This is a genomic window from Erwinia sp. BNK-24-b, from assembly GCF_047456155.1.
Lineage (GTDB): Bacteria > Pseudomonadota > Gammaproteobacteria > Enterobacterales > Enterobacteriaceae > Erwinia > Erwinia phyllosphaerae.
The window spans coordinates 2,582,378-2,813,063 of record NZ_CP179901.1; the positions used below are offsets into that span (position 1 = coordinate 2,582,378).

At 52.3% G+C, this 230,686-nt stretch carries 209 protein-coding genes, 1 tRNA gene and 5 pseudogenes (2 of these 215 cut by a window edge); 112 read left to right on the forward strand and 103 right to left on the reverse strand.

What is annotated here, in order from left to right; all coding sequences use genetic code 11:
* The 6 genes from astE to ACMGGR_RS11655 form a co-directional block, all read right to left on the reverse strand.
* On the reverse strand, window positions 1-453 hold the beginning of the coding sequence (gene astE, locus ACMGGR_RS11630; RefSeq protein ID WP_414146933.1) for a succinylglutamate desuccinylase. 546 nt of this gene lie to the left of the window's left edge; the window shows 453 of its 999 coding nt (coding positions 1-453); the start codon lies at window positions 451-453; its stop codon lies beyond the left edge, outside the window.
* Between the two features lie 82 nt (window positions 454-535).
* Window positions 536-1,861: an N-succinylarginine dihydrolase gene (gene astB, locus ACMGGR_RS11635; RefSeq protein WP_414146934.1), complete on the reverse strand. Its 1,326-nt coding sequence runs from the start codon at window positions 1,859-1,861 to the stop codon at window positions 536-538.
* A complete protein-coding gene (gene astD, locus ACMGGR_RS11640; protein ID WP_414146935.1) occupies window positions 1,858-3,324 on the reverse strand; it encodes a succinylglutamate-semialdehyde dehydrogenase in 1,467 nt (488 codons plus the stop codon). The genes astB and astD overlap by 4 nt, the downstream gene beginning before the upstream one ends.
* Window positions 3,321-4,355 (reverse strand): arginine N-succinyltransferase, encoded by a 1,035-nt coding sequence (astA, locus tag ACMGGR_RS11645; protein WP_414146936.1) that lies wholly within the window; start codon window positions 4,353-4,355, stop codon window positions 3,321-3,323. Before astA ends, astD begins: the two co-directional genes overlap by 4 nt.
* A 622-nt stretch (window positions 4,356-4,977) precedes the next feature.
* Window positions 4,978-5,883, reverse strand: a complete 906-nt coding sequence (locus ACMGGR_RS11650; protein WP_246759086.1) for a bestrophin family protein — start codon at window positions 5,881-5,883, stop codon at window positions 4,978-4,980.
* Window positions 5,884-6,187: 304 nt separating this feature from the next.
* Window positions 6,188-7,624 carry a YchO/YchP family invasin gene (locus ACMGGR_RS11655; RefSeq protein ID WP_414146937.1) on the reverse strand — a complete coding sequence of 479 codons (1,437 nt, stop codon included), beginning with the start codon at window positions 7,622-7,624 and terminating at the stop codon, window positions 6,188-6,190.
* 190 nt (window positions 7,625-7,814) lie between these two features.
* Here ACMGGR_RS11655 and ACMGGR_RS11660 point away from each other — a divergent pair, with 190 nt between their 5' ends.
* Window positions 7,815-8,363, forward strand: a complete 549-nt coding sequence (locus ACMGGR_RS11660) for a YbhB/YbcL family Raf kinase inhibitor-like protein (RefSeq protein WP_414146938.1) — start codon at window positions 7,815-7,817, stop codon at window positions 8,361-8,363.
* Window positions 8,364-8,366: 3 nt separating this feature from the next.
* Here ACMGGR_RS11660 and ACMGGR_RS11665 read toward each other — a convergent pair whose 3' ends face one another.
* The 9 genes from ACMGGR_RS11665 to ACMGGR_RS11705 are packed head-to-tail and all read right to left on the reverse strand — an operon-like array spanning window position 8,367 to window position 17,482.
* Entirely contained in the window at window positions 8,367-9,158 is a 792-nt protein-coding gene (locus ACMGGR_RS11665; protein ID WP_246759082.1) for a glucose 1-dehydrogenase, read from the reverse strand.
* Entirely contained in the window at window positions 9,136-10,680 is a 1,545-nt protein-coding gene (locus ACMGGR_RS11670; RefSeq protein ID WP_414146939.1) for an FGGY family carbohydrate kinase, read from the reverse strand. The genes ACMGGR_RS11665 and ACMGGR_RS11670 overlap by 23 nt, the downstream gene beginning before the upstream one ends.
* Window positions 10,673-11,737 (reverse strand): ABC transporter permease, encoded by a 1,065-nt coding sequence (locus ACMGGR_RS11675; protein ID WP_414146940.1) that lies wholly within the window; start codon window positions 11,735-11,737, stop codon window positions 10,673-10,675. Before ACMGGR_RS11675 ends, ACMGGR_RS11670 begins: the two co-directional genes overlap by 8 nt.
* A 42-nt stretch (window positions 11,738-11,779) precedes the next feature.
* The gene (locus tag ACMGGR_RS11680; protein WP_414146941.1) at window positions 11,780-13,318 is read right to left on the reverse strand and encodes a sugar ABC transporter ATP-binding protein; all 1,539 of its coding nucleotides are present in this window, start codon (window positions 13,316-13,318) and stop codon (window positions 11,780-11,782) included.
* Window positions 13,319-13,328: 10 nt separating this feature from the next.
* The gene (locus tag ACMGGR_RS11685) at window positions 13,329-13,940 is read right to left on the reverse strand and encodes a DUF2291 family protein (protein ID WP_246759077.1); all 612 of its coding nucleotides are present in this window, start codon (window positions 13,938-13,940) and stop codon (window positions 13,329-13,331) included.
* Between the two features lie 29 nt (window positions 13,941-13,969).
* Window positions 13,970-14,902, reverse strand: a complete 933-nt coding sequence (locus ACMGGR_RS11690; protein ID WP_414146942.1) for a D-ribose ABC transporter substrate-binding protein — start codon at window positions 14,900-14,902, stop codon at window positions 13,970-13,972.
* A gap of 51 nt (window positions 14,903-14,953) precedes the next feature.
* Complete coding sequence (locus ACMGGR_RS11695) at window positions 14,954-15,751, reverse strand: GolD/DthD family dehydrogenase (RefSeq protein ID WP_414146943.1); 798 nt, start codon at window positions 15,749-15,751, stop codon at window positions 14,954-14,956.
* A 10-nt stretch (window positions 15,752-15,761) separates the two neighbouring features.
* Window positions 15,762-16,676, reverse strand: a complete 915-nt coding sequence (locus ACMGGR_RS11700) for a transketolase family protein (protein ID WP_414146944.1) — start codon at window positions 16,674-16,676, stop codon at window positions 15,762-15,764.
* Complete coding sequence (locus ACMGGR_RS11705; protein WP_246759300.1) at window positions 16,676-17,482, reverse strand: transketolase; 807 nt, start codon at window positions 17,480-17,482, stop codon at window positions 16,676-16,678. The genes ACMGGR_RS11700 and ACMGGR_RS11705 overlap by 1 nt, the downstream gene beginning before the upstream one ends.
* Before the next feature lie 377 nt (window positions 17,483-17,859).
* On the opposite strand from ACMGGR_RS11705, the gene ACMGGR_RS11710 reads away from it, so the two are divergent.
* On the forward strand, window positions 17,860-18,651 hold the full coding sequence (locus ACMGGR_RS11710) for a DeoR/GlpR family DNA-binding transcription regulator (RefSeq protein WP_246759073.1): 792 nt from the start codon (window positions 17,860-17,862) through the stop codon (window positions 18,649-18,651).
* On the opposite strand, the gene cobA is transcribed toward ACMGGR_RS11710, so the two are convergent.
* The 7 genes from cobA to ACMGGR_RS11745 all read right to left on the reverse strand — a co-directional run bounded on the left by cobA (window position 18,567) and on the right by ACMGGR_RS11745 (window position 30,627).
* The gene (cobA, locus tag ACMGGR_RS11715; protein ID WP_414146945.1) at window positions 18,567-19,415 is read right to left on the reverse strand and encodes a uroporphyrinogen-III C-methyltransferase; all 849 of its coding nucleotides are present in this window, start codon (window positions 19,413-19,415) and stop codon (window positions 18,567-18,569) included. The two genes, ACMGGR_RS11710 and cobA, sit on opposite strands and share 85 nt — an antisense overlap.
* 2 nt (window positions 19,416-19,417) lie before the next feature.
* Complete coding sequence (locus ACMGGR_RS11720) at window positions 19,418-22,033, reverse strand: molybdopterin-dependent oxidoreductase (RefSeq protein ID WP_414146946.1); 2,616 nt, start codon at window positions 22,031-22,033, stop codon at window positions 19,418-19,420.
* Window positions 22,030-26,097, reverse strand: coding sequence for a nitrite reductase large subunit NirB (gene nirB, locus ACMGGR_RS11725; protein WP_414146947.1), 4,068 nt, complete (start codon window positions 26,095-26,097; stop codon window positions 22,030-22,032). The genes ACMGGR_RS11720 and nirB overlap by 4 nt, the downstream gene beginning before the upstream one ends.
* Before the next feature lie 10 nt (window positions 26,098-26,107).
* Entirely contained in the window at window positions 26,108-26,887 is a 780-nt protein-coding gene (locus ACMGGR_RS11730; RefSeq protein ID WP_414146948.1) for an ABC transporter ATP-binding protein, read from the reverse strand.
* Window positions 26,887-27,774 carry a nitrate ABC transporter permease gene (ntrB, locus tag ACMGGR_RS11735; protein ID WP_414146949.1) on the reverse strand — a complete coding sequence of 296 codons (888 nt, stop codon included), beginning with the start codon at window positions 27,772-27,774 and terminating at the stop codon, window positions 26,887-26,889. Before ntrB ends, ACMGGR_RS11730 begins: the two co-directional genes overlap by 1 nt.
* Entirely contained in the window at window positions 27,771-29,018 is a 1,248-nt protein-coding gene (locus ACMGGR_RS11740; protein WP_414146950.1) for a CmpA/NrtA family ABC transporter substrate-binding protein, read from the reverse strand. Before ACMGGR_RS11740 ends, ntrB begins: the two co-directional genes overlap by 4 nt.
* 325 nt (window positions 29,019-29,343) lie before the next feature.
* Window positions 29,344-30,627 carry a nitrate- and nitrite sensing domain-containing protein gene (locus tag ACMGGR_RS11745; RefSeq protein WP_414146951.1) on the reverse strand — a complete coding sequence of 428 codons (1,284 nt, stop codon included), beginning with the start codon at window positions 30,625-30,627 and terminating at the stop codon, window positions 29,344-29,346.
* 284 nt (window positions 30,628-30,911) lie between these two features.
* Here ACMGGR_RS11745 and ACMGGR_RS11750 point away from each other — a divergent pair, with 284 nt between their 5' ends.
* The 8 genes from ACMGGR_RS11750 to ACMGGR_RS11785 all read left to right on the forward strand — a co-directional run bounded on the left by ACMGGR_RS11750 (window position 30,912) and on the right by ACMGGR_RS11785 (window position 39,987).
* Window positions 30,912-31,439, forward strand: coding sequence for an SH3 domain-containing protein (locus tag ACMGGR_RS11750; protein ID WP_246759071.1), 528 nt, complete (start codon window positions 30,912-30,914; stop codon window positions 31,437-31,439).
* Between the two features lie 79 nt (window positions 31,440-31,518).
* The gene (gene icmH, locus ACMGGR_RS11755; protein WP_414146952.1) at window positions 31,519-32,733 is read left to right on the forward strand and encodes a type IVB secretion system protein IcmH/DotU; all 1,215 of its coding nucleotides are present in this window, start codon (window positions 31,519-31,521) and stop codon (window positions 32,731-32,733) included.
* The gene (gene tssM / locus ACMGGR_RS11760; protein WP_246759069.1) at window positions 32,733-34,841 is read left to right on the forward strand and encodes a type VI secretion system membrane subunit TssM; all 2,109 of its coding nucleotides are present in this window, start codon (window positions 32,733-32,735) and stop codon (window positions 34,839-34,841) included. The genes icmH and tssM overlap by 1 nt, the downstream gene beginning before the upstream one ends.
* A 17-nt stretch (window positions 34,842-34,858) precedes the next feature.
* Window positions 34,859-35,557 carry a type VI secretion system-associated protein TagF gene (gene tagF / locus ACMGGR_RS11765; protein WP_246759068.1) on the forward strand — a complete coding sequence of 233 codons (699 nt, stop codon included), beginning with the start codon at window positions 34,859-34,861 and terminating at the stop codon, window positions 35,555-35,557.
* A 35-nt stretch (window positions 35,558-35,592) separates the two neighbouring features.
* Window positions 35,593-36,756 carry a type VI secretion system-associated FHA domain protein TagH gene (gene tagH, locus ACMGGR_RS11770; RefSeq protein WP_414146953.1) on the forward strand — a complete coding sequence of 388 codons (1,164 nt, stop codon included), beginning with the start codon at window positions 35,593-35,595 and terminating at the stop codon, window positions 36,754-36,756.
* The gene (locus ACMGGR_RS11775) at window positions 36,753-37,526 is read left to right on the forward strand and encodes a PP2C family protein-serine/threonine phosphatase (protein WP_246759065.1); all 774 of its coding nucleotides are present in this window, start codon (window positions 36,753-36,755) and stop codon (window positions 37,524-37,526) included. Before tagH ends, ACMGGR_RS11775 begins: the two co-directional genes overlap by 4 nt.
* Before the next feature lie 12 nt (window positions 37,527-37,538).
* Window positions 37,539-38,486 carry a hypothetical protein gene (locus ACMGGR_RS11780; protein WP_246759063.1) on the forward strand — a complete coding sequence of 316 codons (948 nt, stop codon included), beginning with the start codon at window positions 37,539-37,541 and terminating at the stop codon, window positions 38,484-38,486.
* Window positions 38,487-38,535: 49 nt separating this feature from the next.
* On the forward strand, window positions 38,536-39,987 hold the full coding sequence (locus ACMGGR_RS11785) for a serine/threonine protein kinase (RefSeq protein ID WP_414146954.1): 1,452 nt from the start codon (window positions 38,536-38,538) through the stop codon (window positions 39,985-39,987).
* 7 nt (window positions 39,988-39,994) lie between these two features.
* Here ACMGGR_RS11785 and ACMGGR_RS11790 read toward each other — a convergent pair whose 3' ends face one another.
* Complete coding sequence (locus ACMGGR_RS11790) at window positions 39,995-40,672, reverse strand: gamma-glutamylcyclotransferase (protein ID WP_414146955.1); 678 nt, start codon at window positions 40,670-40,672, stop codon at window positions 39,995-39,997.
* Window positions 40,673-40,969: 297 nt separating this feature from the next.
* The gene (gene chaB / locus ACMGGR_RS11795) at window positions 40,970-41,200 is read right to left on the reverse strand and encodes a putative cation transport regulator ChaB (RefSeq protein WP_246759059.1); all 231 of its coding nucleotides are present in this window, start codon (window positions 41,198-41,200) and stop codon (window positions 40,970-40,972) included.
* A gap of 375 nt (window positions 41,201-41,575) precedes the next feature.
* Here chaB and chaA point away from each other — a divergent pair, with 375 nt between their 5' ends.
* Window positions 41,576-42,667, forward strand: a complete 1,092-nt coding sequence (chaA, locus tag ACMGGR_RS11800; protein WP_246759058.1) for a sodium-potassium/proton antiporter ChaA — start codon at window positions 41,576-41,578, stop codon at window positions 42,665-42,667.
* 246 nt (window positions 42,668-42,913) lie between these two features.
* Here the strand turns inward: chaA and kdsA are convergent, their stop codons facing one another.
* From kdsA to hemA, 6 genes are read right to left on the reverse strand one after another with little or no spacing between them, the layout of a single operon-like run.
* Window positions 42,914-43,768, reverse strand: a complete 855-nt coding sequence (gene kdsA / locus ACMGGR_RS11805) for a 3-deoxy-8-phosphooctulonate synthase (protein ID WP_246759057.1) — start codon at window positions 43,766-43,768, stop codon at window positions 42,914-42,916.
* A gap of 31 nt (window positions 43,769-43,799) precedes the next feature.
* Window positions 43,800-44,609 carry an invasion regulator SirB1 gene (sirB1, locus tag ACMGGR_RS11810; protein ID WP_246759056.1) on the reverse strand — a complete coding sequence of 270 codons (810 nt, stop codon included), beginning with the start codon at window positions 44,607-44,609 and terminating at the stop codon, window positions 43,800-43,802.
* The gene (locus ACMGGR_RS11815) at window positions 44,606-45,004 is read right to left on the reverse strand and encodes a SirB2 family protein (RefSeq protein WP_246759055.1); all 399 of its coding nucleotides are present in this window, start codon (window positions 45,002-45,004) and stop codon (window positions 44,606-44,608) included. Before ACMGGR_RS11815 ends, sirB1 begins: the two co-directional genes overlap by 4 nt.
* 14 nt (window positions 45,005-45,018) lie before the next feature.
* Window positions 45,019-45,846 carry a peptide chain release factor N(5)-glutamine methyltransferase gene (gene prmC, locus ACMGGR_RS11820; protein WP_414146956.1) on the reverse strand — a complete coding sequence of 276 codons (828 nt, stop codon included), beginning with the start codon at window positions 45,844-45,846 and terminating at the stop codon, window positions 45,019-45,021.
* Window positions 45,846-46,928, reverse strand: coding sequence for a peptide chain release factor 1 (gene prfA, locus ACMGGR_RS11825; RefSeq protein WP_246759052.1), 1,083 nt, complete (start codon window positions 46,926-46,928; stop codon window positions 45,846-45,848). The genes prmC and prfA overlap by 1 nt, the downstream gene beginning before the upstream one ends.
* A gap of 33 nt (window positions 46,929-46,961) precedes the next feature.
* Window positions 46,962-48,215, reverse strand: a complete 1,254-nt coding sequence (gene hemA / locus ACMGGR_RS11830) for a glutamyl-tRNA reductase (protein WP_246759051.1) — start codon at window positions 48,213-48,215, stop codon at window positions 46,962-46,964.
* A gap of 224 nt (window positions 48,216-48,439) precedes the next feature.
* On the opposite strand from hemA, the gene lolB reads away from it, so the two are divergent.
* The 3 genes from lolB to prs all read left to right on the forward strand — a co-directional run bounded on the left by lolB (window position 48,440) and on the right by prs (window position 51,019).
* Window positions 48,440-49,057 (forward strand): lipoprotein insertase outer membrane protein LolB, encoded by a 618-nt coding sequence (gene lolB / locus ACMGGR_RS11835; protein ID WP_246759050.1) that lies wholly within the window; start codon window positions 48,440-48,442, stop codon window positions 49,055-49,057.
* Window positions 49,054-49,932, forward strand: a complete 879-nt coding sequence (gene ispE / locus ACMGGR_RS11840) for a 4-(cytidine 5'-diphospho)-2-C-methyl-D-erythritol kinase (RefSeq protein ID WP_246759049.1) — start codon at window positions 49,054-49,056, stop codon at window positions 49,930-49,932. The genes lolB and ispE overlap by 4 nt, the downstream gene beginning before the upstream one ends.
* 139 nt (window positions 49,933-50,071) lie before the next feature.
* Window positions 50,072-51,019: a ribose-phosphate diphosphokinase gene (prs, locus tag ACMGGR_RS11845; RefSeq protein ID WP_124232585.1), complete on the forward strand. Its 948-nt coding sequence runs from the start codon at window positions 50,072-50,074 to the stop codon at window positions 51,017-51,019.
* A 122-nt stretch (window positions 51,020-51,141) separates the two neighbouring features.
* On the opposite strand, the gene ychH is transcribed toward prs, so the two are convergent.
* Entirely contained in the window at window positions 51,142-51,426 is a 285-nt protein-coding gene (ychH, locus tag ACMGGR_RS11850) for a stress-induced protein YchH (RefSeq protein WP_414146957.1), read from the reverse strand.
* A 258-nt stretch (window positions 51,427-51,684) separates the two neighbouring features.
* On the opposite strand from ychH, the gene pth reads away from it, so the two are divergent.
* Together pth and ACMGGR_RS11860 are read left to right on the forward strand one after the other, a co-directional pair.
* On the forward strand, window positions 51,685-52,269 hold the full coding sequence (gene pth, locus ACMGGR_RS11855) for an aminoacyl-tRNA hydrolase (RefSeq protein ID WP_246759047.1): 585 nt from the start codon (window positions 51,685-51,687) through the stop codon (window positions 52,267-52,269).
* Window positions 52,270-52,806: 537 nt separating this feature from the next.
* Entirely contained in the window at window positions 52,807-52,971 is a 165-nt protein-coding gene (locus ACMGGR_RS11860; RefSeq protein ID WP_414148955.1) for a colicin-like pore-forming protein, read from the forward strand.
* Window positions 52,972-52,975: 4 nt separating this feature from the next.
* On the opposite strand, the gene ACMGGR_RS11865 is transcribed toward ACMGGR_RS11860, so the two are convergent.
* Window positions 52,976-53,320, reverse strand: coding sequence for a colicin E1 family microcin immunity protein (locus ACMGGR_RS11865; protein WP_414146958.1), 345 nt, complete (start codon window positions 53,318-53,320; stop codon window positions 52,976-52,978).
* Window positions 53,321-53,500: 180 nt separating this feature from the next.
* On the opposite strand from ACMGGR_RS11865, the pseudogene ACMGGR_RS11870 reads away from it, so the two are divergent.
* A pseudogene (locus tag ACMGGR_RS11870) lies at window positions 53,501-53,878 on the forward strand (hypothetical protein); the annotation flags it as partial.
* A gap of 383 nt (window positions 53,879-54,261) precedes the next feature.
* Here the strand turns inward: ACMGGR_RS11870 and ACMGGR_RS11875 are convergent.
* Window positions 54,262-54,903: an EAL domain-containing protein gene (locus ACMGGR_RS11875; protein WP_246759044.1), complete on the reverse strand. Its 642-nt coding sequence runs from the start codon at window positions 54,901-54,903 to the stop codon at window positions 54,262-54,264.
* Window positions 54,904-55,037: 134 nt separating this feature from the next.
* Entirely contained in the window at window positions 55,038-56,519 is a 1,482-nt protein-coding gene (locus tag ACMGGR_RS11880) for a SulP family inorganic anion transporter (protein ID WP_414146959.1), read from the reverse strand.
* Window positions 56,520-56,853: 334 nt separating this feature from the next.
* On the opposite strand from ACMGGR_RS11880, the gene ychF reads away from it, so the two are divergent.
* Both ychF and ACMGGR_RS11890 read left to right on the forward strand, forming a co-directional pair.
* The gene (gene ychF, locus ACMGGR_RS11885; RefSeq protein ID WP_414146960.1) at window positions 56,854-57,945 is read left to right on the forward strand and encodes a redox-regulated ATPase YchF; all 1,092 of its coding nucleotides are present in this window, start codon (window positions 56,854-56,856) and stop codon (window positions 57,943-57,945) included.
* Window positions 57,946-58,165: 220 nt separating this feature from the next.
* Window positions 58,166-58,415 (forward strand): annotated as a pseudogene (locus tag ACMGGR_RS11890) (Arm DNA-binding domain-containing protein); the annotation flags it as partial.
* Window positions 58,416-58,617: 202 nt separating this feature from the next.
* On the opposite strand, the gene ACMGGR_RS11895 reads toward ACMGGR_RS11890, so the two are convergent.
* From ACMGGR_RS11895 to ACMGGR_RS11915, 5 genes are all read right to left on the reverse strand, one after another.
* Complete coding sequence (locus tag ACMGGR_RS11895; RefSeq protein WP_414146961.1) at window positions 58,618-59,244, reverse strand: hypothetical protein; 627 nt, start codon at window positions 59,242-59,244, stop codon at window positions 58,618-58,620.
* A 486-nt stretch (window positions 59,245-59,730) separates the two neighbouring features.
* On the reverse strand, window positions 59,731-60,288 hold the full coding sequence (locus ACMGGR_RS11900; RefSeq protein WP_246759038.1) for a DUF4142 domain-containing protein: 558 nt from the start codon (window positions 60,286-60,288) through the stop codon (window positions 59,731-59,733).
* 233 nt (window positions 60,289-60,521) lie between these two features.
* Window positions 60,522-60,710, reverse strand: coding sequence for a YjfB family protein (locus tag ACMGGR_RS11905; protein WP_246759037.1), 189 nt, complete (start codon window positions 60,708-60,710; stop codon window positions 60,522-60,524).
* A gap of 176 nt (window positions 60,711-60,886) precedes the next feature.
* The gene (locus tag ACMGGR_RS11910; RefSeq protein ID WP_414146962.1) at window positions 60,887-61,873 is read right to left on the reverse strand and encodes an SDR family oxidoreductase; all 987 of its coding nucleotides are present in this window, start codon (window positions 61,871-61,873) and stop codon (window positions 60,887-60,889) included.
* A 272-nt stretch (window positions 61,874-62,145) separates the two neighbouring features.
* Window positions 62,146-62,997, reverse strand: a complete 852-nt coding sequence (locus tag ACMGGR_RS11915; RefSeq protein ID WP_414146963.1) for an MBL fold metallo-hydrolase — start codon at window positions 62,995-62,997, stop codon at window positions 62,146-62,148.
* A 421-nt stretch (window positions 62,998-63,418) separates the two neighbouring features.
* On the opposite strand from ACMGGR_RS11915, the gene ACMGGR_RS11920 reads away from it, so the two are divergent.
* The 3 genes from ACMGGR_RS11920 to dcuR all read left to right on the forward strand — a co-directional run bounded on the left by ACMGGR_RS11920 (window position 63,419) and on the right by dcuR (window position 67,228).
* A complete protein-coding gene (locus tag ACMGGR_RS11920; RefSeq protein ID WP_246759034.1) occupies window positions 63,419-64,528 on the forward strand; it encodes a mechanosensitive ion channel family protein in 1,110 nt (369 codons plus the stop codon).
* 382 nt (window positions 64,529-64,910) lie between these two features.
* Window positions 64,911-66,521, forward strand: a complete 1,611-nt coding sequence (locus ACMGGR_RS11925; protein ID WP_414146964.1) for a sensor histidine kinase — start codon at window positions 64,911-64,913, stop codon at window positions 66,519-66,521.
* Complete coding sequence (gene dcuR / locus ACMGGR_RS11930; RefSeq protein WP_414146965.1) at window positions 66,518-67,228, forward strand: two-component system response regulator DcuR; 711 nt, start codon at window positions 66,518-66,520, stop codon at window positions 67,226-67,228. The genes ACMGGR_RS11925 and dcuR overlap by 4 nt, the downstream gene beginning before the upstream one ends.
* Here dcuR and ACMGGR_RS11935 read toward each other — a convergent pair.
* Window positions 67,209-68,165 (reverse strand): FAD:protein FMN transferase, encoded by a 957-nt coding sequence (locus tag ACMGGR_RS11935; RefSeq protein WP_246759030.1) that lies wholly within the window; start codon window positions 68,163-68,165, stop codon window positions 67,209-67,211. The genes dcuR and ACMGGR_RS11935 overlap by 20 nt on opposite strands.
* 111 nt (window positions 68,166-68,276) lie before the next feature.
* Window positions 68,277-71,057, reverse strand: coding sequence for a flavocytochrome c (locus ACMGGR_RS11940; protein ID WP_414146966.1), 2,781 nt, complete (start codon window positions 71,055-71,057; stop codon window positions 68,277-68,279).
* 584 nt (window positions 71,058-71,641) lie between these two features.
* Here ACMGGR_RS11940 and ACMGGR_RS11945 point away from each other — a divergent pair.
* Window positions 71,642-73,153 (forward strand): anion permease, encoded by a 1,512-nt coding sequence (locus ACMGGR_RS11945; protein WP_246759028.1) that lies wholly within the window; start codon window positions 71,642-71,644, stop codon window positions 73,151-73,153.
* A gap of 100 nt (window positions 73,154-73,253) precedes the next feature.
* Window positions 73,254-74,897 (forward strand): class I fumarate hydratase FumA, encoded by a 1,644-nt coding sequence (gene fumA / locus ACMGGR_RS11950; RefSeq protein WP_414146967.1) that lies wholly within the window; start codon window positions 73,254-73,256, stop codon window positions 74,895-74,897.
* A 437-nt stretch (window positions 74,898-75,334) separates the two neighbouring features.
* On the opposite strand, the gene ACMGGR_RS11955 is transcribed toward fumA, so the two are convergent.
* From ACMGGR_RS11955 to ACMGGR_RS11970, 4 genes are all read right to left on the reverse strand, one after another.
* Window positions 75,335-77,035 (reverse strand): OmpA family protein, encoded by a 1,701-nt coding sequence (locus ACMGGR_RS11955; RefSeq protein ID WP_414146968.1) that lies wholly within the window; start codon window positions 77,033-77,035, stop codon window positions 75,335-75,337.
* 3 nt (window positions 77,036-77,038) lie between these two features.
* Window positions 77,039-77,686, reverse strand: a complete 648-nt coding sequence (gene tssL, locus ACMGGR_RS11960; protein WP_414146969.1) for a type VI secretion system protein TssL, short form — start codon at window positions 77,684-77,686, stop codon at window positions 77,039-77,041.
* A gap of 91 nt (window positions 77,687-77,777) precedes the next feature.
* Complete coding sequence (locus tag ACMGGR_RS11965; protein ID WP_414146970.1) at window positions 77,778-77,945, reverse strand: hypothetical protein; 168 nt, start codon at window positions 77,943-77,945, stop codon at window positions 77,778-77,780.
* Window positions 77,946-78,266: 321 nt separating this feature from the next.
* On the reverse strand, window positions 78,267-79,436 hold the full coding sequence (locus tag ACMGGR_RS11970) for a type VI secretion system ImpA family N-terminal domain-containing protein (RefSeq protein ID WP_414146971.1): 1,170 nt from the start codon (window positions 79,434-79,436) through the stop codon (window positions 78,267-78,269).
* Between the two features lie 572 nt (window positions 79,437-80,008).
* Here ACMGGR_RS11970 and treA point away from each other — a divergent pair.
* Window positions 80,009-81,661, forward strand: coding sequence for an alpha,alpha-trehalase TreA (gene treA, locus ACMGGR_RS11975; protein ID WP_414146972.1), 1,653 nt, complete (start codon window positions 80,009-80,011; stop codon window positions 81,659-81,661).
* 138 nt (window positions 81,662-81,799) lie between these two features.
* Here the strand turns inward: treA and ACMGGR_RS11980 are convergent, their stop codons facing one another.
* Complete coding sequence (locus ACMGGR_RS11980) at window positions 81,800-82,048, reverse strand: GlsB/YeaQ/YmgE family stress response membrane protein (RefSeq protein WP_246759018.1); 249 nt, start codon at window positions 82,046-82,048, stop codon at window positions 81,800-81,802.
* A gap of 181 nt (window positions 82,049-82,229) precedes the next feature.
* Here ACMGGR_RS11980 and ACMGGR_RS11985 point away from each other — a divergent pair, with 181 nt between their 5' ends.
* Entirely contained in the window at window positions 82,230-82,964 is a 735-nt protein-coding gene (locus ACMGGR_RS11985; protein ID WP_246759016.1) for a flagellar brake protein, read from the forward strand.
* Between the two features lie 62 nt (window positions 82,965-83,026).
* Here the strand turns inward: ACMGGR_RS11985 and emtA are convergent, their stop codons facing one another.
* A complete protein-coding gene (gene emtA / locus ACMGGR_RS11990) occupies window positions 83,027-83,659 on the reverse strand; it encodes a membrane-bound lytic murein transglycosylase EmtA (protein WP_414146973.1) in 633 nt (210 codons plus the stop codon).
* Between the two features lie 279 nt (window positions 83,660-83,938).
* Here emtA and ldcA point away from each other — a divergent pair, with 279 nt between their 5' ends.
* On the forward strand, window positions 83,939-84,850 hold the full coding sequence (gene ldcA / locus ACMGGR_RS11995; protein WP_246759299.1) for a muramoyltetrapeptide carboxypeptidase: 912 nt from the start codon (window positions 83,939-83,941) through the stop codon (window positions 84,848-84,850).
* A gap of 16 nt (window positions 84,851-84,866) precedes the next feature.
* Window positions 84,867-85,529 carry an MBL fold metallo-hydrolase gene (locus ACMGGR_RS12000; RefSeq protein ID WP_414146974.1) on the forward strand — a complete coding sequence of 221 codons (663 nt, stop codon included), beginning with the start codon at window positions 84,867-84,869 and terminating at the stop codon, window positions 85,527-85,529.
* A gap of 7 nt (window positions 85,530-85,536) precedes the next feature.
* On the opposite strand, the gene ACMGGR_RS12005 is transcribed toward ACMGGR_RS12000, so the two are convergent.
* The 4 genes from ACMGGR_RS12005 to ACMGGR_RS12020 form a co-directional block, all read right to left on the reverse strand.
* Complete coding sequence (locus ACMGGR_RS12005; protein WP_414146975.1) at window positions 85,537-85,944, reverse strand: GNAT family N-acetyltransferase; 408 nt, start codon at window positions 85,942-85,944, stop codon at window positions 85,537-85,539.
* 19 nt (window positions 85,945-85,963) lie between these two features.
* On the reverse strand, window positions 85,964-87,124 hold the full coding sequence (locus ACMGGR_RS12010) for an L-dopachrome tautomerase-related protein (RefSeq protein ID WP_414146976.1): 1,161 nt from the start codon (window positions 87,122-87,124) through the stop codon (window positions 85,964-85,966).
* Between the two features lie 76 nt (window positions 87,125-87,200).
* Window positions 87,201-87,605: a hypothetical protein gene (locus tag ACMGGR_RS12015; RefSeq protein WP_414146977.1), complete on the reverse strand. Its 405-nt coding sequence runs from the start codon at window positions 87,603-87,605 to the stop codon at window positions 87,201-87,203.
* A gap of 95 nt (window positions 87,606-87,700) precedes the next feature.
* Window positions 87,701-87,916 (reverse strand): YgdI/YgdR family lipoprotein, encoded by a 216-nt coding sequence (locus tag ACMGGR_RS12020; protein WP_246759009.1) that lies wholly within the window; start codon window positions 87,914-87,916, stop codon window positions 87,701-87,703.
* Between the two features lie 191 nt (window positions 87,917-88,107).
* Between ACMGGR_RS12020 and ACMGGR_RS12025 the strand changes: the two genes are divergently transcribed.
* Both ACMGGR_RS12025 and ACMGGR_RS12030 read left to right on the forward strand, forming a co-directional pair.
* Window positions 88,108-88,353 (forward strand): DinI-like family protein, encoded by a 246-nt coding sequence (locus ACMGGR_RS12025; RefSeq protein WP_246759007.1) that lies wholly within the window; start codon window positions 88,108-88,110, stop codon window positions 88,351-88,353.
* A 301-nt stretch (window positions 88,354-88,654) separates the two neighbouring features.
* Window positions 88,655-88,894, forward strand: coding sequence for a hypothetical protein (locus tag ACMGGR_RS12030; RefSeq protein WP_246759006.1), 240 nt, complete (start codon window positions 88,655-88,657; stop codon window positions 88,892-88,894).
* Window positions 88,895-88,897: 3 nt separating this feature from the next.
* Here ACMGGR_RS12030 and ACMGGR_RS12035 read toward each other — a convergent pair whose 3' ends face one another.
* The 3 genes from ACMGGR_RS12035 to ACMGGR_RS12045 all read right to left on the reverse strand — a co-directional run bounded on the left by ACMGGR_RS12035 (window position 88,898) and on the right by ACMGGR_RS12045 (window position 90,311).
* Window positions 88,898-89,098 carry a hypothetical protein gene (locus tag ACMGGR_RS12035; RefSeq protein ID WP_246759005.1) on the reverse strand — a complete coding sequence of 67 codons (201 nt, stop codon included), beginning with the start codon at window positions 89,096-89,098 and terminating at the stop codon, window positions 88,898-88,900.
* A gap of 552 nt (window positions 89,099-89,650) precedes the next feature.
* The gene (locus tag ACMGGR_RS12040; protein WP_246759003.1) at window positions 89,651-89,944 is read right to left on the reverse strand and encodes a phage holin family protein; all 294 of its coding nucleotides are present in this window, start codon (window positions 89,942-89,944) and stop codon (window positions 89,651-89,653) included.
* Window positions 89,931-90,311, reverse strand: coding sequence for a putative holin (locus ACMGGR_RS12045; protein WP_246759002.1), 381 nt, complete (start codon window positions 90,309-90,311; stop codon window positions 89,931-89,933). The genes ACMGGR_RS12040 and ACMGGR_RS12045 overlap by 14 nt, the downstream gene beginning before the upstream one ends.
* A 737-nt stretch (window positions 90,312-91,048) precedes the next feature.
* Here ACMGGR_RS12045 and ACMGGR_RS12050 point away from each other — a divergent pair.
* From ACMGGR_RS12050 to ACMGGR_RS12060, 3 genes are all read left to right on the forward strand, one after another.
* Window positions 91,049-91,192 carry a hypothetical protein gene (locus ACMGGR_RS12050; protein ID WP_246759001.1) on the forward strand — a complete coding sequence of 48 codons (144 nt, stop codon included), beginning with the start codon at window positions 91,049-91,051 and terminating at the stop codon, window positions 91,190-91,192.
* Window positions 91,193-91,202: 10 nt separating this feature from the next.
* Complete coding sequence (locus ACMGGR_RS12055; RefSeq protein ID WP_414146978.1) at window positions 91,203-91,694, forward strand: GNAT family N-acetyltransferase; 492 nt, start codon at window positions 91,203-91,205, stop codon at window positions 91,692-91,694.
* A 112-nt stretch (window positions 91,695-91,806) separates the two neighbouring features.
* On the forward strand, window positions 91,807-92,571 hold the full coding sequence (locus ACMGGR_RS12060; protein WP_246758998.1) for an SDR family NAD(P)-dependent oxidoreductase: 765 nt from the start codon (window positions 91,807-91,809) through the stop codon (window positions 92,569-92,571).
* Between the two features lie 119 nt (window positions 92,572-92,690).
* Here the strand turns inward: ACMGGR_RS12060 and ACMGGR_RS12065 are convergent, their stop codons facing one another.
* Window positions 92,691-93,773 carry an acyltransferase family protein gene (locus tag ACMGGR_RS12065; RefSeq protein ID WP_414146979.1) on the reverse strand — a complete coding sequence of 361 codons (1,083 nt, stop codon included), beginning with the start codon at window positions 93,771-93,773 and terminating at the stop codon, window positions 92,691-92,693.
* Between the two features lie 762 nt (window positions 93,774-94,535).
* Here ACMGGR_RS12065 and ACMGGR_RS12070 point away from each other — a divergent pair.
* The 3 genes from ACMGGR_RS12070 (at window position 94,536) to ACMGGR_RS12080 (ending at window position 99,512) form a co-directional block, all read left to right on the forward strand.
* Window positions 94,536-96,371, forward strand: a complete 1,836-nt coding sequence (locus tag ACMGGR_RS12070) for a polyurethanase (protein WP_414146980.1) — start codon at window positions 94,536-94,538, stop codon at window positions 96,369-96,371.
* A gap of 91 nt (window positions 96,372-96,462) precedes the next feature.
* Window positions 96,463-98,151 (forward strand): type I secretion system permease/ATPase, encoded by a 1,689-nt coding sequence (locus ACMGGR_RS12075; protein WP_414146981.1) that lies wholly within the window; start codon window positions 96,463-96,465, stop codon window positions 98,149-98,151.
* A 35-nt stretch (window positions 98,152-98,186) separates the two neighbouring features.
* Window positions 98,187-99,512 (forward strand): HlyD family type I secretion periplasmic adaptor subunit, encoded by a 1,326-nt coding sequence (locus ACMGGR_RS12080; protein WP_414146982.1) that lies wholly within the window; start codon window positions 98,187-98,189, stop codon window positions 99,510-99,512.
* A 38-nt stretch (window positions 99,513-99,550) separates the two neighbouring features.
* Here the strand turns inward: ACMGGR_RS12080 and tcyN are convergent, their stop codons facing one another.
* From tcyN to ACMGGR_RS12130, 10 genes are all read right to left on the reverse strand, one after another.
* Window positions 99,551-100,303 carry an L-cystine ABC transporter ATP-binding protein TcyN gene (gene tcyN / locus ACMGGR_RS12085; RefSeq protein ID WP_246758989.1) on the reverse strand — a complete coding sequence of 251 codons (753 nt, stop codon included), beginning with the start codon at window positions 100,301-100,303 and terminating at the stop codon, window positions 99,551-99,553.
* Window positions 100,300-100,968 carry a cystine ABC transporter permease gene (gene tcyL, locus ACMGGR_RS12090; RefSeq protein WP_246758988.1) on the reverse strand — a complete coding sequence of 223 codons (669 nt, stop codon included), beginning with the start codon at window positions 100,966-100,968 and terminating at the stop codon, window positions 100,300-100,302. The genes tcyN and tcyL overlap by 4 nt, the downstream gene beginning before the upstream one ends.
* Complete coding sequence (tcyJ, locus tag ACMGGR_RS12095; protein WP_414146983.1) at window positions 100,968-101,768, reverse strand: cystine ABC transporter substrate-binding protein; 801 nt, start codon at window positions 101,766-101,768, stop codon at window positions 100,968-100,970. Before tcyJ ends, tcyL begins: the two co-directional genes overlap by 1 nt.
* Window positions 101,769-101,828: 60 nt before the next feature.
* Window positions 101,829-102,815: a D-cysteine desulfhydrase gene (locus ACMGGR_RS12100; protein WP_246758986.1), complete on the reverse strand. Its 987-nt coding sequence runs from the start codon at window positions 102,813-102,815 to the stop codon at window positions 101,829-101,831.
* Window positions 102,816-102,902: 87 nt separating this feature from the next.
* Window positions 102,903-103,406 carry a flagella biosynthesis regulatory protein FliZ gene (fliZ, locus tag ACMGGR_RS12105; RefSeq protein ID WP_246758985.1) on the reverse strand — a complete coding sequence of 168 codons (504 nt, stop codon included), beginning with the start codon at window positions 103,404-103,406 and terminating at the stop codon, window positions 102,903-102,905.
* Between the two features lie 42 nt (window positions 103,407-103,448).
* A complete protein-coding gene (locus tag ACMGGR_RS12110) occupies window positions 103,449-104,171 on the reverse strand; it encodes an RNA polymerase sigma factor FliA (protein ID WP_246758984.1) in 723 nt (240 codons plus the stop codon).
* Window positions 104,172-104,314: 143 nt separating this feature from the next.
* A complete protein-coding gene (locus ACMGGR_RS12115; RefSeq protein WP_414146984.1) occupies window positions 104,315-105,283 on the reverse strand; it encodes an HNH endonuclease signature motif containing protein in 969 nt (322 codons plus the stop codon).
* Window positions 105,284-105,604: 321 nt separating this feature from the next.
* Window positions 105,605-106,417 (reverse strand): glycosyltransferase family 2 protein, encoded by an 813-nt coding sequence (locus tag ACMGGR_RS12120; RefSeq protein WP_414146985.1) that lies wholly within the window; start codon window positions 106,415-106,417, stop codon window positions 105,605-105,607.
* 75 nt (window positions 106,418-106,492) lie between these two features.
* Window positions 106,493-110,131 (reverse strand): glycosyltransferase, encoded by a 3,639-nt coding sequence (locus ACMGGR_RS12125; RefSeq protein ID WP_414146986.1) that lies wholly within the window; start codon window positions 110,129-110,131, stop codon window positions 106,493-106,495.
* An 81-nt stretch (window positions 110,132-110,212) separates the two neighbouring features.
* Window positions 110,213-111,022, reverse strand: coding sequence for a flagellin (locus tag ACMGGR_RS12130; protein WP_414146987.1), 810 nt, complete (start codon window positions 111,020-111,022; stop codon window positions 110,213-110,215).
* 371 nt (window positions 111,023-111,393) lie between these two features.
* Between ACMGGR_RS12130 and fliD the strand changes: the two genes are divergently transcribed.
* From fliD to amyA, 4 genes are all read left to right on the forward strand, one after another.
* Window positions 111,394-112,836, forward strand: a complete 1,443-nt coding sequence (gene fliD, locus ACMGGR_RS12135) for a flagellar filament capping protein FliD (RefSeq protein WP_246758980.1) — start codon at window positions 111,394-111,396, stop codon at window positions 112,834-112,836.
* Window positions 112,837-112,848: 12 nt separating this feature from the next.
* Window positions 112,849-113,256, forward strand: a complete 408-nt coding sequence (gene fliS, locus ACMGGR_RS12140) for a flagellar export chaperone FliS (RefSeq protein WP_246758979.1) — start codon at window positions 112,849-112,851, stop codon at window positions 113,254-113,256.
* Entirely contained in the window at window positions 113,256-113,615 is a 360-nt protein-coding gene (gene fliT, locus ACMGGR_RS12145) for a flagella biosynthesis regulatory protein FliT (protein WP_246758978.1), read from the forward strand. Before fliS ends, fliT begins: the two co-directional genes overlap by 1 nt.
* A gap of 131 nt (window positions 113,616-113,746) precedes the next feature.
* On the forward strand, window positions 113,747-115,228 hold the full coding sequence (amyA, locus tag ACMGGR_RS12150) for an alpha-amylase (protein ID WP_246758977.1): 1,482 nt from the start codon (window positions 113,747-113,749) through the stop codon (window positions 115,226-115,228).
* A 34-nt stretch (window positions 115,229-115,262) separates the two neighbouring features.
* Here the strand turns inward: amyA and yedD are convergent, their stop codons facing one another.
* Window positions 115,263-115,742: a lipoprotein YedD gene (yedD, locus tag ACMGGR_RS12155; protein WP_246758975.1), complete on the reverse strand. Its 480-nt coding sequence runs from the start codon at window positions 115,740-115,742 to the stop codon at window positions 115,263-115,265.
* A 157-nt stretch (window positions 115,743-115,899) separates the two neighbouring features.
* On the opposite strand from yedD, the gene ACMGGR_RS12160 reads away from it, so the two are divergent.
* Together ACMGGR_RS12160 and ACMGGR_RS12165 are read left to right on the forward strand one after the other, a co-directional pair.
* Complete coding sequence (locus tag ACMGGR_RS12160; RefSeq protein ID WP_246758974.1) at window positions 115,900-116,223, forward strand: DUF6388 family protein; 324 nt, start codon at window positions 115,900-115,902, stop codon at window positions 116,221-116,223.
* Between the two features lie 413 nt (window positions 116,224-116,636).
* Entirely contained in the window at window positions 116,637-118,037 is a 1,401-nt protein-coding gene (locus ACMGGR_RS12165) for a diguanylate cyclase (RefSeq protein WP_414146988.1), read from the forward strand.
* Between the two features lie 73 nt (window positions 118,038-118,110).
* Here the strand turns inward: ACMGGR_RS12165 and ACMGGR_RS12170 are convergent, their stop codons facing one another.
* Entirely contained in the window at window positions 118,111-119,859 is a 1,749-nt protein-coding gene (locus tag ACMGGR_RS12170) for an amylovoran biosynthesis protein AmsF (RefSeq protein WP_414146989.1), read from the reverse strand.
* 221 nt (window positions 119,860-120,080) lie between these two features.
* Window positions 120,081-120,380, reverse strand: a complete 300-nt coding sequence (locus ACMGGR_RS12175) for a hypothetical protein (protein ID WP_246758969.1) — start codon at window positions 120,378-120,380, stop codon at window positions 120,081-120,083.
* A 54-nt stretch (window positions 120,381-120,434) separates the two neighbouring features.
* Between ACMGGR_RS12175 and ACMGGR_RS12180 the strand changes: the two genes are divergently transcribed.
* On the forward strand, window positions 120,435-120,956 hold the full coding sequence (locus ACMGGR_RS12180; protein WP_414146990.1) for a hypothetical protein: 522 nt from the start codon (window positions 120,435-120,437) through the stop codon (window positions 120,954-120,956).
* Window positions 120,957-121,248: 292 nt separating this feature from the next.
* On the opposite strand, the gene ACMGGR_RS12185 is transcribed toward ACMGGR_RS12180, so the two are convergent.
* Window positions 121,249-121,716, reverse strand: coding sequence for a glycoside hydrolase family protein (locus ACMGGR_RS12185; RefSeq protein ID WP_246758968.1), 468 nt, complete (start codon window positions 121,714-121,716; stop codon window positions 121,249-121,251).
* Window positions 121,717-121,885: 169 nt separating this feature from the next.
* The gene (locus ACMGGR_RS12190) at window positions 121,886-122,272 is read right to left on the reverse strand and encodes an antiterminator Q family protein (RefSeq protein ID WP_246758967.1); all 387 of its coding nucleotides are present in this window, start codon (window positions 122,270-122,272) and stop codon (window positions 121,886-121,888) included.
* A gap of 321 nt (window positions 122,273-122,593) precedes the next feature.
* Here ACMGGR_RS12190 and ACMGGR_RS12195 point away from each other — a divergent pair, with 321 nt between their 5' ends.
* A complete protein-coding gene (locus tag ACMGGR_RS12195) occupies window positions 122,594-123,193 on the forward strand; it encodes a helix-turn-helix domain-containing protein (protein WP_414146991.1) in 600 nt (199 codons plus the stop codon).
* Between the two features lie 241 nt (window positions 123,194-123,434).
* Here the strand turns inward: ACMGGR_RS12195 and ACMGGR_RS12200 are convergent, their stop codons facing one another.
* The 4 genes from ACMGGR_RS12200 to fliE all read right to left on the reverse strand — a co-directional run bounded on the left by ACMGGR_RS12200 (window position 123,435) and on the right by fliE (window position 125,928).
* Complete coding sequence (locus ACMGGR_RS12200) at window positions 123,435-123,584, reverse strand: hypothetical protein (protein ID WP_246759296.1); 150 nt, start codon at window positions 123,582-123,584, stop codon at window positions 123,435-123,437.
* Between the two features lie 143 nt (window positions 123,585-123,727).
* The gene (locus tag ACMGGR_RS12205) at window positions 123,728-124,021 is read right to left on the reverse strand and encodes a hypothetical protein (RefSeq protein ID WP_414146992.1); all 294 of its coding nucleotides are present in this window, start codon (window positions 124,019-124,021) and stop codon (window positions 123,728-123,730) included.
* Window positions 124,022-124,572: 551 nt separating this feature from the next.
* Window positions 124,573-125,256: an SOS response-associated peptidase family protein gene (locus ACMGGR_RS12210; protein ID WP_246758961.1), complete on the reverse strand. Its 684-nt coding sequence runs from the start codon at window positions 125,254-125,256 to the stop codon at window positions 124,573-124,575.
* A gap of 360 nt (window positions 125,257-125,616) precedes the next feature.
* The gene (gene fliE, locus ACMGGR_RS12215) at window positions 125,617-125,928 is read right to left on the reverse strand and encodes a flagellar hook-basal body complex protein FliE (RefSeq protein WP_246758955.1); all 312 of its coding nucleotides are present in this window, start codon (window positions 125,926-125,928) and stop codon (window positions 125,617-125,619) included.
* A gap of 244 nt (window positions 125,929-126,172) precedes the next feature.
* Here fliE and fliF point away from each other — a divergent pair, with 244 nt between their 5' ends.
* From fliF to ACMGGR_RS12290, 15 genes are all read left to right on the forward strand, one after another.
* On the forward strand, window positions 126,173-127,891 hold the full coding sequence (gene fliF / locus ACMGGR_RS12220; RefSeq protein WP_246758953.1) for a flagellar basal-body MS-ring/collar protein FliF: 1,719 nt from the start codon (window positions 126,173-126,175) through the stop codon (window positions 127,889-127,891).
* Entirely contained in the window at window positions 127,888-128,880 is a 993-nt protein-coding gene (fliG, locus tag ACMGGR_RS12225) for a flagellar motor switch protein FliG (RefSeq protein WP_246758951.1), read from the forward strand. The genes fliF and fliG overlap by 4 nt, the downstream gene beginning before the upstream one ends.
* Window positions 128,873-129,577 carry a flagellar assembly protein FliH gene (gene fliH, locus ACMGGR_RS12230; protein WP_246758949.1) on the forward strand — a complete coding sequence of 235 codons (705 nt, stop codon included), beginning with the start codon at window positions 128,873-128,875 and terminating at the stop codon, window positions 129,575-129,577. Before fliG ends, fliH begins: the two co-directional genes overlap by 8 nt.
* The gene (gene fliI / locus ACMGGR_RS12235; RefSeq protein WP_281434521.1) at window positions 129,577-130,935 is read left to right on the forward strand and encodes a flagellar protein export ATPase FliI; all 1,359 of its coding nucleotides are present in this window, start codon (window positions 129,577-129,579) and stop codon (window positions 130,933-130,935) included. Before fliH ends, fliI begins: the two co-directional genes overlap by 1 nt.
* Window positions 130,936-130,944: 9 nt before the next feature.
* The gene (gene fliJ, locus ACMGGR_RS12240; RefSeq protein ID WP_246758947.1) at window positions 130,945-131,391 is read left to right on the forward strand and encodes a flagellar export protein FliJ; all 447 of its coding nucleotides are present in this window, start codon (window positions 130,945-130,947) and stop codon (window positions 131,389-131,391) included.
* On the forward strand, window positions 131,388-132,737 hold the full coding sequence (locus tag ACMGGR_RS12245; protein WP_414146993.1) for a flagellar hook-length control protein FliK: 1,350 nt from the start codon (window positions 131,388-131,390) through the stop codon (window positions 132,735-132,737). Before fliJ ends, ACMGGR_RS12245 begins: the two co-directional genes overlap by 4 nt.
* 143 nt (window positions 132,738-132,880) lie before the next feature.
* Complete coding sequence (gene fliL, locus ACMGGR_RS12250; RefSeq protein WP_246758945.1) at window positions 132,881-133,360, forward strand: flagellar basal body-associated protein FliL; 480 nt, start codon at window positions 132,881-132,883, stop codon at window positions 133,358-133,360.
* 6 nt (window positions 133,361-133,366) lie between these two features.
* Window positions 133,367-134,374, forward strand: a complete 1,008-nt coding sequence (fliM, locus tag ACMGGR_RS12255; RefSeq protein ID WP_246758944.1) for a flagellar motor switch protein FliM — start codon at window positions 133,367-133,369, stop codon at window positions 134,372-134,374.
* Window positions 134,367-134,774 carry a flagellar motor switch protein FliN gene (fliN, locus tag ACMGGR_RS12260; RefSeq protein ID WP_246758943.1) on the forward strand — a complete coding sequence of 136 codons (408 nt, stop codon included), beginning with the start codon at window positions 134,367-134,369 and terminating at the stop codon, window positions 134,772-134,774. Before fliM ends, fliN begins: the two co-directional genes overlap by 8 nt.
* A 233-nt stretch (window positions 134,775-135,007) precedes the next feature.
* Window positions 135,008-135,388, forward strand: coding sequence for a flagellar biosynthetic protein FliO (fliO, locus tag ACMGGR_RS12265; RefSeq protein WP_246759292.1), 381 nt, complete (start codon window positions 135,008-135,010; stop codon window positions 135,386-135,388).
* Window positions 135,385-136,119: a flagellar type III secretion system pore protein FliP gene (gene fliP, locus ACMGGR_RS12270; protein ID WP_246758942.1), complete on the forward strand. Its 735-nt coding sequence runs from the start codon at window positions 135,385-135,387 to the stop codon at window positions 136,117-136,119. The genes fliO and fliP overlap by 4 nt, the downstream gene beginning before the upstream one ends.
* 81 nt (window positions 136,120-136,200) lie before the next feature.
* On the forward strand, window positions 136,201-136,470 hold the full coding sequence (gene fliQ, locus ACMGGR_RS12275) for a flagellar biosynthesis protein FliQ (RefSeq protein ID WP_246758941.1): 270 nt from the start codon (window positions 136,201-136,203) through the stop codon (window positions 136,468-136,470).
* A complete protein-coding gene (fliR, locus tag ACMGGR_RS12280; protein ID WP_246758939.1) occupies window positions 136,471-137,256 on the forward strand; it encodes a flagellar biosynthetic protein FliR in 786 nt (261 codons plus the stop codon). It begins immediately after the preceding gene.
* 642 nt (window positions 137,257-137,898) lie between these two features.
* Complete coding sequence (gene rcsA, locus ACMGGR_RS12285) at window positions 137,899-138,534, forward strand: transcriptional regulator RcsA (RefSeq protein WP_246758937.1); 636 nt, start codon at window positions 137,899-137,901, stop codon at window positions 138,532-138,534.
* Between the two features lie 152 nt (window positions 138,535-138,686).
* Entirely contained in the window at window positions 138,687-140,378 is a 1,692-nt protein-coding gene (locus ACMGGR_RS12290; RefSeq protein ID WP_414146994.1) for a methyl-accepting chemotaxis protein, read from the forward strand.
* 91 nt (window positions 140,379-140,469) lie between these two features.
* Here the strand turns inward: ACMGGR_RS12290 and dsrB are convergent, their stop codons facing one another.
* Together dsrB and ACMGGR_RS12300 are read right to left on the reverse strand one after the other, a co-directional pair.
* A complete protein-coding gene (dsrB, locus tag ACMGGR_RS12295) occupies window positions 140,470-140,658 on the reverse strand; it encodes a protein DsrB (protein ID WP_246758934.1) in 189 nt (62 codons plus the stop codon).
* A gap of 46 nt (window positions 140,659-140,704) precedes the next feature.
* Window positions 140,705-140,863, reverse strand: coding sequence for a YqaE/Pmp3 family membrane protein (locus tag ACMGGR_RS12300; RefSeq protein ID WP_414146995.1), 159 nt, complete (start codon window positions 140,861-140,863; stop codon window positions 140,705-140,707).
* Window positions 140,864-141,488: 625 nt separating this feature from the next.
* On the opposite strand from ACMGGR_RS12300, the gene ACMGGR_RS12305 reads away from it, so the two are divergent.
* Entirely contained in the window at window positions 141,489-142,292 is an 804-nt protein-coding gene (locus ACMGGR_RS12305; RefSeq protein WP_414146996.1) for a mannosyl-3-phosphoglycerate phosphatase-related protein, read from the forward strand.
* A gap of 38 nt (window positions 142,293-142,330) precedes the next feature.
* Window positions 142,331-143,551: a glycosyl transferase gene (locus ACMGGR_RS12310; protein ID WP_246758931.1), complete on the forward strand. Its 1,221-nt coding sequence runs from the start codon at window positions 142,331-142,333 to the stop codon at window positions 143,549-143,551.
* Here ACMGGR_RS12310 and dgcQ read toward each other — a convergent pair.
* From dgcQ to ACMGGR_RS12335, 5 genes are all read right to left on the reverse strand, one after another.
* Window positions 143,548-145,194: a cellulose biosynthesis regulator diguanylate cyclase DgcQ gene (gene dgcQ, locus ACMGGR_RS12315; RefSeq protein WP_414146997.1), complete on the reverse strand. Its 1,647-nt coding sequence runs from the start codon at window positions 145,192-145,194 to the stop codon at window positions 143,548-143,550. The genes ACMGGR_RS12310 and dgcQ overlap by 4 nt on opposite strands.
* A 108-nt stretch (window positions 145,195-145,302) precedes the next feature.
* The gene (locus ACMGGR_RS12320) at window positions 145,303-145,482 is read right to left on the reverse strand and encodes a YodC family protein (protein WP_246758928.1); all 180 of its coding nucleotides are present in this window, start codon (window positions 145,480-145,482) and stop codon (window positions 145,303-145,305) included.
* Window positions 145,483-145,796: 314 nt separating this feature from the next.
* Window positions 145,797-146,576, reverse strand: a complete 780-nt coding sequence (locus ACMGGR_RS12325) for a TIM barrel protein (RefSeq protein WP_246758927.1) — start codon at window positions 146,574-146,576, stop codon at window positions 145,797-145,799.
* Complete coding sequence (locus ACMGGR_RS12330; protein ID WP_414146998.1) at window positions 146,576-147,595, reverse strand: Gfo/Idh/MocA family oxidoreductase; 1,020 nt, start codon at window positions 147,593-147,595, stop codon at window positions 146,576-146,578. The genes ACMGGR_RS12325 and ACMGGR_RS12330 overlap by 1 nt, the downstream gene beginning before the upstream one ends.
* 10 nt (window positions 147,596-147,605) lie before the next feature.
* Entirely contained in the window at window positions 147,606-149,054 is a 1,449-nt protein-coding gene (locus tag ACMGGR_RS12335) for a sugar porter family MFS transporter (protein ID WP_414146999.1), read from the reverse strand.
* 186 nt (window positions 149,055-149,240) lie between these two features.
* On the opposite strand from ACMGGR_RS12335, the gene ACMGGR_RS12340 reads away from it, so the two are divergent.
* Window positions 149,241-151,202 carry a sigma-54-dependent Fis family transcriptional regulator gene (locus ACMGGR_RS12340; RefSeq protein ID WP_414147000.1) on the forward strand — a complete coding sequence of 654 codons (1,962 nt, stop codon included), beginning with the start codon at window positions 149,241-149,243 and terminating at the stop codon, window positions 151,200-151,202.
* Window positions 151,203-151,507: 305 nt separating this feature from the next.
* Window positions 151,508-153,358, forward strand: a complete 1,851-nt coding sequence (locus ACMGGR_RS12345; protein WP_246758923.1) for an acyltransferase family protein — start codon at window positions 151,508-151,510, stop codon at window positions 153,356-153,358.
* A gap of 58 nt (window positions 153,359-153,416) precedes the next feature.
* On the opposite strand, the gene ACMGGR_RS12350 is transcribed toward ACMGGR_RS12345, so the two are convergent.
* Genes ACMGGR_RS12350 through ACMGGR_RS12360 form a run of 3 tightly spaced genes read right to left on the reverse strand, consistent with a single transcriptional unit; the run spans window position 153,417 to window position 154,775 of the window.
* A complete protein-coding gene (locus ACMGGR_RS12350) occupies window positions 153,417-153,548 on the reverse strand; it encodes a hypothetical protein (protein ID WP_281434520.1) in 132 nt (43 codons plus the stop codon).
* Between the two features lie 39 nt (window positions 153,549-153,587).
* Window positions 153,588-154,487, reverse strand: a complete 900-nt coding sequence (locus tag ACMGGR_RS12355) for a DUF808 family protein (RefSeq protein ID WP_246758921.1) — start codon at window positions 154,485-154,487, stop codon at window positions 153,588-153,590.
* A gap of 15 nt (window positions 154,488-154,502) precedes the next feature.
* The gene (locus tag ACMGGR_RS12360) at window positions 154,503-154,775 is read right to left on the reverse strand and encodes a hypothetical protein (RefSeq protein ID WP_246758920.1); all 273 of its coding nucleotides are present in this window, start codon (window positions 154,773-154,775) and stop codon (window positions 154,503-154,505) included.
* Window positions 154,776-154,945: 170 nt separating this feature from the next.
* Between ACMGGR_RS12360 and yedA the strand changes: the two genes are divergently transcribed.
* Complete coding sequence (yedA, locus tag ACMGGR_RS12365) at window positions 154,946-155,860, forward strand: drug/metabolite exporter YedA (protein ID WP_414147001.1); 915 nt, start codon at window positions 154,946-154,948, stop codon at window positions 155,858-155,860.
* On the opposite strand, the gene ACMGGR_RS12370 is transcribed toward yedA, so the two are convergent.
* The gene (locus ACMGGR_RS12370) at window positions 155,847-156,338 is read right to left on the reverse strand and encodes a very short patch repair endonuclease (RefSeq protein WP_414147002.1); all 492 of its coding nucleotides are present in this window, start codon (window positions 156,336-156,338) and stop codon (window positions 155,847-155,849) included. The genes yedA and ACMGGR_RS12370 overlap by 14 nt on opposite strands.
* A 113-nt stretch (window positions 156,339-156,451) precedes the next feature.
* The gene (locus tag ACMGGR_RS12375) at window positions 156,452-157,837 is read right to left on the reverse strand and encodes a DNA cytosine methyltransferase (protein ID WP_414148956.1); all 1,386 of its coding nucleotides are present in this window, start codon (window positions 157,835-157,837) and stop codon (window positions 156,452-156,454) included.
* 155 nt (window positions 157,838-157,992) lie between these two features.
* Here ACMGGR_RS12375 and ACMGGR_RS12380 point away from each other — a divergent pair, with 155 nt between their 5' ends.
* Complete coding sequence (locus ACMGGR_RS12380) at window positions 157,993-158,655, forward strand: epoxyqueuosine reductase QueH (protein WP_414147003.1); 663 nt, start codon at window positions 157,993-157,995, stop codon at window positions 158,653-158,655.
* Window positions 158,656-158,740: 85 nt separating this feature from the next.
* Here the strand turns inward: ACMGGR_RS12380 and ACMGGR_RS12385 are convergent, their stop codons facing one another.
* Both ACMGGR_RS12385 and ACMGGR_RS12390 read right to left on the reverse strand, forming a co-directional pair.
* Window positions 158,741-158,992: a DUF6364 family protein gene (locus ACMGGR_RS12385; RefSeq protein WP_246758916.1), complete on the reverse strand. Its 252-nt coding sequence runs from the start codon at window positions 158,990-158,992 to the stop codon at window positions 158,741-158,743.
* 72 nt (window positions 158,993-159,064) lie between these two features.
* Window positions 159,065-159,769, reverse strand: a complete 705-nt coding sequence (locus tag ACMGGR_RS12390) for a phosphohydrolase (protein WP_414147004.1) — start codon at window positions 159,767-159,769, stop codon at window positions 159,065-159,067.
* A 560-nt stretch (window positions 159,770-160,329) separates the two neighbouring features.
* On the opposite strand from ACMGGR_RS12390, the gene ACMGGR_RS12395 reads away from it, so the two are divergent.
* The 4 genes from ACMGGR_RS12395 to ACMGGR_RS12410 all read left to right on the forward strand — a co-directional run bounded on the left by ACMGGR_RS12395 (window position 160,330) and on the right by ACMGGR_RS12410 (window position 163,372).
* Window positions 160,330-160,989, forward strand: a complete 660-nt coding sequence (locus tag ACMGGR_RS12395; RefSeq protein WP_246758914.1) for a hypothetical protein — start codon at window positions 160,330-160,332, stop codon at window positions 160,987-160,989.
* 22 nt (window positions 160,990-161,011) lie between these two features.
* On the forward strand, window positions 161,012-161,779 hold the full coding sequence (gene mtfA / locus ACMGGR_RS12400; protein WP_414147005.1) for a DgsA anti-repressor MtfA: 768 nt from the start codon (window positions 161,012-161,014) through the stop codon (window positions 161,777-161,779).
* Between the two features lie 99 nt (window positions 161,780-161,878).
* Window positions 161,879-161,954, forward strand: a tRNA-Asn gene (locus tag ACMGGR_RS12405).
* A 161-nt stretch (window positions 161,955-162,115) separates the two neighbouring features.
* Complete coding sequence (locus tag ACMGGR_RS12410) at window positions 162,116-163,372, forward strand: tyrosine-type recombinase/integrase (RefSeq protein ID WP_414147006.1); 1,257 nt, start codon at window positions 162,116-162,118, stop codon at window positions 163,370-163,372.
* Window positions 163,373-163,570: 198 nt separating this feature from the next.
* Here the strand turns inward: ACMGGR_RS12410 and ACMGGR_RS12415 are convergent, their stop codons facing one another.
* Both ACMGGR_RS12415 and ACMGGR_RS12420 read right to left on the reverse strand, forming a co-directional pair.
* Window positions 163,571-164,824 carry an enolase C-terminal domain-like protein gene (locus ACMGGR_RS12415; RefSeq protein WP_147200625.1) on the reverse strand — a complete coding sequence of 418 codons (1,254 nt, stop codon included), beginning with the start codon at window positions 164,822-164,824 and terminating at the stop codon, window positions 163,571-163,573.
* An 88-nt stretch (window positions 164,825-164,912) separates the two neighbouring features.
* Complete coding sequence (locus ACMGGR_RS12420; RefSeq protein ID WP_414148957.1) at window positions 164,913-165,614, reverse strand: FadR/GntR family transcriptional regulator; 702 nt, start codon at window positions 165,612-165,614, stop codon at window positions 164,913-164,915.
* A gap of 285 nt (window positions 165,615-165,899) precedes the next feature.
* On the opposite strand from ACMGGR_RS12420, the gene ACMGGR_RS12425 reads away from it, so the two are divergent.
* The 4 genes from ACMGGR_RS12425 (at window position 165,900) to idnD (ending at window position 170,462) form a co-directional block, all read left to right on the forward strand.
* Window positions 165,900-166,667, forward strand: a complete 768-nt coding sequence (locus ACMGGR_RS12425; protein ID WP_147198605.1) for an SDR family oxidoreductase — start codon at window positions 165,900-165,902, stop codon at window positions 166,665-166,667.
* Window positions 166,668-166,741: 74 nt separating this feature from the next.
* Window positions 166,742-168,031 (forward strand): MFS transporter, encoded by a 1,290-nt coding sequence (locus ACMGGR_RS12430; RefSeq protein WP_147198606.1) that lies wholly within the window; start codon window positions 166,742-166,744, stop codon window positions 168,029-168,031.
* Window positions 168,032-168,051: 20 nt separating this feature from the next.
* Window positions 168,052-169,407, forward strand: a complete 1,356-nt coding sequence (locus ACMGGR_RS12435) for an MFS transporter (protein WP_147200627.1) — start codon at window positions 168,052-168,054, stop codon at window positions 169,405-169,407.
* A gap of 11 nt (window positions 169,408-169,418) precedes the next feature.
* Complete coding sequence (gene idnD, locus ACMGGR_RS12440; protein ID WP_147198607.1) at window positions 169,419-170,462, forward strand: L-idonate 5-dehydrogenase; 1,044 nt, start codon at window positions 169,419-169,421, stop codon at window positions 170,460-170,462.
* A 146-nt stretch (window positions 170,463-170,608) separates the two neighbouring features.
* Here idnD and ACMGGR_RS12445 read toward each other — a convergent pair whose 3' ends face one another.
* From ACMGGR_RS12445 to ACMGGR_RS12460, 4 genes are read right to left on the reverse strand one after another with little or no spacing between them, the layout of a single operon-like run.
* Complete coding sequence (locus ACMGGR_RS12445) at window positions 170,609-171,550, reverse strand: sugar phosphate isomerase/epimerase family protein (RefSeq protein WP_147198608.1); 942 nt, start codon at window positions 171,548-171,550, stop codon at window positions 170,609-170,611.
* Between the two features lie 27 nt (window positions 171,551-171,577).
* A complete protein-coding gene (locus ACMGGR_RS12450; protein WP_254446245.1) occupies window positions 171,578-172,069 on the reverse strand; it encodes a PTS sugar transporter subunit IIA in 492 nt (163 codons plus the stop codon).
* Window positions 172,029-173,039, reverse strand: a complete 1,011-nt coding sequence (locus ACMGGR_RS12455) for a Gfo/Idh/MocA family protein (protein ID WP_147198609.1) — start codon at window positions 173,037-173,039, stop codon at window positions 172,029-172,031. The genes ACMGGR_RS12450 and ACMGGR_RS12455 overlap by 41 nt, the downstream gene beginning before the upstream one ends.
* Window positions 173,040-173,064: 25 nt before the next feature.
* Entirely contained in the window at window positions 173,065-174,474 is a 1,410-nt protein-coding gene (locus ACMGGR_RS12460; RefSeq protein ID WP_147198610.1) for a sugar porter family MFS transporter, read from the reverse strand.
* Window positions 174,475-175,243: 769 nt separating this feature from the next.
* On the opposite strand from ACMGGR_RS12460, the gene ACMGGR_RS12465 reads away from it, so the two are divergent.
* From ACMGGR_RS12465 to ACMGGR_RS12475, 3 genes are all read left to right on the forward strand, one after another.
* Window positions 175,244-176,113 (forward strand): AraC family transcriptional regulator, encoded by an 870-nt coding sequence (locus ACMGGR_RS12465; protein ID WP_147198611.1) that lies wholly within the window; start codon window positions 175,244-175,246, stop codon window positions 176,111-176,113.
* Between the two features lie 116 nt (window positions 176,114-176,229).
* Entirely contained in the window at window positions 176,230-177,699 is a 1,470-nt protein-coding gene (locus tag ACMGGR_RS12470) for a sugar porter family MFS transporter (protein ID WP_147198612.1), read from the forward strand.
* Complete coding sequence (locus ACMGGR_RS12475) at window positions 177,692-178,516, forward strand: sugar phosphate isomerase/epimerase family protein (protein ID WP_147198613.1); 825 nt, start codon at window positions 177,692-177,694, stop codon at window positions 178,514-178,516. The genes ACMGGR_RS12470 and ACMGGR_RS12475 overlap by 8 nt, the downstream gene beginning before the upstream one ends.
* 54 nt (window positions 178,517-178,570) lie before the next feature.
* Here ACMGGR_RS12475 and ACMGGR_RS12480 read toward each other — a convergent pair whose 3' ends face one another.
* Window positions 178,571-179,680, reverse strand: a complete 1,110-nt coding sequence (locus ACMGGR_RS12480; protein ID WP_414147007.1) for an L-dopachrome tautomerase-related protein — start codon at window positions 179,678-179,680, stop codon at window positions 178,571-178,573.
* Window positions 179,681-179,696: 16 nt separating this feature from the next.
* Window positions 179,697-180,221 carry a VOC family protein gene (locus ACMGGR_RS12485; RefSeq protein ID WP_147198615.1) on the reverse strand — a complete coding sequence of 175 codons (525 nt, stop codon included), beginning with the start codon at window positions 180,219-180,221 and terminating at the stop codon, window positions 179,697-179,699.
* 346 nt (window positions 180,222-180,567) lie between these two features.
* Between ACMGGR_RS12485 and ACMGGR_RS12490 the strand changes: the two are divergent.
* Window positions 180,568-180,908: pseudogene (locus ACMGGR_RS12490) on the forward strand (tyrosine-type recombinase/integrase); the annotation flags it as partial.
* 364 nt (window positions 180,909-181,272) lie between these two features.
* On the opposite strand, the gene fhuA reads toward ACMGGR_RS12490, so the two are convergent.
* Window positions 181,273-183,447, reverse strand: a complete 2,175-nt coding sequence (gene fhuA, locus ACMGGR_RS12495; protein WP_414147008.1) for a ferrichrome porin FhuA — start codon at window positions 183,445-183,447, stop codon at window positions 181,273-181,275.
* A 570-nt stretch (window positions 183,448-184,017) separates the two neighbouring features.
* Here fhuA and ACMGGR_RS12500 point away from each other — a divergent pair.
* The 4 genes from ACMGGR_RS12500 to ACMGGR_RS12515 all read left to right on the forward strand — a co-directional run bounded on the left by ACMGGR_RS12500 (window position 184,018) and on the right by ACMGGR_RS12515 (window position 190,389).
* A complete protein-coding gene (locus ACMGGR_RS12500) occupies window positions 184,018-185,142 on the forward strand; it encodes an efflux RND transporter periplasmic adaptor subunit (RefSeq protein ID WP_147198617.1) in 1,125 nt (374 codons plus the stop codon).
* A 12-nt stretch (window positions 185,143-185,154) separates the two neighbouring features.
* Complete coding sequence (locus tag ACMGGR_RS12505) at window positions 185,155-188,247, forward strand: efflux RND transporter permease subunit (protein ID WP_414147009.1); 3,093 nt, start codon at window positions 185,155-185,157, stop codon at window positions 188,245-188,247.
* Entirely contained in the window at window positions 188,234-189,715 is a 1,482-nt protein-coding gene (locus tag ACMGGR_RS12510; protein ID WP_217363408.1) for an efflux transporter outer membrane subunit, read from the forward strand. Before ACMGGR_RS12505 ends, ACMGGR_RS12510 begins: the two co-directional genes overlap by 14 nt.
* 119 nt (window positions 189,716-189,834) lie before the next feature.
* Entirely contained in the window at window positions 189,835-190,389 is a 555-nt protein-coding gene (locus tag ACMGGR_RS12515; RefSeq protein ID WP_147198619.1) for a Fur family transcriptional regulator, read from the forward strand.
* 55 nt (window positions 190,390-190,444) lie between these two features.
* On the opposite strand, the gene ACMGGR_RS12520 is transcribed toward ACMGGR_RS12515, so the two are convergent.
* Both ACMGGR_RS12520 and ACMGGR_RS12525 read right to left on the reverse strand, forming a co-directional pair.
* A complete protein-coding gene (locus tag ACMGGR_RS12520) occupies window positions 190,445-191,239 on the reverse strand; it encodes an SDR family NAD(P)-dependent oxidoreductase (protein WP_064360511.1) in 795 nt (264 codons plus the stop codon).
* Window positions 191,240-191,395: 156 nt separating this feature from the next.
* Window positions 191,396-192,238, reverse strand: a complete 843-nt coding sequence (locus ACMGGR_RS12525; protein ID WP_371419692.1) for an AraC family transcriptional regulator — start codon at window positions 192,236-192,238, stop codon at window positions 191,396-191,398.
* A gap of 247 nt (window positions 192,239-192,485) precedes the next feature.
* Between ACMGGR_RS12525 and ACMGGR_RS12530 the strand changes: the two are divergent.
* The 23 genes and pseudogenes from ACMGGR_RS12530 (at window position 192,486) to ACMGGR_RS12640 (ending at window position 211,448) form a co-directional block, all read left to right on the forward strand.
* A pseudogene (locus ACMGGR_RS12530) lies at window positions 192,486-193,342 on the forward strand (helix-turn-helix domain-containing protein).
* 244 nt (window positions 193,343-193,586) lie between these two features.
* Window positions 193,587-193,976, forward strand: coding sequence for a hypothetical protein (locus ACMGGR_RS12535; RefSeq protein ID WP_147198621.1), 390 nt, complete (start codon window positions 193,587-193,589; stop codon window positions 193,974-193,976).
* Between the two features lie 378 nt (window positions 193,977-194,354).
* A complete protein-coding gene (locus ACMGGR_RS12540; RefSeq protein ID WP_147200630.1) occupies window positions 194,355-195,221 on the forward strand; it encodes a hypothetical protein in 867 nt (288 codons plus the stop codon).
* Window positions 195,222-195,380: 159 nt separating this feature from the next.
* Window positions 195,381-195,575: an AlpA family transcriptional regulator gene (locus ACMGGR_RS12545; protein WP_147198622.1), complete on the forward strand. Its 195-nt coding sequence runs from the start codon at window positions 195,381-195,383 to the stop codon at window positions 195,573-195,575.
* A 14-nt stretch (window positions 195,576-195,589) separates the two neighbouring features.
* Complete coding sequence (locus ACMGGR_RS12550) at window positions 195,590-196,177, forward strand: DUF2857 domain-containing protein (protein WP_147198623.1); 588 nt, start codon at window positions 195,590-195,592, stop codon at window positions 196,175-196,177.
* Window positions 196,167-196,376 carry a TraR/DksA family transcriptional regulator gene (locus ACMGGR_RS12555; RefSeq protein WP_076945521.1) on the forward strand — a complete coding sequence of 70 codons (210 nt, stop codon included), beginning with the start codon at window positions 196,167-196,169 and terminating at the stop codon, window positions 196,374-196,376. The genes ACMGGR_RS12550 and ACMGGR_RS12555 overlap by 11 nt, the downstream gene beginning before the upstream one ends.
* Before the next feature lie 395 nt (window positions 196,377-196,771).
* The gene (locus ACMGGR_RS12560; RefSeq protein ID WP_103826093.1) at window positions 196,772-196,993 is read left to right on the forward strand and encodes a hypothetical protein; all 222 of its coding nucleotides are present in this window, start codon (window positions 196,772-196,774) and stop codon (window positions 196,991-196,993) included.
* Between the two features lie 77 nt (window positions 196,994-197,070).
* The gene (locus tag ACMGGR_RS12565; protein ID WP_147198624.1) at window positions 197,071-197,718 is read left to right on the forward strand and encodes a lytic transglycosylase domain-containing protein; all 648 of its coding nucleotides are present in this window, start codon (window positions 197,071-197,073) and stop codon (window positions 197,716-197,718) included.
* Entirely contained in the window at window positions 197,718-197,996 is a 279-nt protein-coding gene (locus ACMGGR_RS12570) for a TrbC/VirB2 family protein (protein WP_037038866.1), read from the forward strand. The genes ACMGGR_RS12565 and ACMGGR_RS12570 overlap by 1 nt, the downstream gene beginning before the upstream one ends.
* An 11-nt stretch (window positions 197,997-198,007) precedes the next feature.
* Window positions 198,008-200,755 (forward strand): VirB3 family type IV secretion system protein, encoded by a 2,748-nt coding sequence (locus ACMGGR_RS12575; RefSeq protein WP_147200631.1) that lies wholly within the window; start codon window positions 198,008-198,010, stop codon window positions 200,753-200,755.
* A gap of 23 nt (window positions 200,756-200,778) precedes the next feature.
* Window positions 200,779-201,498 (forward strand): type IV secretion system protein, encoded by a 720-nt coding sequence (locus ACMGGR_RS12580; protein WP_147198625.1) that lies wholly within the window; start codon window positions 200,779-200,781, stop codon window positions 201,496-201,498.
* A gap of 10 nt (window positions 201,499-201,508) precedes the next feature.
* On the forward strand, window positions 201,509-201,784 hold the full coding sequence (locus ACMGGR_RS12585) for an EexN family lipoprotein (protein ID WP_049089932.1): 276 nt from the start codon (window positions 201,509-201,511) through the stop codon (window positions 201,782-201,784).
* A 72-nt stretch (window positions 201,785-201,856) separates the two neighbouring features.
* Window positions 201,857-202,888 carry a type IV secretion system protein gene (locus ACMGGR_RS12590; RefSeq protein ID WP_414147010.1) on the forward strand — a complete coding sequence of 344 codons (1,032 nt, stop codon included), beginning with the start codon at window positions 201,857-201,859 and terminating at the stop codon, window positions 202,886-202,888.
* A gap of 89 nt (window positions 202,889-202,977) precedes the next feature.
* A complete protein-coding gene (locus tag ACMGGR_RS12595) occupies window positions 202,978-203,118 on the forward strand; it encodes a hypothetical protein (RefSeq protein ID WP_168199631.1) in 141 nt (46 codons plus the stop codon).
* Window positions 203,111-203,794: a virB8 family protein gene (locus ACMGGR_RS12600; protein ID WP_147198627.1), complete on the forward strand. Its 684-nt coding sequence runs from the start codon at window positions 203,111-203,113 to the stop codon at window positions 203,792-203,794. The genes ACMGGR_RS12595 and ACMGGR_RS12600 overlap by 8 nt, the downstream gene beginning before the upstream one ends.
* The gene (virB9, locus tag ACMGGR_RS12605) at window positions 203,794-204,681 is read left to right on the forward strand and encodes a P-type conjugative transfer protein VirB9 (protein ID WP_147200632.1); all 888 of its coding nucleotides are present in this window, start codon (window positions 203,794-203,796) and stop codon (window positions 204,679-204,681) included. The genes ACMGGR_RS12600 and virB9 overlap by 1 nt, the downstream gene beginning before the upstream one ends.
* Window positions 204,678-205,982 carry a VirB10/TraB/TrbI family type IV secretion system protein gene (gene virB10, locus ACMGGR_RS12610; RefSeq protein WP_414147011.1) on the forward strand — a complete coding sequence of 435 codons (1,305 nt, stop codon included), beginning with the start codon at window positions 204,678-204,680 and terminating at the stop codon, window positions 205,980-205,982. Before virB9 ends, virB10 begins: the two co-directional genes overlap by 4 nt.
* Window positions 205,972-207,000 carry a P-type DNA transfer ATPase VirB11 gene (gene virB11, locus ACMGGR_RS12615; protein ID WP_147198629.1) on the forward strand — a complete coding sequence of 343 codons (1,029 nt, stop codon included), beginning with the start codon at window positions 205,972-205,974 and terminating at the stop codon, window positions 206,998-207,000. Before virB10 ends, virB11 begins: the two co-directional genes overlap by 11 nt.
* A 49-nt stretch (window positions 207,001-207,049) precedes the next feature.
* Window positions 207,050-207,349: a TrbM/KikA/MpfK family conjugal transfer protein gene (locus tag ACMGGR_RS12620; protein ID WP_147198630.1), complete on the forward strand. Its 300-nt coding sequence runs from the start codon at window positions 207,050-207,052 to the stop codon at window positions 207,347-207,349.
* 18 nt (window positions 207,350-207,367) lie between these two features.
* On the forward strand, window positions 207,368-207,673 hold the full coding sequence (locus tag ACMGGR_RS12625) for a hypothetical protein (RefSeq protein WP_147198631.1): 306 nt from the start codon (window positions 207,368-207,370) through the stop codon (window positions 207,671-207,673).
* A 747-nt stretch (window positions 207,674-208,420) separates the two neighbouring features.
* Entirely contained in the window at window positions 208,421-210,295 is a 1,875-nt protein-coding gene (locus tag ACMGGR_RS12630; protein WP_414147012.1) for a type IV secretory system conjugative DNA transfer family protein, read from the forward strand.
* 11 nt (window positions 210,296-210,306) lie between these two features.
* A complete protein-coding gene (gene mobC, locus ACMGGR_RS12635; RefSeq protein WP_414148958.1) occupies window positions 210,307-211,053 on the forward strand; it encodes a MobC family replication-relaxation protein in 747 nt (248 codons plus the stop codon).
* A 107-nt stretch (window positions 211,054-211,160) separates the two neighbouring features.
* Window positions 211,161-211,448 carry a hypothetical protein gene (locus tag ACMGGR_RS12640; RefSeq protein WP_414147013.1) on the forward strand — a complete coding sequence of 96 codons (288 nt, stop codon included), beginning with the start codon at window positions 211,161-211,163 and terminating at the stop codon, window positions 211,446-211,448.
* A 151-nt stretch (window positions 211,449-211,599) separates the two neighbouring features.
* On the opposite strand, the gene ACMGGR_RS12645 is transcribed toward ACMGGR_RS12640, so the two are convergent.
* Complete coding sequence (locus ACMGGR_RS12645; RefSeq protein ID WP_414147014.1) at window positions 211,600-212,544, reverse strand: ArdC family protein; 945 nt, start codon at window positions 212,542-212,544, stop codon at window positions 211,600-211,602.
* A gap of 792 nt (window positions 212,545-213,336) precedes the next feature.
* Here ACMGGR_RS12645 and ACMGGR_RS12650 point away from each other — a divergent pair.
* The 6 genes from ACMGGR_RS12650 (at window position 213,337) to ACMGGR_RS12675 (ending at window position 225,696) form a co-directional block, all read left to right on the forward strand.
* Entirely contained in the window at window positions 213,337-214,410 is a 1,074-nt protein-coding gene (locus tag ACMGGR_RS12650) for a type II toxin-antitoxin system RnlA family toxin (protein WP_414147015.1), read from the forward strand.
* Between the two features lie 5 nt (window positions 214,411-214,415).
* A complete protein-coding gene (locus ACMGGR_RS12655) occupies window positions 214,416-214,754 on the forward strand; it encodes a type II toxin-antitoxin system RnlB family antitoxin (RefSeq protein WP_217331636.1) in 339 nt (112 codons plus the stop codon).
* A 258-nt stretch (window positions 214,755-215,012) separates the two neighbouring features.
* Window positions 215,013-216,233: a Druantia anti-phage system protein DruA gene (locus tag ACMGGR_RS12660; protein ID WP_217331637.1), complete on the forward strand. Its 1,221-nt coding sequence runs from the start codon at window positions 215,013-215,015 to the stop codon at window positions 216,231-216,233.
* Window positions 216,234-216,253: 20 nt separating this feature from the next.
* Entirely contained in the window at window positions 216,254-219,079 is a 2,826-nt protein-coding gene (locus ACMGGR_RS12665) for a hypothetical protein (RefSeq protein WP_414147016.1), read from the forward strand.
* Window positions 219,076-220,140, forward strand: a complete 1,065-nt coding sequence (locus ACMGGR_RS12670) for a hypothetical protein (RefSeq protein WP_217331639.1) — start codon at window positions 219,076-219,078, stop codon at window positions 220,138-220,140. The genes ACMGGR_RS12665 and ACMGGR_RS12670 overlap by 4 nt, the downstream gene beginning before the upstream one ends.
* A 15-nt stretch (window positions 220,141-220,155) precedes the next feature.
* Window positions 220,156-225,696, forward strand: a complete 5,541-nt coding sequence (locus tag ACMGGR_RS12675) for a DEAD/DEAH box helicase (RefSeq protein WP_217331640.1) — start codon at window positions 220,156-220,158, stop codon at window positions 225,694-225,696.
* Window positions 225,697-225,847: 151 nt separating this feature from the next.
* Here ACMGGR_RS12675 and ACMGGR_RS12680 read toward each other — a convergent pair whose 3' ends face one another.
* The 3 genes from ACMGGR_RS12680 to ACMGGR_RS12690 are packed head-to-tail and all read right to left on the reverse strand — an operon-like array spanning window position 225,848 to window position 228,444.
* Window positions 225,848-227,467: a DUF2326 domain-containing protein gene (locus ACMGGR_RS12680; protein ID WP_414147017.1), complete on the reverse strand. Its 1,620-nt coding sequence runs from the start codon at window positions 227,465-227,467 to the stop codon at window positions 225,848-225,850.
* Window positions 227,457-227,681 carry an ABC-three component system middle component 7 gene (locus ACMGGR_RS12685; protein WP_342366741.1) on the reverse strand — a complete coding sequence of 75 codons (225 nt, stop codon included), beginning with the start codon at window positions 227,679-227,681 and terminating at the stop codon, window positions 227,457-227,459. Before ACMGGR_RS12685 ends, ACMGGR_RS12680 begins: the two co-directional genes overlap by 11 nt.
* On the reverse strand, window positions 227,665-228,444 hold the full coding sequence (locus ACMGGR_RS12690) for an ABC-three component system protein (protein ID WP_414147018.1): 780 nt from the start codon (window positions 228,442-228,444) through the stop codon (window positions 227,665-227,667). Before ACMGGR_RS12690 ends, ACMGGR_RS12685 begins: the two co-directional genes overlap by 17 nt.
* A gap of 265 nt (window positions 228,445-228,709) precedes the next feature.
* Here ACMGGR_RS12690 and ACMGGR_RS12695 point away from each other — a divergent pair.
* Together ACMGGR_RS12695 and ACMGGR_RS12700 are read left to right on the forward strand one after the other, a co-directional pair.
* Window positions 228,710-229,831, forward strand: a pseudogene (locus ACMGGR_RS12695) (DDE-type integrase/transposase/recombinase).
* 112 nt (window positions 229,832-229,943) lie between these two features.
* Window positions 229,944-230,686 carry the 5' portion of a hypothetical protein gene (locus ACMGGR_RS12700; protein ID WP_414147019.1) on the forward strand. It continues 520 nt past the right edge of the window, so the window shows 743 of its 1,263 coding nt (coding positions 1-743); it begins with the start codon at window positions 229,944-229,946; its stop codon lies off the right edge, out of view.

The window sequence follows — 230,686 nt, forward strand, 5'->3', positions numbered from 1 at the left end:
AATAGCGGTATGTAAATCCAGATGCCAACGGATCTCCTCGCAGTTGCCCGCCTGCCAGAAGGTCTCCAGTACCTGCTCCAGACGCCATGCGCGTCGTGCTTCCATATTGTCTTCGTACTGCTGCCAGCGGCCGCCAAACAAGCGATTCAAATCGCAGCGCTGATAGCGTTTTCCGCTGCGCATCGCTTCCGGGCTGCCAAAAATAACCAGCAAACGGAGCTGTAGCGTCCGCTTTCCAGCCAGCAACTCGTTAACCAGCTCGTTAACGATCTCAATGGGCGCGGTTTCGTTGCCGTGAATACCAGCAGAGACCACCAGCGCCCGGGCTGTCGGGCGATGAGGGGTAAATTCAAGGATGCCTTCATCCAGCCACTGCCAGCTAAGCTGTTCATTGCGGCCGGAAGTTTGTGCAGGCGGCTCTGCGCTTAACGTTTGCTTTAAAAAATCCTGCATAGGTTCTCCTTATTATATAGGCTCCTTATGCGACTGCCGGGACACGCAAAGGTTCAGCTCTGCGCGCCCTGCTCCTCCCTGATTACTGTTGAAAAGAGTAGATACTCCCTAAGTCTAGCAGCTTCGTGAGTTCGTCCAGCGCTTCGCGGTTTTCTCTTAGCAACTGCGGGTCGGCCAGATCCTGCATAGAGAGCCGATCGCGGTAGTGGCGATCGATCCAGTCGTTAAGTAAAGCAAACAGGCTGTCGTTCATGATGGTGGCCGGATTAACCGCCGCCAGCTCCGCCTCGTTCATCACCACCCGCAGGCGCAGACAGGCTGGCCCGCCGCCGTTGCCCATGCTTTCACGCAGGTCAAAAACCTTCAGCTCATCAATAACGCTGTCGGCGATCAGCTCGTTGAGATAGCGCCAGACGCCCTCGTGCTGACGCGCTTCTTCCGGCAGGATCAGCAGCATTTTACCGGAAGCTTTGCTCAGCAGCTGGCTGTTAAACAGGTAGGTGGCTACCGCATCGCCCACGCTCACGCGATTATCCGGCACCACTACTGGCGTAAAGTCTGGCAGCCTTTCGCTGATGCGGTCGAACAGTGCCTGCTGATGAAGAAACGCCAGCTGATGGCAAAACAGCACCTGCTGGTTACTGACGGCAATCACATCGTTATGAAATACGCCCTGGTCGATCACCGCCGGATTTTGCTGGGCGAACAGCGTGCGTTCGGGATCGAGCTGATGCAGCCGCGCCACCGCCTGGCTGGCTTCCAGCGTCTGGCGTGCCGGATAGCGTGCCGGGACCAGTCCGCCGTTGCCCTCTTCGCGGCCATAGACAAACAGCTGCACGCCCGGCTCGCCATAGCCCTGGCTGAAGCGGTTATGGTTGGCCGCGCCTTCATCGCCAAACATCGCCACCTGCGGCAAAGCGTCGTGCACGCAAAAATGGCGCACGTCGCGAAAGATGGCCCGTAAAATTGCGCCGGTAGTCGGCGCTTCCAGCGAGCGATGGAATTTATTATTCAGGTTAGCCACGGTCAGATGGATGCGGCCGTCGGCGCTGTCGGCCGAAGGTGACACGGTCGCCGCATTCGCTACCCACATGGCGGAAGCCGAGCTGGCCGCCGAGAGCAGCGTTGGTGAACAGCTGGCGGCGCTGCTCAGCACCTGCTCTTCCGTTCCGCTGAAGCCAATCTGGCGTAAGGCGGCGATCGATGGCCGTTCGTGCGGCGGCAGTACCCCCTGCACAAACCCCATATCGGCCAGCGCTTTCATCTTCAGCAGCCCCTGTTTTGCCGCCAGCTTTGGACTGGAGACCTGATGCTGATGACGAACCGAAGCTTCATTACCAAATGAAAGACCGGCGTAGTGATGGGTCAGGCCGGGTAAACCATCGAAGTTAACTTCGCGCGCGCTCATCGCTGCTCTCCTTCTGTGCTAAAGTCCAGACCGGGCAGCGTGGCGGCGGGCAAGGACAGCGTTGCTGAGGCCAGCGAGGCCAAAGGCCAGGCGCAGTAGTCCGCCGCGTAAAAAGCGCCGGGACGGTGATTGCCGGAAGCGCCAACGCCGCCAAACGGCGCGCTGCTGGCCGCGCCGGTCAGCGGTTTGTTCCAGTTAACAATGCCTGCTCGCGCCTCAATAAGAAGCTGGTCGAACTGTTCCTGACGGGGGGAAATCAGGCCACAGGAAAGGCCGTAGCGCGTCGCATTAGCAATGCGTATTGCCTGATTAAAGTCGTCATAGCGGATCACCAGCAGCAGCGGGCCAAAAACTTCTTCATCCGCCAGAGTCAGGGAGGTGACGTCAATAATTCCTGGCGTCAGCAGAGCGCTCGCCCGGTCTGGCCAGCGCATAGGCAGCAGCACTTTGCCTCCCGCCTCAACCCGTGCCTGCCACTCACTGTAGATGTGTTCAGCGGCCCGTGGCGAAATCACGCTGCCCATAAACGGCTGCGGCTCAGCATCCCAGCGGCCTGGCTGAATCTTTGCCGCCACCTCAACCAGACGAGCCAGAAAGGCATCACCCTGCGGGCCGCGCTTAACCAGCAGCCTGCGAGCACAGGTACAGCGCTGGCCTGCGGTAATAAAAGCGGACTGAATAGCAATGTTAACCGCGGCATCTTCAGGCTGCGGCTCTTCGACAATCAGCGCATTGTTCCCGCCCATCTCCAGCGCCAGCATCTTGTCTGGCCGTCCGGCAAACTGCTTATGCAGCGCAAAGCCCGTGGCGGCGCTGCCGGTAAACAATACTCCGTCAATCTGCGGATCCTGAATCAATGCCTGGCCGCATGCTGCGCCGCCCTGAACCAGATTCAGCACGCCATCCGGCAAGCCTGCCTGCTGCCACAGCCGCACCGTCTGCTCCGCGGTGGCGGGCGTTAATTCACTGGGCTTAAACACTACCGTATTGCCCGCCAGCAGCGCGGGAACGATATGCCCGTTGGGCAGGTGGCCGGGGAAATTATAGGGGCCTAATACCGCCATAACCCCGTGAGGCCGATGGCGCAGCAGGTTTTCGCCCTGCGCACTCTCGCCGGTTCTCGCATGGTAAGCGGTGACGGAAATAGCGATTTTATTGATCATCGCCTGCACTTCCGTTGCCGCTTCCCAGCGTGGCTTACCGGTTTCCTGGGCAATAATGGTGGTCAGCGCCTGCTGATTTTTTTGCAGCAGCAAAGCAAACTTTTCGGCCACTGCCTGACGCTCGGCAAACGTGCGGCGCGCCCAGGCGGGAAACACCGCGCGTGCTGCTTCAACGGCTGCCGCCACCTGTGACGGGCTGGCCGCTTTCCCTTGCCAGAGCGACTCGCCGTTGACCGGATCCTGCTTGCCAAAAGTTTCGCCGCCGCCGGTTAGCCATTGTCCGTTAATGTAGTGCGTCATGCCTTTTTCTCCTCACATCCTAAAGTCACCACGCGCAGAGAATCGCCCTGTTCGCAATGTAAAGTAGCCGCCTGCTCTGCCGTGATCCTCAGCGCTTCGCCATGCGGATCGACGTTCAGTAGCACTACCCGAAAATCGTCATAATGTTCATTACCTACCAGACACAGCGGCAGGTTCTCATCCACCCGCTCGACGACAGCGACGGGGCGGAGGCGGCTTTTGCGGATCGCCCGCACGCGATCGATATCGCATTCCAGCGTGGGGCCGCCGTCAAAAATGTCGATATAGTTCTGATAACGGAAGCCTTCCGCCTCAAGTACCGCACGCGCGGGCGAGGTTTGCGGATGCGTTTTGCCGATAACCGCCTGCGCTTCGGCAGAGAGATAATCGGTATACAGCGGATGCTTGGGCATCAGCTCGGCGATAAAGGTTTTTTTGCCGGTGCCGCTGAGGTAGTCGGCGGTACTGAAGGACATGGAGAAGAAGCGGCTGCCGACGCTTTCCCAGAAAGGCGAATGGCCGTTCTCGTCGCTAACGCCGCGCATTTCGGCAACGATTTTTTGCATAAAGCGTTCACGAAAAGCCGCGATAAACAGAAAGCGCGATTTGGAAAGCAGATAGCCGTTTTTGCCGTTGCGATAGTCAGGATCGAGAAACAGCGTGCACAGCTCGCTGCTGCCCGTATGGTCGTTACTTAACGAAAGCGTCGGTAAGACTTTATAAACGTTGAGTTCACGTGAGGCATGAACCTGCGTCCCAACGCGGAAATTGTACCAGGGATCCTGTAGTCCAACGGCAACTTCGATGGCGCAGATGCCGACGACCTGTTCAGTCTCGCTGTCTGCCATCACAAAGACATAGCCCTGTTCGGCCTGCGGCAGTTTACCCTGCCAGGTCAGGACCGAACGCTCAATGCGGTCGCTTAGCGTGTCGCTGTCGGCAGGCAAAGACGTCAGGCCGCCGCCTGTTTTCCCTGCCAGCCTCATCAGCTGTGCAAGGTCGTCGCGCTCTACGGGACGGATGACCATCATTATGCTGCTCCTTTTGCTGCCCGTGGCCGCATAAGTAAAATAAAAGTTTAAATAATGTTAACTATTATGGCGTGAAGCACCTCACTGTAAATTGCACGCTCTGTGCCAACCAGCAAAAAACTGCATAAAATTTTCATGGTTAAATTAAATCAACAGGTTACACCTAGTGGATATGCATAAAAAATGCATAAAAAGTGAATATCACTATAAGAAAGCGAGATGGCGAGACAGAATTAAGAAAACTTATGCAGGCGGGAAAATAAATCACGGTTTTGTGATCGGAGAGGTGCAATAACAGAGAGAAAAATCCGGCAGCGCCCTGTTATCGTGCAGATCGCACCAAAAAAAGGCACAAGGCGGCTTTGCTGATGAAAAACTACTGCAGGCTGAAAGAGTAACTATTGCCAGAGAAAGGAACTACCCGGGAAAGTAGCTAATGCCACAGAGCAGAAGTGGCCGGGAAAGTAGTTAGTGCCAGAGAAAGGAAGGTGCCGGGAAAGTAGTTAGTGCCAGAGAGCAAAAGTAGCCGTGAAAGTAACGATTGCCAGAGAACAGAGGCGGCGAGCGATAATTCTTGTGTTGCCGATAGCCCTGAAGTTAAGCGCTATCGGCAACGCTAACGCTAGGTCAGACGGTAATGCTTATCTGGCTGCGGCGTAGCGGGCAGTTCGCGCTGGTTGTTCATTTCCAGCAGGTTAATCTCGATATTGCTGCACATGGCGTCCATCGGCAGATGGTTGTTGGCGTAGCCAAAAGGCATCTCCAGCTCTTCGGCCAGCGTGTCCAGCGAAAGGAAACTGTAGGCAATAAACACGGAAACCAGCGGCGTCATATAGTGCAGGTCGGGCACCAGCGCGAAAGGCAGCAGCGTACAAAACAGATAAACCGTGCGGTGCAGCAGCAGGCCATAGGCAAAAGGGACCGGCACGCTGGCGAGCCTTTCGCATCCGCCCAACACCAGCGACAGCTGATGAATGCTGTTATCCAGCTGGGCATAAACAATATCGGAAATAACCCCGCCGCGACGCTGCTCCGCCAGCCACTGGGAAATTCTTAGTTCGATCATATTGGTGCGTGCGCGCCGTTTAAGAAGGTCTTCCGCCTCGTCACCCAAAAAGCGGACAAGATCCTCCCGCGCATCGGTTTTGCGCAGCTGATGCTTCAGGCTGTAGCAAAACGCCAGCAGCAGCGAGGCAATCCTGGGCGCGTCGGCTGGCGAAATAGCCAGCACCTGACGCTGAATATCACGACAGGAAATCAGCAGGCTGCCCCACATTTGCCGCGCCTCGGAAAAGCGCGCATAGCAGACGCTGTTGCGAAAGCCCAGGAAGATAGCGATGGAAACACCCAGCAGGCTGAACGGTGCCAGGGTCAGCTTAATGCCCAGCGTTTCATACCAGTTGAGACAGATAATCGCGATAATCGACATCAGCAGATTAAGGCCCAGCCGAAATAAAATGCCGGGCAACACGGAGCCGTGCCAGGAGAAGAGACGAACAAACCAGTGACGATGTGGACGAACGATCATAATAAGCCCGTAATTTTTTTGTGAAAATAGTGGCAAATTTCTGCGCCGTTGCCCAGCTATTTCTGTGATATGAATCACCTTTTTTGCCCACGCCCGCCTGCTTACCTGTGAACCATCCCGGCTTACACATGCACCTTTCCGGCTTACACGTGAACCTTCCCGGTTACACATGCACCTTTCCGGCTTACGCGTGAACCTTCCCGGTTACATATGCACCTTCCCGGCTTACACATGCACTTTTCCGGCTTACGCGTGAACCTTCCCGGCTTACATGTGCAAATTAATTTTCGGGCCAGCCACGTTGTCACGGCGCTATCAGGTTGAACTGGTTGGCGTCAGGATTTTGCAGCGTGACCGGCGGCGTCAGCTTAAGCGTAATCCAGTTGGAGGTAACGCGCTGCTGGCGACTGTCTTCAACAGTGACGGACAGGTGATATTCATTGCTGGCATCCGGCGAACTGTCCCAGGCAGGAATAATAATGCTCCAGCCGTTGGGGTTGACGTTGTCCGCAGGCGGCGTCAGGCTCAGCGCCTGGGTATCGCCCTGCCAGCTTATTCCCTTCAGCGGATTGGCCTGACGGATTTGCAGCTTCAGCGGCAGCGTTTCGCCCGGCTGCACCTGCCACGGCGGCGTCGCCAGGAACACCGACAGCGTTTTGCGCTGGCGGAACTCCATTACCGGCAGATTACTGCGCGTGACCGCATCATAACGGCTACCGCTGAGCGAGCGGGCCGCGGCGACGTTATCGGCCGACAGCTGCTTGCTCAACGCGACGCCAATCTGATAGTTCATTTTTAACGCCAGCTGATCCTGCGTGTCGCCGCTGTCGGCGGTTTTATGCGAGGCGGTCAGGGTAAAAAGCGGCACCGGCGTGTAGCTGACGCCAAGCTCAATGGCGGATGGGTTACTGCTGAGCGTGCCGTTGTTAAACAGATCGACATTATTTCCCAGATAGCGCTCGTAGCTTACGGAAACGCCCAGCTGCTGATAAAAGGGTAAGTAGCCCTGGGTAGTAATGTCGTAGCCGCGCGCCATCCGCGTCTCCTGCGTAGCCGAATTTTGCCGCCAGCCGGACAAAGGCTGATAGTAGTTAGCCGAAAGGCGCAAAAAGTGGCTCCACGCCTCCGCGCCAAGCGAGCCGCGCTGCTGATTTTCGGCAAACAGATCGTCAACAAAGGCGTTATAGCCCAGCCGCCAGCTGCCGGTCAGCCAGCGCTGGCCAAGACCGGCACTGCCAACGATACCGTCGTCGCTTTGCTGTACGCCCAGCTGGCTAAAGGTCAGGTACTGGTATTTATCCTGCCACGGCGTAATCAGCTGTGCGGAAGACCCCGTGAAGTTGCCGTTGCTGTCCACCGCCAGCGCAATGTTAGCCTTGCCGTAAGGCGACAGCAGCGACTGGCCTTCATCCTCGACCCGCTTTGCCGCTTCATCGCGAAAATGATTAAACGCCCAGGAACCCGCCTCGCTGCCTAACGAACGGTCGTCGCTGCTGTTCATACTGGCTTCGCCGATGCTTTTCATCGCGTTGGCGATGCGTTTTTCCAGCGCCGTATCGGAACCGGTGCTGCTGCTGCCAAGGTCGGGGAGCCGATCGCTAAAGCGAGCGGGATCGGCAAAAGGCGCGTCGGCGACGCGCGTTTCGGTAGTTAATGCCAGCACGGTAAAAGAAACGGTCAGCAGCGTTACCGGCAATAAAATGTTTCTGGCAGAAAAAGAGCAAGCGGTCATTTTTTTCATAACGTTATAAGCGGTCTGGCAGGCCTGTTCTGAGCATTAAACTGCGATGAAGATCACAAAATCAACCCAAGGCTAGCTTAACATTTTTGTTTTGCCAGTGGCACCCGCCTGCGCCATAACGATAAGTCACTGGCAGAGCGTACATTTATCGACCAGACTTGGCGCAACCCGTTAAAACAGGAATCCGCTAATGAAAAAAACGCTATTGTGTGCCGCGCTGTTATGCAGCGCTACGGCAGCGTGTGCCGCGCCGGTTTTTACGCTGACCTCTCCCGACTTTAACGACAACGATGTGATGGCGACAAAATTTGCCGGCTCGGACAAAGGCAACGCCAGCTGTACCGGCGAAAACGTCTCGCCCGCGCTGAGCTGGAGCAATCCACCGCAGGGCACCAAAAGTTTTACGCTGGTGATAGTCGATCCGGTTGGCGCGAAAGGCCTGGGTGTCGATCATCTGGTGGCGTACAACATTCCTTTTCAGCGCACCACATTTGCCCAAGGCGAGCTGACCCGCGGCAAAGGCTATACGGGCGGCAAAAATTCGCCGGGAACGCTACGCTATCACGGCCCTTGCCCGCCGGTTGGCAGCGGCCAGCATCACTATAACTTTACGCTGATCGCCACCGATTTACCGGCCAACGGGCTGGAACAAGGCTTAACGCGCGAGGCGTTATTTACCCGCCTGAAAGGCCATACGCTGGGTGCCGCAGGTTTGATTGGCCGCTTCGGCAACGAGTAAGGCTCAGGACATAATCAGGCCACCGTCAACGTTAATGGTTTGTCCGGTGATGTAATGCGCATCATCGGACGCCAGAAAAGCCACCAGCCCGGCCACGTCCTGCGGCTTTCCGGCGCGCTTTAGCGGAATGCCCTGTACCCACTCGGCCATCAGTTCACCTTTGCCATATTGCTTTTCGCCGCTGAGGATTTCACCCCAGACGCGATCGTTATAGTCCCACATTTCGCTTTCGATAATGCCGGGACAAAAGGCGTTAACGGTAATGTTCCACGGGGCCAGCTCGTGCGCCAGGCTTTGCGTAATACCAATCACGCCCATTTTGCTGGCCGCGTAGTGCGGCGTATAGATAAAGCCCTGCCGTCCCTGGCCGGACGAGGTATTGATCAGGCTGCCGGAGCGCTGCTTAACCATATATTTTGCCGCCTCACGGCAGCAGAGCCAGACGCCTGTGGTATTGACCGCCAGCACCTTTTCAAAATCCGCTTTTGGCATCTTGTCGAAGTGTTCGATGGTGATAATCCCCGCGTTCTGCACCGATACGTCAATGGTGCCAAAACGTTCGGCGGCCTGCTGGTAGAGGTCGATAACCTGCTGTTCATCGGTAACGTCTGCCTGTAGCGCCAGGATCTCAGAACCTGAGCTTTTCAGGCGTTCTGCCGTGGCAAACACCCTTTCTGAGTTTGATACCATCACCAGCCGCGCGCCTTCTTGTGCAAAACGTTCTGCTATCCCCGCCCCGATCCCACGGCAGGCTCCGGTGATCACCACGGTTTTATCCTGAAAATTGTGCTTCATAGTGTGCTCCCTGAACTGAGGTTGTTTGCGGCCAGAGCGTGCGCTGTACCGCGCCGCGCCAGCCTTGCCAGCTTTGTTGCAGAACGGCATGACGGGCTTCGTCGGGCAGCCAGCGGTCGTGTGTCGGCAGTAACGGCAGCAACTGGTCGTCACTCAGCTGCGCCAGCGCTTTGCGCGCCAGCAGTCCGGCACCCAGCGCGGAAAGTTCCGCCGTGCTGCTGCGGGCCACCGGGCAACCCAGCAGATCGGCCTGGAACTGCATCAGCCAGCCATTTTGCGTTGGGCCGCCATCCACCATTAGCGTATTAAGATGAAAATCCTGATGCTGGCGCATCGCGGCTATCACGTCGGCAATCTGATAGGCGATGGCCTCCAGCGCGGCGCGGATCAGATGAGCAGGCGTCACGCCACGGCTTAAGCCGCAAATCAGGCCCCTCGCCTGTTCGTCCCACCAGGGCGCGCCGGTTCCCGTCAGCGCCGGAACAAAATAGACGCCGAGCGTGGAGTCAATGCTCGCAGGCAGGTCGTTCAGCGCGCGGCTTAACACTTCGCCCTTGCCGTCAACCAGACCGGTAGCCTGCGCCATCCAGGCGACGCCGTCGCCGGTATGCGGAATGTTGCCTTCAAGTGCGTAAACCCGCCGCTCGCCGTCGTGCCACGCTATGGTGGTTGCCAGCTGCGTGATGCTCGTATCCGGCGTGGGCAGCGGTGCCATCACCGACGAGCCGGTGCCGTAGGTCGCCTTCACGCTGCCCGGCGCGCCCAGACCATGCCCATAAAGCGCAGCGTGCGAATCGCCTATCATTGCCAGCACGGGCAAACCATCGGCAATGCCGCTCAGGCCGTGCGTGATGCCAAACAGGCCGCTGGAGGGATGAATGGTCGGTAACGCCGCCCGCGGAATGCCGAACAGCGTCAGCATCTGCTCGTCCCAGTCGCCGGTTTGCAGGTTAAGTAACTGAGTACGAGCGGCGTTGGAGGTATCGCAGCGAAACTGCATGCCGCCGGTAAAGTGCCACAGCAGCCAGGCGTCGATAGTGCCCAGACAGAGATCGCCACTGGCGGCCCGTCTGTGGCCGTCAGGCAGGCTGTCCAGCAGCCAGCGCATTTTCGACGCTGAAAACAGCGGTGCAACCGGCAAACCGGTAACTTCGCGGATGAGCGCTTCCTGGCGGTCGTGACGCAGCTGCTCGCAAAACGCTGCCGAGCGCGAACATTGCCAGGTCAGCGCGGCGGCAAGCGGTTTACCGGTCTGGCGTTCCCAGCCCATCACCGTTTCCCGCTGGTTACTGATAGCCAGTGCGGCCACGGATTTGTCACCCACCGCCTGGATCGCTTCGCGCACTACCGTCAGCGACGTCTCCAGCAGCAGCATGCCGTCCTGCTCTACCCAGCCCGACTGCGGCGTATTGACCGACAGCGGGCGCGAAGCCTTGTAAACTATCTGTCCGCGCGCGTCGATTGCCACCGCCTTGACGTTGCTGGTGCCTTCGTCGAGCGCAATAATCAGTTCTCTAGCCATGGCTCACCTCAGAAAGCGTCGGCGTCTGCTTTTTTTCGTGACGGCGCATCAGCACCACCTTGCTTTGCAAACGCTGCTGGAACTGATCAATCACTACCGCACTGACAATCACCAGGCCTTTGATCACCATCTGCCAGAAATCGCTGACGCCCATCATCACCATGCCGTCGGCCAGAAAGACAATGACAAACGCGCCGATAATCGAACCGGAAACGTGACCACGGCCGCCGGACAGCGCGGTGCCGCCCAGCACCGTTGCACCAATGGCGTCCATTTCAAACATATTCCCGGTCATCGGATGGGCGGTTTGCAGCTGGGACGCCACCACCAGGCCAACCAGCGCCGCGCACAGTCCGGAAAAGGCGTAAACAAAGATTTTGACCTTGATGATCGGCACACCGGCCAGCCGCGCGGCCGCCTCGTTGCCGCCGCTGGCGTAGATATAACGGCCCAGCGGCGTCTTGCGCGTGATATACAGCCCGGCCAGCAAAAACCCCACCATCAGCCAGATAGGCAGATAGACGCCCAGAAAGGTGCCGGAGCCGAGCAGTGAGAAGCCGGTATTGCCCAGCTGCGGCAGGCCGGTCAGGTTGGCATAGGTGCTGCCGTCGTTGAACAGCAGCGCCGCGCCGCGCGCAACATACATCATGCCCAGCGTGCAGATAAAAGGCGCCACGCCCAGGCGAGTGATTACCGTTCCGTTGATTAACCCAATGACGACGCCCGCCAGCGCTACGACAAGAAGCACTTCCGGCACGTTTAGAAAGAGTCTGGCTCCCTCCCAGAGCGGCAGGCCGTTGGTTAGCAAAGCGCCCGCGATCATGCCGCAGATCCCCGCCACCGCGCCCACGGAAAGATCGATCCCGCCCGTCAGCACCACCAGCGTCATGCCGATGGCGAGAAGCCCGGTGATGGCAACGTGTTGGGTCATGATCAACAGGTTCGACGGCGTGAAAAAGTTAGGCACCATAATGCTAAAAAAGCCCACCACCAGCAGCAGCGCAATAAAAGTGCGCGCCTTTAACAGATACATGTAAAGCAGGTATTTATGGTTCATTTTGTTATCCTCAACGTCCCTTACGGGCTGGCCTGCGTTCAACTAATCCTGGGGAGTGGAGGCGGCGATAAGCTTTTCACGCGTCGCCTCCGCACGCGGTAAGTCAGCGGTGATCTTGCCGTCCGCCATCACCAGAATGCGGTCAGCCAGGGCCATCACCTCGTCCAGCTCGGAAGACGAGAACATCACCGCCAGCCCTTGCTGCGCCAGCGAACCGACCAGATGGTAAACATCGCTTTTCGCCCCCACGTCGATGCCGCGCGTGGGCTCATCCAGCAACACCACGTTTGGCCCGGTCATCAGCGCCTTGCCCAGCACGACTTTCTGCTGATTGCCGCCGCTCAGGGAGATCACGGGCAGTTCCGCATCGCTGACCTTGATGGCCAGCCGTTGGATCATGCCGTCAACGCGCTCCGCTTCTTCAGCCGGTTTAAGCCAGCTCAGCGCCCGGCGAAAGCCACGCAGGCTGAGATCGCTGAGCGTCATATTGGTTTTGATCGACATGGTTTCGACCACCCCTTCGCCTTTGCGATCTTCCGGCACCAGCGCGATGCCTTTTTTCAGCCGCTGCTGAAAGTTGCGCTTGTCCAGGCATTCGCCGTTTAGCGTGACGCTGCCGCTCTGGCAAGGCATCAGCCCGATAAGCCCTTTAAATAACTCGGTGCGTCCGGCGCCCAGCAGGCCGTAAATCCCGATCACCTCACCCTTGCGCAGCGAAAAAGAGACGTTATTCAGCTTGTAACCGCCGTTTTGCGCCAGCGCGGTTAGCCCACTGACTTCCAGTACCGTTTCGCCCGGCTCCGCCGCGCGGTAGTCAAACTGTTTCTTTTTGTCGCCCACCATCTGCGCAATAATCCAGGGCACGCTGGCATCCTGTACGTCGCGCTCGCTGATAAAGCGTCCGTCGCGGAAAATGGTAATGTGGTCTCCAATTTCCATCAGCTCTTCCAGGCGATGCGAAATATAGATCAGGGTAACGCCACGCCGCTTCAGCGCGGCGATAACGTTAAACAGCACTTTGACTTCCGACTGGCTGAGCGCAGAGGTTGGCTCATCCATGATCAGGACGCGCGTATCTTTGGAGAGCGCGCGGGCAATCTCGACCAGCTGCTGGTGGCCAATGCCCAGCTCGCCCAGCGGCGTCCGGGGATCGATATCCAGCCCCAGCCGCTCCAGCAGCGTTTTCGCCAGCTGGTACTGATACTTTTCGTTAATGCGGCCGCGCTGGAAAAACTCGTTGCCGATAAAGATGTTGTCCATCACGTTCATATTGGGAAACAGGTTCAGCTCCTGAAAAATAATGCTGATGCCCTGCTTTTCTGCCTGGCGGGTCGACCCCAGCGTTACCGGCTCGCCGTCCAGCAAAATCTGCCCTGACGACGGCGTCTCTACCCCCGCCAGCATTTTCATCATGGTGGATTTGCCCGCGCCGTTTTCGCCTATCAGCACATTGACCTTGTTGCGCCAGACGCGATAGTTAACCTGATCCAGCGCGGTGACGCCGGGATAGAGGCGAGAAAGATGACGGGTTTCGATAATCACTTCCGGCAGCGGCCCGGCGTGCGCTTCAGGGTATGCCATACTGCGCTCCTTATTGACGGACAACGCGGGCTGGGGTAACAGCCGGGACGTTTTGCGGGATATCCCAGCTGCTGAAAACGCCGACGACATCCACGGCGTCACCGGGTTTGGGCTTGAGTTTTTGTATCTCGTCAGCGGCCAGCTGATTGATAGCGCGGCCGTAGTCGCCAAACAGCACCTGATCGTTGAAGTCCTGATAGCTGGCCCCTTTATAACCGTCGCGCAGCGCCGTACCGCGCAGGATTGGCCCGGTCTGCACCACCACGCTTTGCCCGCTGCGGTCTTTTACGGTCATTTTGCCGCTGCGCGAGGTGGTATCAACCGACTGCACCGTGCCGGTTATCCTGACCGCAAAGACGCAGGGGTTTTCCTGCTGGCTGCGATAGCCATACTGCTGGCAGGCGCTGTCAAAGTCTTTTGCCGCGGCCAGGCTGGCCAGCAGCTCATTTACCGCTCTGGCGTCATGCTGTATCTGCGGCACGATTTTTTGCTGCCAGCTGGCAGCCACGTTCGCCAGCTGAGGGTTGGGCGGATTTTTTAAATCGGCCAGCTCCTGCTGCGATACGATCCGGCAGCCGGCCAGGGCAAGCGCCGCCCCTGCCAGCCAGATTCGCCTGGACATAGGTTCCTCCTTTCGGCCCGCCTTAGCGGTCAGGGTTGATAGCTAAAATCCTGCACTTTTGCCGCGTTGTCCGGGGTTATCAGCATGCCGCGGAACATCACCCGCTGTTTTGCTGGCCTGGTGCCGTGCTGGATAAAGTTATCAAGATCGCTGACGCCCTCGGCCGCGATAGCCTGCGCCTGTAGCATCACGGTCGCTTTCAGCGTGCCGGCTTTCACCGCGTCGCGCTCGTCGTTGCTGCCGTCAATGCCCACCACCACCACGTCGTTACGGTTTGCCGCCTTAAGGGCTGCGATAGCGCCCAGCGCGACCGGGCCGTTGCCGCAGATCACGCCCTTAACGTCCGGATGCGCCTGCAAGATGCTGTCCATAATGCGCTTGCCGTCGATCAGGGTGCCTTTAGCATCCTGCTTCGCCACGCTTTGCATATCGGGGTACTGGTCAATCACCTGATGGAAAGATTTGGAACGGGTAACGCAGTTGTTGTCGGCGAGATTACAGGTCAGCTCCGCGTACTTGCCTTTTTCGCCCATTTTTTCCACAAAGACGTTAGCGACGTCCGATCCCGCCTGAAAGTTATTGTGGGTTATCTGTCGCAGCGCGACGTTATCAACCGGGATTTCCCGGTTGATCAGCACCACCGGGATCCCGGCGTCTTTGGCTTTCTGCACGGCGGCGACGCTGGCGGTTGAGTCGGCGTTGTCCAGGATAATCCCCTGCACTTTTTTACCGATAGCGGCGTCGATCAGCTCGTTCTGCTTTTTCACATCTTCGCCGTGCGACAGCACCGACGTTTTATAGCCCAGCGCCTGCGCCTTGCTGTTGGCCCCTTTCGCCTCAGAGGCGTAATAAGGATTATCCAGTGAGTTGACCAGAATCATAATGGTGCCTTTTTCCGCCGCGTTGACAGCCTGGGTGCTTAAAACGCCAGCGGTAGCTAACAGAAGTAATCGCATGTTCATAGGTGCGTTGCCTTATCATTATTTGTAGGGTACGGGTACGTGCAAAGAGTGTTACCAGATAGTGAAACCGCCATCGATCATCAGATCGGCCCCGGTGATCATGTCGCTGCCGTTACCGGCAAAGAACAGCACCGCCGCCGCGATCTCATCGGTATAGGCAAAGCGCCCGAGCGGGATCAGTTTTTTCATCGCTTCGCCCTTCTCGCCGCGCCAGGCTTTTTCACCCATTGGCGTCAGCACCACGGTCGGCGAGAGCGTATTGACGTTGATTTTGTGCGGTGCAAACTCCTTAGCCATCACTTTGGTCATGCCGAGCAGACCCGCCTTGGCCGAGGTGTAGGCCACGTGGTTGTCGATAGCGACAGAAGCGGCCTGCGAGGCGATGTTGATAATTTTTCCGCCCTTGCCCGCCTCGATCATCAGTTTTGCCGCCGCCTGCGAGCAAAGGAACGGGCCGGTAAGGTTGACCGCCAGCTGTTTCTGCCATTCGTCGAAGTCCGTTTCCAGCACCGGTTGCAGCATCACGTAGCCTGCGCAGTTCACCAGGATATCGATCTGGCCGTAATGGCTAATGACTTCGGCAAAGGCGTTATTTACGGAATGCGGATCGGTTACGTCGCACTCGATAAAATGCACGCTATCAGCAGCAAACTGGCCCGCCACGTCGTTAACCTTGCTCTGTTCAAAGGCGGGATAGAGCAGCGCCAGCCTTGCGCCTTTCTCCAGCAGCATCTGGTTGCTGGCCATCGCAATCCCGCCCAGGCCACCAGTGACCACCGCCACCTTATTACTTAAATCACCTTTGCTATCTACGCCGTAGCGCAGGTTGACATCATATTCACTGCTCATCCTTGCCTCCTCAGGCAGCAACGGTCTGTTGTAATGCGGCAAGCAACCCTTGCGCATCAATATTGAACTGGCGGCGCAGCGCGGCTCTGGAGCTGCTGTGGGTAAAGGCGTAAGCGGGAATGCCCAGCGGAATAAAGCGCTGGTGCAGCGCATGCTTGTGCATCAGCTCGCCGATAATGCTGGCCAGCCCGCCGCTTAGCGTGTGTTCTTCCATGGTGATGACCTGACGGTGGCTGGCGATCAGCTTGACCACCGCCGCCTCGTCCAGCGGCCACAGAGACGGCAGCGACACCACCGTCATCCCTTTTTCTTCGGTTGCCAGCGCCTCGTGGGCCAGCGTGCCCAGGCAGAACACCACCGTCTCTTCGCCCTGCTGTAACACCTCCGGCTTGCCGGGGACAAAGCGCCAGCTTTCATCGTGCAGCAGCGGCAGCTTGTCGCTGTCCATCCGGATATAAACCGGGCCAGGATGATAGATAGCGTGACGGGTCACGGCGCTGGCCTGCACGGCATCGGCCGGGGCAAAAACCTGTAGATTGCCAAAGGTGCGGGCAATGGCGATATCGTTGGTGCAGTGGTGCGTTGCACCAAGCGGACCATAGGCAAACCCGGCGTTCAGACCCAGCATTTTGACGTTGGTGTCGGTGTAGCAGACATCGTTTTTTACCTGCTCGTTGGCGCGGGCAAACAGAAAAGGCGCGGCGTTGGCGGTAAAGACCGTGCTGCCGCTGAGCGACACGCCCGCTGCCATGCCCACCATGTTCTGTTCGGCAATGCCGACGTTGATCACGCGCTGTGGAAACGCTTTTTCAAACGGCGCGATTTTTGATGTAGAGGTGGAGTCAGCCACCATCACGCTAAGATTTGCGCCTTTCTGCTGCTCTGCAAGCAGCGTGGCGATAACGGCGTCGCGTAAGTCTTGCATTACTGTTCCTCCAGTTCCGCCAGCCCCTGAGCCAGCTGTTGATCGTCAGGCACGGCATGGTGCCAGGCCGGGACGTTAGCCATAAAGGAGATGCCGTGGCCTTTTTCGGTATTGGCCAGGATCACCCGAGGCTTGCCGCTGCCGGGCTGGTTGACCGCACCGGCTATTGCCTGCGGATCGTGGCCGTCACACTCCAGCACCTCAAAACCAAAGGCCCGCCACTTATCCGCCAGCGGCTCCAGCGGCATAATGTCTTCCGTTTTGCCCGCCAGCTGCAGGCGGTTACGGTCAACAATGGCAATCAGATTATCGAGTTTGAACTTGCTGGCGGACATGGCCGCCTCCCAGTTGGATCCCTCCGCCAGCTCGCCGTCGCCCAGCAGCACAAAGACGCGCCGATGCGCCAGCCCGGCAAGGCGGTTGCCCAGCGCCAGCCCTACCGCAATCGGCAGGCCGTGTCCCAGACCGCCCGAGTTAATCTCCACCAGCTCCGGTAGCTTCTGCCGGATGGGATGCCCGGCCAGCAGCGTGTCGTCGCCCATAAACTGCGTTAACACCTCCGGCTGGATCATGCCCATTGCCGCCGCGCAGCAGTAAAGTCCGCCCGCGCCGTGCCCCTTGGAGAGAATAAAACGATCCCGATCCGGCCTGGCCGCCCCGCAGTCCATGACGCCCATAAACAGCGTGCAGATGATATCTACCTCGGAAAGATCGGCACCCGTATGGCCCTTGCCAGCCCGATGATTCATTTGCAGAACATAACGCCGGGCCTGGCGCGCTGTCTGTTTGATTGCCTGAAAATCCATCATTACCTCAGCTCCGGGTCGCGTGACAGGTCCGCTTTTGGCTAACGGCCTGCGACATTGGTTTTCGAATAAAAATATATACTATCGATAAGAAGCATAATGTGGCGCAGTTCAAACTTCAAACAAAAGCGATCTTTTAAATGGGAAAGAACGATCTTAATAAAAAGTAAATAAAATCAGCATATTATTAAAAAGCTTCGTCAGGAAGCGGATCGTCGCCTTAAAAAAAGATTGTCATATACGCTCTTTTGACTTTTATTCGAAAATCAGTGCGCCATAGCGAAATTCGCATTCGGCTGCAACCAGGGTTACTATTTGCGGTAAACAGAGCGCTGAAACGGGCTGAAACGCAGAAAAAAGCGAAGGGAGAGTAGCGGTTGAAAAGCAAAAGTGAGCAGCTGGCGGATATGCAACAGCGACGTGAAAAAATTCTGGAAATGATCCGTGAAGATGGCACCGTGACGGTTAAAAAGCTGACCGAAGCCTTTGATTTGACGGAAGCTACCATTCGCACCGATTTACGCGTGCTGCAAAAGGAAGGATTTGTACAGCGTTATCATGGCGGCGCAACGCTGATGACCGGCAAGCAAAATACCGGCGCGCTACAGCTGGAGCGACAAACGCATCTGGAGCAGAAGGCCGCGATTGGCCGGCTGGCGGCTACGCATATCGAAAATGGGGATACCGTAATTTTCGATTCCGGCACCACAACCACCGCTATCGCCGAGTATCTGGGACATATTCGCAGGCTGTCGGTGGTCACCACGGCGGTGAATATCGCGCTAAAGCTGGGTGGCGAGCCGGGTATTAATATCCTGCTGACCGGCGGCACCTTTAAGTTTCCGACGCTCTCCACTTCCGGCGAAAAGGCCGCCAGCTTTTTTGAAAACGTGCTGGCGCAGAAGCTCTTTCTGGCGACGGCCTGTATTTCACCCAGGCTGGGGCTGAGCTTTCCCAGCGAAACCGATATCAAAGTTAAAACGGCGATGATTAAATCGGCCAGCACCGTCTACGTGGTGGCCGACTCCAGCAAAATCGACAAGGTGTCGATGTTCGCTCTGCCCTGTGACTGGAGCAATATCCACTATTTGATTACCGACAGCGGCATCTCTGCGCAGGCCGTCGCCGCGTTCGAAGCGCTGGGCGTCAATGTATTAGTCGCGTCGTAAAGCGCAACGACCTCGCCCACAATTAGCAGGGCGGGTGACTGTGGCCGCTCGCGCTCTACCGTGGCGGCAAGCTGGCCCAGAGAAGTCACCGTTACGCGCTGGCTGGCCCGCGTGCCGCGCTCGATAATGGCCGCTGGCGTATCTGCGCTGCGGCCATGCGCTACCAGCCCCGCGCTTAATGCCGCGCTCCATGTCAGCCCCATATAAAAAACCAGCGTCTGCCGGGCGTCACACAGGCTTTGCCAGTCGAACGCCGGCAAGCCCTCTTTGCCGTGTCCGGTAATAAACCGCACCGACTGCGCCAGCCCGCGGTGCGTCAGCGGAATGCCCGTCGCGGCAGCGCAGCCTGTCGCGGCGGTAATGCCCGGCACGATATGGCAGACAATGCCCGCCTCTTTTAGCGCCAGCATCTCTTCGCCGCCGCGGCCAAAAATAAAGGGATCGCCCCCTTTCAGACGCACAACCTGTTTTCCGGCGTCGGCCAGATCGATCAACAGCTGGTTGATCTGCTCCTGCTCCATCGCCCGGCAGCCCGGACTTTTACCCACGTCAATACAAAGCGCCGTCTCCGGGATCAGCGCCATAATCTCTTCACTGACCAGCCGATCGTAAACCACCACTTCGGCTCCGCTAATCAGGCGCAGCGCTTTTACCGTCAGCAGATCCGCATCGCCCGGGCCGGCACCGGTTAGCCAGACGCAGCCTTTAGCCTGCTGGCTGACCGGCGCCAGGAGTTTGTCGAGAGCAGGAAGAATATTTGTCATAGTTACCTCGCGCTGGCTGACCGCTCACGCGCGATCAGCTGGGTTAATTCAGGAATACAGGAGCCGCAGTTGGTGCCGCACTTAAGCTTTTCACCCAGGGCGGCCGCGCTATGGCAGCCTTCGCCGATAGCGGCCAGGATCTGGTTTTCGCCAACGCCAAAGCAGCTGCAAATCGTTTTGCCCCGGCTGCTGGTGGCCGCACGTCCCGCCAGCAGATTAAATCGCGCGGCTGCCGTGGCGGGTGGCGAGCAAAAGGCGTGCGCCACGGCCTCGGCGTCGCAGATCGCCGCCCTGCCGCCGAAAAAAGCGACCGCCAGTTGGCCATTTTTCCAGCCAAGCAGATGGAAATAATCTTCGGATTCAGCAACCTGAAGCTGTAGCCTCGCTATAAACGCCTGCTGTTCCAGCCAGCGCCGCGCCGCACCCTTTCCGGCCAGCTGATAGCGCGTCGCGCCCGCTTCCGGGATTTTTGTCCACCAGCTCAGGCCGTCGGGACGGCAATGCTCTTTCAGCCACAGCGTTGCCTGCCAGTCATGTTCCCAGCGGCTAATTCTCACCGCCGTTTGCTTGCTCTCCGGCTGACCAGATTCGGGACAAACCTCGGGCGCGACCAGCGCGTCAACGTTCGCCTGGCTGCAAAACTGCCGGTTCCAGTGCATCGGCAAAAACAGCGTGCCCGGCTGCTGTCCCGCATCCAGCTTTGCGCGGCAGGCCAGCCAGCCCTGCGCAGACTGTACCCGCACCAGGTCACCTTCGCTCACGCCATAAAGCACCGCATCCTGCGGGTGAACGGCACAAAAAGGTTCACCTGCATGCTGCATCAGACGCGGAACATGGCCGGTGCGCGTCATGGTGTGCCACTGATCGCGGATGCGGCCGGTATTGGCAATAAGGGGATAACGGGCAGAAGGCTGCGCTATCGGCAGACGTGGCCGGACAGCCAGCATCCGCGCTTTGCCGTCGGCATGGTAAAAGCGGCGGTCGGTAAATAATCTGGCGCAGCCCTCGGGAAAGCGTTGATTAACCGGCCACTGGATCGGCGACAGGGTGTCCCACTGCTGGTTACTTATCGTCGCCAGCCCGCTGATATCAAAAGCGCGGCTGCCGTCATTTTCAAAGCCGGAAAGCGCGGCGTGCTCGCGAAAAATTTCTGCCGGATGCTGCCAGTCAAAGGCGCCGGCGAAGCCCAGCCGCTGCGCCACCTGCGCCAGCATCCACCAGTCTGGCCGCGCTTCTCCGGCTGGCGCAACGAAAGCGCGCTGCCGGGAGATGCGCCGCTCGGAGTTGGTGACGGTGCCGTTCTTTTCGCCCCAGCCCTGCGCAGGTAGCAGAATATCGGCCAGTAGCGTGGTATCAGTCTGCGCGCAGACGTCGGAAACGATCACCAGCGGACAGTGCCGCAGCGCCTGCGCCACCGCCTCGCTGTCCGGCAGAGAAACGGCGGGATTGGTAGCCATAATCCATACGGCCTTGATTTCGCCGCGGCCCATCGCCTGGAAAAGATCGACGGCTTTCAATCCGGCGCTGTCGGCTACCCTTGCGCTGCCCCAGAACCGCCGTAGCCGATCGACCTCCGCTTCGCTGAAGCCCATATGAGCCGCCAGCTGATTGGCCAGCCCGCCCACTTCCCGGCCGCCCATTGCGTTTGGCTGCCCGGTCAGCGAAAAGGGCCCGCTGCCCGGCCTGCCGATTTTGCCGCTGGCAAGATGAACGTTAATAATGGCATTGCATTTATCACTGCCGCTGGTGGACTGGTTGATGCCCATACAGTAGAGCGTCAGCACTTCCTGCGTTGTCGTAAACAGGCGATAGAAGTGGCGTACTTCCGCCACGCTGAGCTGGCAGAACGCCGCCACCGCTTCCGGCGTCCAGTCGGCGGCGCTGCTGAGCGCCTCGTCAAGCCCCACCAGCTGCGGCCGCATAGCAGCGTTTATACCCGCTTGCTGCGCCAGCCAGTTAAGCAGACCGGCGAAAAGGGCGGCATCACTACCGGGTTTTAGCGCCAGATGATAATCGGCCACGTCACAGGTTGCCGTCCGCCGTGGATCGATAACCACCACCTTAAGCGCCGGGTTGGCTTTTTTCGCCTGCACCAGCCGCTGATACGCTACCGGATGCGCCCACGCCATATTGGAGCCGGTCACGATTGCCAGCCCGGTCTGCTGAAGATCGTCATAGCAGCACGGCACCGCATCGGCCCCCAGCGCCCGCTTGTAGCCCACTACTGCCGAAGCCATACACAGGCGCGAATTGGTATCGATATTTGCCACGCCCAAAAAGCCTTTCATCAGCTTATTAGCAACGTAATAATCCTCCGTCAGCAGCTGGCCGGAGGCGTAAAAAGCCACCGCCTGCGGCCCGTATTCGCGGATAGTCTGTTGCAGCCGCGCAGCCACTTCATCCAGCGCCGTTTCCCAGCTGACCTGCTGCCCGTCTACCTGCGGATGCAGTAACCTGCCCTGCGGCGTCAGCGTTTCGCCCAGCGCGGAGCCTTTTACGCACAGCCGTCCGAAATTGGCTGGATGCGCCTTGTCACCGGCTACCTGATAGCCGCCCTGTTCCTGCCGGGTGACTTCCACGCCGCAGCCTACGCCACAGTAAGGACAGGTTGTTTTCATAACGCCACCGGCTCGGCCAGCGCGGGTTGCAGAGTGGCGACCCACACTTTGCCGTTGGCTATTTTTACCGGCCAGCTGCGTACCGCCGGGCCACTGCCGTCCGGCGCTTTGCCGTCACGCAGGCGAAAACGCTGTTTATAGAGCGGCGAGATAACGATGGGGTCTCCGGCGCTGTCGCCCAGGATGCCGCGTGACAGCACGCAGGCCGTGGTTCCCGGCTCGTTGTCATCCAGCGCATAAACCTTATCGTGCAGGCGGAACAGGGCTATACGCTGCTGACCCAGCCGCGCGCCGATCCCTGCCTGCGGTGGGATATCCTCAAGGCGGCAGATTTCCGTCCAGGGCTGCTCTTGCGCACTGGTCGTCGGCAGCGGTACAGAGGCGGGGGCAATCTGGCCCCGCACCTGATGAAAATGCACGCTCTCATCCGGCCGGTCACTGTTTAACGTGGCGCGGAACAGCGCCAGCCGGTCAGGATTGGCCAGCGTGGTCTGCCATTCGCACTGATAGCTTGCCACCACGCGAGCCATTTCCTGCTCCAGTTCAGCCGCAATTCCCAGCGAATCTTCCATCACTACCTGCCGCAGATAGTCCAGCCCACCTTCCAGATTATCCATCCAGACGCTGGTACGCTGCAGACGGTCTGCCGTGCGCACGTAAAACATCAGCAGCCTGTCGACGTAGCGGATTAGCGTGGCGTCATCAAGATCGCTGGCGAAAAGATCGGCATGGCGTGGTTTCATGCCCCCGTTGCCGCAGACATACAGGTTCCAGCCTTTTTCCGTGGCGATGACGCCGATATCTTTGCTCTGCGCCTCGGCGCACTCGCGGGTGCAGCCTGAAACCGCCATTTTAATTTTGTGCGGCGCACGCAGACCCTTATAGCGCTCTTCCAGCTCTATCGCGAAACGGGTTGAATCCTGCACGCCATAGCGGCACCACGTTGAGCCAACGCAGGATTTCACCGTGCGCAGCGACTTGCCGTAGGCGTGACCCGTTTCGAACCCCGCTGCCAGCAGCTCCTGCCAGATGACGGGAAGCTGATCCAGCCGGGCACCAAACAGATCGATACGCTGGCCGCCAGTAATTTTGCAGTAAAGACCGTAACGGTCGGCTACCTGGCCAATAGCGATCAGCCCTGCCGGCGTGATTTCACCCGCCGGCACGCGCGGCACAACCGAATAGGTGCCGTCTTTCTGGATATTGGCAAAATAGCGGTCGTTGGTATCCTGCAAAGGCAGATGCTGCGGCTTCAGCAGATAGTCGTTCCAGCACGAAGCCAGCAGCGATGCCGCCAGCGGCTTGCAGATTTCACAGCCTATCCCTTTACCATGTTTTGCCAGCAGCTGGTCAAAAGTTTTAATTTCCTGGGTGCGGATCAGGTGATACAGCTCCTGGCGAGACCAGGCGAAGTGTTCGCATATATCTTTTTTAACTTCTACACCTTGGCTGGCGAGCTGGAACTCCATCACCTGCTTCACCAGCGCCGCGCAGCCGCCGCAGCCGGTAGCCGCTTTGGTGCAGCTTTTTAGCGCACTCATATCGCCGCAGCCCGCCGTAACCGCCGAGCAGATATCGCCTTTGCTAACGTTATGGCAGGAGCAGACCTGGGCGCTGTTCGGCAAGGCCGCTACGCCGGGCGCTTTGGCTGGCACCGTGCCGGGAAGAATCAAAGATTCGGGCGCGTTCGGCAGCGCCATCGCGTTGAGCATCATCTGTAACAGCGTGCTGTATTCGCTGCTGTCGCCAACCAGCACGCCGCCCAGCAGCCGTTTTTTATCGCCGGAAACCACGATTTTTTTGTAGATCTCCTGAGGCTCATTCATCCAGAAGTAGCTTTGACTGCCCGCTGTACGCCCGTGCGCGTCGCCGAAAGAGGCAACTTCTACGCCCAGCAGTTTGAGTTTGGTACTAATGTCCGCGCCGGTGAATGCGCCTGCTTCCCCTGCCAGCGTCGCCGCCAGTACCCTTGCCATTTGATACCCGGGTGCCACCAGGCCGAAGATTTGCCCGTTCCACAATGCGCATTCCCCGATAGCATAGATATCGGCATCGGACGTGGCACAGCTATCGTCGACGACGATGCCGCCACGCGGCCCCAGCGTCAGGCCAGCTTCGGCGGCAAGCTGGTCGCGCGGGCGGATACCGGCAGAAAACAGCAGCAGATCGGTAGTCAGCGTGCTGCCGTCGGCAAAATCAAGCCGCAGCGCACCGTCCGGCTGCGGCGTGATGCACTCGGTCGCTTTGCTGGTATGCACCGCAACGCCCAGCGCTTCGATTTTATGGCGCAGCATGCTTGCGCCACCGTCGTCCAGCTGTACCGCCATCAGGCGCGGCGCAAACTCGACCACCGCGGTTTCCAGTCCAAGCTGTTTGAGCGCGTTGGCGGCCTCCAGCCCCAGTAAGCCGCCGCCAATCACCACGCCTTTACTGGCCGTCTGCGCTCTGGCGGCAATGGCATCCAGATCGTCCAGCGTGCGATAGACAAAGCAGCCTGCGGCGTCGTTGCCGGGGATCGGCGGGACAAAGGCGTAAGATCCGGTCGCCAGAACCAGCTTGTCCCAGGCCATCTCGTGTCCGTTAGCCTCGCGCACGCAGCGGCGCTGTCGGTCGATAGCCACAATCGGGCAGTGGCTACGCAGCTCAATACCGTGTTCAGCAAAAAAATTGTCCGTCACCAGCGACAGTTCGGCGTGGCCTTTTCCGGCAAAGTATTCGGAGAGATGGACGCGGTCGTAGGCGACATGCCGCTCTTCACCATACACAACGATGTGAAATTTCAGATGCTGACCGCTGGCAACCAGCTGCTCAAGAAAATGGTGGCTGACCATACCGTGGCCCACGACAACTAATGTAGGTTTGCTCATGCTCTGTTTTCCTGCAGCCTCTGGCTGCGTTGCGGTTTCAGGATCCAGCAGCGCGCGCGCGCAAACCTGCTGGCCGTCGCGCATCTTCTGCAATAGGGTTTCGCCGTCGCTGACATCGCCATACAGCAGGATGCCTTTTAATCTGCCGTCAGCGAGGATCAGACGGCGGTAGTCGCCGCTTAGCGGATCGAGGGCGTAAGCGGACTGACAGTCGGGAGCATCACGCAGGTCGCCCGCGCTGAACACGGAGACGCCCGTGACCTTCAGGCGGGTGCCTGTTTCTTCGGTGTAAAAATCGGCGATGGGCTCTCCGGCCAGACGGTGCGCCAGTACCTTCGCCTGCGCCAGGCAGGGAGCCAGCAGCCCCCAGGTTTCGCCGTCGATTTCACCGCATTCCCCAACCGCGCTGATAGTGGGGCTGCGGGTCTGGCACTGACGGTTGATTAGCACACCACGCCCGCACGCCATGCCCGCTTCCTGCGCCAGCGAGATATCTGGCGCGACACCGATAGCCATGATGACGCAGGCCGCTGGCAGACGGCTGCCGTCGTTCAGCTCGACCGTGCTGGCCGTGATGGCCGACAGCTGTGCCTTTAACCGGCAAACCACGCCGCGCTGTTGCAGCTCCGTCAGCAGCAGTTCGCCAGCCTGACTGTCCAGCTGCCTGTCCATCAGCCAGCCGTTACGATGCAGTAACGTGACTTCGCGGCCACGCAGCCGCAGCGCTGCCGCCGCTTCAATACCTAACAGCCCACCGCCGACAACCACTACCGGGCCATCGCTGCCAAGCATCTGTTCCACATCCGCCAGCGTGCGAAAACCGATCACGTGCGGCAGATCGCTGCCCGGCACCCTGGGTATGACGGGGCGCGATCCGGTCGCCAGCAGCAGGTGATCCCACTGCAAATGGCGACGAGCAGTGATGACCGTACGGCTCTGGAGGTGCAGCGACAGCGCCGGTTCGTCACTCAGCAACGTAATATCACGCTGCTGATACCATGCAGGCGGATGCAGCAGCGTTTGCGCAAACGTCTTTTCCCCGCTCAGGACGGGCGAAAGCATAATGCGGTTATAGTTACCCCAGGGTTCGCGGCCGATTACTGTAATGCGATAGCGCGTCGGTGCCAGCTGCCACAGCGTTTCCACCGTGCGCATCGCCGCCATGCCGTTGCCGATCACCACCAGATGCTCTGCCATAGCGCGCTCCTTACGCCGCCTGCTTTTCGTACAGGAAATGCAGGATTTGCTGGCGTAACTGGTGGTAATGGGCATCGTTCGCCAGCGCGACGCGCGATCGCTGGCGCGGCAGATCGACCGACAAAATTTCACCAATCCTCGCGGCAGGCCCGTTGGTCATCATCACCACGCGGTCCGAAAGCAGCACCGCCTCATCCACGTCATGGGTGATCATCACAATGGTGGTATTCAGCTTGTGCTGGATGGCCATCACCGCATCCTGCAAATGCGCCCGCGTCAGCGCATCCAGCGCACCAAAAGGCTCGTCCATCAATAACACCCGCGGCTTCATCGCCAGCGCGCGCGCAATCCCCACCCGCTGCTTCATACCGCCTGACAGCTCGTCGGGGCGCTTGTCCGCCGCGTGGCTCATCTGCACCAGCGCCAGGTTGTGATCGACCCAGTCACGCCGCTCTGCCCGGCTCTGCTGTTTAAAGACCTGATCGACAGCCAGCGCCACGTTGTCACGCGCCGTCAGCCAGGGCAGCAGCGAATGGTTCTGAAACACAACGGCCCTTTCCGGCCCTGGCCCGGCGATTTCGCGGTTGTCGCACAGCAGCACGCCCTGGGTCGGCAGCGTCAGTCCGGCAATCAGGTTTAACAGCGTGGATTTACCGCAGCCGGAATGGCCGATCAGGCTGATGGTTTCGCCCGGGGCGATAGCCAGGCTGACGTTGTCGAGCGCCAGGAACTCACCCTGCGCCGTACGAAAACGCTGGCTGACCTGTTGGATAGCGATAACGGGCGTCATTATTTTTCCTCCTTGCGGCCGCTCTGCCAGCTAAACTGGCGCGCCAGCAGCAGCAGCGCCTGTTCCAGCAGCAGGCCGACGATGCCAATCACGCCGATGGCGATCAGGATGTGTTCTACGTTGAGGTTGTTCCATTCGTTCCAGATCCAGTAACCGATGCCCATGCCGCCGGTCAGCATTTCTGCCGCCACGATCACCAGCCACGCCGTACTGATCGACAGCCTGACGCCGGTCATGATTGCCGGCAGCACGGCAGGAAACAGAATTTTGCGCATGATGGTGATTTCCGGGAGCTTCAGGACGCGCGCCACGTTGAGATAGTCCTGCGGCACGCCCCTGACGCCCTCGGCGGTATTGATGAGCATCGGCCAGATTGAGCAGATAAAAATCGTCCAGCAGGAAGCCGGCTCTGCACGCTGGAACAGGAGCAGACCGACAGGCAGCCAGGCCAGCGGACTGACCGGGCGCAGCAGTGCGATAATCGGATTAAACATGCGGCTCAGAAACAGTGAACGCCCCAGCAGAAAACCGCCGGGAATGCCTACCAGCGCGGCCAACAGAAACCCGGTGCCGACCCGCTGTAGCGAGGCAAGAATGTTCCAGCCGATCCCCTGGTCGTTCGGCCCGTTGTAGTAAAAGGGATGGGCAAAAATGTCCAGCGCCGCCTGGCCTGTCGCGAACGGTCCGGGAAAATCCGCGCGGTTTAGCGAGGCGATTTGCCAGATCAGCAGCAGCAGCGCGATACCGCAGGCCGCCGGAAACAGCTGCTGCACCACGGGACGCAATCTGCCCGGCGACCGTTTTTTTGGCGTTTTCAGCGTGATAACTTCCGCCTCGGTCGGCACGGTTTGCGCCGTCAGCGGGACAATGTGAGCCTGATTTTTCATTTTTTACCTCCGGAGTGAATGGCAAAACTGTCGGCATAGCGCGCGGGATCCGTGCCGTCCCAGACCTTGCCATCCAGCAGCGTGCTGCTGCGCATTTCGCTGGTGGGCAAGGCAACGCCCGCCGCTAAAGCGGCGTCGCGGTAGATATCGATACGGTTGATCTGACGGGCGACGGCCAGGTAATCCGGTGCTTCTTTCAGCAGTCCCCAGCGCTTTTGCTGCGTCAAAAACCACATACCGTCGGAAAGCCAGGGAAAATTCACGGCCCCATCGCCGAAAAAACGCATGGCGTGCGCGTCCTGCCAGCGTTTTCCCAGGCCGTTCTCATAGTGGCCCAGCATGCGGCCTTCGATAATGTCGGGCGCGGTATTGAGATAAGCGCGTCCGGCAATAATCTGCGCCGTCTCTTGACGGTTTTTTTCGGCGGCGTCGATCCAGCGGCAGGCTTCCAGCACCGCAGCGATCAGCGCACGCGCGCTGTCAGGGTTTTCTGTCACCCACTGTGCGCGGGTAGCGAGGATTTTTTCCGGATGATCCGGCCAGATTTGCTGTGAGGTTGCGGCAGTAAAACCCACGCCGGTAGCAATAGCGCGCTGGTTCCAGGGTTCGCCCACGCAGTAACCGCTCAGGCTGCCGATTTTCATATTCATCACCATCTGCGGTGGCGGCACCACCAGCGTACGGATATCCCGGATGGGATCGATGCCAACGCTGGCCAGCCAGTAATAAAGCCACATGGCGTGCGTGCTGGTGGGAAAAGTGTGGGCAAAGGTATAAGTTCCGGCTGGTGAAGCGGAAACGCTGCGCCGCAAACTCTCGCCGTCGGTGACGCCCGCCAGCTGACGGGAGAGCGTAATGGCCTGGCCGTTCTGGTTCAGCGTCATTAAGTTCGCCATTTCGTGCCGGCGTCCGGCCACGCCAAGCTGCAGACCATAGATCATGCCGTAAAGGGCATGCGCCGCATCCAGCTCGCCCGAAGTTAACTTATCGCGTACCGCTGCCCAGCTGGCTTCCTTGCTTAATTCCAGCTTAATGCCGTGCTTTATATCAAAACCTTTTACCGCGGCAATCACCAGTGGCGCGCAGTCCGTTAAGGGGATAAATCCCACGCGCAGGCTTTTCTTCTGCGGGCTATCCGTGCCGCCCGCCCAGGCGCTCATCCCCGGCAGCAAAAGACTGCCGCCCAGCAGCGCGCTACCGGCCAGGAATCGACGTCGGGTCAGCGGAAAAGCAGGTTTGCTCATCTGGCCTCCAGAAAACAAAAAAGGCGTCCGGCCGACATGCACGAAGCATGCGGCTGGACGCCTTTATCCGAAGCGCTTATCTGCCGCCGTTGGCCGATAAGCGCGCTATGTCTGGAAACTAGTGCAATGAGCGTGCCAGAAAAGAGTCATCACGCCAGCAGTACGGTAGCAAAACCGGCGCGTGCGGCTTAAGACGCGACGTGACGGAAAAAATTTAACGTTTAGGATGCAGCCCGGGTCATGTTGTTAACGGCATCTCAGTCTGCCTGAAGAGGCTTTCATGCCCTATAGTGAGGCAGAGTACGCACAACCTTTGTGCAGCTACTTATCCGGGACCAGGCGAAAAAACAGCCGCTACGGAGAGCAGCGCGCTGGCGATATCCGCCATGCGGCGGTTCTGATCCATCGCCATTTTACGCAGGCTTTGCCAGGCCTGCTCTTCACTCAGGCCGTGATGCTGCATCAGCAGGGCTTTCGCACGATCGATCTGTTTGCGGTCCTGTAGCGTGGCGCGCATGGCGGCCAGCTCGCTGTCCTGAGTTTGCAGCCGCTGGGCCTGCTCCTGCACCAGCCCCAGCACAAAACGGCCCAGCTGCGGCGTCAGCCCTTCCGTATCCAGCGCCTGCATCTCCTGCTGTAGCGCATCGCGTCCGGCAACATAGACGCTCCAGGCCGGATCGTTATCAAACCGCGCCAGCTGCTGTTCCAGCGTGTCCGGCTGGTCGGCCGGGGATTCCGCCAGCCGGATACTTTCCCGGCAGCGCTGCATAAGCTGCTGCGCCAGCCGGTCTTCCAGCTCTTTTAGCTTATCGATGCGTTGGGTCATCAACTGATACCAGCCGGGCGCCAGTCCGCTGTCTGCCGTCGCGGAGACGCCGCGCGTGCAGGCAATGCGCCGCAGGCGTTCGATGTCGCCGCTTTCTTCTTCAATCTGCCGCCAGCGCTGCACCATCTCTGCTCCGGCAAAGCGGCTGAAGCTGGCAAAGCAGCGCTCCTGGGCCGCGATCAGCGCCACCATCTCTTCGCTTTGCGCGACGGTGAAAGCGCCCGCAGCATAGCCCGCAGACCCTACCGCCCGCTCCTGGCCAGCCAGCTCTTTTCCCTGCATAAAGCTGAACATCGCCACCAGGTTTCTGGCCACGCCGGGATCGCTGGCGCTGTCGATGGTTTCAAACCCCAGATTAAGCAAGTGGCGAATAATCTGGCTAAAGCGCGCCATTGCCTCCGCATGGTTAAGCTGCAGCTGCTGTATCTGTTGTCGTAGCGCGGGTAACGCCTCCAGGCCATGCAGCGCGGCGGCAATACGATTGCATAAGCGGCTTTGCCCGGCGTCAGACGCCTCCTGCTGCGGCAGAGGCGGCAATCTGGCGATAAACTGTGCTATCGCTTTGCCAACCTGACGCTCCCGGTCGGGTAGCTCTTTGCCAAACAGGCTGCCTTGCGAGCAGATCCAGATATTGCTGGCTCCGCGCTCGCGCTGTAGTTCATGGATCAGCTGGCTCAGGGCCGCCGTCATTTCGCCAGTGTGCAGCAGCTTTTTTAATCCGGCTAACTCGCACCGTCGCGAGGCCAGCAGCCAGCTAAAGGCAGAGGGAATAGCGCACGTCATGCTTGCTCCTTGCAGAACAGAAAAAAGAGAACAAGCAAAATTCGTGCAGATTGTTCCGCTAAACTGTTAAGGGAATGTAAGGCCGCCTGCGGGCGCGTCGCGTTAATAACATGTTGCGAGGACTATCGCAATTGTTCCCATTCTCAAAAGCGTCATGTAGACTAAATACAAATTTTATCTTTCTGTAAAACAGAATGATTTTTATGTCATCACCGCCCTGAGGCGCTCAGGACATAAAGAGTGGAATTTCGCTGTCCCCACTGACGATATTCACGAGGATCAATGTGAAAACAAGCATCGCGTTAACCCTGCTGGCAGTCCTCACGCTGTCAGCCTGCAAGGCTCCGGCTCCTCCGGTGACGGATGATACCCTGGTTACGTCCAACGTGGATGGCGTAGCGCTAACGCATCGCCACGCCGTGCATGCGCCGCAATCTTTTACGCCCGTCAATGAAACCTATCGCGCGCTGTACAACGCTTCCGTTATGACCAGCCCGGACTTTGGCGGTAAGGTCGTGCGCTATCTGGAAAACGGCAAGCCGTTTATGGTGCTGGGCGAAGTAGAAAATCACTGGCTGGCTATTGCCGAGGCAGAAGCCGAGCCGTCAGCGGACCAGCAGCCGGACGCGCAAAAATCGCCACAGCTGATTGGCTATGTGCCTTTTAAAGCGGGCGTAAAAAGCGATCTCTACGACGCGACGCTGCGCAGCGATCGCCCTCGTCCGCGCAAGACAAAGAAAGTCTGCGTTGACGTAGGCGGCCAGAGCAAAGCCTGCCGTAATAACGATACGGCCACCTGGATTCTGGAATAGGCCCGTGAAGGCTAAACCTCCGATGAGAACGCCCAGCGCCTGCCTGCCAGACGCCATAAAGCTGAGAAAGTAAAGCCTGATGACCCTGGAACACCATGCTGACACGCCTGTCTTTGTCAGCCAGGAAAACCCGTTGCTTGTTGCGGCTGCGCCTTTGCTGAATGCAATCGTGCAGATCCGCCTGGCGGCAACGCATGACGATCCCGCTGGCCTGCGTCAACAGCTGGTTGACGAGATCCGTCAGTTTGAAGCCCGTTGCAAACAGGCCGGTTTGCCGTTCGATATGATTATCGGCGCGCGCTACTGCCTGTGCAGCGTGCTGGATGAAGCGGCGGCGCAAACGCCGTGGGGTACGCGTGGCGTCTGGTCCGGCAATGGCTTACTGGTTACGTTCCATAACGAAAGCTGGGGTGGCGAAAAGGTTTTCCAGCTGCTGTCACGCATCTCCCAGACGCCGGTTCAGCATTTGTGGCTGCTCGAGCTCATCCATTATTGCCTGCTGTTAGGTTATGAGGGACGCTATCGTGCGGTTGAACAAGGTCGGCTGCAGCGTGACGCCATCAGGACGCGGCTGGCCCAGCTGATTGCGGATACCCGAGGTGAACAGCCGCAGATGCCGCAGCCGCAGCCGCTCTCGCCGGCCAGCCAGCATCTGCTGTGGCGCCCGCCGGTGCCGCTGTGGGCCAGCATTGCGGTTGCCGCCTTTATCGCCTGCCTGATTTACTCCGGCCTTAACTGGCGGCTGGGCAACGCTGCCGAGCCGCTGCTACGCGCCATCTGGCAAACGCCGCTGCCGGGCAATGAAATTTCCCGCAGCAGCTCCGCTCAGGCGCTGCTGGATCTGCGGCAAAGGCTGGACGATCTGATCGCCGCGCGCCAGCTTGACGTGGCGGATGGCGCTAACGGCAGCAAGGTTATTATCGCCGCCGACAAGCTTTTTGGCCCTTCGGGCAGCGATCTGCTGCCCGAAGGCCGGGCGATCGTTACCCGCGTTTCGGCGGCCATGGACAATATCAAAGGCACCGTGCTGGTCAGCGTTTACACCGATAACCGGCCCGTGCGCTTTGCGCATTTTGCTTCTAACTATGAATATTCGCTTGCCCAGGCCCACAGCATCAGCGCACTGATGCGTCAGCAAATGCTGGAGCCGGGCCATTTGATCCGCAGCGAGGGCCGTGGCGATAGCAATCCTCTGTTGCCTAACGACAGCAGCGAAAACCGGGCGCGCAACCGCCGGGTTGAAATTATCCTGTTCCCGGCCCCTGAAGTGCAATCCAGCGCGGGGAAATCCTGATGTCTTCCATATTTACTACCCTGTTTTCCAGCCGCCTGCTGTGGGGCTTTCTTGGCATAACCGCGTTCAGCGCGCTGATCTGGATTGCCGGTCCGCTGCTGTCGATCAACGACATTCACTGGCTGGAAAGCAGCATCAACCGTCAGATAGCTATCGGCCTGTGCTACTTTTTGTGGATCCTGTTCCAGCTGATCCCACAGCTCTATCGCGCCTGGTTTAACAACAAGCTCCTGAATAATCTCCAGCAGTTTAGCGTCGAGCATGCTGAACAGGCGGCGGCGGAAGAGTTGCTCAGCGCGCTGTTCAGCGAAGCGGCCACGCTGCTGAAAAAGACCCATTTTCCCGGCCAGCGCCAGAAACGGCAGCGTGGCTGGCTACAGCGTTTCAGCTCCCAGTATCTTTACCAGCTGCCCTGGTACATCATCGTCGGCGCGCCGGGCGCAGGAAAAACCACGGCCCTGATTAATTCCGGACTGGAGTTTCCGCTTGGCGAAACGCTGGGCAGAAGCGCCCTGCGCGGCGTGGGCGGCACGCGCCACTGCGACTGGTGGTTTACCAACGAGGCCGTGCTGCTGGACACTGCGGGACGCTATACCCTACAGGAAAGCCAGCGGGCCAGAGACGCCAGCGAATGGCAGGCGTTTATCCAGCTGCTGAAGCGCTATCGCGCCCGCCAGCCGATTAACGGCGTCATTATGACTATCAGCGTGGCGGATCTGTTAAGCGACTCCGCCGATGTTCGTATCGCCCAGGCCAAATCCCTGCGCAGCCGCATGGCGGAGCTACATCAGCAAACCGGCATCCATTTTCCGGTCTATGTCATGGTGACCAAAACCGATCTGCTGAAGGGCTTTATGAGTTATAACGGCACGCTGGATAAAAGCCAGCGCGACCGTATCTGGGGATTTACCTTTCCCTGGAGCACGGACAGCGCCAGCGAAGTCTCTACGGCCGCGCTGTTTGACCAGCAGTTCCGCGAACTGTCGCTGCGTCTGCAAAACGACTTATCCGTTAAGATGGCGAAGGAAAACGATTTAACCCAGCGCGCCGACTGCTTTCTTTTTCCGCAGGAGTTCGCCTCCTTGCGTCCGCTGCTGGCTGAATATCTCGATATCGTTTTTAAACCGGAAAAAGGTGAAATGCCCTGGGCGGCGCGCGGGCTGTTTTTCACCAGCGGCACGCAAGAAGGGTTACCTTTTGACCGCATCATGGGCGAGCTGACGCGCAAGCTACAGCTGCCGCTGGCGTCCAGCCACTCGATTGCCAGCTGGGATACCGTGCACCGCAATGCGCCAATCCCGGCCAATAAAGGCCAGAGTTATTTTATCCATTCCCTGCTCAGCGATCTGATTTTTCAGGAAAGCGGCCTGGCGGGCAGCGACAGGCTCTGGGAGCGCCGCAACCGTCTTTTACACTGGACGGGCTACGCGTCTGTGGGACTGGCCTTGCTGCTGGCAACGCTTCTCTGGAGTACCAGCTATTATAAAAATCAGCACTATTTGCAGCAGGTTGCCGATCGTTTGCCGCCGGTAGACCAGCAGGCGCAGAAGCTGTTGCGTAACAACAACGGGAGCATCCTGGATCTGCTACCCTTCTTAAATAGTCTGGTGGCCCTGCCGCAGAGCGACAGCTTTTCGCTGGAAGATCCGCCGTTAAGCATGCGTGCGGGTCTTTACCGCGGCGACCAGATTAACGCGGCCGCGCAGGGCTTTTATCAGAATGCGCTGAAAACTTTGCTGCTGCCGCGCGTCGCGCAAAACATCACGCAGACCTTGCGTAATGATAAAGGCGAAGACAGTGATTTCAGCCGTAATGCTCTGCGCGCCTACCAGATGCTCTATCAGCCGCGCAGCTATGATGGTGAATTTTTACGTGGATGGGTGATGCAGAATTTACAGCGTACGCTGCCCGCCAGCGTAACGACCCGACAGCTTCAGCAGCTTGACTGGCATCTGAGCCAGCTGCTGGACAGGCAGATCCAGACGTCGCCGTTTGCCCGTGATAATACGTTGATCATGAGAAAAATGGCGCTCGATCTGAATAATGCCCACGCCGTCGGCAAAACGGCCGCTGTTTTTGCTCCGTCGTCTCAGGTCACGACTAACTAGCCGGAAGGGTCATTATCATGCCGGAAAAAAATGAGCTGGGTTGGTACGGCAAGCTGCCGGGTACCGGCGATTTTTTGCAGCGCCGCATCCCTGAGCGCGTGGTTGCCAGCTGGTCAAACTGGTTTCAGCTGGGTTTATCGCACTGGTATCAGCATGGCGACGGAGTCAGTGAGCTTTTCAGCCGTGCGCCGGTCTGGAATTTTGCGCTGCCCGCGACGCTTGGCGTGCAGCGCGTGCAGATTGGCTGCCTGCTGCCGTCGCGCGATCGCGTTGGCCGCAGCTGGCCTTTGCTGGCGCTACAGAGCGTGCCGGTCAGCCACTGGCATCCGGCGCAGTTGGCCGTCTCGGGCGACTGGTTTCAGGCGCTGGGCGACACGCTTTACCAGGCCGTGACCAAAACCCTGACGCCCACCCAGCTGGAGCAGGCGCTGCTGAACCTGCCGCCGCTTTCCCAGCCCGACACCGGGCGTTCAGATATCATGGATGTTATCGGCTATCAGGATCTTCCCTGTACGCTGGCCTGGCATGAGGTGGCCAGCCGCTTCGACCCGATGCGCTATACCAGCTACTGGTGGACTAACCAGAGCGACGGCTATCCTTTAGCCAGCCATAAACACAGCGGTAATCTGACCGCGCAGCTATTTTCACAGCTATTCGATCCGGCCGCCGTCGCGCAGCCGGGTCGACATGGACTCTATCCACCCATGTTTGAATAGGGTTATTTTATGGCCCCGGCTTTCAGGAAAAGCGCATGCGATTTACCATAATTGAGAGTAAAACCGACGCGCCCGTGACGACCCGTGACTTTGTGCCGCCCGGCGGCACCATAGGACGTAGCGTTGATAACGATCTGGTTCTGCCGGACAGCGAACGTGCCATTTCCCGCCTGCAGGCCGTGGTTCACGTTGCCGGGAATGGCGAATGCCGCCTGACCAATCACGGCAGCGTGATTGCGGTTTTACATAACCATGCGCCGCTGGCGCGCGGTAAGCAAATTTTGCTGCAGCATGGCGATATGCTGGGTATCGGCGATTATCAAATTGCGGTCAGCGACCCGACTCGCAAGCAGGAAGCCGCGTTTAGCGACGTCGACCCGCTGGCGCTGTTTGGCAAAAATCAGCATTTGCCGGAAGATCCTTTAGGCATCCTTAATGAGCAGATGCCGATTATCACGCCGCCGCCGGAGCGAGAAGCGGCACACGTACGCCAGCCGCAAAACCGGCAGAGCGACGCCCGTTTAGATATCGATCCCGTCGCCCGCGAGCTTCCTCATGCAGAAAAGACCGCCGACGAAGGAAACGAGCAGCGGCTGCTGGCGGCGCTGATGGAAGGCATGGGGCTGGAAAGCGGGCCGGGTAAGCCGCCTTTTACCGAAGAGCAGATGCGCATCACCGGCAGAATGCTGAGCCTTTTTTCTCAGGGAACCGTTGCCCTGCTTTCATCAAGATCGATTCTCAAGCGCGGCGTGAAGGCCGAGATGACTATGATCCTTAACGAGGCCAATAACCCGTTTAAGATCCTGCCTTCCGGCAAAACGGTGCTGATGCAGATTTATCAGAGCCAGATGCCTGGCTTTATGCCGCCGGAGCAGGCGGTACGCGACGCGCTGGTTGACTTGCAGGCGCATCAGCTGGGCATGATTGCCGGTATTCGCGCCATCATCGCGGCCATGCTGCAATCTTTTAATCCGCAGCGGCTGGAAGACCACGCACGCCGCGACGGCAATCTGCCACGGATAGGCCTGAAACCCGTAAAAAAAGCCGCCCTGTGGGACTATTTCTTACGTCATTATCAGAACACGTCAGGCGAAATAGAGGACGATTTTCACACTCTTTTCGGTGATGCTTTTCTCCAGGCCTATGACATGGAAGTGAATCAGTACAAGGATTCACAAATCAGACCGGAACAAGAATGAAGATAAATTATGCCGCCACGTCGCAGACGGGCGCTCGTGAGAGCAATCAGGATGAAACCGGCGCATGGGCTGGCGACCATTGCGCCTGCTTTCTGGTTTGCGATGGGGTGGCCGGCACGGCCGGTGGCGGCGAGGCAGCCCGCATTGCCCGTGACGTGCTGATGGAAAAGATAGACGATCGCCCTTTTACGCCCTGCGACAGCAAAAGCCTGATAGAACAGGCACAAGAAGCGATTCGCCAGGCGCAGAAGAAAAATCTGAATTTTAAGCAGATGAGTACCACGCTGGCGGCCCTGTTTATTGACCGCGATCGCCAGCTGGCCTGGTGGGCGCACGCGGGCGACAGCCGCATTTACCACTTCCGCCGCGGCTTTATTCATGCCGTGACCAGCGATCACAGCCTGGCCCAGCAGTTAAAAGAGGCCGGCGTAGATAATTCCGGCATTAACAGCAACTTACTCTATAATGCACTCGGTACGGAGGTTGTGCAGTCCGCCAGCTACAGTGAAGTGACGCCGCTGGAAGATGGCGACGCTTTTCTGGTCTGTACGGACGGCTTCTGGTGCAGCCTGAAGGCGAGCGAAATGGAACAGGCTTTGCGCATGGTCAGTTCGCCGCAGGAGTGGCTGGCGCTGATGCAGAAAGCGATTTGCCGCAGCGACCCGAACGACAATTTAAGCGCGGTGGCCGTATGGGTTGGCTCACCGCAGGATACTACCCTGTTACAATCGATGGCGGACTCTACTCGCTTTCTCCCATCGCGTGATTAACCAAGGAACGTTATGAAATTCTGGTTGCCGGCTCTCACCCTGTTGTTTGCAACCGCCGCTCAGGCGGAAGATTACCGCGTGGTTTACTCCCCCAGCCTGGCGCTGGAGGTGTTTATCGACAACGTGGAAAGTAACGCGCCAAAAGACTGGTGTCAGGAGAGTATCCATCTGCGTATCGTTTCAGGGAAAAGCAAAGAGTCGAGCGTGCTGAATAATTTTTTACCGCGCGTGGGCAAGCTGCTGAATAACCAGTGCGGTAAGCTGGACGAACTGCCGTGGCGGATGGCTAACGAAGCCGGTTCCGTGCTGGCTTCCGGCACCGCTTCCAGAGAGCAGAACTGGCGCCCTATCGTTATCGCTGACGGCACGGCAACGGCCACCGCCAGCAATGCCGAACCATTGGATCTGTCGCAACCGGCCAACAACGCGCCGCTCCAGCATTTTGACCTGCCCGGCGGTTGTCACTTCCGCACCTGGTGGGACGAAAAAGGCCAGTCGCTGTTTATCCCTGATGCGAAGCACATGAGCTGCTCAACGGAAGGCTGGCTGGAAGGCAAAAGCGAGCTGCTGCTCGCCAGCGGCGGTAAAACCCAATCGATTGCCGTACAGTTTTATCAGGGGCTGCCGTTACGCAATCTGCATCCGGCTGGCGGCCAGCTGACCATCGTGGCAGCCAATAACCAGCGGCTGGTGGTCAGCAAAAAAGATGCCCCGGACAGCTGGCTGCTGCTGACGTTCAACCCTTTGCTGCACGTCTGGTCATTTGAAGGCACGCTGCTGGTAAAAATGAGTAAAAGCCAGGCCGCCGATCCGCTACAGCTTAAAAGCCGCGTGGAAGCGCTGCGTAAAAGCTGGAGCAGCCTGGCGGATCCACAAACTAAAATTAATGTGCTGCTGGTAGATGACCTGCATGCAGACCTGGCCGATCCGGCTATTGGCGCCTGGCGCACTGTTAACTGACCCTTTCTCTTACCAGAGAAAGGCCGTTAGCACTTAGAGAGTGTTTACTATGTCGGCAAACGATAATAAAAGCGTGCCCAACGCCCTCCCGGCCGGGCACCGCTTCAATGAATTTGAGATTAAAGAGGTCATCGGCGGCGGCGGCTTCGGCATTGTCTATCGCGCCTGGGATCACCTGCTTGAGCGCACCATCGCTATTAAAGAATATTTGCCCGTTTCGCTGGTCTCGCGGGATGAGAAACTGACGATTACGCTGCGCGGCGAACGCTATCAGAAACTTTTTGCCGCCGGTTTAAACAGCTTTATTCAGGAAGCCCGCCTGCTGGCGCGGTTCAACCATCCCGGACTGCTGCATGTTCTGCGCTTCTGGGAAGAGAACGGTACCGCCTATATGGGCACGCTCTATTACAGCGGCATGACGCTGAAAGAGTGGCAGCTTGGCAGTCCGGAAACCGTCACCGACGCGTGGATCCGTCAGCTGCTGCCGCCTTTGTTCGGCGCTATCGACACCATTCATCAGGCTGGCTATCTGCATCGCGATATCTCGCTGGATAACATTCAGATTCAGGATAACCAGCTGCCGGTGCTGCTGGACTTCGGTTCCGCCCGTAAAACTATCGGCAACCTTTCTGACCAGACGGAAATCATGCTGAAACCCGGCTATGCGCCGATTGAGCAGTACAGCGAGGAGAGCGACAGCGACCAGGGCCCCTGGACGGATATTTATGCGCTGGGTGCCGTACTGCACACGCTGGTCACGGGAAGCCCGCCGCCGGTGAGCGTGGTGCGCTGCATCGAAGACCGCTACCAGCCGCTGGCCCAGCTTCGCCCGGAAGGATTTTCGTTACCGCTGCTGAACGCGATTGACCGCGCGCTGGCCATGAAGCCGCAGGATCGTCCGCAGTCGGTTGATGAATTTGCAGCGCTGATTGCGCTACCGGTCAGCACGGTAGAAGAACTGGTCAGCAGCGTCACGATAATGCCGGAAGAGCCTCCCGCGCTCCTGCAGGAAGAGCCAGAACGTCCGCCGGAGCAGCCGCCGATTATTATCGCTCCCGCTTCGGCCAGCGCGGAGTATGCTTCCCTGCGTCATCATAAGATGGCAAAGCCTCTGGCTATCGCTGCCGGTATCGCCGTACTGGCGCTGGTGGGATTAGGCATAGCCCTGACCCGTGATAACAGTTCGTCACAGGTCGAACCTTCTGCCGCCGCCGGTAATGAGAGCAATGCTGCGCCTGTGGCCAGCAGCAAGCCGGCAAGCGCAACCGTAGCCGCAAACCAGCCGATGATTGCTACGGTTTATCTGAAGCTGGCCAGTGGAGAAACGGTGGTGCTGAACGGCTCGCCTGTCGAGGTGAAGCCGAACATCAGCGGCTATGCGTCGCTTAACCTGGCGGCCGGACATTATAAGATTGAAGTACATTCCGCCACGGGTACGGTGCGCAATCAGGAGCTTGATATCGATAAGTCGGGAACCTGGCTGATTAATCCGGGTTCCTGAAGCCGGGTTAGCCAACCAGATCGTTGTGGTATTCCTGAAGATCGCGTACACGCTGCACCAGATCGGTAAGGCATTCGTCATACAGACCGCGTCTTTTCAGCTCCTGTTCCAGCGAGAAAAGATATTGCGCATTGGTACCCAGCGGGCCGCTGGCCTGGGCTATCAATGGCGCAATGGTCTGTGGGCAAGAGTCGGTTTCATAAAGTTCATGGCGCGGATCCATGACAAACGCCAGCGCCGTTACGCTACGCCCGTCGTCAAGCGCCAGCTCGCACCACGTTGGCAGATAGCAGCCGGTCACCATTTCTCGCTTCCAGAGCAGCCCCAGCTCTTCGTGCAGCTTCTCTTCCGGCAGACGAAACGCCAGACCGGTGGTGGCACCGCCCTCTTTCAGCGCCAGCATGCGGCCAGGCTGCTGCGCGGTTCCCCGACCAGCGGTTAAACGCAGGCAAAAGGCCCGATGCCAGCCGCTTAGCGTGCCTTGCGCCACCTCGTCCGCTTCAAATACCGGATTCCACATCAGTGAACCGTAGCCGAAAATCCACACCGGCTTGTTATCGGGACGGCAGGTCAGCGTAGCCGCCAGGGAAGCCGCTCGCTGCTCGCTGGTCCATAACAGCGATTCCTCGATGGCTCCAAAAGCTGTTTTGCAATCCGCTTTTAACAGGAAATCTCTTGTTAACATTGAACCTCTCCGCTGCTGCCCATTCCCTGCTGCTGATAAAAAAATAGAAGGATCGCGCCGTTACGCTTTTGTGACAATATGCCATTTAAGGCGTTGCGATCAAGGCTACAGCGCGTTTCAAAAGTAAAATTAAGCGTAAATTTATCATCGGCCTGATAACGAAAAACTTCAGCGCGCGCGTGATTAAACCACGCGCGGCGTCAATAAATGCTCAATAAAAAACCGCTTTGCGGGAGGGGGCTTAAGCCGATGGCTGCTGGTAAGGGAAAAGAAAGCGGAGCAATAGCGGCGCTGGTATCAGCGTTTTTTATGCCACTTGTCATCGTCACCTTTTTCATACTGATGTTTCACCGCAGCCCAGGCGACCTTGTGCGCCACTTCTTCGCGTGACTCATCACCCCGGCGATCTTTCTTCTCTTTGTATTCGTCCCAGGCGCTGTTAAAAGCTTCCTGATAAATATCCTGGGCGTGGGCTGGCAGTACGTTTTTAACGCTGTCTGGCAGCGACGATCTTGAGTCGTATGGCATTGTTTATCTCCTGGTTATCCGATTTTATAAGCCTGGAACAAAATAGCCGACGTTGCCAGCTACAAATTTTCACCTTCTTCAGCGAAGAACCTGATAATAACAATTATTTCCGCTATCTATATCGTCAATAAACCGCATTATACCGCGCATTTCTGGCGCTTTAATTTTTAAATAATGCATTAAATACAATAACTTAAATGTAATAGTCTCTATAATTGCGCACTCGGCCACTTTATCATTGCAACAGGTAAAATCGTGTAAAGTTTACCACCTGTTAACCTTGCTACCGTTACACTGCTATCGCTTGTTATATAATCAACTAATAATGCGATTTCGCCTGTTGTCAGGCCGCTGGCCAGAAAAGGAAATAAGCTTATGAGTGCGCATGAAAGCGTCAGAACACGCCATAAAGAATCCTCTCTTGTTTTACCGATTGCAGCCCTGGTTATCTTATGGTTTTGGGGCGCTTCTGAATCCTTACCGGTGGTTATCGCTATCAACCTTATAGCGCTGGTCGCCATTCTTAGCAGTGCTTTTAGCGTGGTAAGACACGCCGACGTGCTTGCTCACCGCCTGGGTGAGCCTTACGGCTCGCTGATCCTGAGCCTTTCCGTAGTGATTCTGGAAGTCAGCCTGATTTCGGCGCTGATGGCTACCGGCGATGCGGCTCCGGTGCTGATGCGTGACACGCTCTACTCTATCGTGATGATCGTTACCGGCGGCCTGGTGGGCTTTGCGCTGCTGCTCGGCGGACGTAAATTTGCTACGCAATATGTCAATCTGGCTGGCGTAAAGCAGTATCTGATCGCTATCTTCCCGCTGGCCGTGCTGGTGCTGGTGTTTCCCAACGCGCTGCCGGGAGAAAACTTCAGTGCCGGCCAGGCGCTGCTGATCTCTGCGATTTCAGCGGCTATGTACGGCATTTTTTTGCTGATCCAAACCAAAACGCACCAGAGCCTGTTTATTTATGAGCATGAGGATGAAGGCGACGACCCGCAGCACGGCAAACCTTCGGCGCACTCCAGCATCTGGCATACCTGCTGGCTGCTGGTGCATCTGATTGCCGTTATCGCCGTCACCAAGATGGACTCCAGCACGCTCGGCTCGCTGTTGACGACGCTGAATGCGCCAGAGCAGTTTACGGGTTTCCTGGTGGCGTTACTGATCCTGTCGCCGGAAGGTCTGGGAGCCATTAAAGCCGTGCTGGCTAATCAGGTGCAGCGCGCGATGAATCTCTTTTTCGGCTCCGTGCTGGCCACCATTTCGCTGACCGTGCCCGCCGTCACCATTATTGCTACGTTAACGGGCCAGGAGCTGGTATTCGGGCTGGAGCCACCGCATATGGTGATCATGCTGGCTTCGCTGCTGCTGTGTCAGATTTCGTTCTCTACCGGCAGGACTAACGTGCTGAACGGCGCGGCGCATCTGGCGCTGTTTGTAGGTTATCTGATGACGGTGATGCTGTAATGCGCTGATGGCAAGGATGCTGTAATGCTCTGATGGCAAGGATGCTGTGATGCGCTGATGGCAAGGATGCTGTGATGCTCTGATGGCAAGGATGCTGGAGAGAATGCGTCGTGAACACTACGTTCAGGCATGGCGGGAAGGCAAAGGGATGACTGAAAACAGCAGGCCAGCGCCGGAACGGCGGCTGGCCTGCTGTTTATCAGCTGCTGGTATCCAGCGCCGGGAAGGCGGCTGGCCTGTTGTTTATCAGCTGCTGGTATCCAGTGCAGGGAAGTTCTTCACCAGGTCATCAATCGCTTTCATCTGCGCCAGGAACGGCTCCAGCTTGTCCAGCGGCAGCGCGGACGGGCCGTCGCATTTTGCGTTGGCCGGATCCGGATGCGCTTCGATAAACAGACCGGCCAGGCCGACCGCCATACCGGAACGCGCCAGCTCGGTAACCTGACCGCGACGGCCGCTGGAAGCGGAGCCAAACGGGTCGCGGCACTGTAGCGCGTGCGTCACGTCAAAAATCACCGGGCTACCGTTAGAAACCTGCTTCATTACGTTAAAGCCCAGCATATCCACGACCAGGTTATCGTAACCAAAGTTGGCGCCGCGATCGCACAGGATAACCTGCTCGTTGCCGCCTTCCGCGAATTTCTCCACGATGTTGCCCATCTGGCCAGGGCTAACAAACTGCGGCTTCTTCACGTTGATTACCGCGCCGGTTTTCGCCATCGCTTCAACCAGGTCGGTCTGGCGCGCCAGAAACGCAGGCAGCTGGATAACGTCAACCACGTCGGCTACCGGCTGCGCCTGGCTTGCTTCATGAACGTCGGTAATGATTTTCACGCCGAAAGCCTGCTTCAGCTCCTGAAAAATCTTCATGCCCTCTTCCAGACCCGGCCCACGGTAGGAGCGGATAGAAGAGCGGTTCGCCTTGTCAAAAGAGGCTTTAAACACGTAAGGGATGCCCAGCTTCTGGGTCACCGTGACATAGTGTTCACAGATACGCATGGCGAGATCGCGGGATTCCAGCACGTTCATGCCGCCGAACAGCACAAACGGCAGATCGTTTGCGACCTTGATATCGCCAATGCTAACCACTTTTTGTTTCATGTCTTCGCCTTATTCTTCAAAAGGATACAGATTAGTGCAGCGTGATCTGTTTTTGCTCAATCGAGTGAATCTGTAGTTTAATCATTTCGCTGACCGGATCTTCCGGGCATTGCTCAACAAAATAGGTCAGATCGCTTAACGCCACGTGCTCGCAGTCCAGCTGCGCAAAAATCAGCCCGCGATCGCGAATTTCATAAGGATCTTCCGGGTCCATATTGATCAGTACCTGGCTGACCTGCAGCGCCAGCTCCATCTGCTTCTCTTCCATCAGCGCGGCTTTCAGCGTGTCCAGCATCTTGTTCAGCACCAGCTGCGGTTCGGCTTCCTGCAAATCGTCGTCATAAAGCTCTGCAACCGGGCCGATATTGCCCTTCAGCCAGACTTCCAGCGTATGTTCGTCCAGCGTTTCGCCGTTGAATGGATTGATCAGCCACATCTCTTCGTCAATCCAGTCGGCACGCAGGATTAGCTGCGTAGGGAAAATTACCGGCATCAGCGGCAGCGACAGCTGGCCCGCAATATGCAGAAAAATGACTCCCAGCGACACGGCGGTGCCCTGACGCGTTTTCAGCACGTTATCCAGCCACAGCGTATCCGAAAGCCGGTAAACGCCGCTGGCACCGCCAAATCCCCACTGCTGCCAGAACAGTTCAATCAGCTTTTCCAGCTGCAGGTCCTGCTCCAGCTGCGCCGGGATCGTGGCGCGAGCCTCTTCGACCAGCGCCGCCAGCTGCTTTTTTACGCCTTCAGCAGGAAAATCGGGACGGATGGCCAGCGTGGCCGCAATCACCGCCTCGCACAGCGGGGTCGCTGTGTCTTCATCAGTTGCTATCGACGTCATACATTCCCCAACAATGGCATTTTTGTGGTGGCCAGGTGATAAACTACCACCAGCGTCGCGGCCGCCACGATAAAAGCTATCCAGCGCACTTTTTGCGCGCGTGGTTTGCGCCCGAGTGCAATAAAACCGAGCGCGATATAGATAATAACGCCAAACAGCTTTTCAGTCAGCCAGGCACCTTGCGGTGTAAAGGGATAAAAGTGCGTGATTGCCACCAGCAAAAAGCCCGAAAGCAGCAGCAGCGTGTCATTCACATGCGGCACAATGCGCACCCAGCGCTTTTGCAGCATTGCCGAGCCGCTTTGTAACCAGAAAAAACGCAGCAAAAACATCGCGGCGGTAATCGTTACCGTCAGCAGATGCAGTGTCTTAACAGAACCGTACCATTCAGCCATTATTTTTCCCTCATTCAGGGTTTTTGTGCGTAAGTAACGCGATCGTTGCCGCCATAGTCCCGGCAGGTCGCGACGGCGGAAAAGCCCTGGTCGCGCAGGATGGCCTGCACCGCCTGCGCCTGTTGCCAGCCGTGTTCCAGCAGCAGCCAGCCGCCGGGCAGCAGCACTTTTCCCGCTTCAGCCGCGATGATTTTAATATCGGCCAGGCCTGCGTCCGCCGCGACCAGCGCGCTCAGCGGCTCAAAACGCACGTCGCCCTGCGCCAGATGCTCATCGGCTTCATCAATATAGGGTGGATTAGTGACGATGACGGCAAAGCGCTCGTCGGCCAGCGCGCTGAACCAGTTGCTCAGGCGGAAGGTGACGTTAGTGATACCTAGGCGCCGGGCATTGTGCTGCGCCAGCTCTACGGCAGCCGGAATACGATCGACCCCGGTGACCCGGCAGTCGGGGCGCTCACTGGCAATTGCCAGCGCTACCGCGCCGGTGCCGGTGCCCAAATCCAGAATGGCGACGGGCGCGGCAGGCAAACGGGCCAGCGCCTGCTCTACCAGCAGTTCGGTATCCGGCCGGGGGATAAGCGTATCGGGGGAAACGCTGAGCGGCAGCGACCAGAATTCACGCTCGCCGGTCAGGTATGCAATGGGTTCGCCGTTGATCCTGCGCGCCAGCAGCGAGGCCAGGCGCTCCTGCTCCGCCTGCGTCAGCGGCGTCTCATCAAAGGCGATTAGCCAGCTGCGGGACTTGCCGGTCACAAATCCCAACAAAATTTCCGCATCTCTTTTTGGGCTTTCACTGCCCAGCTGCGAAACGGCTTCCTTAAGCCACTGCCTGATTTCCATTACTCCTGCTCGGACAGCGCGGCCAGCTGGTCAGCCTGATATTCCTGTACCACAGGCTCAATCAGCATATCCAGCTTGCCCTGCATCGCCTCATCCAGACGGTAAATAGTCAGGTTGATACGGTGGTCGGTGATACGGCCCTGCGGATAGTTGTAGGTGCGGTTGCGATCGGAACGATCGCCGCTGCCCAACAGGTTACGGCGAGTGGACGCTTCTTCCTGCTGGCGTCTGGCGATTTCCGCCGCACGGATACGTGAGCCCAGCACGGCCAACGCTTTGGCTTTGTTTTTATGCTGTGAACGCTCGTCCTGACATTCAACCACGATGCCGGTTGGCAGGTGAGTAATACGAATAGCTGAATCGGTGGTGTTAACGTGCTGACCGCCCGCGCCCGATGAGCGGAAGGTATCAATTTTCAGGTCGCTCGGGTTGATGTCCGGCAGTTCGGCTTCCGGTACTTCCGGCAGAATAGCGACGGTACAGGCAGAAGTATGGATACGGCCCTGGGACTCGGTTTCCGGCACGCGCTGCACGCGGTGTCCGCCGGATTCAAACTTCAGGCGGCCATAGGCGCCGTCACCGATAATTTTCGCGATCACTTCTTTATAGCCGCCGTGCTCGCCTTCGTTGGCGCTCATCACTTCCACTTTCCAGCGGCGGGATTCGGCATAGCGGCTATACATGCGGAACAGATCGCCCGCAAAAATAGCGGCCTCGTCCCCACCCGTTCCGGCACGAACTTCTACATAGCAGTTGCGTTCGTCGTCAGGATCTTTCGGCAGCAGTAAAACCTGTAGCTCCTGCTCCAGCTGCTCGCTGGCCTCGCGGGCCTCTTTCAGCTCTTCCTGCGCCATATCGCGCATTTCCGGATCGTTGAGCATCTCTTCAGCGGCGGCGATATCGTCCTGGTTCTGCTGCCATCTGCCAAAACACTGGCTGACGTCGGTCAGCTGAGCATATTCACGCGACAGCGCGCGAAAACGCTCCTGATCGGCAATCACGCCAGCATCGCCCAGCATCGCCTCAACTTCTTCATGGCGTTCCTGCAAGGCTTCCAGTTTGGCAACAATAGAAGGCTTCATTGGTGTTCCCTGTAATCAAAGAGGTAAAAAACGTTACAGCCCGAGGCCGTCGCGTAAAATCTGCAGGCGTTCGTCATCGCCGTCGCGGGCGGCCTGCTGAAGGGATTTGGTCGGCGCGTGGATCAGCCGGTTGGTCAGTTTGTGCGCCAGCTCGCGCAGGACGGCCTGGGCATCCGCGCCCTGCTGTAGCGCCGCCAGCGCGCGCTCTTCCAGTTCGGCGCGAACCTGGTCGGCCTGAGAGCGGTATTCACGGATAGTTTCGCTGGCGCTTTGCGCGCGCAGCCAGGACATAAACTCGCCGCTTTCCTGCACGACGATAGTTTCTGCCTGTACCGCAGCCGCTTTACGCTGCGCCATATTGCTTTCGATAATCGCCTGTAGATCGTCCACGCTGTAGAGGTAGGCGTTAGGCAGCTTGCCCACTTCCGGCTCGACGTCGCGCGGCACGGCGATATCCACCAGCAGCATCGGCTGGTTGCGGCGCTGCTTCAGCGCGCGCTCGACCATTCCTTTGCCGATAATCGGCAGCGGGCTGGCGGTAGAGCTGATAATAATGTCGGCTTCTGCCAGACGGGCGTCGATTTCCGCCAGGTTAATGACTTCTGCCCCTACTTCGTCCGCCAGCTTCTGCGCACGTTCGCGGGTACGGTTAGCGATAATCAGCTTTTGCACTTTGTGCTCGCGCAGATGACGCGCCGCCAGCTCGATGGTTTCCCCCGCGCCGACCAGCAGTACGGTGACGGTCGACAGCGATTCAAAAATCTGCCGCGCCAGCGTACAGGCCGCAAAGGCGACGGAAACGGCGCTGGCACCGATTTCGGTTTCCGTGCGTACGCGCTTGGCTACCGAGAACGATTTCTGGAACATTCTCTCCAGCTCACTGGAGATGGTGTGGCCGCGATGCGAGTCCGCGTAAGCTTTTTTCACCTGGCCTAAAATCTGCGGCTCGCCCAGCACCAGCGAATCCAGACCGCTGGCAACGCGCATCAGGTGGCTGACCGCCTCATTATCGTGGTGCCAGTAGAGGCTTTTGCGCACTTCATCGGCGCTGAGCTGATGGTAGTCGCACAGCCATTTCACCAGCTGCTCCTGCAGATTCTCCTGCTGCTCGACGCTAAGATATAACTCGGTCCTGTTACAGGTAGACAGCACCACGCCGCCCTGCACCAGCGGCTGAGCGAGTAAGCTGTCAAGGGCCTGATCGAGCGTATCCGGCGAGAACGTTACGCGTTCACGCAGAGCCACAGGTGCCGTTTTATGATTTATTCCGAGTGCCAGCAAGGTCATGGTGATTAGGTCTGGGAGATCCCACTGTTGATAGGGTTTTGTGAGGCGCATTCTACAAGATGCGCGAGATCAAGAAAAGCCACATTCGCCGTTCACTGCGATTGATATGGCTATTAAGCACGAAACAGGACAAATTGAGCATTGACGCCGTCTTCCCCGGTAGCTAGCTTAAACGGTTAATTTGCGCGAAAGCGCCTGAACGGAGTCTGAGGAGCCTATCCCCTATGTTAATGAAGAGCACGATGCGTCTTCTCCCGCTTGCCAGCATACTGCTGGCAGCCTGTAGCGTTAATAAACCGCAGGGGCCTGGCGCCAGCGTGACCTCTCCACAATGGCAGCAGCATCAAAAAGCCGTGGAAAAAATTACCCAATACCAGACGCGAGGCGCCTTTGCTTACCTTTCTGACAAACAGAAAGTATACGCGCGCTTCAACTGGCAGCAAACCGCGCCGGATCGCTACCGTCTGCTGCTGACCAACCCGCTGGGCAGCACCGAACTGCAGCTGGATGCGCAGGGCAGCGTGGTACAGCTGGTCGATAACAAAGGTAAACGCTACACCAGCAACGATGCCGAAAAGATGATTTCGCAGCTTACCGGCATGGACATCCCACTCGACAACCTGCGTCAGTGGATGATGGGCCTGCCTGGTGACGCCAGCGACTACTCACTGGATGACAAGTACCGCCTGCGCACGGTCAACTACAGCCGCGACGGCCAGCAGTGGGCCGTTACCTGGCAGGGCTACGATGAAAAACAGCAGCCTGCCCTGCCTTCAAATATGGAACTGCGCGAAGGCGAGCAGCGTATCAAGCTAAAAATGGATGGCTGGACAGTTAAATGACGGCCGTTGTTGACCAGCACATCGCTAAGTGGCCCGCGCCCGCTAAGCTTAATCTGTTTCTCTACATTACCGGTCGCCGGCCTGACGGCTATCACGAGCTGCAAACGCTGTTCCAGTTTCTGGATTATGGCGACACGCTTAGCATTCAGCCGGACAGCAGCGGTGTTATTACCCTGCTGACGCCGATTGCAGGCGTGCCGGATGAAGAGAACCTAATCGTTCGTGCTGCAAAAATGTTGCAGGCGCATGCCAGCGAGCATGGCAGGCTGCCGGAAAACGCCGGGGCCGCTATCGCCATTGAAAAACGCCTGCCGATGGGCGGTGGTTTGGGTGGCGGCTCTTCCAATGCGGCCACGGTGCTGGTGGCGTTAAATCACTACTGGCAGACCGGCTTTAGCTTTGCAGAGCTGGCGAAGCTGGGCCTGGCGCTCGGCGCGGACGTGCCGGTGTTTGTGCAGGGCTTTGCCGCCTTTGCCGAAGGCGTTGGTGAAACGCTGACGCCGGTGACGCCCGAGGAGAAGTGGTATCTGGTCATTCATCCCGGCGTGCATATCTCTACGCCGGTGGTCTTTAACGACCCGGAGCTGATTCGCGATACGCCCCAAAGGGAAATCAGTGAGTTATTAGCGGCAAAATACCGCAATGATTGTGAGCCAGTAGTAAGAAAACGTTTTCGCGAGGTTGAACAGCTCGTTTCCTGGCTGCTAGAATACGCGCCGTCGCGCCTGACAGGAACCGGCGCTTGTGTGTTTGCAGAATTTGACACCGAGCACGCTGCCCGTCAGGTGGCTGAGCTTGCTTTGAAAAAGTGGCAGGGCTTTGTTGCGCGAGGCGTTAACGTTTCGCCGCTGCACCGCTACCTTTCAACGCAATAAGAGCTGTGGTGACCGCCTCAACCTGTTCCTGAGGCGGCACCGCACTCGATTACACCCGTATGAACCCGTCAGCGGTATACCGCCCAGTGCCGTTGACGACGATGTTCATTCTCTGGACGCAAAGCCTGAGGTTCTTCTCGTGCCTGATATGAAGCTTTTTGCTGGTAACGCCACCCCGGAACTAGCACAACGTATTGCCAACCGCCTTTACACTAGCCTGGGCGACGCCGCCGTCGGTCGTTTCAGTGATGGTGAAGTGAGCGTACAAATCAATGAAAATGTACGCGGTGGTGATATTTTCATCATCCAGTCCACCTGCGCACCTACCAATGACAACCTGATGGAACTGGTTGTGATGGTGGATGCCCTGCGCCGCGCTTCCGCTGGTCGTATTACCGCTGTTATTCCTTACTTTGGCTATGCCCGCCAGGATCGCCGCGTGCGTTCTGCCCGCGTGCCGATTACCGCCAAAGTTGTTGCAGATTTCCTGTCAAGCGTCGGCGTTGACCGCGTTCTGACTGTCGATCTGCATGCTGAACAGATTCAGGGCTTCTTTGATGTCCCGGTTGATAACGTCTTCGGCAGCCCGATCCTGCTGGAAGATATGCTGCAAATTGGTCTGGAAAACCCTATCGTGGTTTCTCCGGACATCGGCGGCGTGGTGCGTGCTCGCGCTATCGCCAAGCTGCTGAACGATACCGATATGGCTATCATCGACAAGCGTCGTCCGCGCGCCAACGTTTCTCAGGTGATGCACATCATCGGTGACGTGGCGGGTCGTGACTGCGTGCTGGTTGATGACATGATCGATACCGGCGGTACGCTGTGTAAAGCTGCTGAGGCGCTGAAGGAGCGTGGTGCGAAGCGCGTATTTGCTTACGCCACTCACCCGATTTTCTCTGGCAACGCGGTAGAAAACCTGCGTCATTCCGTGATTGATGAAGTGGTGGTTTGCGACACCATTCCTCTGCCGGAAGAGATCAAAGCGCTGCCAAACGTGCGTACCCTGACGCTCTCCGGCATGCTGGCTGAGGCAATCCGCCGCATCAGCAACGAAGAGTCTATCTCGGCAATGTTTGAGCATTAATCGGCGGGCGCTGACTGTTCAGCGCCCTGTCGTCAGCTTCCCGCTAGTGTTGGGGCGCTGAACAGAAAGCGGGACGGCTAACACCGTCCCGCTTTTTTTGGCTTTGCTATTCGTGCAGCTTATTACTGGTGATGACCATGATCTGACGCTCTGCGGCAGCGCTTGTCACCGTAGTGACGTACCCAATAATAGTGATCCGTAATCTTTTCTCGTCCGCTAAGACGCGCGCCTATCAGCCACATCAGCGCGCCGATAAAGATGCCAAAAATTGCGGCATTGGCCAGAACTTGCGGCAGATGAAGCTGCGGCAGCTGGTTAAGTACCGCATAGCCGATCCCTGCTATCACTATTGCCAGACCGAGCACCATCAGTGCGTTACCGGTTAAACTGACATGTTTACGTCTCATTTGTCACCTCCAGAAGTCAATGCCGTCCGTGCGGTTAGTACCATAAGTTTATGCAATGACTTAACGCTTCGTTGCGGAACAGATCACATTTACTGCTAAAAGTCTGACAAATCTTTACGCGCAGCAGATTGATTTTTCTATCGAAAACGTATTATCACGCCGGTGAACTATTGTGACCTCGCGCGCAGTTTTGAGTTCTGCTGCCGCTCTTAGTACACTAGCCGCCTTCCCTGTGGATCCCTTTAGGAAAACAAACAAGTGAGCAGCATTAAACTGATTGTCGGTCTGGCCAATCCCGGCGCGGAATATGCCGCTACGCGCCATAACGCGGGCGCGTGGTACGTCGATTTACTGGCTGAACGTCACAATCAGTCGTTAAAAGAAGAGAGTAAATTTTACGGTTATACCGCTCGTTTAAATATTGGCGGCGAAGACGTCAGGCTGCTGGTGCCCACCACCTTTATGAATCTGAGCGGCAAAGCGGTGGCTGCAATGGCAACCTTCTATCGGATTGCGCCAGAGGAGATTCTGGTGGCGCATGATGAGCTAGACCTGCCGCCGGGCGTGGCAAAATTTAAACAGGGCGGCGGCCACGGAGGCCATAACGGCCTGAAAGATATTATCAGCAAGCTGGGTAACAACCTGAACTTTCACCGTCTGCGTATCGGCATCGGTCATCCCGGCGACCGCAACAAGGTGGTTGGCTTTGTGCTGGGTAAACCTCAGGCAGCAGAGCAGACGCTGATTGATAACGCGGTGGACGAAGCGGCGCGCTGTACCGAAGTCTGGCTGAAAGAAGATCGGTTAAAAGCGATGAATCGGCTGCATAGCTTTAAGGGTTAGGCCTGCTCTGGTGCGAAAATTTTAATACCAGTGTAATAAAACTTTTTCCGGAGCCGCCTGTTGGTTTATCACTGATAAATCAACAGGCTTATTATTAGCAAATTCGAAAATTTTAATACGATGATTGGGCATATTTAGGGGTTGGTTATCATACCTTTCTAAATCAGCAATGCTTTTCAGTTTCTAAGAAAATATAAACACAACATCCTAGTCATTACTCAAAATTACCCTTTTGCCTAAAAAAACCTGCAAGATCACAGAAACTCATTAGTAAATACATTATTTTTAACCCGCATTTATAATGCTTGTTCATTATTATTTTTATTGAAGAAATATTAATAAGCTATACGAAAAGGGATATTAAACGAAAGAGAGGGCGAAATCATGTCGGGTTTTAATTATGGTGGTAGTCCAGGTGATGGCACTTACGGCCAATGTTTCCATATTTACGAAGAAAGATCGCCACTCCCCAGTAACTATTGCGTGTGGTAATCCAACTAAATATAATGAATAAAAATCCATAATTAATTTAGTGACATCAAGGCCGTAGGGTTCGGTGCATCTATGCTTACTGCACATGTATTTAGTATTATGCTTAGCACCTCACCTGGTATTTTTGGTTTTGCACTGATGCTGGCAATAATAAGTGCATTAATCACGGATGAAAAGGTTGAAAAAGTAAACAAATTACTGGGGATATGATTTTTTAAAGGTCATCTTCAGGATGACCTTTTTTTAATAGTAAATGCAATATATAAATCAGGCCAACAGGCACCGCTATAACAAAGCACAAAATATAATAAAAAATGTATAAAGTGCTTTTTTGAGGAATATCAATAAAAACACCTTTATGCCAAAAATCTTCAGGGACCAGGTAAAGCGCAACGTTTTCCATTGCTTTTTTAGCAAAAGGGAAAAGCAAAAAACTTATCACAGATGCAGCTAAAATACCTAAAAAGACAGGACTTCTGTTATCGCGCCATATAATATAGCTTGAAATTAAACATAACAGCCCAAAGAGCAAGTTTTTGAAATAGTACTTTAGCGTCATTATAAACATCCTTTTATCAAGCCATTCCACCATTGCGCTGCAATCATAAGCTTACTACTAAATCTAAAAAATCATTATTCAACATATCAGTTTGAAAGAAAATAGCCATGGCTCACATTATTTAACAACACAGGTAAAAAGTGCTCGCGACTAACACGCAGTTAATGTACCGATGAATATATCGCCACCCAGGGCCTTGACAAGATCAAACTGCATACGGGTAGATTTGGTGACTCAGATGCCAATAAAATTATGGTCGATCGCCTTGAGAAAATTTTAAAAAGCCAACTTGAGGCAACAGATATCGACAAGCGATTTTATACACATGAAATTCGGGAACTGGAGAGATATCGGGCTTTAGGTGTACCTGATGGCGTTAAAGATGAGGATGTCTGGAATAATGCCCATACTGCTACGCTTGAAGATTATAAAGTAGATGAAAAAACGCAACCTTTGTATATGCCAGAAGCAATAGAGGCACAAAACAAGCAGGAAGAGAGGGAATACCAATGGTTGATATTAAAAGTATGGTCGAGAATGAAAGCGTTGAAGATGTAGTCTTGTTCCTGGCCCCTCGGCTTGACTACTCGCGTATCGACAGTTGGTTTGTAAGATATAAATTTGATGTTATTGCGAACGGTTTACTTATCCGAACCTTTAAGAAACTGTTGAATGGAAAAAAATTTTATAAGGATGAGACGGTTAAGATTTTCAAAGGCCGCAACTGGGAAGCCCCACAGTTTGTAGTCGATAAAAAATATGGCATAACACGACGTTAGATAATCCCATAAAGCAAGCGCCCGAATCTTACCGAATTATGGGCGCTACTGGTTTTAGCTACCGGTTTTAGCCAGCAAGCAATCTCACACCGTGCAAAAAGCCTGCTAGTCAGGTCAGTGAATACAGGCGTCTGCCGTTACCAACAACAGACGCCTTCTGCATTAAGGTCCTTCCGTGCCGTCCAGTGCATCCAGCGCCATAGATTCAGCAAAATAGCCCTGCACGCCCCAGACCTTACTGGCCGCCAGCTTTTCCAGCTGGCCTTCGCTTTCGACGCCCGCCACCAATACGCGGTTGGTGTAACGATGAATATGGGCAATCAATACGTTGAAGAAAGGCTTGCTGATGTTATCCAGATAGAACTGGCGATCCAGCTTGACGACTTCGAACATCTTCGACTGAAGCGCATTAAGGTTAGCGTCGCCCGCCCCCAGGTCGTCCAGCCATAAAATGTTCAGCTGATCGATTAGCGCACGCAACAGGGGGTTATTCGGCCCGTCGTGCAGATTAGGGAAATCTTCCGACAGCTTTAGCCGCACAAAAGGCAGCTGCCCCAAAATTCGCTGAATAAATGGCGATTCGGTCACCGCGCGCGCCAGCGGAAAATCAATCGTCAGGCAGCACAGCAGGCCGTGCAGCTGAAAATAGTCTGCATAACGTTCTACCGTCAGTAGCTGATCCAGCAGGCGGTTTTCCGCATTCTGGGCAGTTGGCGCATTCTGGTGTGGTAAAACAGTAAGCTCCAGCGCAATCAGCTCACCGCTAAGGGAATGAATCGGAATGTAACAGTAATTATCAATCATGCTTTATGCCAGCTCAGGACGTCCTGCCAGTGATTATATTCATCATATCGCCAAAAGTTAGAGGTTTACTCTGATACTCAGGGCGTTATAACGATTTTGATATATATCGGCAGGACCGGCCTTAGCTTTACGCTTTAGTCGCTGTCGGCGGCAACTTTATAGTCGGGCGCATCCAGCTCGTGACTACAAAAAGGGCCTGCCTGCTTTAACAGACTGATGCAATCTTCGCTGAGATGCCGCAGTTTGACGCTTTTCCCTTCCGCAATATAGCGCGCGGTCAGTTTATCAATGGCTTCAACGCCGCTGGAATCCATCACCCGCGTGCGGGCAAAATCGATAACCACTTCCTGCGGATCTTTTGCTGGCGTAAACAGCTCCTGAAAGCTGGCTACGGAAGCAAAAAACAGCGGGCCTTCCAGCCGGTAGGTCTTTTGGGTCTCGCTCTCTTCCTGCGACGTAATGGTAATGCGGGCATGCTGCCAGGCGAAAACCAGTGCGGAAATAATCACGCCGAAAATTACCGCCATCGCTAAATCGGTATAAATGGTTACCACGGTTACCGCCACCATAATCACCGCATCCGGTTTGGGCATGCGCTTCAGGCGTTTAAGCGAGCTCCACTCAAACGTGTTGATGCAGACAACAAACATGATGCCAGCCAGCGCCGCCACCGGCAGTAACGCAATATACTTCGACAGGCTAACCACAAACAGAATCAGCAGAATCGCGCCAACCAGGTTGGAAATGCGCCCGCGACCACCGGATGTAAAGTTGATGATCGACTGGCCAATCATGGCGCAACCGGCGAAGCTGCCGAAAAAGCCGCACAGCGTATTGCCGATGCCCTGCGCCACGCACTCCTTATTACCGTTGCCTTTTTTACTGCCCATTTCATCCAGCACCGCCAGCGTTAACAATGATTCTATCAGCCCGACCAGCGCGATAATCACCGAATAAGGCAGCACAATCTTCATCGTGGCCCAGCTTAGGGGCGCTTCTGGCAGATGGAAAAACGGCAGCGTGCCGGAAATATCGGCCAGATCCCCTACCCGTTTGGTATCCAGACCAAAACCGATAGCAATAGCGCTAATGGCAATGAGGGCCGCCAGCGAACCGGGAATGACTTTGGTGAATTTAGGAAACAGCCAGACGATCAGCATCGCCAGCGCCACCAGGCCGTACATCACCGGCCCCTGGTTTTTAATCATCGGGATCTGCGCCAGCGCAATCACGATAGCCAGACCATTCACGAAGCCATAGATAGCCGGTTGCGGCACAAGGCGGATAAATTTCCCCAGGCGGAACAGCCCAATCGCCAGCTGGATAACCCCGGCAAAAATAGTCGCCAACAGCACATATTCATAGCCGTGGGTCTGGATCAGGCTGATTAACACCACGATGATCGATCCCGCCGCGCCGGAGATCATGCCGGGTTTGCCGCCAAACAGCGCGGTAACCAGACCAAGAATAAAGGCGGTATGCAGGCCGATGGTCGGCGACAGGCCGGCCAATAGTGAAAAGGCCGTGGCTTCCGGAATAAGGGCCACAGAGACAACAGCGCCGGCCAGAACGTCATTCTTGACGTCGGCAGCCCTGAGGTTGCTCAAATTGAACATGCTGATTTCCGTTTTTATAGTAATGCAGGATTACCGCACCGCCGCGTTGGGGCACAGTTCTGGCTCGTCAGAAAGACGAGAAGCGCAACAGACGTTGCAGGCAGGAAGGTTTCAGGGTGGCGTAAGCTGGAAGCGATGCATCCGCAGTGTTCTCCGTCTGGCGTAGTAGGTAAACAGTATGTGAAAACGTGAGCGAGATCTCAACCCTATTCTGCCCGTTGCGGGTAGAAAACAGCGCCATCCAGGCGATAATTACGTGTATAATGCGCGGAAACTTAGTGCCAACCAGCTTTTCGGGGAAGAACGCTTCCTCTTATTAATTAAGGTGATTTACATGGGATTCAAATGCGGTATTGTGGGCCTGCCTAACGTCGGGAAATCCACACTGTTCAATGCGTTAACCAAAGCGGGCATCGAAGCGGCAAACTTCCCGTTCTGTACCATTGAGCCGAATACCGGCGTGGTGCCAATGCCTGATTCCCGTCTCGACAAACTGGCGGAAATCGTTAAGCCACAGCGTATTTTACCAACCACCATGGAGTTTGTGGATATCGCGGGCCTGGTAAAAGGCGCGTCGAAAGGCGAAGGTCTGGGCAACCAGTTCCTGACCAACATCCGCGAAACCGAAGCCATCGGCCACGTAGTGCGCTGCTTTGAAAACGATAACATCATTCACGTTAACAACAAGGTTAACCCGGCTGATGATATCGAAGTGATCAACACCGAGCTGGCGCTGTCCGATCTGGACACCTGTGAACGTGCGTTACAGCGCGTGCAGAAAAAAGCAAAAGGCGGCGATAAAGACGCTAAAGCAGAACAGGTCGCGCTGGAAAAATGCCTGCCGCACCTGTCTAACGCTGGCATGCTGCGTTCGCTGGATCTGAGCGAAGAAGATAAAGCGGCTATCCGCTATCTGAGCTTCCTGACCCTGAAGCCAACGATGTATATCGCTAACGTTAACGAAGATGGTTTCGAGAACAACCCTTACCTGGATCAGGTTCGTGAAATCGCTGCGCAAGAAGGTTCCGTCGTTGTGCCGGTGTGCGCTGCTGTGGAATCCGACATCGCCGAGCTGGAAGACGCTGACCGCGACGAGTTTATGGCCGAGCTGGGTATTGAAGAGCCAGGTCTGAACCGCGTCATTCGCGCTGGTTACTCTCTGCTGAACCTGCAAACCTACTTCACCGCTGGCGTGAAGGAAGTGCGCGCCTGGACCATCCCTGTAGGCGCAACCGCTCCGCAGGCCGCCGGTAAAATTCATACCGACTTTGAGAAAGGTTTTATCCGCGCTCAGACCATCGCCTATGAAGACTACATCGCTTATAAAGGCGAACAGGGCGCGAAAGAAGCCGGTAAAATGCGTTCAGAAGGTAAAGATTACATCGTGAAAGATGGCGACGTGATGAACTTCCTGTTTAACGTCTAATTCGTTTCTGTTGTCTCATGAGGTTTCACTGAATCTCAGGACAACGGTAAAAGCCTCTAAAATCCACGCAGTTGCGTGGATTTTTCATTTCACAATGTCTCAACTCATCTCGTAACAACGCTGTTAAAAATGAGCACATGGATGAGTACCACTTTCTTCCATCTTCATTTTAGTGAGTACAATAACGGTATAATAAATAAACAACCCTCAGTTATGCTCATTGAGACAATGCCGTACTGCCAGGCCGAAAGAAAAACTCTGTCGACTTAACGATTTTCAACGGTCTCTACCTCGAAATGAAACCCAATGGTAAAAAGGCCTGGCGTTAACGATTTAAGCTCAACGGCAAATCAAGCATGTTTGCGCTGGGTGAGAATCCAGCGGTAAAGCTTGCCGAAGCTCGCGAGCAAGCGCGTAAGCAAGTTGCTGAGGGCATGAACCCTGCTCAGGCGAGGCAGCCTGATAAAATTTGCAACCTTTGGCTGGAGAGGAATATATAATCCACACAGCCCGAACCACAGGCCGTTCACGTTTAAATGAAATAGGTTACAGGTCCAATGCCGTTAAGGCTCAACTTACACACATATGGGAGGATGACAAATTTTCCCCCCTCCGATTCCCTACTGTATGAACGCCCGCATCTTCAGTGCTCCCCATATAAGTCGCTATCTCCTAAGCCACGTCCCTCACCTTTTTCAAAAAATCCCCAATCGCCGCCTCAATCACAGGCACGGTCAGCGCCGCAGCATCAACAACTATCCGTAGCCCATGCCCATAAGCGAACCCCGGCAGCAACTGATAACCACAACAAACCTCCGGCGCTTCATCTTGCGCTATTTCCCTCTCACGCTTCTCAATAAACTGCCAAAAGGTCAGCCCGCCAAAAATCGCATAGGCCTGTTTTTCTCGGCGCACCAAGGTATGGCTAACAATTTTGCCTTTGCTATTCACATTGGGGGTTGTTTCATATCGCGCCTCTTCTTTTTGTTCCTGCTGGCTGAGCATCGCCCAGGCTTCATTGAATGCGCGATCGTGCACCGCATCCTGAAAAGCCAACTTGGCCGTGATGATTTCAGCATTCCAGAGATCGACAGGATCGCAGCCGACAAAATAGATATCACTCCATGCCCAAATATGGTCGGGGTTATCTTTGTAGTGTTGAATATCGCAATCATCATAGAACATCCCGCCACAGCGATGACGTTGACGATAGATACGGTTTTTTAGCTCGATGACTTTTTTACGGCGCTGACGACGCGAAAGGGAAATAAAGGGGCGATGTTTGTTGAAAGGCGACATGGAAACTCCTTAACCGGCAACGCTAATGCGGCTGGAAGCAGTCCAGCCGCATAGATTAGCAAAAACCGAGGTTGAGGAACAGTCGTGAAGGAAAGAAAGTATTAACTGTGCACCAACACATTACCCCTTCATCCGCGTGAGATTAGACAAAGTAACGGCTGCGCATCGGCCGCTGCGGCCTCGTAAGATCGCCTACAACAATTTAGTGCCAAAAGCGGAAGTTGCTAAATCAGTCTGTGTTAATCAACGGGTAGCAGGTCAGTCCAACCATACCAGGAGATATCTACAGCGACTGAGGAGGGTAAGCGTACAGCTGCAATCGTATTCAGCCTGATAGTGAGATACAAGCCGGGGAAAGTTGATGCCTGAAGTAGCACCAGATACTTAATCGCCATGACTTTCGGTAACACTTCGAACAAAGATAGTCCAGGTCACAGGACAGTATCCCCATCGAATGACCTGTCTACTTACTCGCCGTATGTCCGGTTACATCGCCATTTTTTGGGCAGCTTTCAGATGCTGCTCCACGACCGGCGTATGCGCATCAGCCAGCGCCTTTACATCCGGATCTTTAATTTTTTTGGCGTCACTTTCCAGCTTAGACAGCACCATCTTGTGGTCTTTAGTCCCGGCATTTTCCATATACATCTTGTCAAATGCGGCACCACTCACCTTTTCCAGCTTAGCGGCCATAGCTTTGTGCTTAGCGTCCGGCTCGGTTGGCAGCGTCACGCCCTTTTGCTCGGCGACGGTCTGTACTTTGGTTAAGGCGCCGCCGTGGTCATCGACCATCTGCTGCGCGAAGGCTTTGACTTCGCTGCTTTTGGCTTTGCTCAAGGCGATCTTGCCAGCGGCAACTTCATTGATATCAGCCTGCGCCATATCTTTCACCGCTTTTTCGTCGCCGGAGCTGAGTTTGGTGTTTGCTGCGGTCTGGCTTGCGGCGCCACTGGTCGGCGTCTGGGCCTGTACGGCGGCGGTGCTGAACATAGCCGCTACGACCGATACGGTCAGCAACCCTTTCAAAGTTTTACTTTTTTGCATTTTATTCTCCAGATGGTCATGGATATGGTTAACGTCAGATCGTTAACCGAGCACAGCCTCGGATGTAAATTACAACTGCAAGGGTCAGTATAGTGGATAAATGATTTAAGACAGCGGTTTAAGCCAGGGTCGTGAACGGAGGAGGTCAGGAGTGACGATAAAGCGGGGAGATTCTCGCTCCCCGTAGAAACAGCTGATTATGGCGTCCTGAGTCCTTTCCGCCATACCCTGGCTTATGCCGTGGTATTGATATTCCGTCCGATTGCCGGGTTAGCGGGCATCTGAGGAATAGAGGCGATCAGGCTGGTTGCCGCGGCCTGTTGGTTATCCAGCGTTTTCTTCAGTACGAGATTGCTGACCTGGCTGTTGAGTTCCAGATTATTAAGACCGGAAGCTAGTGACGCAATTTGCGATACATCCATCGTGCTCTCCTGTTTACTGTAACGAAAAAGACACCTGTTACGGCCTGAGATCGGGCCATAGAGGGTTATCGGCTTTTTCACAGAGAACGTTAGGGTTTCGGCACTAATAGCCTCGTTTTCTGCCGTGTGCACAACGGCAGACTCCTTACAGAAAAGCGGCACCCTGCCCTTATAACTTAACGCCGACGCAAAGCGCGCAGTCCCAGCCAGGCGACGGCGGCGACGCCCAGAATGGCCAGGCCAGGGTTGTTAACGTTCAGGTGGACAGCGCGGCCTTCCGCCTTGTCGTCAAAGCGGCCGTGGCTGCGATGCAGCCCGTCTACCGGCTGATGCAGGTTGTCAGGCCGTTCTGCGACCTCTGACTCATCGGTAAGCTGTCCGCTCCAGCCCTGTTTCGCCATCATCCGGTCAAGCAGGCCAGGAAACAGCATGGTGCCCATAATTGACTGTACGGTGGTGCGCCCCAGCCAGACCTCGCGCGGTGCGCGGCTTGATGCTTTAACGATCGCTCTGGCGGCTACTTCGGGCTGAAAAATTGGCGGCATAGGCTGTACCGCATTGCCCATCTTGTTACGTGCCCAGTCAAACTGCGGCGTGTTTACGCCCGGCAGGTGCACCATCGTCAGGCGAATCGAACTTTTGTTGTGCAGCAGTTCACTGCGCAGCGAATCCGTGAAGCCCCGGATGGCCGCTTTAGCTGCACAATAGGCAGACTGCAACGGCACCGACCGATAGGCCAGCGCCGATCCAACCTGTACAATAGTGCCCTTGTCCCGCTCGCCCATTAGCGTCAGCGCGGCGCGCGTGCCGTGTACGCAGCCCAGATAAGTCACATCCGTGACCTGCTGGAACTCTTCATCGGTCACCTCCGTCACTGGCGCAAGCACGGTAAGCATGGCGGCATTTACCCAGACGCTGATGGGACCAAGCTCGGCCTCGATTTTACGGCCTGCGGCTAACAGCGCTGACCCGTCCGCCACATCGGCCGCAACGCCTGTTGCCCGTGCGCCCAGCAGCTTTAACTCTTCGATGGTTTCTTTGACGCTCTGTTCGCTGCGGCTAATCACCGCTACTGCGTAACCCGCCTCGGCAAATGCCTGTGCGCTGGCGCGCCCTACGCCAGCGGTTCCGCCGGTAATTACCACTACTTTTTCGGGAGACATAATCGGTCCTTGTTGACGGCTGCGTCGCAGCTAACTGATAAATAAAAAATCTTTGCCAGCTGAGTATGGCAGGTGACAGAAAAACTGCGGGGCTATAGCGGAAGATAAGCACGTACTGCTGACAAACAGCGCGGTCGGGCCTGCCTACGTGACCGCTGGTAAATACGGCAATTGAATCGGTCCCCATGACCGCGGATAAACACGGCGGCTGAATCTGCCTCCGTGACCGCTGGCACACATAGTGGTTGAGCCAGCCTTCGCCACCAGCACGTTTACAGAGGATAATCAGGCGTTTTTAACGCGCTTTTTGCAATCATCCGCTCCAGCTCACGCGCATCGTGGCTGCAAAACAGGCTGATTTCGTGACCGTGATGACTGGCCAGCCCGCGTAAACGCTGCTGGTTGAGCAGCCTGGCGTCCGTATTCATCGACATCAGCCACTGATAAAAGCGCAGTCCGGGCGTACAGTGTCTTTGCTCTTCTATCTCACGGCGGTAAAACCACGCATCGCCGCCGTGCAGCACCCAGCCCGTATCCGTCTGAATGGCAATTCCGGCGTGACCGGGCGTATGTCCGGCCAGAGGGATCATTAATATTTCAGGCGGCAGACCTTTTAAATCGGTGACCGCATCAAAACCAAACCACTTTTCCCCCGCTGGCTGATAGCCTGTCCAGCCGGAGGTGCCGCCCCACTGTCCGGGTCGATAACGGGAACGGGTAAGCCAGCTGTGCCGCTGCCGCGCAGTATCGATCTCCTGCTGCATCAGGTGAATTTGCGCCTGGGGGAAATCGGTCAGGCCGCCCGCGTGGTCAAAATCAAGATGGGTCAGCACAATGTGCCGCACGTCTGCCGCCTGATAGCCCAGCGCCTGAATTTGCGCCAGCGCCGTCAGTGATTCGCGGCGCTGTATATTGTTCATCACGCGGAAAAAAGTGGCTAACCGACCCGGCTGCCTGACATCTTCCGTGCCAAAACCGGTATCGACCAGCACCAGACCATGATTCTCGGTTTCAATCAGCAGACAGTGGCAAACCAGATGCGCGTGAACGCCTTTACTGAAGCCGTCATAAAATGCGCCGCCCAACGGACACATGCAGCCACAGTTCAGGTGAATGATTTTCACTGGTTTTATCTCCGTTACTCTGCCGTATGGATAAGTGTAGACGGCTTTTAAAATCGTCCGGTAAGAGTAGCGGCGTAGATTTCAGTGACGGCGGGCAGCGGGTGGCGGATGGCGGATGGCGGATGGCGGATGGCGGATGGCGGGTAATTTAGCGGGAAGCTTTCAGGATAGCTTCCCGTCTGAGGCTGATTGCGACAGTCCGTCACCGCGCGGAAAGAAAAGCGGGGCCGGCTCACCAGAGCGCTGTTCCAGAACCGAGGTTATGGTGGACGGTAACGCAAGATGATTTTTGACCATTCTTATGCCAGGCACAGGTTCCCTTCAGTAAATCACCTGCCGATCAAACAGTTGACCGTGCTCATTGCTCGTCAATCCTCGACTACAATTACCCCCTTACCCATTCAGAATAAAAGGAGGCCGTGTGAAAGAAGTTTTTCATACAAATTATTTGCACTTAATTACGTCAGTGACATTCTGGGGTAACATTCTTTTAGTGGTGGTGATTACTGCTGTCACTTTCCTGGTGATCAAAAAAGTCATTTCGCTGCTGCAAAAGCGCATTTCCCGGTGGTCTGCTAACCATGAAAACCGCGTCATGCACAAAGTCTTTCTGGACGTGCTGAAAAGAACCCGCGTCTCGCTGATTTTCTTTGCTTCTTTTTTATTCAGCCTGCAGTTTATCGTGCTGCCCGGTAACGTCAGCGGCACCATTCCGCACGCCTGGTTCCTGGTGCTGGCGCTGCAAATTGCGCTCTGGCTGGATCAGACCGTGCAGTCCTGGCTACGCTACTCGCTGACCAGCTCCGGCCCCGACTCTCACCGTAATCCGGTAACCACTATTATTCTTGGGCTGTTACTGAGGGCGCTGGTCTGGTCGATTATGATCCTGTCGATTCTGGCAAATGCGGGCGTTAATATCACCGCGCTGGTGGCCAGTCTTGGCGTTGGGGGTATTGCTATTGCGCTGGCGGTGCAGACCGTTTTAAGCGACCTGTTTGCCTCGCTTTCCATCGGGATTGATAAACCTTTTGAAATTGGCGACTTTGTGGTCTTTAACGACGTTTCCGGCACTATTGAGCATATTGGTTTAAAAACCACGCGGATCCGCAGCCTGAGCGGTGAGCAGATTGTTTGCGCCAACGCGATTTTGCTACAGCAGACCATCCATAATTACAAAAGAATGCAGACGCGCCGTATCGTGTTTAATTTCGGCGTGCCGCTGGCTACCACGGCAGAGCAACTACGCCAGATTGGGCCGATGATTGAAGGCGTCATCAGCAAGATTGATAAGACAAGGTTCGACCGCGCGCATCTTTCCTCTTTTGAGTCCGACAGAATCATGTTTGAAGTAGTGCATATCCTGAAATTCTCCGATTACAACCAGTATATGGATGTTCAGCAGGAGATTAATTTATGCATTAAGGAGTATCTGGAAGAGACCGGAATTGGGCTGGCTGGCCCGCACCGTTTTGTTACCTTTACCGACAGCGATACGGCTTTCCCGGCCTTAGCTGAGCAAAAGCGCGCATAAAATTAGCGGCCCGGCAGGTTTACCTGTTCGGGCCACTTAGCCTGGCGTGAAAAACAGTAATACAGGCGCAGCCTCATACTGCTGACAAACCTGGACAGTCCATGCGTTCCGGCATTTTTTAAAGCAACACCGTAGCTTTTTGGCAGCGGAGGCCGACCGGATAAGCGGACCGTTTTGGCGCATGGACGCGCCAAACGAGCCATCATGGACGATTTCACGGCGTGTCCGTGTTCCGGTCGGTCTCTGCAGCTATTCACTGGCCTGAACGCGACCTGATGTTTTATAAGTTTGTCAGCAGTCTGAGGCGTAGCCTTCATCATTTCACTGCCTTGCCCGCGCGAACGCGCTATATTATTCGCTCCGAAACAGTCAGGGAACGATCATGGACTCGCAGCACTCTTACCCAACCCGCAAACGCCCGATGAAGCTCAGCACCTCGGTTAGCCTGATGGTTGGCGCGGTCATTGCCGCCGTGCTGCTGATTGTGCATCTGTTCTATTTTTTCCAGATAAGCCATATCACGCGCGCCAGCGTACAGGATAAAGCGCTGGCCGTAGCGCGCACGCTGGCCGATTCTCCCGATGTGCAGCGTGCTTTACTGCTGCCAGCCGACCGCAATATTATCCAGCCCGTGACGCTGGCCGTACAGCAAAGCAATCATCTGCTGTTTGTGGTGGTGACCAACATGGACGGCATTCGCTATTCGCATCCCAATAAAGCGGCAATCAACCGCCATTTTATTGGCGACGATCTGCAACCGGCGCTGGCTGGTCATGAAAACGTGTCGGTCAACCGCGGCCAGCTGGAACCGGCGCTACGGGTTTTTACCCCGGTTTATGACCAACAGCAGCGGCAAATTGGCGTTGTGGCGGTGGGGATTTCGCTCAGTGAAGTTGCGCAGCAGATTGGGCGCAGCCGCTGGTCTATTCTGTGGACGGTGCTGTTTGGCGTGCTGGCTGGCGCAATAGGCACTTACTGCCTGGTCAGAGCATCCCGCCGCGTTCTCTCCGGGCTGGAACCCTATGAGATCTCCATGCTGTTCAGACAGCGCCAGGCAATGCTGCAATCGCTAAAAGAAGGCGTGATTGCCGTGGATGAACAGGCGCAGGTAACGTTGATTAACCGTACCGCACAAGAGCTACTCAGCGACACGGTACAGGCGGTCAACGACGCGCCTGGCCCGTTAATAGATAATTTGCGTCAGGTAGTAAGAAGCGGTACGCCCTTGCGCGATGAAGAGATTCACTTTGCCGGGCGTATCTTAATCAGCAATACCATGCCGCTACGCGGTAAAAGCGGCATTACCGGCGCGGTCTGCACCTTCAGGGACAAAACCGAAGTTAGCCAGCTTATCCAGCGGCTTGACGGTATGGTGAACTATGTCGATGCGCTGCGTGAGCGCTCGCACGAATTTATGAACAAGCTGCATGTCATTCTCGGCCTGCTGCATTTAAAAGACTATCGGCAGCTGGAAAGCTACATTCTGAAAACCGCCAGCAACTACCAGGCAGAAATCGGTTCACTGATGGCAAAAATCAAATCGCCGGTGATCGCCGGTTTTCTGTTAAGCAAGATGAGTCATGCGGCAGACCGGGGCCACCAGCTGACCATCAGTAACGATAGCCTGCTGCCGGACAGCGGAAGCGAGCAGCAAACTGCCACGCTGATTACCGTACTGGGCAACCTGATTGAAAACGCGCTGGATGCCGCGGATGACGAGGCCGAAGGCGAAATCAGCGTGCTGCTGCACTATCAGAACGGCTGGCTGGCCTGCGTGGTCAGCGACGATGGGCCGGGCATTCCGCCCGATCGGCTGGAGGCTATTTTCGCTAAGGGCGTCTCCACTAAGGGTGAAAATCGCGGCGTGGGATTATTTCTGGCAAAACAACAAACCGAAAGCCTTGGCGGGAAAATTATTGTAGAGTCCGAGCCCGGTGTTTATACGCAATTTTTTGTACAACTGCCCTGGGACAGAGGAAGCAAAAGCGCATGATTAACGTATTAGTCGTCGACGATGACGCCATGGTTGCAGAGCTGAACCGCTGTTATATCGGCCAGCTGGAAGGCTTTAGCTGCGGCGGTATCGCTGCAACCCTGCAGCAGGCGAAAGAGATGGCGCTGCAAGGCGAATACGATCTCGTTTTGTTAGATATCTATCTTCAGCAGGATAACGGTCTCGATCTGCTGCCCGTGCTGCGCCAGGCAAAACGCGTGGTGGACGTTATCGTCATCTCTTCCGCTGCCGATGCCGAAACCATCCGGCAGTCGTTGCATTACGGCGTGGTAGATTATCTGATCAAACCTTTCCAGTTTCCGCGCTTTGAAGAGGCGTTGACTGGCTGGCGACGCAGAAAGGCGTTGATGGAGGGACAGCATTACTATCAGCAGGCGGACGTAGACAAGCTGATCCACGGCGACCGGGTTGCGGGCGACGGCAAGAAGCTGCCAAAAGGCTTAACGCCGCAGACGCTGCGCACGCTGTGCCAGTGGATTGACGCGCATCCGGACGACGAATTCTCCACCGACGATCTGGCCGCCGCCGTGAATATTTCGCGCGTCTCCTGCCGTAAATATCTTATCTGGCTGGCGCAGTGCAATATCCTGTTTACCAGCATTCACTATGGGGCGACCGGCCGACCCGTTTATCGCTATCGCCTGCAGGCTGAATATGCCGGTCTGCTCAGGCAGTACTGTCAGTAACGGTATAGCGCTCGTCCAGCTGCTGAAACTGCAGCGGCGCAGAGAGCACAACCTGGCGATCTTTAGTGACGAAAATGGCCTCAATTTGCGGATACGCCGCAAGATAAGCGAGGCCCTTTTCAACGCCCATGCCGTAAAGCAGCGTGGTGAAAATATCGCAGTCCGTCGAGTTATCGGCAATCACGGTGACGCTCAGCAGCTCGTTGTCGAGCGGATAGCCGGTACGCGGGTTGAGAATATGATGGTAAAGACGGCCATGCTGTTCAAAGTAGCGTTCATAAATCCCGGATGTCACCACCGACCTGTTGCTGACGCTTACCGTGCCGATTAGCGCTTCCGGCGAAGAAAACGGCACCTTCAGGCCGATAGCCCACGCCTGCTGGCCTTCCGGCGCGTTAAGCGTCTGCACGTTGCCGCCAAGATTGATTAATCCGCAGTCGCAGCCCTGCTGCAGCAAATAGTCCCTGACGCGATCGGCGATATAGCCTTTGGCAATCGCACCAAGGTCAATCTCCATGCCGGGCCGGGTGAGAAATACCGTTTGCTGCCGTTCATCCAGCACGACGCAGGCGGGATCGGTTAACGCCAGCAGCGCGTTAATCTCTTCTGCTGGCGGCACGCTGTCGCCCTGAAAACCGATCTTCCAGCGCTTCACTAACGGGCCAATCGCAAAATTGAAACAGCTCTCCGGCAGCAGGCTGACTTCTCTGGCGCGTTTAATCAGAGCAAAGACGGGCGCGCTGACCGCAACAGGCTGCTTGCCTGCCGCCTGGTTGACGGCCATCACTTCGGAAGGCGAGCGGTTAACGGTAAACAGGTTTTCCTGCTGCTTAATCAGGCGGAAAACGTTGGCGGCCAGTTTTTCGTCGTGCCCGGCCAGCTTAAGCTGTACGGGCGACCCCATCAGTACCGCATCATAAGCGCAAAGCCTCATCATCTTTCCCTCTGGAGCATGGTGGTCGCCAGTATGCAACGCCGGAACGGCAAACTGCCAGCGTCCGACTGGCATTCATGCAGAACGGCGGAGCTGATGCCCCGCCGTCGCTTATCAGCGCTTCATTGCCCAGGCCGCCGCGTTATGTCCTGCCAGCTTGCCGAAGATGATAATGTCGGCGATAGCGTTGCCGCCGATGCGGTTACCGCCGTGGATACCGCCGACCACTTCTCCCGCCGCCCACGCGCCTGCAATCGGCTGCTGCTGCGTATTGAGCACGGCGGTATCGCTGTTGATGGTCACGCCGCCCATGGTGTGATGAACGCCAGGCGCGATGCGTATCGCATAAAACGGCCCCTGGTTAAGCGGATGACGCAGCGCGGTCTGGCGACCGAAGTCCTCATCGTTTTGCCGTTCGACAAACAGGTTGTAACGTTCCAGCGTGGCCAGCAGCGCATGGAAATCCATATTCAGCTTCACGGCCAGCTCGTGCGGTGACGGCGCGCTAACCACAAAGCCTTTGGCGATATACTCATCTGCCGCTTTGTTATTCAGCCTGACCTGCTCGTCAAAAATCACCCAGGCGCTTTTTTCCGGCAGAGCGATGATATCCGCCGACACTTTGTCGCGCGTGTTCATCTCGTTACAGAAACGGTGTCCGGCCTGGCTCACCAGAATCGCCCCACCGCCGCGAATCGCCTCGGAAATCAGGTATGAGGTAGTTTGTTCAACTGTTGGGTGAATCTGGATTTCGCCCATATCAACCGTGCCCGCGCCCGCTTTTTCCAGCAGCGCAATGCCGCTGCCGGTTGCGCCCTTATGGTTGGTGGTGACAAACCCATCCAGCTCAGGGCGATACTTAACCACCATTTCCCGGTTGGCGCTGAAACCGCCGGTTGCCACAATGACGCTACTGGCGTTAAGAATGCGGCTGTCGTTATATTCATCCACCACTTTGACCCCGGCCACTTTATCGCCGTCCATAATGATTTCCGCTACGGTGGTTTCCAGCAGTACCTCAATGCCGCGCTGGTTAATATTTTTTACCAGTCCGCTGATTAAAAAGCCCCCTACCGCTGAACGGTCAGCCGGACGGTGCGTACGGTCAATGCTCATCCCGCCGGTGATAGTAATATCGTTGAGCTCGATGCCCTTCGCTGCCAGCCATTCAATAGCGTCCGGGGCCAGCTCGACAAACTCTTTCAGCAGCACCGGATTATTTTTAAACTGTCCACCCTTCAGCGTTTCCTGGTAGAACAGCTCTTTACTGTCCTTAATGCCTTTCAGCTTCTGGAAGCGGGTTTCCGCCGCGTTCATGCCCACGGAGGCTTTAATGGTGTTGCCGCCGATGGTCGGCATTTTTTCAATAATTGCCACGCGAGCGCCTTCATCATGCGCCTGGATAGCGGCGGCCAGGCCAGCGCCGCCGCTGCCAATCACCACCACATCGTAACTCTGCGGTGCCTGCGGATTGCCGCCCTCTTCAATCACGTGCTCTTTGCTGCTGGTCGCCAGCGCGCGCGAAACCGCTTTTTTCAGCGCTTCACTCTGCGTGGTAGCGCCAGTGACGGCATCCACGTGCGGGCTGTTGGCAACCAGGATACGGCTACGCAGGTTCTCAAAGGTGGTGGTGAAATCAACGTCCAGGGTTTCGTCCGGCACCAGCGTGATATCGGTAATACGGTCGGTATCCAGCGCGACGTTGATTTTCAGCTTCAGCGCTTCGGCTTCGACTTTTTCCTGATAGATACCCGCCTTATATTTGCGGCCGGTAGTGCTGGTATCGCGGATCATCGCGTCTACCAGCGAGAAACGCCACAGCGGCTCAGGAATGTTCAGCTCTTCGCGACGGTTGCTGTCGATATAAAGCTCAAGGCGATCGTTGTGGATGATGCGATCGGCCCAGTCCGGATAGGCAATGCAGGCTTTGCCAATCGCTACCAAATCAAAACCGTGTTCCAGCGCGCTTTCGGCATCCGACTTGTTAACCACGCCGCCCACGCCAATCACCGGCACCTTCGCCAGCGTGGCTGAACGCTGAGCAATAAATTTGGTAATAAGCGGCGTTGGATCGCGCGTATCGACAATGGAAGGCCGTAACAGCTGGCCTACCGAGAAGTGAACATAGTCCAGTCCGCGCGCCGCCAGTTTCTCCAGCAGATACAGAGTATCGTCAAAGCGAATGCCCGGGACCTCCAGCTCTTCCGGCGAGAAGCGGTAGCCGATAATAAAGTTATCATCAGCAAAGCGCTCGGCCATTTTATGCGTAATTTCAAGCACTTCAAGCGGGAAGCGCGTACGGTTGTCGCGGCTGCCGCCCCATTTATCATCGCGCTGGTTGGAGTTAGGAGAGTAGAACTGCTGGATGAGATAAGTGTTAGCACCGTGAAGCTCGACGCCATCGAAGCCCGCCTTGATAGCCCGGTTTACCGCATCGCCAAATTTGGTGATCATGACCTCAACTTCTTCGCCTGTCAGTGCCGTGGGCGTCGTGGCACCTTCACGCGGCGCGGCAATCGCGCTGGGCGCAACCGGCGTTCTGCCGCCAATCAGTTCCGGCTCTACCATTCTGCCGCCGTGGTAGATTTGCAAAATTGCTTTGGAACCTTTCGATTTTATGGCGTCAGCAATGCGGGACAGGCCAGAGATTTTATTGTCGTTATCAATGCCGATAGCGCCGGGAAAAGCAGGTCCTTTCGGGTCGATAAAGGCGCACTCCACGATCACCGTACCGATGCTGCCTGCGCGATCGCGATAATACTCTACCAGCTCGCTGGTGACGGTACCGTCATAAAAGCCGGTACAGGTGGTCATCGGTGCCATCAGCAAACGGTTTTTCAGCACCGCGCCATTGGGCAGCGTAAGCGGATTCAGGATCGGGGTGAGCGTATTCATTATAATCGACTCCAGGAGGATGGAATTTTAAACCCTGTGACAGAAGAAACGTAATTAATTAACTGACTGTTCCTGTTTCATGCAGTAAATATAGCAATTTTAATTTTTATCTTTGCGGTTAATTTAGTTAATAAAGTTTTGAAAGTAGTGCGGTGAATTATTTATTTTATGCCCTGTCGGCACCCTGCTAATTGTTAACCAATAGTTAACAAAAATCAAGAGCCGGTTGTTACCAAAAATAAAATCAATAAAAACAGATAGATATCTTTACAAAAACTGTCTTCTGGAAATAGAGGCGGCAGAAAATCCGACTGATATGTAAAATAATGGTAATAGAAAAAGAACGGAAACACTGTTTCCAGCAAAAAGATAAAACGCGCGGGAAATATTTATTGATCCAGATCAATATTGTAAATCCGCACGAGTCGCATTATCTTCACAGCCGCTTAATAATGTGTTAAAAGATAGTTAGAAATAAATGAAGATTTATAAACACCACGGCGTGCAAGTCCAAAAACAAATAATTAAAAACGTGCTTAAACCGGGGCGTCAAACCACATTCTCAACAACTTGCAGACGATAAAATGAAACCACTATCAACCAACACCGAACCGCCCAAAGCTGCCGTCGCCGCTCCAGGCGCTAAAAAACATCTGATTATGCTTTTCCTGCCGGTATTGATAACGGTGCTGCTACTGCTCACGCCGGTTCCGGCCGGGCTGGAGCCTTACGCGTGGCACTTTTTTGCTGTCTTTGTCGGCGTCATCGTCGGGCTGATATTTGAGCCTTTGCCCGGCGCGGTTATCGGCCTGACCGGGGTGGTCGTTATCGCCCTGTTCAGCCGCTGGCTGCTGTTCAGCCCGGCAGAACTTAACGATCCCACATTCAAAGTAGCGACCCAGTCTTTTAAATGGGCCGTCAGCGGCTTCGGCAACTCCACGGTCTGGCTGATCTTCGGCGCCTTCATGTTTGCCGCAGGCTACGATAAAACCCAGTTCGGCCGCCGTCTGGCGCTGATCCTGGTGAAGTACCTGGGTCGTCGCAGCCTGACGCTGGGCTATGCCATTACCTTCGCCGATCTGCTGCTGGCCCCCTTTACGCCGTCCAACACCGCGCGCAGCGGCGGAACCATCTATCCTATTATCGCCAACCTGCCGCCGCTGTACGGCTCAAAGCCTAACGATCCCAGCGCGCGCAAAATTGGCTCCTATTTAATGTGGGTAGCGATAACCGCAGCCTGTATCACCAGCTCAATGTTTTTATCGGCGCTGGCCCCCAATCTGCTGGCGCTGGCGCTGGTAAAAAGCATTGTCGGCTTTGAGATTTCCTGGGGAAGCTGGTTCCTGGCATTCCTGCCGCTTGGCGTGCTGCTGATCCTGACCATGCCTTTGCTGGCCTACTGGTTCTATCCGCCAGAAGTCAAAATCAATGATGAAGTGCCGCGCTGGGCGAAAAGCGAGCTGGAGAAGCTCGGCAAACTTTCCCGTAATGAAATCCTGCTGCTGGTCTTTGTCTGCTGCGCGCTGCTGATGTGGATTTTCGCCGCCGCATGGATTGAACCAGCGCTGGCCGCGCTGCTGGTGGTCGTGCTGATGCTGTGGACGGGCGTACTGAACTGGAACGACATTACCAGCAATAAACCGGCATGGAACACCTTCGCCTGGTTCGCCACGCTGGTGGCGCTGGCGGATGGTCTGGCGCGGGTCGGCTTTATTGCCTGGCTGGGTAAAGAAGGCGGCCATTTGCTGACCGGCATCGACCCACAGGTGGCGGCGGTGATGCTGCTGGTGGCTTTCTTTCTGCTGCACTATCTGTTTGCCAGCACCACGGCCCATACTACCGCGCTGCTGCCTGCCATGCTGACCATTGCCGCCGCCATTCCGGGTATAAATATGCCGGTTTACTGCCTGATGATGGTTACGTCGCTGGGCGTTATGGGTATTATCACGCCTTACGGTACTGGCCCCAGCCCGATTTACTACGGCAGCGGCTATCTGCCTACCAAAGATTACTGGCGTCTTGGCACCATCTTTGGCGCTATCTTCCTTGGCGGCATGATGCTGATTGCCTATCCATGGATGGTTATGATGTTCTGAGTAGCCGAAAAATAATTCTGCTGGCCGGGCCGTGCAGGCTCTGGCCAGATAACATTGTTTCCCGTATGCCGCCTGCGGCTACGGGTTGAGCAGGTGAAAAATGTCGAACAAACCTTTCGTTTATCAACCACCCTTTCCTCTCGCCCCTGAAGAAACCGAATATTATTTGCTGAGCCGCGAACACGTTTCCGTCAGCGAGTTTGCCGGCCAGGAAGTCCTGAAAGTCGAGCCAGCTGCTTTAACTCTGCTGGCGCAGCAGGCATTTCACGATGCCGCTTTTATGCTGCGCCCTGCGCATCAGCAGCAGGTAGCGTCCATTCTGGCCGATCCTGAAGCCAGCGAAAACGATAAGTACGTGGCGCTGCAGTTTTTAAGAAACTCAGAAATTGCGGCAAAAGGCGTGCTGCCAACCTGCCAGGACACCGGCACGGCTATCATCATGGGCAAAAAGGGCCAGCGGGTCTGGACCGGCGGCGGAGATGAAGCCGCGCTTTCGCAGGGCGTATATAACACCTACAGCCAGGACAATTTGCGCTACTCGCAAAACGTCGCGCTGGATATGTATCATGAGATCAATACCGGCACCAATCTACCGGCGCAAATCGATCTCTACAGCGTGGACGGCGACGAGTACAAGTTCCTCTGTATGGCGAAAGGCGGCGGCTCGGCCAACAAAACCTATCTCTGGCAAGAGACGCGCGCCCTGCTCAATCCCGGCAAGCTGGAAGCGTACCTGACGGAAAAAATGCGTACGCTGGGCACCGCAGCCTGCCCGCCTTACCATATTGCATTTGTTATTGGCGGCACCTCGGCAGAAAGCACGCTGAAAACGGTCAAGCTGGCGTCAACACACTATTACGACGGCCTGCCGTTTGAAGGCAACGAGCACGGCCAGGCGTTCCGCGACCGCAACCTGGAAGAAGCGCTCCTGAAGGCGGCGCAAAAACTGGGGCTGGGTGCGCAGTTCGGCGGCAAATACTTCGCGCATGATATTCGCGTCATCCGCCTGCCGCGTCACGGCGCGTCCTGTCCGGTAGGCATGGGCGTTTCCTGCTCGGCAGACCGCAACATCAAGGCGAAAATCAACCGGGAAGGTATCTGGATTGAGAAGCTGGAGGATAATCCGGGACGCTATATTCCAGCAGCGCTGCGCCAGCAAGGCGAAGGCGAAGTGCATCAGGTCAACCTGAACAGGCCGATGGAAGAGGTGCTGGCGCAGCTGTCACAGTATCCGGTTTCCACGCGGCTGTCGCTGAGCGGTACCATTATCGTGGCGCGGGATATCGCACATGCGAAATTTGGCGAGCGTCTGGAGAAAGGTGAAGGCCTGCCGCAGTATTTGAAAGATCACCCGGTGTATTACGCCGGCCCGGCCAAAACGCCGGAAGGCTACGCATCGGGATCGCTCGGCCCGACAACTGCCGGTCGTATGGACTCCTACGTTGACAAGCTACAGGCTAACGGCGGTAGCTTGATCATGCTGGCCAAGGGCAATCGCAGCCAGCAGGTGACGGATGCCTGCCGCCAGCACGGCGGTTTTTACCTGGGCAGCATCGGCGGCCCGGCAGCGGTGCTGGCGCAGCAGAGTATCAAAAGCCTGGAGTGCGTAGAGTACCCGGAACTGGGTATGGAGGCGGTGTGGAAGATTGAGGTTGAAAACTTCCCGGCGTTTATTCTGGTCGATGATAAAGGCAACGATTTCTTCGCGCTTATTGCGCAGAACCAGTGTGCAAAATGTAAATAAGCCTGCGGTAAAGGCAACCGACAACGCAACCAAAGCGGCGGCCAGTATGGTCGCCGCTTTTTGCATGCTTGCCCGCTCAATGTGGTCGCCCGCTTTTTGCATGCCTGGCCGCTCAATATGGTCGCCGCTTTTTGCATGGTTGCCCGCTCAATGTGGTCGCCGCTTTTTGCATGCCTGGCCGCTCAATATAATCGCCGCTTTTTGCATGCTTGCCCGCTCAATGTGGTCGCCCGCTTTTTGCATGTTTGCCCACTCTGGCAGTTTCAGCGACACGGGCTCTGCTTCGGGCAGCCTGAAGCTGTGGATGCCGCTTTTGCCATTTTGTTGCGTTCAGGCTGTTTCACAACGCGCATCGTTAGTAACGTAACGCTCACTCCGACGTGACGTTGTCACGTAAATTTACTATCGCACCCGGCTTCATACGAATATATCTGCCCTTATTGCTGTCGCCAGGAAGTTGCCATAGTAGCCATCTGGTTTAAAGCCACATCACCGCCCTGCGGTGGTACGCTGCCAGCCGATAACGGGCAGGCACCAGCCTGCGGGCTCAGGCTGATTTCAACACGGCGGTTAGCCATCCTGCCTGCTTCCGTATCATTACTTTTCAATGGGCGGCTTGCGCCATACCCCTGCACCACAAAACAGCTTTCCGCTATGCCGCCGTTATCACGCAACCAGTCGCGTACCGCTTCTGCCCGTTTCAGGGAAAGATGCTGATTGGTGTTTACGCTGCCAACGTTATCGGTGTGGCCGGCAATCTCGATCAGCCAGCCCGGTTTGGCCTTGATATCGATCAGCGCATTAACCAGTACGCGAGTGGAATCCGCTTTCAGCCGCCACTGGCCGGAAGCAAACAGCGCCAGGCTATCCAGCCGAATCGTCTGCGGTTGCTGTACTGCCACCGCCGGCGGCGGCCAGGCTTCAATCGCGGCACGTACTGGCGCAATCAAGCCCGCGCCTTTATATAGCCCTAGTCCGTAACGCAACGGTTCGCCACCGCGTCGCCAGCTTTCCAGCAGCTGTAAATCGTCTTTGAGTTTTGCCCGAGCCTGGAGCTTAGGTTCAGGTGGCTCTTCGGGGAGTGAAAGATAAAGCGCCAAACTATGGTTGACGTGCTGCAGCAGCTGGCGGTTGTGATGCCAGGAAGCCAACATGGCCAGCAGCAGAAAAACGCCGCACAGCAGGCCTGTGGTACGTAAGATCTGCCTGATGCCAGTCCCCTGACGGCGAGGTAACTGCGCCAGCAGGCAGTCTGGCAAAGGCAACGTTGCCCGGGCAACGCCAGGACAGGATAAAGACGTTTGACTGGCCAGATACTGCTGCCAGAGATTATTTTCAAGCGCCCCGGGCGGCGTAAAATTCCATCCCCGCGCACAAAACTTCAGCGCTGGCACTGCACCGGAGTGTTGCCCGGTAATCGCTGCAACCTGCGCTTTTTCCCACTTCAGCAGGCTGTCGAGCCAGAATAGCCGGTGCAGGCGGCTTTCTCTTTCAACTGCGGGTGCCTCCTGTTGCCAGGCAGATAAAGAAAGCGGACTCTCTGCCAGCGGGTGAAACTGCATTCCCTGCTCCGGCAGCAGGGTAAACCAGCCGTGTAATGCCTCGGACGGGTTATCTCCCGGCGGTGATAACCAGCTGCAGGCCAGCAGCAGTGGCGTAACCGGTAACTTACATGCCGCTATCGCCCGATGCCAGCTGCGCAAGCCGTGCGTGAAGGCTTCTGTTTGCTGCTCCTCCGGGATAATGGCCAGCAACAGCGCCAGCCTGCCGCTCAACGTCGGCCTTTTTTCCACCAGGTACAGCGCCATTTGCGACAGGTTTTCCGGTTCTGCAACGGCGATATACCATCCCTGTTGGGTTTCCCGATAAGGTTCGCCTGCGGCAAAAAGCGAAGCTTCACCACCGCATACCAGCACGACCCATCCGGCAAAACGCTCAGGTGGCAACAGGCTTTCGTTTATTATTGCGCCGGAATCCTGCGGTGCCCGCCGCCAGTAGAATACCGCGCCACCCGCGGCAAGAAAGATAATGCCGCTGGCTGTGACGGCAGCAAGCAGGCCGGGATGCCAGTAAATCTGCACCTGTATCAGCGACAGCCCGGCAGCCAGTAGTAGAGTTAACAACCTGATTTTACGCACCGTCTACCCCAGCCTCCCCGCCAGAAAAATGTGCTCCAGCGAAAACGAGAGCAGTAACCAAAGCCCCATCAGCAAAGCGATACCGCCCCCCCAAAATAACCATCCAGACTGGCGGCCCGCGTACAGGCGTTTTGGCCGTGAAACTAAAGGAATATCCTGGAGAAGATAAGGCGCTACCTGCTGGGCAAGCCGCTGCATAATATCTTCACGGCGCTTATCGCGGCTGGCCCGATAAAGGCCGCTAAACCCCAGCTGAAGCACACGGTAATAGCAGGTCAGCATGTGCGGATCGGGCGCAGGCTCTGCCAGCAGCATCCTAATCCGCTCCCACAGCTTTTCGCCTGCGTGCATAGCATTGAAATATTTAACCTGTAGCGGATTCGTTATCCAGTATTGATAGCCGTTATCCTGTTTCCCCCGGTTCATGACGCTTTCATCCAGCAGCGCGCAGACGGCATACAGCATCTGCTGCGAATGGGCCTTGCTGATACCCGCCTCGCTAAGCTGCTGCTGCCAGTTATCCAGCCAGCCGCAGGCTCGCTGATATAGCGCTTCGCCATCGATGATGTCCTGCCCGTTACGCAGCTGGCACACCAGTAGCCAGCCAGAGGAGAAAACCCGGTCAACAAGAGAGAGAGCATTTTCTTTCATGATCGCAGCACCGCAAAAAGTTCAAGGCTGACTTCTCTCAGAGAGCCAGAAATATAAAAGCGCAGCAGAAAATTGTTGTTCAGATTGTTATCTAACAAGCCAGTATCGCCCTGCGCGGCGGCAGCTGTCTGGTAATCTGTTCCGGCTTAACCCCCTTCATTTCGCGAAAGGTGAGGCTGACGCTATAGCTGCTGGCGTATGGATCGAGATTGATACTGATGCGTGCACGAAAAATTTCACTTTGGTATGAACCATTCATCTATCACTCCTTGTGAATATCGACAGAAAAGTAAAAAAACAGATTCGTTATGCGCCGTAATCAGAGGAATCAGAATATACAGGACATTTTTTAAAAAATTAGCGAATTAAATCAAAGTTACCAAAGCTTTCTTAAGATTACCGTGCAGATAGTTTATAAAACGCCAGATATTTCCTGAAATAACCAGATTAGCTATTAACCTGGCTTTATAACAGAATGGTTAGCACTCCAGGTGCTGAAAATTGTGACAGAGAAAATGATACTCCCTGTTATTTTTTATTTCCCGGGCGGCGTGATTTTATTGTTATGTTAAAAAAGGCATTATTTCTTCCGCTCCGGGACGCTTTGCCGGGCCGCGTGTAAAATAAGCGCGTAACGCGCCAGCTGCTGTTTTATACGGTGTTCAATTTTACCGCGTAATACGGGTGAAGAATTATCGGCTTCAAGTCGACGTAGCAGCTCCTCAACGGGCAACATTGCCTGTAGCGGTTGCTGAATAGTGACCAGCTGCGCCTCCAGCTCGGCTCTGGAAAGACATGCCGTGCGCACTTCGCCACACTCGCCTACCTGTTCAGCCAGCTTTTGCAGCCTGAGCTGCGCCGTATGCCATAATCCCAGCTGTTCTGTCGGCAACGCGGTTGCAGTCATCATTTGCTGCCATTTATCCCGCTGCCAGCTCTGTTCAGGCGTGACCCGCTGCGCCAGCATCGCCACCCGCTGCGCTTTATCCGGTTCCGGTTGAATAAGCTGCCAGGCCCAGACCGTTAGCCCACTCAGCACCAGAGTCGCCGCCACCCCGGCAATAAATCCCCGGCTGCGTTCCCAAAAGCTGAAACGAAGGTTTAGCGCTGAAGACGTCGTTAAATCTCTCGGCACGTAGATAAGCGGCGTAAACTCGCCATAACGGTTCGATGCGGCCTGATTGCCGCGTTTAAGGGCTTCCAGCGCCGTTGCTTTTGTCTCGCTTTGCGGTGCTGCCAGCCGTTCGGTAAGCGTAGCCACCTGGATGACCAGGCGATCCAGCTGGCTTAAATGCTTATGGGCAAGCTCTTCCAGTGTGGCAACGTTTTGCTCCAGCTGTTCGCGCAAATGCAGCAGCAGCTCGAGATCGCTCGCCCCGTAGCTGCTTTCGCTGATAATTTGCTGAACGCCCGTACTTAGCCAGGTGATAATAGCCAGTCTGGCCGGAAGCGGCTGTGGCCAGAGTGTAGGCCACTGATGCCTGATCATCGCAGTGATAATTTCTATCCCTTCACACAGACCGGCCAGGCCGGCATTGTGCGCTCTTGCCCGCGTATACCAGGCAACGCTTTGTAAATCCATGCCGTTAGCCCTGAAAAGCGCGATTGCCTGCCGCTCAACCTGTTGCCAGTCTGTCTCGCTATTACTGACAGTATTTAGCTTTGCTATTTCCTGACGAAGCGCGCTAAATTCCGGTAATGCCCGGGGATCGCCGCCGGTGTGTAAAATATTATTGTCAAACTCTGTCATGCCCTGATTTCCCTTTTTTAACAGCTTTGTTGCTCCCTGAAATCCGTCCTGTGCCCGCACAGGCTTTTCCCTGTTTGGCAGTGGAAGATAAACCTGCACTATCAGGATATTAATAACGCCATGCCTTTTTTCAGGCGCTAAAAGCAATATATTGATCGACCTGAAAATTTGCAAAGATAACTTTGCTTTTGTGCCAAATATTTAGCAATAAGCAGCCCCATATTTTTATTACAACAGCTTATTAACGGTTTAACTAAATGCATTAACTTACGTTATTATCTAAAACCCCGTAAAAAAAATAAAACGCATTCGGAATAAATAAGCGTCGATGCTCGCTTTTACTGGCCGGATTTTTCAGAGATAAAATTTAATAAAAGGCGCACAGCCCCGTAGCGCATTAAAAACCGGCGTTGCTGACGGCCCGCGCCCTGCCAGTGATAACTGGAAATAAAAAAATGCCTGACCACATCACATTTCATCGTGATTTGCCACACGGTATGCAGAATGTCGTCTAAAGTTTGTTTCAGGGTCAATAACTTACAGATCCCCGTTCAGGCTATGGAGAACTAGCAATGCAGAGAGTTGAAAAACGTCAATGGAAAACTGTTCTGGCACTCCCGCTGCTGGCTACGCTGGCAGGCTATGCTAACGCCGCCGAGGTTTCACAGCAGGCCAGCACGGCACCTCAGCCGCCAGACGTGACGCTCGGGCCGCTTTATCAGGCCGTTCAGGCAGCAAAATTATTTCCCGATCAAAAAACGTTTGCGGATGCGCTGCCTAAAACCAGTCCCAGCCAGATTCTGGCAGACTGGCAGATGCAAAGAAAACAGAGCAACTTTGATTTGCGTCGTTTCGTCAAAACCAATTTTACCTTGCCGGTTAGCGGCGCGGCCTATGTGCCGCCAGCGGGCCAAAGCCTGCGAGAGCATATCGATGGGCTATGGCCCGTGTTGACCCGCAATGGTACACCGCTAAACCAGTGGGATTCGCTGCTGGCGCTACCAAAACCTTATGTCGTGCCCGGCGGCCGTTTCCAGGAAATTTATTACTGGGACAGCTATTTTACCATGCTGGGACTGGCCGAAAGCGGCCACTGGGACCGCGTTCAGGATATGGTCGATAACTTTGCCGCGCTGCTGGACAAGTATGGCCACATTCCTAACGGCAGCCGCAGCTACTATCTGAGCCGCTCGCAGCCGCCGTTTTTCAGCCTGATGGTAGATTTACTGGCAACGCATAAAGGTGAAAGCGTCTACAGCCAGTATCTGCCCGAGCTGCAAAAAGAGTACAGCTATTGGATGAGCGATGCCGACAGCCTTAAGGCAGGCGATGCCGCAAAAACCGTGGTGAAACTGAAAGATGGCACCTTGCTAAACCGCTACTGGGATAGCCGCGATACGCCACGTACCGAATCGTGGATGGATGACATCGAAACCGCAGAAAAAGCGAAAGAGCGTAACAAAGGCGAACTCTATCGCGATCTACGCGCCGGTGCAGCATCCGGCTGGGATTTCAGCTCACGTTGGTTTGCCAAACCTGGCGAGATTTCCACTATCGAAACCACCCATATTCTGCCGGTAGACCTCAACTCGCTTATGTTCCATCTGGAACAAACGCTGGCGCGTGCCAATAAAGAAGCCGGTCATCAGGACGCCAGCCAGCGCTTTACGCAGCTAGCCGAGCAGCGTCAGAAAGCGATTAACCACTATCTGTGGGACAGTAAACAGGGCTGGTACGCCGACTATGACTGGCGGAAAGCGAAGGTCAGACCGCAGCTGACGGCTGCCACGCTGTTCCCGCTTTATCTCAAAGTAGCGACGGCAGACCAGGCTAACCGTACGGCCACGGCGGTACAGGCGCAGCTGGTGAAAGAAGGTGGACTGGTCACCACTAACGTGAATAACGGCCAGCAGTGGGATGCGCCAAACGGCTGGGCACCTTTACAGTGGGCGGCGGTAGAAGGCCTTAATAACTACGGTAAGCAAACGCTGGCGAAGGATATTGGTATGCGCTTCTTAAATAATGTGCAAGCCACCTATAACAAGGAGCATAAGCTGGTTGAAAAATATGTTGTGGAAGGAAAAAACCTGGGCGGCGGCGGCGGCGGTGAATATCCGTTGCAGGACGGCTTTGGCTGGACCAACGGCGTCACGCTCAAGCTAATGGATCTCTATTGCCCTAAAGGCATGGTTTGTAACAACGTTAGCGATATCACTAAAAAGTAGGACGACTTCAGGCGACCGCACGTCGCCTGTACCTTTCTTGCCGATCTTTGCATAACCTTCTGCTATCCATAAAAAACCCCACGCCGGAGCGCGGGGTTATTGTTCACGGAACATTTCCTTTTCAGGACAGCCGCGTGACTAGCTTCTGACTTTACGGTAGATCCACAGCACCACAATGGCGCCGATCACCGCCACGACAAAGCTACCGAAGTTAAAGCCGTCTACCTTGCCGAAGCCCACCAGGGTGCTGATCCAGCCGCCAACTACGGCGCCCACAATCCCCAGAATAACGGTGATGATAAAACCGCCGCCATCTTTACCCGGCATAATCCACTTTGCGATGATCCCGGCAATCAGACCAAAAATGATCCATGACAAAATTCCCATTTACTGCTCCTTGGTTTGTACTCATTGGACGGGCTAAGTATAGGCAAAGATTCTAACTCTGTGATTTAAAGCCAAACTTTTTGCACTTTTTTTTCACACCGCCTAAAGCGTCACGCTTTCATGCCGATAATTTGTCGTATCACCGCCAGGCATGTGTTTGCTGACCTAATCGGAGTGGGACGTGAAAGAAGAAGAAAAAGAGCAGTATCTCAAGCGTGGCCCGCTCGCCGTGCTTGCCGTATTAAAAAATTTACATAAAAATCAAACACCAGTATTAGTTTCACACGACCGGGGCCAGTTTATTACTCGTCTGCTTTACGCTGACAAAGAGCGCCTGCTTCTTGACTATGGCAGTAACGATTATGAAAACCAGCTGGCGTTGACGATGAAAAACCTGCATCTGACTGCGGAAACGCAGGGTGCCAAGGTTGAATTTGCGCTAGACGCGCTGGAAGCCGATAACCATGAAGGGCTGCCGGCCTTTGGCGCTGACCTGCCCGACGTACTGTGGATGATCCAGCGCCGCGAGTTTTTCCGCGTGTGCGTACCGCTCGATCCGGTTTATTACTGCCATGTAAAATGGCCGGGCGGCGGCGAAGGCCGTATGCGCTTGCAGGACCTTTCGCTGGGGGGAGTCGGCGTATTAGGCGACGCCACGCTGCCGGAGACCCTGCAAGGTGGCGAAGAATTTAAAAAAATGCGTCTTGAGCTGGGCGAATATGGTCAGCTGGAAGTGGATGCTGCGCTGATTAACGTAGGCCAGCGCAGCATAGTAGGCAATAAAAATGAAACGGTGGTAACGCCGCGCCTGAGCTTTCGCTTTGCCTCGCTGAGCTTTGCCCAGGAACGTTTGCTGCAAAACGTGATCTTTTCGCTGGAGCGCCTGGCCCGCGAAAAAGCGACCCGTTTTCAGTAAAAAAGAAGCCGCCCGCACAGGTGGCTTTACTCATTATTCCTGTTCCGGGCGCACAGCTACCGTTAAATAGTGCGGTAAGCCGTGGTTACCTTCCACAGATAGCGCGGCGCCTGAGCGGCCGGGTGCTTCTCCTGCACGTGCTGATAAAACTCTTCCGGCGTCATAGAGTTAATCATGGCAATCGCCCGATCCCTGTCTCGCGAAAAGGTTCTCAGCAGCGCGCCAGCCCCGTTGGCGTAAGAAACGATAGTGGCGTAACGCAGGGTTTTTGGATTGCGTATACCGGCCAGGGACTGATCCTGCAAGATTTTCAGATAGGCGGTGCCGATATCGATATTTTTCACCGGATCGCGCAGCTCCGAGCTGCTCGGCTGGCCGCGACGCCCCTGTACCCGATACACTTCACGCCCCGCCGTGGAGGCTTTTATCTGCATTAAACCAATGGCGTTTGATTTGCTGACCACCGTTGGATTGCCGCCCGACTCCACTGAAATAATCGCGTCCACCAGCTTCTGGTCAACGCCGTAGTTATGTGCCGCGTTCTCGGTAAATAAAGACCACGCCTGCGCGACTTTTTGCGGCGGCGCTTTGGTCAATGGCGTTTGCTGCAGGTTTTCGCTCTGCCTGTGCGGCTGACCGGCACAGCCTGCCAGCAGGAGCACGCCAAGTAATGCCGCTGTTTTTACGCTTCTCACGCTGTTGTTCCTTTAGGCTTTTGCTTCGCGCTTCATCATAACGGCTGTCTGCAGGGAGAAAATTACCGTAACTCCTAATTTGCCGTTTCGGTTGGTGACTTCAGCGCTGCTTTTCGTCATTATCAGCCGTATTGGACCCGCAATGGCACAAAATAATTCACTAAGCCCGCATAAAATTTGTTCGGGCCGCTTAAGCTTGTGGCCTGCTATCCTTGACGGCAGGCAAAACTCGTTGAAATAAAGTCATTATTTAGCCAGTAAAGGATAAAAGTGAAGATTATGTCCGTTATCCCACGCATTTTTCATCTGATTGCACCTTCTGGCTATTGTCAGAACCAGCAGGCAGCGCTGCTTGGCGTACAGCGCCTGCAGGCGCAGGGCCATCGGGTTAATAACACGCAGGTGATAGAGCGCCGCGACCAGCGCTTTGCCGGTAATGACCAGCAGCGGCTGCAAGATCTAGATCTGCTGACTACCGAGGCGGATATCGTCATGCCGGTACGCGGCGGCTACGGCGCTACCCGGCTGCTGCCCGACTTTGATGCCGCCGCGCTGGCGGCGCGGTTACGCGATCGGCCGATGGCTATTTGCGGGCACAGTGATTTTACGGTGATTCAGATGGCGCTGCTGCAGCAAGGCGCGCAGACCTTTAGCGGCCCGATGTTGGCGAGCAATTTTGGCGCAGAGGTTTTATCTGATTTTACCATCGAGCACTTCTGGCGCGCGCTGACTTCGCCAGAACTGACGTTAGAATGGCAAACGGAGCCGCAGCAGTTAGACGTTGCCGGTACGGTGTGGGGTGGCAATCTGGCGATGCTCACTTCCCTTATCGGTACGCCGTGGCTGCCGACAATTACCGGCGGTATTCTGGTGATCGAGGATATCAATGAGCATCCCTTCCGTACGGAAAGAATGCTGCTACAGCTGGCCCAGCATGGCGTGCTGGCGCGCCAGAAAGCCATTGTCGCCGGCAGCTTTACCGGTGTAAAACTGACTGATTACGACAGCGGTTACGATTTTAACAGCGTATGGACGCTGATTCGGCAGCTTACCGGCCTGCCCGTGGTTAGCGGCCTGGAATTTGGTCATCACTGGAATACCGTTACGCTACCCCTTGGCGCTCAGGGGCATCTACAGGTAGAAGGCTCCACCGCTACGCTGACCCTATCGGGACATCCCGTCCTGCGTTAGGCATTCTGGAGTATACATGAAGCAGCTGTATGAAGATCTGTGGGTTTCCACGCCAGAATTTCCGCTGGGCGAAAAAGATCCGGAACTGATGATGCATGGCTTTTTGCTGCAGCTTAATCGCGGCAACGTGCTGATTTCCCGCGTAGAAAACCCGGAAGATCATCACGTTATTCAGGATCTTGGCGGTATCTTCCGTCACTATCTTACCCACTGGCATGAAGCTGGCCCGGGTACGCAACTGCTCCAGCAGCGCTTTAATTCAGCGCTCTACTGCCATAACCGTGCGCTTGGCGCGGTCAGCTCGTTTGCCGAAGCGGACGACACCTTTAATCAGGCCGAAGTTCACTGCGGCAGTTTTCACGTGGTGCCGACGCCCGGCCATACGCCCGGCAGTACGACCTATCTGTATGCTTCACCTTATGGCAAAACCTATCTGTTTGTGGGTGATACCATCTGCCTTAGCCACGATCGCTGGATAACCGTGCTGGTGCCGGAAAGCAACGAAGCTGACTTAAAGCGCACGCTGGAATTTTATCGTGCCTTACGGCCGGACGTGGTGCTAATGAGTACGACCCGCGGTCATCTTTCATGGCAGGAAGTGACGGTGCGCGACTGGCTGTCGCTGCTGGACGAGGCAGAAAATGCGCCGCTGGATTTGCGCCAGCGGCCGGGAGAATAGCGACGGGCTAAAGCGCTTTCGTTAAGTAAAATCGCTGATGAACGCGCGGATAATTGTCCAGGACAAACCGCACCACGTATCCCTTCTTTTCGTAAAAAGGCCTGGCCTGAAAGCTGGCCGTATCTACCTGAGCATACAGACAGCCGCGCCTGCGGGCTTCCTCTTCCGCAGCCTGTATCAGTGCGCTTCCCGTCCCCTGCCCGCGCAGGGTATCACTGACCCACAGCATATTAATACGCAACCAGTCACCTACGGTTGACCCGGTCAGGCCAGCCAGCTTTTTGCCATCCGGCCCGCATATAAAAACGGCAAGGCTTACCGGCTTATCGATAAATTGTGAATTAAAGGCAAAGAGTTCGGCCTCGATTTCTGCCAAATCATCTGCCCCAGGCTTATCCGTTAAAATCAATTCCATTTTTCCGCTCTCTCATTAACTAACCGTTCCAGACCGGCGGCACTTTTTGCCGCTCACCAAAGCTTTCCGGCAGCGGCACGCGGTAAATTCGCCACGGCTTTTGCACCCGATCTTTGCCGTCGGGTCCGCGTTTAAAGGCCATCCGCCCAAGCTGCGGGCAAGGAATATAAAGCTCGCGCTGCCAGGTAATAAACAGCGCATCCGGCCCCCAGATACGATCGTCTTCAATTACCACGCTGAGCTTGCCATCCGGCGACAGCATAGTGATCCGGGGCCGAAGAAATTCGGCCATATACAGATTCCCTTTGCTGTCCATCGCGGTGCCCACCAGCGTTGGCGTATCGTAGACGTATTGCACCTGCTGGGCCAGCTCGCTATCGCTTAGCGTTTCATCGCGCAGTCCGCGCGTAGGAACACGATAGAGCGGTCCGGTCAGTGCCTGAAAATAGAGCCACTGCCCGTCCGGACTGATCTCCAGCGGATCGGAGTGTACCTTCACTGGCGCGCCGGTTTTGTCCTGCATCATATAGCCGTTATCCCCGATGGGCGGCCTGTCGTTACACATTAACGTCAACGGATGAGCAGAAAGCTTACGCAGCGCCTTGCCGGTTTTAAGGTTGACGACGATCAGACCACCCAGCCCGGAATCGGTGAAATAGGCGTTTCCGGCGTCCAGCCGCAGATCGTTAATGGTGCCGTTTTCCGGCAGCGTTTTTTCATCAAAGGTAATTTTACGCAGCAGCTTGCCGGTCATATCAAACTGCAAAATTTTCTGCGCATCGCGGCCCAGCTTTTTATCGCCCTGATCCACTACCCATAGCGTGTCATCGTCAAAGATATGGATGGTGTTAACCATGACAAAAGCATCGGTGCCGGGATTGCCAGGCTGCCAGCTGTTCCATTCACCGCCGGGAAAAGGTTTTAGCTGGCCGTCAGGCATCACTTCGGCCACCGAAGGGGAGTTTTCGCTGCCGGGCCAGCGCGGCAGGCCGACAAAGATGCGGTTATTACGGGTGACTGCAACTGCATTACACACCCAGGGCAGCGCAGCGACCTGCTGCAGCTCCGGGCCCAGCCCTTTGCTCAGACCATAATTAGTTGCGGCTTGCACCAGCGAACTACTGAAGGCCAGCGCCCCGGTAGTAACCAGCGAAGCGCGGCAAAACTGGCGTCGATTCATCTACTCCTCCTTGCTTATTAACCGCATAGCTGCGGTATTGCAGAAGGTATGAGTATAGGAGCAGACTGGTTTACCGTCAGGATTCGACGTTGCCGGAGGCATCGGTACGCTGTAGCGTCACCGTACTGTTTTCCCGTTCGCTCGTACGGCTACAGGAAACCAGCTTTTTCTGGCCGTTATAGGAAAAGAAGGTTTCGTTGCTGCTTTTGTTTATCACCATCTGGTCGCCGTTGCGGAACAGCACGATCTCAACCTTATCGCCACTATCCGTATGGGACTGCTGACTGCCGGACGCGATTTGAAAGTTATCGCCCGCCCATAGGATGGTAGTCAGCCCATACTGCGCGTTGGTGACGGTCATGGTCGGACGTCCGGCGCAGCTTATTTGATACTCGCTGTTTTGCATGGGCTCGGCGGAATCGGAAGCGTGAGCAAAAAAAGAACAGGCCAACAGGCTTCCGACAGCGAATAAACGAAACATGAGCAGGATTCTCCGGGCAGATATAATTTTTTAGTCTGGCACATTATCCTGCCCATGTAGCGCAATTGTCACAATCAGAACAGACCTGGTCTTCCCTATAACCCGCTCATTTCCTTAATATCATCCTGATTAACCGCCTGCTGCACGCCGTTTTCATCCTTATAGATAACCATACCTGTCGCTTTATCCTTTTCCGGCTTGCCCTCTACTACCCTGGTGCTGCCGTCACGCATGTGCAAAACATGATTGCTGGTACAGCCCGTCAGGAGTACCGCAGCGGCAATCAGTGGAAAAAGTAGCATTTTGTTCATCTTTTCTCTCCGTTAGTAAATACCCGCAAGTGTAGTATTTGTGTCGGGCATCCTTTGACGATTATGGCGATATAATCGCGCTTAAGTTCAGACCAGATAAGGAAAGTTATCGCCGCCATCAACAAATTTCAGTTGAAGCCGCGCCAAAATAACTGTATTTTTATCCAGCATTTATAACCAGGATGATCCCCATGTTTGTTGAACTGATTTACGATAAGCGCAACGTTGCGGGCTTACCCAACGCGCAGCAGCTGATTTTAGATGAACTCACAAAACGTATCGGGCGTGTTTTCCCCGATGCCGAAGTAAAAGTTAAACCGATGCAGGCCAACGGCGTCAAAACCGATGCCAGTAAAAATGACAAATCGGTAATGTTGAGAATTATTGAAGAGATGTTTGACGAGGCCGATCAGTGGTTAATTGCTGAAGAGTTCTGAAAGTCAGCACCTGATTGTTATTTTGCCCTACTCATCCATATGCGGTTGCCATTTGCGACCGGCATGCCCTGCTCTATTGACAAGTTTCCCTGGTGTTGGCCCGCAGTTTCTCTTTGCGGGCATTTTTTTAAATAAAATCCGTCCCCGCGCATAACGCTTCTCCTCTCTTTAAAAAAAATCACACTTAATGTTAAAATTAAGTTAACGAAAACTTTAATATTGTTACAGGGATATTTAATTAAAGTTTCCTGATAGCGTGCCGAAGAGTGAAATAAGACCAGACAGAATGAAGAGAAAGGCTATGGCTGTTATTTGTATACCTCCGCTAACGGGCCTGTTAATGGATGCGGAATGCAGAAAAGGAACCTCACTGACCAGGCAGGAAGTAGAAAAGATTCGGGACAGCACAACAACGGTTTCCGTGCCGGACGGTATCGCGAAAAATATGGATCCTTTTTGCGGATACGGTGATATCGACCCGCAAAAATGTTGGGAGACCTGGCTGCGTTATCGTGCCGCTGTACGAATGCTAACGGTTTGAGTATTAACCGTTTTTCTTGCGCTGAGCGATTTCGGCGTAAAGCAGATCGTAGACCTGAGCGGCATAGGCCGAACTGTCTCGCAACATCTGAATGGCATCCTCCAGCGTTTGCGGTTCCATCTGGCCTATAATTCGCCACCCCAAAGCAATGTTCTTCGCTTCTTCCAGTTGATCCGGATGATAATCATACGCAGCTTCTGACACGAAATTCTCCTGATTTGAGTTTTGGCCCTATTTTACTGAGCAATGGCTGAGCATCTCAACCCTTGATTTTTTATAAATTTAATTAATGAGCCTTTTTTATGCATTTTTTTCTTTAAACGCTCTTTTAGACAGCAATATAAGGTTTTTCAGCGGCAAAAACAGATTTTTCCTGGCTCTAAAAAGAGAACATTTTGTGGATTATCGTCTACCTGCGGGAAATAGTGTAAGGAAATCGTTCACTTTTGCTTAATTAAGAAAAATCACCCATTACAAAACGTTTCTACAGAATTTTCCCTTGGCCCGCCAAAAAGCCTGATTCCGTTTTTTTACTTATAAAACATTCGGGAAGTTAACGATAGTTATCTTAATTCAACAGGTTATATTAGTTGCATTCAATATATTTATGTCGCAATCAATTACCGCCAGGATAATCACAAGCGGAATAATTTCCTTTAAGTCAGAAGATTATTTTGCAGCAGGCACTATACGACCAGCGCCATTCTAAATAAGGGCAAGCATGCCAGCCGCGATACGAGCGCGACTGGCAGAGGGTCAGTGACTTTTTTTGGGGCGCAGCACAGCAAGGATTATCGCCACGTTGCCCTTAGAGCGAAATACTGCGGCGGCAATGACAAGATTTATCGCCAACGATGCCCAGTTAGTATGATCGTAATGATCAAAAAAATAGCGGAATGGGATAGAGCCATAGGCGAGTACGAGCATGTAAGCCAGCCAGGATGCCCAATACTCATGATGTGCGCCGGGTTTGCGGAAAAACATTAGCCGCAACGCTATCGCCGAGCAGGTGACCACGTTAGCAATCACCATGGGGTCATTTGTTACCATGGAAACCTCCTTTTAGCCGGGCCAGCCAGGCAACGGGATCCTGCTGGTTAAAGAACGTTAAGGTTTTAATAGCCAGAGCAGAAAGTAATACGGCCCCCAGTCCATCCAGTGGCCTGTCGCTGTAGCCCAGAACGCTGGCCAGTTTTGCCCCGACGACGCCAGAACCAAAAACGCCAACAATCCAGGAGACAACAAAGTAAGCAGCTCTTACCCGTAAAGCGATATCAACTGCGCCCGCAACGTAAAATACCGATCCTGCGAAAGCGCCAAACAGCACGCTGTAATTCATGCCCCCTAACTGACTCGCCACACTCGCTCCGGCTGAAGTTACCGCACCGATGCTAACCACCATTTCATGAATGAACATAAAGCCCCCTTTCTGCTTCAGCGTCTTCTCAAATGGACGAGAAAAAAACTGGCCCGCGCCAGGAATAAAAATCGATTTATCATCGCTGGAGTAGTCGATGTACATAACTTAGCGCGGGATTTGCGTACGCGTGAGCACTCTGCAAATTTATTTGGTGCTGATTAGCAAAGCGATAATGCTTTAGCATGTGGTCTGATAAACGTCGGCCGAAAGCGCTCTTTTTTTCTTGTTTACTGCCTTGGGTCGCCTGCTGCCGCCTCCATGAATCTTTTTGCAAGCGACCATAAAAGACGGTGGAAATACGCCCGGTTGCTGCCCGCCTCTATGGCCAGTAGTTTATCAAATTACGCGACTCTGTCAGGGTGTGAGCTGTATGATTCCACAGTATTATTTTGCTGGTTTACCTGAAAACGTTACGTAATAACGTCAGGAAATGATGGTCGACAAAGTTTCCAGTTATAAAGGTTGTTACCCTGGCTGCCCTGCCTGGCAACTCTGACAGAGCAGGTCATATCTGCCGCTGGCGCTTTTATGGAAACTGATGCAAATAAATCGTTGAAAGAAAGAGTTTTCCACTCAATACTTTTTAAAGCGATAGCGCGTACGCCGAGACAGGCACTGTCCGGGTCTGTTAAAACACAGCTTTCCTGGCGACGCGTTATGCCGTTATGGCTTTATCTGTGTAACTTATCCTGCTGGCACTGGATGATCCTTTCCAGCGTCACTGAGAGGTGACAATGCTGCGTTTCATTCTGGCGGGCTGTGCGATTTTGCTGATCGTTGCCGTATTTTTTATCGCTTTATCTTTTCCTGTGCGTATCAAGCTTGAAGACATGCTGTATGAATTTGCGCTCTTTATGATGCGTCATCGCCTGTACTGAAGGAGAGAAAATGGTAAGACTGGCACGGCTGGAAGAAGCAGAAGCACTATGGCAAATCCGTAATCAGGCCGTGCGCTACGGCTGTAAAGAAGACTATGGCGAAAAAGCCGTTATTGCCTGGACGCCGGACTGTATGCCTTCTGGCTATCTGCGGGCCATCAGCCAGAATCCCTTTTTCGTAATAGATACGCCCGGCTTTCCTGTCGCCACCGGCTTTCTGGACATAAAGCAGCAAAGCGTCGAGGCCATTTTTACGCTCCCGGCATTTATGGGTAACGGCTATGCCACGCAAATCCTCGAGGCGATCAAAACCGAAGCGCGTTCCAGAGGTATCGCTTCATTAACGCTGGCCGCTACGCCTAACGCCGTCTCCTTTTATCAGCGCCACGGCTTTAAGCTGCTAAGAGAAACCCTCTTTCATTCGGCGCTGGCGGGCGATCTACGCTGCATGGATATGCAGGCTGATTTAACTCAAGAAAACGCTTACCGGCGCCCTGATTAAAAATCGTTTAACGATCAAGCAAATAAACACTCATAACCGCAATGCGGCTTGCGTTTCACCTCAGGCCTGCCAGGTTTAACAGCGTGTTTATTTATTTAACCAGGAGATTGAGATGGCCCGTTTTCAGCAAAAAGTTGTCGTGGTAACCGGAGCAGGCTCCGGAATTGGTCAGGCAGCGGCCGAGCGTTTTGCCCGTGAAGGCGCATCGGTAGTGCTGGTCGGCCGCACCAAAGAGAAGCTGGATAAAACGCTGGCAAAACTGACCCAGGGTGAGCATCTGGTTGCGCCTTGCGATGTCGGTGAGGCGGAACAGGTAGAAAAACTGGCGCAAACCGTGACGGACAAATATGGTCGCGTCGATGTGCTGGTCAACAACGCTGGCCAGATTGTGCAGGGACGCATTCATGAAATTGGCCTGGACGACTGGAAAAAACTGATGAAGGTCGATCTGGATGGCGTTTTTTATTGCGTACATTACTTTATGCCCGCGTTGCTCAAAAGCAAAGGCAACGTGGTGAATATCTCTTCCGTTTCAGGCTTGGGCGGCGACTGGGGCATGAGCGTTTATAACGCGGCCAAAGGGGCAGTCACTAACTTTACCCGCTCGCTGGCGATGGATTATGGCGAAGATGGCGTGCGCGTCAATGCCATCTGTCCCGGCTTTACGTTTACCGATCTGACGGAAGAGATGAAAGACAATCAGCAGCTGCTGAACAAATTTTATGAGCGTATTCCACTGGCCCGTGCGGGTGAGCCGGATGATATTGCCAGCGCCATCGCCTTTCTTGCCAGCGAAGACGCTAAATACATTACCGGCGTCAACCTGCCCGTTGATGGTGGGATTACCGCTTCCAACGGCCAGCCAAAACAGGCGTAAAAAAGAGGCGGCATAATTTGCCGCCTCTTTTTTTCAGACAGGCCACGCATCGACAAACAGAAGCGCTTGTCCGGCCTTATTCCAGCGTTTTAGCATCATGCTAACCCAGGTCGCTTAGTTTATCCCCGCTCGGCCGTTAAGCTTCTGCGCAGCAGGCTCGGGAAGATAAACAGATTCTTACCGATACCTCGATTAAGTAGCGACCAGACCCCTACCGAACAGCCTGCGCACAACGCCATCATTGCTACCGGGTATCCCACCGCCCACAGCATCGAAAATGCTTTGCTGGCAAACAAATGATGATGTTCGGCAAACAGAATCGACGACATCCCAAAAAATTCGATAAAAATGCGGTGCAGCACGTAGATTTGTAGCGTATTTCTGCCCAGCCAGTTTAGCCAGCGTAATGAGAAATAGCGGTTCAGCGTTCGACAGGCCGCGACAGAGAGTAAAATGGCCATAACGCACAGAAACAGGCTATGCGCTATGCCCAGCGTCGCGTGGATCAGCGAAAGTACCGCCAGCGCGGCCCAGGGCACCAAATTGTCACGATGCCATTCGCTCCAGCGCAATACAAGGCTGCTATAGAAGGTGCCCAGCAGAAAGAAAACCAAATACTGGGCGACGCTTTGTGGACCCCAGCCGGGAAAGAGTTTCATTACGGCAGCGTAATTTAACCCTACTGCAATCGTCATCATGGCGAATTTTTGTTCGCGCAACAGTTTGGCAAAAATGAAAAACAGACCAAGCGCATATAAATACCAGCTTGAACTCATCGCCAGCAGCATGAGTTTTACGGACTCCAGCGGCGTATCCGCCCAGGCAGCATTGGTATTCTTAGAAAGCTGTTCTCCCATAATTTCGCTGGAGACACCACGGATCATCAGCCACTGAATAATGCCCCACAGGAAATAGAGATAGAAAAGATTAACTACGCGACTGGTAAAAACCTGCTTCCATGAACGGTTTATAATGCCATTCGTTGCCAGTAAACCTGAGACAAAGAAAAAAGCAGGCATGCGTAGCGGAGAAAGGTACTGATTAAAAGCCAGCCACAATTTGGCGGGTAGCCAGCCGGCGATCAGATGCCCGGTCATCTCAGCATAGCCTGGCAATATAATATGATATAAAACAACAAGTAATATGCAGATGCCTTTCAGACTATTTATCCAGGCGATATCCGGCTTATGCGTACTATTCATCAGGATCACTCCGACGGTAATTTATCTGGACAGCATGAGGTCGCAATGCGTGTGATTTCAGATGCTATTATCTGGCGCAGGGGAATTATTATCAGAAAACGGTAAAACCATCTTCAAACACAGGCACTAAAATCAGCGACTGAGGGCTGTTAACAGTTTGCTTTAGGTTTGCCAGCGCTATTGCTCTTTTTCTACTGTATAACGCTTTGTTGTGATAAAAGAGCGAAATGAATAATATTCATTAACAACGCCACTATTTTAAAGCAGGTAAAGTTTACATTATCATCAAGATCTTATGACAGCCGGCCATTTCGCAACTTAAAGGAACAGTCCGATTATTCCTCTTAAGGCAAATGATTACCATGAGGTTTTTCTTAAATGCCGAAAAGCCTGACTAACCCTCACCGAGAGGATCGACTCAAATCTTTGTTTTTAATTGAAAAAAATCAAAATATTATAAAGATAAAGTTTAGAACGCATAAACAGTATTACATTTAATTACCATAGAATAATAACGGAAAAGCATAATAAAAAGTTATAGATAGTTAATGCCGTGACTTTATTAACTCCCGCCATTAGCTGAGTAATATGCTTTTCATTTGCCGTGGGCATTAGAAATCTTTGTTAGCTATGAACGGCTATTTACCAGAAATTAGTAGCGGCAATTGAGTGGATACCACCAAACAAAGTCAGTTAAAACTATTGACTAACAATAAAGAGATTTTACTATTACGCGGCCCTGATAAAATAAAGGATTATAACATGGCTATATTTAGCCTTACTGGTTATGGTGAGGAAAAATCTACAGCACTAATAGCTGATGCTTATGCTCTTAGTACCTATAGTTATCATAATTTCAGTGATGGTTTTTCCTGCGGATACCAGCAATATGGTTTTGGCGCAGGCCTCCCGCTAACGTTAATCAAAGCGCTTTTTGGTAATACTGCTTCTCAGGGTATTATTTCAGGCATTCCCTGGAATCCAGATTCTGAGGCAGCAGCCCAGGAAAAAACCAGGCAGGCAGGATGGTCTATTCTCAGCGCCGAAGAGCTGGGCTACCAGGGGAAAACCAATGCCCATGGCACCTTTTATGGTGAAAAAGCGGGTTACAGCACCAACCAGGCTGAAATCATGGGGAAATATGACGACAGCGGCAACCTGATACAAATAGGTATCGCTTTCCGCGGTACCGGCGCGCCACGTGGCGAATCCATACTGGATACGGTCGGCGACGTCGTTAACGATATCAAAGCCGCACTCTTCCCCGCCGACTATAGTAACAACTTTACGTATCACGCCTTTGGGAACCTGTTAGAAAAGGTGGCCGACTACGCGCAAAAAAATGGCTTAAGCGGCAATGACGTGGTGGTGACGGGCCACAGTTTGGGCGGCCTGTTGGTTAACAGCGTCTCTGCGCTGAGCGAAAGCTGCTGGAATGGATTTTATGCTGATGCAGCCTGTATTGCCCTTGCCTCTCCGACTCAAACCGAAAATGGGAAGGTCCTGAACATTGGCTTTGAAAACGATCCGGTATTCCGCGTGCTTAACGGCACAGATTTCACATGGGAAACGCTCGGGGTGCATGATACGCCACATGACAGCAGCACCGACAATATCGTCAACTTCAATGATTTCTATGCCTCTACGCTTTGGGGATTAACACCCCTGTCCATTTTAAACCCGGCGAGCTGGCTATCGCATATGCCTTTTTTCTACGAAACAAGCCTGTCCCGTATCATCAATTCAGAATTTTATGCGCTGATGGAGAGAGACTCTACGGTCATTACCGCTAATCTTTCAGATGCCTTCCGAGAAAATACCTGGGTAACCGATCTGAATAAATCCGCCCTGCCGCACAGCGGGCCTACCTTTATATTAGGGAGCGAAGGCAATGATTTACTCGCTGGCGGAGAAGGTAATGACTACCTGGAAGGGGGAGCGGGTAACGATACCTTCCGTGATGCAGGCGGTTATAACATTATTCTTGGCGGCGAAGGCGATAATAAGCTTGATTTACGGCATGCGTTAAGTGACAGCGAGGTAGCATGGGACGGCTCCACGCTTTATCTACGCGAGGCGGATGGCGGATTGACGCTGGCACAGGATATTCACACCCTGCGCTCCAGAGAGTCTTTTATGTGGTTGTGGAGTCAAAATAAAGATCATCAGGTAACGAGTGAAGGATTGCGCTCTGGCAACCTCCTGACCTTATATGCCGATTCAACTACCGGCGATGCCGACGCTAACAGCCTGACCGCGCATAAAGCAGGCAGCTGGCTGTTCGGCCTGCAAGGTGATGATGTTTTGACCGGCGCGGCCACAGGAGGAACAACTTTTGTCGGCGGTGAAGGCGATGATACGCTCTACAGCCACGGCAGCGATAACAGTTTTCTGTTCACCGGCAACTTTGGTAACGACGTGCTGTATGGCTATAACGCCAGCGACAAGCTGATATTTATGGGGGTAGCTGGCGCAACAGAGGAAAATAGCCTGACGTTTGATGAGGGAAACGCCATCTTCAGCTTTGGCGAAAACAGCGTTACCCTGGTTGGGATAAACCAAAATATTTTTGCAGACGGGCATATTATTGTTGCCTGAATAACACCTATTTTCCCGCTTCATTAAGCTTTATTTTCAGGCCCGATTTTTCGGGTCTGATTTTTGACTGTAATAAGGCAGCCTCAGCCCTATGGCAACATTACAAGAAAATGAAATTATGCGGATTATCCGCGAACACGGCAGCATATTCTGGTCGCTGGCTTTTTTTAGCGCCCTGATAAATTTAATGATGCTGGCTCCTTCAATTTATATGTTACAGGTCTACGATCGGGTTTTGCCTTCCGGAAATGAGATGACCCTGCTCATGTTAACGCTAATTATGCCGGGCATTTGCGTGGTAATGGGCCTGTTGGAGTATGCTCGCAACATGACGTTGATTTGTCTTGGTAACCGCTTCGACCTCAGGTTGAACCACCGGGTTTATATGGCTGCGGCTCAGGCGAATCTTCAGTCGGGGACAGCCGATGCGGGCCAGAGGCTGCACGATCTGACCACGCTACGCCAGTTTTTAACCGGCAATGCGCTGTTTGCCTTTTTTGATCTTCCCTGGTTTCCCGTCTATTTGCTGCTGATCTTTCTTTTTAACAGCTGGCTTGGCCTGCTGGCGTTGCTGGGCGCTCTGCTGTTGATTGCGCTGGCGGTCATCCATGAAGCCGTAACCCGTACGCCTCTGGCCAGCGCGGGCAAGCTGGCAGGTTCGGCCAATAGCCAGCTTAACAGAGATCTGTCTCACGCTGAGGTCATCAGGGCGATGGGGATGTTGCCTGCTCTGCATCAGCGCTGGCTCGCTCTTCATCACCGCTTTCTGTATCAGCAGTCCGTGGCCAGCCAGCGCGCGGCAATCCTTTCGACGCTGAGTAAAAATCTGCGTTTGCTGCTCCAGTCGCTGGTATTAGGTTGGGGCGCGTGGCTGGCGCTGGCTGGCCAGATAACGCCAGGCATGATGATAGCGGGGTCGATACTGATGGGCCGTACGCTGGCTCCCGTCGACCAAATTATTAACGCCTGGAAAAGCTGGGGTAACGCCCGTCTTGCCTGGCAACGTTTAAACGCGTTGCTGAAAGCCGTGCCGCCGCCGGCTAAAACTTTTACTTTGCCGGTGCCCAAAGGCTTTATCAGCGCCGACAGGATTGCCTCTGGGGGACTGTTACCCTCCGTCAGCTTCGCTTTAAAACCAGGAGATGTGTTAGGCGTAGTTGGCCCGGGCGCTTCGGGTAAATCCACGCTTGCCCGCATGTTAGTCGGCATCGTGCCGCTTTCCGCAGGCAGGCTGCAATTAGATAATGCAGATATATCGCAGTGGAGCCCTGAAAATCTGGGGCCGCATATCGGTTATCTGCCGCAAAATATTGCGCTTTTTTCCGGCACCGTTGCGGAAAATATTGCCCGCTTTAACCAGCCCGATGCTGCACAGGTTATTGCCGCTGCCCGTCTGGCTGGCGTGCATGAACTGATCCTGTCGCTGCCACAAGGCTATGAAACCCCTGTAGGCCATAGCGGAACAGGTTTATCCGGAGGACAAATGCAGCGTATCGCGCTGGCTCGCGCGCTATATGGTGACCCCACGCTCATTGTCCTGGACGAACCTGACGCCAGCCTTGATAACGCAGGCGAGCAGGAACTCAGTCAAACCCTTCGGCGGCTCAAGGCGCTTAATAAAACGGTGGTGCTGGTTACTCATCGTCCGGCACAGCTTAATCTGACCACTAAACTGCTGCTGCTTTGTCAGGGTACGCCCAGCGTTTTTGGTGCCACCCGCGATATTATGCAGAAATTACGGCAGGCAGAAACCGTGCCAGATGTCAGAAACTCTCGTTAGCAGTTCGGGCTTACGGATTGACCTGAAAGGATTTTATGATGTTTAGCGAGCGGGCTGATGCCAGCCCAACTTTTCTTCCCCATAACGAGCGTGCCTGGCTGCGCACAGGCTGGCTGACGGCAATCGCCGGTTTTTTTAGCTTTATTCTTTGGGCCACGTTTGCGCCGTTGGATAAGGGGGTGGCGACAACGGGCACGGTGGTTGTAGCCGGCAATCGCAAAGCCGTTCAGGCTTTTAGTACCGGGATTGTGGAGAAGCTTGGCGTGAAAGAAGGCGATCGGGTGACAGTCGGACAGACGCTGGTCAGGCTTCGTCAGCAGCAGGTTATTGCCCGGCAGCAGTCGCTATACGGCCGCTATCTTTCCTTACTGATAACGCAAAGCCGTCTGCTGGCTGAAGAAGCCGACGCGGAAGAACCTGTTTTATCTGCCGTACTGGAAAAAGAAAAAGCGCGTCCTGCGGTAAAAGCGCTGCTTGAGCTTCAGCGCCAGCTGCTGCAATCGCGTCGCCGGGCGCTGACAGGTGAAATGGCTATCGCCAGGCAGTCGATAGCCGTACTACTCTCACAAAGAGAGGGATTACAGCAATCGACGGCCAGCAAAAGCCAGCAGCTGGCTACTTTGCGTGAACAGGCCGCTACGCTTAAAAAACTTGCGGCGGCGGGCCATCTGCCTCGCCATGCTTATCTGGACGTTCAGCGCGACTATGCCAGGGTTGAGAGCGAGTTTCTGGAAATGAAAGGCCACGTCGACCAGCTGCGCAAACAGCAGCAGGAGACCGAGCTACGGATGACACAGCTGCTTGCCGACAGGCAGAAAGAGATTTATACGAAGCTGGCGGAAAACCAGCAGGAAATTACCGATTCTCGCCACCAGCTCAGCATTGCTGATATCGATATCGATAACACTCTGATTACCGCGCCGGTCAGCGGCACAGTGCTTGGACTCACTGTTTTTACCGAAGGAGGCGTTGTACAGGCAGGGGAACATCTGATGGCGATAGTGCCCGATAATGAGGCGCTGATTGTCGAAGCCAGACTGCCCGTCAACCTGATTGATAAAGTCCATCCCGGCCTGCCTGTGACCTTGCTGTTCAGCGCCTTTAACCAGAACACTACCCCTAAGATTCCTGGCGAACTCATTATGGTGTCCGCCGACAGCCTGACCGACAGCAGTACAGGCGCAGCTTTTTATCCCATACAGATAGCTATCACCGCGAAAGGAAAAGCGCTGCTGGCCAGACATCACATCAGGCCGGGCATGACGGCGGAAGTCTTTATCAATACGGGGTCGCGTTCATTGATGAACTATTTATTCAGGCCGATTCTGGATCGTGTCGCTACGGCGATGACGGAAGAGTAAATGCCTGCATCATGGGGTGATGCAGGCACCTTACTGCATCAGGCGTTTAAAAACTTTTCCAGAAACTGGCGGGTGCGCGGCTGCTGCGGATTGCTGAATAGCGCTTTCGCTGCGCCCTGCTCAACAATTCTGCCCTGATCCATAAAGATGGCGCGATCGGCCACGTCACGCGCAAAGCTCATTTCATGCGTAACGATGACCATAGTGCGGTTCTCCTGCGCCAGCGCACGGATAGTGTTCAGCACTTCACCTACCAGCTCCGGGTCCAGCGCGGAGGTTGGTTCGTCAAACAGAATGACCTCGGGGCGCATGGCCAGCGCGCGTGCAATGGCCACGCGCTGCTGCTGGCCGCCGGAAAGCCGACGCGGATAGCTCTCTTCCTTGCCCTCTAAGCCCACCTTTTGCAGCAGTTCACGTGCGCGCGCTATCGCCTCTGCTTTCGCCTCGCCCTTGACGATGGTTGGCCCTTCAATAATATTTTCCATCACCGAGCGATGCGGAAACAGATTAAAGTTTTGAAAGACAAAGCCGACCTGCTGACGCAGGCGACGCACCTGCTCTTTCTGCCGGTTGAGGCTTTCTGCGGCATCAATCAGGATATCGCCCACCTTAATGGTGCCGCTATCCGGCGTTTCCAGCAGGTTGATGCTGCGCAATAAGGTGGTTTTGCCTGAGCCGCTTGGCCCGATAATCGCCACAACTTCGCCGGCCGCAACTTCCAGATCGATGCCGTGCAGCACCGTCTGGCCGTTAAACTTCTTTACCAGCCTGTTGACTTCAATGGTACTCATTTTGCCTCCCGATCCTGGCGATTAACGTGGTTTTCCAGCCTGCTTTGCAGTACGGAAAGCAGCGTTGCCATGACCCAGTAAATCAGCGAGGCCGCCAGATACATGGTGAAAACTTCCAGCGTACGCGACGTAATCAGCTGCGCCTGGCGAAACAATTCAGGCACCTGAATCGTGGCGGCCAGCGAGGTGTCTTTAACCAGGCTGATAAAGCTGTTGCCGAGCGGCGGCAGCGCTGTACGAGCGGCCTGCGGCAGGATAACGCGACGCAAAGTCTGCCAGCGAGTCATGCCGATGCTGGCAGCCGCCTCCCACTGACCGCGTTCAATGGCGGCGATAGCGCCACGCAGCGATTCAGAAGCATAAGCGGCAGTATTCAGCGACAGGCCAATCATCGCGGAGGGAACAGGATCCAGCTCAATACCAAACTGCGGCAGGCCGTAGTAGATCATAAACAGCTGGGCAATCAGCGGCGTACCGCGAAAGATCGACACGTAAAAACGTGACAGCCAGGCTATCGGCCAGAAGTGCGACAAACGCATCATCGCCAGAACAAAGCCCAGCAGCAGGCCAAAGAACATGCCGCCAATGCTGAGCTGTAAGGTAAACAGCGCGCCCTTTAATAAAAAAGGTGCTGAATCCAGCACCAGTTGTAAACTTTCCTGCATTATTTAGTTACGTCCACGCCAAACCACTTGTCAGAAATTTTCGCCAGCGAACCGTCCTGCTGCATCTCTGCAATCGCTTTATCGATGGCGGCCAGCATGTCAGGGTTGCCCTTACGTAGCGCTACGCCCGCTTCCTGACGGGAGAAGGCCGGACCGGCTACCGCCAGCGTTTTACCGGTTTTCTTCACCAGGTCCAGCGCGGCCAGGCGATCGACCAGAATCGCGTCAATACGGCCTACGCGCAGATCCTGATATTTAGTTGGGTCGTCATCATAGGTACGGATATCCACACCCTTCACGTTTTCACGCAGCCACTGTTCGTAGTTGGTGCCCAGACCCAGGCCCACTTTCTTGCCGCTGAGATCGGCAGGCTTAGTGATGCTGTCGGCCTTGTCGGCTTTGGTCAGCGCCTGAATACCAGAGATGGTGTACGGCGTGGAGAAATCATATTTCTTTTTGCGTTCGTCAGAGATAGTGACCTGATTGATCACCACATCAATACGCTTTGAATCTAATGAAGCCAGCATGCCATCCCATTTGGTCGGCTTAAGGCTGGCCTTTACGCCCAGATGCTGTGCCAGCGCGTTGGCGAAGTCGACTTCAAAACCGGCCAGCTTGCCGTTTTCATCCTGAAAGCTGAACGGCGGATAGGTGCCTTCCAGCCCGACCAGCAGCGTGCCGCGCTCTTTTACTTTGTTCAGCAGATTTTCTGCAGCAAAGGTTTTAGTGGTGACACCAGCAACCAGGGCCAGCGACATCACACCTAGCACCAGTTGACGACGAACCAGAGAAAAATTCATAAGCACTCCATGTTGAGAGACCATAGTCATTTGTTATTTGAGCCGCAGTCCACGGCGGTTTCAACCTACAGGATGATAAGCAAACAGCGCAGGCGAGCCGCCCGTATGTATAAACAGAATCGGGCCTTCGCGGCGAAAACGTTTCTGCGTGATGCCGTCGAGCAGCCCAGCCATCGCTTTGCCAGTATAGACCGGGTCAAGGAAGATTCCTTCCAGCCTTGCCAGCAGTTTGATCGCCTCAATGCCCTCTTCGCTCGGCATACCGTAGCCCGGCGCAAAGTAGTCATCCCATAAGGTAACAGGCGCCTGCGCTTTTAGTTCCAGCGAGGCCGCCAGCTCCTGCTGAATACTTACCACTTTTGGTTGTTGTTCGGCGATCTTACGCGAGACGGTGACGCCCACCAGCTCCGTTTCCGGCAGCAGCTGTTCCAGCCCGACGGCCAGTCCCGCATGGGTTCCTGCACTGCCGGAAGCGACTACGACTGCGGCGAAATCTACCACGCCTTCGCTCTGATGGGCAATTTCTTGAGCACATTCTACGTACCCGAGCGCGCCCAGGGCGTTAGATCCACCAACCGGTACGATATAAGGCCGGAAGCCCTGAGCCTCCAGCCGCGTGGCGTGTTCGGCCATCTGTGCAGCAGGATCGTGCAGCGCATCCACCATAACCACTTCTGCATCCAGAAGATCCAGCAATAAACGATTGCCGTTAGAAAGGTAATTTTCAATCCCGGTGATCCCGGGATTTTCCAGGAGAGCGACGCACTTCAGGCCAAGCTTTGCCGCCACCGCCGCCGTCTGGCGAACGTGATTTGACTGAATGGCACCCGCAGTAAGCAGAACGTCGGCCCCCTGGCGCAGCGCATCTGCCGCCAGGAACTCCAGCTTGCGCAGCTTATTACCGCCCAGCGCAACAGGCGTGACGTCGTCACGTTTAATAAAGATATCGCGGCCGACATAGTCGGAAAGACGAGGAAGGTGCTCAAGAGGCGTCGGAGCGCCGAGCAGTTCCAGCCGGGGAAAAGAGTGTAAAAGATGTAAGGACAACGCGGCCTCCACAGCAGCAATGGGTCATCCTTACAGTCTTACAGAAGATAGCGAAAAGGTAACGTAAAAGAGGCTGCCATTCCCAACCTAATTGCGCTGCCAGCCTAAAAACTGGTCATACTTGCGCAAAGCGATGCGGTAATTATTATTGCCTGCAGCGGGCAGGTCATTTTCCAGACATTCGTGCCAGCTGTTGCCAGCCAGCCGTTCCGCCGGGAAATTACGGGCCGACAGCATACCGTCAAGGCGACGCAGGCGAACAACATATTCGCGGATCGTGCTGGGGCTCATCTCGGTCTGTTCAAACAGATACTGTTTAAACGCCATGATGTCAAAATAGGTAGGGTTCGTGTTGCAGTAAATATCACTGCAAAAACGGCACAGGGCGGTCAGCTCAAGCTGGAGCTTCGACCAGACCTGGTCGTCGATAGGCTGGTCCATGCGGGCAATCGCCTCTTTATTGATGATTTGCCCGCGAAAAACCAGCGCCATACGATCAAGAACTTTACTGCAATGTGAGCAATTGCTCTGGCTGTGCTTAAAATCTTTCAGATAGCGGCTCAGCGGCCTCATTTTAGTTTTGGATCCCATTTGGAGTCCCCGGTTGGTGTTGAGAGTGCAATACTGACTCTGTCAGCGCGCTCCCGTTAACCGGGCGCGCAGGCGTTTTATCGCCTGACTGTGCAGCTGGCTAACCCGGGATTCCCCGACCTCCAGCACTGCGCCAATCTCTTTCAGATTCAGCTCTTCCTGGTAATAAAGCGTCAGCACCATTTTTTCGCGCTCGGGCAGGGCCTCAATCGCTTCAATGACGCGTTCGCGAAGATTCCCTTCCATTAACTGGTGGAGTGGGTTAGCCTCTTCATGGCCTTCCGTCACCAGCTCCGCGCTGTCGCCGTGCTCCTCACGATATTCGTCGTAAGAGAACAGCTGGCTGTTATTGGTATCCAGCAGAATCTGCCGGTACTCTTCTAATGACAGGTCCAGTTGCGCAGCAATTTCCTGCTCGCTGGCCGGTCTTCCAAGGCTCTGCTCGACGCGATGCATCGCGCTGGCCACTTCACGTGCGTTACGGCGCACGCTGCGAGGTGCCCAGTCGCGGCTGCGAAGCTCATCAAGCATTGCGCCGCGTATCCGCTGTACGGCATAAGTGGTGAAAGCCGTTCCCTGAAGCGCGTCGTAACGCTCCACGGCATTCAGCAGCCCTATGCCACCCGCCTGCAGGAGGTCGTCCAGTTCAACACTGGCGGGCAACCTGACCTGTAAGCGCAGCGCCTCATGACGCACCAGCGGCACGTAGCGCTGCCACAGCGAGTTTTTATCCATCACGCCACCGACGGTATATAGATCGTTCACTATGACTATCCTGCGTTAGTTAAGTTATCGGCATGATTATCCGTTTCTGTAGTACGGATTGATTGGGGGAATAGCGGTGAAAAAGGCGGGTTATTTCATTTTTGTTGAAAAAAGCGGCATTGCGCGCCGCTTTTTACCAAAAGCTAACGTAACTTTTGCAATCTCTCGCGGGTTGCCTGAGGAACACGATCCCACAGTGCACAGGTTTGGCCAATAAGCTCCTGATAAGAAGCGCTTAACTCTTCATCCGCTGCCAGCGCGTGCCGAAAAGCTACTTTGCCGGTGGCGGCGTCAATGGTCAGCAGGCGGCTGGAAAACAGCCGTTGCAGGTCGCTGCGCAGAAAAAGGCCGTTGTCCACGTTATTATCTTTCGGAAAACCGCTTTCATTTTCTTCCATATTGATGTGGCAGGCTTCTACCCACGGACAGCTGGCGTTTTCGTGCAGGCGCGTGCCGGTAATCACACAGGCGCCATAGCGTTCGCGCACGGCGCTGCTAAAAGATTGCTGGCTGATTCGCTGCCACAATCGGGCTTTTACCCGACGCCCGACCTGGGTGCCCGGCATCACGCCAGCGGTTGGCGGCAGCAGCGGCGAGCTTAGTACCACCAGAAATTGCAGTTGACGAGAATATTCAAAACAGGGGCGCGTCTGGCTGTCATAAAGCTGCCAGTACTCTTCTTCTTCATCCGTACGCAGCAGGCTCAGCGTAAAGCCGCGCTGCGCCATCAGGCTTTGCGCCATGATAGAAGCCGGATCCAGCATCGCTACCACTCTGCTTTCGCCCATTACTTTCCAGACGTTCCAGGGCGCAGGCGCGGGCGGACGTCGAAAATAGAGAAAGCTTTCCTGGCGTTGTAAATAGTGTTCAAAGCGCTGTAGATAGTTTTTGCGTTCGTTGTCATTAGAGATAAAAAGCACGTCGTCCAGTTCAGGATGAATATCACGGCTGGCGAAAACCGCCCGGATAATCCAGCTTTTACTGGAGGTCGAAGGACTGAGTAACCCCCGAGGCGTTAAAGATTTATCCTCGGGATATTTCTGGCTGTAGCGTTCGGCGATCTCGTCGAACGGCAACACTTCGCCAGGCAGCAGGTCATAATTGAAGCGCATGTCACACTCCGCAAAAAAGAGGAAAATACTTTGTTATAAAAAATGGTTATCGGCGCGGCGGGTTAAAACTCCAGCATCTGTGCAAGAAACCAGATAAGTCTTAGTCTGCGGGATGAAGTAAGCCAAACAGGAAGATGTATTACCCGGCTTAGCAGAAAGGAACCCTGCTCTGAAGGAAAATGAGCAATCCAGAGGGTATAAAAAATGAAGGCAAAACTTTCTTTAAGGTAAAGGCTATCAGTACTTAAAGAACCCGCTGTCAGCAGCCTTCATCTTTTTAACCTGCCGGACACGCCTGCTGCCCGGCAGTAATATTATTAATTAACTTACGGCGCTGGTGGTCGCGTATTTCTTTTTCAGCGCAGCCAGCTCTTTTTTCAGCGCGTCAATGCTGACCAATGGGATCTTCGGCGGCAGGCAGCCGTGCTTTTCCTGAAAATGCGTGGCGGCAACCAGGCTAATCGCACGGGAAGAGAGCTTGCCGGAAATGGTTGACTGTTGCGGGCTCCAGCCTTCATCACCCAGATAATCGCCCGAATTTTCAATATCCGGAAAATAGTGGTAGGAGGGATGAAACCCGGCCTTAATGACCGCATAGGTATGGTCAAGGTGCTCGACGGCATTATAGTAAATCTCATCCATCAGCCCGACTTTATCCAGGCACTTTCTGGAGTAATAGCAAAAAGCGCCGACGCATGCGTTATAAATCGGCATCGAAAAATCGCCGTAATCCATGGTGTAACAAGGCTTTGGCGTGCCGTCCGCCAGCATATTTTTATCACCGTGCTGGCTGAAGTTAAAATGCTGAATACCGGTACGCGCCGATAAAGAAATATATTGCGCAAAAACCGCCGGATCTTTAACGAAAATATCATCCTCGATCAGAAAAAAGTGATCCACGTTTTCTGCCTGGAGATAGCGCAGCGCTATATTTTTACTGCGCCCTACTCCCTGATTAATTTCATTATGATGAAGATAACAGTCCAGTTCCGCCAGCTCGGGATAATAAGCGCCATCGTTAACCACAACTAACGCGTCGATAATATCGCGAGGCAGCGACTGATAAAGTTTAAAAAGACCGGCTTTACGGTTGTAGGTCACAATGCCTACGCCAATTTTTTTTCCGTCAATCATCTTGCACCTTCGAACTTTTTTTACGGACGGGCAGCTGGCCGCCTGAAGCTGGCCAGCTGCCGTTTTCATTCATAATTAACCGCGCGGCAGCCAGGCGTTTTGCCAGTCAACCAGACCTTCGTCACGCAGCATCCAGTCGCGGAAAACACCGTCGCGCAGCGCATCACCGCGCGCGGCCAGCGCATCCATATCGGCCAGGTGTTCGCGAATGGCGTTCATCCAGTCTTTATAACGGTTGGTTACGCGGGTAACCGGCAGATCGCAGCGGTACGGTTCGATATCGGTACAGATTACCGGCACGCCGCAGGCACCTAATTCCAGCAGACGCAGGTTACTTTTACATTCGTTAAAGAAGTTCATCTCTAACGGCACCAGCGCCAGGTCCAGATTTAACGTTGCCAGCTTCTCCGGATAAAACTCAAACGGCACGCCGTAGTGGAACTCGCACTTCACGTTCTGCGGTTTCATGCCCATAAAGACCCACTCCACCTCGTTTTCCAGCTCCTTCATAAAAGGCAGCAGGATCTCCAGGTCACCGGTATGGCTACTGCCCCCGGCCCAGCCGACGCGCGGCTTTTTACCCTGGCGACGCAGGCTGTTAAGCGAGGCCCACTGGTCATCAAGACGGTTCTGCGCGACCCGAATATCGTGGTGGAACGGCGCATAAGCTTCCGCCAGCGGCGCGGTGGAAACCACCAGCCAGTCCGCCTGCTCTACCGAACGGCGCAGCTGGCGCACAATATCTTTCGGCAGCTTTTTACGGAACACGCTTTTCAGCGGCAGATTGGGAATATAGTCATCATATTCCATGATGATTTTCGTATTGCTTACCTGACGGAACTGTTTGACGCGTTCAGGAATCGAAACGTCGGTAACCAGCTCCAGCAGCAGCGTATCGGGCTGGATCTGCGCCACTTCCATTACCGCAGGCAGGCCGTGCGTCAGGCCGCCTTCCAGAATAAGATGCCCTTCCAGCGCTTTAAACGGCTTGATGACGCGGTAGTTGCCGCAGCCGGTCAGGTTTTTATGGCAGGCCATCATTACCGGCAGCGGACGGCCAGGCAGCGGCTGCTGATAGCGTGACTGACGCGTGCCCAGCTGGAAGTTGCCGCCGACTTTGGTCAGCTGGCGGTTATAGCTGATATCCACGCTGAGCTCGCCGCGCCATTTTTCACGCAGCGTGTCAAAAACATCCGGGCCGACATGAGAAGCGATACCCACTTCCTCACCCAGCACGCGGGTTGCGCCACCCATGTGCAGCACGCGCGCATGTGGCGTCCAGACGGTCAGATAACCGTTGGCACGCGCTTTCAGGGCAAAGTCGACATCGCCCAGGTAAACCGGGAACTCGTCAACGCTAAAGCCGCCCAGCTCCACAAAAACTTCTTTTGGCACCATCATGCAGGCTGCGCTGACGGCGGTAACGTTAAGCGTTGATTTCAGGCGTTGCATATAGCCCGGATTATCTACGCTTACCCCCTCATAGACCGGCGATAAACCTAAGCCGACCCCGGCCACGATGCCCGCATGCTGCACGCGGCCATCGTGATATTCCAGTCGCGCACCGATAATCCCTACTTCCGGCCGCATAGCGTGTTCGACCATCGCCGACAGCCACTCGCCCTCAACAATTTCGGTATCGTTGTTTAAAAACAGCAGCAGGTCGCCGCGCGCCTGTTCAACGGCAAAGTTGTTAATCGCCGCAAAGCTGAACGCCTGCGGCCAGCGCAGAACGCGTAACTGATCGATACCGAGCGCTTCCAGCTGCGCCAGATATTCACAGGTCGCTGCATCCTGAGAATTATTGTCAACGATCAGCAGCTCATAGTGGAGCCACTGCGTTTTTTCCATCAGGCTTTCGATACAGCGACGCAGCAACGGCAGGCGATCGCGGGTTGGAATGATGATGGAAACCAGCGGCTGCTGCGGGTGCGTAAAGCGTACGCGATGCAGACCGGGCAAAAGACCAGGTTCAACGGTCGCGGCCAGATTACAGCGCGCCAGATGCGCAGCCGTGCTGGCTGCGCTTTCCGCCATAATTTCCGGCTGCTGTAGCCAGCTCTCAAAGATAACCGGCACCAGCATCAGCGCATCGGCAATATGGCCAACAGACTGTGAGCCGCGGCTTTCAATAAATTTCCACGCCAGGTCAATCCCGCCCAGTCTTGTATAGGTGGCGTCAAACCCGCCCACTTCACGCGCGGCCGCCACGTTAATCAGCAGCTGTTCGCCAATATAAGGCTGGCTGCGCAACAGGTCGATATTCAGGTCGGGCTTAAACAGGCTTTCGGCGGCGAGCAGGTTTTCGCCGTTAACGCTGTCGCAGTACCATAGCGCTGCATCGGGCTGGCGCAGGCGATGTTCGGCAAAAACCAGCAGCGCCCACGGTACCAGCTCGCAGCCTGCCGTCACCAGTAACAGCGAGTCCGCTTCGGTTTCTTTAAACAGCGCGGCCAGCTGCTGGCTGTCGCTTATCGTTTCAGTCAGCGCCGGTTGCAGATACTGATCGGTCAGCGAGGCACGCGTTTTTTCTACCGCCGCGCTGTCGCCGTGCGGATCCAGAATAACCAGACCAATGTTTCCCGTTTCCGGCATCTGATTAATAAAAGAGAGCAGCACGCTGATGCGTGCTTCTGAAGGCTGACGCGTTTTCAGCCAGCTTTCCAGCACGCGCGATTTTTCCGCATCGTCGGCAATGACTTTGCGGTGCAGCGTCAGGCTGGCGACTTCAGCGTCGTTGATCAGTAATTTGTCAGCTTTTGGCAAACGCGCCATCAACGCCTTGAGTTGCGCGCTGAGCGACCACTGCTGAAAGGCTTCTGCACGATAGCTTTGCGCCCACTGCCACGCATCGGCATAGGGTTCGATAATATCGGCTGCCCACTCTTCCGGGCTCTGGTGCGGCGCGCTGCCGTAATCGGCCGCGAAGTGCGAATCCAGCGCCGCTTCCAGCGTGTCGTCATTAACGTAGCCAGCGCCGGATACGGTATCGGTAAGGTAGGCAGGAATACCAGCGGCGACGGCCTGCACCATCGAACGCGTCTGGCCCATCACCACCTGATAAGTGCCCAGAAAATCCGGCGTCAGTTCGATATCGCGGCGCTGTGAACTAATGTGGTCGAGCTTAATGCCCTTTTCCGCCAGCAGCGTGCGCAACGCGCTGACTTCTTCGTTTTGCTCTTCGGAAATAAGCAGAATACGCGACAGTTCAGGCATCGCTCGCGGCTGAACCTGGGCGAAGCTGTCGTTAACGGAAAGAGGAAATAGATGAAGTTTGCGCTGATCGATGCCTTTAAGCGCGAGTTTCGCATAGGAAATTGCGGAAACGGCCAGGCTAAAGGCGGCCAGCTTGTTTTCCAGAGCCGCACCGTAAGGCAGATCCTGGTCCGCATAGGCGTAGTAGTGTTGGAAAACGCAAACGCCAGTTATTTCGCCTTTCTGCAGGGCTGAGATCATTTTCAGACTCATATAACCCTGGCAAATCCAGATTAAATCGTAGTGCGCTGCCAGAGGATGTTCATCCTCCATAAAGCACTGCACATTACCGCTTTTTTGCAGTTCCTTTAGCCGCCGTAAATAGGTGCCTTCCACCAGCCGGGTGACCAAATCTATCTGCCAGCCCTGCGCGTGGAAATGGTCGACCACATCCATCAGGGTCGTTTCTGTATCGGTTAACCGGTTAAGTTGATCAATAGTAATTAAAAGACGATTCATACATTTTCTCCGCGCCATCTTATGTGGGCAAGATAGAAAAAACCCGGCCGTAGCCGGGTCGACGAAACGTGTCGTGCAAGATTACTGCAGCAGGGACAGAACGCCCTGTGGAACCTGGTTGGCTTTTGACAGCACGGAGGTACCAGCCTGCTGAAGGATCTGCGCCTTCGACATGTTTGAAACTTCTGTTGCGTAATCAGCATCCTGGATACGTGACTGTGACGCGGTCAGGTTGGTCACAGAAGTGTTCAGGTTGTTGATGGTGGATTCGAAACGGTTCTGAATCGCACCCAGGCCGCTACGTGCGGTGTCGACGTTCTTGATGCGCGCATCCAGGTCTGACAGGTCGCCGCCGGTCACGCTGAACGTTGCGCCCAGGCCAGAAGTCTGGAAGCCAGCGCCGGACATGTCGATGCTGATCACGTTGGCATCGGTAGAGTCGTTAGCACCAACCTGGATGTTTACGCTGCCAGTGGTGTTGAAGATTGCCGTGCCGTTAAAGGTGCTTGCCGCGCCGATACGGTTGATTTCAGACAGGCGTGCGTCAACTTCTTTCTGGATTGAGTCGATGTCGTCGGCGCTGTTGGTGCCGTTTTTCGCCTGCACGGTCAGTTCACGGATACGCTGTAAGTTGGTGTTGACCTCGTCCAGTGAACCTTCAGCGGTCTGGGTCAGAGAGATACCATCGTTGGCGTTACGTGCCGCCTGAGTCAGACCTTTGATCTGAGAGTTCATGCGGTTAGCAATAGCTTCACCCGCGGCATCATCTTTTGCGCTGTTGATACGCAGGCCAGAAGAAAGACGCTCGATTGCGGTGCTCAGAGAAGCCTGTGATTTGTTCAGGTTGTTCTGAGTAGTCAGTGACATGATGTTAGTGTTAATAACGGACATAATAGTTTCCTTCAAAATCAGTAAGTTTATTAAGCTGAGCCTTCACGCTCACGGCGTCTGTCACCGTTACTCACGTTATCGGTTCGCTTAATCCGAACTTTAGAAAAAAAGTTGATAAACGACTAACTCGTTGAAACTATTGCACTAAAATCACTGACCAGCTTGAACAATCTGCTTATTTCTTCACCGCCCCGTTTAGCAGAGCGGGATATAATGAAAGCTATCATAGAGAAGTGCCGAAAAAACGATCTGGTTAATTACCTGCGAATCCCCCTCTTATTCTGCCTATTGAAAATTTTCGCCCGGCGTAAACTTTTCTTCTCTGCGGCCGATATGTGTATTGACCATATCTCATTCTTTAAGGATCCCCTATGGCAAGTGTAAGCTCGCTTGGCGCTGGTACCAGTCTCGATTTGGATACGCTCTATACCAATCTGGAAACCGCTGAGAAGACCAAACTGACCACCATTACCGATCAGCAAACGACCTATAACTCTAAGCTTAGCTCTTATAGCAAGCTGCAAAGTTCCATGGCGGCGCTGGAAACGGCTGCGGCTGCGCTAACCAAATCTACGGCTTTCAGCGCGACGGCGGTGACCAGTACCAATACCGCTTTTACTGCCACGACGGATGCCACCGCCTCGACCGGAGACTATAGCGTTGACGTTACTCAGGTCGCTAAAGCGCAGACGCTGATTTCCGGCTCTGTCAGCAGTAATAGTACACAGCTGGGCGCAACTACCAGCGGCAATAGCCGTACGCTGACGATTACGCAGCCCGGCACGTCTACGCCTTTAAGCATTACGCTGACCGACAGCCAGACGACGCTCTCCGGCATTGCCGACGCTATCAATAAAAGCGCCGGTAACGTCAGTGCCAGTATTATTAAGGCGAGCAGCGGCGACTATCGTCTGATGCTCAGCTCAAAAAGCACCGGTACCGATGGCGATATGACCGTTAGCGTGACCGGCGACGATACTTTGCAGGGCGTTATTGGCTACGACGCCAGCTCGACCAGTACGCAAAACATGTCGGTGCAGACCGCCTCGCAAAACGCCAAGCTCAGCATTAACGGCGTCGCGATAGAGCGCAGCAGCAACAACATTACCGATGCCCTGACCGGCGTGACGCTGAATCTTAAAGCAGCCAGCACGGACTCCTCAGGCGAGACGCTGACCGTATCGCGCTCTATTGATGACACGAAAAAAACCGTCAATGCTTTTGTTACGGCCTATAACTCGCTGAAATCGACTATCGCCTCGGTAACCAAATATACCGCAGTGTCGGCAGGTGCTTCTCAGTCAAGCAGCAACGGCGCGCTGTTAGGCGACAGCGTGGTTCGCTCGGTTGAAAACAGTATGAACTCGATTCTGACTTCGGTGCAGGGTGGCTCTTACTCGATTCTTGCGCAGCTGGGTATCACTATCGATCCTTCCACGCAAAGCGATGGCTCAACCGGCGCGCTGACCGTGGACGATACCAAGCTGACCGCCGCGCTGACCGATAACCCACAGGCCGTTAGCCAGTTCTTTATCGGTGACGGTAGCAAAACCGGCTTCGCAACCCAGCTGGACAGTACTCTGACCGCCATGTTAAGCACCACGGTCGGTAAAGAAGGCATTATCAAAAACGCCGAAGACGGTATTAATACGACGTTAAAAACGCTGAGCGACAGCTACGATAAAATGAGCGATTCGATTGACGCGACGATGGCCAGGTATAAAACGCAGTTTACGAACTTAAGTACGCTCGTAAACTCACTGACCAACACGGCGAGCTATCTGACGTCGCAGTTCTCCTCTTCAGACAGCTAATTGGGCGACGATATGTATAAAGATTCAGGAGCACAGCTTTACCGCAAGGTAGGACTGGAAAGCAGCGTGCTGGGTGCCAGCCAGCAACAGCTGACCACGCTGCTGTTCGACGGGGCGCTTAGCGCCCTGGTTCGGGCACGGTTGTTTATGCAGGATGGCCAGATCGAAAACAAAGGCAATGCGATCTCCAAAGCCATCAACATTATTGAAAATGGCCTGAAAGTTGGCCTGATCGATGAAAGCGGCGACGAGCTGGCTGCCAACCTGCTCGCGCTTTATGACTACATGATAAGACGCCTTCTTCAGGGTAATCTGCAGAATGATGTCGCGGCCGTTCAGGAAGTAGAAGATCTGCTGCGCAACATTGCCGATGCCTGGAAAGAGGTTACCGCCACTACTGTTCTTCAGGACGCCGTTTAATGAATATTGCACCGCATCTGATGTCGCTTTACCAACAGTTACTCGTCCTTAGTCAGTCAATGTTGCGTCTGGCAACGGACGGGGACTGGGACCAATTGATCGAAATGGAAGCTGATTATGTCAGTGCGGTGGGAAAACTGGCGGAGTGTACGCGACAAACACCCGTCCCGGCCCAGACTCAGGCCCAGTTAAGGCCTGTGCTGCGCCATATTCTCGATAACGAAGCGGAAGTCAAAACCCTGCTGGAAGCGCGTAAAGAGCAGCTTTCTGTATTAATTAGCCAGACGAGCCGTCAGAAATCCGTCAACAAAGCTTACGGCGGTATGGCAGGCGTTATTCTTTTCCCGCAAAATTCATAAGCCGGGACGCCGTTTTTCGTTACGTCTCTTCTTCGGTCAGCGCAGCGTAAAATATTTCTGCGCTGGCCCGCGCTTTTCCCGCCGCCTCTTCCATACTTCAGGTTCCCACTGATAATTATTGGAGCAATGGCATGCGCAATCCCACCTTATTGCAGTTCTTTCACTGGTATTACCCTGACGGAAGTAAGCTGTGGCCAGAAGTGGCAGAGCGTGCCGAGTGGCTGGCGCAGGCAGGCATTACCGATGTCTGGTTGCCGCCCGCCTATAAAAGTTCCGAAGGGGGAAAAGGCGTAGGTTACGCCACTTACGATCTTTTTGATCTGGGGGAATTTGAACAGAAAGGCAGCCGCGCCACGAAATATGGCGATAAAGAACAGCTGATAGCGGCGGTTAACGCGCTGAGAGCGCACGATGTCGGCGTGATCATGGACGTCGTGTTTAACCACAAAATGGGTGCCGATGAGAAAGAAAGAATTCAGGTCAATCGCGTTAACCCGGAAAACCGCGAAGAGATTGATGACGAAGTCATTGAGGCGGAAGCCTGGACACGCTTTAACTTCCCGGGTCGAGGCGGTCAGTACTCAAAATTCATCTGGGATTATAGATGTTTTAACGGCGTAGACTGCATTGAAAACCCCAATGAATTTGGCGTGTTTAAAATTGTTAACGCTTACACCGGCGATGGCTGGAATGAACAGGTTGACGACGAGCTGGGCAATTTCGACTACCTGATGGGCGCGAATATCGATTTTCGCAACAATGCCGTTACCGAGGAGCTAAAGTTCTGGGCGCGCTGGATGATGCAGCAGATCGCCTGTACCGGCTTCCGCCTGGATGCGGTAAAGCATATTCCCGCCTGGTTTTATAAGCAGTGGATCGATCATATTCAGGAAGTCGCGGAGCAGCCGATGCTGATTATTGCGGAATACTGGTCGCATGAGGTGGAGAAGCTGCAAAACTATATCCATCAGGTAGAAGGTAAAACCATGCTGTTTGACGCGCCGCTGCAAATGAAATTTCATAATGCGTCGCGCGAAGGAGCTAACTTCGATCTCAGCCAGATTTTCAGCGGCACGCTGGTTGAACACGATCACTGGCATGCTGTAACTATTGTGGCTAACCACGATACACAGCCTTTGCAGTCGCTGGAAGCGCCGGTGGAACCCTGGTTTAAACCGCTGGCCTACGCGCTAATCCTGCTACGTGAACAGGGTGTGCCCGCCGTGTTTTATCCCGACCTGTTTGGCGCCAGCTATGAAGACCAGGGCGGCGACGGCGAACAGTATCAAATCGATATGCCTGTTATTCCGGAGCTGGGGCCTTTGTTACAAGCGCGCCAGGAGTTTGCTCACGGCGTTCAGACCGAATGGTTCGACCATGCTAACTGCGTAGCTTTTGCCCGCAGCGGAACGGATGAACACGCGGGTTGCGTGGTGATTATGTCCAACGGCGAACAGGGCGAGAAGACGCTACCGCTGGGGAGTGATTTTGCCGGAAAAACCTGGAGAGACTATCTGGGCCATCGGGAAGAAAAAGTCACCTCTGACGAAGAAGGCAACGCGACTTTCTTTTGTAATGCAGGTAGCGTCAGCGTTTGGGTTATCGAAGCGTAAAAAAACCACGCGCGCGGGCGCGTGGTTTTCCTCATCAGCTTTTGCCGTTTCTTAGCATGGTCTTGTGATGCGACTTGCCGCTGCCGGAAGACTGGGAAGCGGCCTTCTTCGCCACAACCTTGTCGTTGACGTGCTTTAACGCATCCTGACATTCAGCAGTCGGCTGCGACACTTTTTGCAGCACCAGCTTGTCGTAATGCAGCGCCTGGCCTTCCAGCTCCAGCGGCATGACGCGCACCTCATTATTAATATTGACCCAGTCACCGGACAACAGCGTAATTTTGCCCGGTTTGGCGATAACCCGCTGCCACTGGCGGCAGTCCAGCGTATCGCCCTGCGCGGTAATAATCAGGCTAGCGACGGCCTCTTTACTGACCAGTCCCTTTTGCGGCCCCATTGTCTGCCAGTTGCCGACCAGGTTTGCGGGCGGCGGCGTTTTCACCGCGCTCTGGTAATTGGGTATTTGCGCACAGCCAGCCAGCGCAACGGCGGCTGTTAAAATCCACTTTTTCATTTTTAATTCCTGACTCGTCAACCAGGCGCTACGTTATAATCTTTTACCCGTACAATTCAAGCTGTCTCGCTCTTTGCCCTGCTCTTTTGCCCTGAGCTGATGCTGAAAAGGCGACAGCCGTGTAAACTGACGCCTCATTTTTTGCCGGACCCGTTTTATGAAGACTATTGAAGAATACTACGCCGCCGCTACCGCGCTTTTTCTTGAGGCGCATCCGGAAATCAAAGCCGGTATCGCCGCCTTAAGCGAGCAGGATGCGGCCAGCCTGGGTATGACGCTGCCACAGCTACAGCGCATGCAGAGCGATCGTGCCTACGCCGCGTTCACGCGCGAAAAAAAGCTCGACGGCATGCTGTTTGCTATTCAGCTGGCCGAACCGGATAAAGAAATAGCGGCGCAGGCTATTGAGGCCTACCTGCGCGAGCATGCCGCCGCGCTGGGCATGAGCTGGGAAGAGTTTTGCATTAAAAACGAACTGTAGCCGATCGGTTTTTGTTCTCTCTCCGGCGTGAATGCGCTGCCCTTTTCGCGCCGGATCCCGATAAATTTTTTCTGATTTTTAGGACCGCCTTTCTTTGGGAATTCTCTCAAACAGAAAAAAGGTAGTCATTTATAGTGCGTAAAGCACATTTTTTTACGGTATATATAGCGCTTCCCGGATAAAGCAATTGAAAATCAGGTTGCGTGTCATAACTGGCCGAAAGATTGAAATTGAATAACCACAAGGATATTCTTGACGGGCAATCGTACAGGAATATTTTTCTTGATTTTATTAAGGTGCAACGCCTGGCGCTACTTCACTTTATCTTTTAAAACCATAAGCATAAAAAACAGCGCGTGCCGCTTCTCACGGCATCAACGCCCCTTTGGTCACGACATTGCCATGAATAAAGTTTGAGCAACTCAATGCCACTAAGCAAATATAAATTCAACCTGGTTATCCTGTTATTTTTTATCACGCTGAGCATGGCGCTGCTGGGACTTTATTGCCGCACGAACGCCGCACTTTCGCTGTTCTGGCCGTGTAACGCCCTGCTGTTGGGTTTACTGGTTCGTTTTCCTCAGCTTAGTTCGGCGCTGACGTTTCCCTCAATTTATGCAGGCCTGGTAACGGCGGATATCGCTTTTGGTACGCCGGTGGGCGCCTCGGCCGGAATGGATGCGGGCAACCTGGCTTTTATCGTTACCGGCATGGGCGTATTGTTGACCAGCTATCCCGCCCAGCCTCATCCACGCCGCCTGCAGGCGCTAAATCGCGTCTTTCCTGCCTCCGTGATTGGTGCAGCCGTCTGCGGCGTGATCGGCGCCGTTGCCAGCAAGCACTATTTCCATGATGACCTGGTAAAAGGCTGGATTTCGTGGTTTTGCGAACAGGTCTCAACGTCTATCATGCTGCTGCCGCTGGTGATTACCCTGCCCCGCAGCGATGAGCTGCCCGAGCTGGTAAAAGAGATGAAAGCCGCTTCGCCGCTGCCCTTGATGTCGCTGCTGGCCTCGGTTGCCTTAGGGATTTACGTTGGCGGCGGCGGCAGCCTGATTTTTCCTCTGCCTGCGCTGATGTGGTGCGCCGTAAGCTATCCGCTGTTTATCACCTGCCTGTTGACGATGGCGACGGGTATTACCGAAATTATTCTGGTTGCCAGCAACGTGTTTACTATTCAGGGCAGAGACGACTTCTTCCTGATTGACAGTCTTGCCGCCGCGCGTCTTGGCGTGGCGGCCATGACCATCAGCCCGCTGATTGTTTCTTTGAGCGCCACCGCCAATAAAAAGCTGGTGGCGCGCATTACCCGACGCGCAGATTACGACCTGCTGACCGGCGCACTAACCCGTAGCGGCCTGGCCGCCAGGCTGGATGCGCTGGCTGCCCGCAGGAACCACGTTTTTTACGGCGCGGCCTTTGTCGTGGATATCGATCATTTTAAAAGCATTAACGATACCTGGGGACATGCGGCAGGCGACTATGTGCTGGCACAAACCGTTGAGCGTATTCGCCAGACGCTACAGCAAACGGCCATTATCAGCCGCATGGGCGGCGAAGAGTTCTTGATTCTGATTGAAGGCATTTCACAACATCGCGCTTTCCTGCTGGCCGATCGCCTGCGTCGGAGCATTGAGCAGCACGCCATCATTTTAAACGACCAGGATTTAAGCGTAACGGTCAGTATTGGCATCAGCACGCTGAGCCTTGTCGATGCCCACAGCCTGGACGAATCAATAAAAAGCGCCGATAAGCAACTTTACGTGGCCAAAAGCAGCGGCAGAAACCGCGTCTGTCCGGAATTTGTGTTGTAAAAAAGCCGCCATCGCTGGCGGCTGAGTCTGGTTTCGCGCTGGCCGCTCGTTGCAAAGATGCAGCATCGGCGGGTCAATAATAAGCAATTTTACGATCGGTACCGTTAATGTTGATCGTAATATAGCCCGCAGTTGGCGTTGAGGGCGCTGTTGCAGGCGTTGTCGCTATCGTCAACACGCCCTTTTCATTCGCCCCAACGCCCGCCAGCCCGTTATGCAAACTCATCCGCGCGTTGACCATAGTCGTTCCCAGCAGATTAATATCGGTAACTTCGCTCATGTTGGGCTGAAAGAAACAGCATTCACCGGATTCAAAACGGCTTGGCCCTGTCGCCCGCAGGTTAAAAGAGGTGTCGCCGCTGTTGGCTTTCACTTTGATAAAGACTTCTGCATAGGTCATGCCGATGCGATTGATCTTCACGTCCAGCACCGAAGGCAATCCTTTATGCTGAATGTCGCCATAGATGCCGTTCCAGCAGCGGGAAATATTCAGCCATGTCATGCATGAGCCGGTTGAGGTCGTGGGATTGCCCGCCGGTTTCTCCAGCGCTTGCGTGTTCTGCCTGCCGACAATTTCAAATATCCACTGCAGGTTATCTTTGGGGAAATTGATTTTCCCCAGGTTAAACCATTTATCGGCGCTGCTGTTATTTGATACCCGGTAACCGGAATACCAGCCAGCCCGAACAGAACCGTTAAGCAAAATGCCGTAGTGCTCATCGCGCCGCCAGCTGTATTCGTATGAAGACAACCAGCGGCTTTCGTTATCGTAACGTAAATCCAGATTGCTTCCGCCCTGCAGATTGATCTGCCGAAGCTGTACGCGGCTGTTGGTCATATCCAGTTTGTTGGGACAATCTTCCACGCTCAGCGCGTCCACAATCCATTCGCCATCGCGCAGATTGCCAGGAAAACGGCTGTGCTCAATCCAGACGTTATGGATCATCCCCTGAGTAACGCGCGGCATAGACAGGCTGGCATCGCCGTAGCCGTAGTGAAAATGGGCGTTGGTAAGCTCGACCGCCGTTGAGTGATCCCAGGCCCCAAAAGCCGCGTTTGAGTGGCCAACATCAAAAATTCTGCCATAGGTATTGGCGGTATAAATTTGATTAAATTTCGAGTCCAGCGTATCAAGCAGTTTGATCACCGTTCCGCTGCAGTTGCTGGCGCGAAATGCGCTTATCAACACCGATTCACCCGCAACGATGGTATTTTCAAAGAACGGCTGCGCGTTGGAACACATGGACGCCGCGATCGCTTCTTTATGGTTATCGACGTCCGCTGACGCCTGACCATGCCATGCGATACCCTGGATAGTGGTACGGCGTGCTTTAACTTTGAATACGGGCGCGGCCGACTTATCTGAGATAATAATGGTGCGCGGTATGCCGCCGTGCGGGTTGTGGTCGCCATATAAATAGAAAAAGGGAATTTCCGTTGCCGATAAATCAATCGGGCTAACCAAAAACTTACCGGCTGGAAAGCGCACGGCGATATCTCGCATAGTAACGTCATAGCGCAGCGCCCAGTCGATCATGCTTTTTACCGACGCGGTATCGTTAGTGGTACCATTGCCTCTTGCGCCAAAGTGATAAAGATTAACTTCATCCGGATCGTTAATTACCCTGCGCCAGTAAAAACCATTGCCGGTTGCCAGGGTGCCACCGTCATCCGCTGGCGGTGAAGCCGTCACAAAACCCACGAAGTTACCGCCGCCCCGATAATAGTTGTCGCCATTATAATAGCGGCGCAATAAAGCCAGCTCGCCATTTTTAGCCGGCTTTATAGATCTCAACTCTGCAAAAGAATTAACTTCAATCATATTTACCTCCACAATAACGTGCAGTTTCTTTTAAATAAAAAATCTCCTGCACAACTCCCCTGGTGATTAAAAATTATTTCCCGGTTTCTGTTGCGCAATGTTTGGTCCATATTTCGTTATGCACGTTAATTGCTTTTACGGTTCTGACGTCCATTAATTTCCAGTCCTGCCCATAGGTATGTATCGGTGAAAATAGCGTGCAGGACGAATCAATGGCTACATCAGGACTGTTTGTCGTTGTATTGCGATTCGCGCAGCTTATTACGAGCATCGTCATCATTAAGAGCATTATTGGCGACCTGAACATTTTTACTCTCCTCGCTATTTTTTGCCTGAGTTGCCGCTACGGCGGAGATTTTGGCCGTTTCAACTTTGGCGGCCTGCACATCGGCTTTAGCCTTTTCCTGCACCTTGCCGCTTTTTTTACCGCCGAACCAGCTGGCAACTATTGCCGCAATGACTACGCCAACACCGGCGAGCGCGTGCCAGCTTCCGCTGAATAAAGAGAGAAAGGTGGTCATTTTTTATCTCCTGATGCCGGGCCTGAAGCGTCGGCCGGGGTTGATGAGCCTGAGATGGCCGGCGTATCTGCCTTAACGGGCGCCGAAGCTGAAGTCCCTGACGCAGCAGAAGCCTCAGCTTTCGCCGTAGCGTCAGACGTAGTGGATGCGACGGGCTTCCCAGGCACCGCTGAGCTGACTGATGAAGGTGACGCGTCTGATTTAGCCGATGTATCCGAAGCGCCAGCTTTCGCTGTGGCGTCAGGCGTAGTGGATGCGACGGGCTTCACAGGCACCGCTGAGCTGGCTGATGAAGGTGAAGCGTCTGATTTAGCCGATGTATCCGAAGCGCCAGCTTTCGCCGTAGCGGCAGGCGTAGTGGATGCGGCGGGCTTCACAGGCACCGCTGAGCTGACTGATGAAGGTGAAGCGCCTGATTTAGCCGATGTATCCGAAGCGCCAGCTTTCGCTGTAGCGTCAGGCGTAGTGGATGCGACGGGCTTCACAGGCACCGCTGAGCTGACTGATGAAGGTGAAGCGCCTGAAGGGGCCGTAACAGCTGATATCACTGCATTAGCCGCTGCCAGTTTTTTCTGACGCACAAACTGGGCGATAACCGCCATAGCAACCATAAACGAGGCCAGCATGCCTAAGAAATGCTGCGGCATAACGGTCTTCACATCGTCAGGCAATCCGCTTAGCGCGCTGGAGGCGGAATCCGGAAAAGATTGCACCCACGCGCCCATGGCCGACCCCGCCGAGGCCAGCCAGACGGACCAGGTTTTAAACAGCAGCTTAGAGTGAGCCACCAGCTGAATTTTACCTTTTTTACTTATCCACCAGACAATAAGCGCCACCAGCATGACCAGTAATACAAACAGAAGAAATCTCATATAGCCCCCTTCCACGCATCATAAGTGCCGCTACGCATGGCATCCGCATGACGCTTTGCCCGTTCCGGCGTCTGTTTTGCCCATACGCTGCTCAGCATACCTTCCGCTGCGCCCGTAAAATTGTTGTTGGAAATCATCACCAACGTATTTTTGAACGCGCACAGGCCGTCAATACCCAATTGATAAGCCATGCTGTAAAGCACATCTGCACGCGCATCGTTACACTGCTTTAATGCGGCCACTAATACCGGCCTGTTATTCATCTCCTTTATTTTTGCGTCCACCAGTTTCCCCATCCACACATCGCCAACTTCACGAGGGACGGTAAAATTATAATTTTGCAGCGGGGCATTTTTTGGCCCAAGCAAAATACCACAGCCAACCGTTGGATAACCTTCCGTGTCGATATAGGGTTTTTCCTTATAGCCTTCTTCAAAAGCCAGAATCTGAATTATCTTACTCATTTTTCACCTCTTCATTTTTAAAGCCGCCAGTGCGGTATCGATAAAATATTCCCTGGTGAAATTTTTATCGCAGGTGATGAATAAATACGGCTGCATCTAAGCCATATAAAAAGTATAATTTTTTTAACCATCAATATGTTTTTTAAGGCTGGATGGTTTTCAGCAAATGTCAGCCGGCGCAGAGGAAAAAATCATTTTCATCTTCCAGCTCTATTTCCAGCGCGCTTAATACGCCTTCCACAAAACCTTCTGCGGCCTGTAACTGTTTACGGATTGTTCCGTCAGCGCAGCGACGGCGACGGGCAATCGAGCGTAAAGAGATACGGTAGTGATAATGCGCTACCAGCAATGCATACTGATCGGGATGATTGACTTTCAGCCTGCTAATACAGTTGTCGAGGATCATACCGTCATTATCACTACAAACAGGCCTGCCCGCAGGGACTGCGGTAACCAGACCGCGAAAGCCAGCAGCCACGTGAGCATAATTTACACCACTGCGTTCAGTAGCCGCCCAGCCACCCCACTTTTCCAGTAAGCTTTTCATGTCTCGCATTTTGCCCCCTCACCGATTGAATAAAACAGAAGTAAAAATAATGTTTTCAGCCACTTCCCTTAACGCTACCCCATAACGAAACGGCGCTGATTTCAGATGAAAATTTTCCTGTTACTGCGGCGCTTCGCTTGTTTTTTCTGGTTTAAATCACTCAACCTTTTCGTCGTCCTGGAGCCACATGACTGGAGAGTAAGGAGCCAGCCTGCCCGTGCTTTTTATCCGTTTAAGTATCAGCTCACCTTAATTAATAGCATAGGTTATTAAAGATGCAATAGCAAAGCGTGTTTGACGAAAAATACGTTTCGCTATAAATTTTGCTCTATGAAAAATACACTGGCCGATCGGCTGAACATGGCTATGTCCATGATAGGAATCACTCAGGGTGCTTTGGCAGAAGCGTCGGGCGTCTCACAACCCACTATCTGGCGTCTGACGAAGGGCAAGGCGGAAGGATCGCGCAAGCTGGTTGATATCGCCAGGGCGCTGGACGTGAACGTACAATGGCTGGCCAGTGGCGAAGGCGAAATGCGTGGCGAGGCCGTATTAGGTGAAATAGAAAAAGCGACCAGCGCATCAACAATACCGGTCTGGGACGTTAACGGCAAAACGCGAGAGGTGGTTTCAGCGCCAAACGGCGTAAAGGCTAAAAAAAGCTGGCGTGCTTATATTCTCGATCGAAACAGCGGCTGCGCGGAGGCAACCAGCGGCAGCATCGTGATTATTGATACCGAAGCCGCGCCGCAATCCGGCGATTTAGTGCTCGCAAAAGTGAATACGCGCATCTCGGTTTACCACTATCTGGAAGGGCCTTCTAACGGCTATTTAACCGTTGACGATCCTCGTCTGCCTGCCGTCGAGCTGTCATCAGAAGCAGAACTGACCGGCGTCGCCATCTTTTTAATACGCGATTTACGGCGATAACCTATAGCACAGGCTATCTTATCGATAGCCTGCGTTATTAAAAGTGGCCGTGATTCGGCATACAGCTTGAGCCCCTTTCGCCCTCTTACGGTGTTTCTCCACAATAGCCATACCGTCGCAGCGCGCGACAGTACAAATATCGGGGTAGTCACCAGACAAGCGAAACGGCAAATATCAGGACCAGTCAGCGGGCAATGCCGGGGCAGTCCGTAGATTTGTTGATAATTAAAAAGGCAGGAGCTTAACTTACGAAGGCTTTGTAGCTGACCGTCATAGTGGTTTTACAGAAGATGCATTTAGCACCGTGGGGGTTTTTAGGTGTGATACTGTGAAGCGAAAAACGGTACTGACATCCGTGGCATGTCGGACATCTGAATTTAATATCAGGAATAAAATAACCTTACTTTTTTTGAATTGAGTACTGACCTTAACACTCCTGCCGGCTATTGTCGAACGAAGTTCTCATTTTCTGCCCTAAAACAGAGAATAAATAAAATGCGCTGGTAAAATAAAGGCGAAGCGGCAAACACCATATTACATTTTACTCATGGCGTAGCCGTAAACTTTATTTTTATTAAGCTGTACAGTCAACGTCTTACCTTCAGTCGTGCTCATAGCATTGGCCTGGCTCCAGGACCACATCATAATCAGCCGCCCTTCCGGATAAGGCGTTTCTGTCGCTGGCTGCCCAAAAAGCGAAATCAGTTCCTGTCTGGTGGTGCCATAGTGGATCTGCGCCAGCTTTGCCTCATCAAAATTTTTTCCTGATGATGCTGTACAGCCGCACAGAACGAGCAAGATACAGATTATAAAAACGCTTTTTTGCATATTATTGCCTTTTTTTCATGGGTTCGCCTGAGGCGAATAGTCAGTGATTACGGCTATAGCATCAAGGATGTGATAAAAAAATATTAATGCCAGAAAATATTCTGGCATTCTTATAAATAAATTCATTTTTGGCATGACGCTTTTTTCTCTTCCAGGCTTATTGCTGATGCAGCTTGTTCCTTCCCTGCTAAGAACACCGGACCTGCAAGCCTGGGCAGTAAAAAATGGAACGGAACTGCTCAACTTCTCTGCTGATGGTTACAAACATCAGGCTCCAGACACACTTTTGCTCTCTGAAACATACACAACGTGCTTATTGCTGCGTAAAAGTTAATCCGTTGTATCAATCACGGTGAATCACTGTATGGTGGCGAGTTCAGCGCGAGCTGAAAAATGGATTTCCCCTTGTAACAGTTTCATGCCTGTGTAACGCAGGCTTTTTTACTGCTGACACCGAATTTATGAACAAGCCAGGTACTCCTACTACCCGGCGAGTGAGAAGAAGCCTGCTTAGCTGCGGGCTTTTTTTCGTCTGAACCGGCTACGGAGGGTTAAAGCACGGGATTTTCTATCTCATCCACCAGCTCGCTCCCCTGATTTTTTACGCTCCCCACCGATTTTGTAACCGCATGCCAGGCAAACTCGCCTGCCGGGACAGATTTGTCCTGCACAATTGCATCAATCTGTTTTAAAGCGGTATCAGGATTAAGCCAGTCCAGTACGGCGGATGGTTCCAGCACCAGCGGACGGCGATCGTGAATATCAACTAACCCTTCATTGCTGGCAGCGGTAACGATGACAAAACCTTCTCTGTCGTGCGGCTTATCATAGGGCGCTTTACCAATGGCGGCGAAAAAGAGCGGCTTACCCGATTCGTGATAAATAAAATAGGGCTGCTTCCGGCTGCCATCACGCTTCCATTCATACCAGCCATCCGCCATTACAATTGCCCTGCCGTGATGCCAGAGCGGCTTAAACATCCTTCCCGTGGCAGCGGTTTCGACCCTGGCGTTAATAAGCGGCTGCTTATCCCACCATTCCGGACCATAGCCCCAGTAAACCGGATCGAGACAAAGAGATTCATCACGCATGTTAAGCAGTAACACCTTAGTACCGGGCGCCACGTTATAGCGTCCAACAGGCGTATCATCCCAGGCTATGTCACGCTCCACCTGTCCGGCGAATATGTCTAAATATTCTTCGCGCGATCTGTATTGAGTAAATCGTCCACACATATGCACCTCCGCTAACAAGCGTAGCAGAGCGGTTTACGCTGGCAGACGGAAAGTCCGATACGAGCGGCTACGATCTATGCTTACCTGATTCGGAGCAGGATGTTGCGTGAGAGAGTCAGGGAAGGAGTTTACCCATGAGAAAATCTTTGTATTTAACCCAAAGGTGAATGCCACAAACGGGCGTTGTGGCTCTCACTGTGCTATCGGCCAGAGATGGGGTGCAGCTTAAAAAAGCAGTGGAGGAAAACAACACCCGGCAGCTAACGCTTATGAACGCCAAACTAAACGAGTTTGTGCTACATGCGTGCTACGATAAGGAGGCGATGTAATTTACCCCATATAATTCATTTAATTACACCACTAAACCTGCATATTCATCACTTCAGAATAAGCGTTCACCAGCTTATTACGTACCTGAATACCCATCTGCATAGAGACGGATGCTTTCTGCATATCGACCATCACGTCGTTCAGGTTGACGCCCGGTTTGCCCAGTTCGAAATCCTGCGCTTCGGTACGGGACGCATTTTGCGTATCGCTGATTTTATTTAGTGCTTCTTTCATTGCATCTGCGAAATCTGCGTGACTGGTTGCATCAGTACGCTGGCCGGTTGCCTGTACTGCTGCGGTCTGCAGCTGCTGCATTACGCTCTCAATGCCTTGAATTGCCATGGTTTGCCTCTGTGTGTAAAGGGTAGTTCGTTTTGTTGTATAAAAACTTACCACAATGTCAATAAGACAAAGCCCGTAAATAAGCGCAAAAGTCGCAGCTTATCCAGCCATCGAATTTTTCAATTCAGAAAATAATAGCTCCCCATAAGAGGTGGATTAATCTGTTTAGCCAGCACATCAGGGAGTCAGATTTGTTACGACACTACACGAAACAGTCCGGTCAACTGTCAGGCGGGAAAGAGTCATGAATGCAACTGTCACGCAGGATCAACCAGAGAAGAAAGGTCTGAACGATCTTTTCGCTCGTTTAAAGGCAAATCCTCGCATCCCGATTATCATCGCTGCGGCGGCTGCCGTTGCCATTATTATCGCTATGGTGCTGTGGGCTAAACAGCCTGAATATCGCGTGCTCTACAACAACCTTAGCGATGAAGATGGCGGCGCCATCATCACTCAGCTAACCCAGATGAACGTGCCTTATCAGTTTGATGATAAAGGCGGCGCGCTGATGGTACCCGCAGAGAAAGTGCACGAGCTGCGCCTGCGTCTTGCCCAGCAGGGCCTGCCGAAAGGTGGCGCGGTCGGTTTTGAGCTACTGGATCAGGAAAAGTTCGGCATCAGCCAGTTCAGCGAGCAGGTTAACTACCAGCGCGCGCTGGAAGGCGAGCTGTCACGCACTATTGAAACATTAGGCCCGGTGAAAAACGTTCGCGTTCATCTCGCCATGCCAAAACCGTCGCTGTTCGTACGTGAACAGAAAGCGCCAACGGCGTCGGTAACCTTAACCCTGCAGCCTGGCCGCGCGCTGGATCAGGGACAAATTAGCGCCATCGTGCATATGGTTTCCAGCAGCGTTGCTGGTTTACCACCGGGCAACGTCACCGTTATCGATCAGGCCGGTCACCTGTTGACCCAGTCCGATAATGCAGACCGCGACCTTAACGATGCCCAGCTGAAATATGCCAGCGATGTTGAAGCTCGCTTCCAGCAGCGTATCGAAGCGATTCTGAACCCGATTGTGGGTAACGGTAACGTACATGCTCAGGTTACGGCGCAGATTGATTTCAACGCTCGTGAGCAGACTGACGAGAAGTATCAGCCGAACAGCGACCCGACTAAACAGGCGATTCGTTCACGTCAGAGCAGCAACAGTGAACAAAATGGCGGACAGAACGGCGGCGTGCCTGGTGCACTCTCTAACCAGCCAGCTCCAGCCAATAGCGCGCCGGTAACGACGCCAGCAGCAAACAATAATGCTAACGGTGCTAACGGTGCTAACGGCGCAGCGGCTAACAACGCTAACGCTAACCAGAACACGAGCACGGCGAAAACGGGGCCATCAAGCAGCCGTAATGATGACACCACGAACTATGAAGTAGATCGCACCATCCTGCATACCAAGATGAATGTAGGTGAAGTACAGCGTCTGTCAGTAGCGGTTGTGGTGAACTACAAAACCGACGCGGCCGGTAAGCCGATAGCGCTGACCGATGCACAGCTGAAGCAGATTGATAACCTGACGCGTGAAGCGATGGGCTATTCAGAGCAGCGCGGCGATACGCTGAATGTTGTTAACTCACCATTCAACGAGACGGCCGAAACCGGTGGCGACCTGCCATTCTGGCAGCAGCAGTCCTTCATCGACCAGATGATGGAAGCAGGACGCTGGTTGCTGGTACTGATTGTGGCCTGGATCCTTTACCGCAAGCTGGTTCGTCCACAGCTTGCACGTAAAGCGGCACAGGAAAAAGCGATGGTGGAAGCCGCTAGCCAGGCAAGAGCAGGCAGCGACGACAACGAAGCCGTCTCCGTTAAGCTGTCAAAAGACGAGCTTGACCAGGAACGTAAGTCTCAGCACCGCATGAGTGCTGAGGTAATGAGCCAGCGTATTCGTGAGATGTCGGAAAACGACCCACGCGTGGTGGCTCTGGTCATTCGCCAGTGGATGAAGGACGAACTATGAGTCTCACCGGTACCGAAAAAAGCGCCATTCTGATGATGACGATTGGCGAAGACCGCGCGGCCGAGGTGTTTAAACACCTTGGTACCCGCGAAGTACAACACCTGAGCGCCGCGATTTCAAATATGCGTCAGGTATCACACAAGCAGCTGACCGAAGTGCTGCGCGAGTTTGAGACAGACGCCGAGCAGTTCGCAGCGCTGAACGTCAACTCAAACGACTACCTGCGCTCCGTACTGGTTAAAGCGCTGGGCGAAGAGCGCGCCTCCAGCCTGCTGGAAGACATTCTGGAAACCCGCGAAACCACCACGGGTATGGAAACGCTCAACTTTATGGAGCCTCAGGCGGCTGCCGACCTGATCCGCGACGAACATCCGCAGATCATCGCAACCATCCTGGTGCACCTGAAGCGTTCGCAGGCGGCCGATATTCTGGCGCAGTTCGACGAGCGTCTGCGTCACGATGTGATGCTGCGTATCGCCACCTTCGGCGGCGTACAGCCAGCGGCGCTGGCCGAGCTGACCGAAGTACTGAACGGCCTGCTGGATGGTCAGAACCTCAAGCGTGCGAAGATGGGCGGCGTAAGAACCGCAGCGGAAATCATCAACCTGATGAAAACGCAGCAGGAAGAAGCAGTTATCGAAGCGGTTCGCGAGTTCGACGGCGAGCTGGCCCAGAAAATCATCGACGAGATGTTCCTGTTCGAAAACCTGGTGGAAGTCGACGACCGCAGTATCCAGCGTCTGCTCCAGGAAGTGGAATCGGAATCGCTGCTGGTGGCGCTGAAAGGCTCCGAACAGCCGCTGCGCGAGAAGTTCCTGCGCAACATGTCGGCGCGTGCGGCAGATATCCTGCGCGACGACCTGGCAAACCGTGGCCCGATGCGTATGTCGGCGGTGGAAACAGAACAGAAAGCAATCCTGCTTATCGTTCGTCGCCTGGCGGAAAGTGGCGAGATGGTAATCGGCGGCGGCGAGGAACAATATGTCTGATAAATCTTCGCTGCCCTGGCGGCTCTGGCAGCCCAACGATCTTGGGCAGCCAAACAAGCCGCTGATGGCCTCCTTCGACGAGCCGGAAATCGTTCAGACAGAACCGTCTGACGATCCGTTCAGCCAGCAGCAGTTTGAACTGGAGCAGATGCAGAACCAGGCACGCAGCGAAGCACAGGGACAGGGTTACGCCGAAGGCCACCAGCAGGGTTTTAACGAAGGACAGCGCGCCGGTTTTGACGCTGGTTTTCAACAAGGGCTGGCGGAAGCGCAGCAGCAGCAGGCTCCGCTTCAGGCGCGCATGCAGCAACTGGTGTCCGAGTTCTCCCATACGCTGGAAGCGCTGGACAGCGTTATCGCCGCTCGTCTGATGCAGCTGGCGCTGGAGGCCGCTCGCCAGGTAATTGGCCAGGCGCCGCACGTTGACGGCACCGCCCTGCTCCGCCAGATTCAGGGCATGATCCAGCAGGAGCCGATGTTTAGCGGCAAACCGACGCTGCGCGTGCATCCTGACGATCTGCAACGCGTTGAGCAGACGCTGGGCGCAACGCTTAGCCTGCACGGCTGGCGTCTGCTGGCAGACAGCACTATCCATCCCGGCGGCTGCAAAGTCAGCGCCGAAGATGGCGACCTTGACGCCAGCATCGCAACGCGCTGGCACGAACTTTGCCGCCTGGCTGCACCGGGAGAACTGTAATGACGACCACTCGTTTATCGCGCTGGCTTGGCGCGCTTGACTCTTTTGAACAACGCATGGCAACCCTGCCGGAAGTGCGCCGCTATGGCCGCCTGACCCGCGCAACCGGCCTGGTGCTGGAAGCGACCGGACTGCAACTGCCGCTGGGCGCAACCTGCGTGATTGAACGAGTGGACGGCAACGGCATTAACGAAGTGGAAAGCGAAGTGGTCGGCTTCAACGGCCAGAAACTGTTCCTGATGCCGCTGGAAGAAGTAGAAGGCATTTTGCCTGGCGCACGCGTTTATGCACGCGCCACCGGCGAGCACAGCGGTAAACAGCTGATGCTTGGCCCGGAACTGCTGGGCCGCGTGCTGGACGGCAGCGGTCGTCCGCTGGATGGGTTGCCTGCACCGGAAACCGGCTACCGTGCGCCGCTGATCACGCCACCGTTTAACCCGTTACAGCGTACGCCAATTACCGATGTGCTGGACACCGGCGTGCGGGCAATTAATGCCCTGCTGACGGTCGGTCGCGGCCAGCGTATGGGCCTGTTCGCCGGTTCTGGCGTGGGTAAAAGCGTGCTGTTGGGCATGATGGCCCGCTACACCAAAGCCGACGTGATTGTGGTTGGTTTGATTGGCGAACGTGGCCGCGAAGTAAAAGACTTTATCGAAAATATCCTGGGCACCGAAGGCCGTGCGCGTTCAGTTGTTATCGCCGCGCCTGCGGATGTCTCTCCTTTACTGCGTATGCAGGGTGCCGCTTACGCTACCCGTATCGCAGAAGATTTTCGCGACCGTGGCCAGCACGTGCTGCTGATTATGGACTCGCTGACCCGTTATGCGATGGCGCAGCGTGAAATCGCGCTGGCGATTGGCGAACCACCGGCGACCAAAGGCTATCCGCCTTCCGTTTTCGCCAAGCTGCCTGCGCTGGTAGAGCGTGCCGGTAACGGTATCGACGGCGGCGGTTCGATTACCGCGTTTTATACCGTCCTGACCGAAGGCGACGACCAGCAGGACCCGATTGCGGACTCCGCGCGCGCCATCCTCGACGGCCATATCGTGCTGTCGCGTCGCCTGGCGGAATCGGGCCACTATCCGGCAATAGATATTGAAGCTTCAATCAGCCGCGTGATGTCGCATCTGATTGACGACACGCACTACGCGCGGGTACGCCAGTTCAAACAGCTGCTTTCCAGCTACCAACGCAACCGTGACCTGGTCAGCGTGGGGGCCTATGCAGCCGGTAGCGATCCCATGCTGGATAAGGCGATCAAACTCTATCCCGAGCTAGAAACTTTCCTGCAGCAGGGCATGTTTGAGCGCAGTACTTTTGACGACGCCTGTCTGCATCTGCAGGCGATTTTCGGTTAAGGCTGAATCATGGCAAAACACGCATCGCCTATCGAAACCCTGTGCGGCCTGGCGCAGAAAGATCTGGAAAAAGCCGCCATCCAGCTTGGTGACGTTCGTCGCGGCCAGAAACAGGCCGATGAACAGCTGACCATGCTGCTGAATTATCAGGATGAGTATCGCAAAACGCTGAACAACACCATGGCGGAAGGCATCAACAGTACGCGCTGGTACAACTATCACCAGTTTATCGAAACGCTGGAAAAGGCGATCGACCAGCACCGCCAGCAGCTGGCGCACTGGAACGGCCGCGTAGAGAACGCATTGCGTCTGTGGCGCGAAAAGCAGCAGCGGCTTCATGCTTATGAAACCCTGCAGGCCCGCGCGGCAGCGACCGCATTACTACAAGAAAACCGTCTCGATCAGAAACGGATGGATGAATTTGCCCAACGGGCATCATTGAGGAAAGGTGAATGATCACTTTGCCACTGGTTACCAACGCCACTAACGCTACCAAAGCGACGTCTGCTGCCACGACTACCGCAAGCGCTACGGATGCTACCGATATCGGTACGGATTCCGGCATCGCTGCGACGGGAACAGCGGCTGAAACCGGTAGCGCGGGTTTTCTGACGCTGCTTGGCAACAAGCTGTTGACGCTGGCGCAGCAGGGGCAAACCGCTGCCCTGCCTGCCAGCACGACCGCCGCCACTGCCGCCAGCACGGACGACAAAGATACCTCATCGCCAAAAGCGAAGCTTAACGCACTGCTGGCCGCGCTGGACAAGCCCGAAACGCTGAATGCGTTGCTACAGCCCACCAAAGCCGGTACGCAAAGTAAAGATAGCGAGTTGACCGATACCAGCGAAAGCAGCGAAGGCACCGCCGCTACCGCAACGACTACGCTAAGCAATAACGATATGCAGGCGCTACAGGCGCTGTTTGCCATGCTGCCGCAGGCACAGGCGCAGCCAGCAGCGACCGCCACAGCGGCTAAAGGCAGCGATACGCTGGCCGACGGCGGCATTAAGGGCAGCAATGCGAACGCGACACTCGCTTCGCTCTTATCAAACGCTAAGGCAACCACGGCCAGCGCTGATGAATCAGTGAAAGGCAGTGATAAAAATAGCCAGCCCGGCAGCAGCACTGTGTTGACGACCTCAACCGCCGCTACCGCGCAAAAAACCGATGCCAATACGGCTACGCTGACCAGCGCTTTCCAGCAGGTTTTAGGTCAGGTGAGCAAGGATAATGATAAAGAAAACTCAAGTTCTGCCACACAATCGACGATAACCACTAATGTTATTAGTGCAGCTTCTGCCGCGGTGACGCCAGCAGCCAGCTCGCTGGTCACGGCTCCGGCCGCGCCACAGCTGAGTTCACAGCTGGGCAGTCCGGAATGGCAGCAGGCGCTGGGCCAGCAGATTGTGATGTTCAGCCGTAACGGTCAGCAGACCGCCGAGCTGCATCTGCATCCGCAAGATCTGGGCAGTATACAAATAAGCCTTAAGCTGGACAGCGATCAGGCGCAGCTGAGCATGGTATCGAACCACAGCCAGGTTCGTGCCGCGCTGGAAGCCGCCATGCCGCAGCTAAAAGAAGCGCTGGCGCAGAACGGCATTAACCTGGGCCAGACCAACGTCAGCAGCGACGCGTTCCAGCAAGGCCAGAGCTTTAGCGGCCAGCAGGATCAGCAGCGTAATAACAGCCGTGGCAATACTTTTAGCCTGACGACTGACAATGACGATGTGACGCCAATTGCCGTTCCTGCCTCGCTGCAGTCGCGTGCAGCCGGTAACGGCGCTGTTGATATTTTCGCCTGACGGCCACAAACGCAAAAGCTAACGGCAAAACCCGCGTCTTTTCGCCCTATTGTTTGGCAACCGATGCGGGATAATCTGCCCATAACGTCGTCAGGGAGCGGATTAGATTGCTTCCGAAAATACTCACAGGAATTATCGCCAGTATGACTGAGAAGAAAGCCAAAAGCGGCAAACGTAAACTTTTGATTATCCTCATAGCGCTGATCGTTGTAGCCGCTTGTGGCGTCGGAGGTTATCTGGTCTGGCATAAAATGCACGGACCTGCCGATAAGGCGGAAGCTGCCAAGCCAACGCCACCGCCCGCGCCGGTCTTTTTCGCGCTGGATACTTTTACCGTTAACCTGATTAATCCGGATAACGATCCTGACCGCGTTTTGTATGTTGGATTCACGCTGCGTTTGCCAGACCAGGAAACCAGCCAGCGCATCAACGACTATCTGCCGGAAGTGCGCAGCCGTCTGCTGATGCTGCTCTCTAACCAGAACGCCGCCGCGCTTGGCAACGAGCAAGGCAAGCAGGAGCTGGTGAAACAGATTAAAGCCGTACTTGCACCGCCGCTGGTGCCGGGACAACCTCCGCAAAAGGTGACTGACGTTCTGTTCACCGCCTTTATCCTGAGGTAAGACAAAATGGGCGACAGCATTCTTTCACAGGCGGAAATCGACGCGCTGCTCAACGGCGACAGCGACAGCGCGGCAGAAGAGAACGTCAGCAGTGCGGGCGACAGTGATATTCGTCCTTACGATCCCAATACCCAGCGTCGCATGGTGCGCGAACGTCTGCAGGCGCTGGAGATCATTAACGAACGCTTTGCGCGTTCTTACAGGATGGCGCTGTTTAACCTGCTGCGCCGTAGCCCGGATATCACGGTTGGTGCGATTAAAATTCAGCCTTACCATGAATTTGCTCGCAACCTGCCGGTCCCGACGAACCTGAACCTGATTCATCTGAAGCCGCTGCGCGGCACCGCGCTGGTGGTGTTCTCGCCAAGCCTGGTGTTTATCGCCGTGGATAACCTGTTTGGCGGCGACGGTCGTTTCCCTACCAAGGTGGAAGGCCGCGAGTTTACCGCTACCGAACAGCGCGTGATCCGCAAGATGCTGAAGCTGGCGCTTGAGGGGTACAGCGAGGCGTGGAAACCGATTTATCCGCTGGATGTGGAGTATGTTCGCTCCGAGATGCAGGTAAAATTTACTAATATTACAACTTCACCTAACGATATCGTGATTACCACGCCGTTTCAGGTGGAGATAGGCAACCTGGTCGGCGAGTTCAATATCTGTATTCCGTTCAGCATGATTGAACCGCTGCGCGAAACGCTGGTGAATCCGCCGCTGGAGAACTCGCGTCAGGAAGATCAGAACTGGCGTGAGACGCTGGTTAAGCAGGTGCAACACTCCGAACTGGAGCTGATCGCCAACTTTGCCGACGTCTCAATGCGGATTTCGCGCCTGCTGGCGCTGAAGCCCGGCGATGTATTACCGATAGAAAAACCGGATCGCATTATCGCTCATGTCGATGGCGTGCCGGTGCTGACCAGCCAGTACGGCACCATGAACGGGCAGTACGCGCTGCGAGTGGAACATTTGATTAACCCGATTTTGAACTCGATGAATGAGGAACAGCCCCATGAGTGATACCAACAAGCCGTCCGCTGACGACCTCTCTGCGGACGACCTTTGGGCTGACGCGCTGAACGAGCAGTCAAACACTACCAGCAGCGCGTCTGAAGGGGTGTTTAAATCTCTGGAAAGCAACGATATCGCCGGTTCGCTGCAGGATATCGATCTGATTATGGACATCCCGGTCAAGCTGACCGTGGAACTGGGCCGTACCAAGATGACCATTAAGGAGCTGCTGCGCCTGACGCAGGGTTCAGTGGTGGCGCTGGAAGGTCTGGCCGGTGAGCCGCTGGATATTCTGATCAACGGTTATCTGATTGCCCAGGGCGAAGTGGTCGTGGTCGCAGATAAGTATGGCGTGCGCATCACCGACATTATTACGCCTTCCGAGCGTATGCGTCGACTGAGCCGCTAATGAGTAGCAGCCAGGCACAGCAGTCAGCGGAACAGCCGCAGAACGATGCGGGCCAGCAACAGTCTGCGAGCCAAACGCAGAACGATGCGGGTCAGCAACAGTCTGCGAGCCAAACGCAGAACAATGCGGGCCAGCAACAGTCTGCGAACCAAACGCAGAACGATGCGGGTCAGCAACAGTCTGCGAGCCAAACGCAGAACAATGCGGGCCAGCAGTCGGTTATCCACTCACCGATGATGCAACAGCAGCCTGTGGGACAGCCGACCGTTTCTACCGGTTCGGTGCTGGCCCAGGTGAGCAGCGTACTGGCCGCGATTATTCTGTTAATTCTGGCCTGCGCCTGGCTTGCCAAACGCCTTGGCTTTACGCCGAAAACGGGCAAGCGTGGACAACACGGTTTGTCCGTTAGCGCCAGCTGTCAGGTTGGACAGCGCGAGCGCGTAGTGATTGTTGACGTGGAAGATGCCCGGCTGGTGCTGGGCGTGACGGCGCAGCAGATCACCCATTTGCATACCCTGCCGCCGTCAACGGCGCAGGAAAATCCGGAAGAGCCGCCGCCGCGCGATTTCCGTCAGGTTTTAGAGCTAATTAAACGCGCTGGAAAACCAAAATGAAACGCATTTTTCCCCTGCTGGCCTTGCTGTTGCTGTTGGCCCCTGAAGTTCACGCCCAGCTGCCAGGCCTGATTAGCCGCCCAACGGCAAACGGCGGCCAGAGCTGGTCGCTGCCGGTACAGACGCTGGTATTTATTACCTCGCTGACCTTTCTGCCCGCTATTTTGCTGATGATGACCAGCTTCACGCGCATCATCATCGTGTTTGGCCTGCTGCGTAACGCACTGGGCACGCCATCCGCCCCGCCAAACCAGGTACTGCTTGGCCTGGCGCTGTTTTTGACCTTTTTTATTATGAGTCCGGTGTTCGACAAGATGTATCAGGACGCTTATCTGCCGTTCAGCGAAGATAAGATGAGCATGCAGGATGCCATTGATAAAGGCGCGCAGCCGCTGCGGGAATTTATGTTGCGCCAGACGCGCGAAGCGGATCTGGCTCTGTTTGCCCGCCTGGCTAATACGCCGCCGTTACAGGGGCCGGAAGCCGTGCCGATGCGTATTTTGCTGCCGGCCTATGTGACCAGCGAACTGAAAACGGCTTTCCAGATTGGCTTTACCGTCTTTATTCCTTTTTTGATTATTGACCTGGTGGTCGCCAGCGTACTGATGGCGCTGGGGATGATGATGGTACCGCCCGCGACGATAGCGTTGCCCTTTAAGCTCATGCTGTTTGTGCTGGTAGACGGCTGGCAGCTGTTGATTAGTTCGCTGGCGCAAAGTTTTTACTCATAAACGGGCTAACCCGAAACAACGGTGTCGCGGCACAACCTGCGCTGACGACATTCCAAAGCACTATTATTTCCCGGAGTCGTGATGACACCTGAATCGGTTATGTCAATTGGTCATGATGCGCTGCACGTCGCGCTGCTGCTGGCGGCTCCGCTGCTGCTGGCGGCCCTGTTTAGCGGTTTGTTTATCAGCCTCATTCAGGCTGCGACGCAGATCAACGAGCAGACGCTCTCTTTTATTCCTAAAGTCCTCGCCGTGGTTGCCACTATCGTGGTGGCTGGCCCGTGGATGCTGAACCTGGTGCTGGACTACATGCGCACCTTGTTTACCAACCTGCCAACCATGATCGGCTAAATGATTAACTTCGACAGCAGCCAGCTGGTGTTATGGGTAGGCCAACTTTTCTGGCCTCTCGCCCGCGTGCTGGCGTTAATCATGACCGCGCCGATCCTGAGCGAAAAATCGATCAGCAAAAAAGTAAAGCTGGGTCTGGGCCTGCTGATCACTTATGTGCTGATCCCGACGCTGCCGCCCGTGAACATCGCCTTGTTCTCATTTTCAGGCCTGTGGCTGTTGATTCAGCAGATTCTTATAGGCGTCGCTATAGGTTTTACGATGCAATTCGCTTTTGCGGCGGTGAGAACAGCCGGGGAAGTGATTGGTTTACAAATGGGAATTTCCTTCGCCACCTTCTTCGATCCTGCCAGCCGACTGAATATGCCGGTGCTGGCCCGTTTTATGGATATGCTCGCGATGTTGCTGTTTTTATCCTTTAACGGTCATCTCTGGTTAATTTCTATGGTGGCAGACAGCTTTCATACGCTGCCGATTGGCGGTGATTTAGTCAACGGCAACGCTTTTCTGGCGCTAACGCGTGCAGCCAGTTTGATTTTCCTTAATGGAATGCGATTAGCGCTACCCTTGATAACTCTGCTGCTCATCATTAACCTGGCACTGGGTTTGTTAAACCGTGTTACACCTCAGCTGTCGGTATTTGCTATTGGCTTTCCCATCACCTTATCAATCGGTCTGGTCTTTATGAGTCTGATGATGCCGCTCCTCGCCCCCTTCTGCGAGCATCTGTTTAGTGAAGTATTTGATTTACTCTCGCAGATCCTTAATGAGCTTCCCGCCAGATAAACTTAAGTGTTACCCCACCCTATAAGACAACCCAATGATGCATAGTTAAGCGCATAGAATGTTTTAGTGCATTTTTCAAACCACGCTTCACAGAAATAACCTAAGGAAAATCTGATAAATTGCCGACTTCAATGAAAATTATTCTTATTAAAAGCCACTTCGCGTATTTTGTTTAACGAAACAGCTCGGATGTTGCGTGAAAGTTAAACAGAGTGAGCTTCAAAAGGGACTGTTTTTACTGAAGTTTTTATTTTTTGTAGTTTTTCTTGTATAAAACCGCGTTTTACGGCATTGTCAGCACCGCTTGTCACGCACTCATTCGTGTAGTGAATGTTTTTTAGGAATCGTCCTATCAGGTTTTTCTGCGTTCTGCGCGATAGTGGCGTGGTTCACAAAAGGGATGCAGTCTGCATCCGTCAGGCACTCGGCCTGGAAGCGGTTTTTATCCTGGTAGCTGTGCATTATGTGCCCGGACTAAACGGTTATCTCAAGCATAGATCGATCAAATTAGCGCTAAACTGACAGTGTTAATGCTGAGTACAAATAATAAAACTGAAAACAGAACATATTACTCTCGTAACTTACACAACGCGTAATTCATCGTTAGTTTAAACGAATAACAATTTGGTGAGGGTCGCAGTTATGCCAACAATTATAATGGATTCATGCAGCTACACACGCTTAGGCCTTACTGACTATATGTCGGTTAAGGGAGTTAAAAAGAAATATATTACTTCTGTTACCGATATCGATCAGCTACAGATTAAATGTCAACAGGTTCAACCTGGCGTCGTGTTTATTAACGAAGATTGTTTTATTTATGAAGCAGATGCCAGTGAGCGCATCAGAGATATTATTACACAGCATCCTGACACACTGTTTTTTATCTTTATGGCTATCTCCAATATCCATTTTGAGGAATACCTCTACGTTCGTAAGAACCTGATTATTACGTCAAAATCGATTAAGCCTGCGACACTTGATAATTTACTGGTTTCCTATTTCCAGAAAAAACTAAATGTTTCACCTCGCTATTCCGCTGGTTTCGATGTTCATCCATTGACGCTAAGCCAAACCGAGTCAAACATGCTGAAAATGTGGATGTCTGGCCACGATACAATTCAAATATCGGACAAGATGCAAATTAAGGCCAAGACGGTTTCTTCGCACAAAGGCAATATTAAACGTAAGATTAAAACACACAACAAACAGGTTATTTACCATGTGGTTCGCCTGACCGATAACGTTACCAGCGGTATCTACGTTAACGTTCGCTAAGCACAAAAAAAAGCCGACGACACCGTCGGCTTTTTTGTTCACTTCTGTTAGCCAAATCACACTTCACCCATAATCTTTCCTTACTTTCTGCCGATGTCTTGTAAACAGAGCGAGGCCTGCCGCTTCGTTTCCCCAGCAAAGAGCGAAAGGGTATGAAATCATTTTCCCAAAATGTGGGCGATTCCCACATCAGTTTCTGGCAACATTTGCGTCTGGTTCCTCTTTTTAGCGCGATTCTCGGCGCTATCCTGCTTTTGTTCGCGCTTTGTATTGGGCTTGCCAGCTATTACCTGATCCAGAGTAACCGGTCACTTCAGGATATTACCGAAGAAATTCAGGTACGCATGGCTATTTCCAATAGCTCCAACCATATGCGCACGGCCCGGCTTAACCTTATCCACGCTGGCGCAGCGGTGCGTGAGGGTAATATGGAGCTGTTTGACAAAAACCTTAAGCAGGTTGAAAACAGAATTAAGCTGGCTACCGATAATTTTCAGGCCTATATGCATCGCCGGATTAAAACGCCAGAGGATGAAGCGCTGGATGGTGAACTGACTACCCGCTTTACGGCCTACCTTAATCAGGGCCTGGTACCGATGATAAAGAATGCACAGGCCGGTAGTTTTGAAAGCGTGCTCAGTCGGGAAACGGACGTCACTCGTAACCTGGATGACGCTTATAACGCCGTGCTGCTAAAGGCAATTGCCATTCGTACCCAGCGCGCCACCGCCATTAATGCCAGAGCAGAAGCGCAAACGCGTATGGGCTTTATCATGATGGCCAGCGCCTTTGCCGCCGCGCTATTGCTGACGCTGGCAACCTTTATTTTCCTGCGCCGCGTCGTTATCGCCCCGCTGCGCAATGCGGTAGACAGAATTGAGCGTATTTCCCACGGCGACCTGACCGCCACGCCGCAAAGCTGGGGACGTAGTGAAATCGGCACGCTGGGCAGCCATCTGCAAACCATGCAGCAGGCGCTGGAAAAAACGGTCGGCACGGTACGTGAGGGCGCAATGGCCATTTATCAGGGATCGACGGAGATCTCGGCGGGCAACAGCGATCTTTCTTCCCGTACGGATCGGCAGGCGGCCGCGCTGGAAGAAACCGCTGCCAGCATGGAACAGCTTACCGCAACGGTGAAGCAGAACGCGGAAAACGCCCATTTTGCCAGTCAGCTTGCTAACGATGCCTCCGGCAAAGCTCGCCAGGGCGGCGACATTGTTTCCGGCGTTATCAGTACCATGAACAATATTTCTACCAGCTCAAAGAAAATAGCTGAAATCACCACCGTTATTAACAGCATCGCTTTTCAAACGAATATTCTGGCGCTTAACGCCGCCGTAGAGGCCGCGCGGGCTGGTGAACAGGGCCGTGGTTTTGCCGTAGTCGCCAGCGAAGTACGCAGCCTGGCGCAGCGTAGCGCCGGTGCGGCAAAAGAGATTGAAGGATTGATAGCCGAATCGGTGAGCCTGGTCGGACAGGGTTTATATCAGGTAGGCAACGCAGGTGAAAAGATGACGGATATCGTCGAAGCCGTGGGCGGCGTGACGAACATCATGACCGAGATCGCTTCTGCTTCAGATGAGCAAAGCCGTGGTATTCAGCAGATAAGCCTGGCCGTATCGGAAATGGATAACGCTACTCAGCAAAACGCATCGCTGGTTAAAGAGGCAACCGTGGCCGCCTCTTCGCTGGAAGATCAGGCTTCCCATCTTACTCAGGCCGTAGCCGCTTTCCATCTGAGCGGCAGCGTGCAAAACAGCGTTCGGCCAGCGGCATCTAAGGCCAGGCCAACGGCAGTAAAGCCCGCGCTGGCAGAAGCCGGTAACTGGGAAACTTTTTGATTAATCCCTGTCGCTAAGCACGGCGACAGGAGTTGGTTTTAAGCTGGCAATAAAAAAGGGCGAGAAATTCGCCCTTTTGCTGGATGGCTGACTACTGCTGCGGCTCAACAAAAATGCCGTCGCGATGCCCTGTTTCATTAAAAAACCAGATGCCCTGCGGATACTCTTCCAGCGCGACCAGATACATAGTGCCTTCGCTAAAGTCTTCAACCGCCAGCACCTTTCCGGCTCTGCGCGGCCCGCCGTCGGTTTTTACCGTAACCCGATCGTTCACCTTCATCTGATTTCCTCTGATAACACGCCAGATTGCTAAGATAGCGTAGCCGTTAACGGCGGGCAATGATCCATACGGCATGGACGATACCGGGAATATAGCCGCACAGGGTCAGTAAGATGTTTAGCCAAAAAGCGCCGCCAAAACCTACCTGCATAAATACGCCCAGCGGTGGCAGAAGAATAGCGATAATAATACGTAAAAAATCCATGATGCCTCCATAGCGTCGGATAACAGATTGTTTTGTAATCGTTTATTGATTATAGCGGCAATTTGCCGTTTCGCTCGGCGCGCGCGTGTAAAACAACGTAATCAATAAGCGTTATTTTCACTTTTTTAACGTTTTACAGTGAGACTTCTGACAACTACAGGGCTTACACTGTCCTCACTGCACCAACCCCAAAGGCGCAGTCAACCTAAAAAGTAACAAGGATTTTTGCCCGCGCAGCGCGGGCTTTTTTTTGTCTTTTTTCCGGGGTATAGCGCTGAAAAGCGCAAAAAAAACCCGGCCAGAAGCCGGGAAAGAAAGGAAAATTCGTTACAGAGAAAACTCTCTAAGCACAGTCTGACCGAACCCGCTCTTAAGAAGAATCTTAAACACGCCGCCTGATGCAAAACGCCTGTGAATTTATCCACCTTCTGCCCTTCATAAAACCGCCCGGAAACCGCGTCAAAAGTTAGCGACTGCTTTTTCCCGCCCTCTTCATTTCTCTCTGTTTTTTGAGACTAATCCTGGTACAACCGTCTCGTTTAAACAGCGCCCCACCCTTCGCCTCTGGCGGATAACGCTATACTTGATTATCCTGCACCGCGTTCGGACAGAAGGAGAAATAACGATGCCAGCGCTGCATGACCCGCTTATGATCATTACCGATTTGGATGGTTCGCTGCTGGATCACCATACCTACAGCTGGCAGCCCGCTCAGGCCTGGCTGGATCGCCTGCAGTCCGCTGCGGTACCGCTGGTAATTTGCTCCAGTAAAACCGCTGCTGAAATCGTCCCTCTCCAGCGCTCGCTGGGCATCACCGGCGCGCCTTTTATAGCCGAAAACGGTGCCGTGGTTAAATGGCAGCAGCAAAATAGCGCTACGGCTTCTCTTCCGGGCGGTAAAAATTATGCCGCGATTTGCGCCACGCTCGCGCAGCTGCGTGAGCAACACGGTTTTAAATTTACCGGCTTCGCGGATGTTTCAGAGAAAGAGGTGGCGGACTGGACAGGGCTGACACCGCACGATGCAGCGCTTGCTAAAACGCGTGAAGGCTCGGAAAGCCTGATCTGGCGCGATACGACAGAGCAATTTACCTTTTTTCAGCAGGCGCTGGCAAAACACGAACTGGAGCTGGTTCAGGGCGGTCGCTTCTGGCACGTCATGAATCAGGGACGCGGTAAAGGCGCAGCGCTGAGCTGGCTACTAACGCATTATCCCGCCTCCGGAAAAGGCCGCTGGATAACCATAGGTCTTGGCGATGGCCCTAACGACGCGCCCATGCTGGATAAAGTCGATTATGCCGTGGTGATCAAAGGCTACAGTAAAAACGCCGTTGAGCTAAAACGTCAGGATAAAGAGCATATCTTTTATAGCGCAGGTTTTGGCCCGCAAGGCTGGAGCGAAGGCCTGACGCACTATATAACGCAATAAACCCGCCCGCCAGACGGGCCAGCCTTAAGGAATACGCGATGAGTGATTTTTTCCAGAACGGCGTTATCACCAATTTTCATAATCTCACCGCACGTCCGGTCGAGGAGCTGGAAAAAGAACTGGTTTATTTTGCCGAGCGCCGCAAAATGGGGTTAATCCTGCCTTCCCTTTTTTCTGAACTGGAAGGCCCGGCGTTGGGCAATATCGTCGATGAACTGGCGAAAGTCCCCTATCTTGAAGAGATCGTGATTGGCCTGGATCGTGCCGACCGTGACCAGTTTCTACACGCTCGTGAATTTTTTTCCCGCCTGCCGCAGCGTCACCGAATTTTATGGAATGATGGCCCACGCCTGAAGGCGATTGACGCCGAGCTGGATAAAGAAGGTCTTTCGCCTTCGCAGCCAGGAAAAGGCCGCAACGTCTGGTTTTGTACCGGCTATACGCTGGCGTCTGAACGGTCAAGCTGTGTGGCGCTGCACGACTGCGATATCGTCACCTATGAACGCGGTATGCTGGCTCGGTTGCTCTATCCGCTTGCCAATCCGGCTTTCCAGTATGAGTTTTGTAAGGGCTTTTACGCCCGCGTGGCCGATAATAAACTGAACGGCCGCGTTGGCCGCCTGCTGGTTGGGCCACTGCTGCGGTCGCTGCAAAAGGTTTACGGCCATTCGGAATATCTCGACTATTTAACCAGCTTCCGCTATCCGCTTTCCGGCGAGTTCGCGATGCGCACGCACGTGCTGAATAACATCAAAATCCCCGGCGACTGGGGGCTGGAAATCGGCGTGCTTTCGGAAATTTATCGCAACTACACCACGCGGCAGAGTTGCCAGGTCGAGATCGCCCATCACTACGATCACAAGCATCAGCCTCTGGCTGAAGATGATGGTACCGGCGGGCTGAAGCGCATGAGTAACGATATCGTGCAGTCTTTACTGCGTAAGATGGCGACGATGGGCGTTAATCTGACCAGCGACTCTTTTCGCGTGCTGAAAGCCACCTACTACCGTAACGCGCTGGATATGATGGAAATTTATAGCCATGAAGCGTCGATGAACGGGCTACGGTTTGACCAGCATGCGGAGGAAGCGGCGGTCGAAATGTTTACCCAGTCGATTCTGGAAGCGGGCCAGTCCTTTATTGAACGCCCCAATGAGAAACCATTTATTCCCAGCTGGAGCCGCGTGCAGTCTGCTTTTCCCGATATTATGCAGCGGATTTACAAGGCGGTGGAAGAAGATAATGAAGGCAACGTTTAGTCGCGGTCGCAGACGCGGTTTCTACCCGTTGCTTTAGCCAGATAGAGCCTGCGATCGGCTATTGAGCGCAGGCTGTCAAAATTGTATTCGCCGGTTTCCTGGCTGGAGGCGACGCCCAGCGACGCCGAAATCCGCAGCCACGCAGAATTACCGGCAAATACCTGTTTTCTGGCCAGCGTCAGACGTACCTGCTCGGCCATGTCGCGCGCCTCGCTGGCGCTGGCCGAGAGCACAATACAAAATTCCTCGCCACCCACGCGCCCTGCCGTTGCTTCGCCAATAGTTTCATAGATCACCGCAGCGGCGTAGGACAGCACGCGATCGCCCGCTTCATGGCCATAATTGTCATTAATCTGCTTGAAGTGATCCAAATCCAGCTGGATGACAGAGAAAGGTCTATTCCGCTGTCGGCTTTCCTGAATTAGCGCCTCCGCCTGCTCAAAAAATGCCGTACGGTTAAGCATTTTCGTCAGGCCGTCATGACTGGCGCGCCAGCGGAAAGTTTCCTGCATCTTTAGCATGCGCCCGACCAGACGGAAAATGGCCTGATGCGACAGCAGCAGCACCAGGGTAAACAGCAGCCACATGCCCAGCAGCGCCAGCGCTACTCTTCCGGTATCGCTGGCCAGCCCCTGACGTAGCGTATCTATCTTAATCAGGACGCCTTCGGCATTGTGCGTTTTTACCCAGCTAACGTGACGCAAGCCTAATCGCAGCGTGCCCTGGCCGCCGAGGGAGATAGCCTTTGTTAGCCGGTGAAGCTGCGTCGGCGTAAACTGTTCGACAAGTGTTTTACTGCCTGCCGTACTGGCCAGTAAGGTGAAATGCGTGTTGTAAAACAGCAGGCTGCCCTTAGCGCGCTGCGGCAGCGCCTGCTGCAACTGCTGACTGATGCGGTTAGCCGGGAAGTCCATTGCCAGCACGCCATACCAGTAGCCATCCAGATCCAGCGGCAGGCTCAGCGTCAGCACGTCCCGCTCTCTGGCGGTGGCATAGAGGCCGCTCCAGCGCGATTGCCGCAGCGGGTTAATCTCTGGCCGCATCGAGGTAAACCAGAACGCTTTAGTGCTTTGTTCGAAGTGGCTGAGCGTTTCATTGTCGTGCAGCAGGGGCGTTGAGCTGAGCCAGAACCCGGAACGCGAGAGATACCAGAGGCGTGAATGGAAATCTTTGCCGGCATCGTTGAGTTGCAGGATCAGACTCATCACCAGCGTCGCCACCAGCTCTTTGCGCATTCTTTCATTGTCCCGCTTTAGTAGCGGAAAGCGTGCCAGCTGGCTGTCTGCAATCCCGGTTAACGGCAGGTCGCGCGTTGCGCTGGCATAAAGGTGCCAGATCGGCTGGCGACGTAGCAGCGCAAAATTTTGCAGCTGTAGGCGCATATCGTTGCTTTCAGCCGGCGCGCGCATCACCTGCTGTAGCATATTGCGATAAAAGAGAAGCTGATCGAGGCTGAACTGGAACTGGCGATCCAGCTCGCCGGAAAGCATATTCAGGCTGGCCTGCTGGTTAAGCTCATAGGTATCTTTTAATACCTCCGCCTCGCGCCAGGTCAGAAAAGAGGAAAAGAGAAAGACCAGCAGAAAACAGGCGTGAATCACCGCTTGCGGGCGGGAATGAAAAAAACCCTGAGCTAACTTCACGCAACAAAGCTCCCTGATGGCAGAATCGATGTTTCAGTTTAGTTGTGCCTGAGGGATTTGCAGGAAGTAAATGAAAACAGGACGAAAATTTTCGTCCCGTTTATCGGCTCAGCTGGCAAGTTGGTTTTGCTCCTCGTTAAGGGCGCAAAGCTCCTCTTCCCGAAAGGCTTCACGCCTGACGCTGTGCCCATCGTACCAGCGACACTCTACCATGCCGCTGGCATGGCCGGTGACAACCATCGCCGGACCACCTTCTTTAAGCTGTACCGCCTCACTGACCAGGATCATGCCTACTCCTTATGCAAAATGCTTTTCTGGGGGGAAATTCAGGTATAGCAGGCAATTGTCCGTTGCGCCGTTAACAGTAGGTAAAACTTTTGTTAAATATAAATAAGCAGTTAAAAATGCGAAAAATAAAAAAAGGAAATAAGTATTGTCAGGTAACTTTAAGTGAGGAGCTGCTATATGTGGCGTGGTATGAATATCAAACGAGTCCATTGTTTCTTGAGCGGTGACTACAAGGTTATTCACAATGGAGCAACGTTTGATATCAAAAGTAAATTTTAACGACAGGTCACGGAAAGTGCCTGTCACCGTAATTTTTATAGTGTAAAACAGTCGCGAAATTGCAGCAGCGCGGCGGTACTGTCCCCACTGGCCCAACCTTCCATCGCTACCGTTCCCTGATAGTCGACCTCATGCAGCACGCGTGCGATAGCACGATAATTGATTTCACCTGTACCCGGCTGCTGACGGCCAGGCACATCGGCGACCTGAATTTCGCCTATTGCCGCGCCCGCTCGACGGATCAGGGCAATCAAATTACCTTCGCCAATTTGTGCGTGATAAAGGTCAAGATTCATTTTCAGCGCGGGGCTGTCAACAGTCTCTACCAGCGCCAGCGTATCGGCCGCCAGTGCAAACGGTGTTCCCGGGTGATCAACCGGCAGATTAAGGTTTTCTAGCGTAAATACTCGACCTGCGCCCTCACCCAGCCGCGCTATTTTACGTAACGTATCTGCAGCTTTTAGCCACATTTCACCGGTGATGGTTTCCACGGGCTTTACCGGCAGGCCTTTGTCATCGAGCCCGGTACCATGCAAATTGAGCGTCGGACAATTTAAGCGCTCTGCCACGGCCAGCGAAGCTTCCGCGCTTTGGAGCAGCTGTTGGATCTCTTCTTTATCGAGCAAATTACCTGACAGATAACCGGTCATAGAGGTAAAACGTGCACCAGTAGCAGCCAGCGCGGCAATGTCTTTATTGGCCCATCCCCAGATTTCAACACCAAAACCCAGCTCGTGAATACGCTTGACCCGTTCTACAAACGGCAGATCGAGAAAAACCATTTCGGCACATACGGAGAGTTGATAGCTGCACATTAGCGGCCTCCCAGCTTGACTGGCTGGCCGTGCTTCACGGATTCAATACAGGCTAACGCGATTTCAAGTGCGTTGCGTGCATCTTCGCCAGTAGCACGCGGCGTTTCTCCTGTGCGGATGCAGCGGGCAAACTCAATCATTTCCATTACGTAGGCTTCACGCAGCAGATCGGAGTCCATGCGGGAGGTTTCAATCGCGATGCCGTCGGCATGGTAACGCACGCAGTTAGTGGCGTTGATATGGCCAGCCTGTAACATGCCTTTACTACCGAAAACTTCACCACGTACGTCGTAGCCATAAACCGCCTGGAAATTGGCCTCAGCGGTGGCAATAGCGCCGTTATCAAAACGGATAGTCACTACCGAGGTGTCAAGTAACCCCTTATCTTTGAAATCCGGGCGCACCAACGCATCAGCCAGCGCATAAACTTCCACCGGCTTAGCGCCATAGTTAAAGTGCAACAGCGTATCGAAATCATGGATCAGGGTTTCAAGGAATATTGTCCATTGTGGTATAGGTGCCGGATCGCGTAAGGCTGGATCGCGGGTGACCGAGCGGCTTAATTGCGTTGTGCCATTCTCACCCGCTTTCACTGCTGCTATCGCGGCCGCAAATCCGCTGTCAAAGCGTCGGTTAAAGCCAACCTGCAATACCACGCCTGCTCCTTTGGCCGCTGCAATAGCACGGTCCGCCTCATCCAGCGTAACCGCCATTGGTTTTTCACAAAACACATGTTTGCCTGCGCTGACTGCGGCAATAACCCATTCAGCATGCGTGCGGGCTGGCGAAGCGATAACAACGGCATCAATTTCAGCATCCATTAACAGCTCATGCAGGTTGCTATAAGCTTTTTCAACGCCGAGTTTTTCGGCCAGTTTCGCCGCTGCGCCTGGCTGTGGATCGGCCACGGCTGCCAGAGTTGCACCGGGCACGCGCCAGGCAAGGTTTTCAGCGTGAAAGCTTCCCATACGCCCTGCGCCAATCAGGCCAACACGTACCGGTGGTTTTTTAAAAGTCATAATTTACTCCTTATTGTTCAGGGTTACCGATGTGGGTAGAAAGAGGTTCTAAAGGTCGCCGCGCCTCTTCGGCAAAGCGACGGGATTTGGAAAGCATGAGGGGTTCAATATGCTCAAGCGAAACGCCGCGAGTTTCCGGCAGAAAACGTTTTACAAACCAGAACGCCACCAGGCATCCCAAAGCACACAGCATGAGCGGAAACGCGCCATGAAAGCGTGCCATCAGCAGGACGCTGCGGTTCATCATTGGAAAACTTTGCGTGACGATAAAATTCGCTACATACATGGATGAAAAAGCGAACCCCATTGCCACGGCACGAATACGGTTAGGGAAAATTTCAGATATCAGCAGCCAGGCACCAAGACTCCATGACAGACCAAAGATCAACACAAAGGCCACCAGACCAACTACCGGCAATAAACCTTCTACCTGCGTAATAAATGCCCATGAAGTAAACATCAGACATAGCGCACAGCCAAGCGCTCCCCAACGTAGCAACGGCGTACGGCCCAGACGATCAATCACGCTCAGGCAAACAGCTACCCCCACCAGTAGCGCAAGGCCCAAAAAAATGCTCTGGAATAGCGAAGTTTGCATGCTTCCAGAAATGTTTTTTAGCAGCGACGGCGCGTAGTAAAGCAGAATATTGATGCCGGACACCTGTTGCAGAACGGCAATAGCGCAGCCAATTAACAAAATGTAGCGGGCGCGCTGGTCACGTAAAATACTGCGCTGGTTTGACTGCGCGCTTTCGTGCCGGAAAGAAATAAGGATCTCCTGGAGTAAACGATCGGCATGCTGTCCGTTAGATAAACGCGTCAATACCCCATGGGCGCGCTCTGTTTTCCCTTTAAGCGCCAGCCATCTTGGCGATTCAGGCATAAACGGCACTAACAGCAGAAAGAGTGCACAGGGCACCACGCCAGAAGCCAGCATCCAGCGCCAACCTGCATTAACCAGCCACTCATGCGTCATTCCGCGCGCAATAAAGTAATTCACCACATATACGGTCACCTGACCGCCAACCATGAGCATCTGTTGCAAACCCAGCATGCGGCCCCGCCAGTCTTTTGGCGATATTTCAGCGATATACAGCGGAGTAATAGCGGAGGCCATGCCTACTGCCAGTCCGCCGATAAGCCGATAAATTACAAAATCGGTTAAGGAGTTGGCTAACGCTGCGCCAGCAGCAGAGATGACAAACAGAACTGCGGTAGCAATTAGCGTCGATTTACGCCCAATCCGGTCGGAAATGTAGCCGCCCCCCCAGGCCCCGAAGACACATCCCAAAATAACATTTGAAACGGCCCAGCCACTTTCCCAGGGCGAAAGGTTGAAATGTTCCGAAAATGGATCGATAACGCCGGAGATAACCGAGGCGTCATAACCCAGGATAACGCCGCTTAGTGAAGCGATAGTGCAGATGAAAAGGATCAGCCTTAAATTATGTTTACGCATGTTATTTATTTCCTTTTTTGCGCGATGAGCACACTTGCCATAGCTATTGCAAAGCTGATGCCAATGATAAAAAAGGAAATTATGTGAGACGCGGCACGGATTTAACTCACAAAACGGCAATAAAATTTACATGTAAACTTAACATGTCAATAAAATGTACATTTCATTTGCTATGCGGAGCGCGCTATGTACGCCATTGAACGTTTGCCTTTTAAAGATGAAAGCGACCCTATTTTTAGCCTTCCGACTAATACGGAATTTGCTCACTGGGACAATTTGCTTTGGCAAGGCTGGCATAGCTTTGAACGAGGTGAAAAACCTGCCTGGATACGACCCGGCATTTTGCAATCCTGGCAGCGCTCGCAAATGCGCAATATCGATTTATCCTCCTTTAATTACGTTGCTCCTCCCCCGGATGAACTGGCCAGTATCCTTGAACACAATGCAGCGCTAATCCGGGTAGCACAGAGCATTATGGAAAACCTGCTGGCCTATAACCCGGATGGTCATATTAATTTGACCGATGCCCAGGGGGTAACGCTACATTATTGTGGTGCCGACTTAACGCCGGTTGGCAGTATTCTTCGTGAAGACGTGCTGGGTACAAACTGCACGGCCCGCTGTCTGACAGAGCAGCGACTGGTATATGTATTAAGTGGTGAAAACTGGAAGCTGGCTTTGCGTAAACGCAACCGCCAGTGTGCCGCTGCTCCTGTTCGCGATGCCAGCGGGCAGCTTATTGGCGTTCTGACGCTGACCGCTACGCCAGATAATTTCAATACGCATACGCTGGGCACCGTTCAGGCAGCAGCAGAAGCCGTGGGCCAACAGCTGATGCTACAACGATTGCTGGCAGAGCAACAATCCATCCTGGAAACGCTGAATGAAGGCGTGATTGTCAGCGATCGTTTTGGGCGCATCAAAACCCTCAACCGCTATGCCCGGCAAATATTTCCCGGGCTCGACCCGGATAGTGGCTCTATCGACACGCTTCTACAGCCACAGGAGGGTTCTTTGCTTACTATGCCGTTTTGCAACGATCGTGAATTGCAATTTGTTCCGGGCGGCCTGCAGCCTGTTTCCTGTCTGATTTCATTAATGCCAGCGCCTGACGGCGGAAGGGTATTATCGCTGCGCGAAAACCAGCGTATCCGTGCTATTACGCGTAGAGTGATAGGTGTTAGTGCCAGTTACCGTTTCGAAATGATCCGGGGTAATGCGCCATCGCTATTACAGGCCATGCAAAAGGCTCGCGCCAGCAGCCGAACCGACAGTACCGTATTGCTGACCGGTGAAAGCGGTACAGGTAAAGAGCTATTCGCACAAGCAATTCATAACGCCAGTTCACGCCATCAGGAACCTTTCATTGCGTTGAACTGTGGCGCATTGCCAAGAGATTTAATACAGAGCGAGCTGTTTGGCTACAGTGATGGTGCCTTCACCGGATCACGTCGTGGCGGTTCGGCGGGCAAATTTGAGCTGGCTGATGGCGGCACTCTGTTTCTTGATGAAATTGGTGAAATGCCGCTGGAGGCGCAAACCAGTTTGCTGCGCGTATTGCAGGAAAACGAAGTGCTGCGTATTGGCGCAGCACACCCCATTCGCATTAATGTGCGCATTATCGCCGCGACTCACTGTAATTTGCTGGATGCGGTGGAGAAAGGGGCTTTCCGTCGAGACCTCTACTATCGACTGAACGTCATTTCGCTGGAAATTCCACCGCTGCGTCAGCGGCAGGAAGATATTCCCGAATTAGTTAATGGTTTTATTCAGTCACTTTGTGCCCGTCTTAAACGTATCACTCCGCGCGTAACAGCCGAGGCCCTGAGCTGCATGCAAAACTGGCACTGGCCCGGCAACGTGCGCGAACTTGAAAATCTGGTCGAGCGTATGGTCAATTTATGTGAACAACTGGAGATCGACTGTCAAGATTTACCTGAGGAAATGACCCGCACGAAAGCAGGAGTAAGCAGTACAGATACGCTGCCTTCATTACAGCACAATGAACGCCAACATGTGCTGAAAGTAGTCAGTGAAAAAAAAGGCAATCTACGCCAGTCCGCGCAGCAACTGGGAATTTCACGTACTGCACTTTATAACAAGTTGAACCAGTGGCAGGTAGATATAAAGCTTTTGAGAGGACAATAGCTCAATGTTAATACCGGGCATTCCGCTTATGTGAATGTGAATATTGTTAATACTTAACTATTTATACTATTGCCAGAGTCCCGCTTCCTGATAATACTGCATTGGATAGTGTAACAAAAGAAGCACACTGCCTTACCCATTCTGAAAAATTCAAATAAACAGTGACTTATAAAAACATCAGCGGCACTAATCTGAAAAATGCCGTTTAGGCTTCGTTTAAGATGATACTGGTTTAGTTAACACAAATTTACCTATATTGTCTTTATTTTACGTAGCTTTGTAACATTCCTCTGACAGGAGTTTCTGTGAATATCAAATATCGACCGGATATAGACGGCCTGCGCGCGTTAGCAATCGTGCCCGTTTTACTCTTCCATGCCGGCTTCAGTACGTTTTCAGGCGGCTATGTCGGCGTTGACGTTTTCTTTGTGATCAGTGGTTTTTTGATTACTTCCATCCTGTTGAAGGACATCCATAACAGCAGCTACAGCATTATCGACTTCTATGAACGGCGTATTCGTCGTATTTTCCCCGCCCTGTTTTCGGTGATTCTGTTTGTGCTGCTGGTGGCGCCTTTTGCGCTGCTGCCTGACGACTACAACTTCCTGCCAAAAGAGGTTGCCGGGGCGCTGCTGTTTGTGTCGAATATCGTCAGCTGGCGCAAGTCGGGCTATTTCTCCAGCGATGCTGAAGAGCGGCCGCTGCTGCATACCTGGTCGCTGGGCGTCGAGGAGCAGTTCTATATCTTTGCGCCAATTATCCTGTTCTTTATCATCGTTAAGCTGAAGCGCAAGCCCGATCTGTTCCTGCTCGGTATTTTTGCCGCCTCTTTCCTGTTAAGCATTTTCCTTACCGGCCCGAAACCTTCCGCCGCTTTCTACCTGCTGCCTTCACGCACGTGGGAACTCATGGCCGGTTCACTGCTGGCGCTGAACCGCGTGGCGAAGCCGCGCAGCGCTTTGCTTAATGAGCTGATTGCGTTGGCCGGTTTTGCCGCTATCGTCGGCAGCGTTTTCCTGTTCAATGCAAAGACGGCGTTTCCTGGCTATGCCGCCGCGCTACCGGTTTTTGGCAGCGTGTGCATTATCTTTGCCGCGCAGCAAACGCTGGTTGGCAAGCTGCTGTCGCTGAAACCCGTGGTGTTTATCGGGCTGATTTCCTATTCGCTCTATCTGTGGCACTGGCCGCTGATTGTCTTTTTCCGCAACTGGAATCTGCTGATGGACAGCAGCGGACGCTGGCTGGTGGTCGCGGTGTCGTTGGTGATCGCCACGCTTTCCTGGCGCTTTATCGAACGTCCTTTCCGCAACCGCAGCGCCTTTCCTGCCGCGCGCTTATATAAAACCAGCGCCGTCGGCCTGGCCATTCTGGTCGCGGTGAGCGCGGCAACCTGGACCAAAGGCGGCTGGCCAACGCGCTTTAGCCCGCAGACGCAGGCGTTTATCGCGGCGCACAAAGACTTTAGTCCGGCCAGAAGCAGCTGCCACTTTAACGGCGGCGTGCCGGAAACGTCGAGCTACTGTCACTTTGGCACAGAGAAACCGACTGTAGCCGTCTGGGGCGACAGTCATGGTGTAGAACTTTCCCGCGCGCTGGGTAATAACCACGTTTCGCTCTATGAAATCACCTATTCCGCTTGCCCACCAGCCCTTGGCTTCCAGCTGGACGTGCGGCCGAACTGTATTGCGCACAATCAGCGCGCCATCAATTTTATCGAAGCGGACAAGGCGATTAAGGTGGTGGTAATGGTGGCACGCTATGAAGCTTATCCCACCTCGTTCTACCGCAATCTGAATGAGAGCGCTGAGCAGCTGATGGCGCACGGCAAGAAGGTAATTATTGTTGGACCAGTGCCGTCGCCGGGTGTTGATGTTCCTACCACGCTGGCGCGCGGGCGCGATCCGCAGTTCGCCTTTAACAATCCGGCGTTCGACAATATCAAAAAGTATATTGATGCTGGCGTAGTGCGCTTTATGCCCTCTTCCGTGCTCTGTCAGCAGAATAAATGCAACATGCTGGTCAACGGCAAGCCGCTGCTGTTTGATAACAACCATCTGAGCATGGCGTCAGCGAATTACGTGGCGAGCTATCTGTCGCGTACCGTTAATGCGCAACAGCAGCAGCCCAGCCAGCCGCAAAGAGTGGCAAACCTGTAAAGAAGACATAAAAAAAGCGGAAGAGAGGCTCTTCCGCTTAAAAGTTTTGACGCCAGGGTTAGATTTTGCAGCCTTCGCAGTCTGCTTCATCGCCCAGGTCAGTCGGCACTTCGCTGGCTTTTTTTTCCGCGTTGGCTTCCGCCTGCTCCAGCTCGGCATCAATATCAAATTCAAACATATCGTCTTTCATCTTCGCTCCCGGTTTGGTGAAGGGCTGTCTTTATACTGATTATGACCGCAGTTTGCCAGCCAGATTTACCACGCACAGCACGATCGATCCGACAATAAAACCGAGTACCAGGTTGGCGCCGTTGCTCACCAGCGAGCTGACGATGCCACCGTACCCGGCGGCCAGATGCTCAATATAGTGATGAATAAACGGCACGCCGTGAGCAATAATCCCGCCGCCGACCAAAAACATCGCCAGCGTGCCCACCACCGTCAACACCTTCATCATTTTAGGTGCCAGCGTCAGCAACACACCACCAATACCCTGCGCCAGCGACGAAGATTTCTGTTTCAGCCACAGGCCCAGATCGTCGATTTTCACAATGCAGGCTACGATTCCGTATACGCCAATCGTCACCAGAATAGCGATACCCGCGAGGATAACTATCTGATTAAGCAGCGGCGCTTCTGACACGATGCCCAGCGTGATCGCTACGATCTCCGCTGACAGAATAAAATCGGTGCGCACCGCGCCTTTTACCTTTTTCTTCTCAAAGGCGGCCGCTTCCTGCTGTGAGAGATTACGTAGCCGCTGTTCGCGCGCCTCGTCGCTGTTCTCTTTTTTACCGTGCAGGCTGTGAACGACTTTCTCTACGCCTTCATAGCTCAGGTAAGCGCCACCCAGCATCAGCAACGGCGTAATCGCCCAGGGGATCCAGGCGCTGATTGCTAACGCCAGCGGCACCAAAATCAGCTTATTCAAAAAGGATCCTTTTGCCACACCCCAGACCACCGGCAGCTCGCGGTTGGCCTTGACGCCGCTAACCTGCTGCGCGTTCAGCGACAGGTCGTCGCCCAGCACGCCAACCGTCTTCTTTGCGGCGACTTTGCCCATCACCGAAATATCGTCCATCAGCGTGGTGATATCGTCCAGTAACGTCAGTAAACTACTTCCTGCCAAAATACCCTTCCTTATTTAATGTTCATCATGCTGGCAGCAGGGGCAGACTTCCACCGCCGCTACCGCCATATCCGCCACGCCATCGCAATCCCACTCTACCCGTACCGGCGCGTTTTCAGCCAAATCGTGATGCAGAAATTTGCTGACCGGACTTTCGGTCATCCCGCTAATCTCTTCCGTGGCAACCAGGCGATTGCCAACGAAAATGCGCGCGGTGGCCTGCGTGTTGACCATCCGCTCGCCGCTGAGTTTATACAGCCGCCTGACTGTCAGTTTGATACTGGCCATCGCCGCCTCTGTTACAGGATGTTAAAGAGAGCATACTAAGCAAGTATGCGCGAGAGATGCAAATTATGTGGCCTGAATCGCTTTTTCAGCTAAAAAAAGTGACTATTCATCTGGTTGAAACAAGATTTTAACGTTACCGTAACCGCCTTTTATCTGCACCGAGAAAATTTATGTTACGCCGCTCGCCCGCTTTGCTTCCTCTCCTGGCCGCTTTGTTTGCCCTTTACTTTATCTGGGGCTCAACCTATTTCGCGATCCGCGTGGGCGTGGAGAGCTGGCCGCCAATGATGATGGCCGGACTCCGCTTTCTGCTGGCCGGGACGGTGCTGCTGGTTTTCCTGCTGCTGCGTGGTGAAAAGCTGCCCGGCTGGCGGGCGACAGGCAATGCCGCGCTGGTCGGCATTATGCTGCTGGCGGTCGGCAACGGCGCGGTAACGATTGCAGAGCACCAGCAGGTGCCGTCCGGCATTGCCGCCGTAATGGTCGCTACCGTGCCGCTGTTTGCCATGTGCTTTAGCCGCCTGTTTGGCATGCCTGGCCGCTGGATAGAATGGCTGGGAATTGCCGTCGGGCTGGTGGGCATTATTCTGCTCAACAGCAGCGGACATCTGGCCGGTAATCCCTGGGCGGCATTGATGATCCTGATCGGCTCTGTCAGCTGGGCGTTTGGCTCGGTATGGGGATCGCGTATTGCTCTGCCTGCGGGCATGATGGCTGGTGCAGTTGAAATGTTAGCCGCCGGCGTGGTTTTGCTGCTGGGCAGCCAGCTCAGCGGCGAAAAGCTGGCCGCTGCACCCGCGCTGTCCGGGTTTCTGGCGCTGGGCTATCTGACGCTGTTCGGTTCCGTTATCGCTATCAACGCCTATATGTTTCTTATTCGCAACGTTAGCCCGGCTATCGCCACCAGCTACGCCTATGTTAATCCGGTGGTTGCCGTATTGCTGGGGATGGGATTTGCCGGCGAGAGCCTGACGCCGCGCGAATGGCTGGCGCTGGGCATTATCGTGCTGGCGGTGGTGCTGGTGACGCTGGGCAAATATCTTTTCCCCGGCAGACCGGTGATTAAATCCGTCAGGGCTGATTAGGACGGGCATCGTCCAGTGGATGAATACCCTGCCAGTCAATTTCGCCGTTGCCTTCTGCGGCGAAAATCCACTCCTCCAGTCGGGAACCGATAGCTTCATCGCTCAGCTTCTTTTTATTGCGCAACGCGCATTCCCAGATAATCATTACCCGCCAGCCGCTGGCGCTGAGTTCCTGGATAAAGCGTTGGTCGCGCTCGACGTTACCGTTGATTTTGTTAAGCCAGAATTCGGTTCGCGTGGCGGGGACTTTGAAAAGGTAGCAGTTATGATGATGCCAGAAACAGCCGTGGACAAAGATAATGGCCTTGTGGCTCTCCAGCACAAAATCCGGTTTTCCCGGTAGCGACTTGTCCTGCACGCGATAGCTGAAGCCCAGGTTTGCCAGCAGTTCCGCCAGCCGGGTTTCAATCGCCGTATCCTGCGTGCGGACGGCGCGCATGTTTTTACTGCGGATTTCTGAGGTATGTACGTCAGCCATAGCACCTTCCTTATCGTGGCTTAAGTATAGTGCCCTTCTGTGCCAGCGGCCGCAAAGCAATCAGCAGCAGTGGGCGCGCCGCAATGCTGCTGATTTATTCAGATGGCCGACCTTTAGCGAGAAGCGTCCTTCTGCTTTACCGCCTGCGCAATCCAGGGCTGAAGCAACCTGGCGACCGCGGCAAAAGCGGGTACCACCACCGAGTTGCCAAACTGGCGATAGGCCTGGCTGTCCGAAACCGGAATGCGAAAGCTGTTGCCGCCTGGCGTTTCAAAGCCCATCAGGCGAGCGCACTCCCGTGGCGTCAGGCGACGCGGACGGCGCAGCTGGTTTTGCGGATGGTCAAAATCTTCTTCACCAAGCACTTTGTCCCAGCCGCGATCGATCAGGATTTCCGAACCGTCCTTATAGTAACGGGCAGAAAGCGTGCGCACCACGCCGTGCTCCTTCTGCGGATCGACCAGGCCGTAACCAAAGCCGTTGCCTTTCGCCTGATGCTTTTTGGCGTAGTTATAGAGATATTTCCACAACGTTGGCGTCAGAATATATTTTGCTGCCACTTCCTTATCCAGCAGATCGCGCAGCATCACGCGCTGCTGCGGATAGAGCGAGGAAAGGACGGAAAGGCTGAATTTTGGCAGTTGCAGATCGCGCCTGAAGCCCACCAGCACAATACGCTCGCGGTGCTGCGGCAGGAAGTGTTTACCATCGACGATTTTGGGATCCGCCGCGCCGTTGATTTCCGCATCGGCCACGTCATAGCCCAGCTCGTCCAGCGTCTGCATAATGATGCGGAAGGTTTTACCCTTATCGTGGCTTTTCAGGTTTTTGACGTTTTCCAGCACGAAAATAGCCGGTTTTTTCGCGGTAATAATGCGGGCCACGTCGAAAAAGAGCGTACCCTGCGCTTCGCACTCAAAGCCGTGGGCGCGGCCCAACGCATTTTTCTTCGAGACGCCCGCCAGCGAGAACGGCTGACAGGGGAAACCGGCCAACAATACGTCGTGATCCGGCACCTGCTGGTCAATATGCCGATAGGCTTCCTGCTCGCTAACCGGGCTGGCGCTGAGCGTGACGTCGCGGATATCCTGGTTAAAGACGTGCGCCTGCGGATCGCAATACCAGTTCGCCTTATAGGTTCTGACCGAGTATTTATTCCATTCGCTGGTAAACACGCACTGGCCACCAATAGCTTCGAAACCGCTGCGGATACCGCCAATGCCGGCGAACAGATCGATAAAACGAAAAGCATAGTGCGGATGGTGCGCCGGCGGTTGCGGCAGCATAGCCGCCAGCGCGCTGGCCTCCGCCTCGCTTAACGGATTGCCCGCTCCTTTCAGCCAGCGGCTTAACGCTTCCCGCGTCCAGCTATGGTGACCAACCTGTTGTAGCGTTGCCACAAGCGTTTTGCTGTCGTACACGGCCAGCAGGCGCTGCATTAGCTGCTGGTCTTCTGTGTACTGGTCTGGTGCTGCTGCGATGCTGTCGAACTCGCTCATAATCACTCGGTTAACGGAAATAAACGCCTGCCAGTCTATCACTTCAAGGGGTGAAAGCCAGGTAACCCGCAGACTTTTATGGCGGACCTGAAGCCGTGACATTGCACGACCATCCGCCTAAACTTGCCCTGTTTAAAAAAATGGAGCCTGATACGATGAGCGATATCACACGTCCGCCGCTAACCTTGCCGAATGGCGCTGACAAACTGCTGCTGCACTCCTGCTGCGCGCCCTGCTCTGGCGAAGTCATGGAAGCCATTGCCGCGGCCGGGATCGACTACACCATCTTCTTCTACAACCCGAATATTCATCCGCAAAAGGAATATCTGCTGCGTAAGGAAGAGAATATCCGCTTCGCTGAAAAGCACGGCGTGCCTTTTGTCGATGCCGACTACGATACCGATAACTGGTTTGAGCGTGCCAAAGGAATGGAATGGGAGCCGGAACGCGGCGCGCGCTGCACTATGTGTTTCGATATGCGTTTTGAACGTACCGCGCTTTATGCGCATGAACACGGTTTTCCGGCGATGACCAGCTGTTTAGGTATTTCGCGCTGGAAAAACATGCAGCAGATTAACGACTGCGGTGAACGCGCCGCGGCGCCTTATCCCAACCTGGTATACTGGGATTACAACTGGCGTAAGAAAGGCGGTTCGGCACGCATGATCGAGATCAGCAAGCGCGAACGGTTTTATCAGCAGGAATACTGCGGCTGCGTCTATTCGCTGCGTGACAGCAATCTGCATCGCAAAAGCCAGGGTCGTCCGCTGATTAAGCTTGGCGTGCTCTATTACGGCGATGAAGAAGAGAAGTCATAAAGCCCTGTCGGCGGGCAGAATGCTGTTTTAATCGCTTGCGCAGTAGCAACCCCCCTGATGCGCTAATCAGGGGAAACCGCCATGCTTATTTCTTTTTCTTAGATTTTTTCAGCAGCGCACGAACCTGCTTAAGCTCGCTGGCGCTCAGCTGCGCGTCGGCTTCTTCCGGCACGCTCTGATTATCGACGGCAGGTTCCTGCTGCTGCGCAGCAAGGCTGAGCTGTAAAAGCTGGCTAACTTCCTGGCTTAGGGAAGTCTGGTTTTCCTGCGCCAGGTTTTTCAACGTCTCTTTAAGCGCGGGATCGATTTTTAAAGTTAAGCTGACGGTATCGTTCATACTGATTCTCCTGATAAATGTCTGCCACACGGTAGCCTGAAAAATTTAGTTTAACTATACTGTCACAAAAATTTAATATTTCTCTCGCGCCTCGATAAACTCCCGCAGCACATCCGGATCCAGCTCGCAAAATTCCCCTTTTAATTCCGCACAAAGTTTTGCCATGTAGGTTATCAGAAAGTCGGCGTTGTGCTCCGCCAGGCGTCTTCCCTCAACGGTTTGCATCGTTTGCGGCAGCTTGAGCAGTTTTTTCTGGAAATGATCGAGCGCCCACTCGGTATCGTTTAAAGGACGCTCTTTGCCTAACGGATCGGCGCTATCAAACAGCGAACGGCCCAGCGCGCCGGATACATAAAACACGCGCGCCAGCCCGATAGCGCCCAGCGATTCGAGACGATCGGCATCCTGCACGATTTTTGCCTCCAGCGTTTGGGCCGTGACGCCCGCGCTAAAGCTATGCGCGTGGACCACATGCGCCACCGCCTCATATTTATCTTCAGGAAAGTCGGGGAATTCTTCGCGCAGAATACGCCGCGTCTCTACCGCCGCCTGCGCCGAAGCCAGATGGCGCTCGGGGTGGTTTTTAGGCAGATTGACGATATCGTGAAAATAGCAGCCGGTTAGCACAACCAGCTCATCGACCGCCATCCCTTTCATAATACGCTGTGCCGTTAGCCAGACGCGTCGCAGATGCGCCACGTCATGCGCTTTATCATCCTGCGGCCAGCTGGCATGCAGCCAGTTCTCAAAACGTGTTTGCCAGTGAGCGAGTGACATAGACTTCTCCTTATAGTTTGGACTTGTCGAAACGTCAGTAAGTTAAGTCTCTTCACTGCGAGGCAAGAGATCGTCCACCTCATGGTTATAACGTTAATTTTAACGCTTTCACAACAGGTTTCACTTCATCATCCAGCGCGAGCTGGCTTGTTTTTAGGCAAATGGTTAAATATTTATAATGTAGTATTTGCAATTAGTTATCGGCATTTTGCCGCACAGTAAGTTAGAATCAAAGCCGAGCGGCACGTTGTTTTTATCTTGCAAATCACCAAAAGCGCCAGATTATGTTGCGCTATAATGACTGTAAGGGATTGTAAAGACGACATATCTCAAATTGACGATGTCAGCATTTTGCCGATATCCGGAGGCCGGTCAGATCAGTAATTTACCGCCTGCGTAACAAAGAAAACGGGCGTAAACAACTGGTCCAAAAATAAACAAGCACAGCTAATGTTTGCTTTACTCTTACTGCACTTTTTTTAACACAGAGCAGCCCGGGCTGCCCTTTCGTCTGATGGCTGTGAACGGTGTTTTCACTAATAAGTAACAGGGGTCAAATTATGAAAGAACGCCCGATTTTGTTTAGCGATCAACGGGTGCGCGCGCTCCTCTCCGGTCAGCAGACCCAGACCCGACGTATTATGAAGTCACAACTCTTTGGCCCAGGTCAGGATAATCACGAAGGTTGCTACGGTATTGACGTACTGAACAATCACCTGCAGGGCGACCGCGTAATGGGCATGGAGAACTTAAGCTACCACTGCCCTTACGGTCAGCCTGGCGACCGGCTGTGGGTCAGGGAAACCTGGCGCGGCCCGGTAGTGCCTGCCGATGCGATGGCCGAATATGAACGCAATCCGGCCCAGTTTAAATCATCGGCCTGGTGCCGCTACCGCGCGGATACCAGCGAGTTTTCCAGCGCGGGCGAGGAAGATGAGCATTTCGGCTGGCAGGCAGGCATTCATATGCCGCGCTGGGCCAGCCGTATCGATCTCATGATTACCGGCATTCGCGTCGAAAAAATTCAGGATATCAGCGATGACGACGTGCTGGCCGAAGGCGTGCAGACCGACTCCCACTTTTTAAATAACTTTTTCACCATGCACAGCGAAGTCGTTTCACCGAAAGATGCCTGGCGCAAACAGTGGGCATTACAGTATGGTGGCACCAGTTGGGAAGTTAATCCCTGGGTTTGGGTGATCGAGTTCAAACGGGTGTAATCCTGCCCTTAAAGGTGGCGCGATGATCAAATGGTTGAGGACCACAGAGGCAACGTTTGATGAAATGCCCTGGCGAGAAGCAATGGCCATTCCCCTGCTCGGGGCATTGAATGAGGCCGAGCAGCAGCAGCTGATCCTGCTGGCGACGCGTTTCCTGCAGCAAAAACGGCTGGTAGCGTTACAGGAGTTTGTGCTGGACGACGTGAAGTCAGCACGTCTGGCGCTGCTGTTTTGCCTGCCGGTTCTCAACCTTGGCTACGAATGGCTGGATGGCTTTCACGAGGTGTTGATTTATCCGGCACCTTTCGTTGTGGACGACGAGTGGCAGGATGAATTTGGTCTGGTACATCGTGAAAGCATGGTGCATTCCGGCCAGAGCTGGCAGCAGGGACCAATCGTGCTCAACTGGATGGACGTGCAGGATTCTTTCGATCTCTCCGGCTATAACCTGGTTATCCATGAGGTTGCACACAAGCTGGATAGCCGTGGCAGCGGTTATGCTAACGGTGTTCCCGCTATGCCGTTACGTAACGTGGCTGCCTGGGAGCAGAATTTACACGCGGCTATGGCTTCCATTCAGGATGAAATTGATCTGGTTGGCGAAAGCGCCGCCACGATTGATGCTTATGCGGCCAGCGATCCGGCAGAGTGTTTTGCGGTACTGTCAGAATATTTTTTCAGCGCGCCCGAGCTGCTGGAAGAACGTTTTCCAGCGCTTTATCAGCATTTCTGCCGCTTTTACCGTCAGGAGCCGCTAAAGCGCGTGAGTAATGACGAAATCGTACATTAACCGTGCCGGTTGTTTTAAAGATAGCCAGTTGAAAGCGTTAAACTTTTTTCCTGTTGACACGGCGAACCACCCTCGCTACTATGCGCTCCATCAACCGATTCCTCTGTAGTTCAGTCGGTAGAACGGCGGACTGTTAATCCGTATGTCACTGGTTCGAGTCCAGTCAGAGGAGCCAAATTCTTGTTTTCATGCTGCTTTTCGAATCCTTATGTGATTCAGATTCAATAGGTTAGCGTGAAAAGTCTTCCCGTTGCATTTTTATTTCCCCCTCCGCATCGGGCAAGATTGGTGGTCTGATTTGGGGTCATTTCAGTTCGATTATGGAGTGACCACCATATGTCTCTGAACGACACTAAAATCCGCAGCCTCAAGCCTTCTGATAAACCATTCAAAGTCTCCGATTCACAAGGGTTATACCTTTTAGTTAATCCTCACGGTTCACGTCTCTGGTATCTCAAATATCGTATCAATGGCAAAGAATCCCGCATTGCCTTAGGTGCCTATCCAGAAGTATCTCTGGCGAATGCTCGACAACATCGTGACGGGATCCGCAAGCTGCTGGTGCAGAATATTAATCCATCACAGCAACGTATCGCAGAAAATGCTGCCCGCTCATCTGAAAAATCCTTTAAACACGTTGCATTGAGCTGGCATAAAAGCAATAAAAAGTGGTCGCAAAATACCGCTGATCGATTGCTGGCCAGTATGAACAACCATATCTTTCCGGTTCTAGGGCATCTGTCAGTATCAGAACTTAAACCCCGGCATTTCATTGGGCTGCTGAAAGGTATCGAGGAAAAAGGCCTTCTGGAAGTTGCATCCCGCACGCGGCAGCACCTCAGTAACATCATGCGCCATGCTGTTCATCAGGGATTAATCGACACAAACCCGGCAGCAAACCTTGACGGCGTGATATCTCCGCCCGTTAAGCACCATTATCCCGCACTGCCACTCGAGCGTCTTCCTGAGCTGCTTGAACGCATTGCGGGTTATCATCAGGGGCGTGAACTTACCCGGCTCGCCGTTATGCTAACCTTGCACCTGTTCATTCGCTCAAGTGAACTACGTTTTGCACGCTGGTCGGAAATTGATTTCAGAAACAAAATTTGGACTATTCCCTCAACCCGAGAAGCTCTTCCCGGCATTCGCTACTCTGAACGAGGAGCAAAAATGCGCACGCCACATATTGTCCCGTTGTCACGGCAGGCCTTTTGTATGCTAAAACAAATAAAGGAAATGTCAGGTCATCTGGAGTTAGTATTCCCTAGCGATCATAACCCCTATAGGCCGATGTGTGAAAATACGGTTAACAAGGCATTACGGATGATGGGCTACAACACGAAAGTCGATGTCTGCGGACATGGATTCCGGTCTATGGCATGTAGCGCTCTGATGGAATCCGGGCTTTGGTTGCAGGATGTAGTTGAACGTCAGATGAGCCACCAGGAACGTAACACTGTACGGGCAGCTTATACCCATAAAGCTGAGCACCTTGATGCTCGAAGGGCCATGATGCAATGGTGGTCGGATTATCTTGACAGATGCAGGGTGATATTCATGCCGCCTTATCTCGTGTCCATGAAAGGCCATTAGTCCTGATAGAAAGAATCATCTGGCTCAAGTCTGTCTCAGTAAAGATGTTGTTATCTGGTGACTCAAGATATAAAACAAAACAGATGATAACTCGTGAAACAAGGCGGAGATATCTCTTCGTCTTGTTTCACCTACTGGTCGGTTAAGAAATGGCAATTGAATATGGCTACCGGTACAAAGTACGCCTTTAGTAATTTATTAAGGTCTTGCAGCTGTTCCATCGGGCAAACGTGCATTGGTCCATTCCGGAATACCGCCCGACACAGGGTACTTCGCTGCCTCTTTCAAATCGATATCCACGCCCAGCCCCGGACGATCGCTGAGATACGCATAGCCGCGATCAATCTCAGGACAACCAGGGAATACTTCCTGCAACGCCTCATTCACCGGAGTATATTCCTGAATGCCAAGATTGGTGATGCTCAGATCAATATGCAGGTTTGCTGCCACGCCAATCGGTGAGATATCGCCCGGACCGTGCCATGCAGTGCGCACGCCGAACAGTTCCGCAAAAGTCGCCAGTTTCTTCGCTGGCGAGATGCCGCCAATGGTGCTGACGTGGCAGCGAATATAATCGATCAGCTGGTTTTGAATTAATGGTTTCCACTCATTGATTTGTGTAAACAGCTCGCCCATGGCAATTGGCGTGCTGCTTTGGCTGCGTAATTTGCTCAGCCAGTCGATATTTTCTGGCGAGACCGGATCCTCAAGGAAAAAAAGCTGATACGGTTCGAGTGCTTTCGCCAGCTGGATTGAAGCGATCGGCGTGATGCGTTCGTGCACATCATGAATAAACTCGACGCCAAAACCGAGCTTATTGCGCAGATGATCAAACAGGCGCGGTACGGCGCGCGCATAAGCATCCGGATCGAAATAGATGCCTTGAGTAGGATTACGCGGTGACACTTTCGGCTGGATATTGCGAGCTTTGGCCAGCTTGCCGGCGATCAAACGCAAATCATCGGTACCCGCGCCGCCATACATGCCCATCTGACAGCGCACATATTGATAGCCCTCCTCCATGCGTGCGCGAATGTTATCTTCAACTTCGATCTCATCGGCGCCGTCGCAGTGGCGATAAAGCGGCACGCCATCGCGACATTTGCCGCCAAGCAGTTCATACACCGGCAAGTCGGCAACTTTACCCTTCAGATCCCACAGCGCCATATCCACGCCGGAGAGCGCATTATTCATCACCGGACCGTTACGCCAGTAACCGCTGACCGCCGCCGATTGCCAGATGTCTTCGATACGCGCCGGGTCTTTGCCGATCAAAAACGGCTTCATGTAGTTTTCAATCGCGGCGGCGACCGCGTAGATACGCTGAGTAAAGGTGGCGCAGCCCAAACCGTATAAACCGGGTTCGCTGGTTTCGATTTTTACCACCACCAAATCGATGCCGCCTGGCGCGGTAAGGATGGTTTTTACATCGGTAATTTTCAGGTTACTCATCATGATCCTCACGGTATCTGGATAACATGCTGTATGATGTCCTACATGTTATGTGTATTAAAAAGCCCTGAGCAGGGCTTTTGGTTATTCAGTTATGGCGTACATCTTCAATGGCATGCACGTTATGTGTCATCGCGCTATTAAGCGTCTCGACCGCCAGCGATGCATCGCGGTTTTTCAACGCCATAAAGACTTTGATATGGGCTTCAACGCTTTCCAGCGTAATGCCCAATACGCGGTTCAACTCTTCGAGGTAATGCACATAAATCCCCTTCAGGGATTCCATGACGTGGATGAACACCTTGTTGTGCGAGGCTTTCACAATCGCCAGATGGAAATCGTAGTCCGCCAGCGAGTACTTCTTATAGTCATCTTTACTCACCAGCATGCGATTCAAGGCGCTTTCCAGCACTTTGACATCTTCATCGGTGGCGTTCTGCACTGCCAGCTCCATGCATTTGAACTCGACGGTCTGACGGAAAACCCGCATATCATCAAACTCTTCCTGTGAAAGATGCAGAATGGGCTGGTTATCACTGAACGATCCGTAGCGCGCCACTTCGCGGGTAACATATGTGCCCTTCCCCTGATGCGTCACCACCACGCCAAGGTCACGCAGCTTCTGCACGGCACTCCGCACGCTGACGCGGCTCACCTGAAAGGTTGCGGTCAATTCCGCCTCAGACGGCAACTTACAGCCCGGCTCCCACAGACCATCCTGAATGTTCTGCTTCATCTGCTCGTAGATGACATCAACCACATTATGTTTTTGGATACTTTCCAGCGCCACGGCGTTACTCACTTGTCCTACATGTCTACCGCTTTTTAACGCGTCACTGCCTGCAACACAAGCAGGAATTTTGCTGACATCAACAGCGACAGTTCAAAATGGCGAAATTTAGTAATTGTTTTCAGTAATTTAGTTTATAAGCCGGATAATTCCCTACTGGCGATGGCATTAAAAATTTGTGAGATATCTTACAAATCTCTCGCCTGCCAATTGCTGCCATTCTGCGCATAACGTAAAAGTGACCCATCCAACTTATTAGTCATGTTACATGAAGGACGTTTTGTTATGCAGACCTTATTTAACCTCTCCGGGAAAACCGCCCTGATCACCGGCTCAACGCGCGGTTTGGGCTTTGCTTATGCACAAGGCCTGGCGCAGGCCGGCGCTAAGGTGCTGCTGAATGGCACGCGTCAGGAGCACATGGATACGGCGCTGGAGCAATTACAGCAACAGGGATTTGATGCCCGAGGCTTTCTGTTCAATGTGGCAGATGAAGCCGCGATTGAAGCGGTATTTCAGCAGCTTGATGAAGAGAACATTCACGTCGACATCGTGATCAACAACGCAGGCATTCAGTTCCGCAAACCGATGCTGGAACTGGCATTGAGCGACTGGCAGCGGGTGCTGGATGTCAATCTCACCAGCGCGTTCCTCGTCTCGCGTGCCGCAGCCAAACGCATGGTGGAACGCCAGCGCGGCGGGAAAATTATCAATATCGGATCGCTGACCAGCGAAGCCGCGCGCCCTACCGTCGCGCCTTACACTGCGGCAAAAGGCGGCATCAAGCTGTTAACCAAATCGATGGCGGCTGAATGGGCGCCGTTCAATATCCAGACCAACGGCATCGGGCCGGGCTACATCCTCACGGATATGAACGAAGCGCTGGTCGAAAACGAAGAGTTCAATAAATGGGTCTGCAGCAGTAATCCTTCTGGTCGCTGGGGAAAACCCGACGAGCTGGTTGGTACCGCCATCTATCTGGCGTCCTCTGCTTCCGATTACGTCAATGGCCAGATGATTTACGTGGATGGTGGCTGGCTTGCCACCTTGTAACGGGCCGATTTAAACGACCTAAGCTGGGCATCAAGACTCAGCTGTATCCTACTCAAGCGACCTGAGGTCATACCATGAACCAGAATATTGCAGGGATTTTACCGGCCAGTCGGTGGGGAAAACTCATCCCGATTGCCTTTATTACCTATAGCCTCGCCTACCTCGATCGTGCCAACTACGGTTTTGGTGCCGCCGCAGGTCTGGCTGAAGATCTCAATATCACGCCCGCCATTTCGGCGTTACTTGGCGCACTGTTTTTCCTTGGTTATTTCTGTTTCCAGGTGCCGGGCGGCATTTATGCTGAAAAGCACTCGGCGAAGAAGCTGATTTTCTGGAGCCTGATCCTGTGGGGCGCATTGGCCACCGCCACCGGCATGGTGCACAGCGTGGCGCTGCTGGCGGTGATCCGCTTCCTGCTCGGCGTAGCGGAAAGTGTGGTGATGCCGGCGATGCTGATCTTCCTCAGCCACTGGTTCACTCGCGCGGAGCGTTCCAAAGCCAATACCTTTCTGTTCCTCGGCAATCCGATCACCGTGTTGTGGATGTCGATTCTCTCCGGCTATCTGGTGAACGCCTTTGGCTGGCGCGGCATGTTCATTATTGAAGGCGTGCCTGCCATCTTATGGGCGTTTGTCTGGTGGAAAATTTATGCCGACCGACCGCGTGATGCCAAATGGCTGAGCGAGGCCGAAAAGCGTGCGGTTGAAAACGCGCTGGCGGCAGAGCAGCAGTCGATTAAACCGGTTAAGAATTACCGTGAAGCTTTCCGCTCGCCTAAAGTGCTGGCGCTGGCGTTTATCCACTTCTTCTGGAATATCGGCATGTACGGTTTCATCATGTGGCTGCCTTCCATGCTGAAGAGCGCGTCAGGTATGGGCATCGTCGCGACTGGCTGGCTCTCAGCCGCGCCCTATCTGCTCGCCGTGCCGCTGATGCTGACCGCATCCTGGTTCTCCGATAAATACCAGCAGCGTAAAAACATCGTGCTGCTTTTCCTTGGGCTGGGCGCGGTGTGCTTCATTGCTTCCTTTACGCTCGGTGCGACGCACTTCTGGCTCTCATGGGTGCTGCTGGTGATCGCGGGCGGTGCGATGTACACGCCGTACGGACCCTTCTTCGCTGCGATCCCTGAGATGCTGCCACGCAACGTTGTGGCGGGCGCGATGTCCTTCGTGGTCTGCTTCGGTGCGCTGGGGTCCTTCGTCGGTGCGTGGATTGTGGGCTATCTCAATGGCCTGACCGGCAGCCCGGCGGCATCTTACGTATTTATGGGCGGATCGCTGGTTGTGGCGGTATTACTCACCGCGCTGACCACCTTTAGCAGCCTGAGCACGCCAACGGCACAAACCCGCTCTGCATACTAATAGAGAATGAAGTCATGACCATGAAACCCACGCGCACGCGTTTAAGCGTTTTATTCATGCTGTTTATTGTCACTGCTATCAATTACATGGATCGCGCTAACCTGGCGGTGGCCGGTTCCCATATTCAGGGCGAGTTTTTCTTATCCGCCACGCAGCTGGGTTTACTGTTTTCGATGTTTACCTGGTTTTATGCGCTGAGCCAGATTCCGGTCGGCTATCTGCTTGACCGGATTGGTTCACGCTGGCTGTACGGCAGCGCGATTGTGCTGTGGAGCCTGTTTACCCTGCTGATGGGATTGGCGTCGCATCACTTTTTCACCACCGCCACCGCGTCATTTATGATGCTACTGGTGTGCCGCGCGCTGATTGGCGTGGCGGAAGCGCCCTCTTTTCCCTCCAACACCAAAATCATCGCCACCTGGTTTCCCGACCATGAACGTGCGCGTGCAACGGCAACTTATTCCAGCGCGCAATATATTGGTCTGGCGCTGCTGACGCCGGTGCTGTCGTTTATCGTCTCTCAATGGGGTTGGGAGATGTCATTTTATCTCTCTGGCCTGGTTGGCATTGTGTTCGGCATTTACTGGCTGATTGTCTATCGCGACCCGCAGCACAGCAACAAAGTGAATGATGCGGAACTCGATATTATCCGCAAAGGCGGCGGGCACGGTTCGGTGAATCAGCAAAACGGAAACGGCAAGGTTAACTGGCAATCGGTGAAATACATCCTGCGTCAGCGCACCACTTGGGGTTTGTTTATCGCGCAGTTCGCGGCCTCGTCGACGCTCTACTTTTTCCTGACCTGGTTTATTGTCTATCTGGAAAAAGGGCTGCATCTGTCGATCGATAAAGCGGGGATTGGCGCGATGTTCCCTTATCTGATGGCGATGGCTGGCGTGCTGTGCGGCGGAACGCTAAGTGATTTTCTGCTGAAGCGTGGCCGCAGCCGCACCTTTGCGCGCAAGCTGCCGGTGATGCTGGGCATGTTGCTCACCTGTTCGATTGCGCTGGTGAATTTCTTCCAGGACAGCCCGGTGATTGCCATCGCTATTCTCTCTATCGCCTTCTTCGCCAACGCCTTCTCTAATCTCGGCTGGGTGGTGTGCAGCGATGTGATTCCGCGCCACTTAATTGGCACCATCGGCGGCTTTCTGAATATTTTTGGCAATCTCTCCGGCATTGTCAGCCCGATCATCATCGGCGTTATTTTGCAGCGCACCCACAACTTCCAGTACGCCATGTGGTACATCGCCGCCGTCGCGCTTATGGGCTTTTTGGCCTACCTGCTGCTGGTTGGCAAAATTGAAGTGATGACGCCGCCCGGCGAACAACCGGCTGAAAATAAGAAGAAATTCGAAACCCCTTCAAACGCATAGAGAGAAGCATAATGCAGCAAAAAACAGTGAACGCGGTGATCGTCAATGCCGCACATGATGTGCGTTGTGAGTCACGGGAAATTGAGTGGAACGCGCAGCAAGTGTTAGTCAAAGTTGAGCGTGGCGGGATTTGTGGCTCGGATATTCACTATTTCCAGCATGGCCGCGCGGGCATGTCGGTACTGAAAGCGCCGATGATTTTAGGCCATGAATTTGTTGGCATCATCGAGCAAGTACCAGAAAACAGCGACCTGAAGGTTGGCCAGCGCGTGGCGATCAATCCTTCCCAACCGTGCCAGCTGTGCGCGCTGTGTCAGGAAGGAAAACAAAACCTGTGCCGCTCAATGCGCTTTATGGGCAGCGCACAGTTTTTCCCACATGTTAACGGCGGATTTGCCCAATATGTTGGCGTCAATCCCGTGCAGTGCGTACCGTACAGCGACGGCGCAGATGCCAAAGTGATGGCCTTCGCCGAACCGCTGGCGGTGTGCATTCATGCGGTACGCCAGGCTGGCGATCTGACCGGCAAGCGCGTGCTGGTCACCGGCGCCGGACCGATCGGTTGTCTGGTCATCGCCGCGGCGCTGGCTTCGGGTGCCACCGAAGTAGTAGCAACCGACATCAGCGAGCGTTGCCGTCAGCTGGCGAACGAGATGGGTGCCAGCGCGGCGTTGGATCCGCGTGACGAGCAGCAAACCGACCTCTGGGCGGAAAATGGCGGCAGTTTTGATGTCTGCTTTGAAGCTTCAGGCGCAGGGGCGGCGGTGGCTTCGCTGGTTGCCTTTACGCGTCCGGGCGGCATTATCGTGCAGCTTGGCATGGGCGCGGCAGAAGTGAACTATCCCATCGGACCGCTGCTGGTCAAAGAGATACAGCTGCGTGGATCCTTCCGTTTCACCAGCGAGTTCACCACCGCGGTGCGCTGGCTTGAGCAAGGCAAAATCAATCCGCTGCCGCTGCTTTCGGCCGAAATGCCCATGCAGGATGCTGCACGCGCGCTGGAACTTGCAGCGGATAAAGAGAGCGCGGCTAAGGTGCAGCTGATTTTTTTTTAATGGCTGAAATGCTGGCAACTGGTAGAAATTGAAGGCTGATGAAATTGAAAATTTTCATGTCCTGATGTCAGTAATTTATTTATATGACTCAATTTTATAAGCTGGTCAAATGCGTGCCTACCATAACAAAGTAGGCACAACATATCTTACCGACTCAGCGTTGCATTAAGCGCGTCAATTGAAGTTTGTAATCCGGCTTCAACACTCATAGTGAGATCCTCCATTTCAAGTGAAACATCACCGTCATAACCTGTCATTCGCAAGACGGAGAAGAATTCTTTCCACCATTTCAGATCTTGACCACAGCCCACTGCGACATAATTCCACGTACGCGTTTTAGTGTTGGTGACAGGCTGATACTCCATAAGTCCATCAACGTCTGCAAGTCCTCGCTCAATACGTGCATCTTTGCCGTGTACATGGAACACTGCACCTTCAAGTTTACGTGCCGCAGCTATGGGATCAGCGCCCATAGCTATTAAATGTGAAGGGTCAAGGTTGATGCCAATCATCTCATCTACGGCATTACGCAGGCGCAATAATGTAGATGGATTATAAACAAGCTGACATGGGAACTCTTCAATAGCAATTTGCTCAACCCCGTGATTTTTAGCGTGCTGTACAAACTTTTTCCACCATGGAATGGCAACATCATTCCATTGGTAGTCAATGACACCTGGCATATAATCTGGCCATGAAATAGTAGACGTAATCCAGTTTGGAACACGATCATCAGGTCCACCGCCAGGCAGGCCACTCATCATCACTATTTTCTTAACACCAAGCCTGCCTGCCAATTCAACTGCGCGGTAACTACTTTTAGTGTGTGTTTCGCCCAATTCACCTGGAGCCAGTGGGTTACCGGAACAATTCAAAGCAACAATGCGTATATTGCGCTGAGCCAGTTCCTCTTTAAATAGTTCAAGTTTTTCAGGTGAAGCGAGTAACTCTTCGGTTTTGACATGAGGACATGGCGACCAGCCGCCTGCGGTCATCTCAACACCATTGATACCATAACTTTGGACCTTATCCAGCATCGCCGAAAACGGCAAATCAGCGAGCACATCCGTACACAATGCAAGTTTCATTATTCAATCCTTTTCTTGGGATGTTAATTAAGGCTGTTCAAATAGTTCAATAAATTCTTGTTTGGATTTAGCATTTGCTAATAAGTAAGTTTTCACTTCGTTACCTAATAGATCCGCAATGTCTGCCAACACCTGGATATGTTCATTTTGTGTTGCAGCCACAGCGACAACTATGAAAACGACTTTTCCAGCTCCCCAACTAACGCCATTTGGAAATTGAAAAACATGAAAACCTGTTTTGTTCACCAGATTGAGGTTCTCTTTAGCACAATGCGGAAATGCAATTCCTGAGCCGATATAAGTAGATACATGTTCCTCACGCGCTAACATACCCGCATAAAAACCTGGCTTAACAAAACCGTTTTTTTCTAATGCATCTGCGGTGAATTTTATTGCCTCAGTTTTTGTTGCTGCACGACAATTTAAATGCAGAGCATCTTCAGCAAGTTTCATCATGATTTTTCTCTTATAGTTATAATCAAAGATAGAGAGCAGGCTGAGATGGAATAATAACGTCATGTTTTGCACCATCTTTTAGCGATGCTAAACCAGCATCGCAGACGAGAGCGACAACATACCCATCCCATGATGATGGGCCTGTCATCTCACGCTGGGCGTTAACGTTATCAACAAAAGTTTGTACCTCGCGGTCGTAGGCGGTAGCGAAGCGCTCCATACAGGATTGAGCAATGTGTTGCGCGTTACCATTCAACGATCGAGTCGTTATTAACTGCTGCTCATTGAGTGCCCCAATGGAATTTTCACCAATGACTTCGCAACGGATGTCATAACCATATTGACAATTTACGAAGAGTTCATCATCTATACGAACACCAGATTCTGTCTCAAAAATCACGATTAATGGATCTTGCAAATGTGGTTGCGCACGACGAGTTTTTTTCCCCGGTTTATCCACGCGGACAGATGTTATATTCTCATTTAACAAATAACGAATGATATCAATTTCATGCGTAGCTGAGTCATTAACTGCCATTTCCAAAGTGTAACCTTCCGGAACGGAAGGATTTCGGTGAGCACAATGAATGAGCATAATATCGCCGAGTTCTCCGCCATCAATTGTCTTTTTCAACGCCTGATAACCCGGATCAAAGCGGCGCATGAAACCAAGTTGGAGCAGGCGTTTCCCTGCCCTCACTTCAGCATCAATAATTTCTTTGGATTCATCGGCGGTAGGTGTCAACGGCTTCTCACAAAACACAGGTTTACCGGCTTTAAATGAAGCAAGTATCTGGTCTTTATGAACCGGGCCAATCGAACAAATGAAGACTGCATCAATTAATTCTGAATTTATCATTTCTAACGCATCATAAAATGCCGTTGCACCGTATTCATTTGCCACTGCATCTGCTGCTGTATGATTAATATCACAAACGGCAGTTACCCGCGCACCGGTAATAACATTACTGAAGCGCTTAAGATGATCACGGCCAATCATACCGAGACCAATCAAACCAATATTTACAGTCATTTATTCTTCCTTAGTTGCAATAGTGTTAAAAGCGAAATTTCTTTTCAATTTGCTCTAAAGTCAATCCGCGTGTTTCTGGCAAGTATTTCACCAACAGAAGAAGCATAATGATGTTAGTCGCGCCAAAGAATCCGAAAGTCATGCCACCACCGTAATGGCTTAACAGGTACGGAAAAATAGATTGAATCATGAAATCAAACATCCACAGTCCAAATACAGCAAAGCCCATTCCTACGCCGCGCATTCGCAATGGATATATTTCAGCTAACATCAACCAGAATACCGGTGCGATCCACCCCTGCATAAATACCAGAAATACCAGCATAAGACCGAGGATTACATAGGGTGCATTAGCGAAATTGGCATGGAGTGTTTCTACACCATTAATAGTTTCGGTATGGAAAAATAATTTAAACGCCAAACCGATTAAAAGCAGACTGATAGTGACGCCAGCCTGACCGGTAAAGAACATTTTACGACGTGAGTGTTTTCCAATTAATGCCATGCCAAGGAGTGTTGCCAATACGGAAATAATTCCATTTGCGACCGCTCCCGTGACTGCAGCTGCATCGCCGAGACCTGTAGCTTTGAGTACAGTTGGAGCGTAGTACATTATGGTATTAACACCTGTTACTCGTGTTGCTAATACAATCATTAAGCCGATTAACACCAGTTGAATCACCCACCGATTCTTTAATTCGGCAAAAAGATTAAACTTCAGCTGATCTGCTTTAACGATCTGCTGTATTTCTTTTACTTCTCTATCAACTTCTTCCGGAAGACGAAGCGTTTTCAAAACTTTAACTGCTTTTTCAGTTTCACCGCGTCGTATAAAGAAGCGTGGTGATTCGGGCATCATTAGCATACCTATCCACAAAAGTGCACCAGGTAATGCTGGAATGGCTAACATGATGCGCCAGTTATGCTGCATTTCAGGGTAAAGGTTAACAATGGCAGCATTGACTGAATACGCGAGAAATTGTCCAGTAACTATCATTAATTCATTGACTGTAACCATTCTTTCTCGTTGGTCGGCGCGAGCCAGTTCAGAAATATAAATTGGGACGGTTACTGAAGCACAACCTACCGCTAAGCCAAGTATAAATCGCGCGACTATCATGGATGGAACATCCCAGGCGAAGGCAGTACCTAATGCTCCAAACATAAAGATTGCGGCAACCCATAATAAGTTTTTTCTACGCCCCTGTTTATCGGAGAGATAACCGCCAAATAAGGATCCTAAAGCTGCACCGAACAATAGGAAAGAAGTAATAAATCCTTCCTGAGCAGGCGTCAAATTAAGATCATATTTCATAAATATTAGAGCGCCTGAAATAACGCCCGTATCATAACCGAAGCATAAACCACCTATTGTTGACACAATAGTGATTAGCCGCATACGTTGCGGGTTCTGCAGGTGAGTTTTATTATACATATCTGTTCCATCTGGTTGTAAGGTCGTACGGTTAGAAGCCGTTATGATGGTCAGTTTTAGGGCTTGTTATTTTTCAGCCGAATTTGAAACTTATTATTTAATAATCAATTGCAATATTAGTTTCTTTATATTTTGAGAAGCGAATGTTTACCCTTATCGTTACAACAACGTTATATCAAAGTTAATTTCAAATACTAGATGCTTTCGCTCACTCGAGCTCATGGCGTGCGGGTGATCATAAATTAACAATGAAAAGCACTATTTGAAGTGACTAATGTCACACATCTATATCCATGTATTGACAAAACAAGAGTCAAGACAGCGTGAAAGTTAACATAATTGAATGGATGTTTAACCTTTTAATGATTTTTTAAGAGCATTTAACATCTAATAAAATCAATGGGTTATCGAGGAAATGTTTCATTTTTTAATTAAACCTACATTTAAAGATAATTGTTGAATAACAATAATGATGATGTTGTTCATTTACAGTTATTTTTTCCTTTCAAAACATGTTCGGTTCAATCTGTAACTAACCAGCAGCATTATACGGGAATGCAGCGTCGATTTTTTGAACAAAATAAAAGTGTGACAGCGATCAAACTTCTTTTTGATTGAGAAATTTGAATAACAATATTTTGTACATGAAGTACTTTTATTATTGCAATAGCTAGACATCTCAATGAGTTAAATAATCATAAAAAGCAAAATTGATGATTACGAGACCATTAAGTAATGTAAGAATAGCGACACACTGACAGGAGCTATCATGCTGACCTTTTGCCTCAATGAACATCCCTTTTCCCATGGCTTCGAAAACAGCCTGCGACCACGCCTAAAATTTATATGTAAGGCAGAGGGACCAGAAGCGGCAATACCACGAGTGATGCATAAACACGATGATCGCTTTGAAATCATGTTCATTCGTTCTGGCTGCGGTGTCTATAACATCGATGGACGAAGCTACGATGTCAAAAAAGGGGACATCATGCTTTTTAACGCCAATGTCTTGCATGATGAACAACCGACGGCCTCGGAGGAGTTGATGATCTTCAGTTGCGGTGTTGAGCAGCTAAAAGTAGATGGTTTACCTATGAATGTATTGACACCTCGTACTCAACCTACTGTCATGCCTAGTGGCGAGTTCTACGGTGAAATTTGTCAACTATTTGATCAGATGTGGTCCCACGTCAGTTGCAAACGTCTTTACAGCTCTGAGATTGGCGACAATTTGCTAAATGTGTTGCTTTTAATTTGTCGCAATTTATGGATGGGCCACAAGCATGAGCAGGAAACGGACACCATTTTGCTTGGCCAGCGTGTTAAAGATTATATTGACAATCATTATAAAGAAGACATTGCATTAAGCACAATTACTGCAGCACTCAGCATGAACCAATTTTATCTTGCACATGCATTTAAAGATTACTCAGGTTATTCACCTAAGCATTATCAAACAAGGCGTCGCATTGGCGAAGCACAAAACTTATTACTTAGTACGGACTTGGGCGTAACTGAAGTTGCTAATGCAGTCGGTTACGATAACGTTAATAATTTCCATAGAATATTCCATAACCTTGTCGGCATTCCACCTGCGCGATATAAAAAATTCTGGCTAACGGGTCAAGTTAAGACTTAATTTTAGCCATCCGACCGCAAGCTTCTGAACAGGTTTATTTCATAAACCTGCAGAATTCCTTTTTCTTAAAAAGTAAGGAACCATTATGACGTTGGTGACTTTAGGCGGAGGCTATTATGCAGAATAATAGTCGATGTAATGCTCGCTATGTGTATTCATTATGCTGCATTGCCACTCTCGGTGGTGTGATGTTTGGTTATTCAACCGGTGTGATTTCAGGCACTGTTGATTCAATTCAGGCGCATTTTCAACTCGATCCCTCTCAAACTGGGTGGGTAGTATCAAGTATCTTTGTGGGTTGTATTATCGGTTCTCTTGCTGCGGGAAAATTAGCGGATAAGCTAGGACGCAAACCCGTACTTCTCCTCGCCACCCTGGCTTTTGCATTATCAGCCGTGGGTTCGACTTTCGCAGATTCTTTTGTTTTATTCTCTTCAGCACGTATTGTCGCGGGCTTGGGTATTGGGTTAGCTGGAACGGTTGCACCGATGTACATGGGCGAAATTTCACCTGCCAGTATAAGAGGGAAAGCCTCGGGTATATTTAACCTTTCGCTTGTAGGTTCTCAAACACTGGTATTTCTCGTCAATTACCTCATTGGTCGTGGTATGTCCGAAACTTGGCTGATAGATGAGGGCTGGCGCTGGATGATGGGGGCACAGTTTGTTCCCGTCATCATGATGCTATTCTGCACGCTGATCCTTCCTGAATCTCCTCAATGGTGTATAAATCATCAGCAAGGCGAAAAAGCGTTGCGTGTACTCAAAAAAATCTATCCAGATCTTAATCAGGAAGAGGCTCGACAGATTATCTCAATGCGCAGTGAACCCAGCAGTAGCGCTAAAGGAAGCAGTTCACTGTCATATATTTGGCATACACCCGTGCTGCGCTACGCATTGCTCATCGGCTGTAGCATTGCAATTTTGCAACAGCTTACTGGTGCAAGTATCGTTATGTATTACGCTCCATTGATCCTAAATACAGGTGATATGAGTAAGGATACTCTTCTTTTTCAGACTATTTTCATAGGCCTGCTAAATGCTTTAGGTTCATTCATAGCGATGAATCTTTATGATCGCTTTGGTCGTTTACCAGTGATGAAAATTGGGACTATAGGTTCCATTGTGTCTCTACTGTTATTGTCATTAAGTATGCTTAATCCAAATAGTGGTTACCTCGCTATCTGTTCCGCATTGCTTTTTATGGTTATGTTCGCCATCAGTTGGGGGGCTGGATGCTGGGTGCTAATATCAGAAATCTTCCCGCCTCGTATAAAAAGTTATGCGATGGGAATGGCTGTGAGTTTTATGTGGATATTTAATTTCCTTGTGACCCAATTCTTTCCTGTTTTAAATGAGATTCCGGTTTTACAGCAGGCATTTAATGGCGCATTTTCATTTTGGATCTTTGCCGCTATTAACCTCTTTTGTCTACTCTTCCTCATACGATATGTCCCTGAGACGCGCGGTGTAGCACTAGACGATATTGAACAATTACTTGCCGATCGTATCAAGCTCAACAACACATCCCATTCATCTGCTGTTTCATCCGCTTCAACCGAAAATTTGGGAGGTAAACATGATTAAGGCATTGCACGGTATTTCAACACATTATTGCAACGTAGTGACTGAAGCGCGTATCGCAGCAGAAACCGGTTACGACGGACTTGAGTTTCTACACTATAAATTACTGCGTTACCTTGATAACGGCGGCAGTACCAGCAGTTTGAAGAAGTTGGTACACGGCTTTGGATTACAAACATCTTGCCTGAATGCGCTAATTGATATTGAGCGTTATAGGGACGGTTCTAAGCAACAAATGCTGACTGAAGCAACGAGGTTAACGCAGATAGCTTCAGAGCTTGAGTGTCCGACAATTCAGATACTTGCACAGCATGGCATCGATCATCTTCCTAAAACGCAGATACTCGAAATAATGACTGAAAATATTTCGGACATAGCTGCCATTGGCGAGCAGTATGGTGTGCGTTATCAGATTGAGGTTATTGCTCATACCAAATTTAATACATTGGAGCAGGCACTTGAAGTCATTCGGCGCATCGATAAACCTAACGTTGGGCTGGTCATAGATTTCTGGCATTTATTTGCTACGGGTACCACTACACCTGACGATATTAAAAAACTAGATCCATCCCTTATCTTCGGTGTGCATTTTTGTGATGGCCGTAAGCCTTTACCTGGGGAGGCATGGGAGGAAACGGTGCTACGTGCTTATATGCCAGGGGAAGGAGATATTGATATTCAGGCCTGGACAGATGCTGTTAGAGCTACAGGCTTTGATGGCGTATGGTCTGCTGAATTGTTTAGTCCAGCGCGCTGGGAAATGGACCATGCTGTCCTTGCAAAACAGGTAATTGAAAACATGAATTATTACTTAAAGTAATTATTGCGGGCTCATCAACTAAACCTATGTATGATGAGCCTGAAATCATATGATTCAGTATTTGCGTGTCTTATAAGGCAAACGGAAACGATATATTGACCAGGGTGAATGCGTGTGATCTTCACCCTGATTATTTTGGCTAAGAAATTCTATTTGCGGCGCAGGAACATAGATCCATCCATTGACAATAATTAAAGCATCGGGTGTCTCTAATCGGTCATCCTGAATAAGTGTCTCAACTGAGCCGTCTGGCTTTAGGCAATCAATTGACCTTTTCTCAACATTGGATAAATAAATATTTCCATAGGCATCTATGGCTGAACCCCCAATTGATGGAATTTCGGCTACTTTTTCAATTTTAGATTCAAGCATACTGTCAGTATAGGAATTATCGAGAAGATATTTGGTACGTATTCGATAGAGCGGACCCGTCGGTGTTGAATAATAAAGCCATTCGCCATCGGCAGTAACTTCGATTACATCACTGTGTACTTCCGGTCTTTTTCCCCTGGCATCCTGCAACACTCTGCCTTTGAATCCTTTCTGCACTAAGTCATAAGGTTTACGTAACAGCACCGATGCCGATAGCCTTCGTATGGTATGGCCACTTTTAAGGTTATGGATGATTATCCCACCTAATCCTGAATCAGTAACATAAATCAGCTCACCATGAATGCGAAGATCGTTTGGCGAGCCACCATCTGGCAATGAATTATCATCGAACCGGATAATATTTTTCGCTTCGCCTGAATTGATATCAAACGCAACCAATTTCGCGGCTCCCGCTTTAGGTTTATCGCCCTGAGGTGCTCCCTGGTCAACCACCCAAACCAAATCATCATTAAATATGTGGCAAGCATTTATATTAACCAGAGTATTTGTCCCGTCGTCTTCAGCATGCCATTGGTTCCATTGGTTACCGGGAAAAGCAACAGGGCCATTAAGCGTAATGCGGGCTAACCCAGGCGAATCAAAATGCCCTTTAAAACGCGGCAGATTGATAAAAGTGGCCCCACTTGATGAGATAGCTATACCATTTGCCAACCAGGGCGATGTAAAGCTACGTTCTAAAGCGGGTGTGCTAATCATTTTTGCAAAAGAAAATGTCGATTTTGTGAGACATATTATTGCAAGGCTGCCGCTTATAAATTGTCTACGTTGCACGGTACACTCCGGTGATTTAAGAGGCGGGGATCCATCGCGAGGCAGTGTTTTCAACATCATAATTTAGCTTGGATGGAAGGCTGATTAATTCAATCAGAACACCGAACGTAGTCATGCCAAACCATGTTTGGTTTCCCTTGCCTTTTTCCTGAGCAAAGCAGTCTGATGGTCCTTCGAACATTTTCGCGCCATGTTCACGCATTTTTTCACCCGCCATGTTGATATCATCAACATACAGCGAGAAATGGTTTATGCCTGAATTCGCAGGATTAGCCTGATGATCATCTGCTACGGGGTAGGTCTGAAAGAGTTCAATATTGCAACCGTTGGCGAGTCGCAACATTGATAAGCCTGTGACTTTCATATCGACAGGGAAACCATTTAGAGGATGCATGTTTTCGCCTGCAATCTCTTTATCTTTGTCGCCCGGCGGAGCCAACCGGTAAAGCACGACAGCATTTAATGCATTAACAAAAAAATCTTCTGCTTGCTTCAAGCAATTCACAGTGATGCCAATATGCTCTATGCCACGGATTGTCATCGTTTCTCCCGATTTATTTCAAATGACTATTAATCCCATATAAATAATCCTGGCATAAATGTGATATTTGTCACATATGGAATAGTAATAGTTAATTTCACCTTGTGTTTGGAGTATGGTAAATAATGAATTCGGGTTGAAGATTCATCATGAAGTGCGTAATATTTGAAGACCATTTCATGCATAAGAAAAACACCTTAATAAGGACAATTCTTTGGTAGAATAATATTCCAATTAGCGCGACAAAAACATAAGCAGTCTGTGTCCTCAGATATATCCACTATCCGAGGCCAGTGTAAGAAAACTAAAAGAGCTTAAATGGAGTGCTGATGCGTAGCAGCAACTCCCTTACAGGCCGATGTGTAGATTACTGTCAACAAGGCACTACGGATAATAGGCTATGACACGAAAATGTATATCTGCGGGTATGGCTTTCGGGCTATGGCTTATAGCGCCCTAATGGAATCTGGACGCTGGTTACAAGATGCAGTTTAACGTCAAATGAGTCACAAGGAGCGCAACAGCGTGCTGCTTACTTACATCCATAAAGCGGTGTATTTGGAAACCAGAAGGGCAATGATACAATGTTGGTCTGACTATCTAGATGCTTGCCGGGGGAAGTATGTTCCGCCCTATAATCGGGGCCGAATAAACTGTTTTAGAATAAATCAAGCTAGCCTGACATAATTAATGATAAAGTGAAAGCAGATCCTACACATTTAGGATCTGCTTTCTTTAGTTAAAAACTTGAACCTGCCACAACTAAAATAACCCGCTCAATTAGAGTATTAAAATTGTGTTTGATAAAAAACCGCTAGCGACAGTTTTCTACTATCGGTATATTTTCCTGACTTTACCGTCATGGAGGCTTAGTTTTAAAGACTTCTTGTACTAATACACCGAAGCGTTCATTCCTAAACGTCACCGAAATTCTCAGCGAAAAAATCACTCTATATATTATTTACAGTTTATCAATATTTCGTTTACTAAAGTAACTAGTATCTCACTCATCGCCTGCAAGAAAACCAAAGTTTTTCGTAAGTGCTATTTTTTAAAACTTAAAAGTAGCGGTCGCTGTAATCTGACGCTCAGTTCCGTAATAACACGCTGTAGTGGCGTAACAACCTGCCACGTACTTTTTATCAAAGAGATTGTTAACGCTGACTCCAACATTAGAGCCCGGTAAATTAAACCTGGCCAAATCGTATTGAACTGCTGCATTCCAGATGGTATAGGACTTAACTTTGAATGAGTTGGCACTATCACCTTCAGTTGAATCGATATACCGTCCCCCGAGGCCAAGTGTCAACCCGCTCAGTGCGGTTTCATGAAAAGTGTAATTACCCCATAGTGCCGCCATATTTTTTGGAACTTCAGATGGCCGCTTATCCTTGTACAAAGTGTCTTTTGTATATTCTGCATCCGTATAGGAATAATTTCCTATGACGTCCACATTTTCAGTTAACGCCGCTTTAGCTTCAAGCTCAATACCTTTTGACTGTATTTCACCGTTTTGCACTGAATAATAAATATGTTCGGGATCCGTACTCAGATTTTTATTCTTCGTCAACTGAAAAACAGATAAGGTTGCGGAAATCAACCCATCATCAGGGATATATTTTAATCCTGCCTCATATTGTTTAGCTCGTGACGCCTGGAATGTTTTACCTGCATAGTCAGTGCCACTTGTGGGCAGGAAAGATTCACTGTAACTGAAATAAGGTGAAATACCGTTGTCAAACAGGTAGTTCATTCCACCCCGCCATGTAAACTCATTGTCTTCCTGCTCCGAAACAGCATTATTGCTCAAGCGATTGACACTGTCTGTTTTGGACCAGTCGTAACGGCCTCCAAGAGTTAATACCCAGCGATTCCATTCAGCCTGCTCCTGCAGATACAGTCCCGTTTGCTCCTGGTGATCAACCTGGCTGCTGGTACTGTAATACTGCACCGCTGTGTTACCATAAACAGGATTTATAAGATTCAGATTTGATGCCAGACCAAAGGCATGCCAGATGTCGTTTCGAGTACGTCGATAATCTACGCCCAAAAGCAGGGTGTGATCTACTGTATCTGTAGAAAACTTGCTTTGTGCCTGAGTATCGACCGCGAAGGTAGATAAATGCTCCTTGAACGCCAATGCCCCTCTTGTTAATTGAGTAGGATCAACGGCGGAAATACTACTACCATAGATAGTTTTATAATCCATATCGACCGTTCCATAACGCAGGTTCTGACGGACGGTCCAGTTATCATTGAGCTGATGGTCGAATGTATAACCGACTAACTTCTGGTTTCGGGAGATTTTGTTATAACCCGGTTCACCATCATTAAAGCTTGTTGGCAATTTACCTCCGGCACCATTAGTCACGGTTCCATCTTTAGGTAAATAACCAAACCAGCCAATGTCAGGTTCATCAAGGAAGCTGCTTAAAAAAGTGAAGCTAGTCTTGTCATCTGGACGCCAGGTAAATGAAGGTGCTATGGAATAACGCTTTGCTTTTTCGCCAGTTTGTTGTTGATCTTGATCGCTTGCGACACCAGTCATTCTGTAGGTTAATTCTCCGTTATCATCGGCCGCACCGCCAAAATCAAAACCGGTCTGAAAAAGATTATGATTCCCCACTTTAAACTGAAGTTCACGTATGGTTTCCGCTGTAGGACGCTTGCTCACTAGAGAAATAATTCCCCCTGGGTCACTCAGGCCATATAAGACAGAGACAGGACCGCGCAATAATTCTGCACGCTCAACCATATAAGGATCAACTTGGAATGATGCATAACTATCGTTCTGAAGTTTTAATCCATCAAGATAAATATTATCCGCAATCTGGCTAAAACCTCGAATATTGACTGAGTTGAATCCAGTTACAGACCCTCGGTTGTCAACCATCACACCTGCTGAATAACGAAAAGCATCTTTTAGCGTCGGGGGATCCAGCAAATCCATTTCTTCACGAGTCACGACGGTGATCGACTGTGGTGTTTTAATTAACGGAGTATCTGTTTTGGTACCTGTCGCACTGCGTTTTGCTACCATTGTACCCACTGGCCCCCAGGCATTTTCAGAAGTTGAGCTCTGACCATTAGTGGTAACCGTCATCGTATCTTCTGTAGAAGAGGTCGTGGGGCTGTCTGACGATAATGCCGGAAATGACAATGAACTGATAAACGCACTGATCATGACGGTAGAGGTACGTAGAACCAGAGCTTTTTGCAATTTCATTTATATACTCGTTTGGATTAAGTGAGAAATAATGTCGTGAGATCATATTCCAAGACTTAGAAATAAATGCCCTATATTGCCTAGCTTAATATTTCCTGATTTATCAATATCGGTGATATGAACCCGCGCCTGCCACCCATTTTCTTGTAGATGCCTATCAACTTTCACCCCAGATACTTTTCTGAAAAAATTTTCTGCGAAAAAAGACCATTCAGGATCTAGGGATTTACAGCGCCGACACACTCAAATAAAACTCATTCTCATTAAACTACGAGAATTAATGTTGCGATAGCGAAATACAGCCATATAGTTTTTCAATACAGCCAAAATGTACTTTCAAAGTCTTTTTGGCTGGAATGCGAAATAACATGACAAATTTTCGCAATGTCTCTAATTCATCGAAAGGATAGAGTGCCAATCAAAATGCCTGGATGTGGGCAAAAATGCGCTTAAGCACAGCCTAATTTCAAATCGATGAGGAATAATCATGCATCTACGAAACACTCGGGGGCAATTATCGCGGCCCTGCTCCCAAACCCTGTCTGTTTTCCCTGACAAAGGTGAGCATTTATGAGCCTCGCAATGAATCGCCATGTGAAGCCAGCAGTTATCAGCATACTCGCCCTCATTATAGTCTTCAGCCTGCTGTACACCTGGCGAAGCCTCCGTAGCAGTGGCGCAGAACAACAGACTCTGCCACCTATACCTGTAACTACAATCCGCGCAAAAACCAGTAACGTCGCAGATCAATTGCAAGCCGTTGCGAGTTTGCAGGCAGTACGTGAAGTATTGCTTGCTCCGGATACATCAGGGCGTGTGACCGCCATTAACTTTGAATCGGGCAAGTTTGTGAAGGAAGGAGATGCCGTGATACAGCTTTATGACGCTCCGGAACAAGCGGATCTCACTTCTGCCAAAGCAAAAGCTGATTTTGCGCAACTGCAACTTCGACGCACACAAACATTATCCAAAACGGGGGCCGAGTCCCGCGAACTTCTTGAACAGCGCACGGCGGAAGCCGCCCAGACCGCCGCCGCGGTCCGGCAACTTGACGCACGTATCCAGCAGAAGACCGTTCGTGCACCATTTCCTGGTCAACTTGGTATCCGTCATATCAATCCTGGTCAGTACCTTAATGCGGGTGATGAAATCGCCACGCTAACCCAGCTCGACCCCCTCTACGTAAATTTCACGCTGCCTCAGCAGGATCTGCCCAAATTAACACCGGGCGCATCGGTGCAGGTGACGGTAGATGCCGCACCGGGCCGGATATTCACCGCCAGAATTAGTACTGTCGAACCGAGAATTGATAGTGAAACACGTAACGCGACTATTCAGGCGTTGCTGCCTAATGCGGACCTGTCTCTGAAATCCGGAATGTACGCGACGGCACGACTGAGCTTACCCGCTACTACTGATGCCATCGTTCTCCCCCTTACGGCGATCCAGACTTCTGCTTCTGGCGACAGCGTGGTACTCGTGCAAAGCGCTAACGCGCAGGGGATAGGCAAAGCAATCGCCGTACCGGTGGTCACTGGTCCGCGACTCAGCGAAGAAGTCATGGTGCTGCAGGGCGTTAAAGCCGGTGACATTGTGGTGACGGCGGGTCAGAACCGCTTGCCGCCCGGTGCTACCGTGAAAATCAGCAATAGGTCTACTTCATCAGCTATCGCTTCAGATACAAACGCACAATAGGGAAAAAACATCGTGCATTTCACTGACATTTTTATTCGCCGACCGATTCTGGCGCTGGTCGTCAGCTTGCTTATCCTGCTGATGGGCATAACAGCCGTCTTTCAGTTACCTGTACGGCAATATCCCTATCTCGAAAATGCCACCATCAGCGTGAGTACCACCTTACCCGGCGCAACACAGGAGGTGATGCAGGGTTTCGTTACGACGCCAATTGCACAATCCATCGCTACCGCCAGCGGTATTGAATATCTGACTTCAACCACGACACAGGGCAAGAGTGTAATAAAGGCACGGCTGGTACTTAACGCCAACGCCGATCGCGCAATGACTGAGATTCTCGCTAAGGTGCAACAAGTCAAGTACCAGTTGCCGTCCGGTGTGACGGACCCGGTCATCAGCAAGTCTACCGAGGGCAGCACAGGGGTCCAGTACGTGGCTTTCTACAGTAAGTCGCTGACGATCCCGCAGGTAACGGATTTCGCCACCCGCGTGGCACAGCCCATGTTTACAGGAATTCCCGGCGTAGCCTCTGCCAACATTCTGAGCGGCCAGACCATGGCGATGCGCGTCTGGATCGACCCGATAAAACTTGCCGCACGTGGTCTGTCAGCCGGAGAGGTTGCAGCCGCGTTGCGTGCCAACAACGTGCAGTCCGTACCGGGGCAACTCAAGAGTGCCTTGACGGTTACCAATATCAGTGCCGCGACCGATCTGCAAAATGTTGAAGATTTCCGCCAGATGGTTATCAAGTCCAACCCCGAAGGTGGCGTGGTGCGGTTGTCGGATATCGCCACGATGGAGATCGGAGGTCAGAACTACAACAGTGCCTCATTCGCGACCGGCGTTCCTGCAATCTTCATCGAGCTCCAACCTACCCCGGATGGCAATCCGATCGATATCGTCAAACACGCACAGGAGCTGATTCCAAAGATCCGTGAAATGGCACCGCCTGGACTCACGGTAGCACCCAATTACAACGTGGCTACCTTCGTAAATGCTTCTATCTCGGAAGTCAAACACACGCTTGCTGAAGCCATAATTATCGTTATCGCGGTAATTTTCCTTTTCCTCGGCACGTTTCGTGCGGTCATCATTCCGGTCGTCACTATCCCGCTTTCTCTGGTGGGTACCGCTGCACTGATGCTGGCGTGCGGCTTTTCGATCAATCTTCTGACCCTGCTTGCGATGGTACTTGCGATTGGTCTGGTAGTAGACGATGCCATTGTTGTGGTGGAGAACATCCATCGACATATTGAGGAAGGCTTGTCCCCTGTACGTGCGGCCCTTTTGGGCGCTCGTGAGATTGTCGGCCCGGTGATAGCAATGACAATTACGCTTGCAGCGGTATATGCGCCCATCGGCATGATGGGGGGGCTGACTGGCGCGTTGTTCAAGGAATTTGCTTTCACTCTTGCTGGTTCGGTTCTCGTCTCCGGCGTGGTTGCACTTACGCTATCGCCAGTGATGAGTTCAATGCTGTTGAGTTCAAAACAGGGCGAAGGACGCCTCGCAAAACGGATCGAGCATACCATGCAGGGGATGACCGCTATCTACGGACTGTTGCTGGCGCACACGCTATCTGCGCGTGGTGTGGTGTTACTGGTAGGAGCAGTAGTCATGGGGGCCATCATAGTGCTGTTCTCAGGTACCCGTCATGAGTTGGCACCGATGGAAGACCAGGGCATTGTCCTGGCCGTCACCAAGGCACCCCAGTATGCAGGAGTTGCTTACAGCGCACATTATGCAGAACAAATCGAAAAAGTGTTTGAGTCGATACCGGAATTTGAAAGCAGCTTCATCCACATCGGCGATTACTCCGGGGGGCAAAACCTGACTATTGCAGGCGCGATTCTAAAAGACTGGTCCGAGCGCAAGCGTTCATCCACCGAGATCCAGGGCCAAATTCAGGCTGCTGGCGGTGCCATCGATGGTGAAACCGTCACGGCTGTTCAGATGCCGCCGCTACCAGGCTCCAGCGGTGGCCTGCCTGTACAGATGGTGCTGCGCTCGCCTGACGACTTTCAGACGTTATACGAGACCGGAGAGAAGATCAAAACAGCGGCCTATGCCAGCGGATTGTTCCTTTATGTACAAAATGACCTGGCCTTCGACAGCCCACAGGCACATATCAGTATTGACAATGTCCGCGCCAGCGAAATGGGTGTAACTATGCAATCCGTTGCCGATACTCTGGCGGTGCTGGTTGGCGAGAACTATGTCAACCGCTTCAACTTCCATGATCGTTCCTACGATGTGATCCCGCAGGTACGTGGTAGCGACCGTATGACGCCGGAAGACCTCGGACGTTTCTACGTCAAGTCTACTTCCGGTGCTCAGGTGCCACTCTCAACCGTGACTCGCGTTGAGATGCGTCCACAGGCCAACCAGCTTACCCAGTTCGGCCAGATGAACTCGGCGACACTGGAAATGTTGCCAGCGCCAGGGGTTAGCATGGGGGAGGCAGTCACATTTCTGCAATCACAGGCACTGCCCCCCGGAACCAGCGTGGACTGGCTCAGCGACAGCCGCCAGTTCGTGCAGGAAGGTAACCGTCTGCTGGTGTCCTTCGGCTTCGCGCTGGTGGTTATCTTCCTTGTGCTGGCGGCACAGTTCGAAAGTCTACGTGATCCGCTGGTGATCCTGGTCACGGTACCGCTGGCGATCTGCGGTGCGCTGGTGCCACTGTGGTTAGGTTACGCGACGCTTAACATTTATACCCAGATAGGACTCGTAACATTGATAGGGCTGATATCTAAACACGGGATTTTAATGGTCACCTTCGCTAATCACATCCAGCACCATGAAAATCTCAGCCGCATAGAGGCCATTCAGAAAGCTGCGACGGTGCGTATGCGTCCCGTTCTGATGACAACATCGGCCATGGTCGCCGGTCTGGTGCCGCTTTTGTTCGCTGATGGTGCAGGTTCTGCAAGCCGCTTTTCTATCGGTATTGTGGTGGTTATGGGCATGCTTATCGGTACCTTCTTCACGTTGTTTGTACTTCCTACAATTTACAGCTTCGTTGCTAAAGATCACCGGGCAGTCGCGGAAAGCCCCCGCGCCCGCGAACTCGCCAGTACGGAGGCACCTGATGTCGAACTGTGATCTGTTTTCTGCTCACACTGATGCCATGACCATAGTTCTGCATCGGGCATTATTTCCCATTTTACGTGCCACTTTCCTGGTCACTGCGGTCGCAACCTTCGTCACCGGCTGCGCCAGTGGCCCCGATTACCATGCACCGTCTTTGCCTCAAACCGCAGTCGGCCCTTTTGTCAGCAAACCGGACCATACGGATACCGCTCAATCTCTGCCGACTGAATGGTGGAAATTGTATGATGACCCCATCCTGAACAGACTTGTCCAGGAGGCTCTTTCGGCCAATACCGAGCTGCGTGTCGCCCTCGCTAACCTCCAGCGTGCACGGGCTATTTACAAGGAAGCGCAAGGCGGCTTGCTACCGTCTACCAACCTATCGGGTGGAGCAGGCTACGGACGCGACCAGACCACATGGACCGGCTCCGGTCAGGCACCCACGCAGTGGAGTTACAGCGGTGGACTTGACGTCTCTTATGAACTCGACCTGTTTGGCCGGGTTCGACGTGATATTGAAGCTGCGCAGGACGATACTGATGCCGTCGCTGCCGACTACGATGCGGCGAGAGTTATGGTGGTCGCTGAAACGACACGGGCCTACGTGGGCGCCTGCGCCCAGGGCGAATCCATCGACGTAGCACATTCGTCCATTGAACTGGCCCGACGTAGTCTGGACCTCATCAGCAATCAGGCACACGCCGGAGCGGCATCACATCTGGACGTGGAGCGTGCCGGTGTCACGTTGGCTCAGGTCGAAGCCACTCTACCGCCTTTGCAAAGCCAGCGGGATGCTGCGCTGTTCGAGCTGGCTGCATTAATGGGTCGCACGCCATCACAGGTACCAGCTTCAGCACGTGCCTGCACCAAAGCACCAGAAATTGCGGAAGTGCTACCGGTCGGTGACGGCACTGCACTGCTGCGTCGTCGCCCCGATGTAAGACAAGCCGAACGCCAGCTGGCTGGCGACACGGCACGCATCGGCGTGGCGGTGGCCGATCTTTATCCGCGCGTGTCGCTGGGTGCCTCAGGAAACTACCTGCGTAATGACTATCTGAAAGGCAATCGCACCTGGTCTTTCTCAGTCGGTCCGCTGATCTCCTGGACATTTCCGAACATGATGGTGGCACGTAGCCGTCTCGCTCAGGCGAAGGCGCAAACCGCAGCATCGCTGGCTCATTTTGATGGCACAGTACTGAATGCGCTGAAAGAGTCCGAGCAATCATTGAGCGCCTATGGTGCCGCGATGCAGCAGCGTGAGGCGCTGATCGACGCACGGGATCGTGCAGGGAATGCCTTCCGGTTAGCTGAAGAGCAATACCGGGTTGGCTCGATCAGTTACCTCGATGTGATCGTAGCGCAAAACAACCTGATAGACACAAGGTCACAGGTAGCCGCAGCTGACCGACGGGTAGGTAACGCCCGGGTAAACGTATTTAAAGCCCTGGGTGGAGGATGGGAAAAGACCAGTACAAAATAACAGCCCACACCAGCGCGTTGCATGTTTTGGGCCGCGCTGGTACCCACACTCATTTTCACCCAGCAGGCTTTACGTTGTAGCGCACAGCAGAAAAGTCAGCTCTGCAAAGGGGAATAAATATGGCTTGTAATGACAACCCAAAATTCATTGATCGCATTACGTCATTTGGCAATAAAAGCACTTCAACATCAAAACAACCCAAGCGAACTAACTTAGTCGTCCCTGATTCCAGGGGGAACGACAGTCAGTCACCGCATATTCAACGTCTTGAAGCAAGCCATCTCAGGGCAACATATGCAAGAATTTCTATACTGAACACTCTGAGTCAAGCTGCACCACATTGTCTTGGTGCTGGTCAATTATATCGCCTCCTTAACTCGAAGCCATCCGGGAGCTTAACACAAGCCACAATCTATCGGGTGCTCAATGATTTATGGGTGGCAGGATTACTTGTCCGCACCGATGGAGTTCGTGGTCGTGCCACCTATGCACTCAAGCCATGCAAACAATCACGTAACCAGAATAGCCTGCGTTGCAAATGTGGGGAAAAACTCATTTTCATTGAGGACCCGAAATTACATGAATATCTGCTCTCTCTTGCTGGTCAGGAAGGATTCGAACTTGACGGCGAGCCAGTATTTACCGTTACCATAATTTGCGCTGGCTGCTCATGATGAAATGGTGGTTAACAGACGGCTTATCACCACCTATTTGTTGGATAGTTCTTTCTTAAGCAATTGCTCTCACCACACCACCATCAACCCTGAGTGCTGCGCCGGTCGTAGCAGATGCACGCTCGCTACAGACATAAGCAATCATCGCAGCAATCTCTTGTGTCGTTGAAAAGCGCTGAAGTATCGAAGAAGGGCGTGCTGTCGCAAAAAACTCCTGCTCAATTGATTTGGGATCAACACCACGCCCCGCCGCCATCTCAGCAACCATAGCGCCCACGCCCTCAGATGCTGTGGGGCCTGGAAGCACACTGTTAACGGTGATACCTGTACCGGCAAGACTTTCAGCCAGTCCGCGTGCCACTGCAAGTTGTGCGGTTTTGGTCATACCGTAGTGGATCATTTCAGCAGGTATCTGCAAAGCCGATTCACTGGAAACAAATACAATCCGCCCCCAGTTACGCGATCTCATAGACTGCACATAATGGCGTGAGAGACGTATACCGCTCAATACATTGGTTTCAAAGAAACGTAACCAGTCTTCGTCGGTGATGTCCCCGAACGATTTAGGTTCGAATATACCCAGATTGTTCACTAACACGTCGGTATGCGGCAATAGGTTTATCAGCGCTTCGCAACCTTCATTATGGCTCAGGTCCGCGGCAATTCCCGAGACCCGCGCATGAGGTAACTCATTCAGTATTTCAGCTACAGCATTGTCAACACGCGCCTGTGTCCGTCCGTTTACTGTCACAGATGCCCCTTCAGCTGCCAACATGCGTGCTGTAGCCAGCCCAATGCCTGCCGTTGAGCCCGTTACAAGTACACGTTTGTCACTTAATCCAAGATCCATGAGTTTTCTCCGATATATATGAAAACTCCAAATTTACCGGTTTCTGTGTGAGATGGTTAGCGACGTCCGGCCAGAATCTTGCTCAATACAGTCAATCTTGTGTTTAGCAAAAATGAGTTTTTCTAAAAATGTGGAATGTTAAGAGCTGGGCAACGTTTATTCCAATCGAATGATGCCTGGCATATAGGCGGACTCCCCAGCCGTAGAACCCGCCATTCGTTCTATTAGGTAACGGCCTGGCGGTTTGCCCAATGCTTTCCGGAACATGGTGACAAATCCGCTGGCATTCTCATAACCAAGCTCCAGTGCTACTGTCTGCACACTTTCGCCCTTTGTAAGACGTTGCAGTGAAAGGATCACATGCAGCTGTCGACGCCAGCGGCCAAAACTCATTCCTATTTCCTGTAACAGTAGCCTGCTCATGCTTCTCTCGCTCATGCCGATACGATGAGCCCATTCACCTAAAGAACATTTGTCAGTAGGATCGGCCAGCAGCATTTCTGCAAGCTGACGAAGTCGCCTGTCGCGAGGCATTGGCAAATGAAGATCTTCCACAGGAGCTAAAGACAATTCATCCAAAAGGGTTGATATTAATCTCCCCTCACGGCCATCTGTCAGGTATAGCTGGGGAAAACCAACCACTTTCAACAATAATTCTCGCAACAGTGGCTCTACTGAAATAGTGCAACAGGTTTTAGGAAGCCCTGGCGCCGCGTCTGGTTCAACGAACAAACAATAACACTCGGTATCACCAGAACCTCGGGCCGAATGAGGCAAATTACCTGGGATCCAGACCGCACAGTGTGGAGGGACAATCCACACGCCGTCTTCCACCTCGCAATTCAACATACCTTTCACCGAGTAGAGCAGTTGCGCTTTGCGATGCTGATGCCGTTCCTGTTCCCAACCTGTAGACACCATTGAAGCCCTCATGACGGAGACAGGCCTGGGAATACTATCCACATCGGGTACTACAACAGAATCGAGAGAGTAATCCATGTTTGACATAATCTTAATCGGACCTCAATTTACGGGAAAAGGTGGCAGGATTGAATAATATTATGACCAACATTCGCAATGCAGTCTAATGCTGAATCGCGTATTTTTAATCTAACATTTAGATGCTCGAAACTTTCCCGGAGAACTCGCACTGGGTGGGGTATCGCGACGTTGTCAGAACAGCAAGAGGGTGCAGAAGCACAGAAACGCTCCCTTTCACAATTGTTGAATACAATGGAGGCGATTTATGAACCAAGAAACAATAATTTTCGACTTGCTTACCTGGCTTGAAGACCACCTTACAAATCCGTTGTCTCTGGATAATGTCGCACTCAAAGCCGGATACTCAAAATGGCATTTGCAAAGGATGTTTAAAGAAGTCACTGGTCAAGTACTGGGGAGTTATATTCGCGCCCGCAGACTGTCAAAAGCGGCCGTGTCACTACGATTAACCAACCGCCCGATTCTGGAGATTGCCCTGGAGTATCACTTCGATTCTCAACAGACATTTACACGTGCCTTCAAAAAGCAGTTTGGTCAGTCCCCCGGCAGGTATCGACGTTCGTCAGACTGGACTGCCTCCGGGCTTTGCCCCCCTATCCACCCAGGCGATTTAACTCTTCCTGAATCAATCTTCATGACTTTCCCGGAAACTGTGCTAATCGGTCAGACACAAAGTTATACCTGTGAGCCCAACAGCTCACCAGTTATCAGGATGAAATGAGGTCCCATTTCTGGGGGATTTCTTAAAGAAACAGACTGCCCCCCTATGTGGTTTATGAGCTGCATCAGGTACGGTATGGACGTGAAAGGGATAAACAACTGGAAATTTTGTATACCACTTCGGTTTCATCTTACGTACTGACGCAGCCTTTACCTTCAACACAAACCACACTTCTGGAAGCCGGAGACTATGTGCACTTCACTATATGAAATGACGTGCAAAAATCTTCAGCAATTCATTCATTTCATTTTTGGACCATGTACGCTTGCATTTCAACTGACGTGCAGGAACGGCTATGATATTGAGAAATTTATCAATATTGGTGACAAAAGGGCACTAAACCACTAGTAAATATCCGCTGCGTATATGCGTATATCTGATTCCAGTCTCAGGGTATTTACCTCCGTTGAAACGGAAGAAATCCCGGAAACGCAAATTAACCTGCCACTGATTTCAGGAAGGGTTCATTGAACTGGCCGAATTGAGCAATATTATGGCCAACCAACACAATGACGTTCTATAGACTTTTGGGTATGTTTGAATAAACCATGCTGGTATGTTGCAGCCTAAGGCTTTGCCCCTCAATGACAATAGATGAAACCAAAATTTGGAAGGAATATTACTATGCGGATTGATGCTACTCAGTTCCCTTTCGTGTGGATGCAAATCGCTGCCCCTGGCAATGATCCAGATGTATCCCCGTTTAAAGAGTTCGAAGCTCTGCTTGCGCGTAAAGAGGTCTTCGTTTTCCTGAACGATGAAGGTGTTGCTCATGGCAAACACGAGCATTCGCCTGAAGAGATGAAGCAAACTACACGTTGGATGAAAGCTCACAAAAGTGAATTACGGTCCTTCGTAAAAGCCTCAATCCATATTGAACCAAACAATGCCAAACGGATTGCGGCCAAACCTTTTTCTATCGTATATGAAAAATTCTGGGGCTATCCTTTGATTATAACATCTTCGAAGGAAGAAGCTTTAGAGATAGCGCATAAATTACTGTCAGAAGGGTAAAAAAGAATAGCCAGCCTTTTTTCCACTGATTTTAACCAGGTACTGACGACGGCAAAATAACAAAGAATAATACATCTAAAACCATTTCCGCCACTTGTATAACTCTTACGTATTAACGTAGTCAGGCCATTAATTATGAGTGAAAGCACTACCTTCAGCCACATATACTGAGTATTGAAAGCCCAGCACTAATACCTTTTGAATTTTTTTAAAAAATATAACTTCACAATCAATCAATATTCATTTTTATGTTGTTACGGCGATATATTAAAAATCCCATCAAATAACATTATCTTTTTTTATTTTATCAAAGATACTGTTGCATGAAAGGAGTTGTACTATGTCAAAAAAAACATCATTTTAAATTTTAGAAACATAATGCCAGACTGGGTGACTATACAAGAAGCTGTTGATCTAGCCAGGCAAAGGGGGAATGAGAGCCTGACAATAAGTGACATTTACCGTCAAGCCTTATCTGGAAACATCTACCTTTCCATTTACTTTCAGTCACCTGTCATAGTAAAGAAAATCCAGTTTTCTAACAACAAAGTAAAACTGCGTCCTGTTGAGAATTCGCCAATACACCAACTTTGCCTGGTAGACCATAACTGTTTTCAACGGGGGAGGAATTTAATTATCAGTACTTATGATGAAGCCATTTCACCTATGCAAATGGTTATTAATACAACATTAGCTGGGTATGAATATGTTTTGGTGCAACGCTTACTGGCTCGAACTCTCAATATCCCCCCTCCCATTAAAGGGGCTAATGAAATAAATCATGGCATTTCAGTTTTTCTTTATGGTAAATTATTTATCTTACTTGAAAAAATCACATGGATGGAACGGATAGAAAAACAAATCAGGAGATTACCTCAAAATATCACCCCTGATATTCACGAACACTTTTTATCTCAGAATAAAGGAGAATACGCATTTTTCCCAATTCATGAGTTACCACGAGATGCAAGTTTTGTAATCCGACGTACAGAACTTGAAAAAATAATCGAACTCCCCGTTAAAAATAAAACATCACCTTCATCTTCAACAAGAATATCAACACCACTCTCCCGTCTGTTCTGGCTTTCCTGTCGGAATAATGAGGCCATAAGCCCATTAATCAACAAGCCATATAAACTACTCTCCATCTTTGAACAATGGGCATCAGCCGACGGCATTACCGATCATCTTAGTGGTGACACACTAAAAACTGCACTTGAGCGCGGTTCGCCCACATCAACCTAAACATCAAATATAAATGAGATTACTCTATTTAACCTGAAAGTCCGTATTAAGCATAACGATATCCTTAATACGGGCTTATCAACTTCCCTCATTCACCTTTCCTGTGTTTTTTTGTCCTCTCCGGGCCTGTCCCATTTACTTACAGCACAGGAGAAAATCATGACATCCCATCATTTATTGCGTCTGAAACAGGTTGAAGAAAAAACGGGTCTGAAGCGCTCTCAAATCTATCTGTATATGAAAGAAGGTACCTTCCCACGCTCAATAAAGATTGGCCCGGCCAGTGTCGCCTGGCTCGAATCGGAAATTGACGAATGGATCAATATTAAATTAGTCCGCCGCTCAGTAGGCTGAAGGGAGAAAATATCATGATTATCCCATCACTGAATTACGCCGTATTAACCGATGCTCTTCATGCATTGAAGGATGGCAACATTCGTCACTGTGAATCGCTAGGATTCACTTTCGACGAAATGAATGCCCTTAACCAGTTGTCACTAGACGAGCTGTTTATCATCAGTCGTGAGTCTGCACCATTTTTGGCTGTGACGGTTCATCACGAGGCGTTACGCCTGCTTCTGGCGAAATCCCGTGAGGAGGTTCTGCAGCAACAGCGTATCAACCACGCTATCCGGCTGGGTGGGTCAATTGCGCTACTCAATAAGTATTTTGGCCTCACCTCCAACGAGGTTTGCCTTCGCCGCCGGTTGCTGGGCGTCCGTGTGCCTTATGGCCGGACGCGTGAACCGGACGAAGAAACGGATGGGGCCATCTGGCGGCAATGGCAACAATGCCGGGTGGACAACCTGGAATCACCCGATGCGCTGGCCGCCATAATGCAGGTAACGCAAACCCTGCTGCCGAAAGTCGAAGGGTTGTCACTGACCATCGTTTGGAAGCGTATCGCACTTTGTGAACAGGAGGCGTCAGACCGGAGGGCCGCACATGCCAGATGAGATCGACCGCGATCAGGAATTTAATGAGCAACGACTGGAGGATATGATTGAACAGAGTCGTTTTAAGCCAGGGTCTACGCCATCATTATTCCATTGTCGTCTATGCGGTAAGCCCATTCCTGAAAAGCGACGGCAGGCACTCCCGGGCATAACCACCTGCACAGAATGCCAGGAAAAACTTGAACGTCGAACACGTTAATAATGGTCAAAGAGACATGCAGGAATATTTCCCCTGCATGTCTCTATCATTAACTATGAATATACAGTCGTCTTTATTATATATTTCACTTACTTTTATTTTTCGCAGAGCTTACCCCATCCACCACTAATTTATCTCTCTCATTTTAACTTTGAATTTATCGTTTATATACCGCCCCGGATATCTGATCCTGAAAACCTCATTACATAATAGTTGCCCGAATGGTCGTTAATTTCCCCAGGTCGGGTATTGCTCTTTAAAAATAAGGTTCGGGCTGTCACGAAACCACAATTCAGGGTGCCGCTGAATGTTCTCGCTGACCCGTTAAAACCGGAATGCAGAATTGGGATGTGACATTTATTTAACTCATCGTTGTTTTTATTAGAGGAGGCGTCATGCGAAAACCCATTTACCACGTATTTGTCACTCAGGAAAGTCAACCCGATGCACAGGGCGAAATAAACACGTATTGGACCAGGGTTGGCGTGGCGTTCGCTCATAACGGTAAGTCTGGCCTGAATATCATGCTGACACCCGGCATTGCCGTTTCCGGCAAGTTAGTGCTCCTTGAGCCCAGGGATGACGGCGGCGCGACACAGGATACTCAGTCCATTTAACCGCCCTTCCCCCTTTTCCCGGCCCTATGCCGTCTGATGGCGGTACGCGTTGCCCGGTTTACCATTCCGAGGCCATCATGCTTTCCACCACCGTATTTCTGGCGGCGGCTATGCAGTGCGCCCCCAGCATTCACCCGTCCACGGCGCTTGATGTGGCGCGGGTCGAATCCGGTTTGAATCCGTATGCCATCGCTGAAATTCTGCCCAGTGGCAAAGGCGTGATTTCACATTTCCCCACGAGCAGGGATGAGGCCATCAGCCTCACCGGACGGCTGGCAGCACAGGGCCGACGCTATTCGGTCGGGCTGATGCAAATCACCAGCACCAATTTCCGTCATTACCGCGTGAGCGCCCGCGACCTTCTTGACCCCTGTACCAACCTGTCCGTTTTTGAGCGCATCCTCACCGACTGCTACCGCCGCGGCGGTTCCCTCAAGCGTGCGCTCAGTTGCTACTACTCGGGAAATTTCACGACCGGCCAGCAAGCGGAATCCGCGTTTAACCAGACCAGCTACATCCAGCGCATCGGCTACGCCGTACCGTCAACGCGGGAAGACCGGCAGCGACCACCCGCCGAAAAGCTCGTGCCGGAAATCCGTTACCCCACCGCCGTCATGCGTGGCGAGCTTACCGAGAACGCCACGTCAGTTCTGACATCCCTGCGCTACCCCAATGCCGTGATACGCGGCGCGTTACCCATTCCCGGCCACCATGAGGAACAATGATGAAACGAAAACAGACTGACTGGCCCGTCCTCTCTTCCTTGTTAATGGCAAGCCCGGTGCTGGCAGCGGACAGCGGATTTAATAAAGCCAATGAGACGCTGAGTAACACCTCCACCGGCCTGCTCGGGCTCGCCGCCGTCACCATCACGCTGGCCACCATGTGGGTGGGATACAAAGTCTTGTTTGACGGCAAGAGCCTCCATGACATGCGCAACGTCATCATTGGCGCCATCCTTATCGTCGGTGCGTCAGGTTTCGGTGCCTACTGGGCGTCATAAGGGAGGCAATGATGGCTACGCTGAACAAAGCGCTGACGCGGCCTGCCGCCATAGCAGGCATTCCCCTCGTGCCGTTCGTGATGGTCAGCGGGGCCATCGTCCTGCTGGCGGTCTATGTCAGCTGTTACCTGATATTACTGCTTATTCCCGCCTGGCTGGAGATGAAGGCAAAGGCCAGAGCCGATATTCACTATTTCGGGCTGCTCTGGCTGGCCTTTAAAACCCGTGGACGGTTTGGCACCAATAAACATTTTGGTGCCAATGCCCTGCTGGCAAACCGCTATGACGCCGTCGACGTCTCGGAGTTTATTGAAAAGATGAAGTTAAACGAGCGCGTTACGCTGGATAAATACATTCCGTATTCCTCCCATATTCACCCGCACGTCATCAGAAACCGCCAGGGTGATTTGGTTGCCAGCTGGGAGCTGGAGGGCACCGTTTTTGAATGCGAGGACGAACATCATCTGACCTTAATGGCGACGCATCTCAATAACGTTATTCGTGGGTATGAAGGTCTGCCGGTCACTTTCTATCTTCACCGCATCCGGGAAAAATACCACGCTGCCTTTGACGCAAATTCAGGTATTCCCTTTTCTGATGAAGTGACCCGGCTGTATTACCAGCCGATCAACGAAAAGCCGTTCTGGCGGCACCGGCTGTTTTTCACCCTCTGCTATGCGCCCTTCTCTCCGCTGGAAAAAAAAGCCATGAAGGCGCAGCCGTCCGGTAAACGTAAAGCGGCGCTGGATGATGCCCTGAAAGTAATGCTGGAGCACCGGGAGGCGCTGGCATCGGCGCTGTCCCGCTATACGGCGACGCCGCTGGGGATGTATGAAGAAAACCGGCGGGTGTATTCCGCCCAACAGTCCTTGTATCACCGCCTGCTCACCGGCCAGTGGCTAAAGGTCGCGGTCACGCGTGCACCGTTTTATGAAACGTTAAGCACGCCAGATGTCTTTTTTACCACCGACACCGCCGAGTGCCAGACGGTCAGCGGCTCCCGCTTTTTTCGCAGTCTGGAAATCAAAGATTACTCGCCTGAAACCGCGACCGGCCTGCTGGACGCGCTGCTGTATGCCGAAAGCGAGTATGTGCTGACGCAGTCCTTCACCTGCATGGCCCGCGATGAGGCGCAGAAGCATATTCGTCTGGCGGAAAAGCGCCTGACTTCTGCGGATGACGACGCCATTTCGCAGCGCGAAGAGCTGATTGTCCTGCGTGACCTGCTCCAGTCCGGGCATGTCTCCTGCGGGAAATATCACTTCTCCCTCCTGGTATCCTCAGACAGCGCCGACCAGGTGGTGAAGGACACCAACGCGCTGGCGCAGCCCTTCGCCGACCTCGGCATTATGACGACGCTGTCCACGCTTTCGCTGCCCGCCGCGTACCTGGCGCAACTGCCGGGGGTGTATACGTTGCGCCCCCGTCTGGTGGCCGTCAGCAGCCAGAACTTTGCCGACCTGGCGAGCCTGCACAACTTTCATCCCCACAAGCGGAGCGGCAATCCCTGGGGTGACGCCATCGCGATACTCAAATCACCGGGTGGTGGCGGGTATTACCTGAACCTGCACGACAGCCAGAGCGGGCGGGATGACTTCAACGAAAAAACGCCGGGTAATACGGCGATTATCGGGAAAACCGGTTCCGGGAAAACGATGCTGATGACCATGATGCAGCAACTGATGCAGAAGTACCGCAATCCTGCGACGTTCAGCGCCTCAGCCACAATCCAGCGGCTCACCACGGTGTATTTTGATAAGGACCGGGCGGCGGAAGTAGCGATACGCCAGATGGGCGGACGCTACTTCCGTATCCGTACCGGCACTCCCACCGGGTTTAACCCGTTTTCGCTTGCCCCAACCCGGCGGAATATCAGTTTTATCAAACGACTGGTGCGCATGCTGTGCGGCCGCAACGGCAAGCCGCTCGATCCGCGCGATGAGGAGCGGATCAGTGCCGCCGTAGATACCATTATGCTCGACTACCCGCCGGAATACCGCAAGTTCGGTATCACCCGGCTGCTGGAAGTCCTGCCGGAGCCGCCAACCCCCGACGCCCGCATCAACGGGCTACGTATTCGCCTTAAACAGTGGGCGCAGGGCGGCGAGTTCGGCTGGGTATTCGACAATGAGGAGGACACCTTCAACATTAGCAACATTGATAACGTAGGTATCGACGGTACGGAATTTCTCGATGATGACGATATTCGCGGCCCCGTCACGTTTTATCTGCTGTACCGCGTCACCAGCCTGCTGGACGGTCGCCGGCTGGTGATGTTCATGGACGAGTTCTGGAAATGGCTGGCCGATGTCGAATTTTCCCGCTTCTCGCTCAATATGCTGAAAGTGATCCGCAAGCTGAACGGCATCTTCATACCCGCCACGCAGTCGCCTGACGAAATCGTCAAGCACCCGATTGCCCCGGCGATTATCGAGCAGTGCAGCACGCAGATATTTCTTGCCAACCCGAAGGCCAGCCGGGCGGATTACGTGGGAAGGATGAAAGTGCCGGAAAGCGTGTACGACATCGTCAGAAACCTCGATCCGGGGGAGCGCTCTATGGTGGTCCTGAAAACACCGTTACGCGCGGGTGAAACCCGGCCTTTTGTGGCGATGGCGAAAATGGATTTATCGGGCCTCGGGAAACTCACCAAAATGCTCAGCGGCAGCGAAGACAACCTGAAACTGTTCGACACCCTGTATCAGGAAGGAATGCAGCCTGATGACTGGAAAGCCGCCTTCCTTGAACAAGCCCTGTAATATTCATGACGGAGGTAATTAAAATGCGATTCAGAGATATCATACTGGCATTATCGTTGTTGATTTCCACCCAGGCGATGAGCGCCGGAATACCGGTATTCGACGCCGTACAGAATACCGAATCCATGAATCAGTGGATCCAGAAACTCCAGCAGTGGCAGGAAACCGTTACCCACTATAGAAGTGAACTTGATGCCTACAAGCAGCAATTAGCCACGGCAACGGGCGTGCGGGACGTTCAGGCATTTCTCCGAGAGGCCAAAAGTCTGAAAACCGATATTGATAATCTTCGTCAGCACGGTATTTCACTGGATGACCTGCTGAGCAACCAAAACGGGTCATATTCGTCTGAACTGAATAGCTTGTATAACAAATATAAAACGTTCGATACCTGTAACCCGTCCAGCGCTTCACAACGCTATCTGGACAGCTGCAAACAGATGATCCTGAATCAGGCCGTAGCGATAGAAAATACGTCCGAGGTTGAAAACAAGATCACGGGCACGCTCGACGATATATCGGATTTATCAGACCGCATTGCTAATGCGCAGGATTCGAAAGAGTCACAGGACCTGGCTAACGCCATCGCGGCCAAAAGCGTACAATTAAATGCGCTGACTAGCCAATGGGAAATGTCAGTCAAACAGGCTGAACAGCGAACAACGCTGCTGGAACAGCAAAAACAGAAAGCCTTTGAGCAACAGCAATTAACTGCGCCCGTTGCCGATCTGAACTCTCTATAGGGAGGTTAACATGTTAAAACCCGTATTAACCTTGTGCATCATGTCAGGCATTCTCGTCTTATCCGGTTGTAAAGAGACGAAATCAGAAGCCTGGTATAAAGAACATCCCGATGAAACCTATAAAGTCTATACGCAATGCCTCACGGATGGTGAGGCAAGCGACAACTGCGAGTTTGCGCACCGGGCAGCACTCATGTTTGCCCAGACAGGCAAACCCGGCATCAGGGAAAAATTCGAGACACTGTTTCAGCAGGAAGCCCAAAAAAGAAAATCCGTCACTCAGTAAGATCCCCGCCAACAAAAACAGGGATCCCTCCCTGTTTTATCCCCTGTCTCTTCCTGACTAATGAGAGGTACCATGTCCGGTGGTATTTTTGTTGGTATGGACAAAAACATCATGGATGGACTCAACGCCGTGTTAGAAGGTCAGTCTTCTAACTACGGCACCCTAATCAGTGCGATTATCGTCAGTTCCTTCACACTGTTTATTACGTATCGCGGGTATCAGACGCTTGGCGGCAAACTCCAGACGCCGGTTGAAGATGTTGTCTGGGATGTGGGGCGCATGTTGCTGATCATCACTTTTGTTTTAAACCGCGAGGGCTGGCTGGATGCCATCATTGCGGCCATTGAAGGGCTTAAGGACGGCATCAGTGGCGATGATAATGTCTGGGCACTCCTAGACACGGTGTGGGAAAAGGCACAAGCGCTGGGGCAAACGCTGTTTAATCTCGATACCTCCACCTACGTTAAAGTGAATGGCGGTTTTGCCGAGGTGCTGGTCTGGGGCGGAGCAATCGTTCTGTTACTGGCTGCAACCGTTGTCAACCTGCTCGCCGAAATCACCATTCTGTTAATGACCACCACCGCCCCACTCTTTATTTTCTGCCTGCTGTACGGTTTTCTTAAACCCATGTTTGATAACTGGCTGAAAACACTATTTACCGCAATCTTAACGATCATGTTTTCTGCCCTGTCTGTCCGGATCGCCATCAACTACCTGAATAAAATACTGGATGCCGCCACAGCAACGTCTGCTGAAAACAATATGGTGACCCTGGCGGCGCAATGTTTGCTGGCCGGGATTGCGGCAGGCGTCGTGGTGTATTTTTCAGCGAAAATAGCCACTGCACTGAGCGGTGCCGCCGTGCAGGCCGTGTTACAGTGGGCTGCGATGAGCGGATTGCGCGGGCTGGCGAGCAAATCTGCCGACGTCGCCAGACCCGGCATAAAGGCCGGGGGCCGACTGGCCGCCAAAGGTGGCATAGCCGTAGCAGCGACAACCGGCAGGTTCATTGCCGCAGGGGCGGGCAAAACCGTGAACGCCTGGCAGAAACGTGCCACCGCCATTGACAGCATGAAACGCCAGAATCAGCAGCGTCACCGTTGATCCTCCCGACCGCTAATTTCTTTTCTTCGTCACGCCGTGACCTCTGCCAGCGGTGCGGCTTTACTGCATTTATCCGATAAGAGGCTTCCATGAAATTCAGCATCTTGCTTCTGGTGCTGTGCGCGCTTTCGGGCTGCGTGCAGCATCAGGGCAACCTCCCGCCGGTGTCCGGCGATCCCCAGCCGGTTAATTCCCCCGCCATGATCCAGGAGCTGACTCACCATGTCTGATATTCAGCGCATCATTAATGTTTCCCGCTCTTTTGAATCCGTCATGCTGGAAAAGGAAGAGCGTTCCCGCAAAACAGCCTGGCGGGTGGCCGCTGCCGGGCTTATTCTGGCTGCACTGGCAATTACGGCCATGATTATTCTGCTGCCGCTGAAAACCACTGATATTGAATTGTGGTCGGTGGATAAACAGACCGGTCGTTATGAGTATATGACCCGCCTTAAAGAGCGGGATATTGCGTCTGAAAAAGCGCTGGTCCATTCACTGGCGGCACACTATGTCAGGCTCCGTGAGGGATATAATTATTTCTCCCTCCAGCGTGATTACGACGACGTACAGTTATTTAACAGCGACAGCGTGAACCGGGATTATCTGGACGGGTTTAACGGCGACCAGGCCCCGGACGTTATTTTTAATAAAGCCGAATATGTCGTCTATATCGACATTATTTCCAATGTGCATGCGCCTGCCACCGGGCCGGATAACCTGGCAACACTGCGTATTAAGCGCACCCTCCGCCGTATTTCTGATAATTCAGTGAAAACGGACTTCTGGAATATCCGCCTCACTTACCGCTATGTCCCGCATCAGCAACTGACGGACAGCCAGCGTGAAGTGAACCCGCTGGGCTTTATCGTCACCAGCTACCAGCGCGATAAAGAACTGAGGAGCGAATGATGCTGAAAAACATCCTGCTCCTGACGGGCTTACTGGCGTCATGCGCGACATGGAGCGCCGCCACCCCGCGCGGCAGCGCCTATGACAGCCGGATGCAGAACGTATCGTATAACAGCCAGAACGCCACCGTGGTGAATACCCGCCCTGGCTATGTCACCACGCTGCTGTTTGACGACGATGAAGCTGTGATTGATGCGCAAGCGGGTTTTCCAAAAGGCTGGACGGTGACGAAAAGTGATAACCGGGTAGACGTCAGCCCGAACCCCATCACCCAGCCGGTGACGGACGCCAGCGGCAACAACGTCAGCCAGGTCTTCCTGCCCACGGCAAAGGACTGGAAGACCAACCTCTTCGTGGTGACCTCAAAGCGTGATTACAGCCTGGAGCTGAACGTGCTGGACCACGATTCCCCCTCGCAGGCGTTCGTTATCCGTTACCACTATCCGGCCGAGGCTCGCCAGCAATCCGCCGCCGCCAGCGCCGCGCGTCAGACGCTGCAGCGTGAAAGACAGGAGAAGCAGCAGATAGCAGCGGCATTCGGACAGGCCAGCACGCCACGCAACTGGCGCTACACCAAACGGGTCGCCGCCGGTTCGGCCTCCATCGCACCGGATTTTGCCTGGGATGATGGTCGTTTTGCTTATATCGGTTTTTCCCCCATCAAAACCCTGCCGTCTGTTTTCCGGGTGGTTAACGGACGAGAGCAGGCGCTCACGCCCCGGACAGTTAAGCAGGGTAATTACATTGTGATGGTGGTGCCGGCAGCGCCACAACTGGTGTTGCGTTACGGCACCTCGGTGGTGGGGATAGAAAACGACGGGTTCGGGCGCATCGCGATAACCCGCAGCGACACCGTTTCACCGTCCGTTACGCTGGAGGCTAAATGACCGATAAACCCGTCCCGGACGAGCCGGAAAAAACCACCGCAGAGCGGGAAGGGGAAGCCCGCGAACGCGCCCGTGCGGCAATGGCGTATCAGGAGCCGGAGCAAAGAACACCGCCCGGCCAGCCGGAAGTGACCCGTTTTCGTAAGGCATCCGGTCGCCGCACGCTGATCGTCAGCCTGCTGAGTCTGGCGCTGGTGATCGCCCTGGCATCCGGCGGCGATCGTCTTTTCAGTGCATTGAAAGGGGGTAATGAGAAAGAAGCAGACACCGCGCCGCCGCCCTCCGCCGGGAAGACGCTGCATGAGCGTCAAAATCTGGGCATGGACAGTAACCCGTTTGGCCTGTTCGGGCCGCACATACAGGACCGAACAGCCCCTGTCAGCCAGACCGTTACTCCCGCACCATCACTGCCACCGACCCCACCCGCCCTGAACAAGGCAGCCGCGCTGGCTGACGGGCCGAACAACGCCCGAACAATGCCGGCCGATAATGTACGCACGTCCCCGGATGAACCGCGCAGCAACGCAGAAACGTCCGACAGTCGGTCATCATCCACGACATACACATCCTGTCCGTCAGTACTGACCAGGGGAAAGGATGGCCGCCTGCGCTGCCCGGAGACTGCCGCGCCGGAAACGGGTAACAACGACAATCCGGGCGTCGCCCGTGTCACCGGCGTCAGACGGCTGGGCCTCGATCCTGATCTCTATATCCCGGTGGACCGCTATATCCCGTGTTCGATGATGTGGCGCTTCGTGTCCGATGTCGGGGGGCATATTTCCTGTCTGATCAGTGAAGATGTTTACAGCGCCAGCAACCATGTGACGCTGATCCCGGCGGGAACGGTCGCCCGTGGCATCTACCGCACCGGGGCGCTGCAGCATGGACGCAGCCGGATGTTTGTGCTGTGGACGGAGCTGCGTACGCCTGAGCCCGGCAGCCTGCAAATCCCACTAACTGATACGCAGGCCAGCGGCCCGCTCGGCGAGGCGGGGATCTCAGGTTGGATCGACAACCATTTCTGGGAGCGCTTCGGCAATGCCCTGATGCTAAGTACCGTGCAGGACGTGGCAGCGGCGGCGTCGGATGCTGCCCCGGGGAAAGACCGCAATACCGACTACACCGAAAACACCCGCGCAGCCACGGCGGAAATGGCGAAAACGACGCTGGAAAACAGCATCAATATCCCGCCCACCCTGTACCTGAATCAGGGTGATGTCATCGGGATCATGACCGGCACTGACATTGATTTCTCATCCGTCTGGCAGCTGCGACTGAAAAAGAGGTGGTATGAACGCTGAAAACCTGTCGCTGGATTTTATGAAAAACCAGCTGTTTGGTGATTTCATTGCGCAGGACGGCCTGACGGAAATTGCCGTTAACCGGCCGGGTGAACTGCATACCAAAATCCGGGGGAAATGGCGAAGACATGAAGCCGCGGTTACGCTGCGTCAGTGTTACGCCTTTGCCAGAGCGCTGGCGTCGTGGCAGGACGATAATATCGACGACACCTCGCCAATCCTTTCCGCCACGCTTGAGACAGGCGAGCGCATTCAGGCCATTATTCCCCCGGCCTGTGAGCGCAATACCGTATCCATTACGCTGCGTAAGCCCTCATTCGGGCAGAAAACACACAAGTCATGGATTGATGCGGGATTTTATAACCGGGTCAGCGGTCAGGAGCGAACGGAAGACAAAGATGTTGAACTGACCCGCTATTATCAAGGTGAAGATATTTCCCGTTTTATGGAAAAAGCGGTGGAATACGGTAAAACGATTTTTATTGTGGGTGAAACAGGCTCCGGTAAAACCACCTATATGAAAACGCTGCTGCACTATATTCCCCGGCACCTCAGGCTGACCACCATCGAGGACAACCCCGAAATCCACTTCTATCATCACACCAATTATGTCCATCTCTTTTATCCGGCGGACGCCGGGGATAATGCCATTGTCACGCCTGGCAGACTGATACGCGCCAATTATCGTATGAACCCTGACCGGATATTACTGGCTGAAATTCGCGGTCGGGAAGCCTGGGATGCACTGAAAATCGTCGGTTCCGGACATGAGGGATTAATGACCTCCCTGCATGCGGGCAGCCCGGAAGAATGTATTGAAGGGCTCATTGACCGCTGTTATGAAAATCCCGACTGCCGGAACATGCCTTTCGACGTTCTGTTACGTAAGGTGCTTAAGAGCATTGATGTGATAGTCAGCATTGATATTCACGGTGACATACGCCGGATGAGCGATATTTATTTTAAACCCCTTCATCTCAATGACATGAGAGGTGTATTCAGTAAAGGACTTCAATAAATAACTTATCAAATTACGCAACACTATTTTTAATATGAAGGTGACCGAAATGAAAAAAGAAATATCCTCCGCATTATTACTCTGCATTATGGCATCATATTCCACCTCCGTCATGGCCGCTGACGCCTGTGAAGTGGTGTTATGCATGTACGGTAAAGCCACCGGGAACGGCGGCAATGAATGCCATTCTGCTGAACGCACATTTTTTAATATCGTCAAAAAGAACAAGCACGGTTTTCTGCCGGACCATACTGCCGATGCCAGAAAATCGTTCTTACTTGAGTGTGATTCGGCAGACCCGGCAATTATCAGCCAGATTATCAATAAATTTGGCCACATGCATGGATAATTAGCGGAGGTAATTTTTATGACCAAACCGGGTTTTATTAAGCATCCCTGGACACATCAGCGCGGAGATTCCATTAGCGCAGCCTGTGTTATTGAGCACATTGAAAATGAGGCGATGCGTGGATGCGGCCTTTATTATGAAATTTATCACTACCGTGTTATATGCTGGTTATTGCAATTACTGCAAACGCTGAACGGCACCGACAGAATAACGCTGACAGAAGAAGCTAACCGGCGAGGATTTACGCTGGATGAAATCAGCATTAAAGAAAGTCGTCAGTGTTATTCCGACATCATCAGGGAAATCCAAGAGAGCCACTATTAACCCCTGCCTTAATTTTATTCGCAGGTCTCCTATAGCGCCGGAATTTTTTAGCCGAGTCCGGCTAAAGGCGTGGCGGTTTTCAGGTTTTTACGGCCCAGCACATTTTTCGCGGACTAAGGAGTGAAGAAATGCGGGCCGTAAAAATGAGGCAGTGGACAGAATTATTTTCGCGGGTTAAGGCGCGAAAATAGTTCAGGCACCGCGCCTCACCGGCAAACAGCCGCGCCCACGCGGATTTTGCCGGCCGGGGGGAGCCGAATAAATTTCGCCGCCCCAGCGAGCGAAAAGCTGTCGCCCACGACAGCGGTTTATTTGGGGGGCATCGCCCCGCACACCGTCGCGGCTAAGTCTCCGGCCAAAAGCCGGTAGCGTGGCGCGACCACCCTCTTTAAAGGTCAGCTTCCCTTTTATTCCCGCTGCGAGGCACGAGCAAAGGGAAGAAAAAGGCGAAAGCGACCGTCTTAAAGGGGGTGGTCGCGCGTAGCGGGCGACGGTGTGCCGCCGTTGACGTCGGGGGTTTTGGCACGGCGTCCAGCCGCGACATTACCCCCATGTGACAGGCAATAAGGGCGTCCAGCCCGCCTGTACTGGCGCACGCCGTTCGGGCAGGCAAGCATGCTTTCCTGCACATGGCCGCAACGCGGCCACCTTCTTTGCCCCATACGCTCGCCCCGCCTTTTCGCCCGACACCGTGGGGCGAATTGATGGGGCGATGTCATGGGGCGAACTGCTGACGAAGGAGGCAATGTGATTTTGAATAAGCTGGCCATGTCACTGTCGCCGATAGTGAATGGCGCGCTGAGCTTCATCGCTTTTATGCAACAGCATCAGTTGATGCTGGCGCTGTTATCGGGGCTGACGATGCCGTTTTTCGCGTCGATGAAAAGCGATGAACGGCAAAAAGCCCCGTTATGGCAAAAGCTGATTATGGCTTTTTCCATGCTGTGTTTTCTTTCCGGTACGATGGCCCCGGTTGTTATCTGGATTTTCCAGTGGCTTTATACAGGCCGTATAGTCACCAGCATTCCCGTTCTGGCATGGCCGGTGCTGATTACTTTTACCGTAACGGGTTTTATTTTGCATATTCTGCTGCGCAGGGTATTAACCCCTGAATTAGACAAAATAAAGAAGCGCCTCGTCAGAAAAACCACGCTTGAACGGGAATTACGCACCGATGTCCGCACGGTGAAATCCCTGCTGCCGGAAACACTGCATTATGACCCGCTGGATTATATCGACCTCAACAAGGGTATTTTTATCGGCATGGACCGCGATATTCAGCCGATGTACCTGCCATTAAAAGACTGGCGAAAACAACACGCGGATATTATCGGCACCACCGGCGCCGGTAAAGGGGTGGCCACCGGGATATTACTTTATCAAAGTATTCTGGCTGGTGAAGGCGTATTTGTGATGGACCCGAAGGATGATGAATGGGCACCCCACCTTTACCGCAAGGCCTGTGAGGATGCAGGCAAACCTTTTGCCCTGATTGACCTGCGTAAACCCCAATACCAGTTAAACCTGATTGAAGAGATCACCGCCGATGAACTGGAAGAGCTTTTTGTTGCCGGGTTCAGCCTGGCAGAAAAAGGTCAGGAGTCGGACTTTTACCGCATTGACGACCGGAAAGCCGCCCGGATAGCCGCACAATTTGTCACCCGTAATACTGCCTCAACCATTCGGGATGTGTATAACGGCGACTATGTTCAGGGTATTACCGATAAGATAAAAGCCTTTTTCGGGAAAATTGAGGAGCTGGCCTTGCTCAATGCCATTAATGCCCCCACCGGATTTTCACTTAATACGATATTTGAGGAAGGCGGTTGCTGTTATGTGATTGGTTCAATGCGCAACAGCAAAATCATTACCGCGCAGCGTATGCTGCTGGTTCGCCTGTACCAGTTGGCAGAAAGGCGCGAGCGAGTGAAATACGTGCCCCGCCCCATTGCTATTTATCTTTCCGAACTGAAATACCATTTATCCAGGCCCGCGCTGGAAGGTTTAGGCGCGGCACGCGATAAAGGCGTGCATATTATTATGGACCACCAGTCGATTGCCGATTTAAAAGACTGCCCGGCAGATTTGAAAGGTGACGCCGTTGTCGGTGCGGTGGTTGAGAACGCCAAATTCAAACTGGTTTACCGTGTCATGGACCCGGACACCGCGGAATGGGTAGCCAGGATGTCAGGCACCATATTAGTCGATGATGAGGTCCGCAAAGCGAAAACCGATGCCGTACTGACAGAGACTATCGATGATGAACGCACCATCAGGCAGGCCGAGCGTTTCTTTACCGACAGCAATATGATCCTGAACTTACCCGATTTTGTCAGCTTCATCTTTACGACAAAAGCACTCCCGGCTGCTTCGCTGATATCGCCCATCAGGGTGAAAAAACGCGAACTGGAGATCAGTGCCGTGTCGCCCGCAATTGCCGCCACCGCCGCAACGGTAAACATCACCCTGGATTTTAGCGAGGAGGAAACTTCCCCCGGACCCGCATCAACGCCGGATATCACAGTAACTCGATCCGATCTTTTTTTTGATGAGAAGGGCGAAAAAGACACGACAACACCGAATACCGGTAAAGAGGAAAACCCGTCATTACTGGATTTTTAGTAGGGGGAATGATGCTTATCACCGCATACAGCGAACGTCAGACGCGGCACCGCGAAAAAATACAACGACTTCTGAATTTTCTGAAGGAGGAAACGTACAGTGACTTTAAAACACTGATGCTGCTGTTCGGCTTCCGGGATCATAAATCGATGTATTCCCTGCTTTCAAAAGTCGAGGACATGGGGTTAATACAAAAGCATGTCCTGGTATCGCGCACCATGAAGATTTCATTGTGGGGCATAACCAGTGACGGACTGGCCGTTGTATTAACACCCGACGATGCGCTTTTCCCGGCGCGGTTTGAGCCTTCAAAAATCACCGGCTGGACGTTGGAACATCACCTTGATAATCAGGTAGCCCGGATCATCCTTGAGCAAAAAGGCGCATCCGGGTGGATAAATGGCGACCGCACAACCTTCCTCAGCCGGTATCAGGTCGGTCATCGCCCGGACGGGCTGATCACTCTGCCCGGCGGCACCGTGATCGCCATTGAGACCGAGCGTCGTCTGAAAACCAAAGCCCGATACCAGTCAATCATCGCCAGCCATTTACTGGCCCGGACCCGTAAAGACTGGATTTACGTTTTTTATATTGTGCCGGATCCGCAGAAAAAGCGCGGCCTTGAACGGCTCTTTGACAGCATCCGGCACGTCATCGTTAACCATCAACACATTCCGCTGGAACCCCGCCACCGGAATGTCTTTCGCATCTACACGCTCGACGAGCTGCAACGGCTCGATGTTGACCACGGCATATAGTTCTTCTCTATCACTTACAGTTCCAACCCACCCAACCAGCAGCACAACGACCTGAAATAATCCCCCTCGAAATACTCACACCACATTAGAACAGACAGGACTCCAGAATGAACAGAGAAACTGACCGACTTGCTGACGTACTGACTGAAATGAGCGCCAAAGCGCTGGTCACGTGGATGACGCATTCCGCATTGCACGACTTACCGCGCGAAGCATTACTGGTTCGCGGCCACGATTTTGTGTATGCCCTACATGCTAATTTTGTGCTGCTACGTGATGTTCTGTCAGAAACTATGGAAGATATTGAGCAGCAGAGCCATGATCTCGAAGGAAGACTGGATAGCCTGGAACAGCGGCTACTTGCGCTTCAGGCAGTTGCTGGTAACCGAGAATAGCTGCCCATTCAGCCCTGTCCGTGTGACTTGCTTTATTCCACTGTAGAAACATGACTGTTCGGTGCTCGCCTGGCTGCGCTCCGCCTCACTCATGTCTCTACAGCGTTACTGGTTAAGCCTATAGCCGCATTCCTTTGCAGCTCTTTCCTGCTTAGATTTTATCCATCAAATAACGATGCGCTTTGGATGCTGCACTAGCGGCCTTGAAAATATAGCGTTTGTCGTTCTTCAGTGCTTTCAGCCAGGAAGCGATATAGCTTTCATGCTGCACCTCTCCAGCGATCCCCAGATCCGCCGTCAGGAACGCGCTTCCCAGTTCGGCGATCAACTCCTCAAACGCATACCCCTCACTGCCAAACTTCCCTTTCATTTCACGGTTCAGCCGACTTTCTGCCCCGCTCCAGTGAACCAGCTCATGTAGGCCGGTAGCGTAGAAATTGGCCGCATCGGTAAAAAGACAACGTTCAGGTAAACGTATTTCATCGGTTGACGGTGCAAAAAAGGCGTTTTGTCCCTTCTCAATGATGGTTGCACCACTGTTACGGAAAAGCGCTTCCACCTGCGGTAACGGCTCAAAGGTCTCTGCCGGGAAAACGGCTTCGTCACTCAGAGGCAAACCATCAATTTGCTCAACATTAAACACGGTGAACGTCTTCAGCATTGGGATATAGTCAGTTTCTCCGTCGTCATTTTCCTTTTCCAGCGTGGTATAGAAAATGGCGGTAGTGCCGTGTTCCCCTTTACGCACCTGCCCGCCTTCCGCTTGCGCCTGTTTGTAAGTCATCCAACGTGAATCACTGAATCCCTGCTCGGACGCACTGCTCCACAACAACATAATGTTCACTCCACTGTAAGCAGCACCAGTCGCGTAATTTGAAGGTAATCCTGACATGCCCGGTACACATTGCCACGGGCAGGACCACGGCTTAACGCCTGCTTCTAGCGCAGAAATGATGCTGTCAGTGACGGTCTGATAAATATCAGTTTTGGTTTGGGAAAATTTCGTTTTTGAGGAGCCTGACGGGTCCAGCGGGGATACGCTGGTCGCCGCTGCGGTGTTAGGGGCGCTAGTCTGGGTATGCAGGGAAATCGTCATGGTTTTTCTCCGTCAGTGTGTGATTTTCGTCTTCGTATCGCCTGACGGTTCGCTTTCCCGACATCGTTCCGGCCCGCAAGGGCGCAGAATGCGTGCCCATTTACCCTTGCGGAACGGGTTGTGTTGGGAAACGATTAGCCGGAAGCAGATATGGAGGACGGAAAGCACTTAGGAGAAAATACTTTCCAATGCATAACCAGGCTTAGCGCCCCTTAGTAGCAGCAATGAAATGGGTTTGGGGGTTGGGGGTTGGGGTTTGGGGTTTGGGGTTTGGGGTTTGGGATATTGTATAAGTATAACTGGCAGAGACTAATATATTGCTCCTAAGGAGGAAATAATGGTCTGTAGTTAAAATTCTTCACAACTAGCCTTTTACAGGTGTTCTAGAATGTGAAAATATTTTATTAGTTGGTCGTAAGTAACCTTGAAATTTCAAATTATCAGTTAGATATGATCAATTTAAAATTACAACCAGATTTATATGGTATTATTTATATTACCCCTAATTTTAATATTTCTCATCTGATTAATTACATTCCCTTAAAAACTATTCCATTCCGCATGAACGCGTATGGCTTGAGTCTTCACTATATCCCACCTCCACTTTGCATTTAAAAAAATGCCTTCACCGAGTCGACTCCACTCTTCCGTTTAAGAATCTAAAAACTATGATTTTGGTGAAAAACCAATCTTCGCCATCATCACTTCTTAAAGCATGACTTAATTTGAAAGTTGTGTTATAATCTCGTGTTAAAAGATTACTAATAATTGAGATCAGGGGTGTAAAAAATCGTGGTTGACTACAGAGATCTGAATTTAAACCGAGAAAACCTTGATCTCAATATCCAGAACTTTCTGGATACTCATGGCTATCAGCTTGATGGAGATATACAAATATTTCCCAAAAGGAAAAGGGTGGTTTTTGGTTCTACTGGGTCGGAATTCTCAACTGTTGATTTTCACCTCAACCATACGGGTACAACTACTATTCAATGGAAATTAGGTAAAAATCAACCAGTTGGTGAAGCACTTGCTTCATATCTAAGAGATACAATCGACCCAGCAGAATTTGAAAACATCAATTATTCATTGAAAGGAATAACTGCAGAATCATTTGACCCTATATTAGAATGCGTTCTGGAGGTTGGTGATATTGAAATCAACCTTTTACGTGATGAGGATTTCTGTAAGCAGGTAACGCTGAAAAGCATCGCACATCAAGACCAATTAACTCTCACTCACCATCGACGGACAAGAGTTTTACAAATACAGGGCAAACCCTTGTCATGTTATCGTCGTGTTATTTTCATGCTAACAGATTTACTGGATCTCAAAGGATTAGAACAAGTCTTATATCGTAAAGATGACAGTAGCGCTGAGATAGTTAGAAAGGAGATGGCCGATGACTATATAAAAACGGCATTTCCCAGAAGCTATGAACTCTTACCTGAATCAGTAAAAAAACTGCTAATCTCTAGCTGTTGTGTGAAATTAGCCTCACCGCAGTTACCAGATTATTGTTTATTACTCTATCCGGACCTACGGGCTCTCGAAGGAGTGCTAAAAGAGCAGATGTGCATTTACAATATGTCTGTTGAAGAAGCAGAACATGGTTTTGGCGACTTTTTTGATGTCAACCGTGGGTTATGCACTTTAAAACCTCAATACATTGCAATGGTTAGAAATGTAGGTATGCAGGATGCTTTGAATAACGGCTATACATTCTATAGAAAACATCGTCATACACTGTTCCATATGGAAGAGTTTGCAGACGGCAGTCGCATGATTGATACCCTTGATAAGGCAATTAGTTTATCTAAGAATACATATTCCGCGATCGATAGCTTATATACAGCGAGAATGTAAAAATTATGATTAAAAAAATACGTATTATTGGTGAAATAGCTGTTATAACTGCCACAGCAGATTTTCACCCTTTGCGTCAATTAAATGGGCTGGCAATTGAACTCGAGCAACTTGGTTTTGAGGGTGTAGTGCTGTTTGATCTGTTAGCTGTAAATGGCTTGGCAGAGAACCGTTTTGCATCTATGAAATTTACCAATAGAAAATTTGTCCGTTGCTCGTTCGTGCTTGAGTCCAATGTAAATCCAAGTATCAAAAATGAACAGGATGCTTTTGCTAAACAAGACCAGACATTTCTACTTGGGAGCGTACTATCATCCACTGAGATCGAAAAGTTCACACACTAATCCAACCGCTTTTTCCGTATCACCTCGCATAGATTCTTCAGTACTTACAAAAATCAATAAAACATATCATTTTCAATACAATAGCGAAACACAGATTATTAAATCTTTTATGTGAGTCCGCTAATCAATACCCCAACCAGAAGAGCAATGCTAAAATCATTGAAGTAAGAAAAATTTTATCTCCATTGTGATGAAACTAACCTGCAAATATTATAAACTATGCAATAACTAACTGAATTAGAAGATTAAGGTAAGGCATTGAAATCAGTTAAGTGTAAGAGCAATGGGGAGAAAGCCCCAGTAGCACAAGCCTTTACCCCAGAGGCTAGCTTAAAACGCAAAATACGCTCACATTTCACACGGTTGGGGTTTCAAAAAGGGCCGGATGGAACACTAATTCGTCCTGAGTCAGGAAAAGAATCAATCCGTCAACTGCACAGCGCTCAACGTGAAGAACGTCTACGCTCCTCTGACCAATTTATATCTGAATTCTTACCAAGTGCCATACCATATTTCGCAAACGGAAATGAGATTGATCCAACTAAGATTCGCTTATCATTGATAAAAGTCTCTGCGAATTCGTTCGAATCCAGACTCTTTAGAGCAGCATCTTTAACTTGGTCTGTTCCGGTATCAAATGGTTATGGTCGCCGCATGCGATACCTCGTGTGGGACAGAGGGCATGATCGACTTGCTGGAATATTTGCATTAGGAGATCCAGTTTTTAACTTATCTGTACGTGATAATTTAATCGGATGGACATCTAATGATCGGTCCAGTCGGCTAGTTAACATACTTGATGCTTACGTTCTTGGAGCGGTTCCCCCCTACAATATGCTTTTAGGCGGAAAAGCGATTGCCTGTTTAATCCGCTCACGAGAAGTTTATGACGATTTCCTACGAAACTATGGTTCAACAACAGGCATTATTTCTGGTAAAGATAAATACGCTCACTTACTAGCAGTAACAACTAGTTCCTCCATGGGCCGTTCATCACTTTATAACCGGCTGAAGCTAGATAACATACGTTATTTTGAACCAATCGGTTATACCGTCGGCTGGGGGCATTTTCATATTACCGACGAGTTATTTGGGGAGATGCGTGAATATCTTCGGCTCGCTGAGCACCCGTATGCAGATCAACATTGCTTTGGCGAAGGCTCAAATTGGCGGCTCAGAACTATTAAAGCTGCCCTAAAAAAACTCGGGATTAACCAAGCTGTTTTACGTCATGGAATCCAAAGAGAGGTGTTTTTCTGTCAGTTCGCTGAAAATTCAAAAGAAATTCTCGCGACTGGTAAAGGTACGCCCGACCTTTCAACCTTAAAAACTATTGATGAAATATCTGAATTAGCGCGTAAGAGATGGATTGAACCACGAGCTCTGAGGCAGGGTTATTATAAGAACTGGAGTCGGGACGATATATCTCTACTAATTAAAGGATTAAAACTGGACGTAATAACTAATAAAATTGCCTAAGGGAGTTGGGAGGAAGAGAAGTGAATCTAGCAGAACTTCAAGAGAGGCTATACCAACATTATTCTCGATTATGTGAACTGCGGACTACCGAAAATTATCCCGTTTATGCGATCGAGCATGGTCTGAACGAAGCAGAGATTTCTAATGCTCGATCGCTTCTCAATGCCAACTTGAATACAACAAAACGTGCTACTCGCACTTTTTGGCTGGTATGGATCGCTGCCGCTGCTGAGATAGGTTACACATATGACGGAACCGAATATTGGGATTCCTTTGCTATAGCATTTCCCTCCTGGCCTAAGTTTGGAGACCGTGATCAAATTCGCATATGGTATAGACGATTTACTACTGATTTTAATGGTATTACCCCTACTGGATCATGGGCGCAGCAGTTCCCTATTATTTCTTGGCCAATCACGCAAGCCATTCTGCCAAGATATCTACAACGTTTTTTTGCCGATCACCTATACAACCTTCGCCATTTACTGACTAGAAGTGGGGAGCTTACATTAGAAGAAATAGGTGAACTACTAAGCGATGAATATCATGGTGGTTCATCTCGGTTCGAAGGTTTCTTACAACAAAAAAATCTAACAGCACGAATTGTGATGGCAATGCGTCTTGAAGATGTCGTTGATGTTACCTCCCCAATAGAGAAAAGCACATTGAGTCGCATCATAGACGACTTCGATAAGCTTGGTTCATTTGGTACTCGCTTAAAGGAAGTAAGACGAGTACTCCGTGAGGCTCGTTTCGTCAATTCGTATAGTACAGGCTCTATATCTTCTTCTAAAAACATCCAAGAAAACGTAACTCTCTCGAAAAGTTGTCCAGTAAAAACTCGGCTAATTGCACGGCAAAGAGGTTTAACCGAGTGGAGCCTAAGTCTCGTAATTCCCGACATTGCAACATCTCTTCGTCAGGCCGGTCTATCCCCGCTTGATTTAGAGCACTCTCATATGCGCTTTCGTTATTATGGTGAGGGCAATACATGGATGCCGGGTCGAGCATTATTTTCTTACACCGGAAGCACAGAAGAAACACTCTCGGCATATCCAACTGATAATCATTCTGTTTTCGAATTCGATAGCCCTTTAGAAAAAGTTACAGACTCTTTGCGGGAAAGGCTGCTTTTCCCTGCAACAGCTTTACGACTACTAAAGGTACGTTCAGATGGTACGGCTGTTGAAGTCACGGGACGGCACGTAAAAGCAAATCAAGCTTATTTACTTGTCTGTTCGAATACAGTGCCCACTGAAGTTATCGATAGTCTTGCGCTCACTCCTATTCAGTCAGAGACAACTGGCGCCGACGTTTGGGAATTTTCAATTCCTACGAAAGTAGATACTGGAAGAATAGCAGCATTATCGTCGATTGGGCTTGGATATAAGCTAGGCATACGAGCCGAATCAATAGGTTTGACTGCCCGATGGAACAATGTAGATGACACGTTGGAGTTTCTTGACACGGAAGTTGTCATGTTTTACCTAGTATCGGATGTTGAAGCCGACGAATTACAGATCATAATTAATAAACATCCTCCTATACATCTGCGTCCGGAACCCAACGGAAAAACGTTCATTTCGCTCGGTAAGCTTCCAATAGGCTTGTATTATGTGTCTTTATCTGCGCTCGGCGTTGCTACCGGCAGCAACATAATAAACGAAGAAATCCTCATTAGAGTGCGTTTGGCAACGCCTTGGCAAAAAACTGTATCCCGAAAAGCAGGGGTTAGCCTCAAGCTTGAGCCGCCAGGAGCCACATTAGAGCAGTTTTTTGACCACGCAGCCACCCTGCGGTGTATGGCTCCTGCCGGGCGTATTATTAAACTGGAAAGTCGTTTCTTTAACGCAGACGGTACGCTTTTTCATATAGAGCCGATTGGCAATTACAAGGCTCCTGTTGACGATGAGAGAATGTCTAAACTTATCGTACAGAAACTGACTGCAGACAACCACATTGAAAATATTGATCGTTCCGCGTGTATAGAATTGCTCATATCGTTGGACGAATATGGCGTAGAGAGCGTGCGATTCGACAAGAAAGCAGAACCTTTACGGTGGTTACGTTTAGACAAACGTACTATCCGACTCACCGATGATACAGAGGAAAAAAGACTGCCTTCTGTAAAGAGATATGATTTCAACGCTGTTGATATTTTTCACGAAGTGGACTATGAACAGGCTCTGTCCGGACTAGAACTTAACGGTAAGGGCGGTTTATTTGTTGCAAGCATCAATGATCAAACTTACGAAGTGATTGCTATGGCTTCTCAGCGGCAAATTTCTGATTTTCGAAATCTGAATATTCTGACCCATGTGTCCGAAGGAGAACCACAGCCGCTAACCATCATCAATGCTTTGGAATATTGGCGGAGAGCCCGGAGGTTGATAGGACCAATGGCTTTTTTAGCTCGGCGCAACGCTATTCTCACACTAGAAAAAGAGCTTGAACGATATTTATGCGGCAATGACTGGGCCGAAGATATAAACAAGGTTCAAACTGGTAAAAGGGATATTGGATTTCTTTATAGGCGAGTTTATTATTCGCAAGGATTCGCTTCAGGCTTGTTGAGCGCGCAAGATTGGCAATATGATAATGATGCAGAAGCTGCTGAACTCGAATTTTTTCGACTGGCTCATGCTTATAAAATTCCGGAAACAGACATCCTCTATCGTCTTGCGCTGAAATTGGCATTTCAACCGCATGCCGTGAAACCCTCAGACCTCGCATCACCAGATGCATTCGATATGCTACGGAAAAACTCTGCACTAATCCGCGGAGCGTATTTTGCGCGTCTAGTGGCCCATAGCCAGAATATGAGCTCTAAGACGGAGGTCTTATGAACGACATTAAAATACTTAGCCGTGCTGATTGCCTAAAGTATTCATCTCGCTCATTAGGACTTCCTGACATGCAAAAACTTGATAATGTATTAATCGCTCAAGCGTTGCGGAGAACCGTTTTCATTGGAGCTCCTTGTTCAATTCGAACGGTATGCTCACTCGTAATGAATTCCCTAAGTCCATTATCTGACGAGCCTGAAAACTTAAAGACACTCATCTGCGATATTATTGACGATCTTGTCAACATGGGTGATCTTCTTGAAATGCGGGACGAAATCGCGGGGGAAACGAACCTCGTTTTGCGCCCTGCTCCACCGGCGTTTGTGCTTCGAAGCGATGGGACGTTCATTATAGTGGGGGTTGCTGGTGATGATGTCACTCCACCACAGGTAAATGACTTTAATCTCGTTTATTACTCGAGTGGTCTAAGAACACTCACACCAAGCAATACGCAAACATGTCGGCAAACACTTATCGATCTCGGGCTCATTGAGTTACCCATGATTACATGGCTACGTGCACCAGTTTCGATTACAGCCGACAAACTTGTAAAATCTTGGATTAGCAGACTCCCCAACGATATAAACCCGGAAAAAATCGAGAATTTTGAGATAATTGGTATTAGCAAAGCCACTTCATACTATAAAGGCAGATGGCAGCCACTTAACGAACAACATGCTGGAGTTTATATTGCCCGACGCCCGCAACGCTACGGTGAAAGACTGTGGTGCGTTGCCGAAATTCGGGACGGATTAGTCCAACGCTTCGTTGATATTCATTCAGAAGATGCGCGCTTTCGAGATTGTGATGAAGCCTGGCGACTACTGGCTGCTATGGATGCACTTTCTGACTCTCCACAACAGGTCAGAGTTGTTTATGAAAAGGAGATGACTGTGATGTCTTTTACATCCCCTCTTCCTTCTTGGGCGATTAGGCGTCTTAGTCTGGTTGGTAAACGTTTAAAGCCACATCGCGCCTTGATGGAATTTATACTGCCTTTACAGAATAGCGAAGAAGAACTTCGTTGGCTGGAGGAAACACTCTGGCTCACTCGGGATTAGTGATAGGAGAACTAAATGAAAACAGCCACAATCCAACAAACAATTGACGAATTACGACAGAGTCTGACGCATTATATCGAGGCTACATATCACATCGGTCACCCCTCCATAGTCAGACAACGTCGTGAACTCTTAAATCAGATCGGCGGCATCTATCAGGCTCCATACTTGGAATCAACGCCCCGCTATAAAAGCGCCTGCCCCTATACTCAGATTGATAGTTTGCCACCAGCAGCACTCGAAGCGTTGAGAGTTCTTTCCGACACAAGCTCAGGAAAGCCAGTGATCTACAATGCCCCCTATACCCATCAATTAGAGGCATTGCAAGAGACTCTCAATAATAATCGGAATCTTATGATTATGACGGGAACAGGGTCCGGCAAAACTGAATCTTTCCTCTTACCAATATTAGGGAAGTTCGCAATCGAAGCCCGTGAACACCCGGAACGTTTTAAAAAATATAACGCTGTTCGTGCATTAGTCCTTTATCCTATGAACGCGCTCGTCAACGACCAACTAAGTCGCTTACGAACAATGTTCGGTGCCTCTCAGACCATCACTCTATTTGAAAAATGGGCGAATCGTCCTGCACTGTTCGCACGTTATACAAGCCGTACACCGTATGCAGGACTCCGTACACCGAGTAAAGATAGCAAACGACTAGCATCCATTGGTGAATTTTTCGGCGAGATTGAGGATGCGAAAAGGCGACATGAACAATTACCCTCCGACGAGGAGGAAATGCGAGCTTCTGAACTTTTTAATACCCTAAAAATACGAGGAAAATGGCCTTCCAAAGAAAGTATTTCCGACTGGTTGGGGAAAGCCCCAGTACCTTGGGCGAAGCGAGGAATTTGCCGTCCACACGATGCAGAACTAATTACGCGTCATGAAGTTCATACATCTCCGCCCGACCTTCTAATCACCAACTATTCGATGCTTGAATACATGATGATGCGTCCCATTGAGCGAGGCATTTTTGATGCAACTAAAGAATGGTTAAATGCTTGTCCGGATGAAAAATTTCTTGTTGTACTTGACGAAGCTCATCTCTACAGGGGAGCACAAGGTGCTGAAGTCGGATTATTGATACGCAGGCTAAGAGAACGTCTTGGTATACCTGCCGAGAGGTTCCAAATCATATGCTCGACTGCTAGCTTCAGTGAGCAAGGTAAAAAGACTGCGGGCGTATTCGGAGCGCAGCTTTCCGGAGCTCCGGCCGAATCATTCGTGTCAATAGTAGGAGAACTACAGCTACGCTCTCCTGAAAACCAGGGATTAATGGCCGATGCAAGCACTCTCGCCACAGTTAACCTTGAGCAGTTCTATTCAGAAGACCAGAATCAACAATTGGCAGCGATTGAGAACTTTCTGGAGTTTCGAGGAGTGCCTGTAAAAGATGAAGGAGATGTGGACGCTAAACTCTATCGGGCACTGTGCGACTACGCGCCATTCAATCGCCTAGTAAATAAAACCATGACTGCTGCGGTATCGCTTTCTCAACTGCCGGCAATCATCTTTGACGATACAATCTCATCGGATCTTTTGGATAAAGCCACCACGGTATTGCTCGCATTTGGTAGCCGCGCAAAAAAAACACAAAGCGAACCTAGCCTTCTACCATGCCGAATACATTCATTCTTCCGTGGACTTCCAGGCTTATGGATATGTATGGATCCCAATTGCCCCGATGCTCCCAGCGACAGGCGAAGCCCTGCTGGCAGGCTATTTTCTCAGCCTCACGAGCGATGCAGTTGCGGCGCTCCAGTTTTGGAATATTATACTTGCCGTCACTGCGGTACTTCTTATGCAAGGGCCTATACAAATGATGTTAGGCAACCACGCTATTTATGGTCCAAAGAAGGTGAAAGAATTGAGACAGCTTCAGGGCTTCTAGAGGCTCTTCATCCTCTTGATCTTCTTATCGAAGAACCATCATCAGATGATAAAGCTAAAGCCGCTTACTATGATCTTATATCGGGCCAACTCAATCCAGATATTCTAGGAGAGAAATATCGAACTGTCTTTCTTGCTCCTTCTAAGCACTCATCAGGTGACTCTAAAGATACAACCCGCGGCGCGCGTCCTGGGCAATTCGCTCCTTGTGCATGTTGTAACCAAATGGCTGGTCATGGGCAATCAAGCGTTCAGGATCATCAAACCAAGGGCGATCAACCATTTCAGGCTTTGCTGGGGTCACAACTAAGAATACAACCTCCGGGCCCACAGCAATCAACTTCCTTTGCACCACTGCGTGGACGTAAGGTTCTCATCTTCTCAGATTCCCGCCAAGTGGCCGCTCGTTTGGCTGGCACACTTCAGAACTATTCCTTACGTGATGCTGTGCGTGCGCTCCTTCCGTTAGGTTACAAAATTCTTAGCCAAGATCCCGACTTCTCCAAAACTCTTGCACTCAACCATGGGTACTTATCAGTTTTAGTGGCTGCCCATAAGTTAGGAGTTCGACTAAGGCCCCAACTTGGTGAGGCCGAATCACTCTCAGAGGTTGAAGGACCAAGCCCAGGGCAGTCCCCTTCAGGTATTGAGCTATTTCAACTCTTCAGTTCGTTGTCCCGCTGTCCGCAGCGTCTTATGCAAGCCATCTCAGATACGGTTAAGCATACGAACATGGGACTTGATCTAGAAGCTTTGGCGATCGCCACTATTGGTGAGCCCCCTCACATCTCATCTAAGATTGTAAAACTTCCCGACCTACCAGGAGTTGCCGAAACCGATGAGGCAAAATTGACAGTCTGCAGAGCTTGGCTACGATGCTGGACGCTGGACCCCGGGATCTGGTTTTCTGACATGCCTGACTCTTGGTGGAATGACCGAATAAGGTCACATCAGGGAGTATTTACTGCCATGAACCGAGTTCTTGTATTGAAGGAGTCGAAATCAATATTCAAAAAGCAGTGGCTCCCTACTCTTATGACCACTTTCACAGAGCAAACAAGTGGGGGTGGCCACAGGCTACTTGCTTCAAAGCTTTCTCTTCACTTGAATGGCCAGTGGCGGAGATGTAACAGTTGCAAATCTGTTCATCGTCCAGTTGGCAATATAAATAAATGCATTGACTGCGATAGTTCAGATGTGAGCAACTTTGATCCTGATTTAGATGATGTTTATAAGGCACGTCGTGGTTTTTACCGCGACCCTATCGCTTTAGCGCTTGATGTTGAAGACCCCCAACTAATGACCATAATTGCAGCAGAGCACACAGCCCAACTTGGTGCAGCGCAGCCGGAACAAGCTTTCTCTCACGCAGAGCAACATGAAATAAGATTCCAGGACATAGATGTCGCCTGGAGAAATAAAGATCGTCCGGGTGAACCTGCTATTGACGTGCTTTCAAGCACGACAACTATGGAAGTAGGTATTGATATCGGTGATCTTTCCGGCGTGGCGCTTCGAAATATGCCGCCAACCAGAGCCAATTATCAGCAGCGCGCTGGTCGTGCTGGCCGACGTGCTAATGCTGTTGCCACTGTCGTAGCTTTTGGCAGCGCGGACAGCCATGACGAACACTATTTTACCGATCCTGAGGAAATGATACGGGGTAATGTTATTGATCCCAGACTCACATTAGAAAATCCGGAGATTACACGACGTCATCTTCGCGCCTACCTTCTTCAGCGCTACCATGAAGACCGTATTCCTGGACTAATACCTGGTGCCGATCCTAATTTATTTTCCGTTTTGGGCAAAGTTGGTGATTTCAAGACACAGGGGTCTTTGCTCAACCGTTATGATTTCGCTAAATGGCTAGAAGATAATAAAAATGATCTCGCTAGTGCGGCTGATCGCTGGCTCCCCACCGAGTTGTCGCCAGAAGATCGCCATAGTTTGATTACTGAAATGATGGTTGACGCGACAACAACTATTGACGAAGCCATAGATTTTATTCAGCCACAAGGGGAAGTCGTCGACGCCCCCCTAAAAGAGAGTAAGAACGACAGTGGTGACCTAACCCAGAATGAGATGGTGATCGAGTCGGACGACAACGCTCGTATTGTTGATCCCGCTACGGATAAACTACTTGACCGCCTCCTTTACCGAGGAGTAGTTCCCCGCTATGCATTTCCAACCGATGTTGTGGCGTTTCACGTTTTAAATCAACAGAAATCAACCACGTTCAAATCGGTTATTGATTATGCACCTACTCAGGGACTTGCACTGGCTCTATCTCAATATGCACCAAACAAGCAACTCTGGATAAACGGAAAACAGTATACTTCCAAAGCTATATATTCTCCTTATCCAGCCGACCGACGAAATGCTTGGGGAAAACGAAAACTCTATTTCGAATGCAGCAATTGCTCACATGCTAGAACTGACGATTACCTAAAAGAACGGGAGAATACGACAGAAACGTGCCCAGCCTGCAGCACCCGCAACTCTTTTGGGCCTGCAAGAGTCTGGTTCCGCCCTGTCGGATTTGCCCACCCAATAGACACTCCGCCGGAAACTGAGCCAGATTCACCAAACGAGACCGCTAGGGCGACACGAGCCAAGTTAGTTATGCAAACTCCTAAACCTGACAAGGGCTGGATTCAAGTATCCGAACGGGTACGTGCTTTTAAAGCGAAAGAATTTCTTTTGGTATCAAATACAGGCATCGATAAAGATGGTTACGATTACTGTCTTGCCTGTGGTCGAATCGAATCATCGGCGGCTCCCGAGGAAATACTTTCCCAACCCCACGCAACACCATTTCGCAGTGAAGAAGGCCGCCCATGCCAAGGAGGAGCGGCAAAACGTCACGTCATTCTCGGAACTGATTTTAAAACTGACATTGCATTATTTTCATTCCCGCTAATAGAGCCATTCCGGTTGTTACCCGGCAGTATAGAAGCTGATTCTGTACTTAGAACGCTATGTGAAGCTCTAGCCAAAGCAGCGTGTCAAACGCTCGATATTGAACCGGGGGAAGTTCTAGCCGAATACCGCCCAGCGTTGACAGAAAAAGGAGCAAGCGGTAACGAAGTTGAAATATTCCTATACGACACATTGGCAGGCGGAGCTGGATTTTCGACCGAACTTGTCAATCGGGCAAGAGAATTGTTTGAACATGCCAGGAACTTGCTAGCAAATTGTCCAGAAAACTGTGACACATCCTGCTATCGCTGCCTGCAGAGTTTCAGAAACCGCATGGACCACGCGCTTCTAGATCGCAAACTCGGTATTCAGTTTATTGAACATGCGTTTGATGGTGGATATCCATCTTATCCTGACGAGCGAACTCGACGATCACTTGATCTTCTCGCTCACGACCTGATTCGACAGTATGGAAACGATTTTTCTTTCTCTCGTAAAGTTCAAAAGTATGACACTGAAGCTGGAAGCATAGTAATTCCAATTGTTGCTACACGCTTAGCCACGGGCGCAGAAACTTGGATATCACTCAGTTCGCCATTGGCCCCAGCTATCCCGACAGAACATAAACTCCAGAAATTAAGTATTGAAGGAAAAGCAAAAATGGAGTGTGCTGATGACCTTGTCATTCGGAGACATTTACCTGAGGCAAGTTTGCAACTTAGAGGAAAACTGAGATAAGACCATAGTAATGTTTCATCCGGCGGCGACGAATTTCTTCGCCGCCCACTTACCAAGTGATCCATTAAAAGAAATGTTGGAAATGTACTCGTCATTTACTCTCATTACAGGCTATTCTAGCCAGTAATGAGAGTTAGTACATATCGATCAACTATTGCTGCTCTCTCCAGTCTTTAGTATAGAGAAGATCGTTATCGCTCAACTTGAGAACGGTATGAATCCGCAGCAATTGTTCAATTTTAGTACCAAATTTTGCAGCCTCATCAAAAGAAAGGAATACCTGCTTACGTTTAACAGATGCTAGAATTCGAATTATATGCCCTGTAGCAGGCACCTCAATATTCTTATAGATAACTGAGTCATGGATTATGAATGGCAGGTTAGTTAATGAAAGCATAGCAAGATCGAATGCAACTAAGCCTGCAAAAGACTTACCAGTACCAGTATCCTCAGGCGAGATGAAGTTGTATGAATTTGCATTTTTTATCCTAAGCTGAGATGCATTTCGGCTCGGCCCGTAAACTACTTTATTGAAGTTTTTTAGTTTAATATTTAGTGCAGATTCTATATTACGAAATATACCAATATATATCGCTTCCAAGCGTTCTTTAGATAGCAGCACGTCCTTGTCAAAGGCTACTTTTTTATCGTAAAAACTATTCTCCTCAGCGGCTTTATCCACAAGTTCTTTTAGTTCGAACACTCGCATGAATAAATCATCCGGCGTTCCCTTTGATGCCAATCCAGTTTGTATTTTATTTTCCAAACCAATGATCGCAGCATCGATTTCTAATAAGCGGTCAGAATATAAATCAAGATCTCTCTTAAGTTCCCTATGCACTATTTTTGTAATATTTTGATGAAAAGACTCAACCTGCTCAAGTCGTTTAGCATCTACATTAGGGAAAAATTCTTTAATAAGAGCAATATTAGCAGTTAATCTCGGCGTGATACCTGAGATATCTCGATTAATTCGTTCAACTTTTATAAGTGCATCATTTTTTTGGCTGACCAATTCATTTTTTTGCTGCTGAAGTTTTCGCAGTTGTTCGTCGAAAAGAGCTTCATAAGCACTTAGCGCTCCTGTAAATCCCTGTTTCAGCGCTTTAATAGCATCAGTGTTTTCAGTGATTGTTTTCTGATTTTCCTTATATTTAGTCTTGTTGATCTTGGGGATGATTTGAGCATTCATTGACTTGGATATAAGTTTTTTCTTTTCATTAAACTCGTCTAAAGTAGACTTCTCTTCAGCTATTTCTTCCGTGTATTCAAAAAAATCAATGAGGCGCCCAATAGCTACTCCTGCTGATTCTTTTACATCTCCAGAAAATGGTTGTTCAGGGTCTAATGCACCTTTATTCCATATTCGACTGAAAGGACTAACAAGTGAACGAAAACTGCTTTTTAGATGATTTAAATTATAGAGTACCTTGAGTTTTTCCGTATACTCATCAATACTAATTTCACCGACTTCTTTATAATTTATATTACAGACTTGAACCACACTCGATTCATTTGTTGAGCGTTTAAAGTAATATCTAATATCATCAAAAATAAATTCAAAGATATAATCATGGTGCCCCATTGATTTGATAACACCAGCCTTGTCATCCAGAAGAGACCTACCGCCCATAGCAAAATCAATGACCATCAAAGCAGAGGATTTTCCAATTGAGTTTTTAGCATTATCATCGCCAAGTATTACATTTAGACCATTATTGAATGATATTTCACCATGATTTAAAAGTGGGCAGATTATTTTAATTAACATACTTTATCGTTTCCATCGAAGAATCAAAATCAATCAAACCAAGAACATATAGGATATCTAAAGCATGTAAGAATTCAGAAGTGTCTTGAAAACCCTCAGAAGTTCTGATCAATAAATTAGACAGTTTTTCGTCGTCTGTTTTATTTTTTAAAATGACTAGCATTTTAAAAATGGTCGATTCCTCAAGAGTCGTGAATTTAGTTGGAACTAGCATCGAAGACCTCGCAATTTTGGATAAAAAATGATGTCAGGATCTTAGATGCGATAATCGATTTACCAGATTTCAAGCTTATCCATTGTGAAATATAGTTAAAAACCAAATCTTTATTATTAGGGTTTTGCTTTTCCATCACCAGATAATAGGAATTTACTTGATTCTGCAAGATTCTTATTGCAGCTTGATCCAACTGTTCGATAAGACGGATATGATTTCTAATGGGCATAAAATAGTCGATAACATTTGAACGAATCTCTCGCTTCTGTAAAGGACTCATATCGGTCTTTAGTTTTTCATTAAGGGAGCTGACGTCTAGGTTAGTCTCAGACAAATCATCAAAAATATCTTCATCAAGCACAATGAGATCTAATATTTCGCAAACCTCATTTTGCAGGGCATATTGAGAGGCTGTTTGTTTTGCTTTTGCCTCACTAAGATATCCATTTTTGATATTATAAAGTCGAAGATACTCTTCGATTTTGAAATCTTTGTCATACTTTGTATGGCAATTCGGGCATAAGAGAATTACATTATCAAGGGAATTGATGTCATCCGGTGCTGAATATTTTTCAAGAGCCTTTGCCTGTAATTTATTCGGATTTAATGGATAAATATGAGCTATCTCATATCCTATAGTTGGATACCTTGAACTTGCTTTCTTAAACATCATAGCCAACGCACAGAGCGGACAACAGCCTCCAGTCTCCGCATATAGAATGCTGTGTTCATTAGCATGGTATTTAACTCTTGGATTTGCCATATAATTGATATCCTACTCAATTTTGGTTCTTTACCCTAATGGACTCAAAAGCATTATGAGCGCGTGGATTTCAGCCCACGGCTAAAGCAGTCAACAATCCCTTAGCCCATTATCAGTACAGCCCACTAAATTTGTTTGATGCCATCAAATGTTAAAACAATCTCAGATTTTGTACATAAGTTCAATTGTAAGTATCCGGGTAAAACGAACCAATCACATTCAGAGGTCTTCCGACATACTGACTATGTCCCCTGAGGAGAGCACCATGCCTAAAGGCAGATACACCGAACAATGGATCATTGCCGTACTAGAAGTCCGTCGAAGCCGGACATACCGCTAAGGGTGTCTGCCGTGTGAAGCCAGCTTTTACAACTGAAAAGCGAAGCTTAGAAGTATGGAAGCCTATGATATTTAAACGATAAATGACTTGGCGGATGAAACCGTTTAGTTTACTTAAAGCGATGTTTGCTGATCTCAGCCTTAAATGCCAGACACTTAAAGACGTCATCAAAAAACATCTGCAAAACCATCGATAAGGTCTGAGCTCGTCGGTTATCTGACTGCACAATTTAACACGGACATCCTCTAGACCTGCTGGAGGCTATCGCTGAGCAGGAGGGTCTATTTTCACCCAACACGATAAACCGGTGACCCCGGTGCTGACTGAGCAGGCAGAGCGCTACCGGCAATACGGTTTAAGAAGTTGTTCCAGTTGCTGTTCAAGCAGGGTAACATCGAGAACCATAACGCGTTCATCAGATTTACTTCCTCCTGAAACTGAACTTTCGTCTCCAGGGAAAGCAACGTTTGCCAGCGCGTAACCCAGAGCCTCTGGTAACACCTGAGGCCTTTAACCAGAACTGTTGATCAACTTCATGCATGATGCGCGGGTCTGTGGCAGACGCTTTCGGACCCTCTATGTCGTCGATGACTTTAACTGCGAGGCCCTCGAAATAGAAGTCGGTCAGATTATTCGGGCATAGCGGGTGATCAAGGTGCTGGACATGGTATTTGCAAATAGGGGTTATCCGCTGAAACTGAGATGGACCATGGTCCGGAAATGGTCTCACTTGCGCAGTGGGCTGAAGTGCATGGAGTAATCCTGGCATTTATCAAAACGAGAAATTCAAAGCAGAATGCCTTTATCGAACAGTTTATCCAGACAGAAATTCTGGATTTTTATCTGTTAAAGCCCTAGATAATGTAAAGAAATTCACTGAGTGCTAGTTGATTGAATACAACAGCGACCGCCCTCATGAATCTGAACAACCTGACACTGGAAGAGTACTGGCTAATGGCTGAAAAACTGGAAATATCAAAAAATTCGAGATTCAAAAATGGGTTTGACTACAGAACCAAAGGATCTGCACCCCCAAGAATTATATAGATCATAAATTGGGTAATTAAATATTAAATGGAATGTTCATTTAATATAAAATAGCATCTCACCAGATAAACAATACTATGCTTTTAATTTGTTAATATAAAAAGAGGTAATTATGAGCAATGACTTTCTTGGGGAGCTGTTTGGTGTCCCCTTCTTCAGACCAACCAATTTTGATAGTATCATCCAGTTAGTGGATATTTTCCCAGAATTGATCTGGAAGCAAACAGAGAAAGGTGATAAAACGATAACCGAGGCCAGCAATAATATTATTGTTGAAGTTTATAGTTTCGCTGAACAACTCCCAGAACCTGAATCATCTATATTTATCACTCTCTTTGAAAGCGAATTAACAAAAAGAGAAGAAGCATTTTCTGAGGAGTATATAATGGACCCGAATAAATTAAGATGGAGCTTCCACATCCGCTTCAAAATATCAGAACCTTTAGGTTCTGATCTAAATACTCTACATTTTTTTGACAAGTACACTATTGAAGCTGATGAAAATCAGACTTTAAAAAATGCTAAAACACTAGTTTTCAAGACTTCAGAGTTCCTAACTTACAAAGAAGCTTTCATTGCATCAAAAAAAATCGAGCAATCCTTGATATTGGCTTTTTCAGAATTAGGAATTGGAATAACCTACCCTAAAAATTTAGCTTCAGAATCTGAATTTGAAAAAATAAGAACGACAATCGAAGATAAATTTTTCACCGAGCATACAACTATATACGATACGCATTACGAAAGGCCGTTAATTCACTTTAGTGACAAATACGGCATTGTGATGTTTCAAGAGAAATCAATCCCTTTTGATAGTAAATACTCAGAGGAAAAAGAACCTGCGGACACAAATAA

What these genes read in the sequence shown, in the direction of transcription:
- ACMGGR_RS11980 (WP_246759018.1), bottom strand. Translation starts at nt 82,048, where the DNA reads ATGGGAATTTTGTCATGGATCATTTTTGGTCTGATTGCCGGGATCATC.
- fliD (WP_246758980.1), top strand. Translation starts at nt 111,394, where the DNA reads ATGGCAAGTGTAAGCTCGCTTGGCGCTGGTACCAGTCTCGATTTGGAT.
- fliJ (WP_246758947.1), top strand. Translation starts at nt 130,945, where the DNA reads ATGGCAAAACACGCATCGCCTATCGAAACCCTGTGCGGCCTGGCGCAG.
- ACMGGR_RS12625 (WP_147198631.1), top strand. Translation starts at nt 207,368, where the DNA reads ATGACCAAACCGGGTTTTATTAAGCATCCCTGGACACATCAGCGCGGA.
- tcyL (WP_246758988.1), bottom strand. Translation starts at nt 100,968, where the DNA reads ATGCAGGAAAGTTTACAACTGGTGCTGGATTCAGCACCTTTTTTATTA.
- treA (WP_414146972.1), top strand. Translation starts at nt 80,009, where the DNA reads ATGCAGAGAGTTGAAAAACGTCAATGGAAAACTGTTCTGGCACTCCCG.
- fliL (WP_246758945.1), top strand. Translation starts at nt 132,881, where the DNA reads ATGACTGAGAAGAAAGCCAAAAGCGGCAAACGTAAACTTTTGATTATC.
- ACMGGR_RS12525 (WP_371419692.1), bottom strand. Translation starts at nt 192,238, where the DNA reads ATGGATTACTCTCTCGATTCTGTTGTAGTACCCGATGTGGATAGTATT.
- ACMGGR_RS12690 (WP_414147018.1), bottom strand. Translation starts at nt 228,444, where the DNA reads ATGGCAAATCCAAGAGTTAAATACCATGCTAATGAACACAGCATTCTA.
- ACMGGR_RS12545 (WP_147198622.1), top strand. Translation starts at nt 195,381, where the DNA reads ATGACATCCCATCATTTATTGCGTCTGAAACAGGTTGAAGAAAAAACG.
- ACMGGR_RS12115 (WP_414146984.1), bottom strand. Translation starts at nt 105,283, where the DNA reads ATGCGCTTCAATTATGACCTGCTGCCTGGCGAAGTGTTGCCGTTCGAC.
- ACMGGR_RS12395 (WP_246758914.1), top strand. Translation starts at nt 160,330, where the DNA reads ATGAAAGAACGCCCGATTTTGTTTAGCGATCAACGGGTGCGCGCGCTC.
- ACMGGR_RS12520 (WP_064360511.1), bottom strand. Translation starts at nt 191,239, where the DNA reads ATGGATCTTGGATTAAGTGACAAACGTGTACTTGTAACGGGCTCAACG.
- ACMGGR_RS12415 (WP_147200625.1), bottom strand. Translation starts at nt 164,824, where the DNA reads ATGAGTAACCTGAAAATTACCGATGTAAAAACCATCCTTACCGCGCCA.
- fumA (WP_414146967.1), top strand. Translation starts at nt 73,254, where the DNA reads ATGTCGAACAAACCTTTCGTTTATCAACCACCCTTTCCTCTCGCCCCT.
- ACMGGR_RS11660 (WP_414146938.1), top strand. Translation starts at nt 7,815, where the DNA reads ATGAAAAAAACGCTATTGTGTGCCGCGCTGTTATGCAGCGCTACGGCA.
- ACMGGR_RS11940 (WP_414146966.1), bottom strand. Translation starts at nt 71,057, where the DNA reads ATGAATACGCTCACCCCGATCCTGAATCCGCTTACGCTGCCCAATGGC.
- lolB (WP_246759050.1), top strand. Translation starts at nt 48,440, where the DNA reads ATGTTAATGAAGAGCACGATGCGTCTTCTCCCGCTTGCCAGCATACTG.
- ACMGGR_RS11895 (WP_414146961.1), bottom strand. Translation starts at nt 59,244, where the DNA reads ATGTCGCCTTTCAACAAACATCGCCCCTTTATTTCCCTTTCGCGTCGT.
- ACMGGR_RS12430 (WP_147198606.1), top strand. Translation starts at nt 166,742, where the DNA reads ATGAACCAGAATATTGCAGGGATTTTACCGGCCAGTCGGTGGGGAAAA.
- ACMGGR_RS11670 (WP_414146939.1), bottom strand. Translation starts at nt 10,680, where the DNA reads ATGGCTAGAGAACTGATTATTGCGCTCGACGAAGGCACCAGCAACGTC.
- ACMGGR_RS12300 (WP_414146995.1), bottom strand. Translation starts at nt 140,863, where the DNA reads ATGGATTTTTTACGTATTATTATCGCTATTCTTCTGCCACCGCTGGGC.
- astB (WP_414146934.1), bottom strand. Translation starts at nt 1,861, where the DNA reads ATGAGCGCGCGCGAAGTTAACTTCGATGGTTTACCCGGCCTGACCCAT.
- dcuR (WP_414146965.1), top strand. Translation starts at nt 66,518, where the DNA reads ATGATTAACGTATTAGTCGTCGACGATGACGCCATGGTTGCAGAGCTG.
- ntrB (WP_414146949.1), bottom strand. Translation starts at nt 27,774, where the DNA reads ATGAAAAATCAGGCTCACATTGTCCCGCTGACGGCGCAAACCGTGCCG.
- ACMGGR_RS12055 (WP_414146978.1), top strand. Translation starts at nt 91,203, where the DNA reads ATGGTAAGACTGGCACGGCTGGAAGAAGCAGAAGCACTATGGCAAATC.
- ACMGGR_RS12375 (WP_414148956.1), bottom strand. Translation starts at nt 157,837, where the DNA reads ATGAGCGAGTTCGACAGCATCGCAGCAGCACCAGACCAGTACACAGAA.
- tssM (WP_246759069.1), top strand. Translation starts at nt 32,733, where the DNA reads ATGTCTTCCATATTTACTACCCTGTTTTCCAGCCGCCTGCTGTGGGGC.
- ACMGGR_RS12555 (WP_076945521.1), top strand. Translation starts at nt 196,167, where the DNA reads ATGCCAGATGAGATCGACCGCGATCAGGAATTTAATGAGCAACGACTG.
- ACMGGR_RS12575 (WP_147200631.1), top strand. Translation starts at nt 198,008, where the DNA reads ATGGCTACGCTGAACAAAGCGCTGACGCGGCCTGCCGCCATAGCAGGC.
- ACMGGR_RS12680 (WP_414147017.1), bottom strand. Translation starts at nt 227,467, where the DNA reads ATGTTAATTAAAATAATCTGCCCACTTTTAAATCATGGTGAAATATCA.
- ACMGGR_RS12070 (WP_414146980.1), top strand. Translation starts at nt 94,536, where the DNA reads ATGGCTATATTTAGCCTTACTGGTTATGGTGAGGAAAAATCTACAGCA.
- prfA (WP_246759052.1), bottom strand. Translation starts at nt 46,928, where the DNA reads ATGAAGCCTTCTATTGTTGCCAAACTGGAAGCCTTGCAGGAACGCCAT.
- ACMGGR_RS11705 (WP_246759300.1), bottom strand. Translation starts at nt 17,482, where the DNA reads ATGGATTTTCAGGCAATCAAACAGACAGCGCGCCAGGCCCGGCGTTAT.
- ACMGGR_RS12305 (WP_414146996.1), top strand. Translation starts at nt 141,489, where the DNA reads ATGCCAGCGCTGCATGACCCGCTTATGATCATTACCGATTTGGATGGT.
- ACMGGR_RS12340 (WP_414147000.1), top strand. Translation starts at nt 149,241, where the DNA reads ATGTACGCCATTGAACGTTTGCCTTTTAAAGATGAAAGCGACCCTATT.
- ACMGGR_RS11910 (WP_414146962.1), bottom strand. Translation starts at nt 61,873, where the DNA reads ATGTCTCCCGAAAAAGTAGTGGTAATTACCGGCGGAACCGCTGGCGTA.
- ACMGGR_RS12485 (WP_147198615.1), bottom strand. Translation starts at nt 180,221, where the DNA reads ATGACAATCCGTGGCATAGAGCATATTGGCATCACTGTGAATTGCTTG.
- ACMGGR_RS12585 (WP_049089932.1), top strand. Translation starts at nt 201,509, where the DNA reads ATGTTAAAACCCGTATTAACCTTGTGCATCATGTCAGGCATTCTCGTC.
- ACMGGR_RS12390 (WP_414147004.1), bottom strand. Translation starts at nt 159,769, where the DNA reads ATGTCACTCGCTCACTGGCAAACACGTTTTGAGAACTGGCTGCATGCC.
- fliF (WP_246758953.1), top strand. Translation starts at nt 126,173, where the DNA reads ATGAATGCAACTGTCACGCAGGATCAACCAGAGAAGAAAGGTCTGAAC.
- cobA (WP_414146945.1), bottom strand. Translation starts at nt 19,415, where the DNA reads ATGACAAATATTCTTCCTGCTCTCGACAAACTCCTGGCGCCGGTCAGC.
- ACMGGR_RS11745 (WP_414146951.1), bottom strand. Translation starts at nt 30,627, where the DNA reads ATGACGTGCGCTATTCCCTCTGCCTTTAGCTGGCTGCTGGCCTCGCGA.
- ACMGGR_RS12290 (WP_414146994.1), top strand. Translation starts at nt 138,687, where the DNA reads ATGAAATCATTTTCCCAAAATGTGGGCGATTCCCACATCAGTTTCTGG.
- mobC (WP_414148958.1), top strand. Translation starts at nt 210,307, where the DNA reads ATGCTTATCACCGCATACAGCGAACGTCAGACGCGGCACCGCGAAAAA.
- ACMGGR_RS12130 (WP_414146987.1), bottom strand. Translation starts at nt 111,022, where the DNA reads ATGTCCGTTATTAACACTAACATCATGTCACTGACTACTCAGAACAAC.
- tcyN (WP_246758989.1), bottom strand. Translation starts at nt 100,303, where the DNA reads ATGAGTACCATTGAAGTCAACAGGCTGGTAAAGAAGTTTAACGGCCAG.
- ACMGGR_RS12170 (WP_414146989.1), bottom strand. Translation starts at nt 119,859, where the DNA reads ATGATTGAAGTTAATTCTTTTGCAGAGTTGAGATCTATAAAGCCGGCT.
- ACMGGR_RS12050 (WP_246759001.1), top strand. Translation starts at nt 91,049, where the DNA reads ATGCTGCGTTTCATTCTGGCGGGCTGTGCGATTTTGCTGATCGTTGCC.
- ACMGGR_RS11740 (WP_414146950.1), bottom strand. Translation starts at nt 29,018, where the DNA reads ATGAGCAAACCTGCTTTTCCGCTGACCCGACGTCGATTCCTGGCCGGT.
- ispE (WP_246759049.1), top strand. Translation starts at nt 49,054, where the DNA reads ATGACGGCCGTTGTTGACCAGCACATCGCTAAGTGGCCCGCGCCCGCT.
- ACMGGR_RS11775 (WP_246759065.1), top strand. Translation starts at nt 36,753, where the DNA reads ATGAAGATAAATTATGCCGCCACGTCGCAGACGGGCGCTCGTGAGAGC.
- ACMGGR_RS12080 (WP_414146982.1), top strand. Translation starts at nt 98,187, where the DNA reads ATGATGTTTAGCGAGCGGGCTGATGCCAGCCCAACTTTTCTTCCCCAT.
- ACMGGR_RS11815 (WP_246759055.1), bottom strand. Translation starts at nt 45,004, where the DNA reads ATGGCTGAATGGTACGGTTCTGTTAAGACACTGCATCTGCTGACGGTA.
- idnD (WP_147198607.1), top strand. Translation starts at nt 169,419, where the DNA reads ATGCAGCAAAAAACAGTGAACGCGGTGATCGTCAATGCCGCACATGAT.
- fliG (WP_246758951.1), top strand. Translation starts at nt 127,888, where the DNA reads ATGAGTCTCACCGGTACCGAAAAAAGCGCCATTCTGATGATGACGATT.
- ACMGGR_RS12620 (WP_147198630.1), top strand. Translation starts at nt 207,050, where the DNA reads ATGAAAAAAGAAATATCCTCCGCATTATTACTCTGCATTATGGCATCA.
- ACMGGR_RS12360 (WP_246758920.1), bottom strand. Translation starts at nt 154,775, where the DNA reads ATGGCCAGTATCAAACTGACAGTCAGGCGGCTGTATAAACTCAGCGGC.
- ACMGGR_RS12380 (WP_414147003.1), top strand. Translation starts at nt 157,993, where the DNA reads ATGAGCGATATCACACGTCCGCCGCTAACCTTGCCGAATGGCGCTGAC.
- fliH (WP_246758949.1), top strand. Translation starts at nt 128,873, where the DNA reads ATGTCTGATAAATCTTCGCTGCCCTGGCGGCTCTGGCAGCCCAACGAT.
- ACMGGR_RS12205 (WP_414146992.1), bottom strand. Translation starts at nt 124,021, where the DNA reads ATGCAAAAAAGCGTTTTTATAATCTGTATCTTGCTCGTTCTGTGCGGC.
- ACMGGR_RS11865 (WP_414146958.1), bottom strand. Translation starts at nt 53,320, where the DNA reads ATGACGCTAAAGTACTATTTCAAAAACTTGCTCTTTGGGCTGTTATGT.
- chaA (WP_246759058.1), top strand. Translation starts at nt 41,576, where the DNA reads ATGAGTGCGCATGAAAGCGTCAGAACACGCCATAAAGAATCCTCTCTT.
- ACMGGR_RS12075 (WP_414146981.1), top strand. Translation starts at nt 96,463, where the DNA reads ATGGCAACATTACAAGAAAATGAAATTATGCGGATTATCCGCGAACAC.
- ACMGGR_RS11945 (WP_246759028.1), top strand. Translation starts at nt 71,642, where the DNA reads ATGAAACCACTATCAACCAACACCGAACCGCCCAAAGCTGCCGTCGCC.
- ACMGGR_RS12335 (WP_414146999.1), bottom strand. Translation starts at nt 149,054, where the DNA reads ATGCGTAAACATAATTTAAGGCTGATCCTTTTCATCTGCACTATCGCT.
- ACMGGR_RS12125 (WP_414146986.1), bottom strand. Translation starts at nt 110,131, where the DNA reads ATGAATCGTCTTTTAATTACTATTGATCAACTTAACCGGTTAACCGAT.
- virB9 (WP_147200632.1), top strand. Translation starts at nt 203,794, where the DNA reads ATGCTGAAAAACATCCTGCTCCTGACGGGCTTACTGGCGTCATGCGCG.
- fliN (WP_246758943.1), top strand. Translation starts at nt 134,367, where the DNA reads ATGAGTGATACCAACAAGCCGTCCGCTGACGACCTCTCTGCGGACGAC.
- fliM (WP_246758944.1), top strand. Translation starts at nt 133,367, where the DNA reads ATGGGCGACAGCATTCTTTCACAGGCGGAAATCGACGCGCTGCTCAAC.
- ACMGGR_RS12645 (WP_414147014.1), bottom strand. Translation starts at nt 212,544, where the DNA reads ATGACGATTTCCCTGCATACCCAGACTAGCGCCCCTAACACCGCAGCG.
- tssL (WP_414146969.1), bottom strand. Translation starts at nt 77,686, where the DNA reads ATGAAAGAAAATGCTCTCTCTCTTGTTGACCGGGTTTTCTCCTCTGGC.
- ACMGGR_RS11880 (WP_414146959.1), bottom strand. Translation starts at nt 56,519, where the DNA reads ATGTTCAATTTGAGCAACCTCAGGGCTGCCGACGTCAAGAATGACGTT.
- ACMGGR_RS12510 (WP_217363408.1), top strand. Translation starts at nt 188,234, where the DNA reads ATGTCGAACTGTGATCTGTTTTCTGCTCACACTGATGCCATGACCATA.
- ACMGGR_RS12560 (WP_103826093.1), top strand. Translation starts at nt 196,772, where the DNA reads ATGCGAAAACCCATTTACCACGTATTTGTCACTCAGGAAAGTCAACCC.
- ldcA (WP_246759299.1), top strand. Translation starts at nt 83,939, where the DNA reads ATGTCCGTTATCCCACGCATTTTTCATCTGATTGCACCTTCTGGCTAT.
- ACMGGR_RS12425 (WP_147198605.1), top strand. Translation starts at nt 165,900, where the DNA reads ATGCAGACCTTATTTAACCTCTCCGGGAAAACCGCCCTGATCACCGGC.
- ychH (WP_414146957.1), bottom strand. Translation starts at nt 51,426, where the DNA reads ATGAGACGTAAACATGTCAGTTTAACCGGTAACGCACTGATGGTGCTC.
- ACMGGR_RS12015 (WP_414146977.1), bottom strand. Translation starts at nt 87,605, where the DNA reads ATGTTTCGTTTATTCGCTGTCGGAAGCCTGTTGGCCTGTTCTTTTTTT.
- ACMGGR_RS12120 (WP_414146985.1), bottom strand. Translation starts at nt 106,417, where the DNA reads ATGATTGACGGAAAAAAAATTGGCGTAGGCATTGTGACCTACAACCGT.
- amyA (WP_246758977.1), top strand. Translation starts at nt 113,747, where the DNA reads ATGCGCAATCCCACCTTATTGCAGTTCTTTCACTGGTATTACCCTGAC.
- ACMGGR_RS12325 (WP_246758927.1), bottom strand. Translation starts at nt 146,576, where the DNA reads ATGTGCAGCTATCAACTCTCCGTATGTGCCGAAATGGTTTTTCTCGAT.
- astA (WP_414146936.1), bottom strand. Translation starts at nt 4,355, where the DNA reads ATGATGGTCATCCGTCCCGTAGAGCGCGACGACCTTGCACAGCTGATG.
- virB10 (WP_414147011.1), top strand. Translation starts at nt 204,678, where the DNA reads ATGACCGATAAACCCGTCCCGGACGAGCCGGAAAAAACCACCGCAGAG.
- ACMGGR_RS12000 (WP_414146974.1), top strand. Translation starts at nt 84,867, where the DNA reads ATGAAGCAGCTGTATGAAGATCTGTGGGTTTCCACGCCAGAATTTCCG.
- ACMGGR_RS11695 (WP_414146943.1), bottom strand. Translation starts at nt 15,751, where the DNA reads ATGAGCAGTGAATATGATGTCAACCTGCGCTACGGCGTAGATAGCAAA.
- tagF (WP_246759068.1), top strand. Translation starts at nt 34,859, where the DNA reads ATGCCGGAAAAAAATGAGCTGGGTTGGTACGGCAAGCTGCCGGGTACC.
- virB11 (WP_147198629.1), top strand. Translation starts at nt 205,972, where the DNA reads ATGAACGCTGAAAACCTGTCGCTGGATTTTATGAAAAACCAGCTGTTT.
- ACMGGR_RS11790 (WP_414146955.1), bottom strand. Translation starts at nt 40,672, where the DNA reads ATGTTAACAAGAGATTTCCTGTTAAAAGCGGATTGCAAAACAGCTTTT.
- ACMGGR_RS12470 (WP_147198612.1), top strand. Translation starts at nt 176,230, where the DNA reads ATGCAGAATAATAGTCGATGTAATGCTCGCTATGTGTATTCATTATGC.
- yedD (WP_246758975.1), bottom strand. Translation starts at nt 115,742, where the DNA reads ATGAAAAAGTGGATTTTAACAGCCGCCGTTGCGCTGGCTGGCTGTGCG.
- ACMGGR_RS11650 (WP_246759086.1), bottom strand. Translation starts at nt 5,883, where the DNA reads ATGATCGTTCGTCCACATCGTCACTGGTTTGTTCGTCTCTTCTCCTGG.
- ACMGGR_RS12350 (WP_281434520.1), bottom strand. Translation starts at nt 153,548, where the DNA reads ATGAAAGACGATATGTTTGAATTTGATATTGATGCCGAGCTGGAGCAG.
- nirB (WP_414146947.1), bottom strand. Translation starts at nt 26,097, where the DNA reads ATGGCAGAGCATCTGGTGGTGATCGGCAACGGCATGGCGGCGATGCGC.
- rcsA (WP_246758937.1), top strand. Translation starts at nt 137,899, where the DNA reads ATGCCAACAATTATAATGGATTCATGCAGCTACACACGCTTAGGCCTT.
- mtfA (WP_414147005.1), top strand. Translation starts at nt 161,012, where the DNA reads ATGATCAAATGGTTGAGGACCACAGAGGCAACGTTTGATGAAATGCCC.
- ACMGGR_RS12030 (WP_246759006.1), top strand. Translation starts at nt 88,655, where the DNA reads ATGGCTGTTATTTGTATACCTCCGCTAACGGGCCTGTTAATGGATGCG.
- ACMGGR_RS11875 (WP_246759044.1), bottom strand. Translation starts at nt 54,903, where the DNA reads ATGATTGATAATTACTGTTACATTCCGATTCATTCCCTTAGCGGTGAG.
- ACMGGR_RS12210 (WP_246758961.1), bottom strand. Translation starts at nt 125,256, where the DNA reads ATGTGTGGACGATTTACTCAATACAGATCGCGCGAAGAATATTTAGAC.
- ACMGGR_RS12540 (WP_147200630.1), top strand. Translation starts at nt 194,355, where the DNA reads ATGCCAGACTGGGTGACTATACAAGAAGCTGTTGATCTAGCCAGGCAA.
- ACMGGR_RS11700 (WP_414146944.1), bottom strand. Translation starts at nt 16,676, where the DNA reads ATGCAAGACTTACGCGACGCCGTTATCGCCACGCTGCTTGCAGAGCAG.
- astD (WP_414146935.1), bottom strand. Translation starts at nt 3,324, where the DNA reads ATGACGCACTACATTAACGGACAATGGCTAACCGGCGGCGGCGAAACT.
- ACMGGR_RS12640 (WP_414147013.1), top strand. Translation starts at nt 211,161, where the DNA reads ATGAACAGAGAAACTGACCGACTTGCTGACGTACTGACTGAAATGAGC.
- ACMGGR_RS12590 (WP_414147010.1), top strand. Translation starts at nt 201,857, where the DNA reads ATGTCCGGTGGTATTTTTGTTGGTATGGACAAAAACATCATGGATGGA.
- ACMGGR_RS12175 (WP_246758969.1), bottom strand. Translation starts at nt 120,380, where the DNA reads ATGACCACCTTTCTCTCTTTATTCAGCGGAAGCTGGCACGCGCTCGCC.
- ACMGGR_RS11665 (WP_246759082.1), bottom strand. Translation starts at nt 9,158, where the DNA reads ATGAAGCACAATTTTCAGGATAAAACCGTGGTGATCACCGGAGCCTGC.
- ACMGGR_RS11925 (WP_414146964.1), top strand. Translation starts at nt 64,911, where the DNA reads ATGGACTCGCAGCACTCTTACCCAACCCGCAAACGCCCGATGAAGCTC.
- kdsA (WP_246759057.1), bottom strand. Translation starts at nt 43,768, where the DNA reads ATGAAACAAAAAGTGGTTAGCATTGGCGATATCAAGGTCGCAAACGAT.
- ACMGGR_RS12500 (WP_147198617.1), top strand. Translation starts at nt 184,018, where the DNA reads ATGAGCCTCGCAATGAATCGCCATGTGAAGCCAGCAGTTATCAGCATA.
- ACMGGR_RS11690 (WP_414146942.1), bottom strand. Translation starts at nt 14,902, where the DNA reads ATGAACATGCGATTACTTCTGTTAGCTACCGCTGGCGTTTTAAGCACC.
- ACMGGR_RS12310 (WP_246758931.1), top strand. Translation starts at nt 142,331, where the DNA reads ATGAGTGATTTTTTCCAGAACGGCGTTATCACCAATTTTCATAATCTC.
- ACMGGR_RS12185 (WP_246758968.1), bottom strand. Translation starts at nt 121,716, where the DNA reads ATGAGTAAGATAATTCAGATTCTGGCTTTTGAAGAAGGCTATAAGGAA.
- fliT (WP_246758978.1), top strand. Translation starts at nt 113,256, where the DNA reads ATGAATATTGCACCGCATCTGATGTCGCTTTACCAACAGTTACTCGTC.
- ACMGGR_RS11965 (WP_414146970.1), bottom strand. Translation starts at nt 77,945, where the DNA reads ATGAATGGTTCATACCAAAGTGAAATTTTTCGTGCACGCATCAGTATC.
- ACMGGR_RS12005 (WP_414146975.1), bottom strand. Translation starts at nt 85,944, where the DNA reads ATGGAATTGATTTTAACGGATAAGCCTGGGGCAGATGATTTGGCAGAA.
- ACMGGR_RS11935 (WP_246759030.1), bottom strand. Translation starts at nt 68,165, where the DNA reads ATGATGAGGCTTTGCGCTTATGATGCGGTACTGATGGGGTCGCCCGTA.
- yedA (WP_414147001.1), top strand. Translation starts at nt 154,946, where the DNA reads ATGTTACGCCGCTCGCCCGCTTTGCTTCCTCTCCTGGCCGCTTTGTTT.
- ACMGGR_RS12535 (WP_147198621.1), top strand. Translation starts at nt 193,587, where the DNA reads ATGCGGATTGATGCTACTCAGTTCCCTTTCGTGTGGATGCAAATCGCT.
- ACMGGR_RS12060 (WP_246758998.1), top strand. Translation starts at nt 91,807, where the DNA reads ATGGCCCGTTTTCAGCAAAAAGTTGTCGTGGTAACCGGAGCAGGCTCC.
- ACMGGR_RS12045 (WP_246759002.1), bottom strand. Translation starts at nt 90,311, where the DNA reads ATGTTCATTCATGAAATGGTGGTTAGCATCGGTGCGGTAACTTCAGCC.
- fliQ (WP_246758941.1), top strand. Translation starts at nt 136,201, where the DNA reads ATGACACCTGAATCGGTTATGTCAATTGGTCATGATGCGCTGCACGTC.
- ACMGGR_RS11655 (WP_414146937.1), bottom strand. Translation starts at nt 7,624, where the DNA reads ATGAAAAAAATGACCGCTTGCTCTTTTTCTGCCAGAAACATTTTATTG.
- ACMGGR_RS12685 (WP_342366741.1), bottom strand. Translation starts at nt 227,681, where the DNA reads ATGCTAGTTCCAACTAAATTCACGACTCTTGAGGAATCGACCATTTTT.
- prmC (WP_414146956.1), bottom strand. Translation starts at nt 45,846, where the DNA reads ATGGAAATCAGGCAGTGGCTTAAGGAAGCCGTTTCGCAGCTGGGCAGT.
- fliR (WP_246758939.1), top strand. Translation starts at nt 136,471, where the DNA reads ATGATTAACTTCGACAGCAGCCAGCTGGTGTTATGGGTAGGCCAACTT.
- fliI (WP_281434521.1), top strand. Translation starts at nt 129,577, where the DNA reads ATGACGACCACTCGTTTATCGCGCTGGCTTGGCGCGCTTGACTCTTTT.
- ACMGGR_RS12180 (WP_414146990.1), top strand. Translation starts at nt 120,435, where the DNA reads ATGGCCGGCGTATCTGCCTTAACGGGCGCCGAAGCTGAAGTCCCTGAC.
- ACMGGR_RS11900 (WP_246759038.1), bottom strand. Translation starts at nt 60,288, where the DNA reads ATGCAAAAAAGTAAAACTTTGAAAGGGTTGCTGACCGTATCGGTCGTA.
- tagH (WP_414146953.1), top strand. Translation starts at nt 35,593, where the DNA reads ATGCGATTTACCATAATTGAGAGTAAAACCGACGCGCCCGTGACGACC.
- ACMGGR_RS12385 (WP_246758916.1), bottom strand. Translation starts at nt 158,992, where the DNA reads ATGAACGATACCGTCAGCTTAACTTTAAAAATCGATCCCGCGCTTAAA.
- ACMGGR_RS12040 (WP_246759003.1), bottom strand. Translation starts at nt 89,944, where the DNA reads ATGGTAACAAATGACCCCATGGTGATTGCTAACGTGGTCACCTGCTCG.
- tcyJ (WP_414146983.1), bottom strand. Translation starts at nt 101,768, where the DNA reads ATGAATTTTTCTCTGGTTCGTCGTCAACTGGTGCTAGGTGTGATGTCG.
- ACMGGR_RS12465 (WP_147198611.1), top strand. Translation starts at nt 175,244, where the DNA reads ATGCTGACCTTTTGCCTCAATGAACATCCCTTTTCCCATGGCTTCGAA.
- ACMGGR_RS12025 (WP_246759007.1), top strand. Translation starts at nt 88,108, where the DNA reads ATGTTTGTTGAACTGATTTACGATAAGCGCAACGTTGCGGGCTTACCC.
- ACMGGR_RS12655 (WP_217331636.1), top strand. Translation starts at nt 214,416, where the DNA reads ATGATTAAAAAAATACGTATTATTGGTGAAATAGCTGTTATAACTGCC.
- ACMGGR_RS12670 (WP_217331639.1), top strand. Translation starts at nt 219,076, where the DNA reads ATGAACGACATTAAAATACTTAGCCGTGCTGATTGCCTAAAGTATTCA.
- ACMGGR_RS12595 (WP_168199631.1), top strand. Translation starts at nt 202,978, where the DNA reads ATGAAATTCAGCATCTTGCTTCTGGTGCTGTGCGCGCTTTCGGGCTGC.
- ACMGGR_RS12600 (WP_147198627.1), top strand. Translation starts at nt 203,111, where the DNA reads ATGTCTGATATTCAGCGCATCATTAATGTTTCCCGCTCTTTTGAATCC.
- ACMGGR_RS12370 (WP_414147002.1), bottom strand. Translation starts at nt 156,338, where the DNA reads ATGGCTGACGTACATACCTCAGAAATCCGCAGTAAAAACATGCGCGCC.
- chaB (WP_246759059.1), bottom strand. Translation starts at nt 41,200, where the DNA reads ATGCCATACGACTCAAGATCGTCGCTGCCAGACAGCGTTAAAAACGTA.
- ACMGGR_RS12515 (WP_147198619.1), top strand. Translation starts at nt 189,835, where the DNA reads ATGGCTTGTAATGACAACCCAAAATTCATTGATCGCATTACGTCATTT.
- ACMGGR_RS11675 (WP_414146940.1), bottom strand. Translation starts at nt 11,737, where the DNA reads ATGAACCATAAATACCTGCTTTACATGTATCTGTTAAAGGCGCGCACT.
- sirB1 (WP_246759056.1), bottom strand. Translation starts at nt 44,609, where the DNA reads ATGACGTCGATAGCAACTGATGAAGACACAGCGACCCCGCTGTGCGAG.
- ACMGGR_RS12580 (WP_147198625.1), top strand. Translation starts at nt 200,779, where the DNA reads ATGCGATTCAGAGATATCATACTGGCATTATCGTTGTTGATTTCCACC.
- hemA (WP_246759051.1), bottom strand. Translation starts at nt 48,215, where the DNA reads ATGACCTTGCTGGCACTCGGAATAAATCATAAAACGGCACCTGTGGCT.
- fhuA (WP_414147008.1), bottom strand. Translation starts at nt 183,447, where the DNA reads ATGAAATTGCAAAAAGCTCTGGTTCTACGTACCTCTACCGTCATGATC.
- ACMGGR_RS11730 (WP_414146948.1), bottom strand. Translation starts at nt 26,887, where the DNA reads ATGACGCCCGTTATCGCTATCCAACAGGTCAGCCAGCGTTTTCGTACG.
- dsrB (WP_246758934.1), bottom strand. Translation starts at nt 140,658, where the DNA reads ATGAAGGTGAACGATCGGGTTACGGTAAAAACCGACGGCGGGCCGCGC.
- fliO (WP_246759292.1), top strand. Translation starts at nt 135,008, where the DNA reads ATGATGCAACAGCAGCCTGTGGGACAGCCGACCGTTTCTACCGGTTCG.
- ACMGGR_RS12450 (WP_254446245.1), bottom strand. Translation starts at nt 172,069, where the DNA reads ATGACGTTATTATTCCATCTCAGCCTGCTCTCTATCTTTGATTATAAC.
- ACMGGR_RS11780 (WP_246759063.1), top strand. Translation starts at nt 37,539, where the DNA reads ATGAAATTCTGGTTGCCGGCTCTCACCCTGTTGTTTGCAACCGCCGCT.
- ACMGGR_RS11970 (WP_414146971.1), bottom strand. Translation starts at nt 79,436, where the DNA reads ATGACAGAGTTTGACAATAATATTTTACACACCGGCGGCGATCCCCGG.
- ACMGGR_RS12160 (WP_246758974.1), top strand. Translation starts at nt 115,900, where the DNA reads ATGAAGACTATTGAAGAATACTACGCCGCCGCTACCGCGCTTTTTCTT.
- ACMGGR_RS12435 (WP_147200627.1), top strand. Translation starts at nt 168,052, where the DNA reads ATGAAACCCACGCGCACGCGTTTAAGCGTTTTATTCATGCTGTTTATT.
- ACMGGR_RS12460 (WP_147198610.1), bottom strand. Translation starts at nt 174,474, where the DNA reads ATGTATAATAAAACTCACCTGCAGAACCCGCAACGTATGCGGCTAATC.
- ACMGGR_RS12570 (WP_037038866.1), top strand. Translation starts at nt 197,718, where the DNA reads ATGAAACGAAAACAGACTGACTGGCCCGTCCTCTCTTCCTTGTTAATG.
- ACMGGR_RS11685 (WP_246759077.1), bottom strand. Translation starts at nt 13,940, where the DNA reads ATGTCCAGGCGAATCTGGCTGGCAGGGGCGGCGCTTGCCCTGGCCGGC.
- fliZ (WP_246758985.1), bottom strand. Translation starts at nt 103,406, where the DNA reads ATGGGATCCAAAACTAAAATGAGGCCGCTGAGCCGCTATCTGAAAGAT.
- fliE (WP_246758955.1), bottom strand. Translation starts at nt 125,928, where the DNA reads ATGGCAATTCAAGGCATTGAGAGCGTAATGCAGCAGCTGCAGACCGCA.
- ACMGGR_RS12010 (WP_414146976.1), bottom strand. Translation starts at nt 87,124, where the DNA reads ATGAATCGACGCCAGTTTTGCCGCGCTTCGCTGGTTACTACCGGGGCG.
- ACMGGR_RS11785 (WP_414146954.1), top strand. Translation starts at nt 38,536, where the DNA reads ATGTCGGCAAACGATAATAAAAGCGTGCCCAACGCCCTCCCGGCCGGG.
- fliP (WP_246758942.1), top strand. Translation starts at nt 135,385, where the DNA reads ATGAAACGCATTTTTCCCCTGCTGGCCTTGCTGTTGCTGTTGGCCCCT.
- ACMGGR_RS12675 (WP_217331640.1), top strand. Translation starts at nt 220,156, where the DNA reads ATGAAAACAGCCACAATCCAACAAACAATTGACGAATTACGACAGAGT.
- ACMGGR_RS12320 (WP_246758928.1), bottom strand. Translation starts at nt 145,482, where the DNA reads ATGATCCTGGTCAGTGAGGCGGTACAGCTTAAAGAAGGTGGTCCGGCG.
- ychF (WP_414146960.1), top strand. Translation starts at nt 56,854, where the DNA reads ATGGGATTCAAATGCGGTATTGTGGGCCTGCCTAACGTCGGGAAATCC.
- ACMGGR_RS12065 (WP_414146979.1), bottom strand. Translation starts at nt 93,773, where the DNA reads ATGAATAGTACGCATAAGCCGGATATCGCCTGGATAAATAGTCTGAAA.
- ACMGGR_RS12410 (WP_414147006.1), top strand. Translation starts at nt 162,116, where the DNA reads ATGTCTCTGAACGACACTAAAATCCGCAGCCTCAAGCCTTCTGATAAA.
- ACMGGR_RS12455 (WP_147198609.1), bottom strand. Translation starts at nt 173,039, where the DNA reads ATGACTGTAAATATTGGTTTGATTGGTCTCGGTATGATTGGCCGTGAT.
- ACMGGR_RS11680 (WP_414146941.1), bottom strand. Translation starts at nt 13,318, where the DNA reads ATGGCATACCCTGAAGCGCACGCCGGGCCGCTGCCGGAAGTGATTATC.
- fliS (WP_246758979.1), top strand. Translation starts at nt 112,849, where the DNA reads ATGTATAAAGATTCAGGAGCACAGCTTTACCGCAAGGTAGGACTGGAA.
- ACMGGR_RS12195 (WP_414146991.1), top strand. Translation starts at nt 122,594, where the DNA reads ATGAAAAATACACTGGCCGATCGGCTGAACATGGCTATGTCCATGATA.
- ACMGGR_RS11720 (WP_414146946.1), bottom strand. Translation starts at nt 22,033, where the DNA reads ATGAAAACAACCTGTCCTTACTGTGGCGTAGGCTGCGGCGTGGAAGTC.
- ACMGGR_RS12565 (WP_147198624.1), top strand. Translation starts at nt 197,071, where the DNA reads ATGCTTTCCACCACCGTATTTCTGGCGGCGGCTATGCAGTGCGCCCCC.
- ACMGGR_RS12475 (WP_147198613.1), top strand. Translation starts at nt 177,692, where the DNA reads ATGATTAAGGCATTGCACGGTATTTCAACACATTATTGCAACGTAGTG.
- icmH (WP_414146952.1), top strand. Translation starts at nt 31,519, where the DNA reads ATGACCCTGGAACACCATGCTGACACGCCTGTCTTTGTCAGCCAGGAA.
- ACMGGR_RS12245 (WP_414146993.1), top strand. Translation starts at nt 131,388, where the DNA reads ATGATCACTTTGCCACTGGTTACCAACGCCACTAACGCTACCAAAGCG.
- ACMGGR_RS11905 (WP_246759037.1), bottom strand. Translation starts at nt 60,710, where the DNA reads ATGGATGTATCGCAAATTGCGTCACTAGCTTCCGGTCTTAATAATCTG.
- ACMGGR_RS12445 (WP_147198608.1), bottom strand. Translation starts at nt 171,550, where the DNA reads ATGAAACTTGCATTGTGTACGGATGTGCTCGCTGATTTGCCGTTTTCG.
- ACMGGR_RS12550 (WP_147198623.1), top strand. Translation starts at nt 195,590, where the DNA reads ATGATTATCCCATCACTGAATTACGCCGTATTAACCGATGCTCTTCAT.
- ACMGGR_RS12330 (WP_414146998.1), bottom strand. Translation starts at nt 147,595, where the DNA reads ATGACTTTTAAAAAACCACCGGTACGTGTTGGCCTGATTGGCGCAGGG.
- ACMGGR_RS12020 (WP_246759009.1), bottom strand. Translation starts at nt 87,916, where the DNA reads ATGAACAAAATGCTACTTTTTCCACTGATTGCCGCTGCGGTACTCCTG.
- ACMGGR_RS12190 (WP_246758967.1), bottom strand. Translation starts at nt 122,272, where the DNA reads ATGCGAGACATGAAAAGCTTACTGGAAAAGTGGGGTGGCTGGGCGGCT.